Source organism: Paenibacillus sp. FSL K6-1217, assembly GCF_045040735.1.
Lineage (GTDB): Bacteria > Bacillota > Bacilli > Paenibacillales > Paenibacillaceae > Paenibacillus_AQ.
Window position 1 is genome coordinate 2,474,602 of record NZ_CP150271.1, and the last position, 230,686, is coordinate 2,705,287.

Consider the following 230,686-nt stretch of genomic DNA (forward strand, 5'->3'; position numbering starts at 1 on the left):
CAGCGGCAAGACCAATGGCGAACAGGGGCTGAAGCTTCTGGAGCAGCAGCACGGCATTGAAGTCTCCGCTGGATAAGGCTTTGGTGAACAGAATGGTCGCTACGGCTGAGCCGCCCCACGACACCACGAGCAGCGCTGCGGCCTGGCGCAGACGGATACCCTTCAGCTCTGCGCGGCTGCGCCACATTACCGGAGCGGCCACCAGGAAGAGCACGACATGCTCAAGCAATACAATCTGGGATGAAGTCAGGGATTTCAGCAGGATAATGCGGAACAGCGGGTCAACGCCCCATAAGGCCGCCCCCAGAACCACCAGCCAGAATCCGCTGCGCACCGGTGCGGTACGCACGCCTTGGGATGAAGCAGATACATTACTCATCATTCATTCTCCTTGTCGATACAAACCCTCGATAGAGACCAAAAACCCCCGTGAGTCCTGCAAACAGGACAAACATCGGGGGCGTTATCAATAAAGACATACGGAATAAACCCGCCCGTCCTTATCTTATGATCCTCTCCCATCCGGACTTTACCGTCGGCTCTGGATTGTCACCAGATCAGTCGCTTCCTCTTGTGATAGAGTAACGAGTCGCGGGCTTAGCTCTCTCGAACATCACCGCCGGTCAGGAATTTCACCTTACCCCGAGAATCTTGTATTCTGTTATTAATTTCACAATCCCAGAATACCTCTGTTTCATCATTTCGTCCAGCTTTTTATGAAAATATTCATTTTATTTCATTCAACAATCATCAAATTCATCCTTCTGCCGGATCTATCTGCGTGCGGCATCCAGGTACTGGTTCGTTTGGCAGGAACGGCGGCTTGCGATACACTGTAGTATGAGCATTTATCAACCCTATTATAGAGATATACTTGGAGGTCATCATGAAAAGAAGCTTTGCGACCAATCTGCTGTATTCCATCCTCGCTCTGGCCGGCATGGCCATTATCGGCTTTATCAGTTATGTTATCGCCGCTTTTACCGGCGGGATGCTCTTCTATGGTCCGCTGGTTATCGTCGTCGCTTCAGGGCTGGCGATACTCTCCGTACTCAGCATCTTTGGCCTGTTCAGCAGGAGAGTGCGTCGGATGATCCTCGCTGCTTTTGCCGGAATTTGTGTTCTGGCAGCCGCAGGCCATGAGATCAGACAAGGTTATGTGAATAGCCTGGCGGAAGTACGGGAGCCGGAGGTCAACCTGTTTGAGTACGCTCCCTTTGAGGTCAACACCAAAGCTGCAAAGCTCGATCACAAGGCATCCTATCAGCTTACGGAGCAAATGCCCCGTCTGGATGGTGCAACTGCGCTGTATCCGCTGTATTCCGCTTTTGCACAGGCCGTGTATCCGCAGGATACCTATAACTCCAGCATTGAGCTGACCGGAAATGATCTCGTCCTGTGCACCAGCACTTCCGAAGCTTACAAGCGTCTGATCGCCGGGAACACTGATATTATCTTTGCTGCGGCCCCTTCGGCCGCCCAGTTGAAGCAGGCGAAGCAAGGGGGCCGTGAACTGAAGCTCACCCCGATCGGGCGCGAAGCGTTCGTCTTCTTCGTCAACAAGCGCAATCCGGTGGACAGCTTAACGATAGATCAGATTAAGGATATCTATTCCGGCACCCTCACGAACTGGAAGCAGGTTGGCGGCAAGAAGGCGTCCATCCGGGCTTTTCAGCGGGCAGAGAACAGCGGCAGCCAGACCAAGCTGCAAAAAATCATGGAGGACCGCCAGCTGATGGCTCCCCCGAAGGAGAACGTAGCAGATGTGATGAGCGGCATTATCAGCCTGACCGCCAGCTACCGCAACTACAATAATGCGCTTGGCTTCAGCTTCCTGTTCTACGCCTCACAGATGAATGCCAGCGATGAGATCAAGCTGCTGGCCATCGATCAGGTGCCGCCTTCCAAGGAGACTATCCGCAGCGGTGAATACCCGCTCGCCGTCGAATTCTACGCCGTAACGGCCGGAAGCACCAACCCGAATATCGAACCGTTCCTCGACTGGATTCTGTCCGCCGAAGGGCAGGAGCTGGTGGAGAAGACGGGCTACACTCCGTTGAAGTAAGCAGAACACCAGCATCCTAACATCCTGAAGTGTTCTCCCACTCATTCCGGCGCTCCACCTAACTCTGGCCAATCTAAGAGTTTTCTCTCTCACCGGCCGCTTGTATAGAGCAGCATTGTTGCACTTTTTGCAGGACTTCTCTATTACTGTTACTGGCTGGGGTACATTGTTGCATGATTTGCAGGAAATTCGGTGTTTAGAGTTAGTTAGCGCTGGATTTGTTGCAATTCGTGCAAGATTTCAACATAAACCGCTCCTATCGAACAGTATTGCTGCAATTCGTGCAGGATTTCTCTATAAATATTACTGGCTGTGGAGCAACGGCCCCTTCCCTTATCGCAGCACCCATTGCATTCGGTTTTCTGCATACCTTTGTCCGCACAAAGACAGCAGCCCTCCCGGAGGTCTTCCTCCGGCGAGGGCTGCTGTCTGTAAACTTATCCCTTATAATGCTCAAAAATCCGTCTGCGCTTCTCCCCATCCGGGTCGGTCACCACATGTGAGGATTGGTCAAATATCATCGTTGCCCGCGTCCCCGGTGTGTACTGCGGCCAAGCCAGTCCAGGCGCTGCCGGATCTCCGGCATGGGCGAAGGCGGCCCAGGCGGTCTGCATTGCTCCGGCCACGGCCTGCATTTGCGGCGTCACGCTCAGGCCGTATTGCTTCAGCAGCGGGAGGTTGTTGAAGACATACAGAATCTCTGCCCCGTGAATGGCCTTCTCCAGCAGCGGATGCCCGGGCACCGTCCAGTCGAAGCGGTACATCCAGACGGGAGCATGCGCCTGCTGCTTCTCCGCGAACGAAATCGAGCTGGCCCAGAAGAACAGGTCGGTCAGCACCTCCGCCTGTCCTTCCCAGGTATGGCTGTAATCCGAGGTCAGCTCGGAGAGGTCGTCCACTCCCATCAGCTGCTCCAGCGCTTTGAGGGATTGCTCGAAGTTATCGGCCTTCTGCCCCTCACGGAAGAACAGATTGCCCTCGTGCAGATTCGTTCCGATCAGCACGGGAATACCGCTGGCGGCTCCCGCTGCAATGGCCTGTACCGGTTCAACCGGCAGGGTGCCAGGCTCAACAACCGGCTGGAAGAACATATTCATCGAATCTCCGGACAGCTTGTACGCCATCCGGCCTGCGGCTTCCATGATCTCTCCGGCCGGGAGAGAATGCAGAAGCTGTGTATCGCTGCCGGGCTGAAGGCCCAGCTCTGCCAGGAATGCGGCAGCGATCTGCCCGCCCTGCTGTCCATTCAGCGTCTGCGCCGCCCCGCTCTCCATAATGGCCCGGGCGAACAGCCCCTTCGCCGCAGGCATCGCCAGCAGCGCGGCAATGCTCATGCTTCCTGCCGATTCCCCGAAGACCGTGACTCGGCCCGGATCACCGCCGAATGCAGCGATATTCTGCTGCACCCACTCCAGTGCAGCAATCTGATCCAGGAGACCCAAATTGCTGCCCAGCCCTCCGCCCAGCGGAGACAGATGCAGGAACCCGAGCGGACCCAGCCGGTAGTTCACGGTAACTACCACGACATTCCCCGAGACAGCCAGATTGCTGCCCTCGAACATCGGCTGGCTGCCTGCGCCGGTAACGAAGGTACCGCCGTGAATCCACACCATGACCGGCAGCGCTTCGCTCTGCTCCACCGCCGGGGACCAGACATTCAGATATAAACAGTCTTCATCATAGACCGGGCTGGTGCCGCCGAACCGCGTCCCGCTTGTGCTGACCGGCTGCAGGCTGACCGGCCCGAATGCGCCGGCCTCCCGCACACCTGTCCAGGACTCCGGCGGCTGCGGCGCCCGGAAGCGCAGCTCTCCAAGCGGCGGGGCAGCGAACGGGATACCGCGCCACACGTTCACGCCGCCCCCCGCTTCTCCCTTCAGTTGCCCATGAGCTGTATTCACCAGTTGTCCTGTCATTGCACTCATTCCTTTTCGCTTTATTCCTCAGTCTTGTCTTCGATCACTCTGTAGAGCCCGGAGCGGAAGCGGAACCACTGGAAGATATGGGTCGCGACCACCTTAAGCACGGCATAGCCGGGAACCGCAAGAATGATGCCGAGCACACCGAACATTTTACCGGCAAAAATGATCACAAAAATAATCGTAATCGGGTGAATCTTCAGCGATTTCCCCATAATCTGCGGCGAGATGAACTTCCCTTCGATTAACTGGACTGCCGTCCAGACAATGACCATCTTCAGCAGCATGAACGGCGAGGTGACCATGGCCACGATCAGCGCCGGGGTTATCGCGATGGCCGGTCCCAGATAAGGGACTACAGCCGTACATGCGGCAACGATAGCCAGAACCAGCGAATACTCCAGTCCGATAATCAGATACCCGATATAGAGCAGTGCGCCGATACAGCAGCTGACAATAATCTGGCCGCGGATATACGATGCCACCTGGCTGTTCATTTCGTGCATCACCATCCGTGATTGCGGACGCAGTGCGGTAGGAATGAACCGCATGAGATAGTCGGGCAGTCTTTTGCCGTCACGCAGGAGATAGAAGAGAATGAACGGTGTAGTCACCACAGCCAGCACAATTTCGGTCAGCGTTCCTACGAAGCTGCCTACGCCGCTGACGGCATTATTCAGGAAGGTGGTGGCCCAGGTCGTCACCTTGCTGGTAATATCACTAAGGTCTGTACCCACACTCGTCTGAATCTTGTTGAACAGTTCACTGCCGGTAAGCTGAACGAATTCCTCCTGGATCTGCTCACTGTAGACGGGGAAGTTGTCAATCAGGCCCATAAGCTGGGTGCGGATAATCGGGATCACCATAAGCAGAACCAGAGTAATGATCCCGATAATGACCAGATACAGAATAACAATCCCATACGCCCGCTTCACCCGGCTTCTCTTCTCCAGACGGTCCACCAGCGGATTCAGCAGATAATAGGCGATCCCCGAGAGCAGCAGCGGCGCCGCCACCGTATGCAGAAGCACAGACAGCGGCTTGAATATGAACGGAATCTTGGAAAATACCAGTACAGTCAAGCCTACCAGCAACGCAATCAGCAGACCTACCACAAACTTGTTGTTCAGAAAAAACTTCTTGAATTTATCCGGCCATACCTGCCGTCTCTCCATACCCTGCCGCCCCCTAGCTGCAACTCTTACCTGTTAAGTGTGATTATTTGCACTATGTATAAGCATAGTAACCCTGTGACTGCAAGTCAAATCAGGGGAACTATCGCAAATAACAGCCATTGTTAATGTCAAAAGTGGCTCCGGTGTAAGCCCTGGCTCTGCTGCTCAGCATAAAGATCACCGTATCGGCCACATCCTCCGCCAGCAGCGGATCTGGATTTAACTGATGCTCCCGGTATTGCAGCTGTCTCCAGGCAGGGATATGTCCCATCATCGGGGTGTCCGCCATGGTTGGAGCCACTGCATTCACGCGGATGTAAGGAGCAAAGTTCATTGCGCAGCTTTTGGTCAAGCCGAGTATTGCCGCCTTCGTTAACCCATACACCGCATCGGAGCTGCCTTCCTGGCCGGAGACCGATGACATGTTGACGATCACGCCCTTCTGCTTCCGCTCCAGCAGCATACGTCCGAATGCCTGCGAGAAATAGACATAGCCCTTGATGTTGATATCCATCACCCTGCCAATATCCTCCGGCGAGTACTCCAGCAGGCTGCGGCCCAGATAGATCCCGGCATTGTTAACCAGACCGCTCACATCTGCATGCACTTGCTGAAGGGTGGAGAAGAAGCGCTCCACCTCACTGTAATTGGCAACATCCAGCCGGTATGTATAGAGCTTGGCCGAAGCGGCTTCGTGCTCCAGCTCCTCCAGACGCGGACCATCCAGATCACAGCCAATCACTTCAGCCCCCGCCTCCAGACCATGCAGGGTAATCGCCTTGCCGATTCCAGAAGCGGCACCCGTCACTATCATTTTCATTCCATGCAGCATGCTATGACACTCCTTCCGTATGATTAGCTACAAAACAGGCTTATTGAAACCGCAAGTCCGCAATGCTCCCGGTCCGCTTGAAGCCAACCGACTGATAGACTTTGTTGGAATCGGGGTTCGCCGCATCGGCATAGAGCATGGGCGTAATGCCCTTGCTGAGCAGTTCAGCACACAGGGCCGCTACTGCCGCACTCGCATACCCTTGCTTGCGGAACTCAGGCGGAGTGTACACCTCATTGATCCGCGCGTGTCTGGCAGACTGATGGGCCAGATGAACCATGGATACCGGCTGGTCCCGGTCGACCCACAGACGAAGCTTGCCGGACTCCGTAGCCGCCCCGGCATAGCCGATATGTTCATCCGGCGCACTCTCCGTGCCGAAGCAATCCTTGACGAATCCGGCTAAATACCCGGCGATAAGCGGAATATTGCGTGGCTCCGCCTGCCGCAGCTTCCCGCTGACATCATGAGGCCTCTGCACCTGCGGACAGTGATAGGCCTCCATCATCATCCGGACATGGTAAGACTGGCCGGTAAGCCTGCCGTATGCCTCGGCGAACAGCTTCCCCGTCACCGGCGTTCCGGTAACCCCCCGCAATCCGCGGTCCGCCAGCATCTCCGCCAGCTGCTGGACAAGGGATGCCCGCCTCTCTTCAGCCAGCACCGGCGACAACCATAACCAGCAGTTATGCCCGGCGGTATGAGCGAAGACGAGATCATTCTCCTCTGTCTTGATCCGCAGCGCTTCCCTGTTCTCCGCAATCAGATGGATCAGATTATATTCCACTTCCTCCTGCATGAACAGCCCTGTGTGCAGCACTTCATCACCCGGCCCAAAGCTTACAAACATCCCGCTTCCCCCCTCTTAGACTTTTCTATCTATTGTAAAGCCCTCTTTGGAAAAAATAAACAGCCCTTAGCCGGAGAATTCAGCGGCGGGCTGCACTGATCACGATACGTTCATTTCTTCTTCTTTCCTTTGGCACCCTTGGGGGTAGCGGCCTGGAAGCCTTCTTCATACGTATAGAGCACATTCTCTTCGAGCTGCTCTCCCTTCAGCACCTTGCGCACCAGGCTTTTGGCAGACTTGGGGGTGACATCCCTGTACCATACGCCTTCCGGGTAGGAAATCACGACACAGGCATCCGAGCATCTTCCGTTGCAGCGGGTTACGGTAGTATGTATCAGCGCGTCTGCTCCTTGCTTCGTTATCTCATCCTCAATCGCTTCCGCTACCTCTTCCCCCTTATGCTTCTTGCAGTCACTTCCGTTACAGATCAGCAAATGGCTGACCGTTCCTTGCAGATTCCAGGTTGTCATGGCAGTCCCGCCCCCTTCAATACATCAATACCCAGCTTGTCTGTAACCCTAAACTCTACGCTCCTTAGTGAGGATCGTCAATAGAAGGAAAGACTGTTATACTAATACTGAGAATGATTATCACCTATGAAAAGAGTGACTCGAAAAATGCACAGCTTTTATATCCCGCTCCGTGTAATGGCACTGGATACAGCAGCCTCTAACCGGGAGCATATCATCCAGCCCCTCTCTTGCCTCCTGCTAGTGATTACTGGCGGAAGCGGAGCTATAGCGCTGAATGGAGAACAGATCCGTCTATCCAGCGGTCATATCTTGTGCAGTGACAGCCCGGTGGATATCGGCCTGCCCCGTAGCCATAAGCTGCAAGGCGTGTGGATCGAATATACTGTGATCTCCGGCACCGGCCGTCCCGCAAGTCCGTTGAACCACGATCAACCGGTCCGAAGCTGTCCTCCCCGGGCAAGCGAGCTGGCTGTGCAGCTTCTTAGCGGCTGGAACCAGCCGGAGAAACGCCCGCCGTTTGCCCTGCAATTGCTATTCACAGAGCTGCTCACTGCGCTGTATGACAGTACTTCGCAGTACATAGAGCCGCAGGATCAGTGGATTGACCGTGTACTGCATTATATAGATGCGCATTATCATGAAGATCTGACGAGAGGACAGGCTGCCGGGCTTGCCGGAGTGACCCCTGAGCATTTCTCCCGCGCCTTCCGCGCATCCACCGGGCAGACCTTCAATGAATATATAACGCTGCTGCGCATCCGCAAGGCCCAGCAGCGCATCCTTACAGGAGCCCCGAATCTGAGTACGCTGGCGCTTGAGGTCGGTTATAGCGAAGGAACCTATCTAAGCCGCAAATTTAAGCAGGTCGTAGGAATCTCTCCTTCAGCCTACCACCGTAAGAGCAAATCCGTTGTCTCGCTGAACTTCAATCATACGGCCAGCCTCCAGGCCCTTGAGGTGGTTCCCCGGCTGGGAGTCTATTCGGCCTGGATGGAGCGAATGCAGTCTGTGCCCTCCAGGAAGAAGCTGCCGGATGAAGGCATCGGCTCCGCAGATCTGTACGAACGTCTGTCGTCCGCCCGGCCGGATGTCATTATCAGCTACTCCTTGCCGGACAAGAGCAAGCAGCTCCTCGCCGTTGCACCGGTGATTGAGATTCCCTTCATGCATATGGGCTGGCGGGAGCAATTCCGGCTGATTGCTGAAGTGACCGGACGCCGGACGCAGGCAGAAGCCTGGCTAAGTCTCTATGACTGGCACTGCCACCAGGCCAATCAACTGCTGGACCAGCGGATCGGTGCCCGGGGAACCGCCATTGTCCTGGAGCTTGGCGCAGAGACAGCCTACTGCTTCAGCAGCAGCTACGGCCGCGGGACGCAGATTCTGTATCATGATCTTGGCTTTCGTCCGCCGCTTGGCCTCGTTGCGGAAGGACTGCTGGACAGGGGCTACCTGGAGATTGCCTTCCATGACATTGCCCGTTACTCCGCCGACCATATCTTCATTACCTCAAGCAGGGAGGCTGCTGAAGCACTGGAGCCGCTGCAGAGCCTTCTTCACCCTGCGAAGCAACAGCATATCGCTAACTCTCCAGCCGGAAGGATCTATTTCCTGAATCAGCCGGGTATGTTCTACGGTTTCGATCCGCTCTCCTCCGAAGCCCAGCTGAAGGTCCTGATACAGGCGCTGACATCATAAATTTACATAGCCGGACATCACATTCAGCCATAGTCTAATGGGAGCAAACTCTGTAAAGTGTTATTGAGAATGATAATCGTTCTACATTAAGGAGGCTACATCTTGAAAATCCCGTATTACGTTCCCGCCGCATTCACCGGAAAGCTTGGATCGCCCTTCCTCTGCTTCTGGCATTGACTCTTATAGCCTCGGCTTGTGGAAACAACATTTCTACTCCCGGCAGCGGTGCTGCTTCAGCTAATGCTACCGGAACGCCCGTTTCCTCCCCACAGCCTGAGAAGGCTGCTGCAACCGCAGCTCCCGCCTTCCATACTGTGACGACTGTGAATGGGGATATCGAGGTGCCGGCAGCCCCGCAGCGGATTGTCGCCGAGGAATATCTGGGCAGCTTGATGGCACTGGATATTATCCCAGTCGGTGCGCCCGGGCTTACACTGGAGAATATGTACTTCAAAGAATTCCTCACAGGAGTCGCCGACACCGGCACTTACGGTAAAATGTCGCCGGAGAATATCCTCGCGCTGAATCCCGACCTGATTATCTCAGGCAATGCCGACAGCTACGCGGCGCTCAGCCGGATTGCCCCAACCGTGATTGTGCCCTACGGCAACTTGAAGAATGCCCATGAAGAGCTGACTTACTTCGGCAAGCTGCTGGGCAAAGAGCAGGAAGCTGCGGCATGGCTGGCGGATTATGATAAGCGGATTGCCGATGCTAAGGCCCGGGTAGATGCCGCCATCCCCGCAGGGGCCACATTCAGCATTCTGGAGCATGCAGACAAGTCCACCTGGGTGTATGGAGACAACTTCGGACGCGGAGGACAGCCCATCTATCAGGCACTGGGGCGCAAGCCGCCGGCTGGAGTTGCTGCTGAAATTATGGAGAAGCAGTGGGCTGAATTGTCCCCCGAGACACTGGGTAAATATGCGGGTGATTATCTGGTCATCACCGACAATACCTGGACTGTCCAAGACTTCCAGGCAGACCCGATCTGGGGCAGCCTGCCGGCGGTAAAGAACGGTAAGATCTATGTATGGAAAGAAGAGCGTTCCTGGTATTATGATCCAATTGCCGTTCTGGCCCAGACGGAAGAGCTGGCCGGATGGCTGACCTCAATACAATAATAACGGAGCAAGGATCAAGCTGCCCGGAGCCTTCAATGGCTTCCGGCAGCTTGTATGGCGTTTACCCGATTCAATACTCGGAGATAATATCTGTAGCCCGCCGCGCCGGACCCGGTCAATCAGCAGGCGGCGGATAAGGAGACCCGCCATGAAGATTATCAGTATCTATGTCCTGTTCGCAGTTCTTACGCTTACGTTAATCGTAATCATTGATGTGATGTCGGGAATCAGTCTGCCGGCATCCCTTCATTCACTCTCAACGATCTTTGCCACAACTACACTACAGGAAGCCATATGTATCACGATCTTCCTGCTTCTCCCGTTCATCCAGGTAGCCGTTCATGCCTCTAAGAAGCGTCAATCCCGCCGCAAACCGTCTTAATTCTGCTAACGGTACAATCCGAACTTGCGCCGGACACGATGAATCAGGAACAGCAGGATTGGAATCACCGCGCAGAATACCGGCAGAATCGTCTCCAGAAAGGTCTTCCCGTCATTCATATGCTCCGGGTAATTCTGCGCGCTGACAAAAGAGCTGAACAGCATAATCACGCCTGCCGGAATGACCAGCCTGCTTGTATCGTTAACCTTGAACAGATCGTTTGCTATCGCAACTGCAGCATAACAGTAGACGGTCAGCTTAAAGAATGCCCCGATAATCAGTGTGAGGACGACAAGGGCATCCATCCGCTGTACGAAACTGGCCATATTCACCAGGGTAATGGTCGTAAACATAGGAAAGGCGGTCCGGCTGTACAGGTTCTCTCCAAGCACAGACATTTCGATTGCATGCGTGAAGCTGAGCAGACAGGCGCTGACAATAATGGCTGCGATTCCGGTTTTCTTAATTTTCCGGGATTTGTTGAAGTGGGGCAGGATGGTAGTGAAGCACATCAATTCGCCGAACGGAAAGATCAGAATGTTGGGATAGGCTGATCTCAAGGCTTGCATGTAGTCATTTATATGTAGCGGGAAAAGATTCTTATACTCCACGAGCCCGGCCGAGATTACAGCGAGAATACAGATGCACCCCATAAAGATCACGATCCACAGGACAATCTCGGCGGTCCTGGCGAACACTTCTATCCCCTTGCTCAGGATATACATCACGGCAATAATCATGATCGAATTAATGATCAGAATCGGGGTTTTGTCATAGAAGGCCGAGATCAGCAAATCGCCCGCTTCCCGCAGATTTCTGGAGCCGTTATAGAGAATCACCGGCAGAAACAGCAGACTTACCGGCCAGCCCAGCCAAGGCCCGAGAATGGTGCGTATATACCCGCTTATAATCTGGTTCGGGAACTGGAGATAGAGATGTGCGAACACCAGATACAGCAGGATGCCTCCGGGAAGGGCAAACAGAATAGCGAGCCAGACTGAATGGCCGCTCTCCAGACCGATGGGGACAAGCACGGCAGTCCCCAACTCAAACAGAATGATCAACGCCAGCAGCTGGCTCGGGCCGACTATTTCTTTTTTCATAACACCAATCACCTGATTTCTGCCGTTAAGCCGATTATTTACCTTCGGGAATATAGGGTTTCAGACTCATGCCGGTACTGCGGATGTAAGCCTTGATCTTAAGGTCCAGCTTGCCCTGTGCGAAGATCCGGCCCCAGTCCCGGTCCAGCGCCGCCCATTCCTGCGGCTTCGTCCGCTTCAGCTCATTGCCGAAATTAAAAATATCACTCTCCAGCTGCTGTCCCTTCTGAAAAGCCTGCATGACTTCCTTCCTCGTCTGCTTCTCCAGCTGGTGTTCAAGCTTCATGATTTCTTCCCGCTTGCTGAGGTCCACGAAGCTGTCCGTTTCATTGATGCTCCCCTCCTCGGCAATCGTCACATGAAAGACCGGAATTCCGTTCTCAATCGTGGTATTCAACTCCGTTCTCGAATAGATAATATTGACGGCTATAGCCTCTTTTTTATCACCCGAATCAATATTTAGCACTGTTTCTTCTATCTCGTTAAGCAGCCACTCGGTTCCCCGTGCTTCTGAGTCCTTCATCCAATAGAGCAGCTTCCCCTTTCGGAATACCCCAAGCCCGTTCATCATCATCTCCGTCAGGGTCTCAGACCCCTCCAGATTGCTTTTCTTCTTCCCCTCCTCAGCATCTCCCCTGATCTTCACCGCATTGATCGTCAGATCCCCTTCCCCAGTAATGCCTTGTATGACATTGAACACGCTGATGGGCCGGTTCTCTCCCCAGACGCTGGAGGTATTTTGTGTTTTTTTGACCAGCCCCAGAGCCGGGAGACTCTCTACAGGGGTCAGGAGCTTCAGGACAGAGGCGGCATCGCTGCCACGGGCGACCAGTACTTCTGAATTGAGCCGAAGCTCATGGGACCTCTCAAAGATGTCGAAGATCTCGTTAATACCGTCCCGCGCCAGGGGCTCCCCTAGTACAATAAGCTGGGTATGGGCAAAAAAAAGCTGGCGTGTCGCATGCTTCGACGCCCGCCGCAACGCGCCGAACATCGTTTTGTCGGTGGCAGACACCACCACTACTGCGGGTTTCCCGCTGCCGGGAGAGGTACTTGTCGAGGTCGAAGAAGGATTGACCAGTTGAAAGGTGACCCGGTATTCATCTGTCTCCGGAACGAGATCCATCCCGATGCCGCTTACGATGGCCAGCTCATTCAATTCCCGGCTGTTCCAGCAGCCGCCGAGCGGCAAGACCAGAATTGCGATGGCAAAGAGGTGCAGCAATCCCTTAGCGTTCATTGGAATTCCTCGTAGAGGCCCCTTTTCCTGCGGAAGAGGATGCCGAGCTCCCACCGTTGTTGACCAGACGTTTTCTGAGCTTCATGAAGCTCTTAGGGGAACGGGTGAAGGTATCCTTCAGATTCCCCGGGACAAAGGGACCCATCGGGGTCATATAGGGCACCCCGAGCGAGCGCAGGCTGCACAGATGGGCAATCAGCATAATGGTAAAGATGGCGATGCCATACAGCCCCATAAATGCTGCGACCCCCATGATTACAAACCGGAGCATGCGAATGGAGAGCGCCATATTGAAAGCAGGCGTAGCAAAGCTGGAGATCCCTGTAAGAGAGACCACAATAACCATCGCCGGAGAGACGATCCCTGCCTGAACGGCCGCCGTCCCAAGCACCAGACCGCCGATGATCGATACAGTCTGGCCGATCGGCGAAGGCATGCGGACTCCCGCTTCGCGGATAATCTCGAAGGTAATCTCCATCATGACCGCTTCAACAAAGGCCGGAAACGGCACTCCCTCCCGCTGTGAAGCCAGATTGATCAGCAGCGGGGTCGGAATCATCTCCTGATGGAAGTTCAGCGCGGCAACGAAGATCGCCGGGCCATACAGCGAAATAATCAGGCATACAAACCGGAGCATTCTGATTAAGGATGAGATATCATACCGCTGATAATAGTCCTCCACCGTATGAAAGAACATGAAGAAGGTGGTCGGAGCAATCAGCACAAACGGGGTACCGTCCACGAAGATGGCAATCCGTCCATCCAGCAGATTGCCCGCGACACTATCCGGACGCTCCGTATTGAACAGCGTGGGAAACGGGGAGTATTTGTTCTCCTCTACGATCTGTTCAATATATCCCGACTCCAGAATCATATCGACCTTGATCTCCTGAAGCTTGTTCTTGAATACCTTGATCGTCTGCTCGTCTGCAATGCCGCGGATATACATGATCGTAATATCAGTGTGGGTGACATCACCCAGCTTCATCGTTTCGGTCCAGAGGTCCGGGTTCTTGATGATTTTGCGGACCAGGGCAATATTTGTGCTGATGGTCTCGGTGAAGCTTTCCTTGGAGCCGCGGATCGCGATCTGGGTACCTGCCTCAGTAACCGTCCGGGCCTCTCCGCCGCTGGTGCTTCCACTGACGCCCCCCTCCACTCCGTTAACCAGAATAACCGTGTCACCCGAGAGCAGCGCCTCCAGCAGTCCGTTGATATCAGTGACCAGCTTCTCTTTGCCGATACTAAGGGCATTCTCTTTGATATAGCCGTAGACTTCCTCCGGGGTTACGGCAAGCCGCTCACGGTCATTCAGCGATTCGAATGACATGACATGCGAGATATAGTCATCGACCATCACCCTGTCCGTAATACCGGCGAAATAGACAGCAGCCACCCGGGCGGTTCTATTGATTAATTCATAGGTGCGTATGACCAGATCCGGACTGTTCCCGAGCCTTGCTTGAATGATACTGATGTTGTCTTCCAGCTTGGGGGAAATCGGCGAATTTGTCTTCTCCATATCAGCACCTCCTGCCCTTTACTATTCGCCTGCTATCCTTTTTTTATGCAGCATATGGAATGTGTGAGACCAGAAAAAGCCGTCCCCTGCACGGAAGAAACCGTATGTGGGACAGCTTATAATTTTGTTATTTAGGGAGGGGCATGGCTCCACTGTCTAGTGGCTATCTGTTACGCCAAGCGCCTTGTTCTTCTCCTTGAACCGGTCATTATGGGAGGAGACATAAGCCACCTTCTCGGCCGTAGGGTCCATGTACAGCTTCGCGCTGTTCAGGGCAAGCACCGCATCGGTGAATGTCCCCGCTATGAGCCGAACCTTGCTCTCATAATCCACGAAGTCTCCGGCAGCGAAAATGCCGGGCAGATTCGTCTCCAGCTTCCCGCTGACATTCGCGCACCATTCTCCCATATCCAGCCCCCAGTCCTTCAGCGGACCGAAGTCGCTTCTCAGCCCGTGGTTGACAATGACGGCATCTACCTCAAGCTGCTCATGCTCACCGTTCTGGATATGGCAGACAGTTACCTGATCAATCTGCTCCCCATCGCTGCTGTGAAGCTGGCTTACGGCACAAGGTACACGCACATCTACAGAGGAAGCCTTCATCCGGGCAATATTCTTCTCATGCCCGCCGAACTGCTCCCGGCGGTGTACTATGGTTACACTGGCGGCAATCCCCTCCAGCTCATTCGCCCAGTCTACGGCGGAATCGCCGCCGCCCGAGATCAGCACCCGCTTGCCGCGGAAGGGCTCCAGCTCCTGCACCGTGTAATGCAGGTTCGTCACCTCGTAGCGGTCCGCGCCTTCAATCTCCAGCTTCGCCATCTGCAGGATGCCGTATCCGATGGTGAGAATGACGGTACGGGTCCAATGCTGCTCACCGGTTGCCGAGGTCAGGATATACGTTCCGTCCTCCTGGCGGGCCTGGTGAACAATCTGCTGTCCGAATACGATTGTAGGATCGAAGGTGCGCGCCTGCTCTGCCAGCTGATCAATTAACTGGCGGCAGAGAATAGGTGTTACTCCTCCGACATCCCAGATCATTTTCTCCGGATAGATCAGCATTCTGCCGCCAAGCTCTTCCTTCGCCTCAATCAGCTTCGTCTTCAGATCTCTCATCCCGCTGTAGAATGCCGTATACATGCCTGCGGGGCCGCCGCCGATAATCGTCACATCATATAATTCCATAGAATCGTTCATCGATATCCCTCCAAGGTCTGGTTGTAGTTAAGATTTGGTACGGGCCAGAAGATACAGAAAGTATGGGGCGCCGATCACAGCGACCACGATGCCGGTAGGAATCTCGGACGGCTGCAGAATCCGCCGCCCGATCGTATCGGCCGCAATGACCAGCAGCGCGCCGATCAGCGCCGAGGCGGGCAGCATCAGCTGATGCTTCGGCCCGACCAGCCGCCGTGCCAGATGAGGGCCGACCAGCCCGACGAATCCGATGCCGCCGCTGACAGCTACGCTGGAGGCTGCAAGTCCGACCGCCGCTGCCAGCAGGCGGAACTGCTCTTTGCTGACATGGGCGCCGAGTCCGGTCGCCGTCTGCTCGCCCAGATTAAGCACATTCATCACCCGTGCCTTGTAGATGACATAAGGCAGGAGAATCACTATCCAGGGCAGCAGGGACAAGACAAACTTCCAGCTGGTGCCCCAGATGCTGCCCGCCAGCCACGTGGCGACGAACTGATATTTGTCCGGGTCGAGGCGGAGCGTCAGCACGATCATCGCTGCACTCATGCCTGCCGCCACTGCGACCCCGGTAAGGAGCAGGCGGATCGGTGCAATGCCCTGATGCCGCTTATAGGCGAGGCTATAGATCAGAGCAGCCGTGCAGGCCGCCCCGGCAAAAGCAACCACTGGCAGCAGATAGACCGGCGCCGCCGAGGTCGTGGGATAGAAGGAAATCAGCAGCATGACCATCAGTCCGGCCCCGGCATTAATGCCGAGAATGCCCGGATCTGCCAGATCATTGCGGAAGACTCCCTGCATCACCGCGCCGGATACGGCAAGAGCGGTACCAATTAATAGAGAAATGACAATCCTCGGCAGGCGGAACTGGAACAGAATCAGCTCCTGCTTGTCCGTCCCCTTGCCAACCAGCGTATCCAGCAGCTCAAGCGGAGTAAGCCGTATGTATCCTGTATTCACACTTATAATGAACATTACAACAATCAGAACAGCCAGCACGCCGATGACCCTTAGGCCATGCTTACGCCTTGCATCTTCTGAAGAGGTTATCTTATGGCTCTGCATCTTTACAGCTCCCTTCTTTCTTTTCGGGCCAGATACAGGAAGAACGGTACCCCAATCAGCGCTATGATCGCACCCACCGGCGTTTCATGCGGCGGATTGATCATCCGGGCCGTCAGATCGCCCCCGACCACCAGCAGCGCACCCAGCACCGCAGAACAGGGAATGATCCAGCGGTAATCCACACCCACCAGATAACGTGTCAGATGGGGGATGATCAGGCCGACGAATCCTACAGCTCCCACCACAGCTACCGAGGCTCCGGCCAGAATCAGGACAACGAGCGTACCCGCCAATTTCACCAGCCCCGTACGCTGTCCCAGCCCCTTGGCAATATCCTCACCCAGGCTGAGCATCGTGATTGAACGGGACAGTGCAATGGCTCCGAGGATCGCCGCTATCACCCATGGGGACATAATCTGCAGCTGGAACCACTTCGTTCCGGCCAAGCCGCCGGCGTACCAGAAGGCGAGGTCTTGTCCGATACGGAAATACAGGGCGATGCCTTCACTTAGCGCCGAGAGCAGCGCACTGAGGGCAGCACCTGCCAATACCAGCCTGGCCGGGGTTAGCCCCCCTTTTGCCAGCGAGCCTACACCGTAGACAATTCCCGCCCCGGCTCCGGCACCGACGAAGGAATAGAGAATGAGGTACATGAACGGCAATCCCGGAAAAAATGCAAAGCAGACCGCCAGTGCAAAGCCTGCTCCAGAGTTAATGCCCATCAGTCCCGAATCCGCCAGCGGATTGCGGGTCATCCCTTGCATAATAGCCCCTGCCACAGCGAGGCTGGCTCCCACCATTACGCCGCCCAGCACACGCGGCAGCCTAAGCTCGCGGATGATCTGATGCTCGGTAATGTCGGGATTGAAATGAAAGACTGCGGTCCATACGACAGACAGCTTAATATCTGCTGCCCCGAACGATACAGAAATAGCGATACCAAGCGCCAGCGCAATCAGACCGCCAATAAGAATTAGTGTTGCCGCCCAGGGACGGGACCGCAGCTTCAGCGCTTTTTCCTTTTGATCCAGCCCGCTCCCGGACACTGCCTGATGATTCATGAATGTCACCTGTTTCTTTGAAATTGATTCTCATTATCATTATCATATTGTAATGGAACAGGTCAAGGTTTGGCAATGGACAAAAAATAAAAACAGCTTATACTCCCGTTAGCATCCTGTTAGAGATGCTGCTGGAGCATAAGCTGTTAGGCTGGCAGTGAGACGGGTTCATGCATTCTGAAGCGTACCGCCGAATATTTTGCGGATATATCCCTGCAGCTTGCCGATATGCGGCACGAAATGGCTTTTGTCATACACATAATTGGATTGGGTAACCAGCTGTGAATAGAGCAGGAAGAGAATAGCCGCGAGTTCCCGGTCAATCTGCCGCTCATACTCCATCAGCGCATACGTCTCATCCAGCGCCTCATAGAGCTGAAGCAGAGCCGCTTCGTTAATGGTCTTGCGGCGCAGCGGGACAAGAATATCTGTAGCAATAGCATCAATCCGCAGAATAACAGCTGCCAGTCTCTCGTTCACACTATTCTCCTCCTGCAGTGGCTGAATGGTTAAGCGCTTGCTTATTACCATCCTATGTCTGCCGGACCTCTGGCATGCCTGGGTAGCGGAATCAGCTACCTTGTATAATCCTCGTATTCGTCTCTCCTGTTCAGCTTGGAGTACATATATTCATCATTCTTCAGCTTATAGAGCTGGCCCATTGCACCAAAGATCAACACGAGAACTACAATCAGACCATAAGCATAGCTAAACTGATTGAAATAGAAGCACAATACAATGGCTGCAAAGGTCATAAGCAGCAATGCAAGTGCGATCCGGCTCAGAATTTTCTTCATCAGGGTTCCTCCGCAGAAATTTTTAGTCTAAACTTATCATAATCTGCGGACGAATCCTGTCGAAAGCTGGCAGCTAGATCAATTTCGACAGTACCGTTCCCGCCAGCAGCTCACCGAGCGTCTTGTCCAGCGGCAGCGGCTTGTTGCCGAGACAGGTGCGAAGAGCGGTCAGCAGTACCCGGACATCATATTTGCTGGGATGGACGGGAATTACCTCTTTGTCCAGCGCCAGCAGACTATAGACGGCCATCATGGCGGAGCGGACCGAATATTCCACGGTGAACACGCAGTCGTCCGGCACTTCGGCGAACTGGCCGAGGAAGGCCAGATTCACACTGCCCTGCGGCACGACCTGCGGACGGTCACCAAGAACGCGCGGCATAAACTGCGCAGTGATATAAGGCATCATGCAAGGGATCACGTTCGTGGTATGCTCCAGAATCTCGGGAATGCGGTCCGCAAGGCCCATATGGTAGCACAATTCCTCCAGCAGCTCGCGTCCGGTGCAGTCGCTCATTTTTTTCTTGATATAATCGCCTTCGGCATCCGGGAACAGGCCATACGCCCACAGCACCTTCACATTGTCGGGCTGGTTGATGAAATGCGGCTGCTTCGGTGCGGTCCAGGACATCATCCAGCTGGAGTCCTTGATCGTGACCACGCCGCCCATGCCGGGAGCATCTCCCGTCAGCTCCAGCAGATAAGGGAAGACGATCTCATCATCGGTAAACGTCATCGTGAACGACAGCCATTTGGACTTGTCGATATCTCCGCAGAACACTTCCGGGCGGCCGAAATCCGGGGATTTGGCAGCAAGCTTGCCCCATAGGCTCCAGCAGCCGCTATCATTAACGGACCGGTTCAGCACCGCCGGATGATCCAGATCGCCAAGGGTAGAATTCTCTGTCATTGAGCCGTTCGTGACCATGACCAGATCCCCGCGTGTCACCGGAATGGTCTTCGGGGAACCGTTCACCGATACTTGAATGGCGGTTACAATTTTCTCATCGCCGTTCATATCCAGCTCCAGATCCGTGACCTGATTCCCTTTGTCAAAATGAACGCCCTCACGCTCCAGCCACTTCATCAGCGGCAGGATCAGCGAATCGAACTGGTTGTATTCGGTGTGCAGAATCCCCTTCAGCCGGTTCATCCCGGAGATCAGGTGCATAAACCGCTCCATATAACGCTTCACTTCCACCACGCTGTGCCAATTCTCGAAGGCGAACATGGAGCGCCAGAAATACCAGAAATTCGTCTCCAGGAAGCTGGGATCAAAAAACTGCTCAATTGTTACCGCGCCAAGTCTCTCTTCGGTAGCCAGCGTCAGCTTGCCTAATTGCAGCGCATCGGCGGTTGAGAGTCCAAGTGATGAGAAGTCGGCGGGTGTGCCTTTCTTTTCGACCAGACGGCAATGCGATTCAATCGGTTCAGCCAGATTCAGCTCCCGGAATTCATCCAGCACCGTCCGGTCCGGATTGGTCAGGGAAGGGATGAAGCCGAACAGCTCCATGAAGCATTCGAAGTGCTCTTCAATCTCGCGTCCGCCCCGGGCGCTGTAGCCGTCCTTGGCATTGCCCGCCCCGTCCATGGAACCGCCGTATACAGCCGATTGTTCCAGAATATGAATATTCCGGCCGGGCATATGCCCGTCACGGATCAGGAAGGCCGCTGCCGACAGGGAGCCGATCCCTCCTCCAACGAGATAAGCCTTGCGTGAGGCGATGCCTTCCTGTACCTGCGGATGAATTCTTTGATATGTACCCATGTGTCCTCTTCCTTCCTTGATCAGGGGATAAGTGCTGCTAACTGCCTTCACTATACCCGCCGTGAACCAGGGATTCTATGGACAGCCGGACGCAACTGTATAGGGATTACACATCCGCCGGACATTGTGTCATGACTTCACCGGATGAACCGCCGACTGATAATGCTCAAGCCCCCGGGCAATGCATCCGTCCATAATCCGCGATACCTTGTCCACCACCCCGGCCGGATCTGTATTCGCCCCCGCTCTGAGCCAGTGGATCACCTGTTCAAGAATGGCCAGCGTGTAGAAATCGGCGATATCCTGTCTGGCCTGCATTCTCACAGGCTCTGGAATCTGCTCCTGTCCCGGCCACGCCTGCCCGTCCAGCTCCTCCACTACGCTGTTCATGACGCGGTAGATCACCCCGTACAGGAACTGCTCCAGATGTTCGCGTCCCAGCGAATGGAAGGTATTCAGACAGATGGTTTTGTTATCCACGGTGTAGCGCAGGACACTTAAGAACCCTTGCTTCCAGCCCGCCCAGCAGCAGTATTGATCCAGTCCTTCAATCACCTCTGATTTGTAGATCCAGCCGAGCAGCTCATAGATATCCTGAAAATGATTATAAAACGTATGGCGGGTCACCCCGCAATCTGCGGTAAGCTGCTGGATCGTTATTTTGTTCAGCGGCTTGGTGAGCATAAGCTTCTTCAGGGACCGGGCTAACGCGTTCTTCGTTAAGAGTGAATTGGACATCTCTGCCTCCTGTGAGCTCTTGGATTTGATATTCCAATTATAACCAATCAGGTGTTTGTTTTCACCCCGCCTGCTCCGCTGGCAACGTTACTCCCGCTCACCGAGCCGGACCGCATAGGTCTTATATCCTGCATCGCTAATCTCCAGGCAGTTCAATTGCTCCCCATACACACAGCCGCCGTCGATACCAATTTTGTCTCCTAGCGGACTGAACCAGACGCCTGCCCCATCCTGCAGATCTACAGTTGAGGTATGGCCGAATACGACCGTCTTCTCCGTAGAAGTTACAGGATGATTATAGAAAGGCTCACGAATCCAGATAAAATCATACTCCCGCTGCGTCCGCCAATCGGCAAGGGAAGGATCAATGCCCGCATGAACGAACAGATGGGTATCCGTCTCATAGTAGTAGGGCAGCGAACCCAGGAAGTCCAGATGCTCCTTATACTCCGTACGCATGAACCGCTTCATCTCCGTATAATCCTTCCAGCCTGAATCCGGGTGCAGCAGAACCGAATCCCGGCCTCCGCAATAGCTCAGCAGGGTGTGGAATCCCCCATTCGTTATCCAGTGGGTATCCCGCTTATCATCCTCTCCCGCCAGTGCGTCGCAGGCCATCTGATCATGGTTGCCCCGCAGCACAACCACCCCTTCCGCTTCGGCAAGCCGCTTCACCTGTTCCACAACCGCCCGGCTGTCCGGCCCTCTGTCCATATAATCGCCCAGCAGGATCAACTGATCTCTGGAGGGATGATATCCCGCCCGGCGGAGCAGCAGGTTGAATTCCTGTATGCAGCCGTGAATGTCACTGATCACTAAAGTTCTGATGCCGCTCGCCTCCTTCTTCACCTATAAATGTCATGACCTGAAGTATTTATTATACTTCAGAGCTGAACTCGAAGCACGGTCGGCGCTGCAATGACATTTGGCCCACGCGCCTCACGCTGACCCATTGTGTTCGGTTTTTCGCCTACAACGACCGAAGCTATAATCATCAAAAAAATACAAAAAAGAGGTTCACCCTCTAAGCGTTCAGCTTAGCAGGGAACCTCCCTCCCGGTTACTTTCTATTCCGTGCGCGGGTGCTGCACAGGCCGTCCCGCAGCGCTGTCCCAGCGCCAGGCGGCGTCATGCCCCTGCAAATGCAGGCCACCGTACCATTCATCGATCTCTTGCAGCTGTAAGCGGTCGGCTGCACCGGCCAACACCTGCTCTCCCCATAGAGTCAGCGTAACGCTACGGTGCAGGAATTCCGGGACTTCCCTGTAGTCTGTAAGCTCTGCCGCACCGTCAATCTCCAGCAGAGGCTGCTCCCCGGCCGTGAGTGTGCGCAGAATCTTCCAGTATTCCGTATCGCCCATGCCAAGCCGGTGCAGCTCATCCGTCACCTGACGGAACAGCTTAAACGGCGTATCCTTACCGTTCGCCACAGCCTGGAGTGTTGTCTGTTCGACAATGCCGAGTCCATTCTCTATGGAAGGCAGGCGGGAGAGGTGATCCTTGAAGGCATCATAGGCAAAAGCAAGCGCGCCCCCCGCAAGCTCCTCCCGCTTCGCCGCAAGCAGATCCGCCAGCTCCCGGGGATCGGGAGAGGCGTAGGCCTCCCACAGCAGGCTGCCCAGTTGCAGCTCCTTGGGGCCGACAGTCTGCCAGGTCCCGCGCAGGGTCCTGAGCTGATCCTCCGTAAGCTGTCCCAGACCATGGAACAGCTCAATTCCCGGAAATTCTCCGATGCAGAGCAGGCTCAGCTTCGTCTGGCCCAGCTTTTGCCCATTGAACCAGTGCAGCAGATAGGCCAGCATGCTCTGGTCGAACAGATCATGCTCGAACCACAACACCACCTCATCATACTGGCCGAATCCGCTGATCCTCCGCTCCTGCTCCGCACAGCCCGCCAGATATTCGGCGGCCGGAATAGCCATCGTGGCCTGCAAAACCTCAGCCCGCAGCCGCCGCTCCTGCTCTGCCGCCGGATCAATGAATATCGGTCCCGCCGAATAAATCTCCCTCCAGACGAGTACATCCCCCTGGACAATACCCTGCTTCAGCTTGTCTCCAACAGAGTCACCGTTCACAATATGCAGCATACGCTCTCCCCTTTCATGTAACAGATGAAATGCAGCAGCCAGATCGGCAACAGGCAAAGCGCCCTTCAGCTTGCGTCTGCCGTCATACAGCCTTTTCTTCAGCGTCGCAACCGGAAGACCCAGGTAGACGGAGATCTCCTGAAGCGAATACCCGTAGAAGTAGAATAATTGCAGCGGAACCCGCAGCTTGGCGGATAACTCTGCCACTGACCTGTGCAGCACCTGCGTCCATTCTTTGCGTTCGGCAATTTCCGCCACGCCGGGAGTAGGCTCCGCAACCTGGTCCGCTGCCTCCAGAGGCAGAAGTGTCCCCGGCTTACGCCGCAGTAGCCGGTGGCATTGCCTGACTACAATCGTCTTGAACCATCCCGGAAAGGCCGCCGGCTCCTTCAAGCTGCCAAGGTTCATATACGCCTCAAGCAAGGCTTCCTGCACCGCGTCTTCCGCGAGCTGCACATCTCCCAACCTATCGTAGGCCACTACGTAAGCCATCCCCCGGACATGCCCGCTAAGCTCCCGGAAGGCTTCAGCATCGCCCTTCTGCGCTTGTTCAATCCACTGCTGCATAAATCTGCCGAACCTCATTTCTGTAAGTTGTAGATGGTTCTAATAATAAGTGCCCTTCCTGTGGCAAAAGGTTACATTATCTTGTCCCGCAGCCGGAAAAGTCTATCTCCTTATCCTCCCTGGATTTATTGACCAGTGGCAGGTGGCCTTATTCAACGGAGACAAAACCCTGCCTTGCAGTTAAATATTACCTCACCCGTCATTTATGGAGTCCAAGCTCTTTGACGGAACCAGAATGGATCAAGTATAGAATAAAAGCGTCCCGCGAGCCGTGAATGGCTGGTTGGGACGCTTTTTTTGTGATTGCACCGGATTAGCAAAGGTGTTAAGGATACCTTTCATTCAGGTACCGGTGGCTGTGGGTCTGAGATGAATTCCGGGGGAATGTAGTCTGCTAACCAGATATTATGATTGCCGTGGTAGAACTGGATTCCTTCCTCTGCGGCCCGTGCGGCATCGATGGTTAAGATCACAGGTCTGGAATCCTTTCGCGCCCCAACCAGCTTAGCCGTATAGGTATCCACCGAGAAATGAACATACTGCCTCTTCATTGGTTTCAGGCCTTCATGCAGAATCGTCTCCACCCATTGCCTGGCTGTTCCGTGGTAGAGAACGGGGGGCGGAGCTTCATTATGCTTGATTATTTTTTGAGGGACAGAGTGACCATACAGCGCCCTTATTCTGCCCTCCGCTATCTCATGCCGCTGCTTATCCGATGCTGTGATCATTGTATCCAGATCCTCTGCATGGACCGCTTCCCACTTCTTGTCCTGATGCAGTGAATGGAGCAGCTGTTCAATATCGACCCATCCCTGGGCATCCAGTTCCAGTTCATATTCCCACGGCGCGTGACGCAGGGCGTATGAGACCTCTTTGCTGAGCTTCGCATAATCCATTGGGTTGTGTCCTCCATATTCCGTATGCATTGTTGTTAGCCGTCAACATCATCGATTGTTACGGGTTTAGCCTAGTTTAGCATATGTGAAGCTTCGGGTATAACCTTGCGCAGGGCCATAGGACTGCTTCATCAGCTTCCAAGCGGACTGTAATTCCGCTATTTCTGCGAATGAGGCGGATTTGCCGGGGCACGCGGACTCAGAATCCGCTATGTGCCCCGATTCCACTTGATTAGGCGCCGAATAGACAAGATAACGGAATCTCAGTCCATTTTAGTCTCAAAAAGAAGCTTTTCGGCCAAATAAGGGAATCTCAGTCCGCCTCACACCTCCCAGGCTAAAAATTAGCCAAGCAGCTCTCCCGGCACCGCTCTTAAGCTAAGTGAGCAAATGCAAAAAGCCGCCCCTCCCGGGACGGCTCCTGCTGTTGCCCATACCTCGTACCGATCCTTGCACCCGTCACTGTACATCACATACTTAAATCCTGCTGTGCTCTACTGCTGGTCCGGCCAGCCGGCGAATGACGCCATCGGCAGGGCTGCTTGACTGCTGCTGAACTGGGTTACTCAACTGCCATCTCACTGCTAACCTGACTGCTGTACCCTACTTGCTGAACTGCCGCCTCTACCTATTGCTGCAACCAACCTGCTGAGCTGCTGCCTGTAATCAGCGGTCGCGTCAGCCGGATGCGCAAGAGCCGCCACCGTTACTGCGCAATCTGCTCGCGGATGTTCGCGAGGATCTTCTTCTCCAGCCGCGACACCTGGACCTGCGAGATGCCTAGGCGGCTGGCGACTTCGGACTGGGTCTGATCGCGGTAATAGCGCAGATACACGATCAGACGCTCGCGCTCGGTCAGTGCGCCGATGGCCTCGTTCAAGGCCAGCTTGTCGAACCAGCGCTCCTGCGACTCGTCCGCGATCTGATCGATCAGCGTGATCGGATCGCCGTCGTTCTCGAAGACGGTCTCGTGAATCGAGGTCGGCGGCTTGTTGGCTTCCTGGGCGAAGACGATTTCTTCGGGCGTGACACCCAGTGCCTCGGCCACTTCGCCGATGGTCGGGAGGCGGTCGAGCGTTTTGGACATCTCATCCTTCATCTTGCGCACCTTGTTGGCCATCTCCTTCAGCGAGCGGCTGACCTTGAGCGTGCCGTCATCGCGGAGGAACCGCTGGATCTCGCCAATAATCATCGGCACCGCATAGGTGGAGAACTTGACCTCATAGCTGAGGTCGAATTTATCAACGGACTTCAGCAGTCCGATACAGCCGATCTGGAACAAATCATCCGGTTCATATCCGCGGTTCATAAACCGCTGCACTACCGACCAGACGAGACGGATATTGCAGTTGACCAGTGTGTCGCGGGCCGTATGGTCCCCGGCTTGACTGAGCGCGATTAGACGTTTGACCTCCGCATCGTCCAAATAGGTCGGCGGAGCTTTTTTTGATCCTGCATCCATGGCTCCAACCCCTAATTGTATAAAGCTTTTTTCGAGACGATGGTTTTCTTCATGGAGATTGAAGTTCCGCGTCCCGGTTCACTGATTACCTCGAATTCATCCATGAAATTCTCCATAATGGTGAAGCCCATACCCGACCGCTCCAGCTCCGGCTTTGAGGTATACAGCGGCTGCTGGGCGAGCTCCAGATCCTCAATGCCCCGGCCCTTATCCTCGATCGTCAGATGCACGGTTTCATTCTCAAGCGAAGCGGATATGCTGACAACGCCTGCGGGATCACTGTCATACCCGTGAATAATACAATTGGTAACTGCCTCCGAGACTACGGTCTTCAGGTCATTCAGCTCTTCCATCGTCGGGTCAAGCCGGGAGACAAATGCGGCCACTACGACACGCGCGAACGATTCATTCTCCGACAGCGCGGCAAACTGGACACTCATGAAGTTGCGGGCTTCGCTAGTAGTCATAACGCGACCTCCAAATCCGAGAGTGCAGCGCTCTCGTCGTCATATAGGGGCATGATTTTGAACAGGCCCGACATTTCGAGCAGGCGCTTCACGGGTGCTGTGGCATCGCAGACTGCCATCTTGCCGCCCTTGCTCTTGATCAGCTTGTACCGTCCCAGAATGACTCCAAGACCGGAGCTGTCCATGAACTGCAGCTCCTTCAGGCTCAGGATCAGATGCTCCACCTGGCCCCGCATAATCGCTTCATCCATATCCATACGTACATAATCGGCTGCGTGATGGTCCAGTTCCCCGGACAACCGGACAATCAGCACACCCCGGTGATGCTCCATCTCCACATGGGAATTCATACTTGCCACTCTCCTCTTCGTTGCTTGGACAACCGCCCTGTAACTAATTCTATCCCCTACAAGGACAAGGTTTTCTACACCGCAATTGAGGATTCCTGCCTCACGACAAAACTAGAAGAAAACCCCTAAGAAGTTACACAAAGCCCCTAGTTCAATCTACAAAAAGGAACAAACGGAGACAGCTTTACGAACGGCTGCAAGCCTTAATCGTTCGTGAACATAGCGCCTGTAGCCCGCTTGAACAGTTTCCACCAGCCTGCTTTGGCTATCGTCTCGCCTGCCTTCAGCTCATATTCCTTCAGGACAGCGGTTCCCTGGTAGACCACCAGCTTGCCGACGGTCTGGCCTTCAGCCACCGGAGCCTTCACCTGCTCATTCAGCACCAGCTTATGTTGGATGCCCTCCTGAGTCACACCTTTACGCAGCAGCACGCTATAGTCTTCCTTAGCCACCAGCGGCAGCTGCGACTTCACGCCCTTCTCAATCCTCACAGTGCCGATGGTGTCGCCCTCTTTGTGAATCGTATGCAATTTATATTGGGAAAAGAGGTAGTCGAACATCGCCGAGACCTCGCTGTTGCGGGTCTTGGTGTTCGGCTCGCCCAGCACCACCGCTACAGCGCGCAGGCCGTCTCTGGCCGCTGTCGCCGACAGGCAGAACTTCGCTTCGGACGTATATCCCGTCTTCAGCCCGTCAGCCCCGGTGTAGAACCGCACCAGCTTGTTCGTGTTGACCAGCCAGAATGGCTTGGTGGTATCCTTGCGCAGGTAATCCTGGTAAGAACCGGTGTATTTGATAATCTGCTCATGCTTCAGCAGCTCCCGGCTGATGACGGCAATATCATGCGCGGAGGAATAATGATTCGCAGCCGGCAGACCGTTGCAGTTGGCGAAATGAGTGTCCTTCAGGCCCAGGTCCTGCGCCTTCTGGTTCATCAGATCGACGAAGGCGCTCTCCGAGCCGGCGATCTTCTCCGCCATGGCTACAGAAGCATCATTGCCGGAGGCCATCGCGATCCCCTTCAGCATATCGTCCACCGTCATCTCTTCACCCGGCTCCAGAAAAATCTGCGAACCGCCCATCGATGCCGCATATTCGCTGGTCCGCACCTTGTCGGTCAGCTGCAATCTGCCTTCGTCCAGCGCCTCCACGGTCAGCAGCATGGTCATAATCTTGGTAATACTGGCCGGCGGAAGTTTATCATGGCTGTTCTTCTCGTAGATGACCGTGCCTGTACTGGCATCCATGAGAATGGCAGAACGCGCCCCAGGCGCCAGCTCCGCAGCAGCAGCCCCTCCGGCATTGCCGGAATTTGCGGTGCCTTTGGCTTTTTCCTCGGCGAAGGCCCCGGATGCTCCTCCCAGAACCGATACAGCAATGCATAACGCAAGCGTAACATAACGAATTTTCCTCACAATGGTTCCCCTCCTGAACTTAACCTTCATTTCACAGGTACTGTGTTCCAGTTTCGTCAGAATGGCAGGAAATTATTCCATTTCAGCGCAGAAAAAAAGAAGCCTCCCAAGGTTCGTCACCGATCCTTGAGAGTGCCTCTGTTCAGGTTAGCATGGGCCAAAGAGTCAGCTGATGCTTCTGGACACCGGACGGGCCCCGCCCTTATGCCCGAGATAGAGTCTGGAGAGTACGGGAGACCGCACAGCCCACATAGCAACGAGCAGCGGCACGCCCACCCCAATCAGCGTAAAGGGGATCAGCCCGTAATCCGCACCCAGCAGATATTTGAGGCTGTAATTCAGCGGCAGATGCAGGTACATGATCGCAATGGAATTGCGCCCGAGGCTGCCCATCCAGTCCAGCGGTATCAGCTTGGAGAGCCGGTACACCACCGCACAAATGGTCAACGAGATCAGCAGCGGAACCGCGAGATCCAGCACCAGCGAGGTATACTCCTTGTATTTCATATTCAGGCTGTATTGAATGACCCCCGTCCGCTCCAGCAGCAGTACAAGTCCGCACAACGGCAGCAGCACCGGGAGCGCCGAATAGCGGCGGATCAGCGCAGGGATTAGCTGTTTGCCGTAGAAGCCAATGGCATAATAAGTGATGGCGAGCAGCGCCACATCTATATTCCAGGGAAGGTTGAAGTTCTTGAGCGCAGTCAGGGAGATCACATGGGAGAGGAGGTACGCGGAGGCGATAATGAGAAATTGGATGCTGCGGGAATAACGGATGATATATCCGAAGAGCAGCTGGGTGAACAGCAGGCAGGTGATGAACCAGAACACCCCGTAAGGACCCGTCAGGGATAATCCTCCGTACAGCAGCCTCGCCACATTCTCCGCGAACCCCTTGATATTCAGGTTGAACAGCAGCAGCACTGCCGCAATCAGGAGTCCGTAGGCAAAATAGGGAGTCATGAGCCCCCGCGTCCGGGTCGCTGCCCAGCGCAGATAACGTCCGGGTTCTACCGGCTTAAACAGCAGCCCGCTAAGCAAGAAGAACAACGGCATCCGGAACCAGGACAGATAATGGTTCGCTGCCGCATCGCCGGAGTGGCCCATAACGACAAAAATAATACTGAATCCCTTGGCGGCATCAATCCATAATTCACGTGGTTTGTTCACTTGCTTCTCCCATCTCCTCCCATATCAGTTTTAATTTAAAGTAATTATAAAAGGGTTTGGGTGTCTTTTCAAATAACAATGAAATATTTCAGTGTTATTTCTGAAACGATATTCTCGTAACAACGGAATAGATCCTGTAAAAATAAGTCATTCTGCCTAGACGGGAGACACTGTCCCATCCGGGATAATAAATAGGGCTAAAGTCTGCGGTGCGGGGTGGGCTAGGGCGGGTCAGGCGGGCTGGCCGGGTTTAGCCTGAGAAAGGCTTTGAATCTGATCCAGTATGCACAAGTGGAAACGACTTTGTCGTCCTTTTAAAGGACGGTACCGTTTCAGCGAGAAATAGAAGGATAAACAAAGTCGTCCTAACGGATGACTAGGATTACCTGCGTGCGAGCATATTGTATGCTGTTTTCCGCATACATTGGGCCCGCGTGCCTGCGTGCGAGCACAATCTATGTTGTTTTCCACATACATTTGGCCCGCGTGCCTGCGTGCGAGCACAATCTATGCTGTTTTCCACATACATTTGGCCCGCGCGGCTGGCGACGGCTGATTGTATGCTGTTTTCCGCATACATTTGGCTCACCTGCCTTGCTCAAGCCCATTGTATGCTATTTTTCGCATCCAGCCAAAGCAAAGAGCCACCCGCTGCCGGATGGCCCCTCTGCTTAATACAAATGACAGGCCGCCTGATGGCCCGAATCCAGCTCCCGCAGCACCGGCGCTTCCGACTTGCAGCGGTCCATCGCATGCGGACAGCGGGGGTGGAAGGCACAGCCCGGTGGCGGTGTCTCCGGGTTCGGAACATCCCCGGTCAGCACGATGCGCTGCTTCTTCAGGCCCGGATTCGGCACCGGAACGGCGGACATCAGCGCCTGGGTGTACGGATGCAGCGGGTTTGCAAAGAGCGCCTTCGTCGGCGCAAGCTCGACAATCCGCCCCAGGTACATAACGGCTACCCGGTCACTGATGAACTTCACGACCGACAGGTCATGGGAGATGAACATATACGTAAGGCCGTATTGCTCCTGCAGATCCTGCATCAGATTCAGCACCTGGGCCTGGATGGACACATCCAGTGCCGATACCGGCTCATCGCAGACAATGAACTTCGGATTCAGCGCAAGCGCGCGGGCAATCCCGATCCGCTGCCGCTGGCCGCCGGAGAATTCATGGGGGAAGCGGTGAGCCTGATAGGGGGACAGGCCCACCACCTCCATCAGCTGCTCGACCCTGCTCTTCAGCTCTCCGGCGGGAGCCGATCCGTGGGTACGGAGCGGCTCCTCCAGAATGCGCTGGACGGTCCAGCGCGGGTCGAGAGAAGCATAAGGGTCCTGGAACACCATTTGCATATCGGTACGGAACCTGCGGAGCTGCTCGGTATTCAGGCTGCGCACATCGGTGCCGCCGAACACGATCTCGCCTTCTGTCGGCTCAATCAGCCGCAGAATGGCCCGGCCGGTGGTCGATTTCCCGCAGCCGGATTCTCCGACCACAGCCAGCGTCTCTCCCTGCTCTACGGATAAGGCAATGCCGTCAACGGCTTTGACTGCACCGACCTGCTTAGCGAAGAAGCCCCGGCGGATCGGATAATGCTTCTTCAGATTGCGGACTTCCAGTAATGTAGTCATAGGACCCCCTCCTGCTGCAGGATACAGCGGCATGTATGGCCCGGCTGCACCTCAAGCAGCTCGGGGAGCTGCTCCCGGCAGCGGTCCACCGCCACAGGGCAGCGCGGCGCGAACCGGCAGCCGGGCGGCAGGCTGGCCGGATTCGGCACCTGGCCCGGTATCGAGCTGAGCCGGTCCTCATCCCCCGCCAGCTGGGGCAGGGATGCCAGCAGCCCCCGGGTGTACGGATGCAGCGGCTGATTGTACAGGGTAGCGACATCCGTCTCCTCAACGATCTGACCGGCATACATAATGACGACCCGGTCACACATCTCGGCGACGACCCCCAGATCATGCGTGATCATCAGAATCGACATCCCCTCGTTCTTTTGCAGATCCCGCATCAGATCAAGGATCTGCGCCTGAATCGTCACATCCAGCGCTGTCGTCGGCTCATCGGCTATGAGCAGCTGAGGATTGCAGACCATCGCCATTGCAATCATCACCCGCTGCCGCATCCCGCCGGAGAGCTGATGGGCATACTGCTGGGCAATCTTTTCCGGCCGGGGAATCCCTACCTTGCGCAGCATCTCCACCGCCCGCGCGTCCGCCTCCTTCTTGCTCAGCTTCAGATGATAACGGGCGGATTCGGAGATCTGGCGGCCGATCTTGAACACCGGATTCAGTGAGGTCATCGGCTCCTGAAAAATCATCGCAATCCGGTTCCCCCGGATATTCCGCACCTCATTAATCGACATCTCCAGCATATCCTTGCCCTCGAAGCGGATCTGGCCGGAAGCAATCCGGCTGATCCGTTTGGGCAAGAGCTGCATGATTGAGAGTGAGGTAATGCTTTTGCCGCAGCCCGATTCGCCTACAATGCCCAGTGTCTCTCCCTTGCGCACTGACAGACTGATGCCGTCCACCGCACGGATTGTACCCGCCGCTGTCTGAAATTCGGTGCATAGCCCTGATACTTCCAGCAGTTCTGTCATGATTGCCCCTCCCTCCAGTACCCCACAAAGTGAAGTATTTGCTTCGATAATTAGTCAGGTACTTTGCGGGGACCCCAAAAAACTCCCTACAAAATATCCTTTTAAGTAACTATTTCTCTTCTTCCACACCCAGATATTTAAGCGCCGTCAAGGCATAGACCTTCGCACACTGGATAATCTGCCAGACAGGAGCCTTCTCGTTGAAATTATGAATGGTTGACAGCTCGGCCGGGCCGTATTGCAGCACAGGAATGTTATGAGTGCGGAAATGACGTGCATCGCTGGAAGCCCATTGCAGCACACCGTAGGCTTCTTCACCGCTTACCTCACAGATACTCTCAACCAGATCCTTGACCACCGGCTCCTCATTGGAGGTCCAGTTGGCATTGCCCTGGAAGCCGAAGCCCTTCACCTCGGATTCAATGCCGGCTTCCAGCAGCAGGGAGCGGGCACGGTCCAGCACATCCCGGTAGTCTACCCCGAACGGTACACGGGAATCGACCTGAATGGTGCAGCGGTCCGCCACTACGTTCACCTTGGTTCCGCCCTGAATCGTCCCGATGTTGACCGTCACATGGTCGAATACCTGATAGGCGAGGGAATCTTCTTCTTCGCTGCCCTTCACGTAATCCTGCGAGATGCGGATAATTTCCTGAACTTCCTGGGGAATGTCCACTTTGATATCCCATAGCCGCTGCAAGGCTTCAATTCCTTTGGCAGCCTTCACAATGGCGCTGTCTCCAACCACTGGCGACAGGCTGCCGTGACCCGGTGTGCCTTCGACGGTGAATTCGAACCAGCAGCTGCCCTTTTGCCCGATGGTCGGGTTCAGCGGGCCGGAAGGCTCGGCAATCACAGCAGCGGTTCCGGTAATCAGGCCGCGCTCCAGCACCCAGGGAACCCCGAGGTGACCGCCGGTCTCTTCATCGGGCACGATCAGCAGGGACAGATCCCCTTTTAGCGGAACACCCAGCTTCGACAGCAGTGCAGTGACGTAGATTAACCCGGCCAGGCCTGCTTTCATATCCGAAGCGCCTCTGCCCAACAGATAGCCGTCCACGATATCGCCGCAGAACGGATCGAAATCCCAGCGCGAGCGGTCTCCGGCCGGAACGACATCGGTATGTCCGCAGTAAATCAGCTTTTTGCCGGTGCGCTCCTCCGCGCCTGCGCCCAGTGTGGACACCAGATTGAACATGGTTTCGGTGGCCGGATAGATCGCAGTATCGATCCCGGCTTCTTTCAGATAACCAATAATATAAGCGCTGATCTCCCGTGAATCGCCCGGCGGATTCTCCGAAGGGTAACGGATCAGCTGAGAGCACAACGCAAGCAGTTCCTCCTGCCCGGCATCAATGGCCTCCAGCACTTTGCTTTTCCAGTCTGTCATGGGTTACGAATTCTCCTTTGTGTTCCAGGCTGCACGCCTTGCGGCTGGCAGGAGGAACTGTGAATTTGTGACAAAGAAGAGGGACAAGGCCTAAGGCCTGCCCGCTCTCTTTTAGCCAAACCTGCTTATTCTGTAATCGACAGCGGATAGAAGCGGATGACTTCGTCCGGGTAGAAGGCGTAGCCGCTGATCTTATTGCTCATTCCGACAATGCGGTTATATTCGTAGAGATACGCCCAAGGTGCTTCTGTCGTGATGATCTCCTGAGCTTGCTTGTAGAGCTCTGTGCGCTTCGCCGTATCTGTCTCCAGGTTCGCCTGCTCCCACAGCTTGTCTACTTCAGCGTTCTGATAGTTGATATAGTTGGAAGAGCCCTTGCCGTACAGCAGGAAGCCGAGGTGGTAGCCGGGATCATTGACGAATGAAGTCCATTTCGAGATATAAGAGGTCAGATTATTGGTCTTCTGCTGCTCCAGGAACTGGGCGCGGGCCAGCTTGTTGATCTTCATGTTGACTCCGATTTTGGCCAGCTCGGCCTGGATCAGGACCGCATCATCTTCCCAGTCATCGAAGCCGGAGCCCAGCGTGAAGTCGAAGTCAAAGCCCTTCTCATAGCCTGCTTCCTTCAGCAGTGCCTTGGCCTTGTCCAGATTGTACTCATACACATAGCCTGCATCGGTGAAGCCCGGCGTGTTGCTGGCTACCGCACTCTTCATCTGCTTGGCCTGGCCGTACATCACCCCGCTCAGCAGCTGATCATAAGGAATCGCATAGTTGATCGCCTGACGGACTTTTACATTGTCGAACGGCTTGACCTTGTTATTCATGGCGAAGAACAGAATCCGGTTACTTGCATTGGAAGCAACGGTCAGCGCCTTATTGGTCTCAAGCGTTGACACATCCTTCGGAGGAATCTCAATCGCCATGTCTACATCGCCCTTACCTAGCAGCAGCACGCGGTTGGAGGCTTCCTTGGTGAACTTCAGGGTTACCTTGCCCAGGCTTGGCGCACCCTGCCAGTAGCTATCATTAGCTGTGAAAACAGCTTCGGTAGCCGGGTCCCACTTCGTAAGCTTGAACGGGCCGGAACCGGCGGCATTCGTCTTCAGGTAGTCTGCACCCTGTGCTTCTACCGTCTTCTGGTCCACGATGGAGAAGGTGTACATCGCCAGAATCTGCAGGAAATTATGATTGGCACCCGTCAGAGTAACTTCAACAGTCGAAGGGTCTTTTACCGCCACCGACTTAATTGAAGCCATGCCGTAGAGGAAGCTGCCGGAGCTGGACTTCGCCACACGTTCAAATGAGTACGCCACCGCCTCGGCATCCACCGGATTGCCGCTCTGGAAGCTCACGCCGGATTTCAGCTTGAACGTATACACCGTGTTGTCAGCATTCACTTCCCAGCTCTCTGCGAGCATGGGCTTGATGTCTTCGGTATTGGCGATGCTGGCGCCATTCTCGGTCTTGATGCCGTAGGTGACCAGCTGATCATAAGCGGCCAGCACAAGCGTATCGGAGGTCAGATCATTGGCTTCCGCCGGGTCGAGCGTGGTGCCGCCCTCGGAATAGGCCACCGTCAGGTTCTTTTTGACCGGGGCTGCTGTTGCTGCAGTATCCGTTCCTGCCGAAGTGGCAGCAGGGGTCTGCGGATTGGCGCTGCTGGCGCATCCGGCAAGCATGATTGAAAAAGCGACGAGTGTGGACAACAGTTTAACTTTTTTCATCGATAATTCCTCCCTTTTCTATATCCTGCCTGCATAACAACTACTTGTGCTTCTGATGATTGTCTGCCGCTTGCGCTCCAGCTGACGTTAATCTATCTATCTCTACCGGGACGGGCGGCCTTGGGGGATTCCCCTGCTCGCCTCATTTCCCCGAACGCAACCGCGGGTCAAGCACATCCCGGAAACCGTCTCCGAGGAGGTTGAAGCCTAAGATGGAGGTGGCAATGCCGAGGCCTGGAAAAGTAACCAGCCACCATTGCCCGGAAATGATATATTCCCGGCCTTCGGAGATCATCGCGCCCCATTCGGCAATCGGGGGTCTGACCCCCAGCCCCAGGAAGCTGAGACTGGACGCGGTCAGGATGGCGAAGCCCATCCCGAGCGTAGCCTGCACCATTAGCGGAGCCAGAGCATTCGGCAGAATGTGACGGTACAGAATGACTCTATCCTTCACACCAATGGCCCGGCTGGCTTCGATATACTCCTTCTCCCGCAGCGAGACCGTCTGGCCGAACATCAGCCGGGCGAATTCGGGAATGCCGACAATGCCGACGGCGATCATTGCGCTGCTGAGTCCGGCGCCGATCGAGGCGGCAATCGCCATCGACAATACCAGTGACGGGAAGGACAACAATACATCCATGACCCGCATGATGATGGTTCCGGTCCGGCCGCCGTAGTAAGCGGCAATCCCGCCCAGCGGCATCCCGATCAGGAAGGAGATCGAGACCGCGATCAGGCCGGTCCAGATGCTGATCCGTGCGCCGTACAACACCCGGCTGAGGATATCCCGGCCGAAGTTGTCGGTTCCGAACCAGTGGCTGCCGGAGGGAGGCTGCAGCTTGCTCGCCATATCCGTGACGAACGGATCATGCGGAGCCAGCCAGGGGGCGAAGATGGCTACCACGGTCCAGATCAGGATGAAGGTCAGCCCGATGGCTGCCAGGCGGTTGTGCAGCAGCAGGGATAATAGGGTCCGGGGCTTGGCCGGTGCGGGCTTCACCGGACTGCCCTGTGCTGAATGTGCTGCAGTGCTCACAAGCAATCTCCTCCTCTCACACAAGCTGTTCTATTCATAACGGATTCTCGGGTCAATGAACCCGTAAATCAGGTCGACCGCCAGGTTAATTCCGCAGTAGAGCACGGCACTGACCAGGGTGAACGCCTGGATCGGCGCGTAGTCCGCCGCCAGTATGGAGTCGGTGACATAGCCGCCAATTCCCGGCCAGGAAAAGATGGTCTCTGTGATGACCGCGCCGCCCATCAGGAAGCCGAACTGGAGTCCGAGCACCGTTAGTGTGGGAATTAGCGCATTGACCAGTGCATGCTTGTAGATGACAGCCGATTCCCGCAGCCCCTTGGCTCGGGCGGTGCGGACGAAGTCCTGATCGACCACCTCCAGCATGCTGGAGCGGGTCATCCGGGCGATGATCGCCATCGTACCGGTACTGAGGCAGATCGCCGGAAGCAGCAGATGCGCGAGACTGCTTTTGAGTGCGGCGGTATCTGCGGAGAGCAGGCTGTCCAGTACGTACAGCCCGGTGATATGGACCGGCGGGTTGAGATCCCCGCTGATCCGGCCCATCGGCGCCGGTGCCCAGCCCAGAATGGAGTAGAAAATATAGATGAACATCAGTCCGAGCCAGAAGATCGGCACACAAGCACCTATCAGTGAAAACACACGCGAGATGTGATCCAGCAGAGACTCCTTACGGGTAGCAGCCACAATGCCTACCGGGATGGCGATCAGAATCGCAATCAGGATGCTGGCCAGGGTCAGCTCGATCGTAGCCGGGAAGCGTGAGGCCAGGTCGCTGGCGACCGAATGTCCGGTGTGATAGGCATAGCCGATATCGCCTTGCAGCAGCTGTCCGATATAAGCGAAGAACTGGATATACAGCGGCTTGTCCAGCCCCATATCCTGGCGGATTTTGTTCACAATCTCCTCTGGAGCCTGCTCTCCGGCCAGCATAATCGCAGGATCACCCGGCAGCACTCTCGACAGAATGAAGGTGATGACAATAATGCCGAGCAAGGCTGGAATCATCTGCACCAATCTTTTTAATGTATAAGCAAACAATGAATCAACCCCCTTACGACTTCGACTGCTGTGCCTCTGTGACGGAATTCCGCTCTCATGTCAGGTAATGCGTGTATGCTTTGTCTTATTAAAGTGTTGAGCTAATTCTACATAGAATTTCACAGCCCCTCTACGTCCCGTTCAGCTAAAAAAATGCACAACCGTTTGTCGATTGTGCACTATCAAGGACTATGAATGTTATATTTACTCACATGGCATTCCAGAAATCTTCCAAAGCGCCCTATTTTTCCTGGAGGTAGTAGTAAATCAGGCACAAGTGGCAGACGAACTGCTCACGCGGATCATTCAGATCGAAGCCGGTGATGTCCCGAATCCGCTCCAGCCTGTATTTGACGGAGTTCCGGTGGATATATAGGCTGTTCGCCGTCTCAATCAGACTGCCCCGGCACTCCAGATAATGATAAAAGGTCAGCAGCATATTGCTGTCATGCTCCTGGTCGTATTGCAGCAGCTTGCCCAGCTTACGCTCGAACAGCTGCTCGAACCCCGGACCGCCAAGCCCCTCCAGCAGATGATAGACCTCCATCTCTTCATAGCGGGTAATTCCGCCGGGACCTTGTCCCAGCCTTCTGGAGATGGACAGTGCTTTGCGCGCCTCGTTATAGCTGGTGTGGATGTCCCAGAGATATTCCGAGGTGCCGATACCGCAGCGGTAGCTGCTTAAGCCTTCTGCCTTGTCCTGCAGCCAGCCGCTCAGCGTCTTCTCCCACGGCTCCTCCGCGTCACCGCCCGGCGTGAACCTGCGCCCCTCCTGCGTAGGCAGGAACAGCACCGCCCGGCTCGAACGGTACTCTACGTGCGGTGTGACGCCCCGCTTCTTCGCCTCCCGCTCCAGCAGCCGGTTCACCGTCTCCTCGCTCGGCGCCGTCTCCCCTTCGATGACGGCCACCTCCCACTTGTGCTCCGGGTTCATCCCGAGCTGGCGGGCCCGCCGCTGCACTTCATGCCTGGACGGCAGCGGCGGGGTCAGCAACTCATCGATGAAGTTGCCGCGCAGGCGGAATTCCGTATCCTCGGCTACCTTACGCCGCATCAGCTCCAAGGCGAAGACGAGCCTTGCCTGCTCGATGCCCACCTCTTCCATATCATCCAGCTGCTCCTTGTCCACCAGCAGCCGGGCAACCGTCCGGCGGTCCACATGGATGTTCCAGCTCAGCGGCGCGGCGCTCTGCGCCCAGTCATAGTCTGCCGGGGAGGATACGATAATCTTCCGCTCCGTATCCACGAGTGCTACCGGGGCCTTAAGGAACTCGGCCACGCTGTCGCTGACCGCCTGAATGCCGCTGTTCTCCAGCACCATGGTGGTCAGCGTGCGGTAGACCTCCTCCGCCCGGCGCAGCAGCATCGCCTGCCGTCCCAGCAGCAGCTCCATCACCGGCTGGGTGATATCCGTGTACGGAATCTCGGGCGGGATCTCCACAATCGGCAGACCGCAGGCATTGCTGGCCTCGATGGCCCCCTGAGGGATCTCCTTCAGGAAGCGGGCCGGCTTGATCGCCAGCGCCGCTGCGCCCAGATTGTCGAGCGTGTAGATCACCTCGGTCAGCAGCGAAGGATCATGCCGGATCGAATAGGCCGTCGTCAGCAGCATCACCCCTTCGCTGATCCAGCCCTTCAGATCCGGGACCTCCATAATATCCACGAACCGGACCACCCGGTCCAGCCCCTGCTCCCCGCTGATGACCTTCGCTTTCCCAAGAACCGAGAGCTCCATTAGCTCCCGCAGCGTAATTCCTCGTGTATTCACCCTTCCGCCTCCCTCTGCTGTCTTCAGTATTTCATGATTTTTCCTGAAATATGCCACATCTCTGCCGCCAGCCACTTTTTGCGTTCCCGCTAGTTTATCAGAGATTCCCGCCGAGCCACAGGAAAATCATATCCAGTTGGCGATATTTTCGGTGTGAAAGCGCATTAGGAATAAATTGGATGGCCGATTGGATGGTCGGAGAGCGGTTGCAGGGGGAAGGGCTTGGGAGGGGTGAAAGTCGATAGGGGCAGTAAATGGGAAGTTGGTGAGAGAAGGAGAGAGGGATTGAGGAGTGTAGGGGGCGGATCAAAGGGATTTATCCCTTTGGTTTCGGACGGCAGATCTATGCAGATATGTTACCTATGTCAGACTCTCCTCACTAACTGCTCTAATCAGCACGGCGCACAACAACAATTCAACGGTTCTGTAACTAACTATTCCCTAATTTGTTTCCGCTACCATTCACTGAACAGAGTAAATGTCAAATGTTACTCATCCACGCCGCGCCACTCTCCTGCTCCCCGAAAGTTATCCCCCGGACCTACTACCCTCATAGTCCATCCGCCGAATTCAGGGGCACTAATGCTCCACCAATTCCCTAACAACAAACAAGCGTCCCCGGGCCTGAGCCAGGAGGAACGCTTTAAGGAGATCATAGCTATTAGTTTGCTACACATTAGTTTTCACACATTAGTTTGCCACTCATTAATTTCCACACATTAGTTTGCCGCACATCGCCTACACACGTCTGCCCCACACCTACAGGAACGGCGAATTTCAGCAAACTGCAATACCACCCAAGACAAGGCTTTGCTACGAGCGATGCACCTCTCCCGTACCAGAGGCTGACGCAGCGGCAGCCGCCCCAAGGCAGAGTATGGGATCGAACGCGCGGATGCCGAGCCGCTCTTCCAACTCCGCCGCCAGTCCGATGGTCGCGAAGCCGGTGCAGGCCAGCACCAAGACTTCAGCACCGCGTTCCACCAGCCGGGCGGCCCCCGCCAGCGCGCCTTCCCGTCCGGCGGGTGTGTTCAGATCCAGCGTGGTCGTCACGCCGTCGGGGCGGTCCATGCCAATGTAAGCCCCGCCGAGAATACCGCGGATGAGCGGCGGCACCTCTTCCAGAATCGTCAGCACGCCCACCCGGTTGCTGTAAGCCATAGCCATATGGGCCGCGCAGGAGCCCGCTCCCATCACAGGAACATTCACCACTGCCCTGGCTTCCAAGAGTGCCGGATCGGCAGCACAGCTGATGCCGATAGCCGTGCATCCCTGCTGCTCCAGTTCCCCGGCAAGCCTTATAATCTTCGGAATGGATTCCGCCTCAGTCTGCGCATCATACACACCCCGGGGCTGATCCGGGATGCAGCGGCTCATCACCGGCAGACCATACCGCCGCTCAATTAAATCTCCATGTAACTGGATTGCAGAGTTCTCCTGCAATGTAATGACACGTATGATTCCAAGCATCCTATCTCCTCCTGACCGCCTTGATTTAGATGCTGCAAAAGCATAACCAGCCACCCTATTTCAGCCGTAAACAGCAATAGCAGCCGGAAATCCAAAGGTTCACTACAGTGGCGATTGCACCCACCGTCCAAATCTGTGGTGCGGCTTATTTAACCTTGCAATCAGCAGCTTCCATTCTGCTTACAGCAGCTCCCCAGCCTGCATAATCAGCTTGTCGTCGATATACACATCCGGCTTCATGACCACAGCATCAATATGCACGCCAGCCGCAACGACCCCGCCAAACGTATTATTGCTGCCAAAAGCAACATGGATCGTCCCGTACACCTTCTCATCCTCCAGCACCACGCCTGTAATCCGGGCCTTGTTATTGGTCCCGATGCCGAATTCGCCCAGCAGCCGGCCATCGCCATCGCCAAGCATGTCCAGCAGCTTGCCGCCATGCTCCCCGTTGGCATGGATCAGCCGTCCATCTTCCACGGTCAGCACCATCGGGCCGTCCAAGGCACCGATCCCTGCAACCGAGCCGTCCACCTTAATCTGGCCGGTAGCCGTGCCTTCCAGGGGTGCAATATAAGCTTCACCTGAGGGCAGATTGCCTGATTCGCCCGGATTGAGGTATAGCCCGGTGCTGAGAATGCCATCCCGGCCGTCAATAGAGAAACTAAGAACCATCCCTTCCTTCTCCACGCGCACCCGGCTGCCCGCAGACAGCAGCGCAGCAACCTGCTCGGTCAGCGCCTTCACCTGCCCATAATCCGCAGTGATCGCGCCGTGGCTGAACATATCATCGGTGATCCCCGGCATGGTCGCTACCCGGGTTCCTGCTGCGGCTGCCTGCTTGCGTGCTGCTGTATGTGTCATCGAATGGGTCGTGATGCATACGGCCACATCCGCCTTCGCCATAGCTTCAGCTACCGGAGCCGGAGGCTCCTCCCCGGATCTGCTCCGGGGCTGCATCACCAGCAGCATCGATTCCGCTCCCAGCCGCTTGCCTGCCTCATACACCGATTCGGCCAGATCACGCTTGTCATCGTCGGCAACGACGGCCAGCAGTTCCCCGCTGGCAAGCGCGAGACAATCCTTAAGTACATTCATGCTAATTGCTATTCTTGCTTCACTCATCTGCATTTCCTCCCGGATTACACCATTTCTGCTACCAGCTTGCCCATCAGGGCATTGGACAGCACGGCGGGCACTCCTGCGGAGGCCGCCCACTGTCTATGCTGCTCCACATATCCCATACAGTCAAGCACTAACACATCCGCATGACCGCTCAGACGCTCTGCTGCGGCGCGAAAATCCGCTTCCGTACCCGTATAAGGTGAAGCCGCAGCGAACGGCAGCCTGGCTCCGGCGCCTGCGAATTTCTCAATCATTGCGTCCTCCTGCTCCGGCAAAGGGCCAATCAGTCCCAGACGGCGCCCGTCCAGCATCGCCTGCACGACCGGAGGAATGATCCGGTCCGGCTCAATCAGATGGGCAGCAGACGTATGAAGTCCCGGAAAAACTCCCGTACACGCCAGCAGGATCGTCCGAATCCCAGCGGCTTCCATAGCATCAATCTTCCCTTGGAGAACGGACTGTATCCGCTCCCGCGAGATTACCGCAGCGGACCCGTCCGCCATGCGGGTGGTCAGCACATACTCCCCCGGGGCTGGACTGTAATACTCCTTAACCTGTTCAGCCGTGAACCCGTCCAGCACCCCGGACTGAACTAGTCCCGCCTTGCCTTCCAGATATTTCTCAATGATGGGCGCGACATCCTGCCTGGGTGCTTGCCCAATCGTAATCAGCCCGATATTCTTCATGCGCTTCCCTCCTCTGCTGTCTTGCCTGCTTCTGCTACCCCCAGTGATTGCAGAGCAGGCGCTGAAGGAAATTCAGCGCCTACCTGCAATACCAATATCCTGTTAGTGAGAAGTGACTGCAGGTTTACCAAGCGTCTGCAGCACGCTCATGGAGCCGTACAGCTCAGTAATTTTGGCAAACTCCGCCTCGTTGTAGAAGGAGCATGTCCCCTGCGTTACTTCCTTGGCCGTCTCGATAGCAAAACGCACCGCCTGAGCAATATCCACCTCATGACTGGCACCAGTACCGCAGCCCGGAACCATAGACTGGGCAGTAATCGCGAGACCCACCACCGGAGCAGAGGTAGCTACCGCAGGCTGAAGAATGGAATTGATATGGTACAGCCCGTTGCCGTAAGGGGTAATATCCTGAGTCGTCACCGGAAAAGTAACCGGATACTGTCCTGTCGTCATCTCCTTGATCCGCAGCAAATCTTCGCTGACCCGCAGAATATAGCCTTCTTTAACGGTCGGCGAGATGGCGATTCCTTTGTGGTTAACCACACGGTTGCCTTTGGTCGTATCAATCGATAGAACCGCTTCCATCTCCGGCAGCACTTCATGCTCATTCATCTGCAGAATATCCACAGGGGAATCCATGAAATCCACCGGCTCGTGCGGCAGGGTCGGCGCATCCGGGCAAATATGGGTGGTCACCAGCACATCTCCCAGCAGCACATCCCCTTTGGTCTGCATGTCTGCCAGCTTCAGCGCAGAAGCAATCGCCGCTACCGCACCGTCTGCATCAGAGACCAGGCCAATCCGGCTCGGGCGCGCCCCGATCCCCCCCAGTCTGCCGACAATGCCGAACGTTGGTGCAGATCCGCCGCCAAGCTTGCCTTCGCTGCCCGGGATCGTGATTTTGACGAATTCTGTGCTGCCCTTCTCCCCTTCCACCTTCTGAATCTCAACCTTAACCGCAGGATATTCTGCGAATAACTGCTTGACCTGCTTACCGTTAACATAAGCGCTGTCCAGTGCGTTCAAGACTGTAATCGTTTGATGAAGTGCCATTCTAATTCCTCCCCGGATGCATGCTCATGTTTGTCATGTTTGCATTTATACTATCTCATCTCGCAAAATGTCCACAATGTACCGCCCTGCCAAACTGGAACAGCATTTCTTGTCCTTTGCAGATAAACCTTACGCGCAGAGTACACTCTTACGGCTTACCGCTAATGAATAAAGGTTAATTCTCCCAAGCAGCGAAATATAACAGGGTAATGGTGCTTATTTTCAGACAGGAGGTGCTTCATAGGATGAAGCCTGCACATCAGATTAATAAGGACAAGCTGGTCCAGATTATCAGTGAAGAGGCCCGGCGGACGGGGTTCTCAGGGGTCGTACAAGTGACGGAACGGGAGCATGTCCTTGCAGCCGCAGCTTTTGGGATAGCTAATATCGGGGACGTACGGCTCAACCAGGCCCACACCCGCTTCGCCATTGCTTCCGGCAGCAAACTATTTACCGCCATTGCGGTCTGCCAGCTCGCAGAGCAGGGTTTGTTTTCTTTTGACGCCAAAATACTGGACATCCTGCCGAAGCAGGAATTCCCATTGTTCGACCCAGCGATCACCGTGCATCAGCTATTGACTCACAGCTCGGGCATACCGGATTACTTCGATGAAGAGAAGATGGAGGATTTCGCGGCACTGTGGAAGGAGACTCCGATGTACACGCTGAGGCGGCCTGGAGATTTCCTCCCGCTGTTCGCCGGACTTCCTATGAAATTCGTCCCAGGCGGGCGTTTTCACTATAACAATGCAGGATATATCATGCTTGCTATGCTCGTAGAAGCCGTCAGCGGGCAACCGTTCACGGAATATGTAGAACAGTATATTTTTCTGCCTTGCGGGATGAAGGATTCCGGTTACTTCGCGCTTGATGCGCTTCCGGCCCACACCGCTCAGGGATACATCGACAGCAGCAATGGGAAAAAGACCAGCAACATCTACTCCATTCCGGTGGTCGGAGGCGGGGACGGAGGGGCATTTGTTACGGCGGCGGATATGCATAAGCTGTGGAGCGGCTTGCTTGAACACAAGCTGTTACAGGCAGAGATCACGGCTCTGCTGCTGACACCGCATATTTATGAGCGAAAGGACAGCTATTACGGTTATGGCGTGTGGATACAAGTCGGCCCCAGCGAGAAGGTGCTAAAGTACCACATCATGGGCTACGATCCCGGGATCAGCTTCCATTCCGCATACTATCCCGAACGTGGTCTAACGATCACTACTCTCTGCAACAAGAGCAACGGGGCTTACGGGATGATAGCCGCCGTGGAGGGCTATCTGCCGGTGGGGTAGCGGTATGTTCCGTTTAGCAGTTACGGAGTATGATTCAATTGTCCTCAGATGCATTTATAGCCTTAGCTCAGTTTCTGGGCTAAGGCTATTTTACTTTTAATCTGCTGGGTGGAGCGGAATTAGGGAGTGAAAGTAATAATATTGAGATTTCGATTGATAACTGTTGCTGAGGTTATATTGCTATCCGTGGTAACAATTGCACGAACTTGGTAGGATACAGAAGCAGTAGCCGGAGCTGTATCAACATAAGTGTCCGCAATCGGAAAACGTTGCGTTCCCGATGCATTTCCGCTACGGTTAAGTGTTCTGGTAGAGATCAAAGTAGCAGAGCGGTAGATACAAAGTTCAGCAACAAGTGACCAGTTGGACCCTGTAATAGCTAACATTTATATGCATAATATACAGTTTCATGCATTTTCTTTACATAATTATGAGTAAAATAAACATAAAAACAAAAAAATCAAGAACCCTTAATATATAGGATTCTTGATTATGATTTAGGTATCGACACGAATAACATTAATCGCGGAGTAGAACATATACTGCAAACAATTTAATTGTTTGTACTCATTTCTGGTTTAGGTTTAACTTTTGCTCTTGGACGTTTCGCAGGAGTAACTGCTTTCTCAGGCTCAGCCAAGGTTGCAGGTTTAGAATTTTTTATTTTTTCTGAATTATATTTTGCTATGAATTTATGTCCTTCTTTTGAAGTTTGAATCTTTTCATATTTAACCCCTGCAACTTTCACTTTTTCTAAAATACCATAAGACATAAGTTTAGGTGTAAGATTATAATAGGCTGAAATAGTACTTTCTTCACTTCCGCTACTATTAGTAATGCCCGTAGCAAAATCATCAGCTAAAGTAATTAAGACATTTAGCAAACTCACTTTGTCTTCAGTTTTTGATATAGCTTTTGGTAAAGTAATCAAGGTTGCTTTAAGGATGCCTTTCAACTCCTCATAATCCCATTCACCAATCATTACTTTCTGTTTCTGCTGTTCCCTACCCTTTACTAACTCAGCCTTCAACTTTGCATTCTCCTTCAACAAGGCTACATTCTCTTTTAATGTCTCTTCTGCAATACCAACTTGATCAGCTTTAACCCATCCAATCAGGTTATCATCTGATTCAAATTCCTTTAACGATTCCATTGTTACTAGTTTGATGTCCTTTAAGTCTTCATAAAATTTAGAGATATTCCCTAGTACTTCTTTTTTAAATGCTTGATACTCTTTAAAATTTTCCCGTTCTAAATAATCCTTATTCTCTCTTGCTTTCTCATCTAACCGTTTATCATTAATCACAATCGCAAATCTACGCTTACCTAATTCACCAGCATAGTCATATTCCCAATGTGTATAGCTCTTGCCTGTCTCTTCATCAATACTTCCATAACGTCCACCCAGGATCAGCATGTATACATCTGATTCCTGTATCCAGCGTTGTATAGTTACTTTCTGAGACTTGTCGCCAGACTTAAACAATTCCATCCCAGCAGGAATATGACCAGCATTAAGAACCGCTGATACAGCAGCTTGTCGTTCCTCAATCATATCAATGTATGTAGACGATATAAATACTTGCAGCTTCTTCTTCATGTACATTCTCCTTATGAATATTTATCCAGATAATTATACAATATGTTACAGGGTTCATCATACAATTATAATAGTTGTATCCATAAAAAAGATCATCACCATTAGTGACAGCTTTGTTCTCTATCCATTTCTATTAGTTTTGATCGTGCAATCCAGTTTCCACCTTTAGTGCGAACATATAAATTATCATTGATACGCTTACCAGCCATATACCGTTTCACACTGTTCATTCCCTCCATTATTGCAGTATTCCCACTACATCAGATGTAATAAGCTAAATAAGTACATATCGTTATTATTCACATGCCGCTTATATATTTGTTCAGGTGTTACCTGATATTCATCAATCAATGTAATATGTATGTCTCCTATTTTCTCAACTAACAAATGACTAAGCGCTAATACTGGATCAATCTCATGCCAGTGTAAAAATTCGGATTGTGATAGGCTATATTCGTGCATCTTTGTTTTTCTCATGTCGCTGAGAATGTTAAATACTTCTCTTCTTATTTCTAGGCTGTTTGCAATCTAATCCAATTGCTATTGTCATGAACATGTGTATATTATGCTGGGTATCCAGCACTTTCTCCATTTCATCAAAAACTATTACTGTAGATGGATCAATGTTGATAGATAATTCAACTTGTCGAATAGTAATTTGTGTTTCCATCGTTGTTATCTCCTCTTTCAAACGTGTTTTAGGCGTAAAACTTCTTCAACTCCGTACATGTAACTTTGGGCAATCATTGTCATACATCCCTCAACGTAGATATCAAAGATTTGATCTAACGTTTCATTAGGAATACCTTCCTCATTTAGTATCTTAAAAAGTTTACTGTAGGTGCTTTGGCTATCAGTACTTAGGAAGAAATCATGCAGCGCTTCAATACGAGCGTCAAATGATGGCTTTAACCAGTTCATGATTTCCAGTGTAGGTTGAGTATGTTCATTCTTTAATAATGGTGACATTGTTCATCACTCCTTAAAGATTTCTATTTGCTGATGCTTTAGTGTCTTGTACAACATGAGCCTGTCAAAACGATTAGATGCTACTTCTGGCTTCGTCTGAGCAGGTAATCGTAACGCTGATTAGAGTATTGATTGAGCTTGGATGTGAAGAAGCTGATACGTGCTGTGATTTGTTTCATGTGGTTGCTCCTTTCTGCACATGTGTGAAATTAGGATGTGGATAAATGGACATGACTAAATAGAGGAAATAGTGTACATTTTCCTTGAGGAGTGGTAATATGAGGTAGTATTTATACGCTTGTGGTCATATTCATAATATACGCTAATGGTCATATTTTGTCAACAACATTGGAGGAATTAAATTGTTAAAAATTAAAGTCAAATTAAAAGAAGTTCTAAAAGACAGAAACATCACTCAAAAACAATTAGAAGAGATTTCAGGAGTTCCACAATCAAGAATTTCTAAATTGTGTAATGAAGACAGGAAAGAGGTTAACCTGTTAATGCTTGAAAGGATTGCAGCAGCACTAGAAATCTCCGACATATCAATACTTATGCAGTTTGAAGCAGACACTAACGAATAGAGGATACTGTAACACCGTTCACAGCTTACATAACCTGTTGTAACGAATGGCCAATGATCCGAGGTCCAAATATGAAGACACAAAGAAAAAGCCCTGGGAGCGTGTTCTTGGGCTTAATAGCTAACGCAGATAAGATTATTTTATTTCCGTCCTACTGGTAGTTTTAACTTTATACTGTTAAGCACGATATCAACTAGATTAGAAACATCTACATTTAACCAATCAATCCTCTGATTAAGTTGCGGAACTGTATTGTCGTCTAAGTATTTCCAATCATATTTAATTTCTATAATATCGTTCGAATTAGCGATCTCCATTCGATTCTCACGCATTAGAATACGATATTTATAAGGCCATAAACCTGTTTTATGTTTCTGCATAATGAAGAATTTATTTTGTTCTATATTCACCCAGTATTTCAAACCACCTAATGTTGAAATTGGTTTTCTGAAACTCATTGATTTCATTCCCCTCTATAATTCTAAATTGCTTAGTTTATCATGATGCTTCAAGTTAAACATGGCTATCCCCTAAACGGTTTCTTAATAAGGCCGCGATTCAGATATTCAACCATTTCTCTTTTTGCCATGATAAATACCTTATTGTAATTAACTAAGCAACTTGAACAATACGGATTCCCCTCTGAATTCATCAGCGGTTTGGCGTTCATATTTTTACAATTAGGACAAGTGTAAATTGCTCCAAGGCTTGAACGATTAACCTTACTCCAATCCTTCGCAGTTTTAATCTTTGCCATCCTGTACCGCCTCTCTAAATTTTAACTTCAAGTAAAAAAAATTATTGAATGCTAGTTTTTATTTCTCTAAATATGATCTCCCACTCCCGGATAGTTCAACTACTCCCATGCCTATTGCTTTTCGTGTAAATACAACATAACCTATTTGTTGAAGCTGTTCGTAAAACTTTATTTCACTTTGGCTCATAGCTTTGATTAAGCCCTCTATTTTTAATACATCATTCAGTGCTTCTTTTAATGTATCGTCTAATTCAAACATAATAACTCTCCTTCCCTAATCTACTCTTCTTCATCACTGGAACGTTGAACATGAATCTTCTTTGCTAGTAAATCTTTTTTAGGTAATGTCATAAATACGTTAGTTAGTTTCGATGAAGGAGTATCCCCTAACAGGAACAAATCAGTACTTGTTGGATAATAAACATACCATTTTTTAGAATCATTTTCCTGAAGATGAATATAGAATGATTCTCCACTAATCAAATTTAACTTTTTATCCATTTGTGCTGTCAATGCCTTCAGCACAGCCATTATTCCAATGCTGTAAATAAAGAAAAACAGTACATAGACCACAATCAGAACCATTAGCTCTCTAGTGTTTTTATGAGAGTAGTTACTTTCAATAACAAGTGAGGCTGACAAACTGGGGATATAAAATGTTGCGGAAGTTATAAATATTGAAAGTGTAGTTAAGTAGGTTACTATAAATTTTTTTCTATTCCCTGATATGCGCTCGATTAGACTTTTCTCAGAGAAGGCCAAATGAAATAGGAACATGCTAGAAATAAATAACGCATACGCTAATAATGCTGATACTATTTGCATAGCATCCACGGATATTTCAAAAAATGTATTAGTATATAATCCATAAAAGCAATAATAGAAAAATCCAATAACACCTAGATACATTATTGAATGCGTAAAAAACAATGTTAATTTAACAAATAATCGTTTTTCTTTAGTTAATAGCGTTTTTTCTAAATTTGTTGAAGTCAGAGTAGTAATAGGTTGTATCTTCCTAACTACTGGTATCAGTGCTGCTATGAAAGCTACTAAACCACCCCAACTTAGTGTTTTGAATGAAAGTCCTGCTAATTGTTCCCACACTTTATATTATCACTTCTTTCCAAATATCATCGTCGCAACGTTACGTCAATGCGTCTTAAATGAAACGCAATTAAGCGTAACAGATGTTCCATCTCCCTATTAAGAATTATACCTATTTCACTTATTCAATTCATATAATCCAGTAAAGCACAGCACCGACAATAGTCCAGACACAAGCATCACTTTTGAATTCAGCAAGAAACTCTGAATAGGCTGTACAAGTTGATGCCCCAAAACAGGAGTATAGCCATCAATAATATATGTCGTTTTAGGTAATTGGTATCCTGTAGTTCTCATCCAAATTGACAGGCATAATAACAGGATAGCTAACCCAGCCAATATAGATAGTGTTCCTTTTAATGTATTTTGAGTCATTTTTATACTCATTCCTCCACTATGTCTGAATTGTGCTTAATCTTTTCTACTGTCGCTAACTTCTGCAACTAATTTAGCAAGATCATCAAAGTTGAGAACCATTTCACATAATTTCTTATCCGCTTCACCATTATTAGTCATAACATCCATCATAATTAAACCATTATCATGAACATGGTTATCAAACATAAGATATCTACCAGAAACTTCACAGGGAATATATCCTATTCCCTTTTGATTCTTCATTCTCTGGATATAAGAAATCGGTATTCTAATAACCTTTTTATCTTCGCCCACTGTCTCACTCCTTTATAGACAAGCTCTTTTTAATAATTGTCTTCATCATCCTTCAATAACTCAGTGTACACCTTATTTTCATGTAATTTCGCATCATTAATGAACCAGTTAAGGAAACTCTGTACAAATTGAATGTTAGGCGTCTCATCAGGATAAATACCTTCGTTTTTTATAGATTTGCCTAATGAGTTGATAATCTGTATCTGTATGTGTGCTTTCTGAGAAAAAGTATAATCCCCTTCATGAGCAAGTTTGAAGTCCATGCATTCAATAATAGCCTTAGCTACTTTAAGTTGTAAGTCCGCTCCCATAAAGATTTCATGCTTAACGTTAAATGTTACAGTTATATCCTCTGATTAAATCTCAATATCATCATGCGTTGACATATCTAATTCCTTTATTGATGCTTTCTAAATATCCTTTTCAACGCTTCTGCTGACTCTTCCCTATAGTAAGTTGCTAATACAGCACAGTTCAGCATAGTTGATGCACCAAGTATTGTAGTGGCTATACTACTACCGAATAATATTATATTGAGGATTAACATTGCTATAGAACCTATTGCAACAGAGAATGAGAGTATAAAGAGATTATTCATTTCTTGGGAGCAACCATATTTACAAAACTCTCAAGCTCGTCTAAAGCTTTACGAGTATTATAAATAATTGACCTGACATCCCTAATACATTCTTCTCTGTCTAAGTAATCAATATTAGGTATTTCAATTTCAGGTGAACTGTATACAATTTCCCCATCGTGATTTTCATCTTTATATATGTTATCAATCTCACTTCTAACCTTGTTAAAGTATTTAAATACCTGCCAAAACGGATCGTTATCTGACCACATAATAGCTGCCGCCTCAGATCCGTCTTCTGGAACGTGAATAATCATAAACTGCTCGTTGTCAGGTTCGTTGTAACCATAGACATTATTAGGAGCAGGGGCATTTGCCCACCTTGTTTCATTAGTTTCAAGTATTCTAACTGTATCCATCCTTATCTCTCCTAACTTTTATATGTAATCATTTAAGTAAACAAGCTATTCATCTTATCCCCAAGCGAATAATACTCTTCTACTGCCTTCTGATACCTCTCCACAAGCTCTGTATGATCATTAAGCTTATAACTGTTATCACCTTCACTTTTCAACAATAAATTTCTTGTGATGCCCTGTAGAAGCTGTACGGCATACATCAGTTTACTAACATACTCTATGAAGATAGTACATTTGTTTTTGTCTTCGCTACCTGACTCTCTAATGTCATTAACTTGTGTTTTAAATCTTGACAGATCATTATGAATATCTTGAAGTTTAAAACCTAACTCTTGAAAATTGATTGCTTTAAACAAGAATGGAATGGGCATAGTTTTCCTGATTGACTTTTTGAATATCTCATCATGGATATTTGTATAATTGGTTAATGAATGATTAAGATTTTTAGCAATAGAAATTAGGCTGCTCATGATCGACACCTCTTTCATAGTTTACTGTCGAATCCTATTATCCAGTAATATTTTACCACGGATGATAGTATGTTGTATCTAATATTTGGTTTTAGAAATCAATGAGTTTGACAACTACAATTCAGTTACTGTCATTCTGTTGGCTACTGAATTCCGCTGGACCAAAGGTCTATGGGTCTAAGGAAGACACACAAAAGCCCTCAAACAGAGATTAATCCATTTAAGGTCATTTCTTATTTTACTACTTCATAAACAATTGGATTCACTTCAGGTATGGATTGGAGATATTGTAAGCGTTCAGCACTTTTCTTTTGCTTTCCTCACAGCTTCCGTTACTGTGTAGAATAGCAATAATATCACCTTTCCGCATACTATCCCGAACGTGGCCTAACGATTACCGCTCTCTTTAACAAGAGCAACGGGGCTTACACGATGATGTCTGCTATGGAGGACTATCTGCCGGTGGGGTAAACGGGGATGCCAGAAGAGGCAGCAAGATTAGCCGGATTGTTACACAAATAAAACAAGCCGTACGCCAGCAATCTGCTGATTCGTACGGCTTGTTTGTATAAACGTAGATTCCAAAGTGTACTCCGGTCCGGCTAGTAACGCGTTACCCCATCCTTGGTCACCAGCGCAAAAACCAGCGGCTGCGGCGGAACCGGCTGGGCGGAGATGCGGTAAGCCTCCAGCACTTTGGCTTCGGCCTCCTGCACCTTGCTCTCGCTGGCATCGTTCACATGCAGCACTGCCAGAGTATCGCCTGCGGCCACGGCGTCGCCGACCTTCAGCGAGAGCTGAATGCCGACCGCCAGATCGATCACGGACTCCTTCGTCTCGCGTCCGGCACCGAGCAGCATCGCGGCCACACCGATCTCTTCAGCCTGGATGCTCTCCACATAGCCTGCCGTTGCCGCCTTCACTTCAATGAATCTGCGGGCAGCGGGGAGGGTGTCAGGCGAATCGATCTGTGAGGCATCGCCGCCCTGGGCCGACACCATCTGCTTGAACTTATCCAGCGCACTGCCGTCCTTGATATGGGACAGCAGCATGGAGCGTGCTTCTTCTTCATCCTTCGCCTTGCCGCCAAGTACGAGCATCTGGCTGCCCAGGATCAGGCAGACCTCCTGCAGATCCTTCGGGCCGTGGCCGTTCAAGGTCTCAATGCCCTCCTTGATCTCCAGGGCATTGCCGATGCCGAAGCCCAGCGGCTGGTCCATATCGCTGATGACCGCAACCGTGTTGCGGCCAAGGTGAGTGCCGATGTCTACCATCGCCTGGGCGAGCGCAATGGAATCCTCCAGCGTCTTCATGAACGCGCCGCTGCCGGTCTTCACATCCAGCACGATAGCGTCCGCGCCTGCGGCGATCTTCTTGCTCATGACGGAGCTGGCAATCAGCGGGATCGATTCCACCGTGGCTGTCACATCACGCAGGGCATACAGCTTCTTATCCGCCGGCGTAATGTTGCCGGACTGGCCGATCACCGCCGCGCCAATCTCGCCCACCTGGGCGAAGAACCGTTCCCGGTCCATCTCCACCGAGAATCCCGTAATCGACTCTAGCTTATCCAGTGTGCCTCCGGTGTGGCCCAGGCCGCGCCCGGACATTTTGGCTACCGGAACTCCGGCCGCTGCAACCAGCGGTGCCAGCACAACTGTCGTCTTGTCGCCCACGCCTCCGGTAGAATGCTTGTCCACCTTGATGCCCGCAATCGGGCTAAGGTCCACCTGGTCGCCGGACATTGCCATCTCCAGGGTCAGGTCGCCGGTCTCCCGGGCGTTCATTCCGCGGAAATACACGGCCATTGCCCAGGCGGAAATTTGATAATCCGGGATTTCCCCTTTGCTGTATCCTTGAATCAGAAATGCTATTTCTTCGCGGCTAAGCTCACCGCCGTCTCTTTTCTTCTGAATAAGATCAACAGCACGCATTAGATCTGTACCTCACGGACGAAGGAACGCACCAGTCCGATGAATTTGGGCTTGGTCAGGTTCGCCACTTTTACCACCTGCTCATGGGTGAGCGGCTCCAGCTCATCCCCAATCGCCATATCGGTGATACAGGTAATCCCGAGCACGCGCAGCTTGCTGTGGCTGGCTACGATAACCTCCGGCACGGTGGACATACCTACGGCATCGCCGCCGAGATAAGCCAGCATTTTGAGCTCAGCCGGGGTCTCATAAGTCGGGCCGCTGATGCCCGCATATACGCCTTCCTGCAGGACAAGCGCTTCACCATTCACGCCTGTAACATCGCCTGCAAGCTTTTTGGCAAGTGCAATATATTCAGGGTCATAGGCACGGGACATATCCGGGAAACGAACGCCCAGCTCCGGATCATTCGGTCCGATCAGCGGGTTGTCGCCTGTCATATTGAGGTGGTCGGTAATCAGCATCAGGTCGCCCGCCTTGAACGCCCGGTTCATCCCGCCGCCAGCGTTGGTAATGACAAGGGTGCCGATGCCAAGCTTGGCCATTACATAGACCGGAAGTACTACCTTGCGCATTTCATACCCTTCATAGTAGTGAAAACGGCCCTGCATGATCATAACATCCTTGCCTTCCAGCTTACCGATCACGAACCGCCCGGCATGGCCTTCTACCGTTGAATGGGGGAAATGCGGAATTTCTTCATAAGGCAGATAGACTGCATCTTCGATCTGATCGCCCAGGTCTCCAAGACCTGAACCCAGAATAAGGCCGATGACCGGCGTATACGCTCCGAATTTCGATTGAATATAAGCAGCAGCTTCCTGAACCTGAGTGCCGTATGGGACGGTTGTTGGTGTTGTCATAGGTTAATCCTCCCGGATATGAATTGTGTATTATAGGATGCGCTATTGCGTGAAGCGGAAACTACATTTTCGGTATAAAAGCCAGCACCAGCTTGAGGAACTGCTCGCGCACACGCTCGGCTGTCTCCATCACTTCTGCATGGTTCAAGGGCTGTTCCAGAATTCCCGCTGCCATGTTGGTGATGCAGGAAATGCCCAGCACTTCGATCCCGGCATGACGGGCCACAATGGTCTCGGATACGGTGGACATGCCTACGGCATCCGCTCCCTGGCGGCGCAGCATCACGATCTCAGCCGGTGTCTCATAGTTCGGTCCGAGCAGACCGGCATATACGCCTTCTTTGAACTCAAAACCCATACGTGCGGCAGCTTCCTTGGCGGCTGCAATCAGACGCGGGCTGTACGCCGAAGACATATCCGGGAACCGTACGCCCAGCGCATTGTCGTTCGGTCCGGTCAGCGGATTGCGTCCTGTCAGGTTCAGATGGTCCGTAATCAGCATGAGATCGCCCGGTGTGTATTCCGTATTGACGCCACCGGCAGCGTTGGTTACCAAGAGGCTGGTTACGCCCAGCTCCTTCATCACCCGGACCGGGAAAGCTGTAACCTCCGGGCCGTAGCCTTCGTACATGTGGAAGCGGCCCTTCATCATCACCACGCGGCGGCCTTCGATCATGCCGATCAGCAGTTCGCCTTCATGTCCTTCTACCGTGGACACCGGGAAATGAGGGATCTCATGATAAGGAATCACGACTTCATCTGTAATCAGATCCGCCAGAATGCCGAGGCCCGAGCCAAGGATCAGCCCGATTTCGGGGGCGACAGTGCATTTATCTTTGATATATACGGCGGCTTCTTGAATATGGTTAAGAGTTACATTGGTCATGATTTGGTTTCCTCCTTGGGGTGGGTGGGATGAACTTAAAGCAACTTTTATGAAGCTAAGCCGACTGCGGTGCTATTTGGACTTCCGGCCGCTGTTGTCTGCAGATTTCTTGATTTATCCCGCTGTTCGCAGTTGAAATCCGCAGACAAAGGCGGTCGCTACCGCTCCTACAGTTCCAAATATCCCCTTCGTCGGATCAAGCTTTTTGCTATTTCCTTAAGTTCATCTTGATTTGATATTTAGACAAGCTCTGAAAGGAAGCTTGTCCCGTACTTCGGCGCCTTCGCCCCGAAGTTGTCGGCAATCGTCGCCGCCACATCCGAGAAGGTATGGCGGATGCCGAGGCTGCCCGGAGTCTTGAATCGCGGGCTGTAGACCAGGAGCGGCACATACTCGCGCGTGTGATCCGTTCCGGCATGGACCGGGTCATTGCCATGGTCTGCGGAGATGATCAGCAGATCATCCTCCCCGAGCGTGGACAGCAGCTCAGGCAGCGCCTGATCGAATACCTCCAGCGCGCGGCCGTAGCCTTCCGGGTCACGGCGGTGCCCGTACAGAGAATCGAAGTCCACCAGATTGGTGAACAGGAAGCCTTCGAACGGCTTGCGCAGCTCGTCAATCGTAATCTGGATGCCGTGTTCATTGCTCTTCGTAGGGTACGTAGCCGTAACTCCTTCGCCGGTAAAAATATCATTGATCTTGCCCACAGCGATCACATCCTTGCCGATATCCTCCAGCGCATTCATCACTGTCGGCTCCGGCGGCTTCACCGCATAGTCATGGCGGTTCGGTGTACGCACGAAATTCCCCGGCTCGCCGACATAAGGGCGGGCGATCACGCGGCCTACGGAGAACTCGGGAGCCATGGTCAGCTCACGGGCGATCCGGCAGGCGCTGTACAGCTCCTCCAGCGGAATAATATCTTCATGCGCTGCCAGCTGGAACACGCTGTCTGCCGAGGTATACACAATCCATGCGCCCGTCTTCATCTGCTCCTCGCCGTATTCGACGAGAATCTCGGTGCCGGAAGCCGGCTTGTTGCCGATGACCTTGCGTCCGGTAGCCGCTTCGAATTTCTCGATCAGCTCCGCAGGGAAGCCGTCGAAATAGGTATTGAAGGGAACCTCGATCTTCAGGCCCATCAGCTCCCAGTGGCCGGTCATCGTGTCTTTGCCTACGGATACCTCCTGCATTTTGCCGTAGTAGCCTGTAGGGGCTGTTACCGGTTCAAGCGGCGGCAGCGGGGCAATATTCGCCAGCCCGAGCTGCTGCAGATTAGGAAGCTTAAGACCCGGAACCCGTTCCAGAATATGGCCCAGCGTATGGGAGCCTGTATCTCCGAAATTAGCGGCATCCGGCGCTTCACCGATACCTACACTATCCAGAACAATAAATCCGATGCGTTTAAATGAGGACATTGCCGTCTTCACTCCTTTGATAGTTTGCGTAATCTTATGGTCTGCTCTAAGCAGGAAGAAACTCCGGGAGACCCTCTCCCTGGAGTGATTTCTTCAGTATGATTCCATCATAACTTTCTTACTCACAAAAAGCATCTTTTCGGCCCAATCCAATCCGCCCGCCCGTGATTGCTACGGTCCTCTCATCCCTGCACAGCCGGCTATTTCGCCCGGGGATGATGATTCTCGTAGACCTCCTTCATATTCTTGCGGGCAATTCCGCTGTAAATCTGAGTGGTCGATATATCGGAATGACCCAGCATCTGCTGCACGGAGCGCAGGTCCGCCCCGCCTTCCAGCAGATGCGCAGCGAAGGAGTGGCGCAGGGTGTGCGGTGTGATGTCCTGTTCGATCTGAGCTTCACGCGCGTATTTTTTGATGATTTTCCAAAAGCCCTGACGGGTCAGCCGTCCGCCCAGACTGTTCAGGAACAGCGCAGGCTCGTCCTGATTGACGCGCAGCAGCTTGTCCCGCATCCCCGAGGTATAACGGGCTACGCAGTCCGCAGCGATGACGCCAATCGGCACCACCCGCTCCTTGCCGGAGGCACCGCTGCAGCGCGCGAACCGCAAGGAGGTATTCACATCCTCCACATTCAGCGAGATCAGCTCCGTCACACGGATACCCGTAGCATAGAGCAGCTCCAGCATGGCCTTATCGCGCATCCCCTGGGGAGCGGCTTCATCAGGAGCAGCCAGCAGACGCTCGATCTCCTCAATGCTGAGAATCATCGGCGGCTTCTTGCTCGGCTTGATGGCCTCCATATCCAGCGTAGGATCTTGGGCAATCACCCGTTCCTTCAGCAAAAAATGAAAATAGGCGCGCAGCGATACCGTATTCCGGTTCACCGTGGCCGCTGCCTTCCCTGCTCCGCGCAGGGCACCCAGATACAGCATAATATGCGTTCTTCTAATCTCTTCAGCCTCGTCCAGGCCGCGCTCTTCCGTAAACTCCAGAAACTGCGAAATATCCCGTCCATAGGATTCCAGCGTACTAGGAGACAATCCTTTGTCCCCGGACAAATACTGCATAAACGGCTGTAAGTATGACTTCATCAATTCACGCTCCTGTCAGACTCAGGCTGCTTCATGCGGCTTCGCAGCGGGTTCGGGTCCAGCAGCCGGAACAGCGTTGTTCCATGACATGCTATAGATTGATTCGACATACTTCTCCCTTAATCCTGCAATCAGGCCCGTTACTCCCCATACCAGTAAAAAAGGCGCAGGCGGTCCCCCGCACTCAGCCCCTGTTCATCGTACTGGACATCCTGAAACACCCGGACGGCGGTGCCTTCCGGGATTTCCACATTGCGGGCCGGACTGATCCAGGCGCTGACCCAGCTCAAAACATAATACAGCACACAGCTTATCGCCACAAGCATCGTCATGAAATACAGCCGGCGCACGGTGCGGGGCAGAGAAATAATCATTCAGGCAGCCTCCTCAAAATGATATCAGCGTCTGCATCAGCATCCTGCACACGCTCCCCTTCTGCTGCACTTGGGTATGCGCACAGTCGGGCGGCGAGCAGAAGGGATGCGGGCAAAAGGAACGTGAGCAGAACTCGTCCTTCACTTTATGCGCCGGAGGGCCGTGTTATGTATGTTAAGTAATTTTTTGCTCTTTGGGCATCCAACCCAGTCCGGCCAAAGCAGCTCAGCCGAAATAGGTGCACTTCTGCACCCCATTTACTCATTCAGCCGACTTTGGCTGGAATCAGGTGCACTTCTGCACCCCATTTGCTCATTTAGCCGGCTTTGGCTGGAATCAGGTGCTCCAGACCCGCTTCCAGCGTGGAAGGCCTGCACCATGAAAAAGCCCCCTCCAGCCATTCAGCCGGAGAGAGCTTGTGCGGTAATCCGTCATCTGAAGATGAACTTAAGAATCTCGCAATGAAGCATTCTTAAGTTCACTTTCTATATTCGCTATACGCTTATTCGGGAGTATTGTCCTCTGCCGGATTCTTGTCCTTGCAGCGGTGGCAAATTCCGTGAAAATCAAGTCTATGATCAACCACTGTGAAGTTGTATTCCTGCTCCAGCCGCTCTTCCAGCGGTCCCAGCCAATCCTCACGGATCTCATCCATCGTGCCGCATTGCACACAGATCAAATGATGATGATGATGCTTCGCCGTGTCCGTCCGCAGATCATAGCGGGCCACACCGTCTCCGAAGTTGATCTTCTCCACAACATGAAGCTCGCTAAGCAGTTCCAGGGTACGATATACGGTGGCAAGACCGATCTCGGGCGCCTTTTCTTTCACAAGCATGAATACATCTTCAGCACTTAAATGATCCTCCTCGTTCTCCAGGAGAACTCTTAAGGTCGCTTCCCGTTGAGGTGTAAGCTTGTATCCTTGGGATTGTAGTTGTTGCTTAATCTTGTCTATTCGGGCTTCCATTGTCTGCCTCCCCCTTGGAAAATTACCACACCGGGCTTCAAGCCACTTCTTCCATTATAGGGGGATTTCCTTTGAGAAGTCAAACGGTTTTAGCATCTGGATCAGGCTGGCCTGCACGTTCACAGATCCTCCATATTAGAGAATTCTTCCTCTCCGAGCCCGGCCCTGCTCCGCTCTCACCCGGCCGACACCAGAAGCGGCGTCACCCAGCGCATCATCGCCGGCGTGACCCAGGCCTCGAAGCCGGAGATGCCCATTACCAGCACCGCCATGCCCAGCGAGAGCAGCGTATACATCATGAACGGATGGGTCACCTGCGTGCGGCGCTGCTGGCCCAGCACCCGGCTGCGGATCATCAGCAGGGAGAACCCGAGGGCAGCCGCGCTGCATACCAGCAGCACCGGAATCAGCACCAAATTATGCGGAGCGACAGAGACCAGGGCGAACAGCATGCCGTGCCAGGAATATTGGCTGACCAGAGTGCCGACAGTGAAGCCGATCAGCACGCCTTTGAGGAAATCCAGAATCAGAATTCCCGGGAGGCCGATGACGGACATGCCGAGCACCCAGATCAGGCCGACCCATTTCAGATGAAAGGCGGCGATACTCCAGTAGGAATCCTGTGCAGCAGGCAAGCCCTGCTGATCAACAGTTACGAAGAAATTGCTTAAGTAATCGCCCAGCTCCTGCTGCTGATCCAGCGTAAGCGCAGTGACGATAAGCGCTCCGAATACAACCCCGACCAGAAATAATACCGCAACAAAAATATAAAGTGGCGTCTGTTCCTTCAGCATCAGCCTTAAACTGCGCACCCTGACATTCTCCTCTCCGGTCACATGTTACACCATATGAGGGAATGTCCGTCTCTATGACTTGTCCTTGGGAGAAAGCTTCTCCCTCCCGGACGGACGGCATGCAGCTTCGCCTTGCTTACTGATCCTTCATTACCTTGCCGTAGGTACCTCCGCCCCCTGACGAGAGAGCAAGCTGCCCTGTACGGGCAAGGACGATCAGCCCGGCCAGCTCCGCGCCCGCTACAGCGGCAAGCTCGGCTTCGTCAGCCCGGTGCAGAATGTTCATCTCTGTGCCAAAAGCCTCCAGCAGCAGGTTCAGCTTGCGCTTGCCTAGGCCGGGAATGAACTCCAGCGGCACCTGATAGTGATACGGGGGCCGGTAATCCGGAACCTGCGGCAGCGACCGGTCGGCAATATGCAGGATGCGGTCCAGCACGCCCTGCACCAGCTTCGGACTGCCGCAATACGGGCAGCGCTCCGAGGTGCTGTAGGCTTCATCGATGATGCTGCCGCAGCCGCCGCAGTAGGTGCGGTGATATTTGCCCAGCCGGGGATTCAGCCCGAAGTTAGCGCTGACCCGGCGTCCTTCCGAACGCATCAAGGCCAGCTTCAGCTCCTGGAAGGAGGGCTCCCGCATCTCGATGACATTGTACTCGCGGCCGATTTTGCCAAGGGAATGGGCATCAGAATTGGTCAGGAAGTTATAGCGGTCAAGCTCCGAGATATACCCTGCCATCTCTGAATCCGCACTGAGCCCAAGCTCCACGGCTGCGATGCGGTCCAGATCGAATAACTCCGCCATCCGCTCGGCCGCGCAGCCATACAGCCCTTTATGGGGAGTGAAAATATGCGCCGGAATCAGCAGTCCGCCCCGCCCTGTAATCTCGTCCTGAAGCACCCTCGAAGGGGTGTACAGGCGCTGCGAGCTGAGATTCACATTGCGCATATGGGCGCTCATCCACTTGCTGAAATCCTCCATCGTCCCAAGGTCCGGCATGAAGGCCAGGACATGGCACTCGCGACGTCCGGGCTCACGAATCTCAATCTCGGTCCCCAGGAGGATCGTCGTCCCCCTGTAGGCAATTCCGCCGCCTTCCGCTATCGTCATCTCGCCGGAATCAAGGGCCGTATGAATATCCCGCAGCACCCCCGGAGAGTGGCTGTCGATGATGCCGATCAGCCCGATCCCCTTGCGCTCCGCCGCCTCCCTGGCAATTCCGGCGAAGGTCAGATCGCGGCTGCCGCTGATTTTGACCGCCTGGCCCTCCGAAGTCCGACCGATATGCACATGCAGATCGCAATAGACGCTGCCAAGTTCCGCCTCTAGTGCCATTGGCCTGTCAGCGTATAGAGATGCCAGGCGTAGACAGCCATCATGGTCTTGGCATCGGCAATACGTCCATCAGCGATATATTGATATGCTTCCTCCAGCGTAAGCTCGGAGACCTCCAGGAATTCATCCTCATCCAGCGCCATCTCGCCCGGCTGGGCATCCTCAGTCACGTAGAGGTGAATGATCTCGTCAGCGAAGCCCGGAGAGGTGTAGAACGACTTCAGCAGCTTCAGCCCCCCGCTGTGAAATCCGGTCTCCTCCTGAAGCTCCCTGCCCGCCGCAGCCAGCGGATCTTCGCCCGGGTCCAGCTTGCCTGCCGGAATCTCCACCTCGGTACGGTGCATCGGCTGACGGTACTGCTCCACGACAAGCATTTTACCCTGGTTCAAGGCCAGCACGGCTACAGCTCCAGGATGCTTCACGACCTCGCGGGTTGCGGTGTTGCCGTCCGGCAGTCTCACGGTATCCACCTGGACCGAAATAATGTGGCCTGAGAAAATCGGCTTCGTTGACAAGGTTTCTTCATCCAATGCGGGGTTGCGGTTGATTTCATCTTTTTTCATAGATTTGTGGTCTCCTTTGGCATCGTTATGCATAGGGTGTATTATAGCAAACTTAAGAGGAAAGAAGGAATGCAGGCATGAATGATCGTCTTGTCCGAGCAAGCTCATCCGCAGTTACAATGGTAGGGAAACCGGAACAGATTATGGCCGTCATGGCCGGGTGGATGAAGCAATACGGGCGTGATATGCCCCTCGCTTACATCCTGCTGCTCCAGGCAGATACGCGGATCAAAGCTTCCAAGGCAGGTTAATGCCCTAGCGTTCTTCTTGAAGATCAGCATACACCGTTTCCACTTATCTTGTGAAAAAGGAGCTGTCTCCCGGTCAACCCGGAAGCAGCTCCTTCTTGCGTTCAGGCTACCACGGATGGCCGGGTGCCTGACCCCATCAGGGAACAGATCAGCCCTGCTGACTCTCGGCCACAATGGCGATTACCAGACGCGCCACCTTGACGATATCGGAGGCCTTGATCCGCTCCTCTGTGGTATGAATATGCTCGTATCCCACCGCCAGATTGACTGTAGGCACCTTGTGTCCGTTGAAGATATTGGCATCACTGCCGCCGCCGGAAGCGAACAGCCGCGGGGTCAGGTCCAGCGAAGTGACCGCCCGTTCCGCCAGCTTGACGACCGGGTCATTCCCGCCAAAGCTGAATGCCGGGTAGATCAGCTCACTGCGGAACTCGCTCTGTGCACCGTACTCGCGTGCCGTGGTCTCCAGCGCCTCCCGCATCGATTCCACCTGCCGGTCAACCTTCTCCTGTACAATGCTGCGCGCCTCCGCATCGAGCTGTACATGGTCGCAGACCACATTCGTCGGACCACCGCCGGAGAACTTGCCGATATTCGCGGTGGTCTCATTGTCGATCCGGCCGAGCTTCATGGCGGAGACCGCCTTGCTGGCCACTTGAATCGCGCTGATGCCATCCTCCGGGTTCACCCCGGCGTGGGCGGATTTGCCAATGATCTGCATCGCAATCCGGGCCACGCCCGGTGCAGCGGTAGCAATCGCTCCTACCTCGCCGTTGGAGTCAAGTGCGAAGCCATAATCGGCATCCAGATGCGCCGGGTCCATCGTGCGTGCGCCCATCAGCCCGGATTCTTCGCCTGCCGTAATGACGAACTGAATCTGGCCGTGCGGCAGCTTCTGCTCCTGTATGACCCGGATCGCTTCGAACAGGGCCGCCAGCCCCGCCTTGTCATCCGCTCCAAGAATAGTGCTGCCATCGCTTCTAATCCAGCCGTCCTCCCCCAGGACAGGCTGGATCTTCTGGCCGGGAACCACGGTATCCATATGGCAGGTGAACAGCAGCTTCGGCGCGCTCACCCCGCTGTCCGCAGGCCAGGTTACGAACAGATTGCCTGCCCCGTGTCCTGTTCTCTCCAGGGAATCATCTTCCACCGCGCTCAGCCCAAGGCTGCTGAACTTCTCCTTGAGCACATCGGCAATCTGCCGTTCGTTCCGGGTCTCGCTGTCTATGCGGACAAGCTCCATGAATTCATTGATCAATCGGTCTTGTGATATCACTTGGACTTCCCTCTCTTTCTCAGATACGTTACAATGGTTGTACTGCGTCAATTGTGGGCTTATGCCCTTAACTTAAACTAATCTCAAAGGAGTCACTCATGCAACGACAAAAATGGTTCCGCATTATCATCTACATCATGCTATTCGCTATGATCGCCTCTACGGTGCTGTTCGTCATCGAGCCGTTCCTGGCCGGTTAATCACGTTTGGCACTTGAGTAACAGCGTCCGGGTTCCCCGGGCGCTGTTTGGCTATACGGGAACTGCTCCAGGAAATAAGGCACCAGTTCAGATGCAACCGTCTCCATGTCAAAATCACGCCCCGTACATTCCGCCAGCGAGGTTACTCCGTATTCCGCGATGCCGCAGGGGATAATACCCGAGAAGCCGCCTTGCCCGATCCCGGCCGACACATTGAAAGCGAAGCCGTGGCTGGTAACAAAACCACGGCGGAATTTACACTTGTTGAACTTCACGCCGATCGCACAGATTTTCTCATCACCGACCCATACCCCGGTATACCCCTGCTTGCGGGTTCCGGTAATTCCATAGGACTCCAGGTAAGCGATAATCACCGACTCCAGCCTGCGCAGATAGCCGTGCAGATCAACCTTGCCGTGCTCGCCCAGCTTCAAAAGAGGATACCCGACCAGCTGGCCGGGCCCATGATATGTAATATCTCCCCCGCGGTCAATCTCAAACAGCGCAATCCCCTGCTGCTTGAGCTGTTCCCCGCTGAGGAGCAGATGCTCGGGATGATTCTGCGAACCGATAGTGTACGTAGGCGGATGCTGCAGCAGAATCAGTTGCTCGGAAGCGGTACCGGCGTCAATCGCATGCACCGCTTCCTTTTGCAGCTCCCAGGCCGCCCCGTACTCCATCATCGGAAGAAAGGTAACCGTAAGTGTGCTTAGATTCAGGTTCTCCATGATCATAAGTTCCCCTTTGCTCTCATTCTCCCTGTCCCAGGGGTCCGCAGCCGCCCTTGCTTAGTAGAGCTTCGTATCCGGTGTATAGCCTTCCACATTATCCTTCACGCGCTGGAGGAAACGTCCGCTGATGACTCCGTCCAGAATCCGGTGATCCAGCGACAGGCAGATGTTCGCCATTGAACGCACAGCAATCATATCATTGATGACGACAGGCTTCTTGACAATAGATTCGAAGGTTAGAATGGCCGCCTGCGGATAGTTGATGATCGGATAAGACAGAATCGAGCCGAAGGAGCCGGTGTTGTTCACCGTAAAGGTGCCGCCCTGCATATCGTCCAGGCGCAGCTTGCCCTCCCGTGTCTTGAGTGCCAATTCATCGATCTCGCGGGCCAGCCCGGCGACATTCTTCTGATCGGCTTTTTTGATCACAGGCGTCATGACGGAATCCTCTGTGCCTACAGCCAGCGAGATGTTGATGTCGCGTTTGACGATGATTTTGTCCACGGCCCAGACGGAGTTCATGATCGGGTAATCCTTGATCGCACTGACCACAGCCTTCATCAGAAAAGCGAGGTAGGTCAGGTTAATGCCCTCCTTGCGCTTGAACTCATCCTTCAGCCTGTTGCGCAGCACCACCAGGTTGGTCACATCGACCTCGATCATCGTCCAGGCATGCGGGATCTCCGAGACGCTCTGGCGCATTCGGGTAGCAATCGTATTGCGGATTGGCGTCACATCGATCAGATATTCCGAGCTGCTGCCCCGTCCGCCTTCGACCTCAATCGTCGGAATCTTCGGCGATTCACTAAGGTGCAGGCCGGAATTCCGGACCGGTTGAAGTGCGTCCGGCACAGGCTGGAGCACAGGTTGCTGCGCTGCGGGTGCAGCAGCAGCAGCAGGAGCCGTGTCAGCCACCGGCGCTGCGGCAGGGGCTACAGCGGATGCCGGCGGCTGAACGGCGGCCGCGCCGCTCTCCAGGAACGTGAGCACATCCTTGCGTGTGATACGTCCGCCCAGGCCGGTGCCCGGCACGGCCGCAAGATTGATGCCGTGCTCGGCGGCCAGCGACTGCACAGCCGGAGAGTAACGGGCGCGCATGGGCGCTGCGGCGTCATAAGCCGCAGCAGGCACTTGCGGCCGCGCGGCGGCGGGGGCCGCCTGCGGAGCGGTGCCGGCTGCCGCCACCGGGGCAGCGGCAGGTGCGTCACCGGAAGCTGCCGGTGACGGGACCGCAGCGCTTGGCGCAGCGGAACCGGCCACGGCGATGCGGGCGATGATCTCGCCGACGCTGACCGTCTGCCCCTCTTCGGCCAGCAGCTCGGCCATTGTGCCGTCTACCGTTGCAGGCAGCTCCGCGTTCACCTTATCCGTGATCAGCTCGCAGATCGGCTCATATTGCTCTATCGGATCGCCCGGCTGCTTCAGCCACTTCCCGATGGTCGCCGATACCAGCGATTCCGCCAGCTGCGGCATGATTACATCCGTCAGCGTTGTATTGTCAGACATAATGTCACTCCTTAAAGTTTGGTGAGCGTTGACTTCTCGATAGACTTCGTATACAACTGGCATCGGAAGCATACGCTTAGTTTTGTAAGCATAGGCTCCTCGAATCTCGCTTCGTACACAACTGTCTTCAGAAGCATACGCTTAGTTTTGTATGCTGCGCTTCCTGCATTCCTTCGCACAAACCAGCCATTAAATGCTGCACAAAATACATCATTTGCCCGCACAAAACGGCCCAACATCAACATTGTTGTACAGAATGCAGGAATTCTCTTCATTACAGCGGCTAAGAGTACAGATTGCTGCATTTCCTGCAACAATCTGTCCTAAACCCCTATTTGCCTGGTATCCAAGCTGCATATTCTGCAACATTATCGCCCAATGTCAGCACAGGCAGTTTCAAACTTACTCATCCCGCCTGCAAGACCTATATATTAGTACTGCGCCAGACGCAGCATCTCCGCCTTGACCTTGTCCTTGCTCAGCAGGAAGAACTTCTCCATCGGCGGTGAGATCGGCATGGCCGGGACATCCGGTCCGCACAGGCGGAAGATCGGAGCATCGAGGTCATACAGACAGTGCTCGGCAATGATCGCCGCCACTTCAGCACCGATGCCGCCGGTCTTGTTGTCCTCATGGACAATCAGCACCTTGCCGGTCTGCCGGACAGCGGCAATGATGGCCTCGCGGTCCAGCGGCTGGAGTGTGCGCAGATCCAGGATATGCGCGGTGAGGCCATGCTCCTTCTCCAGCTCTTCCGCAGCCTGCATAGCAAAATGCAGCGGCAAACTATACCCTATCACCGTAATATCGCTGCCTTCACGCAGGAGATTCGCTTCGCCGATAGGCACCGTGTAGTCGCCTTCCGGCACATCACCCTTGATCAGCTTGTAGCATTTCTTGTTCTCGAAGAACAGCACCGGATCAGGATCACGGACAGCGGCCTTGAGCAATCCCTTCGCATCGGCAGCCGAATAAGGGGCCACAATCTTAAGTCCCGGCGTCCCGAAGAAGATCGACTCCGGGCACTGGGAATGATACAGTCCGCCGAAGATTCCGCCGCCGATAGGGGCGCGGATCACGATTGGACAATTCCAGTCATTATTGGAACGGTAGCGGATTTTGGCGGCTTCGCTGATAATCTGGTTCGTGGCGGGCAGCATGAAATCCGAGTACTGCATCTCGGCAATCGGCTTCATGCCGTACATCGCAGCACCGATAGCCACGCCTGCTATGGCCGACTCCGCAAGTGGAGTATCCAGCACACGTTCGGCGCCGAACTGCTCCTGCAAGCCTTTGGTCGTTGTGAACACGCCGCCCTTCACGCCGACATCCTCACCCAGCACGAACACAGACTCATCGCGCTCCATCTCTTCCTTCATCGCCAGCCGGATTGCATCGATATATTCCATCATCGCCATTGCTTAAGCGCCCCCCTTCAGGCCGGATTCATCGTAGACATGCAGCAGCGTATCTTCCGGTTTCGGGAACGGCGCATTCTCGGCGTAGGTTATGGCCTCTTTCAGTTCAAGATTATATTCGGCAACCAGATCCCGCTCCTGATCGTCACTCCATAGACCGAGTCCGGTCAGGTAGGTGCGGAACGCAGCGATGCCGTCTTTTTTCCAGTTCTCATCGACTTCCTCCTGGGTCCGGTAAGCCAGGTCATTATCCGAAGTGGAATGCGGCGACAGGCGGTACATCATCGCTTCAATCAACGTTGGGCCTTCACCGGCAACCGCACGTTCCCGGGCTTCCTTCACTACGCGGTAGACCTCCAGCGGGTCATTGCCGTCCACCCGGATGCCGGGGAAGCCGTAGCCAAGCGCACGGTCGCTGACCTTGCCGCCAAGCTGCTTGTGGGCCGGAATCGAGATCGCATACTGATTGTTCTGGCAAAAAATAATCACAGGCAGCTTATTCACACCGGCAAAGTTACACGCTTCATGGAAATCCCCCTGATTGCTGGAGCCTTCCCCGAAGGTGACGAAGGAGACGAATTTCTTCTTCTGCATCTTGGCCGCCAGCGCGAAGCCCGCAGCATGCGGAACCTGGGTCGTGACCGGGCTTGAGCCTGTTACGATCCGCAGGCGCTTGTGTCCGAAGTGGCCCGGCATCTGCCGCCCGCCGCTGTTGGGATCTTCCGCCTTGGCGAAGACGGAGAGCAATAGCTCGCGTGTCGTCATTCCGACAGAGAGGACAAACGCATAATCCCGGTAATAGGGAAGGAAGTAGTCATTCTCCCGGTCGAGGGCAAAAGCCGCCGCAACCTGTGCCGCCTCCTGCCCGATGCCGGATACATGGAAATTGATCTTGCCAGCACGCTGTAACAGCAGACTGCGCTCATCATATTTCCGTCCAAGCTGCATGAATCTGTACATATCGATAACCTGGCCGTCTGTGAGTCCAAGCTGCTTATGTCTGTTAACCGTGTCTACAGTACCTTGGGATTCCATATAAGAGGTACCTCCTAAAAGTTTGGTTGGCGTTCATACACTCCTGATGTGCCGCATACCTGCCAGCCCGGAGTGTCCGCTTAGGGGTGGAGCGTGATTCTAATCCTATATATATGCCCTGATCTTATAACCAGGTACTAAATTCATTATAATCGCTTTCCCCGCAAAAAGAAAACCAAAATAAGCCCCCAAATGAACCAATATAGCCGGTAAGGAGCAATCCATGCGAGTTACACGCGTGTCAGCTCCATCCGGCATCTATTTGATCACTTTGTCGCAGGCTAGAATCCGATGGCTCTTCCATCCACCGCCAGCATGGCTTCCCCGATAATCTCAGACAAGGTAGGATGGGCATGAACAGCCTCCCCGACCTCCCAAGGTGTAGCATCCAGAATCTGGGCCAGCGCCGCTTCACCGATCAGATCGGTCACATGCGGGCCAATCATCTGCACGCCGAGAATATCCCCGTTCTTCGCGTCAGCCACCACCTTCACGAAGCCGTCCTTCATGCCATAGACAATGGCTTTGCCGATGGCGGAGAACGGGAACTTGCCGGTTACCGTCTCGCGGCCGAGCTGCTTCGCTTCCTTCTCCGTGTACCCGACGCTTGCCACCTCCGGCCGTGTATAGACACAGCGGGGAACCAGATGGGCTTCATACGTATGGAGCGTTTCCCCTGCCAGATGGTTGACGGCACGAATGCCCTCATGGCTGGCCGCATGCGCCAGCTGCAATCCGCCGATGCAATCCCCAATCGCATAGATATGCGGTTCACCTGTCTGCATATTGGCATTCACCGCAATGACACCTGTGTCGAAGCGGATATCTGTATTTTCCAGTCCGAGATTCTCGATATTCGCCACGCGTCCCACGGATACGAGCAGCTTGTCTGCCGACAGGCTCTGGCTCTGCTCCCCCTTGCGGGCTTCAATCGTAATTCCTGTCTCCGACACCGTACAGGTCTCTGCATCCACCGTAGTACCGGTCAAGACCCGGACCCCGCGCTTCTTCAGCAGACGCAGCAGCTCACGGGCCACCTCTTCATCCTCCTGCGGCAGCAGTTGTCCGGCAGTCTCGACAACTGTCACCTGTACTCCGAAATCAGCCAGCATCGATGCCCATTCCACTCCGATAACCCCGCCGCCTACAATAATGATCGAGCCCGGCAGCTCCTCAAGCGTCAGTGCTTCCTCACTGCTCAGAATGACCTTGCCGTCCGGCTTAAGGCCCGGCAGTACGCGCGGACGCGAGCCGGTAGCGATAATGAGATTGTTGGAGACCACCGTCTCCATCTCGCCATTCTCCAGTTCTACAGCCACTGCGCCGCTGCGCGGGGAGAAGATCGAAGGGCCGATGATCCGGCCTTTGCCCTTCAGCACCTGAATCTTGTGCTTGCGCATCAGATACTGCACGCCCTGATGAAGCTGCTCCACTACCGCTTCCTTGCGCTCCTGCACTTTGGGGAACACCAGCTTGGTGCCCGTAGTCTCTATACCGTAGCTTTCGCTCTCGTTGATTTCAGCCAATACCTCTGCACTGCGCAGCAGTGATTTGCTGGGAATACAGCCGCGGTGCAGGCAGGTTCCGCCCAGCTTGTCCATTTCAATAACGATAACGGATTTGCCCAGCTGCGCAGCGCGGATCGCTGCCACATAACCGCCGGTGCCTCCGCCAAGTATCGCCACATCACAGGTCATTGTCATGATATGTATCCTCCAGTCATTCCTCTTGAATTCAGTTCAATCTATTATATTGTACTCTCTTTCGGGTGTAATACAAAACTTACAATCGTCATGTATTCATGGACTTTTGCAGGTTAAAGCGTTATCATATGGGTGAATTCAAACGGCTGCGAAGAGGAGCGACTGTGATGAAACTGCTGATTTCACGCTTCATTGCCATACTGATCCTGGTCATCCCCGGCCTCCTGGCCATGACGGGCTTCCTGATGATGAAGGATGATCTCTTCAATTATTTCGCCATGCATGGCGATGAGACTGCCATTCCCAAATTTGCGTGGCTGCATTTCGGCGGTGGGCTGCTCCTATTCCTGGCAGGAATGACCTTCCTCGGCGGCTGGATTCTAACCCGCGACCGCAAAAAGAACTACGTAGGTCCCCGCTTCCGGGAGAAGCAACAGGCGCAGCAGCCCCCTTCCTCCGAAGCCCGCTCCTAATCTTATAATGAATGGTACCAAATGAATCGAACAAGGGGATGCCTCAAGCCATGAACGAACCGGCTGCTGAGGCATCCCCTTGTTGGTTATTGATCAGACCCGCTATGAGTTACCTGCTGGACAGGATACGAATAGAGCAATTGTACAATGTACAGCAGAATAGAGCCATATCCGGCAGAAATCAGAAGCTATTGTACTTCGTGCAGCAGAATGTTGCTCAAACCCGCTTTTACCCTCTAGTCCGCAAAATCAATTGTACCAAATACAGCAGACGGAGCTTTTTCACTGCAAATCCGGTTTTCTGTTGCACAAACTACAATTACCTCACTCTTATTGCATCTGAAGTCCATATATACCGCATCTCAAGCCCCTCAAGCACATTTTAACCGCCTGAGTCTCTGCTCTCTTTGACCTCCACATACTGCCTTCCATCATCCCAACTGTCAAACATCCCGCTCTCTCATAAGCTGCATCACACGCCTGCTCACGCTCATTCAGCGCTTGTTCACTCCCCAGCCGCTTCCTTACTCCCCCGCACCAGCTCGCTGTAGAGGCCCCCCTGCCGGAGCAGCTCCTCATGGGAGCCCTGCTGAAGCAGGCGTCCGCCTTCCAGTACCAGGATGCGGTCGGCCGCACGGATCGTGCCCAGCCGGTGGGCGATGACAAAGCTGGTCCGTCCGCGCATCAGCGCCTGAAGTCCTTCCTGAATCTTGATCTCGGTCACCGTATCGATGCTGCTCGTAGCCTCATCCAGCACCAGCATGGACGGATTCGCCAGTATTGCCCGGGCAATCGCCAAAAGTTGCTTCTGCCCCTGGCTGATGCCGCTGCCGTCTACCGACAGCATCCGGTCGTAGCCGTCCTGGAGTCTCATAATGAAGGCGTGGGCATTGGCCAGCTTCGCGGCCTCCTCCACCTCTTCATCGGTTGCATCCAGCCGGCCGTAACGGATGTTATCGCGGATCGTGCCTTTGAACAGGAAGGAGTCCTGGAGGACGAAGGCCATATGGCTGCGCAGACTCTCGCGGGTAACCGTAGACAGCTCCCGCCCGTCCAGCGTAATGCTTCCCCGGCTTGGATCGTAGAAGCGGGACAGCAGGCCGATCAGCGTCGTTTTGCCAGCCCCGGTAGGTCCGACCAGCGCGATCATCTCCCCCGGCTTCGCTTCAAAACTAATATCCTGCAGCGTATCCCCGCCCCCGTCATAGGAGAAGGATACATCCGTGAACTTCACGGCTCCCTCGACATGCGCCAGCTTCACCGCCGCGCCTTCATCCCGGGCCTCCGTCTCTTCATCCAGTACCTCGAAGACGCGCTCCGCACCGGCAATCGCCGACAGCAGGGTGTTCCACTGGTTCGCCAGATCATTCAGCGGCCGCGTGAACTGGCGGGCATATTCGGCAAAAGCGATAATAATCCCCACCGTCACCAGTCCGCGGATCGCAAGCAGCCCCCCGACTCCGGCCACGATGGCAAAGCTCAGGTTGTTCAGACCATTCATCAGCTTGGGAATGAAGCCTGAAATGGCCTGGGCCCAATACCCTGACAACATAATCCGTGTATTGCGTTCTCTGAAGCCGGTAATAACCCGCTCCTCCTGGGAGAAGGCTTTGATAATCCGCTGCCCGGATAAGGTCTCTTCGATGAACCCGTTCAGCTCCCCCATGTTGCGCTGCCGCTCCTTGAACAGCGGCCCGGTCCGCCGGGTAATCCAGCGCATGCCCAGCATCATCAGCGGCACCACGATGAAAGTCAGCAGCGTCAGCAGCGGGCTGAGCCACAGCATCACGCCAACGGTGCCCACCAGCGTCAGGACACTGGAGAAAATCTGAATCGCCGAGCTGTTCAGCGTTGAGCTGATATTCTCGATATCATTGGTCAGGCGGCTCATAATCTCGCCCTGCTGCCTGCGGTTGAAGAAGGAGATCGGCAGGCGGTGCAGGTGCGAGAACAGATCCGTCCGCATCCGGTATACCGTCTCCTGGGCCACCTCGATCATCCAGACATTTTGCAGCCAGGAGACCAGGGAATTCAGCAGGTAGACCAGCGCCAGCACCAGCAGGAAGATGCCCCACGTTCTGCCGCCTTCTCCGCCCAGATAATCGTCCACCGCCCGGCTGATCAGGTAAGGTCCTAGAAGCGATAAGGCTGAGCTTAGCAGAACCATGAACAGCACCAGGACCAGCTTCGTTCTGCGTTTGGCGAGATACGTCCATATCCGTCCCAGTGTCCCGGACCAGTTCTTCGCCTTAGCCTTCGGCTTCCGGCTGCCCATCGCCCCGAAGACCTTGGCCTCGCCATGGCCTACATCCAGCTTCGGATGGCGGAACGGCTCAATGAGTGCTTTGAACATGCTGCGCCTCCTCTGTCTGCGATTGATAGATTTTGCGGTACAGCGCAGATTGGTCCATTAATTCGGTATGGGTCCCCTGCGCAATCAGCCGGCCTTCGTCCAGCAGCAGAATCAGATCCGCCGAGGCGGTCGAGCTGATCTTCTGCGTAATCAGGAAGGTCGTGCAGGACAACTTCTTAAGCTCCGCCAGCAAAAGCCCCTCCGTCACCGCATCTAGCGCACTGGTGCTGTCATCCAGAATCAGAATCGCCGGTCTGCGCACCAGGGCCCGCGCAATGCTCAGACGCTGCTTCTGCCCGCCCGACAGATTGACTCCGCGTTGCCCAAGGGCAGTGTCGTAGCCCTGCGGCAGCGCGGCAACCGTCTCATGAATCTGTGCCGCTGCTGCCGCCTGCTCGATCTCTGCCTGACTGGCCTTCACATTCCCCCAGGCAATATTCTCCCGGATCGAACCGGTGAACAGCAGCACCTCCTGCGGCACATAGCCAATGGAACCCCGTAATTCCTGCAGATTCATCTCTGTATGCTTCTGTCCGTCCACCCTGATCTGCCCGCTGCCGCATTCATACAGCCGGGGAATCAGCGTGACCAGAGAGGTTTTGCCTGAGCCGGTTGCGCCCATGATCGCTATACGTTCGCCCGGCCGCACCGTGAAGGAGATGTCCTCCAGTACCTTAATATCGCTGCCCGGATAGCTGAAGCTGACCTGCTGGAATTCAAGCTTGCCTTGAATAGCTGGCGAAGTCCCTTCTGCGGGCGCCATGCCCAGCTCTCCCGGGCCTTCGCTTGCCGCCATCACTTCAGTAATCCGTACCGAAGAAGCCCGTGCACGGGAGAAGCTGACCATGATCCAGGACAGGGCTGACAGCGCTCCCATCGTACGCAAGGAATAATTAATGACGGCAACCGTCTGCCCGAGCGTCGCGTCACCCGTAGAGATCTCAATCCGTCCGAACCAGAGCACAGCCAGAATCCCCGCATTGACGATGATCATAATGAACGGTGTCGAGGTCTCGGTGAGCCGCAGCGCAGCAACAGTCGATCGCATCAGTTCTCCGCTGAACGAGGCGAACCGCCCAATCTCATGGCCCATCCGCACAAATACACGGATCAGCCGGATTCCGGTCAGATTCTCCTGAATGACACCATTCACGCCGTCAAGCCGGTTCTGCACATTGCGGAACAGCTCGGAGGCTCTGCGCATCAGCCAGATCATGAATATTACCAAAAACGGCAGGGTTACCGTCAACAGCAGCCCCAGCTTGATATGTACAACTAGCGCCATAATCACGCTTCCGATCACAACCAGCGGAATGCGGGTCATGAACCGCAGCCCCATGAATATCGTATCCTGAATCTGCGATACATCGCCGGTAAGGCGGGTGATCAGGGACGAGGTAGGGAAGCGGCTAAATATATCGTAAGAGAACGACTGTACCTTTTCATACAGCTTGTCACGCAGGTCGAACGCGAACCCCTGACTTGCATGTGATGCAAAAAAGGAGCTGAGTATTCCCGCCAGAAACGCCACAGCGGCACTCCCCACCAGCACACCGCCCCACAGCCAGACAATAGCCGTGTCCTGTTGCCGGATTCCGTCATCTATGATTTTGGAGATGAGCAGCGGCTGTGACAGCTCCACGGCCAGCTCAATCAGCATCATGACCAGCGCAGCAATGGCGGCGACACGGTATTTTTTAAGAAAAGTCAAAATTAGCTTCATCGAAGATACCCCATTTGCTTATTCGTAGAGCGCATCCCGCAGGCGGGTGGACATCGCAGAGCCTTGCCCCGACTTCAGAATGACCCGGCGCAGTGCCTTATTGCTGCGGCTGAGTTCAGTAAGCTCCGCCAGCATTTCTTCCAGTAGCTGCTCCGTATCGGGGATAAGCTCCCCCTTCTCCCGAAGCAGATTGACCCGTTCCTTGTATTGCTCCAATTTCTCTGTCACCTGACTGACTTCCCTTCTGTTCCCTATATTCTCCTGCTGAAGACACAATTGCGTTCATTATAGCACATCCCGGGCGGAAGATAGGTTTTCACTGGCACCCCCGGCCCCGAGTATGATACTCTAGTAAGGTCGCATTTTTCGGATGAATACTCAGCGAAGCTGAACATTGAAAGGACAGATGGACGATGGCACAGTTATTTTTCAGGTATGGGGCTATGAACAGCGGCAAATCCATTGAGATTCTCAAGGTTGCACATAATTATGAAGAGCAGGGCAAGTCGGTGCTCCTCTTCACTCCATCCCTTGACGACCGGGACGAAGTCGGATATATCTCCTCCCGGATCGGACTGCGCAAGCAGGCCATTCCTATCGACGAGCATACCGATATCTTCAGCATTGTCAGCAGCAGTCTGCCGAAGCCGCACTGTGTACTCATCGATGAGTGCCAGTTCCTGAGCAAGGACTGCATCCTGCAATTGGTGCGTATTGTGGATGAGCTTGGCATTCCGGTCATGGCCTTCGGCCTCAAAAATGATTTCCAGAACAATCTGTTTGAAGGCAGCAAATATATGCTGATCTACGCCGACAAGATTGAAGAAATGAAAACCATCTGCTGGTTCTGCGCACGGAAAGCCACCATGGCGCTGCGGGTCGAGGACGGCAAGCCTGTATACAGCGGCAAACAGATTCAGATCGGCGGCAATGAAGCCTATTACCCGGTCTGCCGGAAATGCCACAAGAACCCTCCATTGTAAAATACCCTAAATATACAAGTGGAAACACTTTGCCGTCCTTTTAAAGGACGGTACCGTTTCAGCGAGAAATAGAAGGATAATTCGTCACGTGCAACCTATAAATTCTTATATTTAAACAAAAAAACGCACTCCAGCCCTGATCCGGCCCGAATGCGTTTTTTTGTGTTCCGGTCTATTGAGGCGCTTGAATTGCCTGAAGTGCCTGATGCTCATCCTCCTTGCGGATGTACAGATCATGCTGGGCCGCAGCCTTCCCGTCAAAGTTAGCACGCTGAGTAGCAGACCTCATCCCGCCGTTAATCCGGGAACGGTGCGGGATACCTGCTGCTGCGAGGCGGCTTTTGACCTGGAAATATTGTCCCTGGTCGAAAGTCGTGTACACTAATGTGCGCTCCTGCGGGACGAAGAAATGCCAGATGTGTCTGAGCAGGCCCACGCGTGTCACCTCCTTCTAGTAGAGCATCAGATTAAAAAGGATGGGTAAGCTCGTTAAACCCTATCCACCCAAAATCTAACGGACCGGAGAGATCTTATCCCCGCGAAAACGCCACTTTTTGCAGCGTAACGGACTCAGGCGGCCTTATAGTCTCTCTATGAGACCTTTCGGAGCTAGAGTGCAAAGGATAAGGCCTATGGAGTCCGTTACTCGCCCTATTGGCGACTTTCTTCCCAAATTAGAGCATCTCAGTCCGTTACGCTAAGCCAAACACCTCTGAAGAACAAGGCCCGTAAGGTTCTAGTTCAAATAACGTTCATGAAGAATCCGCAGATGATGCTGCTCATGTCCGATGATCAGAGCAATCTGCGCTCTAACCGACATCGCATTGCCATTGGCGCTGCCCGTGCGAAGATAATCATCATCCGCCAAACTGTCTACCAGCGCCAAGGTGGACTCCCGGACGATCCGGTAGTGCGCAATCATCTCTTGCAGGGTGAAGCGGTCGAATGCCCCGGCAGCCGCATAGTCATTCTCCTCATAGCCCGGCAGCGGCGCCTGTTCTCCCCTCGCAAAACAAAGCAAGCGGTAAGACATAATGCGGTCATTATCCGTCAGATGCCCTAGCATTTCCTTGATACTCCACTTCCCGGGGGCATAGCGGTAAGCCCCTTGCTCCTCTGTCAGCCCGCCGAGCAAAGCCAGCATCTGCTGAGTCTGCTCTCTTAAAATGACGCTCAGTTCTCCTTCCGGCGGCACCAGCGTAATATATCTGGATTGAAATTCGGTGTACTCTCCTTGCGCAGGACGCTGATTCATGGTAAAAACCCCTCTCCAAACCAATTTTTAAGAAATATTTGCCGGATTGTGTCAAAACCTGTTGTTGTATCTTAACCTATTATGTATAATATCACCAGGATTACAGATTAGTTAATCGACTCGACTCTTTGGGAGTGTACACATGTTGGATTTTGTGCTATATATGGCGTTTTCCATATTGGAAGCATACGCTATGTTTTATTTAGCTTTCAAAGTTTTTAAGATTGATATTTATCCTGTGGAAATAGTGTTCGCTGGCGCCATTATGGCCTTTGTATCTTACGCCCTTCGTATTGATTATCAAATGGTGCTCACAGATGTTTTCATCCAATATCTGTTGACCTTCTTCTTTTTTTGGCTTTTATTCAGGATCCATGTATTCTATGCTGCCATAATGACTGGCTTAGCCTATTTATCGTATATGCTCATTCAATCGACATGTTATTTTATTATAAATTCAACATTTTTATATTCGGTTAAACCTCCATTTACGGCAATAAGCGTTTATGTTCTACAATCTATTTCTGTTCTAATAACAAGCGTAATCGGTTTTTATATTGGTAAATATAGAAAAGGTTTTGATTTTGTTCCTGATAAACAAAAAATTAAAGTCACGATAGCAAATCGTGAAATTAAAATTTTCCTTTTAAGTGCACCTTCCATATTCTTAGTAATACTAATGATGATTCTAACACAAAAATACTCTCAATTTTTCTTCTTGATACCTGTAATAAATGCTATTCTTCTGTATGCTTACCTGTATCTTTCATACAAAAAGGATCGAACCCAAGATGAATTCATTAGCTCATAGAATTGCCGTTAGCATCAAGAATGCTAATCCTGAGGAGACCCATTCCGTTGAGACTATGCAATACTCGCTCGGCATTATTCTTAATACTCTACTTATTATAGTTAGCACAGCGATCATAAGTTTTTCTTTTGGGCGTTTTTCAGAGTGTATAACATTCCTCTTATGTTTTTGTATACTTCGTCTCAGCTCTGGCGGTTTTCATCTCAAGACAGCCTTGGCGTGTAATATTGTCACAATCTTTTTAAGTACTGTTTTGCCCTCATTTATTACCGTATCTAATTCCACACTGTGGATAGCAAATGTACTTAGTTTGATCATAATCGTTACTTTCGCTCCGAACCCTGATAGAAATACGAGAATTCCCACTTCAATATATCCTTTACTGAAGTTGGTTTCTATAGCACTGGTATCATCCAATTTCTTTCTGCAATCAACTGTCATAGGGATAGCATTTCTGGTTCAATCCTTAACAGTCATCCCTTGGACAAGGAGGAGAACTCAGTGAAAAAAGTACTAGCAAAACAGGCCTCTGCCGTTCTTGCCAGATCTGCCCGTTTCTTTGTTTCAATTATGAAACCGATGTTACACAGCCCGGAAGCACCAAAAGAATTACGCAAGTAATTACACAAGGATGGGGAGTACATGCGTGTCTTACTAAACGACGGCTCTTCCCGCAGTATCCGGGAGGAGGAGATATTGTATTTCTCTAACCACAAGAATACGATATTCGTCCATACGAAAGAAGGCGAATTTGTTCTCCCTACCACTCTTTCCGATTTGTATACAGCTTACGGAGGCATGGGCTTTGAACGTCTTGACCGCAGCAATGTAGTCAACATTGGCAATATTGACGGTTATGATCCGGAACGGAAGATTGTTCTGTTCAATCAAGGGGAACAATTCGCTACTGTATCGGAATCCAATGAACCACGTATCCGCAGATTTCTGGCTTCGCAGAAGAATGAATCACCGTCATAGAATGTAAAGAGAGCAGCGATCCTTCATAGGAGGATCGCTGCTTTTTTGGGTCATATATGGCTAAAACAGTGGAGAGAACGGAACGATTGACTTCGATCCATCTCAAAATCAACTATTATCACATATTATCCAACTTATGTAAAGTAAAATTCAGAGGGCGAATTACAGCAGACGGATTATATTCCAGATGGTACCATTTACATAGAAGCATTTCATTAATATCTTAATTATCTTTTCCACTACTCTCAACTATGATGGAGGAATACAATGGATACTTACTTTCATCCTTCTCCGCGCCCCTCATCACTTGAGCTATTGTCTAACGAACAATTAATGAACATCTACGAATTGGCGCTGGAAGCCAAGGCTTCCCCGGACTTTATTCAGATTATCAGAAACGTGCTCACCACACGGAATCTCTCAGGTACCCAACATCATTAGAATGCAGTGCTCTCGACCCATAAGATCTACTCACACAGACGTCAAAAAGCCATCCTCCACTTGATGCGGGGATGGTTTTTGGTGTGTAACAAACTGCTGTCTACTCGATGATTTCGGTCTTGAACACGTTCTCCAGCTTACCGCCGAGGCGCTTTTTCAGGGGAACCTTGATGTCGCGTCCCAGCTCTTTGAAGAAGGTCTCGGCATCACATTTGACGTTCTGAGCCATGGCAATGACGGTTCCATCGGCAACGATATTCTGATTCACTTCAAGCGGTACATCTACTTCGATATCGTATTTTTTGGTCAGTGTCTTGATGTATCGTGCAAAAATCTCCAGCAGCTCTTCGTTGTTGAAATTCTCGATTGCAGCTTTTCCTTTGCTGGTAAACTTCATATTGATTCTCATGTTTCTTATCCCCTTTTCTGTCTAACCAATTGTAGTTTGTTTATGGATCAAGATGAATAGATGGCTGCAAGAAAGGGCAACATTATTCATTTTTGAAGCAAGCTAAGCCGGGCCCTTCATTACTTATATATGCCCTTGATCTGCTGCACTTTGAACTGGGTGAATTCCTTCAAGGCCTGAATAACCTGGTCCTGTTCGTCTTCCTTCAGCTCATAGATACCTTCACGCAACCATTCACCGAATAAGTACGCCTGGCGTCCCTGACGCGGCTGCCTGCGGAGACTGTCCAGACTTCCCTCGAATTTATCGTTCAGCACATCGGTCAGGTTGTACTTCTCAATCTTCTCAATAACCATTCCTGCCCCATATTCCGTTTCATAAACGATGACCTCGTCAGAATCGAAGGAAACATATGACGTTTCTTTGTCTTCCTTCGCCCGGAATTCCTTCAGCTTGTTAAATGCCGTCTCGTAGATATAGTCCTGAGACTGATTATGCTGCGGCAGCTTGTATCCCTGCTTGAGTGTCCTGATGTACTCGATATCAGGCATATAGTCGGCCAAATGATACATCCGGTTCTTGAGATCTCCTCCGAGGGCCTCAATGATCTTGTCGAGGTTATCCTTCAGCGGTATACTCTCTCCCCGTTCAATCTTGCTGAGCTGTGAATAGCTGATGCCGCTCTTCTCTTCCAGCCCCCTGAGGGTTAATCCGCGGGCCTTTCTGAAGTGCCGGATGAAATTCCCCAGCTCATCGGGGTAATTATCGAAATCGTTCATTTGAGCCACCTCTACCTATATCATAACACAAGATAACAATTTGTGTTTCATAATAACAATTGTTTGTGTAAAATCTTTGTTTCTGAACCGTAAAAACCAACACATCCATTTAATATATATGGAGTTAATTCCCATAAATGCGGGCTCACGTGATCCGATTTCCTTATTCTCTCAAAAACACCCCAATTTTATCCGATATACTCTAATGTAAACTTAATACCACAACTGGAGGAATGTTCATGTCTTACACAATGGAAGTCAATGTTGCAAAAAACCAGGTGATCGTTAGGGCCTACGGGTTGACTGAGAGTGACGTACCCGCATACATAGCAGATTTCGAAAATGCACTGAAGCAGCTGAAGCCGGGCTTCACCGGAGTCACCGATGTGACAGGCTCGCCGACCGTACTCTCGCCTGAAGTTGCCGGAATGCTCGCCCCAACCGGTGACCGTGCAATAGAAGCCGGGGTAGGCGGCTGGGTATACGTTGCAGACTCCCCTGTCTGGAAAATGCAAATGAAACGACTGTTCGGCAAATTCGCCGTGCATTACCCTACATATCAAGAAGCCGATGCTTACCTGAGCAGTCTGGACAACCAATCCGTTAACTAAGATACATGAAATATAAGCTTATATTTATAACAAAACTGACCAAGCCATGGCTTGGTCAGTTTCTTTTACAGAATTATTCTTAACGGATGCCAGATTCACGGGCTTGCAGCGTAAGCAGCTCAAGGATGCGGACCGCGTGGAAAAAACCTATATAAGAGCCAAACAGATAAGCCAGGAAAGTTAAGTCGGTCGAAGCTGCTGCGCTGACTTGTTCACCGTGATTAGCTACGTTTCCGGCCAGCTTTTGTAAAAGCGACTCACTCTGTCCCCATGCGATCAAGCTGCTTGAGGCGAAGATTGTAGCTCCCGCGCTGCCCATCTGCGGCGGTGATGCCACAATAGCTCCGGGCAGCCAATCCGGTAACTAGCTGCTATAGATTCACCACATATAATAGCCCAAATGTTTTTTGTTATTCCTCAATATCCCGGCCAAGGACGCCGCACACAATATAATATAGAGTCCAAGGAAAACTGGCATGGATAGGAACCCCTTACGCTCTACTATCCCCATTCCAATAAAAGTCATCCCTAATATGAGATAAGGCAGCACCATCCCTCTTTGGAAAGTTGCCCGCTCCTCCTTACTCAAACTATCTCTAACGGATTGCCGAAGGAACACATCAAGTCCAAAAAAATGACAAGCCGCTTGTGTGAGCATCCAGATCCCTAAAAGAATCTGCGCTATGATTTCTCCCACCTCCTTTGCTTATCCCTTCATTATAAACTAAAAAAAGCCACTCCATGAAGGAGTGACTTGATTGATCAAAGATAATGCTGAAATTAAGGACAAACGCAAGAGCGTAGGTAAAAAGAACGTAAAAACAATAAGTGATGCCTGGCGATGGGTTTCTTTCTTTGTGTAAAGAACAAAATAACTCTAACGGGTGAAGGATGCAGGTGCTTCATTGTTGCACATCTTGCAGGATTCCACTCATAAATATTAATGGCCACGGTATATTGTTGCATCATTTGCAGAAATTTCGTTGTTTAGAGTAAGTTAGCGCTGGCTTTGTTGCATTTCATGCAGGATTTCAGCATAGGTCGCTTCGATTGGGCAGTATTGCTGCAATTCTTGCAGGATTCCTAACCCTTTCAACCCACCTTATGCTCAATGCGCAGCTTATCCGCTACCATGGCAATAAATTCCGAGTTAGTTGGCTTGGATTTGGAGATATTAATGGTATAGCCGAACAGGTGGGAGATGCTGTCGATGTTGCCACGGGTCCAGGCGACTTCAATCGCGTGGCGGATGGCGCGTTCTACGCGCGAAGGCGTGGTCTTGAACTTCTCGGCTATGGCAGGGTACAGTGTCTTGGTTATGGCTCCAAGGATTTCAATATTGTTATAGACCATGGTGATGGCTTCACGCAGGTACTGGTAGCCTTTGATATGCGCAGGAACGCCGATTTCATGAATGATCGAGGTAATATTGGCATCCAGATTCTTGCCCTTGGACAGCGGAACCACATTACTGGAAGATCTGGAAGAAGAATAGCCGGACATGCTTGCGGAAGTGCTCATGCTGCCTTGCGTGCCAACCAGCTGACGCACACGGTTCGCCAGAACCTCCATGTCAAACGGTTTCAGAATATAATAAGAGGCGCCAAGCTGAACGGCTCTCTGCGTAATATTCTCCTGGCCAAAAGCGGTCAGCATAATGATCTTGGGCTGCGGATTGAGATCCATATCACGCAGGCGTTCCAGCACGCCGAGGCCGTCCAGATGCGGCATAATGATATCAAGGATAAGGACATCGGGGATCTTGCGTGCATCGCTCAGCATCTGAAGCACTTCTTCCCCATTATAGGCGATGCCTGTCACGGTCATATCTTCTTGTTCAGTAATGTACTCAGCAAGCAAGTTTGTGAACTCCCTGTTATCATCGGCCAACAATACTTCAATATTCTGCACTGGCTGCTTCCTCCTTAAATATCTGCTATTCAGAAAATAATGATCATCTTCTCTCCCTATAAGTTTCGACATCTGGTTTGAATATCCTTCTGTCGAAAATTATTTTTCTTTATTTTTTTTCGGTGTTGATTTATAATTAAATATTTTGTTTCACGTTTCGAGGATAATCGCTGCCCTTCGACAAAAAAATCTTAAGGCTAAACCGCCTTAAGATTGTATTGAAGCCCCTGATCCTGTTGAACTACACCGGAGTCCCTAAGCATCCATTCAATGAAGCAGCCGTAACCTGACTTCGGATCATTGACGAACACATGGGTAACTGCGCCGATCAGACGGCCGTTCTGGACGATCGGGCTGCCGCTCATGCCCTGGACAATCCCTCCGGTCTTATCCAGCAGACGGGAGTCGGTGATGCGCAGCACCATGCCCTTAGTGGCAGGGGTCTGCTGACGGGCCACATGAATGATCTCCACGTTGAAGCGCTCGACCTGCTGACCGTCAACCACGGTAAGAATTTGTGCCGGGCCTTCCTTCACTTCTGCGCTCATGGCAACCGGAATCGGCTCCTGATACAGGCTGTGCTCGGGATTCCGGGTCATTTTACCGAAGATGCCGAAATCCGTGTTGCTCTCCACGTTGCCGAGAACCTGGCTTTCCTTCAGAAAATGGGCCCGTTTCTCCCCGGGATCCCCATCCTGGCTCTTGGAGATCGAAGTGACGCTGGACTGCACGATCTGGCCGCTGCCCACCACAATCGGTGTACCTGTGTTCATGTCGGTGATGACATGTCCAAGTGCCCCGTACACCCCCTGCTTCGGGGCATAGAAAGTGAGGGTCCCTACACCTGCTGCGGAATCACGGATGTAGAGCCCCAGCCGCCACACCTTGTCTGTGCGGTCATACGCGGGCTTCAGCTGGGCTGTATGCTCTTTGCCGCCGCGTTTGTAGATGATGCTTAAGGAATCATTGCTCCGGCCTGCCTGCTCGACCAGCCTTGCTACCTTGGATACCTCGTCCAGCTTCACCCCGTTGATGGAGATCATCAGATCTCCCGGCAGTATGCCGCTGTTCTCACCGGGTGAAATCTTGGACTGCTCCGATACTTCAATCAGATGATGACCTACAACCAGCACGCCTGCCGACTTCACCTTCACGCCAATCGTCTGACCTCCGGGGATGACCTTAAGTTCATTCTCGGTTCCCTGTACCGCCCTCGGCGGCTGATGTTCAAGCGGTGCTGCGTGGATCTGTGAGGGTCCCGTTATGCCTGATAAACTGAGAAAGAAGGCAAATAAAAGGCCGGGCATTAACTTCCTGAGGTTAGGCTTCAATGGCTGTCACACTCCCTTTTGCTTCTTTCGCTTGACGAAAAAGGTGGTCGCCAATTGCGTACCTATAAGATAACCTTGCCCCCAGGCTTTTATTACTGTCAATCATTGTCCCGCTTAGCTTACAGCTGCCTTGCTGGCCTCGGCCAGACCCAGCATCTCCTGTGCGTGATGCAATGTTTTTTCGGTAATTTCCACCCCGCCCAGCATCCGGGCCAGCTCCATCACACGGCCTTCGGCCGAGAGGGAGTCCACCTCAGTCATCGTGCGTCCGTCTTCGACTTTTTTGGCAATCAGGTACTGATGATCCGCCATACACGCCACCTGCGGCAGATGGGTAATGGAGAACACCTGACAGGTCGAGGACAGCTTGTACAGCTTGTCTGCGATGGACTGGGCCGCCCGTCCGCTGACCCCGGTATCCACCTCATCGAAGATCAGGACAGGAATGGCATCATGCCGGGCAAAAATACTCTTCATCGCCAGCATAATCCGTGACAGCTCTCCGCCGGAGGCGATCTTGCCCAGCGGACGCAGCGGCTCGCCGGGATTCGGGGAGATCATAAATTCAGCGCTGTCGATCCCCTGCCGGGTCAGACGGTACCGCCGTCCCCGATACTCCATGCCGCGCGGATCTTCCAGCGTCTCCATGTTGACCTGAAGCGAGGTCCGCTCCATCTGCAGATCCTTCAGCTCCCCTTCCACCTGTGAAGCGAGATCCGTTGCACACTGCCGCCGCGCGGCGCTCAGAGCCTCGGCTGCCTCCATTAGGATTTCCAGCAGGCCGTCCCTTTTGACCGTTAACTTCGCAATATATTCATCCTTATTCTCCAGAAGATCGGTCTCCCGCTCTATCTGCTGATAATACTCCAGAATCTGCTCTACGCTGTCCCCGTATTTACGCTGCAGTCCGGTAAGCAGATCCAGCCGGTTCTCAATATCCTCCAGCCGCGCCGGATTGAACTCGATCTCTTCACGGTAGTCGCGGAGCTGAAACGCCGCATCCTCCAGCTGATAATACGCGGATTGCAACTGCTCGAAGACGGCCCGCAGCCCCTTCTCATCGTAACGCACCGCATCCTCCAGCCTGGAGATTACATTGCCAATGGACTCCAGCCCTTGCCTGTCATACAGCAGCTCGTATGCGCCGGATACTGAATCCATCATTTTCTCACTGTGGGATAGTTTTACCCGTTCTTCGGCAAGTAATTCATCTTCTCCCGGTTTTAGTCCCGCAGCAGAAATTTCCTCCAGCTGAAAACGGTATAAATCCAGCATCTGATACGCCTTTTGACTGGATTCCTGAAGTTCCCGGAGTTCTTTTTCCACTTTGGCAAAGGCCGTATATTTCTCCTGGTAGTCCGCCTTGAGCGGACCGATCACCGCTTCGCCGTAAGTATCCAGCAGCCCCAGGTGACGTTCCGCCTTCAGCAGGTTCTGATGCTCATGCTGTCCATGAATATTGACCAGCTGCTCCCCGATTTCACGCAGCATGCTCAGATTAACCATCTGGCCGTTCACGCGCGAAGTGCTTTTGCCCTGGGAGGTAATCTCCCGGCGGATCACCAGATGCTCCTCACGCTGCGCACTGATGCCCAGCCGCTCCAGCGTATCCCAGACCGGATGGCTGCCCGGCAGACTGAAAAGCGCTTCCATTTCGGCCTTCTCACACCCATACCGGATGGAGTCAGCGGAACCGCGTCCCCCGGCAATGAGTGCGAGCGCATCGATAATAATTGATTTTCCGGCGCCGGTCTCCCCTGTAAGGACATGGAACCCCGGATAAAAATGCACATCCACCGCCTCAACCACGGCCAGATTGCGTATAGACAATGTCTCTAACACGAATACAGCACCTCCGACATGATGATTGCCTTCTGCCCATTGGCAGAACTACGATATATAGCCCATAATCTGAGCAATGACGTCCTTGCTGTCTTCCGGCTGGCGGCAGATAATCAGGATCGTGTCGTCTCCGGAGATCGTGCCCATTATTTGCGGCCAGTCAATATTGTCGATCAGCGCAGCCACGGAATTGGCCGTCCCCGGAAGACATTTCATCACCACCAGATTCGCGGAATAATCGATCTGTACAAAGTTGTCCACCAGCACCCGCTTCAGCTTCTGGGTCGGATTGTAACGCTGGTCGGTAGGCAGGGAATACTTGTACCGCCCGTCATCCATCGGTACCTTAATCAGCAGCAGTTCCTTAATATCGCGGGATACGGTAGCTTGTGTTACTTGAAAACCCGCTTCACGCAGCGCCTCCACCAGATCATCCTGGGTTTCGATTTCCTTTTGCGAGATAATTTCTCTAATCTTGATATGCCTGTGTCCCTTCATTGTTGCCTCCCGTATTTATATAGTGCTTAACTGGATTCTCCGTCGTCCTTGCCGAAATTAATTACATGAATGTTGGAAGTCACCGTATCCACATACAGCACCCCGCTGCAATCCGGGTAGATCAGCAGATAGGGGAGGATATGGTCCCGGAGTCCGCTGCCGGTGAATTCAAGCTCCTTGCGGGGACGGGACAGGATGACCAGATAGTAATGCTCCTCATTCTTGGTGGCTACATAATCAATGAACAGCCTGCTGTACATCGGTGCCCCATTCACTTGAAAAGACAGCGGAATCTTTAGCTTGCCGCCGACGACCTCATACCCGGCATCCTCCAGCAGACCGATGGACGGATGAGGCTGAATGACCTTGTTGATCGGCACCCGATCCTTCATGAAGGAACCCGGTGACCCCTGAAGCCAGATATAGATTCTGTAAAGGATAAAGATTGCCGCCGCCAGTCCCATAAGGGCCACTACAGCCTTGTCCGAACTCGCCACTCCCATCACCTCGGTGAATCTATTCGCGTGCGGGCGGGTGAAATCCTGCTTCCGGGCGGCAATCAGCGGCGAAATTCCCGTATCCATTGAAACCTATACATTATTATATAGGCAGCAAAAGAAACTCATCTCTTGGATGAGTTTCCTTGGCCCGCAGCGCTGAAGGTTGCATTCGCTTCCTTAATGACGGAATCGGCAAGCGCGGCGAAATTATTCGGCTGTGCTTCAGCCGCAGAAGACTGCTGCGATGAAGGCTGCTCCGCAGCTTCATCAGGCAGCAGCTTCCAGTGTGCCAGAAATTCAATATTTCCTTCCCCGCCGGTAATGGGGGAATAGGTCAGTCCCGCAAGCGTGTAGCCCAGCTGAGCCGCCATGGACAGCACGTTCACCAGTACCTCGCGATGGACAGCCGGTTCGCGTACGACTCCAGACTTGCCCACCTTCTCGCGCCCGGCTTCGAACTGCGGCTTAATCAGCGCAGCGATATCAGCAGGACGGTTCAGCAGCGCCATTAACGGCGGCAGAATGATCTTCAGTGAAATGAAGGAGACATCGATACTGGCAAAGTCAGGTACCGGTCCCTTCAAATCAGGAGGGGTCATGTAACGGAAGTTGGTCTGCTCCATTACGGTTACCCGTTCATCATTACGCAGGCTCCAGTCGAGCTGGTTATGGCCCACATCAATCGCATACACATGGGCTGCGCCGTTCTGAAGCGCACAATCGGTGAAGCCTCCTGTAGAGGAGCCGATATCCAGCATGTTGCGGCCGGTCAGCCCGATGCCGAACTGCCGCAAGGCTTTCTCCAGCTTCAAGCCGCCGCGGCTGACATAGGGGTGCAGTGCTCCCTTGACTCTGAGGACAGAGCTGCGGAGCACCTTCATCCCCGGCTTTTCAATCCGTTCTTCGTTCGCAAGCACCAGCCCCGCCATAATGGCGGCCTTGGCCTTTTCCCGGCTGTCGTAGAAGCCTTGCTCCACCAACAGCACATCGATTCGTTCCTTAGGGTGTTCCATGTTCATCTCCTGATCACTTCGGTCCTGCTTCCGCCCTGCCCTTACGAGGTGGAAGTTGACTTATAGGTATAAGTGCTGAGCCCCTTCATTGACTTAATACGTGCGCACACAGCTTCAACGGTAAGCCCTGTTTCCTGCCGCTGCTCCTTGATGGAGCCATGCTCGACAAAAACATCCGGCACTCCCATCAAATGAACATGCGCATCATAAATTTCATGCTCTGCAAAGAACTCAAGCACCGCACTGCCGAGACTTCCCGCCTGGCTAGCCTCCTCCAGCACTACCATACCCGTTCCGGCATGCGCCAGTTCAAGCAGCATGGTGTTATCCAGCGGCTTAAGGAAGCGGGCGTTCACTACGCTGACCTGAATGCCTTCACGCTTCAGCGATTCCGCTGCCTCTTCGGCAATCTGAACCATCGGACCGCAAGCCAGTACCGCATAATCATCACCGGGGCGCAGACGCTCCCAGGTACCGATCGGCAGACAACGGAGTTCAGCCTCTAAGGCAACGCCAGTCCCTTCGATCCGGGGATACCGGTAAGCAATAGGTCCGTCATTGTATTCGAGTGCCGTCTTCATCATATGGCGCAGCTCGTTCTCATCCTTAGGCATCATAAGCACTATATTCGGGATATGACGCATGAAAGCTATATCATACACTCCTTGATGGGTCTCCCCGTCTGCTCCGACAAACCCGGCCCGGTCGATGGCAAACATTACATTGGCGTTATGTCTGCAGATATCATGGACAATCTGGTCATAAGCACGCTGCATGAAAGTGGAATAGACCGCATAGACCGGTTTCATCCCCTCCATTGCCAGAGCGGCGCATAGGGTAGCCGCATGCTGCTCAGCGATCCCGACATCGATCATCCGGTCCGGGAACTCCTTGGCGAACGGGAACAGACCTGAGCCGCCCGGCATTGCCGGTGTGACCGCAATCAGTCTGTGATCCTGCCGGCCCAGCTCAATCAGCGTCTCCCCAAAGACTTCGGTATACATCGGGTGGCTGACAGGCTTCACAGCCTTTAGGGACTGGCTGGATTCGATTTTGTAGGGTGAGATCGCATGGGATTTATAGAAGTCGGTCTCCGCAGGCTTGTAGCCTTTGCCCTTAGTCGTTAGCACATGTACCAGTACGGGACCGGACACATTATCCGCCTGATGGAAGGTGTCGATCATTTTCTCCAAATCATGTCCGTCCACGGGTCCCAGATAAGTGAATCCAAGCTCCTCGAACAGCACACCGGGAACCAGCATGTTCTTCAGGCCGTCCTTCACATTCTGTGCCGTCTTCGCCAGCCTTCCACCGATTGCCGGAATCTTCTTCAGCAGGCCTTCAACCTCGTCCTTAGCCCGCAGATAGTGCCGGTCCGAGCGGATTTTGCTCAAATAATTATGCAATGCCCCTACATTCGGTGCAATCGACATTTCATTATCATTGAGAATAACCATCAGCTTGCGGCGCTCATGTCCGATATGGTTCAACGCTTCAAAGGCCATACCGCCTGTAAGCGCACCGTCGCCGATAACAGCGATGACCCTATTGTCCTCACCCTTCAAATCCCGGGCCATAGCCATACCCATAGCCGCAGACAGGGAAGTGCTGCTGTGCCCTGCTTCCCAGACATCATGCTCGCTCTCCGAACGCTTCACGAAGCCGCACAGGCCGCCTTGCTTGCGCAGTGTATCGAACCGGTCCTGACGGCCTGTCAGTATCTTGTGCACATACGCCTGATGACCAACGTCATATATCATCTTGTCCCGGGGACTGTCGTAGCAGTAATGCAGGGCCAGCGTGAGCTCCACCACCCCGAGGTTAGATCCGAGATGCCCTCCGGTTACACTAAGTTTGTCAATTAAAAACCGGCGGATTTCTTCCGCAAGGGCTGCCAGCTCCTCGACTGATAATGCTTTAAGTTGCTGAGGATCATTTATTTGTGGAAGCAGCACGAGTATTCCCCGCTTTCCTAGATGTTGTTAAAATATAAACCCCATTATAACACAAACGAAACGGCTGCCGAAACACAGCCGTTTACCAAAACTTCATTTAGTGATCGCGTGACATCAAATAATCGGCAATTTCCAGCAGCCGGGACGGGTCCTGGAACCCTCCTTTTAGGATCGCCAGATGCGCCGCAGCGGTAAGTTGCTTCACCTCTTCGAGCGAAGCTTCAAGGCCGATGAAATAAGGGTAGGTCACCTTTTGCTGCTTGATATCACTGCCGGTTTTTTTGCCCAGCTTGCTCTCATCGCCGACCAAATCCAGAATATCATCCTGAATCTGGAAGGCCAGTCCGATCTGTGTGCCGAACCGGCGCAAGGCTTCCAGCTGCCCCTCATTCGCACCGGCGATTCTGCCGCCCGCCAGCAGCGAGAAGATCATCAGATCGCCGGTCTTGTGCAAATGAATGTACTGAAGCTGCTGCAGGTCGGTCATTCCCTGCTCGCCTTCCATATCGGCGACCTGGCCGCCGACCATGCCGCGCGGACCGGCCATCTCGGCCAGATCCTCCACGATGGACAACACGCGCTCTGCCGGAACCCCGTGTTTGCGGGAGGCTTGTACCACACTGAAGAATGCATGGGTCAGCAGCGAATCCCCGGCCAGAATGGCCATGGCTTCCCCGAAGACCTTATGATTCGTCAGCTTGCCGCGCCGGAAGTCATCATTATCCATCGCCGGAAGATCGTCATGGATCAGGGAATAGGTATGCACCATTTCAATCGCTGCCGCCACGGGCAGCGCAGCTTCCCGGTTGCCGCCCAGCGCTTCGCACGCGGCGGTGACGAGCAACGGCCGCAGGCGCTTCCCCCCGGCCTGGAGCGAGTATTCCATCGACTCCCTGAGAACACGGGGCACATTCCACTCCTCCGGCACAATGGCCGACAGCGCTCCGGCCACCCAGCGGCTAACGTCAGCGATATACTGCTCCAGCGGTTCGCGGCCCTGCGGCGCTGCCGCCCGGAAGGGTGGTTCTAGTTCAGAATGACTCATCGCTGTCGCCTTCCAGCCGGTTGCCGAACGGCTTCTTGCGCAGTTCGCCATCCTCCACAGTGATCATCTCAATCTTGCGCTCCACCTGCTCCAGCTTGCTGCCGCACAGCTGCGAGAGCTTCATTCCCTGCTGGAATAAATCAATCGCCTTCTCCAGGGGAACGTCACCGTGCTCAAGCTCCCGCACGATACCCTCCAGGCGCTCCATGGCTCCTTCAAAATCCAGTTCCGCTTCCTTTGTCATTCGTTTTGCCATCCTCCTTCATTCCCCATACGTGGCAGTTTAGCTGTCCGTCATTAAGCTTTATGTTGACCACATCGCCAAGCTCTACTTCCTTCAGCGATTTGATTAAATGCTCTTCCTTCTCGTCATACACGAGGCTGTAGCCCCGTGACATGACCTTCAGCGGGCTGAGCGCATCCAGATGGCGCAGCTCAGCCCCGAACCGTGCGCGCTTCTCTGCAAGGCGCGCCTGCATGGCTCCCGCCAGCTCACGGGTGAGGCCATCCGTGCGCCGGCGGGCAGCGCTGACGCTGCTCAGCGGATGGAAGCGCTGCAGGCTCTGGTGCAGCAGCGCGCTGCGCCCCTGCGCACGGCTGTGCCTGGTCTCGGCGGCGCGGAGCAGGGCCGCGCGCAGCATGTCCAGCCGCTGCGTATGCTGGGCCAGCTGCCGGCGGGGGCCGGCCAGCGCCAGCGAGCGCTGCAGCGCGGCAAGGCGTTCGCCGCCGCGCTGCGAGCGGCGCAGCAGCCCTTGGTGCAGCCGCTGCCGGGCTGTGCGCAGCTGCCCGGCCAGCTCGGCTGCGCTCGGCACAGCGAGCTCCGCCGCTGCCGTAGGGGTGGCCGCACGGAGATCGGCGGCGAAATCGGCGATCGTGAAGTCGGTCTCGTGGCCCACGGCCGAGATGACCGGAATCCTTGAGGCCCCGATCGCCCGGGCGACGGCCTCTTCATTGAAGGCCCACAGCTCCTCCAGGGAGCCGCCGCCGCGCCCGACAATCAGCACATCGGCCTCCCCCATGGCATTCAGGTTCTGGATAGCCTGTACAATGGACGGGCTGGCCCCCTTGCCCTGCACTAGAACAGGGTACAGCACAATTGCCACCTGCGGGTAGCGGCGCTGCAAGGTGATGATGATATCCCGCACAGCCGCTCCTGTCGGGGAAGTCACTACCCCGATGCAGCGCGGGAATCGCGGCAGCGGACGCTTGCGCTCCGCTGCGAACAGGCCTTCCTTCTCCAGCTTGCTCTTGAGCTGCTCGTAAGCCAGATACAGGCTGCCGATTCCGTCAGGCTGCATATGTGTCGCATAGAACTGGTATTGCCCGTCCCGCTCATATACCGTCACATTTCCCCTGGCGATTACCTTGGTGCCTTCCTTTGGCACGAACGGCAGCCGCGAGTTATGCGAGGCGAACATGATGGACTTGATCCGGCTGCTCTCATCCTTCAGCGTGAAGTACATATGCCCGCTTCCATGATGGGTGAAATTCGAGATTTCACCGCGAATCCATACATCGGACAGCAGCGCATCCGAATCCAGCTTCATGCGGATATATTTGTTAAGCTCCTTGATGGAGTAGATCTGCCGCTCTGCTGCCATAAGTCCGGCCTACTTCAAGCCGCGGCGGCGTTTGGCGGCGGTCAGCGTGTTGCTCATCAGCATGGTGATCGTCATCGGCCCCACTCCGCCCGGTACCGGCGTGATGTACCCGGCGACTTCCCGGGCGCTCTCATAGTCAACGTCCCCGGCAAGCTTGCCGGTATCCAGACGGTTCATGCCGACATCAATCACAATCGCACCCGGCTTCACGAACGAGGCATCGATGAAGTTGGCCCGGCCGATTGCTACCACCAGAATATCGGCCTGACGGCTAAGCTCGGCCATATTCGCTGTACGCGAGTGGCACATGGTAACTGTTGCATTCTCACGCTGCAGCAGCAGGGATACCGGCTTGCCGACAATATTGCTGCGGCCTATGACCACCGCATGCTTGCCGGAGATGTCCGTACCGGTACGCTTGATCAGTTCAATAACTCCCGCAGGCGTGCAGGGAAGCAGACTGTCATCGCCGATCACGAGATTCCCCACATTGACCGGATGGAAGCCGTCCACATCCTTCTCCACGGAGATGGCATCGATCACGGCCTTCTCTTCAATATGCTTCGGAAGCGGCAGTTGAACGAGGATGCCGTCTATGTCGCTGCGGCTGTTCAGGTCTGCCACCAGTGCCAGCAGCTCCTGCTGGGTGGTAGCGGCATCCAGCCGGTGCACCTCGGAATGGAAGCCCAGCTCAATACAGGACTTCTCCTTGTTGCGCACATAGACCTGGGAAGCCGGATCTTCACCGACCAGAACGACAGCCAGACCCGGCTTCACGCCGCGCTCTGCCAAGTCTGCAACCTCCCGGGCAATCCCGATCCGAATGTCTTCCGATACCTGTTTACCGCTGATAATCGCTGCTGTCATGTAAGTCTCTCCCCTATTGTCTATTGAAGGCTTATAAGCCTGTTACTGCCACTTGCTGCCTGAAACGGAGCTGAAGCTGAATTACAGCTTCGCTCTAAGCGTATCCACATCCTGAATCATTTTGCCGAGGACACCATTCACGAATTTACCGGAATCCTCCGTACCGAAATGCTTGGCCAGATCAATCGCCTCATTGACAGACACCTTGGCCGGTACATCGCTGGCGAAGATCATCTCGAAGGTGGCCAGACGCAGAATCTGACGGTCCACGCGTGACAGACGGCTCATCTGCCAGCCCTTGAGATAATGCTCCAGCATATCGTCAATCGCCATTTTGTGCTCCCATACGCCGTTGACATGCTCTATTACATAAGCCTTCAGTTCGATCTCATCCGTAATGACGCGTTCGGTTTCGTTCTCATCCGCCGCCTCTTCAATCAGCATTTCTACCGCATCGGTTACCTCAACATCGTTCATTTCCATCTGGTACAGGCTTTGCACAATAATTTCTCTTGCTAAACGTCTCTTCATGTGTTCCTCCTACGAACTAACTTCATTCTTGTTTTGATGTTACAGATCTCATCCAACACTAACTGGAGCCATTGCTTGTAATAAAAAAACCGCGCAGCCTCTCTTCCGCAGGTCAGCAACTCAAAGAAACGGGTTCCAGGCTTCCGGGAGAAAGACTATCACGGTTCATTTGAAGGGACGCCAGCGCCCGGACAGCCGCTCTGCGATCTCCTGCCATTGAAACAGGGGACCCTGCGCGGTATCCTTTCTTTTGCCAAGCGTATATCCGATGAACACTACCAGTGCAAAGAACAGCATATCCCAAAAACCGCTAATCAGATAAATCAATCCGAGAAAGACACCGAAGGCAACTCCGGTAATTCTACCCCCGTGACTTTCCCATACTTCTCTCCAGGACATAAGGGAAACTCACCTCTATTCCACTCGACTTTTGAAGCTTGGTGACTGTGTGAGGTTAGCAATGTATACAGACACATCTGCCACCGGAATTCCGGTTGTCTCCTGCACGAAATCATGCACCTGACGCTGTACATCCGTAGTCAGCAGAGGCAGCGAATGCTCGCCGTCGACGACCGCACGGATCATAATCTCAAGCCCCGCCTGCGAGACACGGATGCGCGATTTCAGGTCACGGATGCCCTTCACCTTGCCCGCAGCCTTCAGACTCAGGTTCTCAATCGTCTCCATCGAGATCTGAATGTCCCCGTACTCTGTACGCTGATCGACAGACGGCAGGGATGCGCGGTCGCGGCGCAGGGAGATGTAGAAGAAGCGGATGCTCAGCAGGAACAGAATGACCGCTACCGAGATCGCAGCGATATATACCGCCGGTCCGTCCGAAATCTCATACTTGTCCGGGATGACACCGCTTAAGAGGAGGATGGCAATTACAGATAGTATTCCAATACTTAAGCTGTACAGGAACAGCAGAAGCCTGTCCAGAATTTTGGCCACGAGTCTCACAACCTCCCTAAATTAAGGTAAACCCTCGACGTACTGCCCGAGGGTTTAGGAAGAACAAAGCCTTTACTTCACACGGATAACCGCATCTGTGTCTTCGCTCTTGTCAATGCTTGTATTGCTTTTGAACTGCACATCATGAATATGCACGTTCACTTCCACAACGGTAAGGCCGGTCATGGTCTCAATGGAACGCTTAACGTTGCGCTGAATTTCAGCAGCCACTTCGGGAAGACGGTTGCCGTATTCAATGATCACGGATACATCTACCGCAGCCTCGCGCTGCCCAACCTCAACCTTAACTCCCTTGGACAGGTTCTTGCGTCCGAGAAGTTCCACGATTCCTCCGGCGAAACCGCCGCTCATTCCGGCCACACCTTTAACCTCAACGGTCGCCAAACCGGCGATAACCTCGATCACTTCAGGAGCGATCTGGATTTCACCGATTTCCGTACGTTCATATTCTGTCGGCAATGTACTCATTTTGGACTTCACACCTTTCCTGCATAAAAAAGTTGTTGGTACACTTCAAGCGGGCAGTTCGCCTCTTATTAAACATACTATATCATTTGGCGAACTTTATGACAAACGATGAGAAGTCGTCCTAAATTTCATACTCTTCGAGGAACTTGATATCGAAATTCCCGTCCAAGAACACCGGATGCTCCAGCAGTCTCTGGTGGAAAGGAATCGTCGTATGTATGCCCTCCACCGCAAATTCGGCCAGTGCCCGCTTCATCTTGGCGACCGCCTCATACCGTGTCGGCGCCCAGACAATCAGCTTGGCAATCATCGAGTCATAAAAAGGTGAAATCGTATAGCCCGGGTACGCCGCACTGTCCACCCGTACGCCGAGTCCGCCCGGAGGCAGATAGAAGCCGATTTTGCCGGGAGACGGCATGAAATTACGTTCAGGGTCCTCCGCATTGATCCGGCACTCAATCGACCACCCGTTGATGACAATATCCTCCTGGGTGAAGGAGAGGGGATTACCTTCCGCCACAGAGATCATTTCCTTGATCAGATCCACTCCGGTTACCATCTCGGTTACAGGATGCTCCACCTGGATACGGGTATTCATCTCCATGAAATAGAACTGGCCGTCAGGCCCCAGCAGGAACTCCAGAGTACCCGCACCCGAGTAATTAACCGCCAGCGCGGCCCGTACTGCCGCTTGGCCCATCGCCTCACGGGTCTCCGGTGTCAGGATCGAGCAAGGTGCTTCCTCCACCAGCTTCTGGCGGCGGCGCTGCACAGAGCAGTCACGTTCGCCCAGATGGACTACGTTGCCGTGATTGTCAGCGATGATTTGAATCTCCACATGCTTCATGCCGGTCAGGAATTTCTCCAGATATACCCCGGCGTTGCCGAAGGCCTTCTGCGCCTCCTGCTGGGCTGCGGTAATCTGCTTCACCAGCGACTCTTCGTCCTCGGCGATGCGGATGCCCTTCCCTCCGCCGCCTGCGGTAGCCTTGACGATGATCGGATACCCGATATCACGGCCCAGCATCACCGCTTCCTCTATGTCGCCGACAAGCCCGTCGGAGCCCGGAATAATCGGAACCCCCGCCTGCTTCATCGTATCCTTGGCTACGGCCTTGTCGCCCATCCGCGTAATCGCATCCGGCGACGGGCCGATGAAGGTAATATTGCAGGATTCACAGATCTCAGCGAAATCCGCATTCTCGGCCAGGAAGCCATAACCGGGGTGAATGGCATCGCATTCCGTCAGCGTGGCAACGCTCATAATATTGGTAAAGTTCAGATAGCTGTCCTTGGCGGGCATCGGTCCGATACAGTACGCCTCATCTGCAAGACGGACATGCAGGGAATCGCGGTCCGGCTCCGAATAGACAGCCACGGTGGCTATACCCAGCTCGCGGCAGGCCCTGATAATGCGGACCGCAATCTCGCCGCGGTTGGCAATCAACACTTTTTGAATGTTCATGCGTTTCCTCCCAAAGTTAGCGAAGCTTGCAAGCTCCTACTCATTCTTGCGGCAATTATTCCGCTCTCACCAGAAACAGCGGCTGGCCGTATTCCACCAGCTGGCCGTTCTCAACCAGGACAGAGACAATCTCGCCCTTCACTTCGGCTTCCAGCTCATTCATCAGCTTCATCGCTTCAATGATGCAGACCGTGGATTTCTCATTCACCCGGTCTCCGACATTGACAAAGGAAGGCGTCTCCGGGGAAGCGGCACTGTAGAAGGTCCCGACCATCGGCGAGACGATTTTATGTAATGCGCCTTCAGCGGAGGATGCTGGCTGCTGCGCCGCAGCAGGAACTTCACTAACAGCCTGAGGAGCAACAATCTGCGGACTTTGCGGCTGCGGGGCTGGCGTAAAGGGGTAGGTATAAGGAGCCGCCTGAATTACTGTTCCTTCGGCTTCAGTGCGGTCCGGTTTGCGGATCGCCAGCTTCATACCTTCGCTTTCAATCTCCAGCTCGTGCACGGAGGAAGTCTGGTCCAGCAATTGAATCAATTCCTTAATCTCACTTAACTTGAACATTGGGTAGTTCACTCCTTCAGCTTTCTCTCGAAGCCATTTTGGGACGCCGGCTGAGCAGGGTACGATATCCGTTCTGACAAGCATACCTGTAAGGGGTCTGCTCTCTAATTCTCTTGAATCGCTACCTGGTGTAACCGCTGCCTGCGTAATCTTCTTTTTCTATGCATCGATAACTTTATGTATTATATCACAAACGATAGAAATGGAAAGAGCCTGGGACGCGCCCGGGCTCTTTCGGCATTTTATTCTATTTTCCCTGATTATATGCAGTGGGCTTACTGCTCCGAGACGTATTGGACCTTAATCTTGTCCTGGGTAACGCTCAGTTCCTTCATTACAAAATCCACAATGCCCACCGCCTGCTTCACATCCAGCTTATCGCTGAGCACCACGACAGTGTAGGCATCACCGGCTTCTTCTTTCACAATGGCTTCGCCGTATTTCTGCTGAAGCTTTTCTTCAATTCCGGTGATTTTGGATTCCTTCTCTTCCAGCTTGCTGAGCTGCTCCTGGGCTGCCGCATTCTCGGCGGGAGTCTTATCCATATTGTTAATCATCGCCAGGAGATCGTTGTGGTCTTTCAGGTTCTTCTGCTCGCGTTCGTACAGGTAGTTCGTGAACATGCTGCTGGCCGATACGCTCTGGGAAGCCACTTCATCCAGAATGGCCTCATCGTCTTTTGCCGGAGTCTTGTCTACAGCGGCCGATGTATCCTTGCTGTCCTTGTTGTCTTTGCTGTCTTTACTGTCCTTATTCTCTTTGCTGTCCTTGCTATCCTTGCTGTCAGCGGTATCCTTGCCTTTGTCAGCAGTGGCCGGAGCCGTTTTGTCCGTTGTTACAGCCGTATCCTTGGATGCATCGCTGCTGTCGGCAGTTACACTGCTGTCATCTATCACGGCCGGAGTCGTATTATCCTCGGTTACAACTGTTGCTGCCGTTTCATCCTTGGCGTCCTTGCTGGCGTCCTTGCTGCCGTCACTCACGGTTCCCACGGCAATCCCTTTGTCGGTGCTGACCTCTTTGATGACAAGTCCGCTGTCCAGCGTAGTGGCGGTTCCGCCGCCCGTCCCGTCTTTGATCGTGTCCACCTGGATGCTGCCTGCGGTTTCTTTCGGGATCGGGGCCCCCGTATCTTCCGTGAACAGATAGTACGCAGAGAGCACTACCATCAAACTGAGCATGGAAACCAGCCAAATCGTTTGTCTTTTGCCCTTCATTGTTTATACCTCCTATAATTTTGTTGCCAGCCCTCTTGTCGTGTGTGTCATGTGTATCGTACAAGCCTCTCTGCTTAAGCATATGCCGGGGTTGCCGGAGACATGCCTATTCCTGCTTGCGCGGGACAACAGAAATCCGGTAGACCGGTACGTTAAGCCCTTTTTCAACCGCTTGCTCAATGAGGCTGCGCACGACCTTGTTCTCTGCCCCTTTGGCGACCACCAGCACTCCCCGCACCTGGGGCTTCACCCGCTTGGTGATGATCGGGGCCTCGTTCCCTGACTGGCTGTAGGTGACGATCTGCCCGTCCCTGGTGTACTGGGTGGTATGGCGTTTACCGCCGCTGGCATCCGTTTCTTCACTTTGCTGCTGTGAGTCATTCATATTGCGCTGCACGATAATCTCCTCTGTGGAATCTACGGTGACCATAATGTCCACAGTACCGACCCCCACGATCTTCTCCAGAATCCCCTTCGTGCGGTTCTCCATCGCCAGTTCGATGCTGTCAAAAGAATTCGCGCTCACGGTCTCCTGCTGCAGGACCGTCTGCGAGGTCCCGCTGTCCGGCGGTTCACGCCCCGTGTTCTCGTTGTCCAGCTTCTTCACATTCACGAAGGAGTTGAACAGCATGATCGCAACGCCCAGCAGGCCGATGATGATCAGCCAGCGGAAAGTGTGGCTGCGCTTCGGGCTGCCGCTGCCGCCTCCGGCCCAGTTCTCCAGCTTTTTCAGCCATTTGCCCATGGAATGCCGCCTCCTCTTATGATTTCACGGTCCCGCCCCCGCTGCTCTGCACCTTGATCAGCGCGGGGTCCAGGTTCCAGTTCTGCTCCAGCAGCCTGATAATTGTTCCGGCTTCCTCCGCCAGGGTCTCCTGCGTTCCACCCGTTCCGTTCCCGGAGGAGGCGGATGCCGGAGCTGAACCCCCTGAGGAGGATGCTTCCTGCCCTTCGCTATCCCCGCCGCTGCCCTCCAGACTGACCTGGACCGGCTTCACGGGGGTTATCTGTATCGGCCGGGCTGAGGGGAGCGCTGCGGTGCCTGCGTCCGGGACAGCGCCCCCGGAGCCGCCCTCCTCCGGCGGAAGAGCTACCGTGACCGAAGAGATCAGCGGCACATCCTCGCCCAGCGGCGCATTCGGATTCGGCCCCATGGCCAGCGCCACTGTAACCTTCACCCCGCCGGCCCCGGTGCTCCCGGCAATCTGGTCCCGCATCTGGCCGGCGATTTCCTCGGCAGCCAGCTTCAGGCTCTGATCGCGTGCTCCGGCGGCGAGCATCCGCCCGTCCGCCAGAATCTTGTCCAGCGAATCCGGGCTATCGCCCACCCCGTTCAGCAGCCCCCCGCTTCTCTCCTGCTGCTGCATCGCCACGGTCAGCTCCTTGCTGGCATCCCCCTTCAGCAGAGAGACAAGCGGGCTGAGCATCGTCAGCAGGACCAGCAGGCTGAGCACCAGCCTGGCGTAGCGTTCCATGGATTTGCTGGGCAGCAGCATCTCCACAAATGCAGCCATCAGCACGACGAGAATCAGCTCATGAAGCCAACTGCTGAGCCAGGACATGGCGCACCTCCTTGTCTTTTCGTTCTAGCGCATCATCACGGTCACATTGCCCGCAGTCAGCATAATGGTGACGGCCAGGAAGAACATCAGCGAGACGGCGGCGAGCGCCGCGAACACATAAATCATGCTTTTGCCGATCGTCTGCAAGCAGGTTACGATCGGCGTCTCGCCCAGCGGCTGCATCACAGCGGCGGCCAGATTGTAGATCAGGGCGAGAATCAGGATTTTGATCGCCGGGAACGCGCACAGGAAGAGGATGATGATCACTCCCGAGAGCCCGATGGCGTTCTTCACCAGCAGCGAAGCCGAGATGACCGTGTCGGTGGCATCCGCGAACATTTTGCCGATGACCGGCACGAAATTCCCTGTAATATATTTGGCGGCGCGTATGGTCACACCGTCTGTAACCGAGCTGGTTATCCCCCTGACCGAGATCACGCCGAGGAACACGGTGAGCAGCACCCCGAGCAGCCCGGCCCCGATATTGCGCAGCAGATTGGCCAGATGGGTCAGCTTGTATTTCTCCGACATGGCGCTCACCAGATGCAGCACCGCCGAGAAGAACAGCAGCGGGAAGACGAGCGTATGAATCAGTGTGCCTACGGTATGGATCATGAACACGATCAGCGGATGGGTCACCGACACCGTGACGATATTGCCCATCGAAGCCAGCAGCGCGAACAGCAGCGGAATCATGGCCATCATGAAATCGATCATCCGGTCGATGGCATCCTTGGCATAGCCGATAGCGACATTGAAGCTGTTGACGGCGATAACCAGCACCACCATGTAACAGAGCATATAGGCGATCTTGCTGACTGATTTCCGTTCAAAAGCAGTCTGCAGCGTCTCCAGAATCATGCTCAGCACACTGATCATCACAATCGTGACCAGTAGCTTGCCGTTATAGAGCACCTCGTGCCACATGAAGTTCATCAGGCCGGACAATACGCTTTTGAAGCTTAAGCCCTTATCTCCCGGCAGCAGCATATCCATCAAGGAAGGCGTCCGGCCCTCCGGGAAAAATCCCCCGTAATCCTTCATCAGCTGGTCCCAGTAAGACTCCACCTTGTCCTTCGGCAGATGCTCCACCTGCCCCTTCACCCACTGGTCAACCGGAGAAGGTGAGCCTCCGCTGCCGCCTGCGGCCGGTGCTGACGGACCCGGAGACGCGGTTCCAGCGGTTCCAGCGGTTCCAGCGGTTCCAGCAGTTCCAGCGCTTGCAGCACTTGCAGCACTTGCCGAGCCCCCGCACAGCAGAAGTATCTGAATCACCAGCAGCAGGACCGGGAGAAGCAAGAGCGGTTTCACTCCTTTTGGCGGCCGAAAAACATGATGCTCCTGCATTCCCCTCACCTCTGCTTTCCTCCAACTTGTCCGGCATGTCCCGCTGCATCAGGCAGGCAGCAGCTTCATGACCGTTTCAATAATAATGCTGATAATCGGAACAGCCAGCACCATGATCAGCACCTTACCGGCCAGCTCAATCTTGGAAGCAATGGATTCCTGTCCGGCATCCCTCACAATCTGCGCCCCGAATTCGGCGATATAGGAGATGCCAATGATCTTGAACACGGTTTTGATGTGGATCATTTCCATCCCGGAGGACTCCGCCACCCGCTCCAGCGTACCGAGAATCGTACCAATCTTGCCGATCAGGAACAGGAAGATCAGAATGCCGGCCGCCGTGGTCAGCAGGAAGGCGAATACCGGCTTTTGTTCCTTCAGGACGAGGATAAGGACCGTCGCCAAGATGCCGATTCCCACAATCTGAATGATTTCCATAACTCCAGCCTATTGAAAAAGAAAAATCGTTTTGATTTCCTGCAGCAGCCCATCCAGCATCCGGATGACCATGAACAGGACGATAATAAAGCCGACAATCGTTACCCAGTGGGCAATATCCTCTTTGCCCATCTGCTTAAGCACCGTGTGGATCATGGCGATAATGATGCCGATGCCGGCAATCTGAAAGATCGCGTTGACTTCAATATTCATTCCTGGCACCTCGCTAAAAGATCAAAATGACGATCAATGCTCCAAGCAGCAGCCCCAGGCTTTTGCTCACCTTCTCATACTTGCCCTGATCTTCTCTGGCCGCTGTCTCCTCCTGCTTCAGTTGCTGTAAAGCCAGAGCAATATGCGTGCTCTGATTCGGCCGGTCACTGGTGCCGAGCGTGCAGCTGAGCTGCCGGATGATCTCCTTCTCCGTGCCCCGCAGCGATGCGCTGCTCCAGTGGGCTTCCATCGATCGTCCGATGGCCTCTTCCGCACTGTGGTTATGCGGCGGAGTCATCTCGTCCGCCGCTGTAAGGAAGAAGGCCCGCAGCGGCTCCTTCGTCTGCATCCCGATCCGGCGCAGCGCCTCAGGCAGCGGAGTGTAGCCGTATTGGATCTCGGTCTCCAGCCGCTGGAGCGCTGCAATCAAGGCCCGGATATGCCTCGGACGGTCGGCATACTGGGCCGCCCGCTTGAAGCCGGCCAGCGTGCCGGCCAGCACGATCAGCACCGCGCCAAGCAGCTTAAGCATGGCGGTCGCCCCCTGACACCGGACGGTCCTCCGGCGGGACCAGCAGCAGCCCGCGCTTCTGGGCGTCCAGAATGCGGAAGGACAAGCCGGAGGCTCCCCGGTGCAGTATCACATACCGCTCGAACATCATGTGCTCCAGCAGCCCGCCCAGTCCGGGCCGCCGGGCCAGCTCGGACACTTCCTTGCCGTGCGCGGACGCGACCACCGAGATCCCTGCATGCAACGCCTCGGTCACCGCCTCCGCGTCCTCCATGCGGCCGATTTCATCGGCGATCAGCACATCGGGCGACAGCGAGCGGATCATCATCATCATGCCTTCCGCCTTCGGGCAGCCGTCCAGGATATCCGTACGCGGCCCGACATCGAAGGCCGGAATCCCCCGGCGGCTCCCGGCGATCTCGGAGCGTTCGTCGACGATGCCGACCTTCAGCCCCGGCCGGCTGCCCTCCCGGCCGCTGCCTGCACCTGCTGAGAGCTGCCTGGCCAGATCGCGCAGCAGCGTAGTCTTGCCGTGCTGCGGCGGGGACAGGATCAGCGTATGCATGACCCGCTGCCGTCCCCGGTCCAGCAGATACGGCAGCACTCCGTCGGCGATGCCATGCACCTCACGGGCAATCCGCACGTTGAAGCCGGTAATATCACGCAGATGCTCCACGCCGCCCCCGCTTAAGACTGTCCGGCCCGAGAGGCCGATCCGGTGTCCGCCGGGAATGGTGATGAAGCCCTTGCGCAGCTCCTCTTCCATCGTATAGAGGGAATGGTTGCTGATGAGATCCAGCAGCCGGTGCGTATCCTCCCGGTCCGGCCGGTAAGCCTCGCCGGGAAGCTGGGTCAGGCGGCCGCCATCAGCGATGAAATGATACTTGCCGGAATAGTTGATCTCGAGCGGCCGTCCCTCACGGACGCGAATCTCCTCCACCTTGTCCAGGAGCGCAGCGGGGAGGCCGCCGAGCAGCGCTCTTACTTTTTCGGGAAACAACAGAAGCCAGTCATTAGCCATACCAGGTACCCCCAAGCTGTCCTCTACTAAATAGCTTTATTCCATATTTATGCTTGTACTTGTGCTTTATGCCTATCATCTATCATTTCTTCAGAATCCCGAATAAGAGAATAGCCACCCCGCAGCCAATCCAGCCCAGCTTGCCCCAGGACAACTGCTCTGCCATCCCTGTCAGGCCTACAGCGGTGGTTAGAATCAGGATCGTAGGGCCGACGAGTGCCAGTCCCGAATTGACAGCCAGCGCCTTATCCACCTGATTCAGCCTCAGCATAATCAAGGCCGCCGCAATCTCCACACTGCCGGACAGCAGCCGCAGGGCAGCCATCCAGCTTACATACTTGTCCAAATATCTCAACTCCCTTGTTCAAATCTATGGACCGCGCGCATCATTCATTGCACATCAAACAAGCTGTTATCCATGGATATGCGGAAAAGGGCGACTTTAGACAAGAAGAAATGGGGATACTAGCGGAGATTTCAGGAGGTGTGAAAGATATCATAGTGCTGCCCTCTATAAAAAAATATCATCGGTATGATAAAATTATTTTTCCGCATCCAAAGATAACTGACAAAGAAGGGGATCACAATCATGCAGGTTCGTAATTTCGTAGTACCGCTTGTATCAGGAACGAGAGCCAGACAGGTTAAAGAGGTAGCTATTATTATATTTTCAGCCTTCCTGGTAGCGGCCGGACTCCGCCTGTTCCTGATACCGCATCAGCTGCTCAGCGGCGGTGTAGCCGGGACAGCCTCCATCATCGGTTATTTGACCCATCCGAAGTACATCTCGCTGTATTATTTCGCCATCAACCTGCCAATCCTGATCTGGGGCTTCGTTGCCGTGGGGAAAAAGTACATCTGCTATAGCATGCTGTCCGTTCTGTCCACCACCTGGTTTTTGACCGTTATTCCTGTAGTGAAGCTCACCAAGGACCCGATTCTGGCCAGTATCTTCGGCGGGGTGATTATTGCGGGAGGGGTCGGCTTCTCTCTGCGGGCGGGAGGATCTTCCGGGGGCTTCGACATTCTCGGCTCCATCATTACCCGCAAGCGGGATATTCCCATGGGCACGGTGCTGTTCGTCATGGACGGTCTGGTGATCTTAAGTCTCGGCTTCTTCAAAAGCTGGGATTCCGCACTGTACGCGATGCTCTGTATCTTCGTCAAAAGCCGGGTCGTGGACATGATCCACATCCGTCATATCAAGCTGACCTGCTTCATCGTCACGAAGGAGCGCGAGAAAATGCTGAACCGGCTGACCAGTCTGCCGCACGGCATTACCGTGGTGAACGCGGAGGGAGGGTACAGCCATGAAGGCAACACGATGCTGATGACCGTAACCACCCGCTATGAGCTGGCCGATCTGCGCAAGACGATTCTGGAGACCGATCCGAAATCCTTCGTGAACGTACTGGAGACGGTCGAGATTATGGGCCGGTTCCGGCGGCTGAGTTAGGAATATATGATGCAAAAAGAGTGCTGTTCTCCGCTTCTGCGGGGAACAGCACTCTTTTTGCATCTTCTGTAATTATGATCCGATCCGGCAGCCTTAGCGGCGGTCCTGCGGACCTCCGACGAAGGCTTGCTCTTCTGTATCCAGGTTATACGCGGTATGCAGCGCCTGGATGATCTGCTGCAGGTTACCGGATTCGATGACACACGACACCTTGATCTCGGAGGTGCTGACCATCTTGATGCTCACGCCTTCGTTCGAGATGACTTCGAACATCTTGGCGGCAACGCCCGGGTGGCTGACCATTCCGGCGCCGACAATCGACACCTTGATCAGACTGTCCTCAGAAGTCACTTCGCGGTAAGGCAATACGCTGTGCAGACCCTCGATGACCTCTTTGGCCTTCACAAGATCACCGAGCCCCAAGGTGAAGGAGAAGTCGGCGGTCTCATTCTGCACCCCGCTCTGTACGATAATATCGACATCTACACCTTCATCGGCCAGCTTGCCGAATACCTGGGCGAGTACCCCCGGCACATCCGGAACTCCCAGAATACTGATCCGGGCCACATTCTTGTCATAGGCAATTCCGCTTACCACCACACCCTGCTCCATGCTTGCTTCCTCCTTCACAACAGTACCTTCATTATGGTTAAAGCTCGATCTGACGACCAGCTTCACTTGATATCGTTTGGCATATTCCACGGCACGCGGATGCAGCACGGCTGCTCCGAGATTAGCCAACTCCAGCATCTCGTCATAAGAGATTTCATTCAGCTTGCGCGCCTTCTTCACAATACGCGGGTCTGTAGAGTAGATGCCGTCTACATCGGTGTAGATCTCACAGACATCCGCCTTAATCGCTGCGGCCAGCGCAACTGCTGTAGTATCCGAGCCTCCGCGGCCCAGCGTGGTGATCTCACCGTCGAGCGTCATTCCCTGGAAGCCCGCTACAATGACAATCTGCTCGCGCTCCAGCGACTCCAGCACCCGGCGCGGCACAATCTCGCTGATCCGTGCCCGGCCATGGGTCTCATCGGTACGGAACCCGGCCTGCCAGCCTGTATAGGATACGGCATTCCGGCCTATCCCGTGAAGTGCGATGGACAGCAGCGCCACGGAGATCTGCTCGCCCGTAGTCATCAGCATATCCATTTCGCGTGCGGGGGGCTGACCGTTCAGCTGTATAGCCTGATCGATCAGATCATCTGTCGTATCCCCCATAGCGGATACCACCACAACGCAGCGATGCCCTTCGTCCTGCTTGGCTGCGATCCGCCCGGCGACACGCTTCATGCGTTCAATGTCGCCAACGGAGCTTCCCCCGAATTTCATGACATAAAGTGACAAAGTCCCATTCACTCCCTATTTCGCTCTAAAGTAGCTTATATTTTGGTTAATGCTTTAACACAGTATAATACGAAAATCATAACATGCGTTAATGGTTTCACAAAATTAAGTGCCCATTTTTAAGGAACACGGCCTAACCCCGAACCCTCACAGGAGCACTAGTGCACCTCATTCGCTCATCCAGCCCGCTTCAGCCCAATTCAGGTTCACTAGTGCACCTCATTCGCTCATCCGGCCCGCTTTGGCCCAATTTTGGTGCACTAATGCTCCTCATTCGCTCATCCAGCCTACTTTGGCTCCATTCTGGTGCACTAATGCACCTCATTTGCTCATCCAGCCCGCTTCGGCCCAATTCAGGTGCACTAGTGCACCTCATTTGCTAATCCAGCCTACTTCGGCCCAATTCAGGTGCACTAGTGCACCTCATTCGCTCATCCAGCCTACTTCGGCCCAATTCAGGTGCACTAGTGCACCTCATTCGCTCATCCGGCCCGCTTCGGCCCAATTCAGGTGCACTAGTGCACCTCATTCGCTCATCCAGCCTACTTTGGCTCCATTCTGGTGCACTAGTGCACCTCATTCGCTCATCCAGCCTACTTTGGCCCCATTCAGGTGCACTAGTGCTCCTCATTCGCTCATCCAGCCTACTTTGGCTTCATTCTGGTGCACTAGTGCACCTCATTACTCTCCTTCACTCCACATTCCGCCCCACCGGAGACGTCCGTCTGAGGGAATTATCCCTTTCATCCTTTTTATCACCTTTTCCCATCACTTCTTCCCTCTCGGCCAGCCTGCCACACAAGTGGAAACGGCTTTGCCGTCCTTTTGAAGGATGGTACCGTTTCAGCGGGAAATAGAAGGATAATGTATAGCGTGAAACATATAAGTTTTTATATTTGCAAAAAAGACCTCCGCCGCATCAAGCGGGGGAGGCCCTCAAATTACATCCACAGTCCAAAAAGGCTCTTACGCGCGGGAGATGTATTTACCTTCGCGGGTATCGACCAGGAGAACATCTCCTTCATTAATGAACAGCGGAACATGTACCGTATGACCGGTCTCCAGGGTAGCTGCCTTGGTTGCGCCTTGAGCGGTATTGCCCTTCACGCCCGGTTCGGTCTCAGTAACCTTCAGCTCTACGCTGGTCGGCAGGTTGATTCCGAGGATCTCGCCCTGGTAGCTGACGATGTTCACGGTCATGTTCTCTCTAAGGAAGTTAAGCTCCCATTCGAGCTGCTTGGCTGACAATTCGAACTGGTCATACGTCTCGTTGTCCATGAACACATGGTCAGAGCCGCTTGCATACAGGTACTGCACGCCACGGTTCTCGATGATGGCACGGCCGATCGTTTCGCCGGCACGGAAGGTGCGCTCTACCGTGTTGCCGTTACGCAGGTTCTTCAGCTTGGAGCGGACGAAGGCTGCGCCTTTCCCCGGCTTCACGTGCTGGAAATCTAGGACGGTGAAGATGTCCCCTTCTACTTCTACGGTTAGGCCTGTCTTGAAATCGTTAACTGAAATCACAAAAAATCCCTCCTGGAATCCATAAATGAACTGAATAATATTGTCTTACAATACCATATAATCCTTCGATGAATGTGTCAGCAGCGTGATACCGCTCTCGGTAATGACAATATCATCTTCAATCCGTACGCCGCCAAGGCCCGAGAGGTAAATTCCCGGCTCCACGGTGACAACCATCCCCGGCTGGAGCACTTCATCCGCCAGCTTGGACAGCCGCGGCCATTCATGTACTTCCATTCCGAGACCATGGCCTGTGCTGTGGCCGAAGTATTCACCGTACCCGTAACGGGTGATGATATCGCGGGCCAGGGCATCGCATTCACGGCCGGTCATGCCGGGCTTGATATGCGCCAGGGCGTGAAGCTGTGCTTCAAGCACAATATCATAGATCTCCTTCAGCTTGGGGTCCGGTGATCCCAGAGCAATCGTACGGGTCACATCCGAACAGTAACCGTCCAGGAGCGCGCCGAAATCGAAGGTGACGAACTCGTTGTTCCCGATAACCTTGCTGCTCGCCACACCATGCGGCATTGCCGAACGCTCGCCGGAGGCAACGATGGTATCGAACGAAGATGAAGTCGCTCCATGCGTACGCATGTAGAATTCCATTTCCAGATCGACATCGCGTTCCGTCATGCCCGGCTTGATTACATTCAGGATATGGCTGAACGTGGCGTCAGCCAGATCAGCAGCCCGCTGCATCACAGCCAGCTCTTCCTCGTCCTTGAACATGCGCAGGTTCTCAACAGCCTTCGACACCGGTACCATAACCGCCGGCTCAAGAGCCGCCGCATAAGCGGTGTACGCGCTGAAGGTCACATCATCCTGCTCGAAGCCTACCCGGACTTGTCCGCCCTTCGGCAGCAGTTCACGTACGGTATCGATGAATTTCGACTCATGCTGCACTACCTTCAGGCCGTTCACCTGTTCCGAGGCCTGTGTCATATACCGGAAGTCCGTCAGCAGATAACTGTCATCACCGGTAACCAGCACATAACCGGAGGAGCCGGTGAACCCGCTCAGATAGCGGCGGTTATATCCGCTGGTAATTAACATCGCATCCAGTCCCAGTTCCTGCAGAACCTTACGCAGCTTGGAGACGCGCTTGTTGCCCATTTTCATTCTCCTCTCGAAATAGCCACATTGTATTTTACCATAGCGGCAGGCCAACTGAGAAGTTTTTTCGAAGGGCTTAGGCCAGCTTCGTCTGCTGTTCGCGTTTGCGTTCATCTGTATACTCGATTGCCGCTGTATATCCGATGAATAATCCCCAGAGCAGGAAGAGGCAGAATTCGCTGATGACCGTGGTCCACGGCAGCTTAAACGGCGGCTGCATCAGGAATAAGCGCGAGCACGCAAGGAACAGGACCGACCACCACAGCACCCCGTATATCATCCCCGGCCAAGGCCCGCCCAGCTTCCGGAAGATAAACACGTAGATCAGGGAGGACAGTACTGAGAGTACGATGAAGCATAGATATCCGAGCAGATGCCCGGCAGGGGTCAGCAAGAATTCATGCTTGAACAAGGGTTCTGCCAAAAATCCCGGGATGACCTTGGTGAAGTGCAGAACATACATCAGCCAGTGCATTCCTCCCCAGATTAAACCGGCGAAATAACCCAGTTCAATGGAGAAATAAAAAGGATTGGTCTGAACGGTCTTTTGCTTGCTTGAAGAACTCATAGAACTGCCTCTCTTTCGGTATGGGGTGAATCCGGTTTCCACTTCTCTCTCTATAGCTAGTATGTACAGCAAACGGCAATCCAACTAGTAATGTGTTTAAAAATTAGTTACAATGTATTATATAAATCATATCAATATACGGGAAGGTGAATTGGTTGTCCCAGGAAACTCCCAGTTACGGCGGCCAAGCCGTCATCGAAGGCGTCATGTTCGGCGGCAAGCATGTCAACGTAACAGCCGTAAGACGAAAGAATCAGGAGATTACATTTTTGGAGGTGCCGAAGAGCGATAAGAGCTGGGTCCTTAAACTGCGCAAGATTCCGCTGCTTCGCGGCATTGTCAGTATTATAGATTCCAGCGCCAAAGGCTCGAAGCATCTGAACTATTCGGCAGAATCCTATGCCGAGGATGAGACAGAGCCGGAAGAGCTTGCCAAGCGGCAGGCGAACGGCAAGGAGAAGAAGAAGGATGAAGGCTGGAGCCTCGGCATGATCTTCGGCGTTGCTGTAATGGGTATTCTCTCCTTCCTGTTCGGCAAGCTGATTTTCACACTGGTCCCGGTTTTCGTAGAAGATTTTTTGTTCAAGAATGTATTTGACAACTATATTCTGCACAACCTTGTGGAAGGCGGCATTAAGCTGATTCTGCTGCTCGTCTATCTCTGGGCGATCTCGCAGACGCCAGTGATTAAGCGGCTCTTTCAGTATCACGGCGCCGAGCATAAGGTGATCAGCGCCTTCGAAGCCGGTGAAGAGCTGACCGTAGAGAACGTACAGAAGTACAGCCGTCTGCATTACCGCTGCGGAAGCAGCTTCATGATGCTGACGATTATCCTCGGTGTGATTATCTACTCGGTCGTCCCTTGGAACTCCCTGATGGAGCGGGTCCTGCAGCGTATCGTTCTCTTGCCGGTAGTCATCGGAATCTCGTTCGAGGTACTGAAGGGCACCAATGCGGTAAGAGATATTCCCGGCCTTAAGTATCTGGGGTACCCGGGCCTGTGGCTGCAGCTGCTGACTACCAAGGAGCCTAAGGACGATATGGTAGAGGTGTCGATCGCCTCCTTCAACCGGATGCGGGAGCTGGACGCTGCAATAGAAGCAAAAGGATATTCGGAGGCAAGTGTGTCAGGCGGCATTTTGGATCCTGCGAAAGGATGAGTAGCCAATGATCAGACATGCTTTGATATTTTGGATTACGACAGCACTTGCCGTATGGGGCCTGGTGATGGATATTATGGCACGCGGCCTGATGGCCCTGTCCTTCTTCATCCTCCCCCTGATTCTGCTGGGACTGCTGTATTACGCCTACAAGATAGTCCCCGGCAGAATGGGCGGCGGACCCGGACGTCCGCGCACCAAGGTCAAACCGTCTGCCAAGACGATGTCCAAGGTGGCCGGCATCCGCAAGACCACAGGCTCAACCGGCAAGCGCAAAAGCTATCCCTTCCAGGTCATTGAAGGCAGTAAGGGCAAGAATGATGATCAGCTGCCCAAATATCACTGAGTTCAGTGAAACAGAGACACAAAAGGCATCCCGACGTTAGAAGATAACGTGCGGGATGCCTTTTTGTTTCCGCTTGAGACCGGCAGGAAGTAGACTTTACCTCCAGCTGCCGGGCGGAGGTGCCGGACGATAGTTCGCGAAGAAGTCTTCTCCGGCCGCTATGCCCGCCATATACAGCGCATCGGTCTGCGTCTGCGGGATATGAAACTGGGTGGTGGAGATGCCCAGTGTAGGAATTTTGACCGTACGTACGAATTTATCTGTCTCAATATAACGTTCATCATGGGCGGAGAGCATCGTCTCCACCATCGCCTCCAGCATGCTGAACGGCCCCGTGATATGATGCGGCTGCGGAGCCGTCTTCCCGATCAGCTGGTAGCCTATGGTTGGCGTTCTGCGCCCGGGGGACTGGAAGCCGTCCTGCTTCTCATCGAACAGCCAGAGCGGGAAATTACTCAGCACCCCACCGTCCACCATATAGACCAGCTGCCCGCTGAACGGCTTCCCCCTCGCTGCTTCTCCGGCCAGCCGCAGGATCACCGGATCGAAGAAATACGGAATGCTGCAGCTCATCCGCACCGCCTTGGCGACTTCGAAGCTGTCCGGTTCTATCCCGTACAGCACCAGATCGCCCGGCAGCACCACAATCCGCCCGTTGGTGATGTCTGACGTAATTACCCGCAGCTTGCCGCGCGGCAGGTCCCGGAACGTCACTACTCCCTTCTCCAGCAGCAGGCCGCGAATCCACGATTCCAGCGCCTGGCCCGAGTACAGCCCCTTCTTGAGCAGCACGCGCAGGGCCGGTCCAAGGTAGGCTGTGTTGTATAGCGCTCCCCGTTTCAGGAACGCGGTGAACGGCGTATGCCGGATAATCCGGCTCATCGCCTCCCCGCTGTACCCCGCTGCCAGGAGCGAAGCAATAATCGAGCCGGAGGAGGTCCCCGCTACCCTCCCGAAGGTCCGGCCCGCGCGTTCCGTCGCCTCTACGGCACCTGCAAGGGCAATTCCTTTGACGCCTCCGCCTTCAAATACTGCGTTAATCTCCATACATGGCAAACCCCCGTTCCATAGAATGTATTGTTATCTATGAGCACGGGGGACTATTCATGACTTAACTCTTGAAATAGAAGCTGAGCAGGCTGGCCAGCCCGTAAGGATCACGGACGACAATATCATTCGCCCGGAACAGGATACTGCCTCCCACCTCATCGTACTTCTCATTATATTTGAGCTGGTTGATAATCTGATCCCCGCTCTGCCATTCCGCAGTCTGCTTGGTATCCCCCACCTTGTAGGAGGCCAGGCCAATATACAGCTTAACGTTCGTTCCCTTAACCTCGTTCACCCACCAGTCCACCAGCTTGTCGTAACGTGCGGCGCTGAAGGAGAGGCTCCAATAGACCTGCGGGGCAACATAATCGATCCAGCCGCGCTGAATCCAGGTGCGCACATCCGCATACATATCGTCATAGGCTGACACCCCTGCCGTAGTATCGGAGCCGGTGCTGTCTACCTTTTTGTTGCGCCATACGCCGAAAGGGCTGACCCCGTAAGAGACGGATGGCTTGGCTGCATGAATCTCCTGCCCGAGCTGGCGGATGAACTGGTTGATATTATCCCGCCGCCAGTCTCCTTTGCCAGCAATTCCTTGCGCATTGAAGGCCTTGAAGGCCGTATCATCGGCAAAAGCTACATTGGACGGATAGAAATAATCATCCAGATGTACCCCGTCAATATCATACCCTCTGACCACCTCCATCACGGTGTCAATGATATGCTGCCTCGCTTCCGGAATCCCCGGATTTATGTACAGCTTGTTCTCGGCCTTGACGATCCAGTCCGGATGCAGCTTGGCTACATGATTGGGGGCCAGACTGCTGGTAGTAGCATCTGTGGTGGCCCGGAACGGATTGAACCAGGCATGCAGCTGCATCCCCCGGCTGTGGGCACTGCCAACCATATAGGCAAGCGGGTCATAGCCGGGCTCTTTACCCTGCGTACCGCTAAGCACCTTGGACCAGGGCACGATCTGTGAAGGATAGAGCGCGTCACCGGATGGTCTGACCTGCACGAATACACTATTGAATCCGGCCGCCTTCAGCTTGTCCAGCAGGCTGTCGAACTCCTTCTTCTGCTTGTCGGGATTGCCTGCGGACGAGGTGGAAGGCCAGTCCAGGTTATACACAGTGGATACCCAGGCCCCCTTCATGGCCTTCCCGGTCTTAGCGCCAGGAATGGAGGGGACAGTTGGTGCGGGTACCGTAGGTGAAGGTACAGACGGCGAAGGCACACTAGGTACAGGTACTGTCGGCACTGTCGGCGCTACAGGCGTAGAAGGCCCGCCGATCTCTTTCCCTGAATACAAGGAAATATGCTTCGTAGCCTGATCCCAGAGGACCTGTAGCCCGAGCTGCTCACTTACAAACCGCAGCGGGACCATGACCCGGCCCTGCGTAATCTGCACAGAGGTATCCAGACGGACGGAAGCCCCGTTAACGATGGCGCTTGTCTTGCCGCTGGTCAGTTGAATGACATTATTATCCTTGGTGATGGTTGCTGTCTTACTGGCCTGCTCCCATTTCACACCGGCACCCAGTCCCTGGCTGATCACACCGGCCGGCACCATCGTAACGTTGGTACGTGTAATATACGGCGGCACATCCGGGCTCAGCGTTTCCCCATCGAGTTCAATCGTGATTTGCACAGAAGCTGCACGCGCACTTGTCGTCCACACGGGCAGACATAGCATTAACACGAGCAGTCCAGCGATCCATTTACGGTAATTCATAATTCCTCCCAGGTGTTGAAGTTATGTGTATATATAAAAAATGGCCCTCTCAACCTTAAGTAAGGGAGAAGGCCGCTCTTTGGTGTAAACGGAGTCCCTCCTTCCTTGTAGTGAAAAAGGAACGGTACCCGTTTTGACGTAAAAAAACTGGAAAGGTTGCGCTAATCAAACAAAAAAAGCCACGTTTATGAATCGCTGGCCATCTCAAGGTGAATATCGTACAAGGTCTGCACACGCGCTTCATCCCGGCGGAAATACTCCACCAGCGTTTCAATCCGGGTGATGGAATCCCAGCTCAAGTGATGCTCAATGCCTTCAACATCCTTATAAATATGCTCTTGCTGTACCCCAATGATCCCGAGGAACTCCTCCAGCAGCTGATGGCGGTCCACCAGACGTTTCCCCACTTTTTTTCCTTTGCTTGTTAGGACAAGCCCACGATATTTCTCATAGATGAGATATTCGTCCTTATCCAGTTTTTGGATCATCTTGGTCACAGAGGAGGGATGGACTTCCAGCCCTTCGGCAATATCCGAGACCCGCGCATAACCCTTCTCGTCGATGAGCTTATATATGCGCTCCAAATAATCCTCCATGCTGGGTGTTGGCATTCTAGCTTACCTCTTTTCTATAATGAGCGTAACGGTGGGACCGGGCCTTGCTCTAACAATGATACATGGTTCTGCCGCTCCTTGGCAAGTCCTGCCGGTCAGCCGCTTCCCTGCTTAGTGATGTTTACCATGATTCCATTCGCCTGCGGATTGGCACAATAACGGTATCCTCATCCCTAAGGAGCGTGAAATGATGACCTTAATTACACCCGAACACCCTCCTGCCAAAAGAACGCGAAAGCTCACCGGCCTGTTCATTCCCGAGCTTGTATTCTTTGAGCCTGAAGCACTCAATTACCCCAAGGGCGAGCGGATTATGGAATGGGTGAAGTCCCGCAACATCCCTTACCGCATGACAACTTCGCATAACCGAATCACCAATCTGCCTGGCGAGACGGAGGTCGAGCAATACAAAATCGCCAAAAGAACGCTGGTGGTCGGCTTGCGTAAAACACTCACCTTTGACCAGTCGAAGCCGTCCGCCGATTATGCGATTCCGATTGCCACCGGCTGTATGGGCCACTGCCATTATTGTTACCTGCAGACTACGCTTGGAGCGAAGCCTTACATCCGCGTCTATGTCAATACCGGAGACATCATCGATGCGGCCAAAAAATATATCACGGAGCGTTCGCCGGAGATCACGACGTTCGAAGCGGCTTGTACCTCAGATCCGCTCGGCCTTGAGCATATTACCGGCTCGCTGACAGAACTGATTGAATTCATCGCGGAGGAGCCGCTCGGGCGGCTGCGTTTTGTAACCAAATACCAGCATGTCGAGCCGCTGCTCGGATTGAAGCATAACGGCCATACCCGGGTACGCTTCAGCGTTAACGCCGACTACGTGATCAAGAACTTCGAGCCTGCCACCTCACGGTTCGAGGAACGGATAGAGGCCGCCGGACAGATCGCCCGTGCCGGGTATCCGCTGGGCTTCATCATTGCCCCTATTATCTGGCATGACGGCTGGGAAGCGGGCTATGCGGAGCTGCTGGAGAAGCTGGCGGCTGCACTGCCCCCGGGAATCGGCACAGGACTGACTTTTGAGATGATCCAGCACCGCTTCACCAAGACGGCCAAGACCGTCATCGAGAAGCGTTATCCGAAGTCGAAGCTGGAGATGGACATCGAGAAGCGCAAGAAGAAATGGGGCAAATGGGGACAGAACAAATATGTCTACCCCGATGAACAGCAAACCGCCCTGCGCGAATTCATCACAGAGCGGATTTTTGAACATTTTCCAGAAGCAGCTATTGATTATTTCACCTAAGTCCCCGCCTAGAAAATCAGCCAGCTCGGCGTGATGCCCTGCAGCCAGATCGTAATGCGGAACATCTGGTCGGTGAACAGCAGGATGCCCATGAATACCATCAGCCCGCCGCCCAGCTTCATCAGCAGATTGGAGTATTTCAGGATCTTCCGCGCTCCGCCCAGGAAAAAGGCCAGTCCGAAGAACGGCAGCGCAAAGCCGATACTATACGCCGTAATCATCGTAAACCACGTTCCCGGATCACTGGCCGACAGTGCAATAATAGCGGTTAGAATCGGTCCGATGCAGGGCGACCAGCCGGCCGAGAACCCGATGCCGAAGATGAAGGAGCCGAGGTACCCCGCGGGCTTCCATCTCAGCTCCATCTTGCGTTCGCGCAGCAGGAACTGCGGCTGGAACACACCCAGCAGGAAAAGTCCCATAACAATGATTAAGATGGCTGACAATTGGCGGATCAGATCCCGCTGGCCGTTGAAGAATTCGCCGAACAGTCCGGCGCCAAAGCCAAGGGTATAGAACACTGCCGAGAAGCCTAAAATGAACGCCAGCGTATGCGAGAGGGTCCGGAGACGGACCTCTTTGCTGTTGCTTCCACTCTTCAGCTCCTGCACCGATAAGCCGGTAATATAAGATAGATACGAAGGATAGAGCGGCAAGCAACACGGCGATATGAATGACGCTACTCCGGCGGCAAAAGCGATTCCTGCATTTAGGTTGGACACGGGCGCATCTCCTTCCATATTCGGGTCACTTCATATAGCAGTAGTTCAGTTATGTAGTTGGTGCCGTTGGAGCAGCCGGTTAGCACCTTGTCCGTTAGGCCGGCAGCCCCTTTTTACCGATCAGGGTTAAGGTCAGCAGTGCAATCAGCAGCAGGACGATCGTCGCTCCCGGAGCCAGGTTCCATACCCCTGCGATGACAAGCCCGCCAATGACGGCAATCTCGGCAATCGCCACGGACAGAATGACCGAAGACTTGAAGCTGCGCGACAGCAGCAGGCTGATGGCCACCGGAATCGTCAGCAGCGCAGACACCAGCAGCGAGCCGACAATCTTGATCGCCGTACTGATCACCAGGGCCGTTAACACTGTAATCAGCATATTGAGCAGCTTCACCGGAAGTCCGCTGACACTGGCTGCATCCTCCTCGAAGCTGAGCAGGAAGAATTCTTTGAAGAATAAGGTTACGACCACCACCACCGCAATGGTTACAATGCCGACCACGACAAGGTCCGTCGTATTCAGCGTATAGATGCTGCCGAACAAATAGCTCATTACATCTGCATTATACCCTTTGCCCAGGGTGAAAAAAAGTGAGGCCAGCGCTACACCGCCCGACATGATGATCGCAATCGACAGCTCGGCGTAGCTTTTGTAAGCCTTGCGCAGCTTCTCAATGGCAAACGAGGCCACGACCGCAAAGATCAGCCCCGCGCCAAGCGGGTAAAAGCCGGTTAGGAAGCCCAGCGCTACCCCGGCAATCGTAACATGCGCCAGCGTATCTCCGATCATGGACAGGCGGCGCAGCACCAGAAAAACGCCGATCAGCGGCGCCGTAATCCCAATCATCAGCCCGCCGGCCAGCGCCCGCTGGAAAAAATCACTAAACAGGATTTCCAAGATGATGTCTCCTACCTTTCAAATATAAACCTACTTTCGATCCCTCCCAAACCCTCCCTTCCCGAAGGGAGGGCCCCAAGGGCTCTGCCCTCTGGACACCCGTCAAGTGCAATTGGCGTGGGAGGTCCGACTTGCGGCGCTTAGGAACGTTGGGCGGAAGGATCGCTTTGCCTCCCTGCGGGATACGCTTCACAGCAGACGGGATCTACATACGTTACAAGATTAAGATCAAAAGACTAAGATCAAAAGATTAAGGTCAAAAGATTAAATGATCGTCCTATGTTGTACAATCGACGATCCGAAAACTGACTAGGTCGTCCTATGTTGTACAATGGACGATCCAACTGATGAGATCCTGACAACATCTCAGCCTCCGATTGCAGAACGTACAACAGAATCTTAACTTTTGAGCGGTTAATCGGGTTCTATTGTATTTCGTACAATGGATATTGGCAGAAGGGCTGGAAAAAGGCCCATTTCAAAGAATCTAATGTACAAACTGCAACAGAACAGCAAAAAGGGCAGAAATTCGGGCAATCTACTGTACAAAATACAATAGGCTGCAGTTCTAGCATACCGTTTAATGATCAGAGTAACTATTCTCTTATCAGCCAATGTCAACGATCAGGACAATGTGTGCTGCAGATTATCGACGGCGCAGTCCTGGGCATCATGCGAGTGGCGGCAGTAGAAGTTGATTTTGCCGTTCTTCTGGACCGGCTCGCTGCCGAGGTAATTCTTCATCATGTCGATATCATGTGAGACCATCAGGAAGGTCATATGATGATGGGCATGCATATGCATGATGAGCTCGAAGAATCCGGCCTGGGTCTCGGCGTCGATACCGACGGTAGGCTCATCCAGAATCAGCAGATCCGGGTGGTTGATCAGTGCGCGGGCCAGGAAGACACGCTGCTGCTGGCCGCCGGACAGCTGGCCGACTCTTTTCTCGGCAATGTCCTGAATCCGCATCACTTCCAGCGCATCCTCACACTGCCGGTGCTGGGCCTTCGAGACCCGCCGGATCAGGTTCTTATTGTTGTACAGGCCGGACAGTACAACCTCACGGACGGTTGCCGGGAACAGCGGGTTGAACGCATTCTTCTGCGGCACATAGCCGATCCGCTCCCAGTCCTTGAATTTCCGCACCGGCTGGCCGAACAATTTAATCTCCCCGCTGGTGGCAGGCAGAAGGCCGACAATCATCTTGAGCAGGGTGGTCTTGCCCGCACCGTTTGAGCCAAGGATGCCGAGGAAATCACGTTCTTTTACCGTATAATTCAAATTCGAGATGACCTTCTGTTCACCATAGGAAAAGGACAAATCCTGTATTTCGATCATATGCTGATGGCAGTCCAGGGATACCGGTTGCATGTGAAGTACCGCCTTTCACTTATACTTTCCTTATTATTGTAAGGCCAGAATGAGATTTTGCAAATTTTTCTCCATTAAGGTGAAATAGTTGTCCCCGTTCTTCTGCTGGGCCTCGGTCAGCCCTTCTACCGGATTCAGCACCATTGTGGACACACCCGTCTCACCTGCCAGTGTCTTGGCCAGCTTATCGGATACAAGCTCCTCGAAGAAAATATAACGGATGCCCTCTGCCTTAACCAGCGCCGCCAGCTTCACCAGATCCTGCCCGCGCGGCTCAGCGTCCGGCGACAGCCCCATAATGGCATGTTGGGACAGGCCGTAGTCCCGCGCCAGATAGGAGAACGCCTGATGAGATACAACAATCTCCTTGCCGGGCAGCTTGCCCAGCTCTTCGGTGAACTTCAGATCCAGCGCGCTCAGGCGCTCCGCAAGCTTCTGATAACGCTCTTCATAACCTGCGGTATGCGCAGGATCAACTGCCTGAAGACTATCCTTGATATTCTTGGCCATCACAAGCGCCGACTTCGGGCTTACCCAGGTATGCGGGTCGGTATGCAGGCTGTCTCCGTGCCCGTCTGCTTCCGCTTCTTCCCCTTCATGCTCATGGCCGTGATCATGCCCGTCGTCTTCGTCGGTTGTAATCAGCTTCACCCCTTGACTAACCTCCACAGCCTTGGTCTTGCTGTCACCATCCAGGCTCTTGAGGAAATTAGGGACCCAGCCCTCCAGCCCCGCTCCGTTATACAGGAACAGCTGCGCCTTGGAGGTACTTATGATATCCTGGCTGCGCGGTGTCCAGTCATGCGGCTCTACCCCTACAGGAAGCAGGTTGATGACGTTGGCATCTTCGCCGCCGATTTCTGCAGTGAATTCATATATGGGATAAAAAGTAGTAATCACGTTGACTTTTCCTTGGGCGATGCTTCCGCTGCTCTTCGGCCCGCATGCGGCCAGCGCAATCGTAAGCAGCAAGGCAGCGGCGAGCAGCAGCCCTTTTCGTAAGCTCTTAGTTAACATTTCTCTATCGACCCCTTAAATCGTAAAATTTACTATCAGAATTATAATAGTAATCGTTACGATAAGTCAACTCTGATCTATCATCGCGGGTCTGCAAGCGGCTCTGAGCCCAGCCGCCCTAATGCAAGGCGCAGCAATCCCCGCTGCCTGTGGCTTGCGGGGATTGCTGCGTCTGTCATTATGCGGATACGCTTCGCATCCTTATTTCACAATCGCTCCGTTTGGCATGCTGTCCGGCACGGTTGCAATGGTCAGCTGCTCGCCCTTGGAGGCGGCCAGGATCATGCCCTGGGACAGCTCACCGCGCAGCTTCACCGGCTTCAGGTTCACAATGCAGATCACCTTGCGGCCCACCAGCTCCTCCGGTGTGTAGAACTTCGCAATGCCGGATACCACCTGGCGCTGCTCGTATCCAAGGTCCAGCTGCAGCTTCAGCAGCTTATCCGCCTTCTTCACCGGCTCGCAGGCGATGACCTGGGCTACGCGCAGCTCTGCCTTGGCGAAATCGTCGATGCCGATTTCTTCCTTATGCTCCTCTTCCTCCGGATCGGCAGCAGCCGATTCCGGGGCCACAGCAGCCGCCGCTGCAGGCGCTGCCTCCGCAGCGGCCGGCTTCCCGGCTCCCATCGCTTCGGCGATGTACGCAACCTCCTGCGCCACATCCAGTCGCGGAAAGATCGGGTCGCCCTTCACCAGCCGGGTACCCGCCGGGATCAGGCCGAAGGATCTGCCGCTCTCCCACGTAGTCAGCTCGCCCGGCTGAATGCCCAGCTGCTCCCAGATCTTCGCCGGAGCGCCGGTCAGGAACGGCTGGAGCAGAATGGACGCGGTGCGCAGTCCCTCTACCAGATGCCGCATCACCGAAGCCAGCTCAGCGCTGCGGCTCTCGTCCTTAGCGAGCACCCACGGCTGGGTCTCGTCAATGTACTTGTTCGTCCGGCTGATCAGCGCGCCGATCGCGGTCAGGGCTACGGAGAATTCCATCTTCTCCATCGCCTCTTCCACTTTGGCGTAAGTGTTCTGCACTACCGCCTCGAGCTCGCCGTCAAATGCGGTGACTTGCCCGGTGTATGCCGGAAGCTCCCCGCCGAAGTACTTCTCCACCATTGCGCCGGTCCGGTTCAGCAGGTTGCCAAGGTCATTGGCCAGATCATAGTTGATCCGGTCCACGAAGCTCTCCGGCGTGAAGGTGCCGTCCGAGCCAAAAGGAACCTCGCGCAGCAGATAATAACGCAGGGCATCGAGGCCATAGCGGTCAATCAGCGTCACCGGATCAACCACATTGCCCTTGGATTTGGACATCTTGCCATCCTTCATCAGCAGCCAGCCGTGCGCGAATACCTTCTTCGGCAACGGTTCGCCGAGCGCCATCAGAATGATCGGCCAGTAAATCGTATGGAAGCGGACGATTTCCTTCCCGACGATGTGCACATCCGCTGGCCAGTACTTCTCATACAGGCTGCGGTCCTCCGAGCCATAGCCGAGAGCCGTGATGTAGTTGGTAAGCGCATCGATCCACACGTACACTACATGCTTCTCGTCCCCTTTTACCTTAACGCCCCAGTCAAAAGTCGTACGGGATACGGCAAGATCCTCCAGACCCGGCTTGATGAAGTTGTTGATCATCTCATTCTTGCGGGATTCCGGCAGGATAAACTCCGGGTTCTCCTCATAGAACTTCAGCAGACGGTCAGCATATTTGCTCATGCGGAAGAAGTAGCTCTCCTCCTTGACCAGCTCCACCGGATGTCCGCTGTCGGGACTTTTCCCTCCGGTAATCTTGCCGTCAGCATCACGTTCAATATCCACGAGCTGAGTCTCGGTGTAGAAGGTCTCATCCGAAATACAGTACCAGCCTTCGTATTCCCCTTTGTAGATATCGCCCTGCTTCAGCAGGCGGTCAAAAATATCAGCAACCACCTTCTTGTGGCGCTCCTCCGTGGTGCGGATGAAGTCATCGTTCGAAATGTCCAGCTTCTTCCACAGATCCTTAATACCGACTACAATCCCGTCCACGAACTCCTGCGGGGTCTTCCCGGCCTTCCCGGCCTTCTCTTCAATCTTCTGCCCGTGCTCGTCCGTCCCCGTCAGATAGCGCACCTCATAGCCGCGCAGCCGCTTGTACCGGGCCATCGCGTCACCGGCTACCGTGGAATACGCATGCCCGATATGCAGCTTGTCACTCGGATAATAGATTGGTGTTGTCAGATAAAAGGTTTTTTGCTCGCTCATTGCTTCATCATCCCTTCGTTATCCCTAATCAATTCTACGCAAAAAACTCCCGCCCCGATTATGGGGCGAGAGTAAACTCACGCGATACCACCCAACATTCCCCGGCTCCTCACAGAGCGCAGGCTTCGTCAGTTCCTTAATGGAACTGTCCATTAACGCTGGAACACGCCGTGCCCTTACGCAGGACCCGGCTTCAGGTCTCCCGCTCGAACACAGTTCCTCCCGGACCATATTCAATCTGGCATCCCATACCGGCTTCCAGCAGCTCCGGCTCTCTGTAATGGTGTCCACATTTACTTATCCGTTCCTCGGAATATCACTTATTAATCAAAATATACCCATCCCGGCTGTCCATGTCAAGTCGTATGCAGCGGCTTGTCTCCGGAGGGATGCTCTTCGCGCGGCGGCACCGGGTCGAGACCACCCGGATGGAAGGGATGGCAGCGGGCAATCCGCCTGGCAGCCAGCCACGAACCCTTCAGCGCCCCATGGACCTCTATGGCTTCCAGCGCGTACGCCGAACAAGTCGGGTAGAACCGGCAGGTGGCGGGCTTGAGCGGTGAAATGAACTTGCGGTAGACCCGGATAGGGGCCTGTACCGTTCTTCGTAGGGTAGCCATATTCAGCGCCCCTCTTTGCTGCGGGCGGCCCCGGCCGGCTCTTCTTCTCTTCCCTGCTCACAATCCTTACAGTAGCCGAACACCTCGAATTTATGCTTGACTACCCGGAACTGATCCGGCGGATCGGTCAGATTCATCGGGCAGAACTGAATCGGGTAAGTCTTCATACATTGAAGACAAATCATATGATGATGGTGGTGGTCCTGACTGCAGCTTGCCTTGAATTTGACGCCTTCTTCAAACACAATCTGCTCCAGTACCCCAAGCTCCTCCATAACGCGCAGGTTACGGTACACGGTATCGAAGCTCAGTCCGCTATACTTGCGGCCCATATGCTCATATACATCCTTCGCAGATAAATATCCCGTGTTCTCGCCGAATAATCTGGCAAGCGTCTTGCGCTGATCGGTGATTCGCAGCCCCTGCCCCGACATGGCTTCCAGGATTTGATCTGTCGACAGCATTCGCTCATCTCCCATAACATAGGTCGTTTATGTTGCACTCTCTTTATAATGCCCCAAAAGCATTGCCCCGTCAATAAAAGCGCCTGTTGCCTGCCCGCATCCATGAACTTCCGGCAGAATACAAAACGGCAGCCGCCCCATCAGGAGCGCTGCCGTTTTGTATTGTAGAAGAAATTATTTTTTCGCCGGAAGCGGCGTGAAGACAAAGTTCACGGGCAGGTTACTGCCGGAGGCGACGGAGAACACAATCTCCACACGCCCTTCATACTCTCCGGTACGGTAGACTACAGCGTTCGTATCTGATGTTTTTCCTATCGTCCCCTTATTTGGAAGGTTCACCATTGTACCGTTCACGATCAACGGCCCCAGATAAGGACCCCCGCGCGGGTTGAAGGTAATCAGCGTGTTTGCTGCAACACGGTCCAGTACGATTTTGTACAGTACCCCGAAGTTACCGGCGTTAGAAACATACGTTCCATTCATTGGGTCAATGCCGTCCAGGTTTTTGTCCATTTTATTGTCGCCCAGAAGCAGCTTGCTTTGCGTGACACCCACCAGATCAGTCACGTTCATGATGCGGGTAGAATCGGGGAATGTTCCCCGGGTATGCACACCGTCAATGTCAAGAACCGGCAGATAAGGCAGCTCGGCGACAGGATCTTTGCTCTGCTCTACCATAACTACGTTATACTGAACCGGCAGATCACTGAACAGGTCTGCGCTCAGCGACATTACGTCTTTGGGCTTCATGGCGACTTTGTTCAGGTCTGTCATAATCGGAAGACTTTGCCCGGGCTGCAGGATAATTTGCGATTGGGCCAAGCCGGTAACCATGGAATTGAAGTATTTCTCCATCGATACTTTTCCAGTATATTCAGGTGAGGTCACCGGTCCGGCAATCCCTAGATATTGGATGTTAATAGTTGTCGGATACAGATTATTATTCGTTGCAATCACATAGAGCTTCTGTCTGGTAGCCATATTGTTCATATGATGCACCAGGAAGCGCGTATTGCCCACTGAATTCTCCCGGTACAGTACACCTTCCGTCTGAACGGTCTCCGGGCTGTTGCTGCGGATCAGGGTGTAGCCTTCGGAAGACAGTGTATACGGCAGGTTAGGGAGCGCCGGGATCATCCCGCCGTCCATACTGATGACATCCCCCGGAATGGTGAACAGCTTCGTTACTTCATCCTGTGTATACAGTTGTTCATTGGTGATCGTAATCATCTTCTCAAAAGTACTGCTAAGACCGCGCTTGTCCGTAACCGTCAGTTGAATGGACAGCGGTCCCGGGGTGAAATACGCCAGGGAACGATTGTTCCAGGTAGCAGTCAGCTCTTCATTATCAGGATCATAGCTGGTATCGGTCAGGATTACCGGCTCCCCCATTTTGTATTCGTCCTTGTCTGTAGTGAACTGAGCAACTGGCGGCTGGTTAGGCTGCAGTACCTGGATCGTTACAGAGTAAGGATCACTCCACAGGTTATTGGCATCACGCACGGAATAAGTAACGGTATAGAATCCCGGCTGATCGTAGACATCCATCTTATTGCCGCTCCACAGCTCCTCAACAATAGGAGCACCGTTCGGCGAAGAACTGTAAGTTACATAATTCACAGTAGTCTCACCGGCGTAGATTTCCTTCGGCTGAACCGTAAAGGAAGCTGTCGGCTTCGTATTCAGCGTAAGAATAACCCGCTTCTGAACATTGTCAACGGTGTAAGGAATTTTGAGTGCAGAGGTTATAGAGGTTAACGGTATCATGAAGGTGCCTTTGAACTGGTAAGCAGGACCCTTCATGGTAACCTTGGTACCATCGACTGTGTATATCTTGCTGTCTGTCTTGAACCGCATAATGCTGGTGCCCTTGGTTACAATAACTTCTTTGGTTTTGGCGTCATACGTGAAGGCAACGCCGACCATTTCCACCATTGCACGGATGGATACGTACGAGACGCCGTTCTTGACTGCCATCGGCTGATTGGCGGTGTAAGGCGTACCATTCTTGAACATCTTGTTGCTGTTCATCATCAGAATAAGCTGACCGCCCCCTGCAGCAGAGGTAGTCATGCTTGGGGTTACAGGCGTGTCCGTTAACGGAGTAGCCGTAGGCACAGCGGCATCGGTTGGAACTGTGCCATCCACTGGAGCAGCTGTAGCTCCCGGAACCTCAGTTGCGGCCGGATCCGGTGTTGCCGTTACTGCCGGAACACCTTGCACGGGCGTTGCTGTTGGAACTGGTGTTGGAGTAGGTAGTACTGTGCCTGCCGGCGGCTCTGTCACCAGCGGCGGCAGCGGATCTGTTGACTCAGGCTGAAGCGGTGTTACCTCAGTGCCTACCGCTGCGGCCACATTCCCGGTTGTTGTAGTCTGTGTGCTGACAGGCGCTGCAAAAGCCGGAACGGCTGCCACAGATTGCGACACAGCCAATACTGCCACTAAAAACATTTTTTTGAAATTCATTGTACGACTCCTTCTGCTCCCAATAGTAGTGTATAAGGCAGTATCTTCATTGCTTTCTCTCCACCTTATATTCCCCGCAAAAACGCAACCGCCCTTCGCAGGACGGCAGTATATTTTGCCACATTCATTTTACAAAACATAGTATTAGACGCAAGGAACAACGAAAAGTTTCATTCTGTGTAAAGAAAGATCTATATTAATCCAATTCTCTCCATTTTCAAGGGGGTGACCCACCGATTCTATATTCGACTGAATGCACTTAGCACATTTTCGCTTGCGATAAGTAATGGGCCTGCTGTCACCAGGAGAGTATAATAGTAGCAGACTTCATGTGAAAGGAGTATTTAAGCTGAAATGAATCCAACTGATGGGTTATACAAACTTATCGACGTCCACTGTGTTAATCCGGCTGGATCTGAATCTGAAATACATAAGTCAGACAGCCATACCCTCCTCATAGGAATGAAAGGCAGTGGCGAAGTTGAAGCTAAAGGCTATTGCTCTGAATTTGGTTCTTGCGATGTAATGCTGCTGCTCCCTGATACACCGTGGCGCTTGTTAGTGAAGGAGAAGAAATCTCTGGAATACTGCTGTTTCACCTTTGATGTGTATACTGTGGACGGACAGCATACGCTTCAGCGCGGAGAGCTGGAGGCCGATATTTTCCCGCCTGCCCATTGGTCTGATGCGTTAGCTAAGACTGACCTGATCTGCTCTTGCTGGCAGGGCAGCAGCTGGGAAAGAATGGAGTCATCTATCCGTTTTCAGGAATTGCTGCTTCATTTATGGAGACCAGACAGTTCGGAGACTAAGCATCGCACTCCCTCAACTGGAATGATTGACCAGTCCAAAGCCTATATAGACAGCCATTTCGGGCAGCCCATGACCAGAGAGAAGCTTGCCGAAATGACAGGAATGAGCGTCGCCCATTATTCCCGGCTGTTCAAAAAACAGGTGGGCCGGAGCCCGATGGAATATCTGAATTCTGTCCGCATTCGTCATGCGGGTGATCTGCTGCTCCGCTCTGAAATGACACTCCGTGACACAGCGCACCGTGTCGGCTATCAGGATGAGTTCTATTTCAGCCGCAAATTCAAATCAGCCATTGGGATTTCACCATCTGTATATGTTAAAAAACACCGTATATCCACTCGTATTGCCTCCATGGCCCATCCCTACACCTCTCATTTGCTGGCGCTGGGTTTAACGCCTTATGCGGCGTTGATTAACAATTCTCACGGATCTGCCTATAGCTTGAATAACATTATCAGCTTGGGGCATGATCAGCCCGACCTCGACAGACTGGCAAATGCCCGGCCGGAGCTGATTATCAGCTTCGAACATTCAGATTATGCGGAACCGGACAAAGCAGGCTTGTTCCCCCATATTGCCCCAACGTGTACCGTGCCATTTGAAGGGGATTGGCGGGAGCATCTCCGGATAATTGCGAGAGCGGTGAACCGTCAGGAGATCGCCCGGCAGTGGCTTGAGGCGTACGAAGAGCTGGCTGAGCGTCTTCGGCTCAGTGTCAGAGAAAAGCTGGGGGACGGAAAAGTTGCTGTCGCGCAATATGAGAGCGGGTGCTTCCGGCTGTTCGGCAACCGTAACTTGGGTACCGTACTATATAAAGATCTGCAGCTTGAGAGACCCCGGCAACTACTGAATGTAGAGCATTCCATTCTTCTTACTCCAGATCAGCTTTCGGAATGCAGCATTGACCATCTGATTCTATTTACATCGGGTAACTCCGCACAACGTGATTTGATCCACCGTTCGCTAGCTTCACAAGAAGCATGGAGAGAGTTAAATGCCGTACGAAAAGGAAACGTCTACGAGGCCGCTGATTCAAGTCTCTATTCCTGTTACACCTCGCTGGCCCACGATTTATTTCTGCGCCGTTCAAGCGATTTGCTCCTGAGCCATATGTCCAGGCGATGAGCATTTTTGTCCATGGTACCTACCAATGCCACTCCTTATAATTAATTTATGATAATGATTATCAAAATCAATTACGAAAGGTGTGTGGCTTGTGTTGCCTTATACCCGAAAGTTCAATCACAAATTTAGCCGTGGAGTCATCGGCCTGCTTGGAGTAATAATGCTGGGGCTAATCGTTGGATGCAGCAACAGCGGGAATAATAGAAGTTCGGCGGTTTCCGGTTCCCCTTCTCCAGTACCTGCCAAGACGGCTGAAAATACGGATACCCGTATCATCTCAACCATTAAGGGAGATATAGAAATTCCGGCACATCCGAAAAAGGTTGCGGGCATGCTTTATGTTTTTGCTGACCATTTGCTGGCACTTGGAATTGAACCTCATGCAATGGTTACATACAACGATCTGGGATTCCCTCAGTACCTGTCAGACCGGATGAAGGATACTATCGTTATTGGCTCAGGAGAAGCACCTAACTTGGAAGCACTGCTCGAAGCGGATCCGGATCTCATTCTTGCTTCTAAGACACTAAATGAAGCGAACTATGAGCAACTGTCAAGGATTGCGCCAACGATACTTTTCGACAATGAAAATGAAGATGATTGGGCCAGATTCCGGCAAACGGCAGAAATCTTCGGAAAAGAAGCTGAGGCTGATCAGGTCCACGCCGATTATGAATCAAAGATAGCTGCGCTAAGGAACAAATTGGCTGCCACTGCTGCCACTGAGACTGTCGCCTATATGCGGATACAGGACAAGCAATTGCAGCTGATTCAACCGGGAGATAATTTTACGCTCTTTGGCCCTCTGGGACTAACCCCCGCTTCCACAGAAGGTATAGATTTCAAGGACTCATGGAATGTAGCCATCTCCGAAGAAGTACTTCCCGAGCTGAATCCTGACCGTATGTTCATCATTCTTCGCCCAGGCGACAGTAATCAGACGGCTCTGGATAATATTATGAGCACTTCAATCTGGGCCAACCTTACAGCTGTCAAGAACAAGCATGTGTATATCGGTGATGCAAATCTGTGGTTTGCCGGCTATGGCCCAATCGGACTAAGCAAGGTTATCGACGAAATCTCGAATGCCTACCTGCCGGAATCGTGAGGGACGAGCCATGAATCCTACTCCTGACAGCCTGCTCATACGAACGATACGCGACAGAAGAACCATACAGGAATTTAATGGAATGCCCATTGCCCGGAGTACACTGCTCAACTTGCTGGACAATGCGGTATGGGCACCTTTTCACTCCAAAAAAGAGCCTTGGCGATTCATCCTGTTCACAGGTGAGGGCCGGACAATATTTGCTGACGCTATTCTGAAGACACGCCCGGAAGCATTCGTTCAACAATTCGGTGCACAGATACATGATACGTATTGCAGGCGGATTCCGGTCCACCTCATCGTGATAATGCACAGCGCTCTTCCTCCAAAAGCCTGGGAGGAGGCCCTGGCAGCAACTGCCGCTCTGATTCAGAACATTCAGCTGCTGGCCTGGGAACAAGGAATCGGCGTGGTATGGAAGACCACTGCTTTTAATGAAGATTCTTCATTTCGGGCAGCAGCAGGTGTAACTCCTAACGAGAAAATCGTTGGCACCTTGCATATGGGATATTTTGATCCCCAAGACAAGCCTGCCCCAAAACCGCGTACTGCTGCTGCAGACTTGCTGACAGTTATAGAAGGCAAAAATCCGGATAATTGTTGACAAGAGATCGTGGTCGGATCCTGCTTAAAAACAGAGGGCTGTCCCGCAAAGCCATTTCATGGCTCTGCGGGACAGCCCTAATTACTGGAAAAGCAGACTTACTGTGCTTCAGCAGTCCGGTACTTGCTGCGGTATTCCTTCGGGGTCATTCCCGTCTGCTTCTGGAACACCTTGGTGAAATAACGGCGTTCCTGATAACCGACGCCCGAGCTGATGGCAGTGATGCTCTTATCGCTGCTGGCGAGCATGAATTTGGCTGCCTCAATCCGCTGCTGGGTGACATACTCCACGAAGGTCATTGCAAAACGGTTCTTGAACAGCAGGCAGAAATAACTGCTGCTGATGCCAATCATATTCGCCACTTCATCAATGCCCAGATCCGCATGAAGACGCTCGGTGATGAATTGTGCTGCCTGATTCATCAGCTGCTCCGGTGTTTTTTTGGCAGTATCCTCAGTCACAGGCACTTCCTGGAACAACGGGATGCTGTTGTACAGCTTATCCTTGTACTGCCTGCTGCGAATCCGGGAGCCGATCTCACGTACCTTGTCGCCAAGCTCCCCGTAATGAATCGGCTTGCAGATATACTCCTTCACACCCAGCCGGATGGCTTCACGCGCATAATCGAATTCCTGATAGCCGCTGAGCAGCAGCACCTCGCTCGTAAGCCCCATCTCCCGCAGCCTGCCGATGAACGTCAGCCCATCCATCACCGGCATACGGATATCACAGAGCACCAGATCGGGCGGCGTTTCCTCGGCCATGCGCAGAGCCTCCATCCCGCTGCGGGCCATCCCCGCAACCTCCATCCCCATGTCCTCCCAGGGCAGCACTGTGTTGAGATTGCTCAGAATGGGCGCTTCATCGTCAACCAATAATACTTTTAGCATAATGGCCTTCCCCCTGCCCGTATTTCGGAATGACGCACTGGATGATCGTTCCTTCCCCAGGACTTGCACATATGAAAATCCCATACCGGCCGCCGTATTCAATCCGTATACGGTCTGCAACACTGCGCACGCCCAGCCCCCGCCGTTCCAGATGAATGCCATGCCCGGGCTTGCGCTCCGGCGGCTGCTCTGCCGCATCATTCACCATGTACTGAAACATGGACAGCTGGGACGGTGTCATTCCGATCCCGTTATCCTGTATCCGCAGCAGCAGATTCCCCCTGTCTTCCCACACCTTAACTCTGACCAGACCCTTATACCCGATCCCCTCAAAACCATGCTGAATGCTGTTCTCCACCAGCGGCTGGAGCGTAAGCTTCAGAATCCCGCAGCCCAGCAGCTCTGCCGGAACCTCAAGCTCATAATCGAACAGGTCCTCGAAGCGGAACTTCTGGATATCCAGATAATTGCGCAGATGCTTAACCTCTTCCTCCAGCGTAATCTCATCCCTGTCCTGAATGCTGATCCGCAGAATACTCGCCAGCCGGTAGACCATCTCACTGACCTTGCGGCCTTCATTCTGCACAGCCAGCACATTGATCGACTCCAGCGTATTGAACAGAAAATGCGGCTTGATCTGCGCCTGCAGCACACGCATTTCCGCCTGATTCTTGCGCTGCTGCTCCACATGAACCCGGTTAAAGAGCGTGTTGATTTTGTCCATAAGATCATTGAAGCCTTTGGCCAGCAGCGTCATCTCATCGTTGCCCTTCTCCTCGACACGGGTAGTAAGGTCTCCGTCCTCCACCCGGCGCATGAAGCGCACGATCACAGCGATACCGCCTGTAATCCGGTTCATGAAGAACAGATTGAAGATGACAGCTCCCAGCAGGCAGAGGAACATTACAATGACGAACCAGCGGGCGAATACCGTCACCTCATGAGACAACGTGTCCCAGGAAGTGACAGAGACCAGACTCCAGGGATATTCCTTGAGATGGTAGACCGACAGAATGCTTTTTTCACCGCCGAACTGTGTCTTGAAGCTCTGAAAACCGGGCTTAAACGTAATATCCTTCGTGGTGAAGCCGCGGAAATCCTGTCCATCCAGCTTCCTGTCCGGGTCCAGCAGAATCATCCCATCATCATTCACCAGCATGAAAGACACCTTCTGATTGGTGCCCCCGATCTTAAGATTGCGGAAAATCGACTCAAATTCCCAGTTCTTGATCTGCACGACCAGAATACCGATATTCTGAAAAAAGCTTAGCTCCTTCACAAGCCGGATCTGCGTAAATACAGCCTCCGTCCCGGTCAGCTCAGGATACTCATGCGGGGCCAGCCATTTCGGAACCCCGTTCAGCTTCATGACCTCCTGGTACAGCTCGCTGCGTTTGAACTTATCATAGGGCAGCGTGCGGAAGTTCTCCTTATTGAAGACCGATACAATCTCCGAGCTGCCTTTTCCGTTGAAGTTGTACAGGAAGGCATAGCTGATAGACGGATGATTATAGAGCAGACTGCGGAAATTGCGCTGGCTGGCATTCAGGCTGAGCTGCTCGGCGTCGGTTAGATCCTGCTTGGAGGGATCATCCGCGCTGAGCGCCATATGAAATACCGAGGTGGCAATTCCGTTGTCTGTCACATTGTCCATATCCTTGAACACATTGGAAATGCTGTAGCTGATCGCTTTGAGCGAATATTCGGACTGCTGGCTGTATTTCTTCTCAATGGAATTATAAGTGACGAAGAACATAATCATGCCAAGAATGAACAGCGGAATGATAATCAGGCCTAAGAATGCCGTAAACAATTTGTAGCGCAGATTCATCGGCTGTTGCTCCTGACATGATTAATGTTATCCTTTTACACTGCCTGCGGTGACGCCTTCAATAATTTTCTCCTGCAGAACCGCATAGATCACGATGACCGGAACCACGCTGTAGACAATCCCCGCTGACATCTGTGCGTAATTCATCTGGTACTGATCGCGGAACTGGACCATCCCCACAGGAAGCGTCCGCAACTCGTCATTGGAGAGGAAATAGTTGGCCAGCAGGAACTCATTCCAATTTCCCAGGAAATTAACAATGAATACGGTAACCATCGCCGGAACTGTCAAAGGTACAATAATTCTAGCAAATATACCCGGCGCCTTCAAGCCATCCATGACCGCCGCTTCTTCGATTTCACTGGGCAGCGAACGCATGAATGCCGCCAGAATAATGATCGTGAACGGGATTGCATTGGCAATGTAAGGAATAATCAGCGCCCAGTGGGTATTCAGAATATGCAGCTTGCGGACAATTGTATAGATGGGCAGCATCAGCGCGTTGTTCGGAATCAGCATCCCGATCAGGACTAGCGAGAACAGGATCTTGTTCCACTTCCCCTGGCGCATCCGCGTGACCGCGAAGGCGAACATGGAAGCCAGCAGAATAGACACCACAGAAGCCAGAACCGAAATATATAAGCTGTTGAAAAAATAAGTGCTGATCTTGGCATTCACCCAGGCTTCCACATAGTTGGACCATTCGAAGCTCTTCGGAATGCCGAACGGATTGAGGGCAATCGCATTGTTATCCTTCTTCACCGAAGAGAAGAGGACGAAGAGGAACGGGAACAGCACAACAACCAGATACCCGAGCAAGGCGATGTGCGGCAGACTTTTCTTCAGAGCGCGCGGCATCAGTATTCAATCCTTTCCGTACGGCGGGCAAACACCAGCTGGTAGAGGGCGGTTACCACGAGTGTGAACAAGAAAATCAGAACGGCGATCGTATTGCCGTACCCGTATTTGAAGTTGGTAATCGCATACTTGATCATATAGGTGGCCATGACCTCTGTTGAACCCGCCGGACCGCCTTTGGTCATTACAATGACGATATCGGCAGCCTTCATCGCACCGGCAATCGAGAGCATGATCACCACCGAGATAATGGGTACAATCAACGGCAAGGTGATGCGTGTAGCCCGCTGGAACCCCGTAGCGCCATCAATGGCCGCTGCTTCATCCAGCTCACCGGGAATGGATAGAATCGCCGCCAGCACCATCACAATATAGAATCCGGTCCACTGCCAGGCATTCGTAATCAGAATCGACAGCATGGCGAACCGTTCGTCCGACAGCCAGTAGATCGGCTCCACGCCGACAAGACTAAGTACTTTGTTGAATAATCCGATGTTCGGCTCGTAGATGAAGCCCCAGAGAATACCGATTACAGCCGTAGACATAATGGATGGCATGAACACTGCCGTCTTATATAGTCCCTTCAGCTTCTTCACATTGGCGATCAGTAAGGAGAAGAACACAATCAGCGGCACCTGTATGCCTACAGAGAACAGAATGAACCAGCCGTTATTTTTGACAGAAACCCAGAAGCGCTGATCTCCCAGGGCTTTCTTGAAGTTGTCCACTCCGGCATATTTGACCGTATCGGATACCCCGTTCCAACTGGTGAAGCTGTAGTAGATCGAGCTGAAGATGGGATAGATGAAGAACATAATGAACAGAACCAGTGCCGGAATAACGAACAGAATGAACACCAGAGGATTTCTCAGTGCCTTATTCATGACTACCTCCATATTGCTTTTCTTTTGAAAAATGCACCCTGGAGCAAGCACCAGGGCACATGTACATGGGACGCACTTAAGGTTTGAACTCAAAGCTTGGTCGTCACTTCGGTGAACATTTGGACTTTCGGCCGCTGTTGTCCCCGGGTTTCAAGTGCTTCTTATTCCACTGCAGCGTTGGCCTCTTCTTGAATCTTTTGCAGTGCTGCACCCATCTTCTCCGGAGTCGTCTGCCCGCCGATCAGGCTCTGAATCTGGATATTACTGATCTCGGTGGTGACATCCGCCTGCACCAGTGAGTCAAAGGCCGGGAAAGAGGACTGTGAGCTGTTCAATACCGCGACAATCTCGCTCATCAGGTCATCCGTAATGTTCTTGTTCAGCACCGCCTGATCGATCTTCATGGCAGGCAGGACTCCGTCCTCTACCAGACCGCGCAGCTGCATTTCTTCATTGAACATATTCTTAATGAAAGATTTCACGGCCGCAAGCTGCCGCTCATCTTCACCCGCTGATGCCGAGAAGCCATAACCGTTGTTCACATCCCGCATCAGTGCTGTCTGGTCACCTACTCCGCCTTCAACCGCCGGAATATTGAAGAAGCCGACCTTGCCGATCAGACCTTCGCCGGATTGCCCGGCTTTGAACACGGAAGACTTCCAGGTACCGTCATACATCAGGATCGCTTCACCGCTGGTGAACTGGGTCGTATATTCAGCATACTCGAAGCCGAGCTCGCCCTTCTTGAAGTAGCCTTTATCCACCCATTCCTTGTATTTCGCCAAGCCCTTGATTACGTTCGGATCACTCCACTTTGCTTCACCGGTAGCGAACTTCGCGGTCACATCCGGTCCGGCATAACGGGACCAGAGATGGTTGGCCAGCATCAGCGGTACCCAGCCCGCTTTGGAAGCACCGGCCATAGGCACTTTACCATCCGCCTTAATATCAGCCAGCTGCTTCTCCAGCTCAGCGAAGGTGGTTGGAGCCTTCCAGCCCTTGCTGTTATAGTATTCTTTATTATAGAAGAAGCCTTCTCCAGAGCCGCCGATCGGCAGGCCGTAGATTTTGCCCTCATAGGTGAACGGGTCCAGATTGGAGAACTTGTCTTTGATGCCTAATTCATCAAGAATCGGGGTCAGGTCCAGCAGCTTGCCTTCCTTGGCATAGATCTTGGAGTCCGGGCTGCCGAACAGGTCGAAGATCTCCGGTGGGTTGCCGGCTGCCATCTCACCGCGCAGCTTCTCCTTACGGTTCACATCCGAATCTACTCCATCCAGCTTGAAGGTCAGCCCAGGCACATCCGCCTGCACTTTGCCCACTACATCCTCAAGAATAGCCAATCGTTTCTGCTTATCTGCCCCAACCTGGGTATGACGGACCGTCATCTCAAAAGGTTCAGCGCTGGCAGGTTCTTCCGTTGCAACAGCATTGGTTGCAGCGGCCTCATTCGTCGCAGCAGGCTCTGTCGTTGGAGACGCATTATTCTTGTTGCCTCCACAGCCAGCCAGCAGCGCCGAGCTAACGAACATCAGGGACAACAGCAGTGTTAGACTTTTTCTCATTACGGGTGACCCTCCCTATTTTATGAATTCCCTTACAACTCTTATTATAGAAAACCAGATTTGTTACCGTAAGGTTAAGATTCATCTTCAATAGGGATAAAATCCTCTACTGGAAGCGGATTCAGTCAGATTTCCTGACATACAAAAAAGCGAAACTCCTCAGAATAGAAGCTCCGCTTTCGAAATTATTAGATGCAATTAGACCAATGCAGACTCTTTACGGCCCTCTTCAATCAGCCGGTATGCACGCTGCACTTCTTCGTCGGAAGGTGACTCCACCCCTTCAAGCTCGTAGGGACGGCCAAGCTCTTTCCATTTGTAGATCCCCATCACATGATAAGGCAGGATTTCGAATTTCTCTACTCCATTCAGCGTACCAATAAAGCGGCCGAGATTCTGCAGATCCGCTTCCTTATTATGAATACCGGGAACGTACACATGGCGAATCCACATTTTGCGGTTATTATCAGATAACCAGCGGGCCAGCTTCAAGGTACGGTCGTTGGATTTGCCGGTCAGCTTGATGTGTGCTTCATCATCAATATGCTTCAGATCGAGCAGTACAAGGTCGGTAACATCAAGCAGGTCGCTAATTTTCGATCCATCATTATAGCCGTTGGTATCAAGTGTGGTATGCAGATTCCAGCGTTTCTTCACTTCGGTGAACAGCTGCTTGACAAAATGAGCCTGCAGGGTTGGTTCGCCGCCGGATACGGTCAGACCGCCACCCGAGGTTTTATAATAATTCAGGTAAGGCTCAATTTCCGCCAGCACTTCCTCGACGGTCATTTCCTTGCCTTCATTCAGTTCCCAGGTATCGGGGTTGTGGCAATACTGACACTTAAGCAGGCAGCCCTGCATAAAAAGCACGAAGCGGATACCCGGTCCATCCACCGTTCCAAACGTTTCCAAAGAGTGGATATGTCCTTTAAGCATGAGAGGTCATCCTTTCAAAAATAACTTAAAATTTTAATGACTTTTAAACAAGAGTGTACCGCCCTCTTTCAAGGGCGGCAGCTCTGTAGTTTATCTTCAGTTCTTATAGAGCAAGAACCCTTCTTACATGGAATCGTGGAATGTACGGTTGATAACATCCATCTGTTGTTCACGGGTCAGCTTGATAAAGTTAACAGCATAGCCGGATACGCGGATAGTCAATTGCGGATAGTTCTCTGGGTGATCCATAGCGTCAAGCAGCTGTTCACGGTTAAATACGTTAACGTTCAAGTGCTGAGCGTTATTGTGGAAATATCCGTCCATCATGAAGACCAGGTTGGACTTACGGGAATCTTCGTCTTTACCCAGTGCCTTAGGAACGATGGAGAAGGTATTGGAGATACCGTCCTGTGCATCGGAGTACGGCAGTTTGGCAACAGAGTTCAGGGAAGCCAAGGCACCCTTCTTGTCACGTCCGTGCATTGGGTTAGCACCAGGAGCGAATGGTTCGCCTTTTTTACGTCCGTCAGGAGTAGTACCCGTCTTCTTGCCGTATACAACATTTGAAGTGATGGTCAATACCGATTGAGTCGGTACAGCATCACGGTAAGTTTTGTTTTTGCGGATCATCGACATGAAGGTTTCAACCAGTTCAACTGCGATGCTGTCAACAGCGTCGTCGTTGTTACCGTAGCAAGGGAATTCGCCCTCAGTTTCAAAGTCGATTGCGATGCCTTCTTCGTTACGGATTGGCTTAACCTTCGCGTATTTGATTGCGCTCAGGGAGTCAGCAGCAACGGACAATCCGGCGATACCGCAAGCCATCGTACGCAGAATGTCGCGGTCATGCAGCGCCATTTCGATACGTTCGTAGGAATATTTGTCGTGCATATAGTGAATGATGTTCAGCGTATTGACATAAGTCTTAGCCAGCCATTCCATCATTGGTTTGAACCGTTTCATTACTTCATTGTAATCCAGGTATTCAGAAGTGATCGCCGGATATTCAGGACCAACCTGAGCGCCGGATTTCTCATCTTTACCGCCATTGATTGCATACAGCAGAGCCTTAGCCAGGTTGGCACGGGCACCGAAGAACTGCATTTGCTTACCGATACGCATTGGGGATACGCAGCAGGCAATCGCATAATCTTCACCCCAGTATGGACGCATAACATCATCGTTCTCATATTGGATAGCGCTGGTCTCAATGGAAACCTTAGCACAATATTTCTTGAAGCCTTCAGGCAGCTTCTCGGACCACAGTACCGTCAGGTTCGGTTCTGGAGCCGGTCCCAGATTGTACAGGGTATGCAGGAAGCGGAAGCTGTTCTTGGTTACGCGGGTTGTACCGTCTTCAGCCATACCACCGATGGATTCTGTAACCCAAGTTGGGTCGCCGGAGAACAGATCGTTATAGTCAGGCGTACGCAGGAACTTCACGATACGCAGCTTCATTACGAAATGGTCAACGATTTCTTGAGCTTGTTCTTCAGTAAGAGTGCCTTCTTCAAAGTCACGTTGTACATAGATGTCGAGGAAGGAGGATACGCGTCCAAGGGACATTGCCGCACCATTCTGCTCTTTCACTGCTGCCAGATAACCGAAGTATACCCATTGTGTAGCTTCTTTGAAGTTCATAGCCGGTTTGGAAATATCCATACCGTGAGCTGCTGCCATTTGCTTCAGTTCGCCCAGAGCGCGGATCTGCTCGGACAGTTCTTCACGCAGACGGATTACATCTTCAGTCATGGAGTCTACCTCAAGCTCAGTCTGTTGCTGCTTCTTGTCTTTGATCAGGAAATCAATACCATACAGAGCAATACGGCGATAGTCGCCGATGATGCGTCCGCGGCCGTAAGCATCAGGAAGCCCTGTGATTACACCGGATTTACGCACAGCTCTCATGTCTGGTGTATATGCATCAAATACGCCTTGGTTATGCGTTTTGCGGATGTTCGTGAACATGTCAACGATATTCTGCGGAAGCTCGAAGCCGTAAGCCTTGGTAGCATCGATCATCATCTTGATACCGCCGAACGGTTGAATGGAACGTCTGAATGGCGCATCAGTCTGAACGCCTACAATCTGTTCCTTGTCCTTGTCAATGTAACCAGGGTTATGGGAAGTAATGGTGGAGACAGTATCGAGGGAAACATCCCATACGCCGCCTCTTTCTCTTTCTTCCTTGCTCAGTTGGGAGATAATCTTCCACAATTCAGTAGTATTGCTGGTAGGACCTACAAGGAATTCTTCGCTTCCTTCGTAAGGCTTGATGTTCTTGGCGATAAAGTTGTTAACGTCAACTTTCTTAGCCCATGTACCTTTTGTGAAACTTCTCCAGCCCGACTTAACCTCTTGTACTTCTTTTTCAATCACCGACATGCTAAATCCCTCCATTTATATTTAGTATATTTGTAGAGATCGCGGGCTTGAAGGTTAATCCCGTGTCTCGTGATCCCTTAGCTACTGGTTGTTATAAAATTCACAATCGTGACTGTATAACCGGGATCTTTGTTTATATAAACATTTTAGTTTATTTTCTGAAAAAGGACTGTGACAAATATCACTCTTTCGGTGATATTTGTCACTTTCATCCAGTCCTATATTAATCTTTAACCTTATTCTTTGCCAGACAACCGTTAATTAGTTATCGAATTTGCCGTAGAATGCGTTACGGTATACATCAGCAAGCTCAGATACCAGCGGCATTTTAGGGTTGGCAGTTGTACATTGATCTTCAAATGCACGGTCAGCCAGATAGTCTACACGGGATTCAAAGTCCTTAGGATCGAAACCAAGAGCCGAGAAGGATTCTTCGATACCGAGTTTTTTGTTCATATCGCGGATGGCATTGATCAGGCTGGTTACGCCTTCTTCGGTAGTACGTGCCGGCAATCCCAGAATACGGGCGATTTCAGCATACCGTTCGTCAGCTACAAAGTGCGAATATTTAGGGAACGAAGCGAACTTCGTAGGTTTCTTGGCATTGTAACGGATAACATGCGGCATCAGGATCGCATTGGTGCGGCCGTGTGCGGTGTGATACTGTCCGCCCCATTTGTGCGCCAAGCTGTGGTTGATACCCAGGAATGCATTGGCAAATGCCATACCGGCAAGTGTAGAAGCGTTGTGCATTTTCTCACGGGCCAGCTTATCGCCTTGCAGTGCGGATTTCTCCAGCCACTGGAATACCAGCTGAATCGCTTTGATTGCCAGACCATCGGTATAGTCACTGGCCATTACAGATACATAAGCTTCGATAGCATGGGTCAATACATCCATACCTGTATCGGCAACTGCAGTTTTTGGCAAGCTGTATACAAACTCAGGATCGATAATGGCTACATCTGGAGTCAGCTCATAATCAGCCAGAGGATACTTCGTATTATTACCTGTGGTCTTGTCTGTGATAACTGCGAACGATGTAACTTCAGAACCGGTACCCGAAGTGGTTGGAATCGCAACGAATTTTGCTTTGTTGCCGAGCTTAGGGAATTTGTATACCCGTTTGCGGATATCCATGAACTTCTGCTTCAGACCGTTGAAGTCTGCATCCGGATGTTCGTAGAACAGCCACATTCCCTTGGCAGCATCCATTGGGGAACCGCCGCCGAGTGCAATGATGCAGTCCGGCTGGAATCTGTTCATCATAGCCGCGCCTTTTTCTACAGTAGTGGTCGATGGGTCTGGTTCAACTTCCGAGAACACTTCGATGGCTACAGGCGTCTGGCGTTGGCGCAGGTAGTGCTCCACTCTTTCAACATAACCCAGCTTCACCATCATAGGGTCAGTAATGATTGCTACGCGTGTGATGTCAGGCATTTTGGCCAGATACTGAGTGGCTCCCTTTTCGAAGTAAATCTTGTCAGGTACTTTAAACCATTGCATATTCACGGTACGACGGTTCACCCTTTTCACGTTGATCAGATTGATTGCAGTCACGTTCTGCGATACCGAGTTGCGTCCGTAAGATCCGCAGCCCAGTGTCAATGAAGGGATATTGGTGTTGTAAATATCGCCGATTGCGCCGTGTGTGGATGGCGAGTTGACGAGAATACGTCCAGTCTGCAGACGGTTGGAGAACTTCATGATTACTTCTTCGTTGTTCGAATGGATAGCCGAGCTGTGGCCCATGCCGCCAAACTCAACGATTTGAGCTGCGCGTTCGATACCCTGATCAGCATTCTTCACTTTGTAGCAAGCCAGAACCGGGCTCAGCTTCTCAGCGGACAATGGATATTTAGTACCTACACCTTCAAGCTCAGCAACCAGGATCTTCGTTCCGGCAGGAACCTGAATGCCGCACATTTCAGCGATCTTCACAGCGGATTGGCCAACGATAGCCGGGTTAACCGCACATTTCTCTACGTTCATCGCGCCGCTTGTCAGCTTGGCAGCTTCTTCTTTGTTTACAAAGTAACAGCCGTTCGCAATCATTTTCTTCTTCACTTGGTCGAAGATGGCTTCTTCAATGATGACTGCCTGTTCGGAAGCACAGATCATACCGTTATCGAATGTCTTCGACAGAATCAGGTCAGTTACAGCCTGATCAATGTCAGCACTCTTTTCAATGAAGGCAGGCACGTTACCAGGACCTACGCCGAGTGCCGGTTTACCGCAGCTGTAAGCTGCTTTGACCATTGCCGATCCGCCGGTTGCCAGAATCAGTGCAACGTCCGGATTGTTCATCAGCGCGTTTGTTTTGTCCATCGTAGGAAGCTCAATCCATTGGATGAAGTTCTCAGGTGCGCCGGCTGCTACGCCCGCATCATGCAGAATTTTGGCTGCTGCCGCGCTGCACTCTTGCGCTGAAGGGTGGAAACCGAATATAATAGGGTTACGTGTCTTAGCGGAAATCAAAGCCTTGAACATCGTGGTGGATGTTGGATTGGTTACCGGTGTGATACCCATAATGATTCCGACAGGTTCGGCGATCTTCTGGAAGCTGTCATAAGCGTTATCCTCAATAACGCCTACAGTCTTGTCGTACTTAATTCCGTGCCATATATATTCAGTGGAGAAGATGTTCTTCGTGATTTTGTCTTCGTATACTCCGCGTCCTGTTTCTTCAACAGCTAGTTTTGCCAGGTACATATGCTTGTCGAGTCCGGCCAGCGCCATTGCATGAACGATTGTGTCTGTCTGCTCTTGATCCAGGCCCATGAACGCTTCGTGGGCTTTCTTTGCTTTATCCACCAAAACCTGAATATACTCTTCAGCGGTGGTTTGTTTCACTTGGGCGGCGACTTCGTTTTTAACTGCCATCTCCCTCGTCCTCCTGTCAATTTTTAGGTTGTTTCTTTCTATACATTTATCTTAGCACATCCTTTTCACCTTGTATAGTGAAATCTTTCACAAAGTTTAAAGTTTTTTTTGAGTTGTTTTCAAAGCGCTTTCATTCGATCATATACCGGTACATTTTCCATATTATATGTAATATTTAATTGATATTTGTCTATTCTGCGAACGCAATACGGAAGCTACATTGTTGATGGCCCCCTTTAACTTGCATTGCCTGCGTTGCCCTCAGGGAATTCAGCTCATGAATGCCAAGGCGTCACTTCGGTTCATTCATTGCTCTTCTTTAGCCTCACTCTGACGGTGAATATAAATATAAATCCCAGCTTTCTAGTGGAAACGGCTTTGGAGTCCTTTTAAAGGACGGTACCGTTTCGGCGAGAAATAGAAGGATAATGTGTAGCGTGAAACCTATACATTCTTATATTTCAAAAAAAGGAGACAGCATCTCTGCTGTCCCCCTTATTCATCTCTTCCCCCAAGTCTAGGAAGAGACATCCCAAGCTACTCCACCTTAATCGTATCGAAGAATTTCTGCTGGACCGTTGCGGCCGCTGCATCAAGCTGTACCTTGGAGTCTGTACCTTCCTTGGCGAACAACTCCTGGATCACATTGGACATCGTTGCATAATAGTCTTGTGTGTTGTACTGGGCTTCAGGCTTGCCGTCCAGCAGCGCCATAATGTCGGTATTATATTGATAGACAATGTCGGAGTACTTGTCATATACCGATTTGGTCTTCTTGCCGAACTCTGAATCCGCAGCATAGTAATCGAGCAGCGGCGGGATGAAATATTTGCCGTCCGCCTTACGCTGCTGCAGAATGGCATCGAGCGCCTCCAGGCCTTTGTCTGAGAAATAGTCGAAGGTGATATAACGGAAGGCCATTTCCTGCTCATCCTTTGAAGCATTCGGGTTAATGACGAGATAATCGCCGCCGAGGACGCCGGTATGCTTGCCGCCCTTCTCAGCCGCCGGCATCGGATAGGTCAACACATCCTCAGGCTTGAACCCGCCCTGGTTAAGCGCCTGTTCAATGACACCGTCAGACCCGGCCATAACCATCGCTGTGCGGCCCTGCTGGAAAGCGCCTACCGCATCACCCCAGCCAAGCGCCCAATCCTGGGGAACCGCTTTGGCTTCCCATCTCAGCTTCTTGTAGAAATCCAGCGCTTTGACACCGGCCTCAGAATTGAAGGTTGCCACTACCTTGCCGCCTTCAATCTTCTGGATTTCACCGCCTGCTTCAAACAGGAAGTTGGTCCAGTTCCAGCCGGCTTCGTTGCCCTTACCCATTGGAGCAATTCCCGAGATCCCCTTCTTAGGGTCGGCCACTCCTTTGGCTGTGCTCAGCATGTCGTCCCAGGTCCAATCCATTGGAGGGACAGCTACACTTTTGTCATCGAGCATCTTCTTGTTGATCATTGTTGTAGTGACGTAACCCTTCTGCGTAACCCCATACACCTTGCCGTCAATGATGAACTGGTTCTGCAGCACAGGATTGATCTGATCCTTGAACTCATAGTTGTTCCACAGATCGGTAATGTCGGCTACCCAGCCCTTCTCGATCAGGAATTTGGCTTCGGTGGCATAGGTGTTGAAGAAGGTAGGCGCTTCGTTCGCAGCCATCTTCACCCCGATCTCGCTTACATTATACTGCCAGTCATCCTTGACGATCTCCACATTCGGATAGACTTCCTGGAACCGCTTGATTTTGTCATCCTCCTGCGCTCTCACCTCGGTCAGGTCAGGCGTAGGATAGTGGATTTTGATCGTTACCTTTTTCTGGGTGATGTCATCTGCCGGTGCCTGTGTCGGGGTTGCCGACTCTTCTGCCGCCTGGGTAGCCGCTGGTGCAGGTGTCGCTTCTCCCCCGTCAGCCGCCGGCTTGTTGCCGTTATTATTGCCGCCGCAGGCGGACAACAAGGTCCCCGTGACCAGGAGACAGGCGAATACGCTGGAAACTTTACGCATGGTAACTCCCCTTTTCCATATCATAATGAGCTTACAAATTCATCTTAAAAGAGAGACCGCTTACAAACGAGGTGTATTTATATTCCCTTCATGTGCAGGTTTACGATCTCTGCCGGACCTCATCCTTCCTGCCTAGCCTTTGACCGCCGACAATGAAACTCCGCGCATAATGAACTTCTGGAAGACCAGGAACACCAGGATCGGCGGCAGAGAGACAATGAACAGAATTGCAAATTTGATGTTCGTGTTCAGCGCTTTTACATTGATAACGTACTTATAGATGGCGGTAGCGAGCGTATACTTCTCCTCACTATGCATGACCAGCGATGGCCAGAACCAGTCGTTCCAGGCTGTGGAGAAGATGAAGATCGCCAGTGTGGCAAAAATCGGAATCGACAGCGGCACCGCGATGATGAAGAAGCTTCTCGGCTCCGAGGCCCCGTCCATCCGCGCGGCTTCCAGAATCTCGGGATGAATCCCGTCGAAGAAATTCTTAAGCAGCAGGAAGAAGAACGTGTTCGCACCTGCCGGCAGCCAGAAGGCCGCATATTGATTGAGCAGGCCCAGCTCCTTCAGATTGACAAAGTTCGGAATCATATAGCTCGTGGCCGGAATGAACAGTGTCATCAGGAAGAAGAAATAGAAGGCCTTACGGTAAGGCACATTCATCCGTGAGATACTGAAGGCAGCCAGACCCAGCACGACCAGTGTAGCTACCATATTCCCTGCAAAAATATACAGGGTGTTCCGCAGAAACATCGGCAGGTCGATATAATCCAGCGCATCCTTCAGGTTGCCGAAATGCCATTCCTGCGGAAAAAAATGCGGCGGAAAGGAATTGACCTCGATATTCGACTTCAGCCCGTTGAACATCGTCATGAGGATGGGGTACAGCATGCTGAATATCATCAGGACAATGAACAGCACCATAATTCCGTAGACCACCCTGTTGTTGGTTTTCTTAAGATCATGCTCTGAGAGAATACCTCTGTCTGCGCTCTTCATCCTAGTTGTCCTCCTTGTTAAGCTTGAACTGAAGAATGCCCAAACCGCCCAGAACAACAAACATCAGCATCCCCAGCGCAGTCGCCGTACCATAATCCAGTCTAGTAAAAGCATACTTCACAATAAGCAGCGCATACGTCAGCGTAGCATTGTTCGGCCCCCCGTCCAGCAAGGCCATCTGTGACTGGTAGCCCTGAGAGGTGGCAATCACCTGAAGAATCAGCATCAGGAGGATCAGATTGCGCAGCGAGGGCAGGGTGATGTGGCGGATACGAGCCCAGACTCCGGCTCCGTCAATCTCAGCGGCTTCATACCAGTCCCGGGGAATACTGAGCACCGCAGCAAGATAGATCAGCATCCCCGAGCCGAACTGCTGCCAGGTCTCCATGAACACCAGCGAGATCATCGACCACCGGGTATCGGTCAGGAAGGCGATCTGCTCCGCTCCGGTGCTGCCGATTACCGCATTGATCGGTCCAACGGGATCATACAGCCAACGCCACAGCCCGTATAGGACTACAGCAGGCATGACATATGGCAAATACGCAGCAACGCGCACGAATCCGCCGAATTTCCGCAGCTCGGAGATCGCAATGGCAAAGGCAATTGGAACCCAGAAGCCGATCACCAGGCAGAGCAGCATATAGTACAAGGTGTTTTGGACGGCAATCAGCACATCGGGGTCGGTAAGCGCCCTGGCGTAATTGTCCAGGCCGACGAAGGTATTGCCTTTGACGAAATCAACGGTGTAGAAGCTGTACAGGAACCCTTTGAAGATAGGCACCCACATAAACATAATGAAGATAATCAATGCGGGGACAAGAAACATCACGCCCCAATAATTCTTTTTCCAGCGGTTCTGCTTGTACGGCTTGCTCTCCAGCTCCGTTGGAAGATGATCATGTAGCGCAGCAGACTGATTCATTCCGGCTCCCTCATTCCTGTCGTATTTCAGCACTTTATGGGAAAGCGCCTCCTGTCTTCATTGTAGGAAATGAGGGAGAGACTTAACATGTCTATATCTATGGCAATCGTAAGCGTTCTTACTTCTTCAGTTCGCTGGGGCTGAGCCCAAAGTATTTTTTGAAAATTTTGCTAAAATGCTCCGGCGACTCGTACCCAACCCGCTCCGCAATCTCATACCGCCGCAGATCGGTGTTCAGAATCATCTCCCGGCTCTCCTCCATCCGCAGCTTAATGACATATTCCCACAGGTTATAGCCTGTATTCTTCTTGAACAAATAGCTCAGGTAATTAGGGCTGACATGATTCTTCTTCGCTACTTCATGGATCGTCAGACCCTTCTGGGCGTAATTCCCGTCAATGTATTCCTTCGCCTTCTGCACGATCAGATTGCTATGCTTGTGCAGTTCCTCGGGTGACGGATCAGCAGCATAGTTATTCCAGTTGAAATCCCCATAATAGAACACATAATGATCGGCATGCTCGTTGTTCCAGAGGATGGCCTTCGAGGCTTGCCGGTTCAGCACATCCATGAAGCTCAGCCCCTTCAGAATCTGGCTGATGCCGATGACAGCCCGGAGCTGCAAATAGCGGTTAATATTATAATGGAGGCTGCGACCCAGCACCTCCAGCCGGCTCAGCTGACCGGTGGATGGCTCCTCGTAGCTCTGCTCATCCCACTGGATGAGCACGGTAATCTCCTGGTCCGGCGAATAGAAGGCAGTAGAATTCCACTCCTGATCCAGCAGTTCCTTGGCAATATTCAAGGCGGCGTAACGCAGCAGACTATGATCACGGATAGTATACCGCTGCTCAGGCCGGTCTTGCGGCATGGGGAGCTTGATTTTGATTACCGCAAAAAACGGACCCTGCAGCCTCAGCTCATCCAGCTTGCGCCGCTTCTCCTCTGCCCCCAGCACCACCGCAGTCTCAGTAAGCAGACTGTTCAGCAGCTCGCTGTACTCGGGAAGCGGCTCCTCCAGGCGGAAGCGGTCTCCATTCCCATCCATATAAGTGGCCAGCTCCGGCGACGGTCTATTCATCTTCAGGACGACACTGCGTACCGAATCCAGGAACTGTTCACTGTTCAGCGGCTTGATCAGATAGTCCCTCGCCCCCAGCCGGACGGCCATCTGGGCATACTGAAAGGTCTCATGCGCAGAGATGACGATCGTCTGCATCCAGGGCCGGGTCATTTTGGCGTGCTGCATCAGTTCGATCCCGCTCATAGCCCCCATCTGGATATCGGTCACAAGCAGATCGATCTCCTCCATACGGATACAATCCAGTGCCTCATACCCGCTGCCGGCCGTATAGATATGGTCAATATCCAGTCCGGAAGCAGCCAGCAGGCTGCTCAGTCCTTTGCAAATGAGCGGTTCATCATCAACAACCAGTATATTGAACACCGTAGTCTCTCCTCTACTCTATAGTCTCTGACTTCGGAAGGATCACACTTACGATCGTGCCTCCGCGCTCCCGCGGTCCGTAGCTGATCCCGTAATCCGCGCCGAAGTGCAGCTGCACACGCTGATGAATATTGCGGATACCGTAGCCGTTAACCTGGTTCGGACTGTCATCATTAAGGATCTGAGCGATAGCCTTATAATCAACCTGCTTATAGCCGTTATCCTCAATGGTAATCCGAATCCTGTCATGCTGCATTACAGAGGTAATGATGATTTCGCCGTCCTCCCCCATATTTTTGACCCCGTGAATAATGGCATTCTCGATTAAGGGCTGGAGGGTGATCTTGGGAATCAGATTCCTGGTCGTCTCGGGAGCGATATTCCAGATGATGGTAAACACATAATCATGCCGGTGCTGCTGGAGCTTGATGTAGGCACTGGCATGTTCAAGCTCCTCCTCGAGCGTGATCAGCTCCCGGCCCCGGCTTAAGCTGATCTTCATCAGCTTGGATAATTCCTTGATCATTTCCGCGGATTCCACGTTGCCTTCGAGCGAGCTTTTCCAATAAATACTCTCCAGGGTGTTGTACAGCAGATGCGGGTTGATCTGCTGATAGAGCAGCTGCAGCTGCGATTCCTTCTGCTTCAGCTCCATCTGGTATTTATACATAATCAGGCTGTTGAGCCTGCGGGCCATATCATACGTGGCGGTAATCAGCACACTGACCTCATCATTGCTGCCTCTGCGGGGAGTCTCGGGCACACGGTTGCCCGGCTCATACTTGCGCACAAAAAAAGCCAGCTTCTGCAAAGGGGTCATCAGTGAACGCCAGAAATACGTAATGATAATCAGCCCGAACAGCGCGTAAGCTACCGTTATGTATTGAATGACGCGTTTCATTTCGCTCTGCTGCTGGAGCAGGGATTTGACGGGTACCTTGTAGACCAGCTTTTGCTCAAAGGCATGATTGTTGTTCACCACATAGATGAAGTCATCAGTGATAATATCCTCGGTTCCCTCCGGATCTCCCGCCTTCGAGCCGTCCGGCAGAACGATCACCTCTCCGGTTGAATTCGTGGTCGAGGCCAGTACACGGTTGCTCATATCCGTCAGATAGATTTCCCCGTCCGGCAGTGAGATGGACCTCAGCGATTCACCGATCTTCGATTCCATCTTGGTCACCACCAGCACCCCGAGCGTCCCTTCTCCCCGGTAAATATTATTGACCGCCCTGACATACGTGAGCGTCTTCAGCTCTTCGGCCTGCGGACTCAGCTTCTCGGTGAACATCAGGGTACCGCGGCCTTTCTGCTGCACCACCTGCTCGAACCAGTACGGCCGTTCCTCCTTGGAGAAAAAATAAACCCCCGCTTTCTTCACCTGCGGAAAATTGGGAGCGAAAAAGTAGTAATTATCCGGATCATATACGTACAGCGAGTAGTAAATGCCGTCCCCCCGCTCCGCTCCCTGCGAATAGCTACCGAGCAGCTTCTCGATGGTCTCGTAACGTTCCACACGCTCCAGCACCGTATCATTCCCGCTCATGTTGAGCTGCTGCAGGACCGGATTCTGGATGACGGTAGTCGTTATTTTGTTCACCGTTTCGATGTCTCTGTTAATGATGGCGAAATTCTGCTTGTTCAGCTCCACATAGGCATTGGTCACATGGTGCTTCAGAATCTCCTCCGCCTTGTAGTTGCCGTAGCTGTTCAGAATCAGAATAGGCGTAATCATGATCAGGAACAGCAGAATCAACTGCTGCTTGACACTGAGCCTGACAATGGGTTTCACAAGCGTGGACAACACCCTGGATTCACCTCCAGTTCCAATAATACAAGTTCTTATATTTTAACAAACCTACAAGCGCTTACACAGGTTTATTTCAAAGTTGTTTATGTCCATTTGTATGGAGTTTTACTATTGCATCAACCCAGAACAAAAACCAGCCACAGCACGGAGCTGCCGTGGTGACTGGTTTTTAATGAATAGTACTTATAGCTGTCGTTCCTGCTTGCTGTCTAAAGTTCATCCTCTACTCTTCTCAAAAAAGCAAGTACAGCAGCAATCATCTGCTCCAGCCCCTGCTGTTCAATCGGAAAATGACCTGCACCCTCTAAAATCACAGATTCTTTTCTGCTTGGAAGATGGTCATAAAACGGTTTACTGAAACGGTAAGGAGTCATAGGGTCTAATTGAGGATGAACCAGTAATACCGGACACAAGTCAAACTGCTGAGGTTTCAGGACCGGTTTCATATATTAGAAAGGTTCTTAACAAGCGTAAAAGGATTCTTGTCCCTGCCGCATGGGGATCATTCATAATGAGTCTGGTCAGCTCAGCGTTGTTCGTGATCCATTTCATCCGGGATACTTTATTCACAGAGATCTGCATGGTATCTGTTAGGGTAGGGAATTGATTCATACACCATCCGCCTAACCGGCTAATGAGTTTGTTAGGAGCTAACTGATCACGAACCTTCGGATCACTCGTATCCACAAATGTCGTTGCTATCAACCCTTTAACCCGTTTACTTTGTACTGCGGTATGATAAGCTAACATACCCCCAATACTGGAGCCCAGCAAAATAACAGGCTTGCCGTCCCGGCTCAGCTCCTGATCGATCAACTCAACAAGTATATCAATCCAGAGCTGATAGTCCACTGAGTTCACAGAATGAGTGTAGCTTAAACCATAAGGCGGCAGATCCGGTGACACTACTTCGTAACCGTAGGTTTGCAGCATCCGCGCATAAGGAGCAAGCAACCTTCCATTGCCGCCTGCACCGTGAATAAATAGAATTTTTAAGGGTGCATCTAGAACTGGCATACGGTCCAGATGAATATACGCATTGTTCCAGGTCATCCATTCCTCTGCGGGTAGATGATCTGCGTTGATCTGCATGTCATCCGGGAAAAACTTCTGATATTGCTTCCAATAGGTCACCGATTGATTATAGGACGAACCCTCACCCGTGTTCATGAATATGCAATTCCTTTCCTCACTTCCTCGCTTAGGGGACCGGAATCTCTTTCTCCATAATTAAATCATCCATAACGAATCCGTTCCCGATATCCGCAACTTGTTCCCGTATGGTCCGGAAGCCTTTTTTCTTATATACCGCAATGGTGGACTCGTTATCACGATTGACCGTTAACCAAATATGAGTCAGGCTCCGGTCTTGGCACAGCTTCTCCAGGAAGGCTAACGCTTGGCTGGCATAGCTGCGTCCCCGATACTCCTTGCCTACATAGAACTTGCTTAAGAAGAGCTTCCCCTCGTCCTCTCTGGCCGAAATATATCCTACTGCTGAAGCGCCGTTGTGGATCAGATAATATTCGTAGCCCTGATGATGGATCTGATCCGTAATGGCTGGAACCGATTGGAACTTCCCAAGCATATAATCGATCTGCTCCACGGTAATAATGGAGATATAATATTCGTGCCATATTTCTGCCGCCAATCGGGCAACTTCAGCGGTCTCTTCTGCTGTATTTACGCATGGAAACATAAGGCTCATGATATGTACCTGCCTTTCCAGAATCTCTATTATTCAAAAGAACGCCCCGCTACCAGCCGGCGGCTTGGGACGTTCTTCAGCTCCAGCTGCTTATGTACCCGTCCCCTTAGACGCGGACCTGGCAGCAGAAATTCATGCCCGGGTATAGCCGTTCAATTGCAGCCAGGAGGCGCAGGCATCCGTCCAGGTCCGGGTATGCGGCTCCTCGGGGGCTAATCCGAGACCGTGTACGCCATGCGCATAGATGTGCAGATCGAACGGAACATGGTGCCGGCTCAGACCTGCGGCGAACAGCAGGCTGTTCTCCAGCGGCACATATTCGTCATCCGAGGTATGCCAGAGGAACGTAGGCGGCGTCTCTGGGGTCACCTGGAACTCACTGCTGAGCCGCAGCGACAATTGTTCATCGGGGCTTGCTCCCAGCAGGTTCTCCTTCGAGCCCTGATGCGTTACCCCTTCAGTCATTGAGATGACCGGGTAGCATAGAATCAGACGGTCCGGACGGCTTGACAGCCGCTCCAGCGGCTCCGGATGTTCAGGATTACCCTGATCATATAATACCCCGGCCGCCGATGCGAGATGTCCACCGGCAGAGAAGCCCAGAATTCCCAGGCGGTTCGGGTCAATTCCGTACTCGTCCGCCCGGAAGCGGATCGTGCGCAGCGCCCTCTGGGCATCCTGCAGCGCACTGGGGTACTGATAAGGCGCCACACGGTAGCGCAGCACAAATGCCGAGATCCCCAGGGTATTCAGCCACTCTGCAACCGGCCCTCCTTCATGATCGGCACGCATCGCGTAGCCGCCTCCCGGACAGACCAGCACAGCGGCATTCCCCTTGCCTTCTACTAAATACGGTGTAATCGCAGGCTGATCCTCTTCGCTGGTTCCCAGCGCTCCAGGAGCCCCTTCAGGCCATAGCAACAATGTTTCCATCATCATCCCTCAAGCTTTCCTTCTATAATAGAATAGATAATAGAGGCCAATAACTGAACTCTCTAGCGCCATTCTATCAAGCTCTTACAGTTCGTGCAATCCGGATATGACAAGGTCCGCCTCCTTCAGCAGCCCCGGCCGGCCGATCCCGACCACGTACATGCCGGCTGCCTTCCCGGCGGCTACTCCGGCTTCCGCATCCTCGAACACCACGCAGTGCTGCGGCTCCAGCCCCAGCTCCCGGCAAGCGGTCAGAAATACCTCGGGGTCCGGCTTCGCCCGCGATACCTTGTTGCCGTCCACCACCGTATCGAACAGCCCCGCGATATTCAGCTTATCGAGGATGAAGGCTGCATTCTTGCTGGCAGAGCCGAGGGCAACAGCTACACCTCGCTCCCTAAGCGAGGTCAGATAAGCGCTGACCCCGGGCAGCAGCTCCGATTCATCCAATTTCGAGATGTATTCTACATAGAGACGGTTCTTCTGCTCCGCCATGGCCTGCCGCTCAGCTTCGCCGAAGCCCAGGCCGCCGATCTCCAGCAGAATATCCAGCGACCGCATCCGGCTGACCCCCTTCAGCCGCTCATTGTCCGCCTCCGTGAACGGGAAGCCCAGCTCCCCGGCGAGCGAGCGCCAGGCCAGGTAGTGATACTTCGCTGTGTCCACAATCACGCCATCCAGATCGAAGATAGCGCCCTTCATATGCTCCAGCATCGTTGTCATGCTCCTCTCTGATTGGATTGGAATGCTAACTCCAGAATCGCACCGGGCGGGCACAGCACAGTCTCACCGCCGAACCCGACGAAGCTTACCGCTTCGCTGTTGCCCGCCGCTGCCGTAACCGTGATCTCTTCGCGGCCGATCCGCAGCCGGAAGCTGCTTCCGCGCAGGACCACCGGCAGCTCGACTGCGCTCCAGCCTTGCGGCAGGGCAGGCTGGAGCCGGGCGGTCTCTCCGTCAAAGCTCAGGCCAGCATAGCCAAGCACCGCCGCCATCCAGGCACCGCCGTTGGCCGCCGGATGCGTTCCGCCAATGTAGAGATCGCCGACATACTGCTTCGACTCACCAGTAAGATCTATGGTGGCAGTACGCATGAAATATGGATATCCCCAGTCCGGCAAGCCAATATCCGCAGCAGCCAGCGCGTAAATACACGAGCTGAGGCTGGAGCCATGCTCGGTTCGCGGCTCATAGAATTCCCAGTTCGCCTGCTTCACTTCCCTGCTGTACCTGTCCCGGAACAGATGAAGCATGAGCACCACATCGGCCTGCTTCAGGATTCTTGTGGTTGTTGCCAGCCCGTTGCCTCCGCCCCAGTACTCATTCGGATGAATAACCCTCTGCTTCAGCTCAGTGAGAGGCACATCCTCCAGCTTGAGATACCGGTCGAATTGTTCAATCACCAGCGTCTCCGGGTCCGGCTGGGGAACATAGAGCTGCGCCAGCATAGCTGTGAACTCATCCAGGAATGGCCCGTCCGCAAATGATTCCGCAAGTACGGTATAGGCGGCCGGATATTTGTCCTGCAGCCTCTCTGCTGTCTGCAAGGCAATCTTCAGCGTCTCCTGAACCAAGGCGCTTGTGAACGCATTATTATTCACCCGCTCATGATATTCATCCGGTCCGGTGACATCCAGAAGCTCATAACGCTGCTTCACAGGATTATAGTACGCATAGTAATAGAAGAAACGCGCACATTCCCAGATTACCTCTGCCCCGCCGTCTGCCAGAATACTGTCATCTCCCGTGAACAGGATGTACTGCCAGAGTCCATGCACGACATCTGCACTGATATGAATCTGTTTATCACGGAAATAGGTCCGCATGGGCCGCCCGGTGAACACATCGTTTACATTGAACAGGGTGCAGGCATCATCCCCCGAATCCTGGCTCTCCCAGGCATAAAAAGCGCCCAAATATCCATACTCCGCCGCCTTCTGCCGCGCACCATCCAGCGTTTGGATGCGGTACATCATCAGGTTGCGGGCGATGCCGGGATCGCTGTGCAGAAAAAAGGGCAGCATAAACATTTCCGTATCCCAGAAAACAGCGCCTTTATAGACCTGGCCGGACAGCCCGCGTGCAGGAATGGATACTCTCTCTGACTGCACAGGTGCAATGATCAGCAGCTGATAAATACTGTAGCGCAGCGCAAGCTGCGCCTCTTCATCCCCTTCAATGACACAATCGCTGCGCGACCATCGCTCTTCCCACTTCAGCCGATGAGCCTCCAGCAGGCTGGCATATCCTGTGGCGGCAGCCGCCTGGACGGTCTGCACCGCCCGCTCATCAGGACTGCCTTTCGCTGGATCTCCTTGCGTATCCAGACCTGTATACACGGCTGCATATTTCCACCATGTATAAGTCTCACCAACCTTGGCGTCTATAGAAAAATGGCGCAGCGCGGTCCCCCTATCCAGCACGATAACAGCATCAGCCAGTTCCCCCTGTTCTGCCAAGCCGAACACTGTAAGCTCTGCCACCGCTACCGGCAGCCCCAGCTCCCCGGTAACCGCTGTTGACAGCAGCGCCCCGCCAGCTGAGCGGCTCTGCTGCTCTAGCAGATGGGGGCCATTGATATCCCATACCGCGCCATCGATTCCCGTCGTAATCTCTATCCGGCAATCGGCGGTGCAGTGTAGGGTCCAGCTGGCGGCCAGCAGATGGTGCTGATCCATACTGGCGAACCGCTCTGCCGTCAGGGTCACCCTCCCGCCTCCCGGGATGCCGAACATCGTCTCCCGCCGGTTTATAGCCGAGCGGAAATCCAGGCTCTGAGTATGAGCCAGCGGTTCGGTCTCCAGCACACTTAGCTTGCAGCCGTTGGCACTGACTACCGTATACAACCCGTTCGGAGCATTCACCGGCTCACGCCACTGGCTGCCCGACCTGTCGTATACCCCGGCCAGCGTCACCGCTGCAAGCTGCTCCTTCCCGAACTCCTCCAGCACTCCCCGGAAGCCCAGATAGCCGTTGCCGGCCATATATTTGTTGCCGTTCGCCGTAATCCGTCCGGGCTCGAAGCTGTGCTCGCTTACCGTCCAGCCCATTACACAGCCATCCCTTCAGCGAGCGGCAGCTCGATCCCCGCTTCATCTACAGTCACCCGCTGATCATAGATCAGCACCTCTGCGCTTCCTCCATTAACTGCTTTGAAGGAAACCGACTCCGTATTTACCGTAATGCCCAGCAGCACGCCCTTGCACATCACCTGGAAGCTGTAGGCGGTCCACTGCTGCGGAAGCACAGGCCGGAAGGACAGACAATCCCCGTCCGAACGCATCCCGCCGAAGCCGTAGACGATATTCATCCACGCTGCGGCGATCGATGTGGTATGCAGCCCCTCTCTGGTATTGCGGTTATAATTGTCCAGATCAAGGCGGGTAGCGAACTCGAAGAACCGGTACGCTTCCTCCGGCTTACCCAGCTCACTGGCCAGAATGGAGTGAATGGATGGGGAGAGTGAGGACTCATGAATGCATCTCGGTTCATAATATTCATAATTCGCCAGCTTGGACTCGCGGGAGAACTGCCCGTTATACAGGAACATGAACATCAGCACATCCGGCTGCTTAATCATATCGTAGCGGTATAGACGATCATAAGACCAGTTGGCATAGAGCGGGAACTCCGTCACCGGAATCGAATGAATATCCAGATGCGGCATGTCGAAGAAGCCGTCATGCTCCTCGTAGATGCCGCTGGCGGGATCGAACGGGATTTTCATATGCGCACGCTTGTGGTCCCAGTCCGCCAATTCCTCTTCCCGGAGCGCCGTTGCCGTTATCACCGCTGCATATTCTTCCGGCACCTCTGCCTTCATGCTGGCTACCGTTTCAAGCGTATATTCAAATAGCTTCTCGGCCATCAGATTGATGTAACAGTTGTTGTTGACCATGAGCTGGAATTCGTCCGGTCCCATCACGCCGAAATATCCGTATTCCCCGGTGCGTTGCCCCCACTGGCCCCGGGAGGCGTAGAAACGGCTGATCTGAATCAGCATCTCTGCCCCTTTGCTGTAGAGGAACTCCAGGTCGCCGGTGTTCTTCACATAATGCCAGATACCGTAGGCGACTGCCGTCCCGACATGAAGCTGCAGATTGGAGTGCTGCCACAGGTCACAGCTCTCTGTCCCGTCAATCGTGGCAATCGGATAGAATGCGCCCGTGCAGTCCACATCCTTCGCACGCTGGAGCGCCTGAGGGAGCGTCTTATAACGGAATTCCAGCAGACTGCGGGCCGCCTTAGGGTTATTGAACAGATAGAACGGCAGGCAGTAGGACTCGGTATCCCAGAAGGCAAGCCCCCGGTACGCTTCGCCAGTTAACCCCTTGGCGCCGATGTTGTACCCGGGATGGTCCCCGTGGTATGTCTGATACAGCTGAAAAATACAAAAACGGATGCCCTGCTGATTCTCCGGGTCACCCTCAATCCGGATATCGCTGGTGGCCCAGATGCCGCTCCAATAAGAAGCCTGGTCTGCGAACACCCCCTGCACCTCCAGGCGGTCAGCGGCCGCTGCAAGCTCCATGCCTTCCGACCAAAGATGCTCTGCATCAAGAGAAGCATCAGTGCCCGTCACATTGACCACAAGCTTCGTGAAAGTCTCCGGCTCTCCCCGGGTCAGCTTCAGCGCGAATTGCCGCCCGATATAGCGGTCGTCTTGGACAAGCTCAGTTTGCAGCGCCTGGGAGCTCTTCAAGACAAATCCCGAGAACAGCTGATTTCCGGTGTTCAGCGTAGCCGCCATAATGGCTGTAACCGCTCCTTCGCCGCCGCGCTCCAGCTCCTTCCACATGCTTTGGCCGCGTTCCTCATGAACCATGCCGAAGTCAAGCCCCGTACAAATATCCACCGTACCCGTGAAATTAAGCGGGGTGAAGCTAATCTGCTGCAGCCCCAGATGGGACATCGTCATGCTGACCAGGCGTGTGAAGCGGAGCTTCAGCTTTTTCCCGTCCGCAAGTCGCCAGATGAACTCCCGTGTGTAGGTTCCGGTGCGGAAATCCAGTCTGCGCGTATACGCTTCTATGTGAGAATGAGCCAGATCCAGCGCTTCACCGTCCACCGAGATCCGGGTATGCAGCCAATCAGTGCCATTCACCATGTAGCGCAGCGACCGGATAATGCCCTTATAGTGATTACCAACCTCCATCTGCTCATTCAGTCCGTTGAAATAGCTGCCCGGCAAGGAATCGCCGCTGTAGCCCTCGTCCGCGTACCCCCGCACCCCCATATACTCATTGCCCAGTGAAAAAATCGATTCCGAAATCCGGTTGCGATCCGGATCAAAGCCTTCCTCAATAATTGCCCAGGGGTCGGTCTTCAGATAGGGATCTGCTACTTTTGCCATAGTTGGAACTCTCCTTCGCTATGAGATGCTCGGTCCGTCCCGCCGCCCCCGGCGGAAGTACGGACACTTTAATTCCAGCGTATCGCTAAGCCCGCCCGGGACCAAGGTCAGCCTGTAAGAGAGTTAGGTGCATTTGTACGGAACCACATGAAGAGAAGAGACAAACACAAAAAAAGCAACTTCTCTTCTGTCTATCCAGAATAAGAGGCAGCTGTTATAATATCCTGTAATCAGGTGAATCCGTCCATGATGGGGCTAAAAACATGCGTCTTCTCACACAAATGAAGTGAAAATTATCACAATGTTAAAAATTCGACACTTTTAAACGAAAATATTTACCCATAAAGAGGAATTTCAAGGTATAATTAATTTAAAATTTACTGAAAAACTGAGGGAATAAAGGGGATGTCGATTATGATAAAGGAACATTATAATGTTATCGAAGCCCGCGGCAATACAAACTGTTTCTCCGAACAGAATTTTAACCGCCTGTTGGTCACGATGAAGGAACGTGTAGTCCCTGAAGGATCACACCTGTTCTGGGAAGGCGATTTCTCGGATAAACTGTTTTATATCAAGCGTGGACGAGTGAAATTAACCAAATCTACAGACGAAGGCAAGGAACTGATTCTGTACATGTATCAGGCTGGTGATATGGTGGGTCAGGCTGACCCGTTCTTCAGCACGAAGCACAGCTTCACTGCCGAAGTCATTGAAGAGAGTGAAGTGGGCGTGATCGAGCAGAAGGATCTGGAGATTCTGATCTGCCAGCACTGTGACTTCGCCATTGACTTCATGAAATGGATGGGTATTCATCACCGTCTCACACAGACGAAATTCCGCGATCTGATGATGTACGGCAAACCGGGCGCACTCTGCTCCACACTGATCCGGCTTGGCAACACCTATGGTGAGAAGACGGGCGACAGCATTCTGATTAACAAAAAAATCACGCATACAGATCTGTCCAACATGATCGGCGCTACCCGTGAGAGCGTTAACCGGATGCTGAGCGATCTTCGCAAAAAAGATGCAGTGGAGTATGAGAATGGCATGATTGTCATCAAGGATCTCGCGATGCTTCAGGAAATCTGCCACTGTGAATTATGTCCCAATGAAATTTGCCGAATTTAATTTCCTAACAATAATACCCTCTATTCACCTCATTGAAACATATCTGACCCAATAAATTTAATAGAGTGGTCAAGGCGCCCTGTCCCGGCGTCTTTTTTTCTTGTCTGTCGATGAATTCACCGCACTAGTACAGCACCAGATTTAATATTGTGAACATGATCATTACCGGACCTTAACGAGCCAGCGTCTTATTCGCACAGCAGTCATTCGGATGCTGTAGGCGCTGGAACGATAGTAACTGCATTTTATACAATGGAATGCTGTAAAAAAGGCTTCGAAATAGAATCTATTGTATTCCGTACAATTGAATGTTAAACAAAGGCCAGTTTTCACCCAAAATCCAACATTCCACTGTATGAAATACAATAGAATCTCATTTTACGATCAGTAATCCATTTTCTATTGCAGGAAATACAATCACCTACTTGAATATAAGAGCAGAAATCGGTAACGCGTGCAGGATCAGCCCAATATCTAGCTTGATGTTCATACTCAGCCTTTAACACCCCTGCGGTCATTCTTACAGTTTTAAAAGTTGATGCTCTACTAACGGCACATCCTATGTACCTTTTACTTCCCAATCATCATGGTATTCTGGTGTTACAGGCAGCTCCTCACCCTTAAGGAACTTTGCAGCATATACGGCTAACGGAGAAGCTGAATCGAGGGTTATGCTAGTGATATCCATCCATTCCGCCCCGCGGGAATCCTGTTCCTCGAACTTTGAAATGGCAACTGGCCCCTCTTCCCCGGTCAATTCAACCTCATACAAGGCTGCCAGATGATGCATCTGCGTAAAGTGATCTTCGTTATGCCGGATAAAAAAATCGTAGGTGCCCAGGTTCTGTTGTACCTTTACTGTATAACCAGTCTCTTCAACAAACTCTCTGATCAAGCCGTCGACCAGTGCTTCACCAGCCTCCAGTCTTCCACCAGGCAGATCGTATCTTCCGCTATAAGGGCCTCTTCCTTTATGGATCACCAGCAGCTTGCCGTCACGCTGACAAATTCCATATACGCCAAAATGGTTAAAGCTTTGCATCGCAGCTCCTCTCCTTATCAGTAAGCTATACCTACACGGGCTCTTATGAATTCGCCAGCATCAATTTGGCTATAAGTAAATTCTGCTGTATCCGCTACAGATATTTCAGTGCCGCCTCCGGGCAAAATATCTTGTCTCACACGATAGCTTCCCCAACGTTCTCCGCTCACCAGAGCGGTTGGACACACAATGGTCCATTTCAGAGTCGATCGCTCCAGCAAGCGGTATGCTAGTTCATGTTCTTCTGCGGCACGGGTGGACCTGCGTTTAGATTCGCTGGATTGGTAACGCAGGAGTTCCGGGGAAAGCTCACTTTGGAGAATGCCCGCAGTTCCTACGGTTATAATGCGCTCGATTCCTTCCTCATACATGGCTCCGATGATAAAAGGCATACTCTCTGAAAGAGTGGTTGTCCCGTCAATGTTCAATGCACTAATCACTACATCATTTCCCTGTACTGCCCGGGAGACATCATCTTGACTAAGCGCATTACCTTGAATGATCGTCAGGTTGGCATGGAGCGGCTGAACCTTCTCCGGCGTGCGGACCAACACGGTCACATGATGTCCATCCTGAAGAGCATGAGTAACGATGTGACTCCCCACCCGGCCGGTGGCACCAAGAATCAATATATACATTTGAAAAGTAACCTCCTGGGTTGTGACATTAATTCCTTTCTGCAATTGATGCGATTCCGGTAAATGCAGCGTCAATTCCCAGATCAGAAGATGAAATGATATGCATTCCAAAAATGTTCACCCACAGTTCGGTGACTGTCCAGACTTTTCATCAGATGTTCCCGCTCGACAAAGGAATCTTCAAAGGCTGTCGCATCTCCAGTGTTGGCTGCATGGATTAAGCGCTGGAAACATGAACTGCCCCTTCTATGAACTGTTTGGCTAAATACGTATAAATATACCATTAAATTCTATACAGCGAATAGTAAAAGATAAGCTTGCTGCTTTAATATACAGCCCGTTGGCATAGTGGAGCCTCCCACAAAGCATCTTCTCTATAGCCACCGAACAAATTACCTTAACAAATAAAGAATGTATCCGATTTTCCGCATACATCTTACCACCGTCCCCCTCACCTGCCCCATGTATTCGGTTTTTCACATACATCTGAGCCCCCGCACGTCAGCACCGGCCTAATGTATTCGGTTTTCCGCATACATTTACTCCATGCAAAAAAGCCCCGCAGCCATCTAACCGCTGCGGGGCTATTCCTATTCAGCTTGCCTTCTTCGTCTGAGGTGGAGCAGATAGCTTACGCGAAGTTCGCACAGGTGAGATCAGCCAGTAGGCCATGCCGACGAAGACACCGCCGCCGATGATGTTGCCAAGCGTAACAGGAATCATGTTGTGGAACCAGCCGGCGATGCTAACAGTCTCTGGATGATTCGGCAGCAGCACGGCTACGCTGAGGAGCGTCATGTTCGCTACACTGTGTTCATAGCCGCTCGCGATGAAGGCGAACAGACACCACCAGATCAGGACCAGCTTCGCCGCTTCACTCTTGGCGCGGGAGGACATCCACAGCGCCAGGCAGACCAGCCAGTTACAGAGAATGCCGCGGAAGAACAGCTCGGAGAACGGCAGACTCATCTTTTTGGCGGCGGCCGCGAAGATCAGATGCTCGGCAGGCGCTGCCTTGAAGAGACCCGAACCCTGAATCAGCAGCGCCAGCACCACAGCACCGGCCACATTGCCGAGGAATACCAGGACCCAGTTCTTCACGGTGTCCCAGACTGTAGTTCTCCCGGCAAGTGTGCTTACCGTGAAGAACATATTATTACCCGTGAACAGCTCTGAGCCTGCGAAGACCACCAGGGTCAGGGCAATCCCGAAGGATGCGCCCATAATCAGCGGCTGGAACGGTGACTTGATCGCCGCCAGAGGCGCCCCCAGCGAGAAGATCAGAATAATACCAATACCTACATAAGCTCCTGCCAGGAGTGCCGCCAAGAAATACTTGGGCAGGCTCTCATTCATTTTGTCGCGTTTCCCTACGGCTGTCTCAACGATATTCTCTACGCTCTGCGTAAACATATCCGCACCTGCTCTTCCTTTAATTTAGGCTTGCTACTGCCGCAGGCAGAGTGACCTTAACAACTCCGCCCTCTACGACAGCCGGATAGACATCTGCCTGCCCCCGGTCCGGGGCCTGAACCTCTCCCGTGCGAAGGTCGATCTTCCAGTCATGCAGCGGATCATATAAATAATAGCCTGATACGATTCCCTCCGCGAGCGGACCGCCCTTCGGGTGGGGACTGTGGTTACGGACCGCATACACTTCTCCGTCCGATGTGCGGAATATTGCTAATTCCACCTCTCCTGCATGAACTACACGGCCGATCTGCAGCATGAAGTCTTCCACTGCTCCAACAGCATATTCCCGATTACTCCGTTCCATTATCCTCTCTCCCTCTCCCTTTAGACTATACCTGTGTCTGTTCGAACAGTGCGGTGCGGGTGTTTTTGTCATCCAGCATTTTCCGCCAAGGATCACTCACCTGGGCCAGGGCAAAATCAATACGTGCCGCCAGCTCCTTACGGTTGTCGTCACTGCCCATGACCACAGTCTGGATATGCTCAAGACCCATACGCTCTACCCATTCGGAGGTTCTCTCCAGGTAATTGCCGGTTTCACGGTAATACTGGATAACAGCGGAGCAGACCTCAACCAGTTCCTCGTCGGTCTTCACCTTGCAGAAGGCATCTGCGATCCGCGGCTTAATCCCGCCGTTGCCGCCGATAAATACTTCCCAGCCTCCGTCATTGCCCACAATCCCGATATCCTTCGTGCAGGACTCTGCACAATTACGCGGACAGCCGTTAACCGCCATTTTGAACTTGGCCGGCATATCCAGCCGCTCATACTTGCGTTCAAGCATAGCGCCCATGCCCATGGAATCCTGTGTACCGAAGCGGCAGAACTGCGAACCAACGCAAGTTTTTACCGTACGCAGCGACTTTGCATAACCATAGCCGGACGGCATATCCAGCTCCTCCCACACCTTAGGCACATCTTCTTTTTTGACACCGATCAGGTCCAGGCGCTGTCCGCCCGTTACCTTCACAACCTTCACATCATATTTCAGGGACACATCGGCAATCCGTTTCAAATCCTCGGGAGTGGTCACCCCGCCATACATCCGCGGTATAACTGTATAAGTTCCGTCCTTCTGAATATTGGCGCTCATCCGTTCATTGACGAACCGGGATTCCTTCTCGTCCTCATGGGTGTCCGGATAGATCATGCCTAAGTAATAGTTCACTGCAGGGCGGCATTTCGAACAGCCTTCTGCCTGCTTCCAGTCCAGAACATGCATGACTTCCTTGGTGGTCCGGAGACCTTTGGCCGTAATTTCGGCTACGATCTCATCCCGGCTAAGCGAAGTACAGCTGCAGATTCCCTGCTTGGCGCTCTGCTGGAAGCTGTCTCCGAGAACGAATTGCAGAATCTGCTCCACCACTGGCTTACAGCCGCCGCAGGAGCGGGTGGCACCCGTGCAGGCTTTAATCTCATCCACCGTAGTGAAGCCGTTCTCCGTAACAGCATCCACAATCGCTTTTTTGGTTACACCGTTGCAGCCGCAGACGATTTCTTCATCGGCCATTGCTTCGACGGACATGCCTTTCTTGGCTCCGCCTCCGCCGCAACAGCTCGTGCCCATTACCTCGTCGTAGATTTCGTTCGTCATCTCTGTGCCGTTTTTCACAAGCTTCTGCAGGCTGGCAGATTCCGTGACATCACCGAACAGCACGGCACCGACAATCACATTATTCTTAAGCAAAATCTTCTTGTACGTTCTCTTCCATTCATCCTTGGCGGAAATAACGGTATGCTCCGGCGTTTCGGTGAATTCACCTGCCGAGAATACATCTACACCGGAAATTTTGAGTTTGGTTGCCACAACGGAGCCTTCATAGCCCGGAGTCTGTACACCTGACAGATGCTTGGCAAGAACCATGCCCTGCTCGAATAGCGGTGCGACCAGTCCGTAGCAGGTTCCCCGGTGCTCTGTACATTCACCGACCGAATACACATCAGCCATAGAAGTCTGCAGATAATCGTCAACTACAATCCCGCGGTTAACGGTAATTCCGCTGTCCTTGGCAAGCTGGACATTAGGCTTAATGCCCACTGCCATTACTACAAACTCTGCCGGCAGCTCACTGCCGTCACTGAAGCGCAGGCCGGTAACCCGTTCTTCGCCGGTGAGTTCAACCGTCTGCTTGCCCATAGCGAATTTCACACCTTGACGTGTAAGCTCTGCCTGCAGCATTGAAGAAGCGGTACGGTCCAGCTGACGCTCCATCAGATCCTCCAGCAGATGAACAACGGTGACATCCATACCCAGATTGACCAGGCCCTTCGCTGCTTCCAGACCCAGCAGTCCTCCGCCGATAACAGCCGCCGTACGGTACTGCTTCGCCGCTTCCAGCATCGCATCACAGTCCGCGATATCGCGGAAGCCGACTACCCCATCCTTAGTGCTGCCGGGTACGGGTAGAATGAAAGAGTTCGAGCCTGTTGCAATAATAGCTTTATCGTAAGGAACCGCCAGTCCGTTATCGGTCAATATTAGTTTATTTTGTTCATCGATCCGGATAACTGTCGTGCCGGTATGCAGTGTAATATGATTATCTTCATACCACCCGAGATCATTGAGAATGATGTCTTCAATTGTTTTGCTGCCTTCAAGTACATAGGACAACATAATCCGGTTATAGTTGGGATGCGGCTCACTGCCGAAGACAGTAATATCATAAGCGCCGCCCAGCTTCAGAATCTGCTCAATAGTGCCTACTCCCGCCATGCCATTCCCAATCAGCACTAACTTTTCTCTTTCCGCTGCCACTGGTAGACCCTCCTTCAGAAACTCTAATTTCTTCAATCAACTTACCTGATAGGAAAATTATACTGCCCCCAATTCCATGGCAAGTGTGACCGCAGTCACACCTTATGTGAATTTTTTCACACAATTAGAAACAACTTCCCGCCCTTACTGAGGACAATCTATAACGTGTAGCTTAGAAATTCTTATATTTCAAAAAAACGGATAACTATGCAGTTTCGCACAGATATCCGTTCATTGGGACCACATTTCACTTATTTCACTTCATTCACTTATTTCAGTACCAGGGAGATCTCCAGCTTGTCCTGCGGACTGAGCTTCATATCCACTCCATTACCGAGCAGACCTTTATCGTTGACCTTCAGTCTCCATTCCTCGCTGCTGAGCGGGGAATATTCCATCACAGTGAGCACCGTCCGGTTATCTTCGGCAAGCTTGACCATGCCGCTGTTTTTCAGCAGTCCCTTGACAGACATATCCTGCATAAAAGGAAGCACATGCGAATGGGTCAGCCCTGGCTGCTCGCTCCCCCCGTTCACTGTGATGATGACAGGTTGAAACATCTTTCCGTTGTCGGCAGGCCCTGCCGACATCGTAATAGCTGCACCCGGTTCCACGGTCGTACTCAAATCTTGGACCTTCTTGCCGTTCACTTGAATCTCCCAGCCCATATCCTGACCGAGGGAGACCTTATTCACCTCAAGAATCTTATATCCATCCTCTGAAAAATTCACAACGCCGCTCTTCTTGAACAGCTCTATAAGTGAATTCCCAGGCATATAGGCTTCATTAAGCAGTCTGGCCGAGCTTCCGGCCATTTCGCTGTCCCCTATCTTGACCGAAAAGGCGATCCCTTGCCCCCCGTTACTGCTTCCGGCATTCCCTGATCCCCAGCTGCAGCCGCTTGCCGCGGCCAGCAAGAGAAGGCACAACATTAAGCGCATCCATTTCCCAGACATTCCACGGCACCGCCTTTATATGTATTTTCCCGGACTCTTTAAGGATAACGCATAGAGGGAGGGTTCTCAAATCATTTTTGCCGGCAGAAAAAGTAAAAAGCCCCCGAAGGGACTTGTACCTTGCAGCTGGTCCTATTGATAACGCAGGAAGAGAATGTTGTTCTCCAGATGCACATGCTCAAAGGTCATGCCTTCCAGTTCTTCAAGACGGGCATAGGTCAGGCGATAGGTCGTGCAGGCATGTGCGGGCGGTGTGTAGTCATTAGTGACTCTGCGCAGTTCACGCAGGATCTCTCCGGCCCCGTCATGCTCTGCTTCCAGACTCTTCAGCAGTCCGCGCAACTCAGCCTGTCCTTCTTCGCTCGGGTTCTGAGTGTAGGCCAGCATCTTAGGGAATTCGCTCTCTTCTTCCTGCGCCGTATGCTGGAGCAGCTCTTCACGCAGCGTATTGAACAGACGGTGCATCTCTCCCAGGTGCAGTGAATCCTCACCATGAACGCGGAACACCTTAGTAACATTTTGGCTGATTAACGGAAGCTCTTCGCGCAGGTAGCGGTGATGCTTATTCACGATATAATCCACCAGTTCCTCGGAAGAAGCTTCGTTCCAGGCTGTACCCTCCTCCAGAACCGGATGCTCCTCCTGCAGCTTGTTCAGATCCTGAACCATTGCTTCGGGGTCAAGACCTTTCTCGGCAGCGGCTTCAGCCAGCGGCTTTGCACCTCCGCAGCAGAAATCGATCCGCTGAGCCTTGAAGTAATCTGCTGCTTTAGGGAACTGCAGGACAATATCCCTTACCATTGCTTCCGGGGTGAACCCGGGATGAATTGTTGTATCGTTTAATTGATTGGACGCCATGTTGGCCCCTCCTCAGGTTAAGGTATAGGTTTGTGCTTCTTTTCACTTCTACACCTTATCACTGGCTTTAGACCAAACTTGTGATTGTACGCACTGAATATAACAAATTTTAATGAACGAGAGATTTTAATACTTATATGTTAAATATACTAGACATTTTGTTATGTATATATTACACTATGCCTGAGGTGAGGGAATGGGGAAAAATCTGAGGCTCAAAGCCTCCAGAGCAGAAAAAGACATGTCGCAGAAGCAGCTGGCTGATGCTGTGGGGGTCACCAGACAGACGATTATCGCGATTGAGAATGGTGATTACAACCCCACCTTAAGATTGTGCATTGACATTTGTGTAACGCTTGGGAAGACGCTGGATCAACTATTTTGGGAGGGAACGAAGGATGGGCAAAACGAACCTGGATGAGAGACAATTACAGAAGCGGCACAAGGCGGGGAATCAGGCATTTCTTTTGATGGCATTCTTACTGCTGGCAGACATGGGACTGCAAAATTACGGGATCAGGTGGCTTGAGTATCCGCTGAGCAATTACACGATTTTCATGCTTGGCGTGGGCTCCTATCTGGTACGGCTGATCTGGAGCGGTGCATATGTGGGACCTGGCGGAGGGCAGAGCAGAGTGAACGGGAGAAGCATTGCGGGCGCAGCTCTGGCGATGCTGGTGGCGGCCTGTGTTGTTATTGTTACCTTCATGAATCCATCCGCTCAGACAGCAGCTGACGGCAACGTAAACGGGAAGGTGATTCTGATTATTTCTGTTAGCGCAGCACTGATCATCTTAAGCACTGTGTTCTTGATCCGGCGGAGGAATAACCGGGCGGAGTAGAGCGGCTTGTGCTGCTGTGAGTCACTAGAAGTAGATATAAAGAATTTAAACAAAAAAGCAAAAGAAGCAGAGGGGAAATTTGGAACTGTAGGAGCGATAGCGTCCGCCTTTGTGTTTGGATTTCTACCGCGAGGAGCGGTACATAGCAGGAAATCCAAACACAACAGCGGCCGGAAGTCCAAATGTTCACCGCAGCGACGACTGGCTTCTAGTTCAACTCTTTTATTGAACAGTCGCCTGCATATACGTCCGCTTGCCCTGTGCATCCTTCAGATAGGGGCCGAGACCGGCGAACCGTGAATGATCCACATATACCCCTGTCATCCATCTGCCTTCGGTCAGGCCGCCATTCCACTGCAGCACCAGATCGGGGGCAGAGATCCATTCCTGGTACACTCTGATGTTCTTGTCCTTGTATTCTTTGGCTGGTTTATTCAATTCCCTCAGCGGTACGGGTGTCAGATAGGTTGGCACGAAATATACAGAGATTAGCTCCATATCCTCCTCACTCAGAAAAGCCTCCCCCCCCAGGTAAGGCTGGAGCAGCCGGGTGTTCTCATACATGGACCAGATCACAGCTTGAAGTACCATGCTCTGGCTAATTCCATTATGAAAAGTAAAACGGCGCTGTACATGGGTGCCACTCCCTTCCTGAGCCGTTACAGGCTCCAGGCAATGCCGTTCACAGCCGATGCATTTCCAGCCGGACGGGCCCTGAATCCATTTCTGAAATACGCTGCCGCTGTCATTGTCCCCTTTATATAGAGAAGAAATAATCTCATAGGGCACACCGATCCACGCATCCCACAGCGAATCCGGGAGATGGCTATGAAGCATGAACAGCACCTTGTCATAGATCAGCTGCACTTTAATCGAAGCAGTCTCCAGTTCGGCGACATCCTTTTTTCCATAGGTTATTTCCCGGGAAAACAAGGTGATGGTCATGGTCCTCGCCTCCTAAAAGTTTGGTGAGCCTTCTGCATCCTTCAATCAGCATCGTCCAAAACTCGTCTCGTTAGCATACACCTGCCGCATACCCCTGGGCTTTTCCTACTTTTGTTAACGCTTCCACACATCCGTAATATTTAGTATGTTCTATTATATTACACAGGTATGCCCTGAGTGCAAGGTTTATTTGGCCAAAAATTGTATAAAAAATTAAAAACGGCTTTGTGGTCCTCTCAAGGACGGTACCGTTTCAGCGAGAAAAAGAAGGATAAGTTACCGTATGCAGCATATAATTTCTTATATTTATATGAAAAGCCCCTTACCGGGTTACCCGGCAAGAGGCTGTCATCAGAAATAATATACGTTACTGCTATTCCACCCAGCTCTCGGCCCAGGTCTGGATTTGCTGCATGACCGGCTCAAGTGCACGGCCTTTCACAGTCAATTCATACTCAATGCGCACCGGTGTCTCCGGGTACACATGACGTACCAGAATGCCCTCGCATTCCAGATCCTTCATGCGCTCGGACAGCATCTTATCGCTCATTGACGGAATCAGTCCGGAAATATCCTTGAACCGCTTGGGGCCGCTCATCAAGGTCTGAATAATGAGTCCGTTCCAGCGCTTGCCCAGAAACGAAAAAGCCGTCTCAAATCGCGGGCACATCGTCAGTTGATGTTCTTCCATGGTTATCACCTCTCACTTATGAAGCTTACAATTAGTTAGTATATATAATTTTACCACATTTATTCTGGAATGAACATCGTTTGCCAAAAAAAAGTTCATGAACCACAACTATTGTATTCCGGCGCTCATTCCTTGGTGTCACGGGCCTTGTCCCTTAGCTGGATGGCCTCTGTAACCACATAAGCAAGATCATCGTTGCTGTATAGGGAGAGGACTCCCAGCACCGTATCATCGGAGATGAACCCGGACTCCTCCTCGGATACCGTTAAGGCCAGCGCTCTGGCCAGCGCCTGATTCCCCTCCTGCTGCGGATAAGCCTGCAGATACAGGGCATGCGGGTCCAGCCGGTTATTCACACACCACTGGGCAAACACCAGAATCATCATCTCCTCGTCCCGCTTATAACTCTCGATGATCCGCTCTTCCACACTCTTGTCGTAATCCTCCATGTTGTTCTCCTCTCTGATGTCAGTCTGACCGCTTAGCGGCTTAGCTTTGCTGCTAATTCATGGCTCGGCAATACAGCCGAAGCGGAAATGCCGCATTGCTCCGGTGTCGCTATATTGCTGAGATAATGGCTGACCGCACCGCTGAAGCCTCTGCGCTCCAGCACCGTATCCCAGCTGCCGAAGTTCTGTGTGCGCGGCAAGGAGCCTTGTTCATATAATATAACCCGTTCCATGTCGGTCACCTCCACCGATCTGCCGTGCCCGTGCAGCTCCAGCTTCTCCAGATCGGCTCCGGCATCCCGGACCATACTGTAATGGCCGGTTGTCCCGTTGTCCCAGCCCAGCATTCCCGAAGCCTGCAGAAGCCGGCCCTCTGCATCCGCCTTCAGGCTGCTGTGAAGCAGCTCATAATCCCCGCCGGACAGCCAGAGCAGCAGATCCAGCATATGGATCAGATCATCATGGATCGTCTCATGGCTGCTGCCCTGCTGCAGCTTCGTCCGGTGCTTGACTGCGGCGGATTGGCTGATGCCTCCGGCCTTGTGCAGCCAGGATTTGGCCGCTGCATACATCGGGGCATAGCGGCGGTTGAAGCCCACGCCCAGCAGCAGCCCCTTATTCTCTGCAAGCCCGGCCATCCGGCGGGATTCCTCCAGATCATAAGACAGCGGCTTGTCCACATATACGGACACCCCATGCTCCAGGCAAGAGGTAACCAATTCATAATGCGTAGTTGTGGGACTATGTATGAACACAGCATCCAGATCCCAGGACAGCAGCTCCTTAAGCTCCGTTGTCCCCCGCTGGAGGCGATAGGCCTGGACTGCCCGCTCTACCGTAGAAGAGGAGTGGCTGAGCACTCCCACCACCTCGGCCTGATCATGACGGGAGAGCAGCGGCAAATAGACTTTACGGGCAATATCGCCAATGCCGATCAAGGCCACTCTTTTGCGTACAGGTAGTTTCATTGCAGCATCTCCCTTACATTTGGGCTGATTTTCAGTCCCCTATAGGTGTATTATACCGTGACAAGCTGTGTGAACAATGATCTTTGCTTCAATAATACGTTTTTTTTCAGTATGATGAAATGGATGGAGTGAAGAAGGGGCATAGTATAATGAGAAAATGGCTGACTGTTATTGTGTATGTTTCGTGTATCATCCTCGCGTTTATCTACAGGTATGAAATTCTGGCCTGGCTCAAAGAGGATCATTCTTTGTATTTGTCTATGCTTGCCGCCACGGTGCTGGCTTTATTTCCGGTCCTGCCCTACAAGCTGATTATCGGTCTGTTCGGGTATGCCTATGGGAGCTTCACAGGAGCGTTAATCTGCTGGAGTGCTACTACGATAGCAGCAGCCCTTGTCTATGGTCTCGTAAAATACATGTTCCAGAGTAAATCCATGGCCTATTTGAGCAGCATTTCGGCGCTGGACAGATTCATGCTCGCTGTTCAGCAGCGTCCGTTTGCGTCCGTGGTGATCGCCCGTCTGGCCCCGTTTATTCCGCAGATGGCTGTGAATATCTACGCGGGTGCGGCCGGACTGCCTTTCTGGAGCTACCTCGGCGCCACCGCACTTGGCAAAATCCCCGGCATCGCCCTCTACGCGTTCCTGGGAGGACAGATGTTCCAGCATCCGCGAAGTGCAGCCATGGCTGTAATCGTGTATATTGCCGTGCTGGCCGTGGCCGGATTATCCATGCGCCGCCGTCCCTCTGCGGGCCGCTGACGCCTGAAGAATCTCCGGTGTGCTGGCAGTAAGCCTCTATTTGATTTATAATTAAATTGTGATCTATTTAATTGCATTCTACAGATGGAGGGATAACGATGAGTGAATTTCAAGCTGATTCTATAAATTTCAAGACCGAACAAGCTACCTTCGCCGGTGGATGCTTCTGGTGTATGGTATCCCCTTTCGAAGAGCTTCCCGGCATTGTCAAGATTGTCTCCGGCTACACAGGCGGACATACTGTGAATCCGACCTACGAAGAGGTATGCTCGGAAACGACCGGACATGTTGAGGCTGTGCAGATTACGTTCAATCCGGATATTTTCCCATATAGCAAGCTGCTGGAGCTGTTCTGGCAGCAGATTGACCCCACCGATGCCGGAGGGCAATTCCATGACCGGGGTACCTCTTACGGAACGGCCATCTTCACCCATTCGGAAGAGCAGCGCCAGCAGGCAGAGGCTTCCAAGGCGGCCCTTCAGGCCAGCGGGCGCTTCTCCGCTCCGATCGTGACGCCTATTCTTCCGGCTAAGCCCTTCTACCCTGCCGAAGAATACCATCAGGGCTATCATCACAAGAACCCGGGCCATTACAAGCGTTACCGCAAGGGCTCGGGCAGGGAGGCTTTCATAGAAGCCCACTGGAAGCACAAGGAGGACCCGCAGAGCCTGAAGGAACGCCTGACTCCGCTTCAGTATGAAGTGACACAGAACAGCGCGACGGAATCCCCCTTCCGCAACGAATTCTGGGATCATCACGGGGACGGGATCTATGTGGATATTGTCTCAGGGGAACCGCTGTTCAGCTCAGAGGATAAGTTCGATTCCGGCTGCGGCTGGCCGAGCTTCACGCGTCCGATCCGCGACTATGCGGTCAAGGAGAACACCGATCTCAGCCACCTGATGGTCCGCACCGAGGTTCGCAGCAAGACAGCGGATTCCCATCTGGGCCATGTCTTCAATGACGGCCCCGGCGCGAACGGGCTGCGGTACTGCATCAACTCGGCGGCGCTGCGCTTTGTTCCCAAAGAGGACCTGGAGAAGGAAGGCTACGGCGAGTACCGCGTACTTTTCGAGCATGCTTAAGGCTGGAGGGTCCCGGCTTGCCTGCCTCTCCAATAGATAGCCACAAGCAATAGCTTCATATATTGTATAACTTACCTGTGCGCCATCACAATGTATGCTGTTTTCCGCATACACTCGGGCACACGCCTGCACAACAGCACAATGTATGCTGTTTTTCGCATACATTCGGGCACATCGCCTGCGCATCAGCACAATGTATGCTGTTTTCTGCATACATTCGGACACACGCCTGCGCATCAGCACAATGTATGTTGTTTTCCGCATACATTTGGGCCACACTTTATCACAACAGAAGAAAATCATAATTTCCTCAACAACCACAAAGCCTCCAGCCCGGATTCACGGGTCTGGAGGCTTTGCACTGTGCATGAATGATTCTGCGCTATCCGGGCGCAGCCGCTGCTACGTGTTCTGCTTATCCGTATCCTCTTCTTCCGCTTCAGCCTTTACCTCAGGCGCTGTATCAGAATGAGGCTGCGCTTCCCGGTCGGGCAGACGGTTACCGCCCAGCCGGGCCTGTTCAGAGTACGCCGGTTGCCGACGCTTGAAGCTTTTCCGTATCCAGAGCACCAGCGCAACCACCACTCCAGCTATAAGCAGGACGGGGAGCGCAGCTGCCAGGAAGACTACAAGCCACTGGAACATCACAGACAACGCCTTCATGCTGCCCTTGAGTGCTTCGGAGGCCCGTTCGCCCAGCGGTCCCTCGCTATTGGACTGGGTAAGGGTAAGACTCTTTTCTGTCTGGTAGAGGCGAAGCTCCACTGTGGAGAAGGATACATTCTGATCGATGTACCGCATTCTGCCCTTAATCTGTTCGATTTGTTCCTGGATTTCCCCAAGCTGGTTGGCGAACTGTACGAGATCAGCCGGTTTGGTCGCTTTTTTCATAAAATCAATATATTGCGCCTCCATCAGCTGCTTCGCCTTGAGCCGTGACTCCAGGTCCACATACTCCTCCGACACATCCTGCCCCTGAATGCTTCTCTGCAGCTTCTCATGCTTCACCTTCTCCAGATTGTTCAGGAACGGAGAGAAGCCCGCCGCCGGCACCTTAAGGATGAAGGTTCCTCCCTGTTCATATTCAGACATATTCTCTGAGAATTCAATAATGTATCCGCCGGCCAGAGTAATCATATTCCGCACTTCGGTCTGCGCTGCTCCGTAGTCGCTTACCTCCATATTGAGGTTCGCCTTGTAGATCAGCTTCTTGTTCAGCCCTGCCACCACATCAGTGCCCGTGAATCCGGCTGCAGCGTCTGTCCCCTGCTCTGTCCCCGTCTTGGGGAGTGCCGGGTTTCCGCCGCCGCCCTTCACTGCAGATTGATCATTGTCAGCCATCGCCGTGTTGGAGGTTAGACTATCCTGCTTGCCTTCCACCTCAGCAGGCGCACTCTCCGCTGATCCGTCTGATGCCGCTTGATTACTGAACGCGCTTTCTGAATTCACTGCCGAATCAGAATTGTTACTCGACGCACCGCATCCTGTCAGAACCACGGCCACAACCACTAGATACAACAAGTAATGCAGACCCCATTTTCGCATGCTCATTCCTCCATAAGTGTAATTGTATGCTGCTTCCGGTGTTTCAGCTTAGGCGGTGTACGGCCATTATCTCTATCGGTCCGTCCGTTCCGCACTTATTCCTCTTGACGTTCCAGAAGCTGGAAGGTTGCAGTTATTCAAGAAAATAACATATAGAACCATTCAGCCCTAAGGGCTCCTGCGTGGTCCCGTTTGCGTAGTGCCCCTTTATTTGTTACAATTACGATTATAAAACGGCAAAAAAACACCAAAAACCCTATTCGCGTAGAATAAGGTTATGGCGCTATTTGGACAAGCTCCACCTTGCCCGGTTAGCGGTAATTCATTTCTTGCCGATTTATGCTGCCTACTACTACAAGAGGAGGTGAACCCTCATGGCAAAAGACGTATTGTGCGCAGTTAATTCTTGCACCTACTGGGCTGAAGAGAACAAATGCAACGCTGAGTCGATTTTTGTTGCTTACCACAGCTCCAAGCAGCCTACACAATCTGAAGAGACAGATTGCAAAACCTTCGAAAGCAAATAATAAATGATTGCAGAATATGAGAGAACCCTCCACAGGTTCCTTCTTTCTTTTCTCATTCTATCAAGAATGAGAATTATTATCAAGTGTTTCCTGCAACAAATAGAAGCGGCTTTGCTGTCCTTTTAAAGGACGGTTCGTTTCGGCGAGAAATAGAAGCAAAACCACTGCGGCCGGAGATTGTGCTCTCCTGCCTGCAGTGGTTTTTTTTGTGCAAAAGTGATCATTTAAAGGGAGGCATACCCCTTCGCTTAACGGCTGACTGCGCCGTGCTGCTCTCTTACCAGGACCGCGGCCTTCACCATATTGCGCAGTGCACCCGTGGTCTCTTCCCAGCCCCGTGTCTTCAGTCCGCAGTCCGGATTAATCCAGAACTGCTGGACATCCAGTACACGCAGCGCACGTTCGATGGCCGAGGTCATCTCCTCTACCACCGGTACACGCGGACTATGGATATCATACACACCCAGTCCAATTCCCTTGTCGTATTCCTGCTCCTCGAAGCTGACGATCAGCTCACCGTGGCTGCGCGAGGTCTCAATGGAGATGACATCCGCATCCATCGCCGAGATCGAACCGATCATATCATTGAATTCACTGTAGCACATATGCGTATGCACCTGAGTGGTATCCTTGACATGATTCGTGGCGGTACGGAAGGATTTCACCGCCCAGTTCAGGTAATACTCATGATCTCTTGCCTTCAGCGGCAGGCCTTCGCGGATGGCGGGCTCATCGACCTGGATCATCTCGATGCCTGCCTCTTCCAGTGCGGATACTTCATGGCGCAGAGCAAGGGCGATTTGTCCAGCCACCGCTTCCCGGCTGAGATCATCGCGGACAAAGGACCAGTTCAGGATCGTGACCGGTCCGGTCAGCATCCCCTTAACAGGCAGCTTCGTCAGGGACTGTGCATACACGCTCTCCTTGACGGTCATCGGCTGGATAAAAGCAACATCGGCATAGATTACCGGCGGCTTCACGCAGCGTGAGCCGTACGACTGAACCCAGCCGCCTGCGGTGAAGAGATAGCCGGCCAGCTTCTCCCCGAAGAACTCTACCATATCGGTACGCTCGAATTCCCCGTGTACCAGCACATCCAGACCAAGCTCCTCCTGGAGGGTGATTGCTTCAGCGATCTGCCGTTTGATGAACAAGTCGTAACGCTCCTGATTCCAGACTCCCTTGCGCCATTTCAGACGGGCCTGGCGGACTTCGGCTGTCTGAGGGAAGCTGCCGATGGTCGTGGTCGGCAGCAGCGGCAGACGCCACTTCTCCTGCTGAACCTTCACTCGCTCTGCGAATGGAAGGCTGCGGTGGTCCGGCAACTGGGACAGGGCATGCACCTGCTCCGCTACATCCTCACGCCCGCGCTCCGGCAGGGCACGGAATACGGCCAATACCTCACGGCTGCGCTCCAGCTCAGCGGCATAACGCTCCCTTCCTTCATTCGCGGCTGCCGCAATCAGAACCAGCTCAGCCAGCTTCTCATTGGCGAATGCCAGGGCGTTCTTGACCGCAGCTTTCAGCTTGGACTCGCCCTCAACCGTTACAGGCACATGCAGCAGACTTGAGGCAGGCTGGAGAATCAGCCGCTCCTGAGACACATGGGTCAGTAGCTGCGCTACCAGTTCCAGCTTGGCATCGGTATCGGCGCGCCAGATGTTGCGTCCGTCCAGGATACCGGCGCCGAGTGTCTTATCCTGCGGCCAGCCCAGGCGTGCAACCGACTCCAGATTCTTGCCGCCGTCATGAACGAAGTCAAGACCCAGTCCCTGCACAGGCAGCGCCAGCAGTGCTTCAAGCGGCTCCGCAGCTTCAAAGTACGTCTGCAGCATAAGGTTCAGCCCCGGGACAGCGGCAGCGATCTCACTGTAAATATTCTGTAGCAGCGCAATGTCCTCTGCCGTTAAGCCGGTCACAATAGCCGGTTCATCGATCTGTACCCAGGCCACTCCTTCTGCCTGCAGCTCCTGCAGCAGCTGTACATACAGCGGGAGGAAGCGTGCGGCAACGGCTGCGGTATCTGCCGCCTTGAAGCCCTTGGACAGCTTCAGGAAGGTATACAGTCCGACTATAACCGGCTTGCCCTCAATGCCTGCACGCTCTTTGGCGAAGCGGTAGGCGGCCAGCGGCTTATTCGCTGTCAATACCGGGGTCAGGCTGCCGATCTCAGGAACAATGTAATGGTAGTTCGTATTGAACCATTTGGTCATCTCGCAGGCCGGGGCTTCTGCATTGCCGCGCGCCATAGCAAAATACAGATTAAGCGGAATCTCTCCGCCCTTATATCCATAACGCGCCGGTACGATCCCGAACATGGCGGCGGTATCCAGCACATGGTCATAGAAGGTGAAGTCGCCCACCGGGATCAGATCAATTCCGGCCTGCTGCTGGGTCTGCAAGTGCTGAAGCTGTATATCTTCCATCTGTGAGCGGAAGCTCTGCTCATCGATTTTGCCGGCCCAATAAGCCTCCAGTAATTTCTTCCATTCACGGTTCTTGCCGATTCTCGGATATCCGAGGCTGCTTGTCTTGATTCCTGTACTCATTGATGTCCACTCCCCTGTATAATTGTCGCTTATGCCTGCAAGCCTTAATCTGATGCCATCTTACTGCACGCCTCCCGCGCCCGGCAACAGATTCCCGGCAATCCGGCTATACAGATTCCCTATAGCAGAACATCAAAAAAGCCGCACCCCCATGAAGGAGGAGCAGCTTGGAGTCTTAAGGCGTGATGAAATCAGAACCAGATCAGATAGACCGCTCCGGCAAGTACAATCCGGTAGATCGCGAAGGGCATCAGCTTGATCCGGTTAATCAGCTTCAGGAAGAATCGCATCGACACCAGCGCGAATACGAAGGCGCTGATGAAGCCGGCAATGAAGAACGGCAAGGCATCCAGCGTAAAATACTGCCAGTTCTTCAGCAGTGAAATCAGGCTTGCCCCGGCCATAATCGGCACAGCCATAATGAAGGTGAAATCGGCTGCCGCACGATGGCTCATACCCAGCAGAACACCGCCGGATATCGTCGAGCCGGACCGCGAGAAGCCTGGCCACAGGGAGATACATTGAATCAATCCGACTGATAGCGCCTGCCTATATGTAATTTGGTCCACACTCTCCGTCCGGGCAGTTGCAGGCGCAAAACGGTCGGCACAAATCATGAATAACGCTCCGACCACAAGTCCAATCAGCACTGTAAAGGTAGAGAACAGATGCTCATCGATGTAATCCTCCAGCAGAAATCCGAAAACTCCGGCAGGCAGCAGTCCGACAAGGATATGCGTCAGCTTCAGCCGTCCTTCAACCGGAGCCTGCCGCTGTCCTTCCGGCACTACGGCCAGATCCTGGCGGCTAAGCTTCCTCAGACCCAGCAGATCAATGAACCGGTTACGGAAAAGAATCACCACCGCAAGAATGGAGCCTAATTGAATCACTACCTTGAAGGAGTTGGCCGTGTACTTCCCCAGGAACTCCTGCGATTTAAGCCACATATCATCAACGATGATCATATGGCCTGTCGAGGATACCGGAGCAAATTCGGTCAGCCCTTCCACAATGCCCAGGATAATTGCTTTGACAATAGTCAGCAGCTCCATAACTAACCCCCTAAATTGTTTTCATTATAATAGTTGTAAACTCGCACAGCTATTTCTGAAACTTACAGATACCATGCAATATTGCAGAGTCTAATCCATAACGCTGACTTGACAGACCGGAACGTACACCTTATATTTATATGCATGCGCATGCATTTATTGTTCATCCATTCCATATAGACCGAAGGAGCGAAACCATGATGACAGATCTGTTCACCCCCTATGAGTATAAAAGCTTAAAACTGAAGAACCGGGTTGTCATGCCGCCCATGTGCCAATATTCAGTTACCAATAAGGATGGAATCGCTAACGACTGGCATTACAACCACTATGTAAGCCGCGCTGTCGGCGGCACCGGACTGATCATTGTCGAGATGGCTGATGTGGACCCGGACGGCCGGATTACCGATTATGATCTGGGTCTCTGGTCTGATGAGCAGATTCCAGCACTGGCGCGGATTGTGGAAGCCAGCCATGTCCATGGAGCCAAAATCGGAATTCAGGTAGCCCATGCCGGGCGCAAGGCGGAGGATGCCAAGGTTCCAGTCTCCTCTTCTGCTATTCCTTTTGACGGCAATTCCAAGACTCCCCACGCCCTGACAACAGAAGAAGTTAAAGACATGGTCCAGAAATTCAAACGGGGCGTGGAGCGTGCGGTTCAGGCCGGGTTCGACACTATTGAGCTGCACGGCGCCCACGGCTATCTGATTCACCAGTTCCACTCGCCGCTGACCAACCAGCGGACTGATGAGTACGGACAGGATCTGACCTTGTTCGGCCGGGAGGTGATCGCTGCTGCCAAGAGCGTGATGCCTGAGGATATGCCACTGATCATGCGGATTTCCGCCAGAGAATATGTGAAAGGCGGCTACGGCCTCCAAGAGGGTCTGGAGATCAGCAGAGCCTATAAGGAAGCCGGGGCCGATATTTTCCATATCAGTTCAGGCGGTGAAGGAGCCGTTGACGCAGAGAATGGACCGGGCAACCATGCTGCCTATCAGTTACCGCTGGCCAGAACGATCCGCCAGGAGCTGAACGTACCGGTGATTGCTGTCGGCCGCTTGGATGAAGCGGTTCTTGCCAACGCCGTCATTAGCAATGAAGAAGCTGACTTGGTGGCGGTGGGCCGGGGAATGCTCCGTAATCCTTACTGGACGCTGGAAGCCGGTGTGACGCTGCGCAAAGACGCAAATATACCTAAGCAGTACGCATTAGGATTCCCGCGTTAAGGACAATTCGTCAGCAGCTTGCCTATGGTGATGGTATACTGTATAACAACTACTATTCATTACAGGTATACACCGGGAGGATGAAGACATGACTAACCCCCCTTCAAATGATCTGATTAACAGCTGGTTATCGCTCTCTCTGATACAGATGAAGGTGGCCGCAGTCCTTGAAGCGAAGCTGACCGAGAACTATGAGTTATCGCTTAAGGAATTCTATGTATTGCTGTTTCTGTCCGAAGCCCCTGAGCAAAAGCTGAAGCTCCAGCAGCTGGAATCGATGGTCGGGCTTAGCCAGAGTGCTGTGTCCCGGCTGGTCAGCCGCTTCGAAGCCAAGGGCTGCGGAGCGCTGGAGCGCAAGTCCTGCGAGGCAGACCGCAGAAGCATCTATACGTCCCTGACTGCCATTGGGCAGGACAAGGTTGACCGGGCGAAGCAGACCGTTCATGAAGTGCTGCAGGAAGCCTTTCCTGTAGACGACACGCAGCTGCTGCTGGAACAGCTTATCCAGTTGAAGCAATCCTAGACCCGGGCAGCTGCCTGCCGGGTGAACCCGCCGTCCCCCCGAGGGGCGGCGGTTTTTTGTCTGAACCTCCCTCTCCCCCTAAGCATACACCATACTATTAAGAAATTAAGTATAGCGGGGTGCAGCATATGTTATTCACAGCTATGCAGCTGGTTGGCGGTCTTATTCTCTCGGTAGGCTGGATTCCGCAGATTGTGCAGATCCTCAGGACCCGTTCGGTTGCAGATCTCAGTCTGAAAGCTTACCTGCTGATGCTGCTGGGCATCCTTCTTATGGAGGCTTATGCGGTTAATCTGGCGGCGCAGGGGGTCGGACTTGCTTTTCTGATCACCAATTCCTTGTCGCTGGCGGTCGTAACAACGGTCGTCCTGCTGATTATCCGCTACCGTTCCCGAGGGCAACAATGAATTCTGTAGGCTGCACCTCCGTCCCATCTGCGTTATACTTTCTGTAATAAAAGGATGTGGGAGGTTCAATGAATGAAGCAAAATAAGTATGACGACGCGGGTTTTTTTGCGAATTACAGCCAGATGCCCCGCTCTACGGGCGGACTGGAGGCTGCCGGAGAATGGGAGGTCTTCCGTACTCTGCTGCCTGATCTGGCGGGCCAGCGGGTGCTTGATCTGGGGTGCGGGTTCGGCTGGCACTGCCGGTATGCCCGGGAGCAGGGGGCGGCTTCCGTCGTAGGCATAGATCTCTCCGCCAATATGCTGGAGCGTGCCCGCGCGATGACAGACGACCCGAAGATTGAGTATCTCCAGCTCGCGATTGAGGATGCCGCATTCGGGGCAGAGCAATTTGATACCGTGATCAGCTCGCTGGCGATCCACTATATTGAAGATTTCGGCAGTCTCTGCCGCCAGGTCCGGCATTGCCTGAAGCCCGGGGGAGCCTTCGTCTTCTCTGTAGAGCATCCGATCTTCACCGCGCTCGCCGCGCAGGATTGGCATTACAGCCCGGACGGGGAGAAGCTGCATTGGCCCGTGGACAACTACCATCTCGAAGGGCTAAGGCTGGCTGATTTTCTCGAACACGAGGTTGCAAAATACCACCGGACCACCGCCACCTACCTGGGTACGCTGCTCGATTCCGGATTCGTCCTGAAGCAGCTGTCGGAGCTGCAGCCGACCCCTGAGATGCTGGAGAAGAATCCGGCTTGGCAGGAGGAGACGCGGCGTCCGATGTTCCTGCTGCTGTCGGCGGTGAAGCAGTAACAGACAGAACTCATTTCTAAAAACCACAAAAAAAAGACCAGCCGGACGGTAGTCCGCTGACCTTTTATCATCCCCGTGGTTCACGGAGTTCACATGGCATTGTTTACATTCACTGTACCTTCCTGAGTCTTGGCAATTGCGGACGGAATCTTCGGTGCCTGGACCAGCTTCCGTCTGCCCAGAGAGGTTGTAAAAGTGATTACATAACCGGCCACAACTACAGCCATCACAGTGTACAGGGTTTCTCTTAACGGCATATAGAAGAGGGAGAAAGCCAGAACGATTACATCCATCAGGATAAACACGGTCCCAACCTTAATACCTTTCCATTCACTGATCAGCACGGACAGAATATCATCCCCGCCGCTCGCCCCGCCGCCCAGCAGAACCATTCCTGCGCCCAGACCTGTCAATACCCCGGACAACAGCGCCGCAACCGGCAAATTATCCTGCAGGTCAATAACCCAGCCGGAATAGCGTTCCATCAGCCCGTAGAATACCGTGAAGGCCACTACGGAGATGAAGGTGTTCACTACGAATGATTTTCCTTTGTAAATGATTGCGATGATGAGTACCGGAATGTCCAAAATCAGGATGCTTAGTGATGGTGAAATCCCCAGTACATACTTGCCGAGCAGCGACAATCCTACGAATCCGCCTTCGGTCAAGTGGTTCTGATAATTAATGTGATAATACGTAAATGCAAGCAATAGTGTTCCGGATAGAATAATAGCTAGCCGGAGCGGCACACTCATGCCACTGTCTTGTTTCCTCATTACTCGGTCTCCCCTTATCGTATATGGCGGCTAGACGTCCTGCCAGCTTCTACGAGGGGGTATACCGGAGGAGATGTTACTCCTTCGCATACAATACTTCCTTCCCTTCGCAGAGGCGGCTTCGTCAATGAACAACGGTTCGCGCACATTCTACAGGGAAGCTAAGTATAAGACAGATCATAACGTTTCCAAATCGTCCTTTGGGGAATCGTCCTTCGGGGACACATGGTATCCTGATCCTTTCTTTAATTTGATATGTTCTGAATAGATTATACCACGCGGAGGGGCCTCTCTAAACAGTTTCCACTAAAAATAAGCAATCAGCCCTGATTCCGCAGCAGACGGTTGACGGTCTCCCGGCGGACGCCGATCAATTGGCCGATCTCTTCCTGTGTCAGCAAATCTGTAAGCTGTGCGCCATGTGAATATTCGGTCAGCCAGCGGGTCAGCAGGGCCATCCGCTCCCCCGGCGTTCCAACCGTGAGGTGATCGAGCCTCGTCTGCATGAACCGCACCTTCTCCTGGAGCAAAAGGGCGATCTCCATCACCTTCTCCGGCTTCTCCCGCAGCTCCCGGTACCATTCCGCAGCCGGAATCAGCTCGACCTCACTTTTCATCATTGCCACTGCGGTTCCATGCGCCTCCTTCGGCGAAATGAGGGAATGATGCGGGACCGTCTCACCCGGATATAACAGGTTGAACAGCACCATGTTCCCGTTCTCATGCAGTCTCGTGACCTTAAACAGTCCGCTCTTCACCTTGAACAGGTTCTGGCCGCCGTCTCCCTGACGGAATAAGACTTCACCTCTGTGCAGAATCATTTCGCATTCTCCTTTGCCTTCTCTGTATATATATTTTTAATTATACCGAAATAAGACACTAAAATGGAGGGGCAAGCGTAAAACAGCTCTATTTCAAGCTCTCTATGGCAAAAACCGCCCAGGGGCAGAGGTCTGTCTCTGCTCCCAGGCGGTTCCGGGGATAAGCAAGATACGTTATTTCACTGGGACCGGCTTCTTCCAGAGCCCAAGGATCAGCCCGGAAATCACGGAGCCGATCAGCACTGCCAGCAGGAACAGCGCGGCATTGCTGGACAGGAAGGCTACGAACACACCGCCATGCGGTGCGGGAACGTTGAGATTCCATAGCTGGGTCAGTCCGCCGGCCACGGCAGAGCCCAGAATACAGGAGGTAAGCACGCGCAGCGGATCGGCTGCTGCGAACGGAATGGCTCCTTCGGTGATGAACGACAAGCCCAGCACATAGTTGGTAATACCGGATTTGCGTTCGGTCTCCGTGAATTTGTTCTTGAAGAACGAGGTGGCCAGGGCAATCGCCAGCGGAGGCACCATCCCTCCGGCCATAACGGCGGCCATCATCATTCCGTTCGTATTGCCGCTGGATGTAAACACGCCGATGGCAAAGGTATAGGCTGCTTTGTTGAACGGGCCGCCCATATCAATGGCCATCATACCGCCAAGCACCAGACCCAGCAGGATCTTGTTGCCGGTGCCCAGATTGTTAAGCACATCGGTCAATCCTCCGTTGATCCAGCTGAATACCGGATCGAACAGGAAGTACATAATCCCGCCGGTAATCAGCAGACTGAATACAGGATATAGCAGAATCGGCTTCAGACCGTCCAGCGTGCGCGGCAGACCGGAGAATACTCTGCGCAGCATTACCACTACGTAGCCAGCCAGGAATCCGGCAGCCAGACCGCCAAGGAAGCCCGAATTGGAGTTGAGGGCCATTAGACCGCCGACCATACCCGGCATCAGCGCAGGACGGTCACCGATGCTCATCGCGATAAATCCGGCCAAGATCGGGATCAGGAAGTGGAACGCGCCCCCGTCACCGCCGCCGATGCTCTGCAACAGTTTGACCAGCTGATTGTCTGGACTGGCCACCTGTTCAATCAGGAAGGAGACCGCCAGCAGAATGCCGCCGCCGACTACGAACGGCAGCATATGCGAGATGCCGTTCATCAGGTCTTTGTAGATTTTGCTTCCAATAGAACCGGACTTCATAGGAGCAGAACCTTCTTCATTGCGTCCAGAGCTGCGGTAGATAGGCGCATCGCCTGCCACTGCGATCCGGATCAGCTCCTCTGACTTGCGGATACCGTCGCTAACCGGACGCTGGAGCACAGGCTTGCCATTGAAGCGCTCCATCTCCACGTTCTTGTCGGCGGCAACAATGACACCGCTCGCCCGGGCGATTTCATCGGCGGTCAGCACATTCTGCGCCCCCTCCGAGCCGTTGGTTTCAACACGGATGTTGACGCCCATCTCCTTGGCCTTCTTCTTGAGGGCATCCTCAGCCATGAAGGTATGGGCAATGCCTGTAGGACATGCTGTTACAGCTACTACGAAGCTCTGAGAATCCGGGTTCTCGGTGATCATCCGTGCAGGCTCTGCTTGCGGTGCGGCCGTCTTCGGGGCATCCTTCACAGCCGCTGCCTTAGCTTCCGCTTCAGCCTGAGCTTCGGCCTCCGCCTGCTTGGCATCGAACAGGGCAGACACCTCGGCAGGAGTCTTGGCACCCATGAGCTGCTCTGTGAATTCGCTTTCAATGAGCAGCCTGGACAGTGCAGCGAGTGTTCGCAGGTGCATATTTCCAGCCCCGTCCGGCGCGGCGATCATGAAGAACAAGTGGGCAGGTGCTTCATCCAGGGAAGCAAAATCGATGCCTGCAGTGCTCTTCGCGAATACCACTGTCGCTTCTCCCACTGCCTTGGTCTTGGCATGCGGCATGGCAATCCCTCCGCCGATGCCTGTGCTGGACTGGGCTTCACGGTCCAGAATCTTCTCCTTGAACAGCTTCGCATCCGTGATGCGTCCGCTGGCCGCAAGGCTGGCAATCAGCTCGTCGATGGCCCCTTCCTTCGTTGTAGCCTGCAGCTCCATAATCATTGTTTCCTGTATCATCAAATCTGTAATTTTCATCAATGCTCAACTCCCCGAATGTACTTGAACCTCTTACCTCTGTTATTCATAGCTGAGATATGGCGATAAGCGGACGAAGCTCTTCAATCAAAGCCCTGTCTGCCAGATCATCGGAGAACGCTGTGGCACTCCCTGAGGCCACACCGGCACGGAAAGCTTCCAGCACATCCCCGGTCAGTGACAAGGTACCCACGAATCCGGCAATCATCGAATCTCCCGCACCTACTGAATTCTTCACCCGGCCCTTAGGAGCGCTGGCATGGTAGACCTCTTGCCCCGTTATAAACAGTGCGCCTTCGCCAGCCATCGAGACCAGCACATGCTTGGCGCCGCCCGTAAGCAGCTTACGTCCGTATGTGATAATCTCCTCCCTGGTGCTGATCTGAACACCGAACAGCTCTGCCAGCTCATGGTGATTCGGCTTGACCAGCAGCGGTCCTTGGGACAATGCGTCCTGCAAGGCCTGCCCGGTAGTATCAATGACAAACTCCGCGCCCTTCTGCTTGCATACCGCAATCAGTCTGCTATAGAAATCTCCGCCAAGTGAAGGTGGCGCGCTCCCCGACAGGACCACAATGTCGCCAGGCTGCAGAGCATCCAGCTTGTGCAGCAGTGAAGCCGTCTCGTTCTCCGTAATTACAGGTCCGGCCCCGTTAATCTCTGTCTCCTGGCCGGCCTTAAGCTTGATATTGATCCGGGTATCGTCCGCAATAGCAACGAAGTCGCCGGATATCCCCTCCTGACCCAGCCAGGTCTCAATGTACCCGCCGGTGAAGCCGCCAAGAAATCCGGTTGCCGTATTATCGACGCCCAGCTGCTTCAGGACACGGGATACGTTGATTCCCTTCCCGCCGGGCAGCTTCATATCCCGCTTCATCCGGTTGAGTCCGCCCAGTGTTAACTCTTCAACCTCCACGATGTAATCGACGGAAGGATTAAGTGTCACAGTATAGATCATCATTCATCCCTCATTTATAATGTTTGTCTTCCCATCCAATCACACCAGTGTATAATCCACATCCAGCTTCTCCAGCTGCCGCCGGAAGCTATCCGGTGTACCCGTGTCCAGAATGCAGTGATCCATCTCCTGCAGATCAGCAACCTTGCAAAAGGAGATTTGCCCGATCTTGCTATGGTCGGCGAGCAGGATCGTCTGCTTCGCTACAGCGATCATTTTGCGCTTCGTGGCCGCTTCCAGCATGTTCGGCGTCGTAATGCCTTCGCGGATATCCAGCCCGTTGGTGCCCAAGAAGGCCTTATCCACCCGCACCATATCCAGTGAACGTTCCGTCATCGGCCCGACAAAAGCCATGGTATCCGGCCGCAGCATTCCGCCTGTAATTGACACCTCAATATGGCGGCAGTCCTTCAGTTCATTCAGCGCCATAATCGAGTTGGTGATGACCTTGAGATTACGGAACGCTCTTAGCGCCCGGGCAATCTGCAGCGTGGTGGTTCCCCCGTCAAGCAGAATGGCGTCGCCTTCCTCAATCATCTCTACAGCCTTCCCGGCAATCCGCAGCTTCTCCTCCAGGAACCGGTCTTCCTTGTCCGGAACTGCCGCTTCGAAGTTCACACTCTGCAGCGACACTGCCCCGCCATGCGTACGCTTGAGCAGCCTCGCTTCCTCCAGCTCCTTGAGGTCCCGGCGGATGGTGGATTCAGAGACGGACAGCTCCTGGCCCAGCTCCTGAACCGAGGCTCTGGTATGCTTCTCGACAAACAGCAGAATCATCCGTTTGCGTTCTTCTTCAAACATGCAGCTCACTCCTTAGGATGCGCAGCGGCCCGCTGCCAGATTCCTATATATACAACTACAACTGAATTGAAATAGATAATGACTGGATCAAACCACTTGTGACTGATGTTGATCATTTGTGCTCATTTATGATTGTAACAGCGTTTTCATGAACTGTAAAGAGGCTTTCTCTGCTTATTTTTCTCCTTAAAAGCACGCGTTTAACCCTGTTTTTCAAGCCATCGGCACCGCTGCTGCCAGAAATGAAGCCATCTCTGCTCATTTATGCTCATTTCCTTGCGCCATAACCTCCTCCAGCGGCGGGAAATTCCCTCCTGATTGCCTATTTCACAACGGCAGCGGGCGACATATTTATATTACATATGTGGAAAAGCGGGTGAACAGGAGATGGCCGATTACAGGAACTATGGACACGGCAGCCCAGGCGGCTATGGCGGCTATGGTAATGGCAGCGGCATTAAGGGCAGCGGCGGAGCAGGCAGTGACGGCCCCGTAGAAGAGGAGGAGCTCAGTGCAGAGGATTATGCGATTATTGCCGCCGGCTTCAGCGTTCTCGGGGAGCTGTTTGCTTTTTTCTCCCTGGTAAAAGCCAAGCAGGTGACCAAGGAAACGGGCGGACAGGTAGGCGGAGGCCTGAGCGTGGGTCTGGACCCGGTTCTGTTCGTGCAGAACCGCAAAAAAAAAGCAGCCCGACGAAAGTCCCGCCGGCTGCGTTGAACGTTTATATTTTCCGAACCCGTCGCTTACTTCAAAGGTATGACCTCATACTTCGCAAATATGGCCTGCACGCTCTCCCGCAGCTCCTCCTCGGGCAGAAGTACAATGACAATAATATGCTCCAGATCGGCATGCTGCGCATACGCCTCCGCATCCTCTTGCGGAATGCCCATCCCGATCAGGCTGACCGCAAGGCCGTCTGTCTCCAGATCCGCTCCCGCCAGCTTGCGGGCGGCCGGACCTGCTGCGACCGCTGAATCGGGCACCATATCCAGGCCAACCCCAAGCCCGCGGGCTGTGCCGAACAAGCCCTTATTTCCCTGCCCCGTCTCCACATCCCCAATACCGGCATCCTGGCTGATAATCTCCAGCGTATTCTTCTGCTTCGTGACGGCAGAGATATGCTTCGCCTTGATTCCGTTCTCCTTCAGCTCCTCAATCGCCAGTACCGCATCACTACGGTGTCCAAAAATTCCCAATACCAATGTTGGCATACGGCATCCCTCCTGTTCATGCGATATTACCACGCTGTCTGCGGCTTGAACCTGAGTGGAATCCGGCTGACAGCGGCTGCTCACAGACCCAAGTGAATCAATCTCTTCTAATTCGGTTATAAAGATACGTATACATAAACATAACTTAAGAGATAGGGGGGGGCTGCTGTGCTTCAAAGCAAGTATTTCCGGACCTGCCTGGCCATTATCGCTTTTTTGACGATTCTGTATCTGGGCTCCAAGGTCATTTTTCTGTTCACACCGCTGGTATCTATCATTCAACTGCTGCTCGTACCCATGATGCTGTCGGGCTTTATGTATTATCTGTTGCGGCCGATTGTCAACTATCTGGGCACCAAAAATGTCAACCGTGGGCTCTCCGTGCTGCTGATCTATCTTGTTTTTGCCGGATTGTTCGTCTTGTTCTGGGTGCTGGTCTGGCCTACACTGCGCGAGCAGATCCAGAATTTCATAGACAATACGCCATATCTGGTCGAGGGAATACAGAATCAGTTCAACAAGCTCCAGAATGATCCGTCGCTCTCCCGCTTCTTCAAGGGAGACACCGATGTGACCACACGTCTGACGGAGTATTTGAACGATGCGATTAACTGGGTAACCAACTCGATGTCCAACCTGATCGCAGTGATCTCCAGTATCGTTGTGGTTATCGCTACTCTGCCGATCATTCTCTATTACATGCTGAAGGACGGGCAGAAGCTGTCCCCGATTCTTCAGAGCCTGATTCCAAGAAAGTACCGCAAGGAAGGCCAGGAAATGTTCAAGGATATCGACTCTGCACTCAGCGGCTTCATCGTTACGCGCGTCCTGCTTAATGTGGTGCTGGGCATCTTGCTGTACATCGGATTTTTGCTGATCGGCCTGCCTTACTCTCTGCTGCTCGCCGTGATCTCCATCCCGCTGAATTTCATTCCTTATGTGGGCTCACTGCTGGCGGCGGTTCCCGTTGTTATCGTAGGGTTCATCGAATCGCCTTCTATGGCCATCTGGTCAGCAGTCGTTATTCTGATCGCGCAGCAGATTCAGGATAATGTGCTGTCCCCGGTCATCTACGGCAAGTCGCTGGATGTACATCCGTTGACAACAGTACTGCTTGTACTCGTGGGGGGCGACTTCTACGGCCTTATCGGCGTACTCATTGCGCTTCCGGTCTATATGATTATCAAAATCGTCTTCCTGCGCATTTACGAGATCATTGTCGCCGAACGGGTGGATCAACCGGTACCCGAGCCCGGCGCTCCGCCGGGGATGGAGATTGAGATCGTCAAGGACGATAAGCTGTAACTATCAGGAGAAACCTGTAATTATATTTACAAAAAGCCCTCCGGCGCAGATTATCCGCGCCGGAGGGCTTTTCAATGTACACACTTGGATGTATTTAGACTTCAGCCCCGCAGTGAGCGGACCACGAAGATGTGGTTGCCCTTAGGCAGATTCTGCCCGTCACGCAGCGTTACGGAGCCTTTGGTATGTGCGATGATGGTCGCATTGAACGCAACCAGCTGGTCCCCTTTCCAGACGGTAACCGCTGATTTGAAATAGACGGCATTATCAAACTGCTGACGTTCTCTCATAATATATCCGACCGAATGGAGAACCGGGGGCAATGCTCTTTCTTTGGGAGCCAGTGCTTTGATGTACACAATATCGCGGAAAGGGACGGCAATCTCCTGATGTCCGATAACGGCTACCGAAGCTGCAAGATCCCATCTGCGCAGAACGCCTTTCATGATCGTATATGGCTGCTCGCCGCAGTACATAATGACCGGTCTGCCAACCCAATGCTTCATGGCTCCACCCCCTTCACTGTGCCCTCAACTGCTTATATCTTCGGTATGGACCAGTCTATGCCCTTAAGCCCATGCTGCTCCAGATACTGGTTGGCCTGAGAGAACGGGCGGCTGCCGAGAAATCCGCGGTGTGCAGAGAACGGGCTCGGGTGCGTGGACTGGATTACCTTGTGTCTGCTGCGGTCAACGACAGCACCCTTAAGCTGGGCATGGCTGCCCCACAGGATGAAGACCATCGGTTCTGTCCGCTCATTCAGCTTCTCCATTATGGCATCCGTGAAGGTCTCCCAGCCCAGCCCCTTATGCGAGTTCGGCTGACCCTCGCGTACTGTCAGCACTGCATTAAGCATCAGCACACCTTCTTCCGCCCAGTGCAGCAGCGATCCGTGGCCGGGCACCTCTATGCCGAGATCGCTGTGCAGCTCGGCATAGATATTGCGCAGAGACGGCGGAATCCGGACACCCGGCTCTACGGAGAAGCTCAGGCCATGGGCCTGTCCTGCCCCGTGATACGGGTCCTGTCCGAGAATGACGACCCGGGTCTTGCTGTAGGGCGTCAGCTTCAGCGCCGAGAACAGCTTGTCCTTCGGGGGATAGACCGTATACTGCTTGTACTCGCGTGCCAGAGCATAGCGCAATTCCTCAAAGTAAGGCTTCTGCATCTCTTCCTGCAGCACTTCATCCCAATCGTTGCCAAACATCCTGTTCTCCTCCCAATTGCTCTGCTATTAGTATTGTTCCATTACCCGTTATTAACCAGAATAACAGCAACTTATTTGCGGCCATAGTCCGCTTTGATCTCGCCCCATGACTTCGTCTGCCATTTCAGCACCTTGTTGTCGTAGGTATGGCTCCGCAGCCAGCTTTCTGCCCGGTCAATCAGTTGCCAGATCTCCTCTGTGGAGGCATCCCGGGGCAAGGTGGTAGCCACCTTTTTCTGCTTGACCCATTTCATCGCATTGACAGAATCACTGTAGACCGTCTTGCTGCTGCCTTCCTTCTGAAGCAGCGCCAGCGCATGCACAATCGCCAGGAACTCTCCGAGGTTATTGGTCCCTTTGCGGATCGGACCGCAGGAGAAAATCACATCCCCGGTCTGTGTATCCACCCCTTTGTATTCCACAGGTCCGGGATTCCCCCGGGTCCCTACGTCCACGGAGATGCTGTCATAATCGATCTCTTCAGACGTCTCGACGCCGGCACTCCGTCCCCAGGACTTCCCTGACTTGCTCTTGCCGGATGCCACTGAGGCTGCCGCACCGCTTCCCCAGTTCCCTTTCCAGCCTGCCTTGAAGGCTGTCTCTGCAGCCGCCTTGCTCTCATACGACTTATATTTCGCTCCGGTATAATGATCCGTCTGCGCCTGGCATTCCGCCCATGTATGATAGACTCCAGGCTGCTTGCCTTCCCATACTACGTAGTATTTCTGCTTAGCCATTCCTGCTTGCTCCCTCCTGCCGGCGTAACCTCATCCAGAATCATATTGTAATCTATACCGCAGTCATATTGAAGTCTAAATACACTCTGCACGACTGGCGCCAGCCTGAATATATACTTGGATAATTACCGGCAGGCGCGTTCATACTATTACGGCAGCTCAGTCCAGCACAGCAAGCGTAGTATCGGCAATGGTCTGGAGCTTGCCCAGATCCTTCGTGGCCTTGACCATCACCCGCAGTCCAACCAGGGCGTTATGCAGATAAGCAGCAAGCGCCGGGGCCGGATGCCGGGAGGATACCTCTCCGGTCTCCTGTCCGTGCAGGATAAGCCGTTCAATCAGTCTTTCGGTATTCAGAAAAGCTTCATTGGCCCGGTCAGCAGCTTCCGGATCATGAACAGACAGCTCCACGGCCGTATTCACCAGCATACAGCCCTTCGGTTCGGCTTCACTTCGCTGGATGGTGGCTTCGAATAAGAGGCGGATGGCCGCCTTGGCGGAGGCAACCCCTTCGATACGGCTCTCCAGCCTGGAGCTTTGGATCGTTGCAAAGCGCTCCAGCGCTTTTATATATAAGGTGTGCTTGTCTCCAAAGGTGTCGTACATGCTCCGCTTGTGGATTCCCATGCCGGCCACAAGATCCTGCATTGAGGTCTTCTCATAGCCCTGCTGCCAAAAAATCGTCATTGCCTTGAGCAATACATCATCAATGTCAAACTCTTTGCTACGCGCCATGATCATGCTCCTTTCGGGTCTATTTTACCATTTATAGAACGTTCGGTAAATATTATTGTAGCAGTGTTAACTACATCACATCAATTCCGTACTAATCATTCTATATTAAATTTAAAGAAAAGTTCACTTCAGCATTACACACCCAAGGAGGTTATTCACATGAGAAAGCTAGCAGTACTGCTTGCGGCATTCACCTTGACCTTGCTCATCGGATGCGGCAACGCAAACAAAGATGCAGGCAACACTGGCACATCAGCAAACACAGGCAATACTGCTGCTACCGCTGCCCCGGATGCGGTCACTTCAGCTTCGGTCGTCGATAACGGGGAAGCCTTCAAGAAAGCGATCAGCAAGGACGGCACATGGATTGCAGCGACTCTGAAGGATCTGAGCTTCTCCGAGGAGCTTGTGATGGACGGGCAATTCATCCATAAGGAAGAGCCTGCCCGCAAAATCGCGCTCTATACCCAGGATGCCGATCACAACATTACGAATTCCTTCAAGCTCACCGCACCCAAATTAACGATACGCAGCGAGAATGCCCGGATTCAGGGAGGGACCTTTGTGGGTGATGTCTATGTGGAAGCTGACGGCTTCGCCGTAGTGAATGCCACCATTGAAGGCAATGTGTATTTCTCCGATGCCAAATACCAGGCTACCTATACGGCAGCAGACCAGGGCAAGGTAACCGGCGTCACTGAAGTGAAAAAATAATGCGGCAAGGTACGGGGTGTTCCTCTTCGGGCAAACGGGCCGGGGAGAGCACCCTCTTTTAGTGTGTGATCTGTGAAAAGAGGTGCTGGACTAATGATATTCATCCGTAAGTACGCTATTCTTCCTCTTCTGCTCCTGATGCTCTCCTCCTGCGGCGGACAGGATGAAGTGCAGCAGAACCCGCAATACCGGATTCAGTCCGGCCATGATCTGAGGATGCTTACAACGAGCGATACTCACTATTTAGCGCAGAAGCTGCGCGATCTCGGGCCCGCCTTCCAGCAGTTCCTGGCTGCCGGTGACGGCAAGCAGCTCGGCTACAGCAAGGAGATGATGGAAGCGCTGGGCTATGATATCGGAATCCGCAAGCCGGATGTGGTCATCATCAGCGGGGACCTCAGCAACAACGGGGAAGCAGCAAGCCACAAGGAGCTGGCCGGACAGCTGAAGCGCATCGAGCAAGAGACCGGAACCCGGATCTATGTGATCCCCGGCAATCATGATATCCGCAACCCCTGGGCCCGGAGCTTCCGCGGCAAGCGCCAGTACTCCGCAGATTCCGTTACCGCCACAGCCTTCCGCAATATCTATGGCAGCTTCGGTTATGATGAAGCCCTGCTGAGAGATGAGGATTCGCTCAGTTATCTGGCTGCTCCATCGGAAGAGCTATGGCTGCTCATGCTGGATACCGCACAGTACGGGGACAATAAAGCGCTGGGCCATCCCCAGCTGGAGGGCCGGATCAGCGGCCGGACCCTGGAATGGATCGCCGACTGTGGCGCGAAGGCCGCTGCCGCAGGCGCACAGCTCGTTGCAGTCATGCATCACAGCCTGCTGAATCACAGTGAATTCATTCAGGAAGGCTTCACCGTGGAGGATCATGCCAAGGTTACAGATGCCTTGATGAAGAGCGGTGTGCGGACCGTTCTCAGCGGGCATATACACATTCAGGATATCAGCGAATATCGTCATGACGGGGATCGCATCTATGACATTGCCAGCAGTGCTTTATCCGTTTATCCCCATCAATACGGACTCTTAACCTACTCCTCCGCCCGTCAGACGCTGGATTACAGCACTGCAAGACTAGGCATGGAGCCATGGGCGGCAGCCACCGGCAATACCGATCCGAATCTGCTTGGATTCAAGGCTTACAGTGAGGCGAATTTCCGCAAACGCTCAGCATCCCGGAGTTATTCCCGGCTGGCCGAAGATCCTGCTTACGCCCGCTATCCGGAGTCTGAGCTGCAGGAGATGGCTGATGTTGTGGGCAGGCTGAACGAGTATTACTTCGTCGGCAATGCCAGCACGGGTCTTGCTGCCGTGACCGCCACAGAGGGCTACCGGCTCTGGCAGAGCGCTCCCGCAAGCGCAACAAGAAGCTATGTGCTGAAGATGGCCTCGCAGCAGCCGAAGAACAATCATGATCTGCATGTCCAGCTTCCTGAGCGGTGATGTTTGAATAACTGGAAACAGGTGTAAAATAGACAAGTATACTTACACCTATTGCTGAGGAGATGATAATCACCATGTTCACACGTATGGATGAGATTATGATAGAAATCCCGGATGTCGAGAAGCCGGATCCTAATGCCGCAGCAGCCGTTCAAGAGCTGCTCGGAGGCAAGTTCGGTGAAATGTCAACACTCAATAACTACTTGTACCAGTCCTTCAACTTCCGTTCCAAGGACAAGCTGAAGCCCTTCTATGACCTGGTCATGAGCATCACCGCCGAGGAGCTGGGCCATGTCGAGCTGGTCTCCCACGCCGTGAATAAATGTCTTAGAGGTTCCACGGCTTATAAGAAGCCGGATTCCACGCCGCTTGGCGATGTCAAGGACGCACGGCTGTCTTATCACTTCCTGGCGGGCGCTCAAGGAGCCATGCCGTTCGATTCCATGGGCAATCCGTGGACCGGAGCCAATGTGTTCAACAGCGGCAACCTCGTCGAAGATCTGCTGCATAACTTCTTCCTGGAGTGCGGGGCCAGAACACATAAAATGAAGGTCTATGAAATGACCGACCATCCCGCTGCCCGGGCGGTTGTCGGCTTCCTGCTTGTCCGTGGAGGCGTTCACGTGGTCGCTTACGCGAAGGCACTGGAGATTGCCACCGGCGTCAATGTCACCAAGCTGGTCCCGATTCCTTCCCTCGACAACAAGGCGTTCAATGAAGCCAGAAAGTACGAGGAAAAAGGCGTCCACACGAAGCTGTACACCTGGAGCGATAAGGACTTCAGCTCGATTGACCAGATCTGGAAGGGGACCCACCCCGAGGACGGTCTTCCGCTTGAGGTCATCCAGGGCGTACCGGAAGGCTTCCCTATCCCCGAAGCCCCGGAATTGAAGGAAGAATTCGCACCGGGCATCTCTGCCGAGGAATTCAAGGAGATTGCCAAACGGCTTAAAATGGCCGGAAATATTCATGACTAGCAGCCGGCGCCAAGCCTAGCGAATAAGAATAAGAATCTTGTACCCATAGAGAAGCGGATGTCCCGGATGCCATGAACTGGCTGCCGGAACATCCGCTTTGTTTGGGTATGGAAGCTATCTAAGATCTCCGCCTTACTGCTCCGCCTCAAGCAGCAGTGAGGTGCCAGCAACAGCCCGGCCGTTCACAAGCAGCATAAGGGTATGCTCTCCGGGATAGTGCCTGCGTGTGGTCAGGTTAGCCCAGCGGTGGGTCCGTGTACCGGACAGTCTGGTACCGCCGGGCACGGTTTTGTCGGATAACAGAAACAGCTTGCGCGAGGTCTTGCCACCTGCCTTGACGAAGTTGATCCCGTATTCGATACGGATGCGCACCGGACCGCCCTCCCGGATGGTAAGGGCGTATTGCAGCTCGCCTTGCTCCCCGATCCGCAGCACGGCCGGGGTAGCCGCGAGGACAGCTGTGCTGACCAGCGGGGCCCCGCTCTCCTCCGGGGCGTACCCGAACAGCTCCATAATCTCAGGGTCGGCCTTACGGATCAGTGAGCGGCAGCCATGCCGCACAATCCAGTCCGTGTTCACGTTATTGCCCAGCCAGCGGCGGGCGGTGGCTATCACGATATCAGGGTGATCCTTCGCGATGTCGTTCAGGTTGTTGGCTACACTTTTGCGCACATAGAGTGACGGGTCTGCCTTCAGCTTCTCCAGCAGCGGCAATAGCGGAGACGGATCGCGCTTGAACACCGGCAGTGCCTGGCCCCAGGGCAGCCGGGGACGGCTGCCCTCGCTGGCGAGCCGCCGCACATGCTCATCCGGATGATCCGCCCAGACCAGCATCTGGGCCATCATCGCTTGCGGATCACGCAGCATGAACGGCCTGACGGCGAATTCCGCCGAGGACTTCGGGGTGAACCGCTCCAGCGCCTCCATCGACAGCTCCCAGTGCTCCCCACTCCCGCCATACACCTCAACGAAATCCGGGAAAAACAGATACGGGAAGCCGACACATTCTTGATCTATCGCATACAATATCTTCAGCGCATCCTCATAGGCCGGGGGCAGGAAGCTGCCCAGCGTCTCTGTAATCCGCCGCATCCGTGCCTTCAGCTCCAGCTCCTCCCACGGCTCCTTCATGGCCGCAAGGACGAAGCGGTCCGGCTCGAACGAACCGTAGACGGATTGAATCTTCATTCCCAGACTGCGCAGGAATTCCTGGTTGTACATTGCTTTCAGGGGTTCGGCCATTCTTGAATTCCTCCTGCTTGATTATGATGGGTTCCTCTTAATAACGAGAGCATACCATAATGAACCGGACAGCCCTGTGTCAACTTTCAGCTGGATATATATTCACCGGGCATAGCCTATGTTCAAAACCGGCAGCCTGTCGTACAATAAGATTTAAGTTTTTATCCGCTGACGATGAACTGCCCAAGTGGAAACGGCTTGGCCGTCCTTTTTAAAGGACGGTACCGTTTTAGCGAGAAATAGAAGGATAAGTTATCGTGTGCAACATATAAATTCTTATATTCCGATGAAAGGACTGGAACTTTTGCCACAGACACTTGTCAAAAATATTGATTTTTTCGTAGCCGCACTGTCACAGACCTTCGTATCGGCCCTCCAGCTTGACCCTGACGGGATGTACTCCCAGGTAGGCAGCGGAGTCGTGGAGAAATTCTCTGAAGAGTATGTCCGGCTGAAAAGAGTTGACGGCACCACCTCACATTATGCCCGTGACATTACGAAATTCGAGCATAACCATGTCTAACAGTGCTCCGGGGGTCTCTTCATCAGAGGAGAAGCAGCGCTTGCCTGTTATCCCCCTTCAAACGCAGGCCCTGGACCCTGATCCGGGTCTGTTTTTGCATTTATTTTTCACGAAATATTAACGTGTGCATTCCAATAAACTATTGACTTGACGCTGCTGGAGAACTAAACTGAAATCGTTAACAATTCCATGAACCCGGGGAGATCCTATGATTACCATCAAAGATATTGCCCGCGTTGCCGGTGTGTCCCATACTACCGTATCGAGGGCGCTGAACGGCAACCCGCTGATCAAGAAGGCCACCCGGGATAAGATTGAACGGATCGCCGCCGAAATGAATTATGTGCCGAATTACAGCGCCAAGAGCCTGGTCACCAAGAGATCGTTCATCATCGGCCTGTTCTTCTCCAGTATTGAGCAGGGAACTTCATCCAGCTTCCTGGTGGATGCCATCAAAGGCATCACGCACAGTCTCGATGAGAACTATAATCTGACGGTGAACGGGATAGACGGTGTGCAGCACTTCAGCAATATTCAGCCTCAGCGCTTCGACGGCATTCTGGTCATGAGCCAGAGCGATGAAGACAATGCCTTCATCTATCATGTGAAGAAGATGGGCATTCCGCTGGTGGTGCTGAACCGTCAGCTGGAGGACCCGGGCATTATGAATGTGGTAGCCAATGACCGCGAAGGCGTGAAGGAAGCGATTGATTATGCGCTGCAGCAGGGTCACCGCAAGCTGGCTATTATTGAAGGCAAGCCGGGCTTCAAGTCCTCCAGCGAACGCAAGCAGGGCTTTCTGGACAGCCTGATTGCTGGCCGCCTTCCCTTGAATCCCGATTATTTCGCCTCCGGCGATTACAGCATCGAGAGCGGATATTCGGCGATGAACAAGCTGCTTAGCCTGGACGACCGTCCTACGGCGGTGTTCTGCTCCAATGACGATATGGCAATTGGCGCCATGAACGCCTGCTATGCCCACAAGGTCCAAGTGCCGGAGCAGATCTCGCTGATCGGCTTCGATGATATGATGTTCGCCCGCTATACGAATCCTGCCCTGACTACCGTCCGCAAGCCGATTGCCGAGATCAGTGAGCTTGGCATCACCATGCTGATCCAGCTGCTTCAGCAGCCCGAGACCCCGCCGCAGCAGCTGTTCGTTAAGACTTCGCTGGTTGTACGGGATACGGTTGCCGGAGAATAAACCGGCCGGATGACCCACCGCTATTTTCTGCAGATACGGAGCCTTCCGGGACAAAGAGAAGGCGATCCGTATTTTGCCCAAAATAAAATGTTAACGTGTGCAATTAATCATTGTATGTAAAAGGAGATCATGATCATTATGACAAACCGTTTATCCAGAAGCACTCATCCGGGGTTCCCCCTGCATCCGGAACGGATGATCCAATTCGGCGGAGGCAACTTCATGCGTGGTTTCGTTGACTGGCAGCTGCAGCAAATGAATAATCAGGGCTTGTTCAACGGGAGCGCTGTAATCATCCAGCCCATTGCGAATACCACCAGCGGAGTAGCCGAGCATATGACTGAACAAGACAATCTCTATACGGTGCTGCTTAACGGCATCATGGACAACGAGACCGTCAATTCCCGCGAGATTATCAGCTCGGTCAGCCGGGGGATCAACCCGTATATGGATTATGAAGCCTACCTGGCACTCGCTGAGAACGATAATCTGGAGTTCATTACTTCCAATACTACCGAAGCCGGCATTGTTTATCTTCCCGGTGACCGTGCGGATAACTCTTCTCCGGTGAGCTTCCCGGGCAAGCTTACCGCACTGCTCTACCGCCGCTTCGAGCTTGGCAAGAAAGGCTTCGTGATTATTCCCTGCGAGCTGATTGACCGCAACGGCGAGAAGTTGCAGGAGATCGTAGAACGTTACGCGGCTGACTGGAACCTTGGCGCAGAATTCCTGCAATGGCTGAAGTCCGAGAATACCTTCTGCTGCAGTCTGGTAGACCGCATTGTTCCCGGTTATCCGCGTGAACAGGCCGCTGCACTGGAAGCCGAATTGGGTTATACCGATCACGTTATGGTGACTGCCGAGCCTTTCCTCTTCTGGGTTATTGAGGGCCCTGAATCCCTGGCGGAGCGTCTGCCGCTAGCCAAGGCAGGACTGAATGTCGTGGTGACTCCTGATATGACGCCTTACCGCGAACGCAAGGTTCATCTCCTGAACGGGCCGCATACCGCTATGGTCCCGCTTGGTCTGCTCGCCGGGCTGGAGACGGTTGAAGACGTCATGAATGACGGTACCTTCTCCCGCTTCGTGAAGGAATTGATTGAGGAGGAGCTGATCCCTATGCTGGATCTGCCTGCCGCGCAGCTATTATCCTACGCCGATGCCGTGCAGGAGCGGTTCCGCAATCCGTTCATCCGCCATGAGCTGACCTCGATCTCGCTCAACAGCATCTCCAAATTCAAAACACGCCTGCTTCCGGTCATGCTGCGGTACCAGCAGGAACGCGGCAAGCTTCCAGAGCGGATGACGCTTGCCTTCGCTGCCCTGCTGCTCAGCTACCGGGGAGACCGAATTGCCCGGCAGGACAGTGCTGAGGTGCTGGCCGTATTCGATCAGGCATGGAGTGAGCCGTCCCGCTTCGTGAATACCATTCTTGGCGACGCCAGCCTCTGGGGACAGGATCTGACCCTGCTTCCGGGACTGGCTGAGACGATTGCCGCTCACTTGCAGCAGCTGGAGCGCGAAGGTTCCCGCGCGGCATTACAGCAGCTCGTAGGGTGATCCAGCCTGCCGCAGCCTCCCTGCTCCGGGGACTGCGGCGGCTTACCCGATTTTTGCCAATGCTTCCCATGCGAGTTTGTACGAAGGTGCTCAGGGAAGCGGACGCTTAATAATTTTATTAGGAGGGCCAACATGAAGAACTTAATGAAGATGAATCCGAGAGATACGGTAGCTGTAGCCTTGCGGCCGATTGCTGCCGGAGAAGAACTGGCGATAGACGGACTGACGCTGCAGGCCGCCCAGGAGATTCCGCAGGGTCATAAGATTGCCCTCACCGGATTCAGCAGCGGAGACATCATTACCAAATACGGGTCCCCGATCGGCCATGCTACGGCCCCGATTGCCGCAGGCGACTGGATTCACACGCATAATATCAAAACCAATCTGTCCGGCGAGGAAGAATACGAGTATGTGCCCGATGTTCATCCGGTGATCTATCCGCGCCGTGATCTGACCTTCCAGGGATACAAGCGGAGTAACGGCAAGGTCGGCATCCGTAATGATCTGTTCATTATTCCGACCGTGGGCTGTGTGAACGGCATTGCCGAGCAGATGCTGCAGGAGTTCAAGGCCGAGCATCCCGATCTCGGCGGGTTCGACAACCTGACCGTGCTGAAGCATCCTTACGGCTGTTCACAGCTGGGCGATGACCACCGCATGACCCGCAGCATTCTGCTCGATGCCGTCAATCATCCCAATGCGGGCGGTGTACTCGTCTTCGGCCTGGGCTGCGAGAACAATATCGTCTCCGAGTTCCGCAGCATGCTGGGCGATTATGACGAATCCCGGGTCAAATTCCTGGTGGCCCAGGAGGTCGGCAATGAGCTGGAAGCCGGACTTGTGCTGCTGGAGGAGCTATATGAAGCTGCTGCGAACGATGTTCGTGAGCCGGTTCCGCTCAGCGAGCTGAACATCGGGCTGAAATGCGGCGGCTCTGACGGATTCTCCGGAATTACAGCCAACCCGCTGCTGGGTGCGTTCTCCGACTTCATTATCTCCCAGGGCGGAACCTCGGTGCTGACGGAGGTGCCGGAAATGTTCGGTGCGGAGAAGGTGCTGATGGCCCGCGCGGAGAGTAAAGAGGTCTATGATGATATCGTCTCGCTGATCAATAACTTCAAGCAGTACTTCCTCTCCTACGGCGAGCCCGTCTATGAGAATCCGTCTCCCGGCAACAAGGCTGGCGGCATCAGCACGCTGGAGGACAAATCGCTCGGCTGCACACAGAAGGCTGGATCGTCGCCAGTGGTGGATGTATTGCAGTATGGCGTGAAGCTGCGCAAAAAAGGGCTGAGCCTCTTGCAGGCTCCCGGCAACGATCTGGTCGCCGCCTCTGCGCTTGCTGCTTCGGATTGCCAGCTTGTGCTGTTCACTACCGGCCGCGGAACGCCGTTCGGCAGCTTCGTGCCTACGGTCAAGATCGCGACCAACAACGACCTCTTTGCCAAAAAAGGCCACTGGATGGACTTCAACGCAGGTCCCCTGCTGGAAACGCCGATGGCCGATGTGCTGGAGGAATTCATCACGTATATCATTGATGTCGCCAGCGGCCAAAAAACACGGAATGAGCAGAATGAAGTGCGTGAGCTGGCTATTTTCAAAACAGGCGTTACCTTGTAGAACTTATTCTATTCATCCTAATCCATTCAAAGGGAGATCCTATTCATGTTCCTAAACGAGGACTTCATGTTGTCCGGCGAAACCGCACGGCTGCTCTATCATAATCACGCCAAAACCATGCCCATTATCGATTACCACTGCCATCTGGACCCGCGCGAAATCTATGAGGACCAGCCCTTCGAGAACCTGACCGCAGCGTGGCTGTACGGCGATCATTACAAGTGGCGGCTGATGCGTGCAAACGGCGTGCCTGAATCGCATATTACCGGTGACGCCTCTGATTATGATAAATTTCTGGCCTGGGCCCGTACACTGCCCAAAGCAGTGGGCAACCCGCTGTATAGCTGGACACATCTGGAGCTCCGCCGTTTCTTCGGTGTAGAGGAGCTGCTGAGTGAAGCCACGGCGCCGGCCATCTGGGAGAAGGTCAACCGCAAGCTGGCTGAACCGGGCTTCACCCGGCGCGGCCTGATCCGCAGCAGCGGTGTCAAAGTGATCTGCACCACCGATGATCCGGCAGATTCCCTGGAGTACCACAAGCTGCTGAGCGGGAGTGAAACCGACTTCCAGGTGTTCCCGACCTTCCGCCCCGATAAGGCACTGAACATCGATGCCGAAGGCTTCGGCGCCTGGATCGGGAAGCTGGAGTCAGCCTCCGGCCTGCCGGTCAAGAGCTATGCCGGGCTGCTGGAGGCCCTGCGTAACCGGGTCGCCTTCTTCCACGAGCAGGGCTGCCGCCTGTCGGACCATGCGCTGGATGTCCTGCGTTATGAAGCGGGTACACCTGAGGCGGTGGAAGCTATTTTTGCCAAAAGAATGCAGGGTGATACTCTGTCACCGGAGGAAATTACCCGCTACCGCACAGAGCTGCTGACCGCGCTGATCGGCTTCTATCATGACAAGGGCTGGACCATGCAGCTTCATCTGCATGCTTACCGCAACAACAACACGCCGATGTTCCAGCGGCTTGGACCGGATACCGGCTATGACGGCATCAACGATCTGCCGCTGACCACAGCGCTGTCGCAGCTGCTGGACCGGGCCGAGAGCGGCAGCGGCTTGCCGAAGACGATCCTCTACTCACTGAATCCCGGCGATTACCCTGCCCTGCTGGCTCTGCTGGGCTGTTATCAGAAGGACACTCCCGGCAAGCTCCAGCTTGGCTCCGGCTGGTGGTACAACGATACGCGCAGCGGCATGCGCCAGCAGCTGACCTTACTGGCTGAAGGCAGCCTGCTCGGCAATTTCGTCGGCATGCTGACCGATTCGCGCAGCTTCCTGTCCTATACCCGGCATGAATATTTCCGACGCGTACTGTGCGGGCTGCTCGGTGAACTCGCCGAACGCGGGGAAGCGCCAGACGATCTTGGACTCTTGGGTACAATGGTCGAGGATATCTCCTATAATAACGCAGCCGGGTATTTCGGATTCCAGACTGCCGGCAGCGAAGCCGGGCTTCCCGTCTAGATGGAAGGATGCTGAACATGCCGACAATCTATATCGCCGGAGACTCCACCGCCGCCCAGAAGGGCGGCGGGGAATGGCCGATGGCCGGATGGGGCGAATATTTGCAGCAGTACGCCAGCCGGAAGGTGCGGATTGAGAACCGGGCCATCAACGGGCGGAGCACGCGCTCCTTCCTGGCTGAAGGCAGACTAACAGACATGGAGCGGGACTTCCTCCCCGGAGACTTCCTGCTGATCCAGTTCGGCCATAATGACCAGAAGCTGGAGGACCCTCTCCGTTACACGGAGCCGCATACCGATTACCGCCGGAATCTGCAGGTATTCATCGATTCCGCCCGCAGCCGGGACTGCACCCCTGTGCTGCTGACCTCCGTCAGCCGCCGGCGCTTCACGGCGGACGGTGAACCTGACCCGGAGGCTGTCGGACTCTATCCGCAGGTCATGCGTGAGGTTGCCGGGGAGACCGGAACGGCGCTGCTTGATCTCTTTGCCTCCTCCCAGCAGCTCTACCGCAGACTGGGAGCCGAGGCATCAGCAGAGCTGTTCATGCACTTGCCGCCGGGTGCCCGCCCCAACTACCCGGACGGCATTACCGATGACACGCATTTCTCCCAAGCCGGGGCGCAAAAAATCGCGTCACTGGTAGCCGAAGCGCTGGCACAGTCTGCGGAGCTGAAGCTGCTGCACCCGTATCTGCGGGTGTAGGGGGAGGTGCGGGCGGCTGGGGTTGCAAACCCTAGCCCACCTTAGCCTGTAAGGTAGAACTGGATTGGCCGCTTGTGATCCCTTGTGGTTACGGGCGGCTTTTTTTGCGGGAAATCGCTGCATTTATCTGTGTACACAAAGGAGACTTCCCTGATGACTGTTCCGTTTCACCTGGGCGTCCGTGCCCATGACTTCAAGCGGTGTCCGCTGCCGCAGTTGATAGATAAGCTGAAGGCGCATGGCTTCCCGGCGATTCAGCTGGCGCTGCATAAGTCTTTTCCGGAGAGTGTCGCTGGAATTGGCGCACTGAGTCCGGGGACTGCCGCCTATTATGGCGACGCCTTCAGACAAGCCGGTATCCGGATTGCTGTCCTCGGCTGTTATGTGAATATTATCGATGCCGACCCTGCCAAGCGTGCACAAGCGCTGAACGACTTCAACACCCATCTGCGGCTGGCCCGTGACTTCGGTGCAAGTCTGGTAGGGACGGAGACCGGCAGTGTGGGCCAGTGGTATACGGCGGATAATTTTACGGAGGAAGCTTTTGAACAAGTGGTTAACTCTGTTAGTATCATGGTTGCTGAAGCCGAAAGGTTCGGAGTGACGGTAGGCATCGAGCCAGGCGTCAACCATCCGCTCCACACAGCGCAGCTTGCCCGGCGGCTGCTTGAGGCGGTGCCGTCCAATAACCTGCAAATTATTCTGGATGCCGCGAATCTGATGACACCGGAGAATTACCTGGCGCAGGAGCAGATTGTGGCAGACGCGCTAGACCTGCTGGGTGACCGGATTGCTGTCCTGCACCTGAAGGATTTCACGGTGAAGGGCGGCGCCATCCACATCGTTCCTGCCGGACAAGGCATGCTGAACTTCGCCCCCCTGCTCCGCTACATGAAATATAAGCGTCCGCATATTCAGGGGCTGCTGGAGAGTACGCCTGAGGATGATCTGCACGCCAGTGCGCAATTCCTTCGGAGTATGTATAACGAGGTTTAACCAAAGTGCTATGCGGATGGATGAGGTAAGAACTTACGAGGTTCACGCAGCTTGTATGGCCGCCTCCCTCTTACCCATCCGCCCGCTTTGTAGGGTATCCCATATTCGGTTTCTCGCCTACATTTGGTCCACTGCCCCCGCAGCCGCCAATTGTTTTTCACACACCTTTGGAGGAGAAGAAAAACTTTATGCGCATAATCCTGCACAAATTGCAGCATTTCCCCTACCGATATCGCCCTTGGCTAAAAGTGTTGCACAAAAGGCAGTATTCTCCTCCAGTTGTGCGGCACATCGAACAAATTCCTGCATTTCCTGCAACAATCCTCCCTCAGCTACTGATTTCGGGGGAGCCAAGTTGCATAACTTGCAACATTGGAGGGGGCGTTGCTCTGATGGAGCGGTGCTACATAGGTACAACAAATAAGACCGCCCCTTGTTAACCGGGCGGTCTAATGCTTGGAGGCGTTATTCCCCGGCTTCTTCCGGGGGAATCACACCTTTTTTGAGAATAATATTCCCGTAGAGCGCCTCTTCTCCTGTGATCAGAATAGCGTAGCTGTGCTTGGAGCGCTCATAGAAGTCAAAACGCTCTTCATATTCCACCTGCACTGCAGGATCATGACGGGTAAGAAGCTCCTTGTACGTGTCCCATATCACAGGAACCGTAGGGTCCCCTTCCACAACGGCCATGAAGGCCGCCTGTGCCGGAGCATAATGATCCAGCGGAAGCAGCTCCAGGATGGCGTCGAGCAGCCGGGGGATACCGATCCCGTCAGCCCGCAGCACCCGGGAATGCAGCGCATGTCCCGGATAATTGGCATCGGCCAGGACCAGCTCATCCCCGTGGCCCATCTCCATCAGGGTGCGGACGAGCTTGGGGGAGAGCAGCTTGGGTATTTTTTTGAGCATAACAATGTCTCCTCTCCGGCTTGATTACATTCCGTAGAACGATCTCAGCGCCACCAGCTCTTCAATCCGGTGCGGCGGCAGCTCACGCTCCCCATCGATCATGCGGGTCAGGAAGGTCAGCTTCGCCGTATATTCAAGCCGCTCCATGTTCATATAAGCAGCCATTACATCCTTGCCCCAGGTCAGGGCCCCGTGGCTCTCCAGCAGCACAGCGGTCTTCTTGCCTAGGAAGGGAGTCAGCGAATCCGGGATCTCTTCGGTCGAAGGCGTCCCGTATACCGCCAGTGGAATGTCCCCCATGGCAATGACGGATTCCGGCATCATCATTTTGTCCAGGGCTTCGCCCTTGATGGCAAAAGCGGTAGCATACGGCGGATGTGCATGAACCACCCCGCCCATCTCCGGAAGCTCATTGTAGATCTTCAGATGCATCTTCACTTCCGTCGACGGCCGGTAGCCCTCCGCTGCATCCAGGATTTCTCCCTGCAGATTGACTTTGACCAGCATGTGCGGCTGCAGGTAGCCTTTGCTGACTCCTGTAGGCGAAGCGAGCACCTCTGTAGCCGACAGGCGTGCGGAGATATTACCGTCATTGGCTGCGATGAAATCCTTGTTGAACAGATTCCGGCCGATATCGCAGATTAGCCGCCGTAATTCTTCTTCATGATTATTCATAATTTCCTCCTTGATTGCTGTATGAAGCTTGTCAATTCCGATGGGGTACAATCGGCCGGTACTGGACGGTTGTACAGGAGCGGGCTGCCACCCTGCGAACCTCTGCGGGATCGACAGCTCCGAGCGCCGTCAATTGCACCACGATGTTGCCGATTGCACTCGCTTCTGCCGGTCCGGCGATAATGTCTTTGCCGGTGGCATCCGCTGTCAGCTGGCACAGCAGCTTGTTCTGAATGCCGCCGCCGACCATGTGAATGCAGCTCACCGGACGGCCCGTAAGCACCTCCAGCTCGCGGATCGTATCTGCGTAAGAACGGGCCAGGCTCTCCAGAATCGAGCGGATGATCTCCGCCCGGGTCTGCGGCACCGGCTGCCCGGTGCGGATGCAGTAGGATTCGATCCGCAGCGGCATATCGCCCGGTGTGCTGAAGAGCGGATCATTCGGGTCCAGCATGGCGATGCACGCCTTGGACCGGTCCAGCTGACCGGCTAGCTCGGCGGCTTCCTGATGGCTGAGCGGTTCGCCTGCTTCGGCCCAGCTCCGCTGGGTCTCCTGCAGCAGCCAGAGGCCGGTGATATTCTTCAGCAGCCGGTTCGTGCCGCCGAAGCAGCTCTCGTTGGTGAAGCCGCCGGCCCGGGCGGCATCGCTTAGTACAGGCTCCGCCGTCTCCAGGCCGACCAGCGACCAGGTTCCGCAGCTGATGAATGCAGCGTCGCGCAGCGCAGGGCCGATTCCGGCGATCCGGTCAGGATCGGCGGAGCTAGGGCCGGGATCGCCGTAAGGGATGGAGGCCACGGCCGAAGCCGTATCATGCGAGGCTCCGGCGATGATCTTGAGCGGGCCGCTGCCCAGTTCTTCCTGGAGCGCGGGCCGGAGTTCACCCAGCACGGTGCCTGCCGGAACCAGCCGGGGCAACAGCTCTAGCGGCAGCTCTAGCCTGTGCAGCACTTCGGCTGACGGCGCTGTGGACTGCGGATTCAGCAGGCCGCTGGTGCTCCAGATGGTCTGCTCGCCCACAGCCACACCGCTGAGCATATAATGGAACAGATCCGGCATCATCAGAAGCTGCCTGGCGGTTGCCCGCAGTTCCGGTGCCCTATGAAGATCGGCAAATAATTGATACACCGTATTAATCGTACCGGACTGGTTGCCCGTCAGATTGAACTGGTCTACTGGAGGCAGAGCAGCCTCCAGCACCGGAGCAATGTCTTCCATCCGCTGATCCCTGTAATGATGCGGAGCGTACAGCAGCTCCCCCTGCTCATCCAGAAGGCCGTAGTCGACTCCCCAGGTATCTACACTCAGAGAGTGCAGCGGGCCGTACCTTGCCGCAGCCGCTGCAATGCCGTGCTTGATCTCCTGAAGCAGCCGATGCACATCCCAGTGCAAATGTCCATTCATCTCTACCGCTCCGTTAGGGAAGCGGTGAATCTCTTCCACCGCCACCTTCCCGTCCCGGTAGCTTCCCAGCATAACTCTGCCGGAGCTGGCGCCCAGATCGACGGCCAGCAGCCGGATGTCCTTATTCCCGGTTATCCCTATATCTGTCGTCTCTGCCTCTGTCATCTTCACACCTGCTTCGCTTAGAGGATTAGTAGAGCGGGCCGAAGTTGCGGCAGGCTCTATAATCGGCGCTCTCCAGATTCTCTGTGCCGAACAGCGACCAGACACGCGGGCGGAAAATACGCGATTCTTCCACGTTATGCATACTGACCGGAATCCGCAGGATCGAAGCCAGCGTAATCAGATCCGCGCCGATATGCCCGTAGCTGATCGCCCCGTGATTGGCGCCCCAATTGTTCATCACATCGTAGACAGACTGGAAGGAGCCTTGGCCGGTCAGCTTCGGGGCGAACCAGGTCGTTGGCCAGGTCGGGTCCGTCCGCTGGTCTAGCGTATCGTGCACCTCTCCCGGCAGCTCTACAGTGTAGCCCTCTACCAGTTGAAGTACAGGTCCCAGACCCTTGACCAGATTAAGCCGGGCCATGGTGACCGGCATGCCGCCCCGGGTCAGGTAGTCCGTGGAGAAGCCGCCTCCCCGGAAATATTCCTGGGAAGCCGGGCGGAACTGGGTCTGTGCAATACAGGCAGCCGCCTCTTCGTCCGTGATGTCCCAGAACGGCTTGATCGCCGGCTTGCCGTCAAGGCTCTGCTCGCCGGTGCCGTCCAGCGCCGCCGAGCCGGAATTAATCAGATGCAGCAGGCCGCCTGCCGCCGCGCCCTCCAGCTCGTAGCCGGTCACGCGCTTCACCGCAGCCGGACTCCAGAAGGTGCGCACATCGGCAAAAATCTGCGCCGTATTCGTCAGCAGATAATTGAACAGCATCGTCACCCCGTTCAGGCTGTCATTCTCGGTGGCGACGATATAAGGCGCCCGTCTGCCGTTCCAGTCGAACGAGGAGTTCAGGATCGTCTCCATGAAGTCGCCATTAGGGAAATGGTCGGTCCATTGCCGCTGGCCCTGGAAGCCGCTGAGCAGGGCATTATGACCGCTGGCCTCCTCCTCGAAGCCGAGCTTCGCAAGCTGCGGATTGCCGGTCATCAGATCACGGGCAATCAGCGTCATTTTGACCACAGTCTCCCATTGCTCTTCCTTCACCGCTTCACTAAGCTGCAGATGCTGCGGATTATTATCCGCCCCCACACGGCAGTTGTCCTTCACCCAGGCCAGCGCCCGCGCGAATTCCTCGGGATCATAGATTCCCTCTTCCATTCTGCGTACAAATTCAGACATATCGATATATTCATTGCGCATGCCGAGATATTCCTGGAAGAACTGCTCGTTCACGATGGAACCGGCGATTCCCATAGATACGGAGCCCATCGACAGATAGGACTTGCCCTTCATCAGAGCCGCCGCCAGCGCGGATCTTGCGAATTGCAGCAGCTTCACCTGAACATCCGCCGGGATCTCCTCGCTGCTGGATTCCTGAACATCCTCGCCGTAGATTCCGAAGGCCGGAATGCCTTTTTGCGCATAAGCAGACAGAACCGCCGCCAGATATACCGCGCCGGGGCGCTCCGTTCCGTTGAATCCCCAGACCGCATGCGGGATCGCCGCATCCATATCCATGGTCTCCGATCCATAACACCAGCACGGGGTGACTGTAATGGATACGCCCACACCTGCACCCGCGAACTTCTGCGCCGCCGCCGCAGCCTCCTTCACGCCGCCAATCGTAGAATCGGCAATGATACATTCCACCTGAGAACCGTCCGGATACCTTAGATTCTCCTGCAAAAATGCCGCCACGCGCTGCGCCATGCCCATCGTCTGCGCCTCCAGCGATTCACGCACCCCGCGTCTTCTGCCGTCAATCGTCGGCCGGATACCAATCTTCGGATAATTTGCTGTCACTGCTGTTCCTCCCCGAATCGTAAGTTGATAGTATAAGAACATTACACTGGAGCTTTGACTCCGATTAGTAAGCGCTACCAAATACAGCCTCTGCGGCCTGCACACTTTTGTCTTTCTCCGCCAACTAATCCATTTCTTCTACATCATAGAATCACTCACCTGCAAAGTCAACACTATTCCACACTTTAAATTTGGTTATTGTGTGGTTTTGTGTGATATAATCAAGATAAACTGTGGAATTGATTGTGATTGTGGGATTTATGTCACGCAGCAGATTATAGTAAACTATATACAACTACATAACTAAGGGTGGGCATGGATATGAAGGCTTTTGAACGGCGGGATCTGGTAATCAACGAGCTCTACAGGCATAAGAAGGTCCACGTTGCGGACTTGGCGCAGAAATTTGGTGTATCGGAGGAGACGATCCGGCGCGATCTCGACCGGCTGGACAAGGAGGGCATTGCCAAGAAGAATTACGGCGGGGCGATTCTGAACGTCCACACCAACGAGGACCCTTCCTACTCGCACAGGCATCAGGTGAACATTGAAGCGAAGCGGATGATTGCCTCCAGTCTGCTGGAGCTGATTAATGACGGGGACAGTGTGATGACGGATACCAGTACGACGGCTTTTGAAGGCTTGCGGAGAATCGTGGAGGACAAAAAAAATCTGACCATCATCACCAATTCCCTGGCGGTATTGTCAGAATTTCAGCATTCCGGGCAAAAGCTCATTTCCACGGGGGGCCTGCTCGGACCGGAGACCAGCTCTTTCGTAGGGCCTACGGCGTCGCAGACCATCCGGAAATATAATGTGGATGTGGCCATCTTCAGCTGCAAAGCGCTCTCCATGACCGGCGGACTCTGTGACTCCAACGAAGCGGAGACCGAGCTTAAGGTGCTGATGCAGCAGCAGGCGAGCAAGGTGGTTCTTCTGGCTGACCATTCGAAGTTCGACCGGATCGCCTTCATCCGGCTGTTCAGCTTCGACAAGGTGGATTATATCGTCACCGACCAGCGGCCGTCCGGGGAATGGATCGAGTTCCTTGCCAAATATCAGGTTTCCCTGCTCTACCCTGCTGATCCGCACTGAGTCTTAACGCTTCTGCTTAAAAGCCTGCGACGACACGTACACGAACCGTTCCGCTCTGGCCATCATATGGAACTTCTGCTCCGGGAAGTGGCGGTACAGGTAATCCACGAAGTAACCCGGATTCTCAGCGTTGCCGGCGAACAGATCATAATGCAGCGGAACCACAGTCTCAAAACCTGAAGTCGCCGCAAATTCGGCAGCCTCCCGGTAATTCATATTGCCGACAATATTGCGGCTGCCCCGGTAATAGTCGCGTCCATTAATCGGCAGCAGCGCCAGATCAATCTTCCGGCGGCCTACCTCCTCAATCAGCTCAGGGAACAGCACGGTATCCCCGGCATGATAAAGCGTGACTCCGTTCAGCTCCAGAATGTAGCCGACATACTTAGGATGACCCTGTTCATCGCGTTCGGGCTGTTCGTGCGCCGCTGCAACGGGTATGACCTTCAGTCCGCTTGCAGGCTCCGCTTCCCGGGGAGGCAAGGCAGCGGTCACCTGTTCCTTACGGATGCCCAGCTTCTGCAGACGCTCCACGCAGACCGCCGGAGCCATGAACTGCGCCTGCGGATTCAGTCCGGCAAGCACGGGAAGAGCCTCCTCATCCAGATGATCTGAATGGTCATGGGTAATCAGGCAGACCTCCATATTAGTAATTTCCCCGGGCAGGGCCGGCGGCGGGAAGGTGCGGTCAGGGTTCGGGGATACATAAGGATCAATGTAGACCGTCACCTCTGCTCCCTTGACAATAACGCTGGCTTGTCCGAGGAACCAGACCGCCAGGCAGCCGTAAGGCACCTCCGTGCTGCGGATTTCTTCGATTAATTCTTGTCCTGCTAATGACATATCAATATGCTCCCTTCCTCTTCCAGCTCTCATTCGTATAGCGATCGGTTACATCCCTGTTTAGTTTATACCCGCCTGAAGTCAAATGGAAGCGCTTGTGCAAATCCCTGCTTGTTACCGATGCCGATTGATGGGTACAATTATTAGATAGTGTAACTACAACAGGACAGGTAAAGGACAGGTGAAATGAATGCAGAATTACGGATTCGCCAGAGTCGCCGCCGCTTCCCCGGAGCTCCGGGTGGCCGACTGCGTATTCAATGCAGACCAGATTATTGAAGCCATCAATACAGCCAGCGCCCAGGAGGTGGAGTATCTGGTACTCCCGGAGCTGTGCATCACCGGCTACAGCTGTGCGGATCTGTTCCTCCAGCCCCGGCTGCTGGAATCCGCGATGCAGGCGCTGCTGCGGATTACGGCGGCTACAGCGGAGCACCGGATGATTGTCATTGCCGGTCTGCCGGTCTCCATCAAGAGCAGGCTGTTCAACTGTGCCGCTGTCATTCAGCAGGGCCGGATTCTCGGGATGGTGGTCAAGACCTGCATTCCCGGCTACAGCGAATTCTACGAGCCGCGCTGGTTCGCGGGAGCCGAGGAGCTGGAGGTGTCCGAGCTGCGGATCGGCGGTTCGGCGGTGCCGGTGGGCAATGATCTGATTTTTGCCTGCGAGAGTGACGGGAATCTGTCGTTCGGTGTGGAGATCTGCGAGGATCTCTGGGTGCCGGTTCCGCCAAGCAGCCTGCTGGCCCAGGCCGGAGCCACGCTGCTGTTCAACCCGTCGGCCAGCAACGAGCTGGTCGGCAAGGCCGATTACCGCCGCCAGCTGGTCGGCGGCCAGTCCGCCTCCTGTGTGGCCGGTTATGTCTATGCCAGCTGCAATACCGGCGAATCGACGACAGACGTAGTCTTCGGCGGACATTCGCTGATCGCGGAGAACGGCCAGCTGCTGGCCGAATCGGAACGCTTCACCCATGAGAGCCGGATGATTACGGCCGACATTGACCTGCCGCGGCTGCAGTATTCCCGCACCGTGATGGGCACGTTCCGGGCAGGCAAGGGCGGACGCAATTACCGCGAGATACTCTACACCACGCCGCTCAGCAGCGGCACCCTGCGGGAACTGAAACGGAACGTAGGGGTCAACCCGTTCGTGCCGGGCAATCCGCTCCAGCGGGACGAACGCTGCCAGGAGATTCTCTCGATCCAGACCTCCGGCCTGATGAAGCGTATCCGCCACATCGGCACCAAGCAGGCTGTGATCGGCATCTCCGGCGGGCTCGACTCTACGCTTGCGCTGCTGGTAGCCGTACGGGCCATGGAGCTGCTCGGGCGTCCGGCCAGCGATGTACTGGCGGTCACGATGCCGGGCTTCGGCACGACCAGCCGCACGTACGACAACGCCGTAGGCTTGATCAAAGCGCTCGGCGCGTCGATGAAGGTCGTTGACATCAAGGCGGCCTGCCTACAGCACTTCGCGGACATCGGACACGACCCCGAGGTGCATGACCTGACCTACGAGAACGTCCAAGCCCGCGAGCGCACGCAGATCCTGATGGACCTCGCCAACAAGAACGGCGGGATTGTCATCGGCACGGGCGACCTGTCCGAGCTGGCGCTGGGCTGGTGTACCTATAATGGCGACCATATGTCGATGTACAGCGTGAATTCCGGCATTCCGAAGACGCTGATTCAATATGTTGTCGCCTGGTATGCGGACCATGAAGCAGACGAGACGGTGAACAAGTACCTCTACAGCATCATCGAGACCGGAATCAGCCCGGAGCTGCTGCCGCCTTCGGCAACCGGAGAGATCGTCCAGCTGACGGAGAACATCCTGGGGCCTTACATTGTGCATGACTTCTTCCTCTATTACATGCTGCGTACAGGCGCTTCTCCCGGCAAAATGCTCTATCTCGCCCAGCACGCCTTCGGCGGTGCTTATCCCAAAGAGCAGCTAACCGCCTGGCTGAAGGTGTTCGTCACCCGCTTCTTCACCCAGCAGTTCAAGCGCTCCTGCCTGCCGGATGGACCGAAGGTCGGTACGGTCAGCCTCTCGCCGCGCGGCGACTGGCGTATGCCGAGCGATGCGTCCGCCGCGCTCTGGCTGCAGGAAATCGAAGAATTGTAGCTCCTTAGCCGTACATCATGGCCTAAGGCAAAGAGGCGTCCCCCATCATCACAGGATGATCAGGGACGCCTCTTTTTTGTCAGCAATCAGCTTCACTCGTACCTATTATCAAGAATCAAGACTTCATCGCTGCCGAACGGGGTCTGAATCGTTACCGTCTCTCCGGGACAGGCCAGAATCAGCCCTCTGCCCATAGGCGACCACAGGGAGATGCAGAATTCATCCAGCTCAGCTTCACCAGGAATTACAATCCGGTACGTATCCACCAGTGTCTCCTGGCCAATCCGCAGGGACACCGTTGACCCGACCAGTACCGTAGAATGCTGAAGCGCATCGCTGTCACCGGACAGAATCTGCTCCACCGTCTCCTGGTAGCGCTTGATCATCGCCTGGACCTCTGCCCGCTCAGCCGGAGATTCCCACGTTCCCCTGTCCAGAATGGAGAATTTATGCTCATCGAGATAGACCAGCTGCTGCACCAGCTCCTCGCGCAAAGATAATGTCTTGAGACTATGGCTCATAGTAGATTTCACCTACCTTCTTCATCAGGTCATGCTCGAAAATACGCTTGTTCCTGCTCATAGCCCTCAGTCCTCCCTAAATAAGAAAATAGGTCCCGCACAGGGACCTATTCTCTATGATAGCATCTTTCCCGGGAAAGACAATCTCAGGAACAAGGGCTGGCCCGCTCCGGTTCATTGCTCCACAGAAAGGGCAGATTTCGCGGACGTTGCGGCAGCGGCCCGGCTGTACATATTCAGGTCCTGGAGCTTGATCAGCACCTTGCCGAACCGTCCGCCTTGGCGGACAACGACTTGCTGCTCCGGGTAGGCCGTGTGCAGATAATCCGTAACTACCTTGCGGGTAGCCTCTTCCCCGTCCAGATGATGCAGCGGCAGCATCTCCATCACCTCAGCGGCGGCTGCCTCCAGCGATAGCTCCTTGCTTTTCGCTTCGCGGGTAATGATGGTCTCATAGGAATAGCCTTTCAAATACAGCAGTTGAGTCAGATAGGCCATATCCGAGGATTCCGCATGGACGGCCCGGCCGGTCAGGAGCGGCAGCACTTCATTCATCAGGCTATGCTCCTGCACACCTGCCGAGGTGCTGATATAGCAATACTGCCGGGCACAGCTGATCACCTTCTCCGCACTCTCCCAGTCGAAGACCGCCGGGCACATGGACACAAAGACCAGATCGAAAGCATTCAGCCAGCCCCGCGCAGCAATGTCGATATTCTCGAAAGCTTCGTCCACCAGTTCCACCTGTCCGGGAGCGAATCCGGCTGTGTTGGCCAGGAACAGCTCGGATAAGGGAATATTAGGCTCTACCGCTGTCACCTTAGCCCCTCTCTCTATAAAAGGAACCGTGAAGCCGCCCGAAGCTGCTCCCACATCAAGGACAGTCAGCCCGTTAAAGTCCACGCCCTGGCCCTCCATCCAGCCGATAATCCGCTCACTCCGGTCCCTCCCGGCACTGCTGAATACCTCTTCATTGAACACCTGCGCCTTATGGTCGAAGCTTGTGTGCGGGTTCATCCCCATCGCCTTGAATTTGTTGGCCATTGCCTTCGGGTCTTCCTTCCAGGCCTTCTCCCATACACTTGCATCGAATAATCCGTTGATCATCTCTAATCCATCCTCTCATGATTGTATCAATTGCACGGCAATTACACAGACTTAACAGACTTTGAATATCTATAATAACCGCTAAATTACAACGGCTATACCGCCCTGTGAAGGAACGGTATCCGTTGCAGCGGAAAATAGCAGAACACAGCATGACACAGCAAAATGCCATAGCTTAATGTCTGGACAGCATCTTCTCGGCAAGCTCGGACATCATTTTGTTACGCAGATAGTCTTCCATCTGCCCTTCGGCCTTGACCATCTCCTGCTGAATCAGACACTCACTGGGATGGTCCAGTGTGCAGTCGAACAGCGAGGCTGTGCCTTCAATGGCATGGATGATATCCAGGAACGAGATTTCCTCCTGCTTGCGCCGCAGACGATACCCGCCATTCGCCCCGGATGCAGACTCGATCAATCCGGCTTTGACCAGCTTGGTCAGAATCTTGGACAAATATGTTGGCGATACATTCTGCCGCTCGGCAAGCTGCTGCACGCCTACTGGCTTATCGGGCGTGTGCGCCACCAGGAACAGCATCGTGTGCAGGGCGTAGTTCGTTGCTTTGGAGTATTTCATGTGTTATTCCACCTTACATAGGGACTATGCCTGTAATTACAGACTTTATTTATCTATGATAGCCCTTATACGGGGAGATTGCAAGGGGCAGGAGAGGGAAATGGGTGGAGAAATTGGGAGAAGAAACACAAGTGAACACAGTTTTGTTGTCCTTTAAGCAGCCAACCTACGTCCGCACCGGCACATTGTGTTCGGTTTTCCGCATACATTCGGCTCGCGCACCTTAGCACCGGCACAATGTATTCGCACTTTCCAGCACAACAAAAAAACAGAGCCCCGTAGTCTGGAAGGCTCTGCATGCAGCATTATCAGTGGCTGAAATAGCCCCGTCTACTCCCCGTACTTACTCAAAGTGTACTCAAATCTGTATTCACCCGAGCCGAGTGTAACCTTCACCGCCTGTGCCAGCTGCTCAGCGGAATGAATGCCGGGGACCTGCTCAAGCGGCTGCCCAGCCGCCATTCCTGTCTCCGACACTTCGGCCAGAAAGGCGTCCGGCAACAGCACGGTAGCTGAAGTATTCGGCGGAATAACGGCGGTCAGTTCGATTCTCCCGGAAGCAATCGTCCACTCGGAGCGGATCATGCCGTACATCGATTCCAGACCGGCAGCAGCTGAGGCCAGTCCTCCGCCCGGATGCGGCTGGATCAGAAACTGCTTGTAGCCCGGCCCCTCTTCGCTCTGTTCGATACCGGCTACACAGCGGTACAGGAAATCCCCCACCGCCCCATACGCATAATGATTGAAGGAATTCATATCCTTGCTCCAGAAGCTGCCGTCCTCCTTAATCCCGTCCCAGTGCTCCCAGATCGTCGTTGCGCCGCGGGTAATCTGATATAGCCAGGATGGATAATCCGTCTGGAGCAGAAGCTTGTAGGCGGCATCGTAACGTCCCGCTTCCGCCAGCACCAGAGTCAGATAAGGCGTGCCCACGAAGCCTGTCGTAAGATGATAATTGCTCGCTTCCAGCAGTTCGATAAGTCTTGCAACCGTGCGATCCTTGGCACTTCCTTCCACCAGACCGAACATCAACGCCAGCACACAGGCTGTTTGGGTAGCTGCGCCTGCTGCTCCCGCTCCTCCCGCTGGAGGGATGAACACTTGGTTGAACGCTTCCTTGACCCGGCCATGAAGCTGCGAGTAATATTGGACGTCTTCTGCCCGGCCCAGCACCTTCGCCGTCTTCTCCATCAGCTGAACGGAATAGGCATAGAAGGCTGTTGCAATATAGCTCTTGTCTGTAGCGCCAACGAGATTATCCCCCTTGGCATCCAGTCCCAGCCAGTCGCCGAAATGGTTGCCGGTATTCCACAGATATTCCTCATTTCCCTGCCTGCGGATATACTCCACCCAGCCCTGCATGCTGCTGTATTGCTGCTCCAGAATCCGCTTATCGCCGTAACACTGGTAGATCGTCCACGGACAGATGACCGCCGCATCGCCCCAGGCCGCCGAAGAATGCGACTTCTCATCCAGCACATGAGGAATCACGTAAGGGACTCCGCCGTCCTCCAGCTGATCCGCTGACAGGTCCCTCAGCCATTTGCTGAAAAAAGGCGCCACATTCATCAGATACGCTGCCGTGCGGATGAACATCTGCGCGTCCCCGGTCCACCCGAGCCGTTCATCCCGCTGTGGACAATCAGTCGGCACATCGACGAAATTGCCCTTTTGCCCCCAGAGGATATTGTGCTGGAGCTGGTTCAGCAGCGGACTTGCGCAGGTGAAGGTGCCGGTCGGCTCCATATCCGAATGCAGCACAACGCCTGTGAAGTCTTGTAAATCAAGCGGGTCCGGGAAGCCAAGCAGCTGCACATACCGGAAGCCCTGGAAGGTAAAACGCGGCTGGAAGCTCTCCCGGCCTCCGCCTGCGGCGATATACGTAACGGTCTGCCTGGCCGTCCGCAGGTTGTCAGTATACACATTGCCTGCCTGGTCCAGCACCTCGAAATGCCGCAGCTGATATTCCTGGCCTGCCGTGCCATCGACGGTGAACCGCAGCCAGCCGACCATATTCTGCCCGAGATCCAGCACCGTCTCTCCGGCCGGTGTGCGGATGAGGGCGGCTGGGGCCAGTTCCTGCACTGCCCTGACCGGAACATTCTCCTGGGCAAGCAGAATATGCTTGGCATAAGGAAGAATCTCCGCCGCCATCCACTGCATATCGTCATACCCCGGCAGGCTGAAGCCGTGCTGCGCCAGGCGGGCGTCATACGTCTCGCCATGATACAGCTCCGACATTAGGATAGGGCCGGGTAAGATTTTCCACTGCGGGCCGGTTCCTATGATCTGCTCCGTGCCGTCCTCATAGGTGAGATGAAGCTGCATCAGCAGCGCTGTGCGGCTGCCATAGATATGCTTCCTCTGCTCCCAGCCGAGATTCCCTTTATACCAGCCGTTCCCAAGCCAAGCCCCGGCCGCATTGTTCCCGGCCACTAGCTGCTCCGTTACATCATACGTCTGGTATTGCAGGCGGTGGCTGTAACTGGTCCACCCCGGGGTAAGATAGGCATCTCCGACCCTTGTTCCGTTCAGCTCCAGCTCATACAGCCCGAGGCTGGTCACATAAATCCGGGCCCGGGCGACCGGCCGGTCGACATGGAATTCCGTGCGCAGCAGCGGGACTTGCTCTGCATCTTCCGCAAGGCAGGCGAGCGGAGCTGTAATCCATTCAGCGCTCCACTCCTCCGGCGACAGCAGCCCCATCTCCCACCATGCCGCCTGTGACCACTCCGTAGGGCGGTTGTGCTGATCCCATATTTGTATCCGGTAATAGTAACGCTGCCTGGACGCAAGCTCCAGCCCCTTCAGCTCGATATGGAGAGATTCACCGGACTCCACTCTGCCCGAGTCCCATAAACTGACGCCGAACTCCGGCTCAGCTGCAACCTGGATCTGATAGGCCTGCTGCCTTACATCGCGCTCATCCGCCCGCAGCTGCCAGCTGATTCTCGGGTTACGGATATCCAGTCCCAGCGGATTCTCCTGGTACTCCACTCGCGGCTTTTGAATAGCTATCATTGAATACACCTCGTCTTTTATAGGATTAATCCTGTATATATGATGCGCTTTCTATTACAATTATAGGATTCCGCATGGGTTGCATGACCTGCAATATGGACATTTCACGGGGGTAAAAAGGACTTACTGGATCTGGAGGAGGGAATTAATGGATTCGGCTAACCATACGCTAAAAGGGGAGTATTTCTTCCGGGACAATCTCCTGTTATATGTGAACCGTGCTACCGAGAGCTATGATCTTCCGCTTCATTCCCATGACTTCATGGAGCTGACCTTCGTGGCCGAGGGCAAAGGATTTCATTATATCGGCCAGAAGGCTCACCCGACCGGCAAGGGCCAGCTTCATTTCATTCCTGTCGGCGTCTCCCATGTCTTCCGCCCGTCTTCACCCAGTTCGCTGCGTGATCCGCTTGTTGTGTACAACTGTTTGTTTAAGCCGGAGCTGCTGGACCGTCTTGCCTCCGTGATTCAAGACCCGCCGATTGCCTCCTACCTGGAGCAGATCAGAGAACACCGGCTGCCTTCCTTCTCCGTGACGGACCTGAACGGCTCCATCGAGAGCCTGTTCCTCTCGCTTCACCGCGAGGTTCACCTGCCGCAGAGCGGCTCGGACAGCTACCTGCTAACCCTGTTCATTCAGCTTCTGATCAGTATCTACAGGCTGAAGCATGATGAGGTTCAGTTTCCGCTGGGCAGGCAGACGCAGTTTTTGCAGATTCTGAATTACGTCCAGCTGAACTATGTGCAGGAGATTACCCTGACGCATCTGTCACGCAGCTTCGACTGGAGCGAACGGCATCTTCAGCGGCTGTTCAAGGCGCATACCGGGCAGACCTTCTACCGTTATCTCCAGAATGTACGGATTCAGAAAAGCTGTCTGCTGCTGGTTCAGCAGCCCAAGGCACCCGTTCAGCTCATTGCAGAGCAGGTAGGCTACCATGATCCGTCGACGTTCACTCTGGTCTTCAAGCGGATCATCGGAACCACGCCGGGGAGTTACCGGCAGACGCCCGGAAGGAAACAGCTGGAAGCGATGAGCCCGGAGGAACAACTTTGACGCGGAATGATTGATGTTATTGATAAATAGTGTTAGGCTATCAACGGTAAACTCCATTTTAGCAACACAGAAAGGTAGTCCTATGATTAAAGTTCAACACCTGTCCTTCTCCTTTCCGCAAAAGGAGCTCTACACCGACATTTCGTTTACGCTCGAAGAGGCGCAGCATTGCGCTTTTATCGGAACCAGCGGCAGCGGGAAAAGCACACTGATCGAAATTCTGATGGACCGGGACAGATATTTGTTCGATGGCACCCTAGAGATGGAGCCGGATTGCAGCATCGGGTATGTCAGCCAGTTCGCCAAGCCGGACCTGTCTCTGGAACCCACCGTATTTGAATATATAGCCGAACCCTTCATTAAGCTTCAAGCTGAAATACAGTCGATTTGCACAGAGATGGAGACCTCGGCAGAGATTGAACCGCTGCTGGAGAGGTACCAGCTGGCTCTGGATGCCTTCGAGGCCTTGGGCGGGGATGATTACGAGAGCCTCATTCATAAGAAGCTGAATCTGGCGGACCTCATGAAGCGGAAGGATCTCAAGGTATCCGAGCTGAGCGGCGGGGAATTCAAGCTCGTTCAGGTCATGAAGGAGATGCTTAACCTTCCCGACGTCCTCATTATGGATGAGCCGGATGTATTCCTCGACTTCGAGAACCTGAACGCGCTTAGGCAGCTGATTAACACCCATAAGGGCATCCTGCTGGTGGTCACGCACAACCGCTATCTGCTGAACCATTGTTTCAACAAAATCATCCACCTTGAGAACAAAGAGATTCAGGAGTTCGACGGCCGGTATCTGGAGTACAACCTCTTCCTGCTTCAGACCAAAATAGAGCTGCAGGAGCTGGCGCTCGCCGAACAGGAAGAGATTGAGCGCAATGAGAATATCATCGATAATCTCCGGGCGATCGCCACGTATAACTCGGAGGCCTCCAGAGGGAGAGCGCTCAAAGCCAGAGTGAAGTTCCAGGAAAGACTGGAAGCCCGCCGGATCAAAGCCCCGTTCGTCGATATTAAGCAGCCGCAGATTCATCTGGGGATGGTGCATGAGCCGCAGGACGCGGACGCTCCTGTAGTGACAGTCCAGGATTACCGGGCGACCTTCGATGAGCTGCTGCTGGACAAGGTTAGCTTCGAGCTGAATGCTACAGATAAGGTCGCCCTGATCGGTCCGAACGGTACCGGGAAGACGACACTGCTGCGCGATATTGCGCGGGGCCATCACGAAGCTATAACTCTCAGCCAGGAAGCTACAGTGGCTTATCTGTCCCAGCTTCAAGGTGAAGTGCTGAACGATTCGAACACCCTGCTCGAAGAATTCATCGAGGCCGGAATGGCAACGTATGATGCGATCCGCTCCCATCTGGCATCCTATGGCTTTGAGGGCGAGATTGTGAACCAGAGAATAGCATCCCTGTCCGGCGGCGAAAAGAATCTGCTGCAGCTGGCCAAGGTGTCTGCGCTGAAGGCCAATGTCCTGCTGCTTGATGAGCCGACCAGCCATCTGGATACCTATACGCAGATCGCTCTGGACAAGGCTATCCAGGAGTACAAGGGTGCGATTCTGATGATCTCGCATGACTTCTATTCCGTGGTCAACGGGATGGATTATGTGCTGATCATTGACGATCAGACGATCCGCAAGATGACGATCAAGAAGTTCAAAAAGATGATCTATGCCCGGCATTTCGATAAAGACTATCTGGAGCTGGAGCAGAAGAAAAAGGCGGTTGAAACACGGATCGAGCTGGCGCTGAAGGATACTGATTTTGAGCTTGCCAAGGTACTGGTGGCAGAGCTGGAAGAGCTGATAAAGCTGATGTAAACAGGGTTCCTCCGGGAACCCTTTCCTGCATTGACAGCAGCGAAAAGGAATCGTTAAACTGAACGTACTACGCGAGATTCCATCAGGAGGCACTTACAGGAGGCAACTTAGATGAAGAAGCTTCTTCTCTCCCTGCACAAGATCCGTTTCAAAATGTTCTTGATCATCCTTGCCTGTATGCTGACCGTTGCGCTGTCGATCAGTCTGATTGCCTACCGGTATATCACCGATCTGCTGACAGAGAAGCAGATGAGCCAGATGAAGTCGTATGCCGACCGGCAGTTCGAGCAGCTCGAGCGGATTCTGGCGGACATTAAGGCTCCGCTGGGGCAGCTGGCCGGACAACTGGCCGAGACAGACCAGTCCCGTGAAGCGGTTACCCGCGTCCTGCGGATGTATCAGTACTCGGTGTACCCTTTTTCCAGAGGCATGTATTTCATCGCCCCGGATTATTCGATTTACGAGACGGCGCAGACTACAACGCTGCCCGATGAGCTGAAGAACCGGCTGTATGCCGGAGCCCGCTCCTCCTGGACCTCCCTGCAATCCTTCGGCCCCTACCAATCCACAAATAAAGGCCTGGTGCTGACCATTGCCGTAACCGTTTACAGAGGCACAGAGATTCAGGGCATCTTGGCGGCTGACCTCGACCTTCTGGCCATTAACGGACTGATCACCGGGATGAATCCCTCCCCGGCAACCTCCACACTGCTGTTCAATTCCGGTCTACAGCCGATCCTCAGCTCGGTGAAGGTCAGACAGGATGAATACAGCGGGCTTTTTCCCCAGATCCAGAGCTTTCTTAGGCATAATGAAGACGGCCTCCTCCCCCTGTATACCGATCATGAAGAGTTTGTTGCTCTGTTTGGCGGCCCCAATTCGCAGGGCTGGCGGCTGGTCAGCTTTGTCGATAAGCAGGATATTCTCGCACCGGTCACACAGCTCCGCTATTATGCGATCTATCTGGCCCTCTTTTTCATCCTGCTGTCGCTGATGATCTCCTTCTTCCTGGCCCGTTACATTGACGGCCCCATCTCCGGCCTGATCCTCCAGATGCGCCGCATCCAGAAGGGGAACCTCGGGCTGCGGGTCCAATTGAAGCGCAAAGATGAATTCCGCACGCTGGCTGATTCCTTCAATATCATGCTGGACCGTATCGGGGAGCTGATTGACGACAAGCTGCGGACGGAGAAGCTGAAGAAGCAGTATGAGTTCCGGGCCTTGCAGGCGCAGATCAACCCTCATTTCCTGTACAATACGCTGAACTCAATCAACGCCCTGGTCGATCTGAAGCGGACAGATGAGATCGCCAAGGTGCTGCATGCACTGGTGAATCTGCTGGATTATTCCATGGGCAAAGGCGAGGCTCTAACCACGCTGGAGAAAGAGCTGGAGGGGCTCAGTCATTATATCTACCTGCAGCAGATCAGGTACCAGTACAAATTCGAGGTCAGCATAGACGTTGCCGAAGACGTGCTGGACTGCCGCATCCTGAAGCTGACCCTGCAGCCGATTCTGGAGAATGCCATCTTCCACGGAATAAGGGGGAAGCGGCGCGGGGAAGGACTGATTACTGTACGCGGCAGTCTGCTGAAGTCCAGGCTGGTGCAGCTCGAAGTGGAGGACAACGGCACCGGGATCGCACCGGATCGCCTTAGCGGGCTGCTGGACCCTTCCGCCCCGCCGCCCGGCGGAGCGGAGGGGATTCCGCATTATTCTTCGATGGGCCTGCGGAATGTCCACGAACGGCTGCAGCTCCATTTCGGCGAGGCTTACGGCCTGAAGATTGCAAGCACAGAAGGCGCGGGGACGATCATCAGCATCACCTTCCCCGTAGTGAGAGGAGAACCGACAGATGAGCAATAATCCGGTTGTACTGGACAAGATACGATGTATTGTAGTGGATGATGAGGCGCTGATCCGGGAGCGGTTCCGGTTTGCTTTTCCGCTGGAGGAGCATGGATTCGAAATCATCGGGGAAGCAGAGGACGGCGAAGAAGCGCTGGAGCTGTGCAGACAGCTCAGCCCGGATATTGTGATCACCGACGTGGTGATGCCGGGGATGAACGGGCTGGAGCTGACCGGGCAGCTGAAGCAGCTCCTGCCTCGGATCAAAGTCATTATTCTGTCCAGCTTCCAGGAGTTTGAGTTCGCCCGCAAGGCGGTGGCGCTAGGCGCACTGGGCTATCTGCTGAAGGTAACCTCGGGCTATCAGGAGCTGCTGGAGATTCTGGATCAGGCCCGCAGCGAGATCGAGGCAGACCGGGAACGGATGCTGTTGTCCATCGAGGAGCGCAAGCAGCTTCAGGACAGCCAGCCGCTGCTGCGCAAGCAGCTGATCCTGGATATCCGCAGCGGAATGGCCCATTCCCCGGCCAGGCTCGGGGCCGCCTGCGATTTCGTGAACTGGCATCGGCCGGGCACCTTATTCGCGCTGGGACTGGTCAGCATCGACCGCTACAGCAGCCTGTCCCAGACCTTCCATTCCAAAGATCTGGCGCTGTTCAAGTACGTGATGATGCGGATGATCGAGGAGCTGGCAGAGAGTAGCCTCCCCTGTAACGTCTTCGACTGGGATGAGCAGAGCATCGGTCTCTGGATACTGCCCCAGGAATCGGGTGATGCTGCGGAGCAAATGATAATGCTCTGAGAAAGCATTTTGCACCATGCGCGCAAATACCTGCCCTTTACGGTGTCGGTCCGGGTTAGCAGGGCGCACCGGATGGAGGCTTCGCCGGAGGGGTGGCCGTCTGCCTTCGGATGTGCATTCAGGGACTTAGAGGAGCTGAAGGCGAGCTTGTTCTATCACGGGCATGGCAGCTATCACGAATATAGCGCTGTGTACGGAACGGTTCAGGGCAACGGGCAGGGTGCTGCGGGGAGAAACGCTGGCTCCGGGTACGTTATGCCGGAGCTTCCCGATCCGGCTGAACGGCTCGCCGGACTGAGCGACCCGACCGGGCTGCAGCGGCTGGTGCATGACGATTATATCCGGCCGCTGGTGTCGGCGAAGCCGGAACCGGAGCGGCTGCTGCGCTGGATGGAGGAGCTGGCCGGGCGCTGGACCGCCGCCGACTCCCATTCCCGCAGCCGGTTCCTCGCCGGAATTGACGGCGTCGAGACCATCCATGATGCGGAAGAGTTCCTGCTCAGCCTGTTCCAGTGGAAACAGAGCGTAAGCCGGCTCGCCTTCGACCAGCCGGTGCAGCGGGCCGAAATCCAGAAGGCGCTGGATTATGTCGCCCTCCACTACCGTGAACCGCTCAGTGTGGCGGACATCAGCGACTACACGGCCATCAGCCCGAATTACTTCAGCCACCTGTTCAAGGCTCAGACCGGCATCAATTTCTCCGACTATGTGACCCGTTACCGGATCGAACGGTCCAAGCAATACCTGCGGGAGACCGAGATGCAGGTCGGTGAGATTGCCGAACAGATCGGCATCCCGGACTACAAATATTTCGCCAGAATCTTCAGGCGGCTTGTCGGCAAAACGCCCAGCCAATACCGCGAGGAGGAGGGCGGGCGGAGCGGCCGGACGTAGGCGGGCGCCCTCTGGACAATTCTGACAATCCCCCCGCTCTCCGGCCGCTGGTATGTGGAGTGCACTGTTGCACATTTTGCAGGATTTTTCTATAACGGTTACTGGCGGCGGTACAATGTTGCAATAATTGCAGGAATTCCGGTGCAAAGAGCCAATTCGCGCTGACTATATTGCATTTCGTGCAGGATTTCAGTATTGACCGCTTATATTGGGCGGTATTGCTGCATTTTTGGCAAGATTTACTAAGCAATGACAAAGAGGCCGTCCCGAAAGCCGTGGATCATGGCTTGGGACAGCCTCTTCTATTCTTCTTTATAAGGGATAGGCCTTACAGGGCATCATCCGCAACCACCAGCTCGAACACCGAGCCGGCGGCGAACAGCGTTCCATTCTTCGGCTTGAAGGTCACGGAGGTCACTGCGGCGTTGTTCTTCCAGCGTCCGCCGTACAAGGCCAGGCGTCCGCCGTATACATCAAGACGGCCGCCGGAGGCGCCGATCAGTGACAGCATATGCTTATGACGGTCGGTGTCGGCATGGCGGATAATGGACAGCGCTCCGCAGCCGAACTGACCCGCTTCCGCTCCCCCACCCGGGATCACCCCGATCTCATTGTCGCTCTGGAGCACGGTCTCATGCGTTCTGTCCATGCCTGACGCCCGGCGGATAGCATAATTGGCCGCAGAGGCATCCCCGTTCAGCTCAATCAGCAGCCGGTCCTCCGTTCCCGAAGCATTGGTTCTTGCTACCGCCACCGCCCGCAGGCCCACCGCACCGGCAGGCACCTGGAGGGTGACGGAAGCTTCACCGGAAGCAGAAACTACATGCCGTGCCGCTGGAGCTTCTGTTTTGTACGCGCTGATGATGGAACCCGGCAGAAAAGACTCGCCGCCCATACCGGGGAAATAATGCAGATGGTTCAAGGCCTCCGTGTTCCTTCTCCGGCCGTTCTCCTGGCTGACCGGATAGAAAACCTCTTCAAAGGCAGCATGTTGGCTGATCCATGGCTTATGGAAGACCGTGTTCCGGTACTCCGGATACATCACCACCAGATTGCCGAAGGAATCCGCCGGGGCAGCGGCTGCCGTAGACCAGCCCACCCGCTTCTCATTAAAGGCTTCATCGATAATATTGTTGTCCGCTATGCTCTCCCCGCCCAGGCGCTGGATGGGATAATTGGCGGATGATGTATCATTATTAAGCTGCTGATAGACCCGGTCACCCTGGCGGGTAGCCAGATTCTGGCTGGAACGCATCTGCATCATCAGGACAAGATGGTTAGCATCTGCAGGCAGTGAGCCGAAAGTGAATTTCTTCGACTTCTCGTCAGGCAAGCGGTCTGCTGCCAGCCGGGTCTCATCCACGGCATACAGTGTAACAATGGACCCGATGGCCCATTGATTGACGCCGCCGGGAACATTCTGCCACGGCCGCAGGGCGATGGAATCCAGAGCCGCCGTGCTCTCCCACGCCCCGGAGTGACGCTGCAGCCGGGTCTCCAGCGAGGAGCCCATGCTCTGCCACAGCTTCAGGTTGTCGGTGCGGAAGGCATACGGGAACAGCAGATACCCTCCCCCGTAACCGGCAGAGGCCGGAGGAACGTCCACCCCTTGCGCAATATTGGTATTCGTAGTACTGACTGTCGTAATAGCTGTGCCGCTTGCTGTGAATTCCCGGCGGTTATAGTGGCTGGCGGTGTCGCCGTTCAGAATGACCTCGCAGAATCTGCGCTCGGTGTAGGTCTGGGCGGCGTTCACTTCAATCACCAGATGGCGCGTGCCTGCCGGCACGAGCGCCGCCAGGGAGGTGAAGGTGACAGCCGTCTCCGGCGCACTCTGGACCTTAATTTCAGCAACACGGACAAGCGGCAGTGCAGAAAGAATACTCATGAATCATCGCTCCTTCGATTTTTGGAATAGGTAAGCTGTAGTGACATCATTCAGAACAAGGGCTAACTATGATCCGGCACCGGGCGGCAGCAGCCAAACCGGCTGTGATCCTGCGGGCAATGAAGGTGTCCTCCTTACTCATTCCGGCAGCTTGCGCAGCTTCATCATTGCCAGCAGACTCCCGGGGTAAGTCTTCAGGCCATATGTCATCAGCAATATAGGCCAGCGCAGCGGCATCGGGAATCCGGCCCTGTCTGCGCAGCTCCTCTACCGCCGGAACCATCAGCAGCTCTCCGGAACCTGCTGTACCGGCGGCTTCCTCCGGCCAGCGGATATCCAGGTAAATCTCATCCGGGTAGAAGCCTTGGCGGAGACGCAGCAGCATCCGGTCGGCTCCCTTCTGCCAGGGGAACCAGCACCCGTCCGCCACCTGGCCGGACAGCTCCGGCCCCGTCAGGACAGCGGTCAACACGCCTGGAGCTGCCGGGAGAAGATCCGGGAGCGGATTATCCGTCCGCACGGGTTCCCCCGCCTGGAGGAGCCCGCCCGCATGAATGAAGCTGCACCCGTTCTTGGTGGCGATCTCTATCACAGTCTGCCCTCCTTCCTGCCATGATCCCAGGCTCCGGGCTTCGTACAGAACGCGCACTCCGGCTTCTTCCAGCAGCCGGTCTGCCGCCAGCTGGGTCAGTACCGGCTCCAGCTGCCCGCCGTTCCACGCCCCCTCCTTGCGAAGCAGGTCCAGCAGCTTGCGGACGGCCGCCGCATCCTCCTGTTCATCCGCCCCATGGAACGCAGTGATCCTAGACCTGGTGACCTCTGTCAGCAGGGCACTGCCGGACGCGAGCAGCACTACGCGCTTACCCGTCAGGCCGAGTGCAGCTGCACAGACGACCTCAGCCGTTCCAGCTCCGATAACCGCTAGATCGAACGTGCCGAGCAGCGGGGCTGCCGCTCCCTGATGCGCTACATCCGATGCACCAGTTGTACCTGCTGCAACTCCGGAAAGCAGGCGGGCAGCCGCATTGCGGACATACCCTCTGGAATCTGCGGCGGATGCGGCCGCAAGATCCCTGCTAAGCTTGTCATCCACTCCGGCCTGCGACAGAATGGCAGCGGCCCGCAGCTCCAGGCTCCAGCGGAGCGGCTCCGGCCGTTCCCCGTGCATCCGGTAATCCTCCCCGGGAACGCCGGAGGCCAGCCAGCTCTTCACAGCCGCAGCCGCCGCTGCCTGCTGCTCCTTGTCCAGCAGCGGCAGGACAGCAGACAAATAATCCAGCAGGAACGTGCTGTGCACCGCCCCCGGCTGCTCTGCAAGTGCACGGACCGCTTCCTCCAGCCCGGCGGGGCTATTCAGCATCCGCAGTAGAACGAAGGATGCGACCCAGAAGGGCACGCATTTCGGGTGGTTGCTGAACTTGCCCCCATCCCTTGCAGCAATAAGGCGGAGCAGATAAGGGATGGCCTCCTCCCTGCCGAGCAGCGCCAGTGTTATGGCAGCATTGAAACCAGCCACGGCAGACTCCTCCTCCAGCATTCCTGCCAATAACCGGACCACCTTCGGTTCACTGCCTGCGCCTGCGGAATGGCCCAGCAGCCAGACCGCCTTCCAGCCCTCTTCCGTGCCAAAGTACCCGGCTAGCTGTTCACAGTATCTGGCGGCATTATTCCCATCCAGCTCCCGGCCGGCCAGACTGCCCTGCCGGAAGCGGAGGTTCCGCCCGGCGGTCCGCTGCAGATCCTCCTGCTCCAGCACTCCCCGCTCAGCCAGCCGCTGCTGCAGGAGCGAACGGTCCACCTGACGGGGCGCGCAGCCGCCTTGTAAGCTCAGTGCAGCCGCTACCCCGGCTGCTTCACCAACCTTATGCATGTCCTTCTGCATCCGCACACCCATGCCTGCATCCCTGTCCACCGACAGGGCGCGACCTGCTACCAGCAGCCGTTCCAGCCCTTTGGGCAGCAGCGCCCCGTAGGGAATATCGCACCACAGCCCCCGGACGAACAGGCCCATTACCGCAATCCACAGCTGGCTGAACTCACTCTCATTGCCGGTATCGAAGCCGTGATTATCCAGGTGGGAATAGCTGCGCGAGATGACCTCAGCTGAAGGCCGGTCTTCGATGTAATCCTGCAGCGTGATGGTGGCATCCCCTTCTATAAGCCCGCCTTCCCTCACGCCAAGCATGGAGGAGACGGCGAAGTAACGCGCCCCCTGCCGGTAGCCCTCCCTGACCCACTCCCGGCCGCGGGTGAATGCCCGGGAGACATCCCAGGGATCATACGGGTCCACCCACCCGGCATCCAGATTGTCGTACCCGATCTCACCGTCCAGCACCCTGCGCGGAATGAACGAGTAGTTATGATAGATGCCGTCCAGCTCCCGGCCGTAGCGCAGCCGGCCCCCCGCCATGCGCACCAGATGAGCGTTGCCGGTGCTGTCGATGGTGACCCCGGCGCGGACTTCCAGCGGTCCGGACGGACTCAGCAGCCGTACGCCTGCTACTCCGTCAGCTTCCATGATTACCTCATAGACCACCGAATCCAGCCAGACCCGGATTCCCTTCTCCCGGCAGAGAGCGGCGAGCGCCACCCGCTTTGCATCGGGATGGAAGCCCTTGGTCCTCCCGCCGAACACGGCAGCTACTTCGGCCGTGCGGCGGTCAATCTCCTCCTGGAGCCCCCCTGGAGACCCGTAGTAATAACGGTGGATGCCGCCCCGGGTCGCGACTCCGCCCAAGGCGGTATCATTTTCTATCAGGATCACGCTGACGCCTTCTTCGGCGGCCGCAAGGGCCGCTACACAACCGGCCGTCCCTCCTCCAACGACAAGTACATCTGCTGAGACGGCTTTTGACTGAATCATGCACACACCTCCTGTTGCTTAGCCTTTGATCGAACCGGCCAGACCTTCAATGAAATAGCGCTGCAGGAACAGGAACACGATGATAATCGGCACCACCGACATCACTGCTCCCGCCGCCAGTCCGGTCCAGTCCACGCTGTTGGTCCCGAAGAAGTTATACATGCCGACTCCCAGCGTGCGCAGCGAAGGCTTGCTTAGCGTGAAGGTCAGCGGGACGAAGAATGCATTCCACGCGCCGATGAAGCTGAAGATCGTCACTGTGCCAAGAATCGGCCTCGCCAGCGGCAGCATGATGCTGAAGAACATCCGGAAGTACCCGGCGCCGTCAATCGTGGCAGATTCCTCCATCTCTTTGGGCAGGGAGGCGAAGTAGCCGACGAACAGCAGAATCGAGACGATTTTGGACGGGCCGGACTCGGCCAGAATGACCCCCATCAGCGTATTATTGAAGCCGAGGCCGACAATCAGCTCGAACAGCGGGAGAATCGTGAAGCCCTTGGGCAGGAACATCGAGATGATCAGCATGGTCATAATCAGTTTTTTGCCAGGCATGTTGCCCCTCCCCAGCGCATACCCCGCCATTGAGGTAATCACCAGGACTAGCATGACCACCGATGCCGTTACAATCACCGAGTTGAAAAAGTACTGATAAAAGTTCGCCAGCTCCCAGGCCCGCACAAAGTTATCGAAGGTCGGCTCTTTGGGGATGACGTTAATGCCGCCCAGGAACATTTCGCTCTGCGATTTGAAGGAAGACGAGATGATCCAGATGAACGGATAACTCCAGATTAAAGTGAAGCCCAGCAGCAGAAGCTGGACAGGCAGTTGTCGGAGCATCCGGTTAAGCCTGTACATGGTTATTCCGCTCCTTTCGCGCCGGATCTGCGGGCATATTTGCCGGTCAGCGCCTGGATGATGACGACTACGAGCACAGCCAGACTGAACAGAATGCCTGCGGCCGAGGCGAAGCCATACCGGGACGAACCGCTCTCCGGCTCAAACGCATACCGGAAAATATAAGTCTGCACCACATCGGTCGCTTTGACCGGGCCGCCCTCAGTCATCGTACGAACCAGATCGAACGGATCCAGGTTATTGATGAACGTCAGCAGCGTAATGACCAGGCCAATCGGGGCCAGCATAGGAATCGTGATCCTGAAAAAGCTCTGTACTCTACCCGCCCCGTCAATTCTAGCCGCCTCGTACAGCTCACCCGGGATCGTCTGTAATCCTGCGAGCCAGTAGATCATGGGGGTCCCGAAGCTTTTCCAGACGGAAACTGCCAGCAGGGTGGGCAAGGCCAATGCGGTCGAACCCAGAAAGTTAATCGGCTCACTGATGATCCCGGTATTCAGCAGCATCTCGTTCACCGCACCGCCCAGCGGGTTCAGCAGAATGGAGAAGATGACTCCGATTACCGCTGTTGTAGAAATCACGGGTACAAACAGCAGCAGTCTGTAAACATTTCTCCCCGCCAGGAACTGGTTGTTGAGAATGACCGCCACCACCAGCGCCAGCGGCATCTGGATCAGGACATGGGTCAGGGCGAAGAGGAAGGTGTTCATGAACGCATTCCAGAAGCCCGGGTCGGCAGCCACCTCCCGGAAGTTGCCCAGTCCGATGAAATCGTTCGGCCAGCCGATGCCATCCCAGTTGAAGAACGAATAATACCAGCTTGCAATCATCGGCCATAGGGTAAAAGCGGAAAAGAACACCAGCATCGGCAATACGAACAGGTAATGGTAACGGTGCTTTTTGATTCGGTGGAACAGCTCCGCTCTCCGGGAGAGCGGAGCCTTGCCGGCGGGAGCAGGGATCGTCTGCTGCGTGCCGTAGCCCATGATGCATTCACTCCTGTCTGTTTCTGTATGGATTCTGTATGTTTCCGGGGCCTAAGCCATGCTCAACGCTTGTTCAGCGCTTATTCAATGATGTAGTTCTGCATCGGGTCCCAATCCGGGTACTTCAGGTCCTCTCTGGTGAAGGTGATTCCGCCGTCATTGGCGATTTTGATCTGCTCATCGAT

Annotated in this window: 222 protein-coding genes, 1 riboswitch and 1 other annotated feature (2 of these 224 running past the window's edge); of the genes, 51 read left to right on the forward strand and 171 right to left on the reverse strand. The window is 53.6% G+C overall.

Translation table 11 applies throughout. From position 1 onward, the window contains the following. Positions 1 to 379: the beginning of a DMT family transporter gene (locus MHH28_RS11135; protein WP_405114827.1), read on the reverse strand. Its footprint begins 584 nt before the window's first position; 379 of the gene's 963 nt are visible here — the first part of the coding sequence; it begins with the start codon at positions 377 to 379; its stop codon lies off the left edge, out of view. Between the two features lie 127 nt (positions 380 to 506). After that, positions 507 to 654, reverse strand: a riboswitch (FMN riboswitch). Between the two features lie 232 nt (positions 655 to 886). On the opposite strand from MHH28_RS11135, the gene MHH28_RS11140 reads away from it, so the two are divergent. Further along, positions 887 to 2,065 (forward strand): PstS family phosphate ABC transporter substrate-binding protein, encoded by a 1,179-nt coding sequence (locus MHH28_RS11140; RefSeq protein WP_405114829.1) that lies wholly within the window; start codon positions 887 to 889, stop codon positions 2,063 to 2,065. 437 nt (positions 2,066 to 2,502) lie between these two features. Here the strand turns inward: MHH28_RS11140 and MHH28_RS11145 are convergent, their stop codons facing one another. The 5 genes from MHH28_RS11145 to MHH28_RS11165 all read right to left on the reverse strand — a co-directional run bounded on the left by MHH28_RS11145 (position 2,503) and on the right by MHH28_RS11165 (position 7,311). Continuing rightward, positions 2,503 to 3,981, reverse strand: a complete 1,479-nt coding sequence (locus MHH28_RS11145; protein WP_405114831.1) for a carboxylesterase/lipase family protein — start codon at positions 3,979 to 3,981, stop codon at positions 2,503 to 2,505. A 20-nt stretch (positions 3,982 to 4,001) separates the two neighbouring features. Beyond that, complete coding sequence (locus MHH28_RS11150; RefSeq protein WP_405114833.1) at positions 4,002 to 5,159, reverse strand: AI-2E family transporter; 1,158 nt, start codon at positions 5,157 to 5,159, stop codon at positions 4,002 to 4,004. 100 nt (positions 5,160 to 5,259) lie between these two features. Next, a complete protein-coding gene (locus MHH28_RS11155; protein ID WP_405114835.1) occupies positions 5,260 to 5,991 on the reverse strand; it encodes an SDR family NAD(P)-dependent oxidoreductase in 732 nt (243 codons plus the stop codon). A gap of 40 nt (positions 5,992 to 6,031) precedes the next feature. Next, positions 6,032 to 6,841 (reverse strand): GNAT family N-acetyltransferase, encoded by an 810-nt coding sequence (locus MHH28_RS11160; protein ID WP_405114837.1) that lies wholly within the window; start codon positions 6,839 to 6,841, stop codon positions 6,032 to 6,034. A 110-nt stretch (positions 6,842 to 6,951) separates the two neighbouring features. After that, positions 6,952 to 7,311 (reverse strand): (2Fe-2S) ferredoxin domain-containing protein, encoded by a 360-nt coding sequence (locus tag MHH28_RS11165; protein ID WP_405114839.1) that lies wholly within the window; start codon positions 7,309 to 7,311, stop codon positions 6,952 to 6,954. Between the two features lie 126 nt (positions 7,312 to 7,437). Between MHH28_RS11165 and MHH28_RS11170 the strand changes: the two genes are divergently transcribed. From MHH28_RS11170 to MHH28_RS11180, 3 genes are all read left to right on the forward strand, one after another. Continuing rightward, positions 7,438 to 9,012: a helix-turn-helix domain-containing protein gene (locus tag MHH28_RS11170; RefSeq protein WP_405114840.1), complete on the forward strand. Its 1,575-nt coding sequence runs from the start codon at positions 7,438 to 7,440 to the stop codon at positions 9,010 to 9,012. Positions 9,013 to 9,326: 314 nt separating this feature from the next. Then, positions 9,327 to 10,136: an ABC transporter substrate-binding protein gene (locus MHH28_RS11175; protein ID WP_405114842.1), complete on the forward strand. Its 810-nt coding sequence runs from the start codon at positions 9,327 to 9,329 to the stop codon at positions 10,134 to 10,136. A 148-nt stretch (positions 10,137 to 10,284) separates the two neighbouring features. Then, the gene (locus MHH28_RS11180; RefSeq protein ID WP_405114844.1) at positions 10,285 to 10,518 is read left to right on the forward strand and encodes a hypothetical protein; all 234 of its coding nucleotides are present in this window, start codon (positions 10,285 to 10,287) and stop codon (positions 10,516 to 10,518) included. 5 nt (positions 10,519 to 10,523) lie between these two features. On the opposite strand, the gene MHH28_RS11185 is transcribed toward MHH28_RS11180, so the two are convergent. The 29 genes from MHH28_RS11185 to MHH28_RS11325 all read right to left on the reverse strand — a co-directional run bounded on the left by MHH28_RS11185 (position 10,524) and on the right by MHH28_RS11325 (position 43,327). Beyond that, complete coding sequence (locus tag MHH28_RS11185; RefSeq protein ID WP_405114846.1) at positions 10,524 to 11,621, reverse strand: GerAB/ArcD/ProY family transporter; 1,098 nt, start codon at positions 11,619 to 11,621, stop codon at positions 10,524 to 10,526. Between the two features lie 34 nt (positions 11,622 to 11,655). Further along, positions 11,656 to 12,861, reverse strand: coding sequence for a Ger(x)C family spore germination protein (locus MHH28_RS11190; protein ID WP_405114848.1), 1,206 nt, complete (start codon positions 12,859 to 12,861; stop codon positions 11,656 to 11,658). Then, positions 12,851 to 14,383 (reverse strand): spore germination protein, encoded by a 1,533-nt coding sequence (locus MHH28_RS11195; protein WP_405114850.1) that lies wholly within the window; start codon positions 14,381 to 14,383, stop codon positions 12,851 to 12,853. The genes MHH28_RS11190 and MHH28_RS11195 overlap by 11 nt, the downstream gene beginning before the upstream one ends. 156 nt (positions 14,384 to 14,539) lie before the next feature. Then, positions 14,540 to 15,580 carry an NAD(P)/FAD-dependent oxidoreductase gene (locus MHH28_RS11200; protein ID WP_405114852.1) on the reverse strand — a complete coding sequence of 347 codons (1,041 nt, stop codon included), beginning with the start codon at positions 15,578 to 15,580 and terminating at the stop codon, positions 14,540 to 14,542. Positions 15,581 to 15,607: 27 nt separating this feature from the next. Further along, the gene (locus tag MHH28_RS11205) at positions 15,608 to 16,642 is read right to left on the reverse strand and encodes a FecCD family ABC transporter permease (RefSeq protein ID WP_405114854.1); all 1,035 of its coding nucleotides are present in this window, start codon (positions 16,640 to 16,642) and stop codon (positions 15,608 to 15,610) included. Between the two features lie 2 nt (positions 16,643 to 16,644). After that, positions 16,645 to 17,703, reverse strand: a complete 1,059-nt coding sequence (locus tag MHH28_RS11210; protein ID WP_405114856.1) for a FecCD family ABC transporter permease — start codon at positions 17,701 to 17,703, stop codon at positions 16,645 to 16,647. 168 nt (positions 17,704 to 17,871) lie between these two features. Further along, a complete protein-coding gene (locus MHH28_RS11215; RefSeq protein ID WP_405114858.1) occupies positions 17,872 to 18,183 on the reverse strand; it encodes a hypothetical protein in 312 nt (103 codons plus the stop codon). A 95-nt stretch (positions 18,184 to 18,278) separates the two neighbouring features. Next, positions 18,279 to 18,500 (reverse strand): hypothetical protein, encoded by a 222-nt coding sequence (locus MHH28_RS11220; protein ID WP_340939561.1) that lies wholly within the window; start codon positions 18,498 to 18,500, stop codon positions 18,279 to 18,281. A 73-nt stretch (positions 18,501 to 18,573) separates the two neighbouring features. Then, entirely contained in the window at positions 18,574 to 20,268 is a 1,695-nt protein-coding gene (locus tag MHH28_RS11225) for an oleate hydratase (RefSeq protein ID WP_405114860.1), read from the reverse strand. Between the two features lie 129 nt (positions 20,269 to 20,397). After that, positions 20,398 to 21,006, reverse strand: a complete 609-nt coding sequence (locus tag MHH28_RS11230) for a TetR/AcrR family transcriptional regulator C-terminal domain-containing protein (protein ID WP_405114862.1) — start codon at positions 21,004 to 21,006, stop codon at positions 20,398 to 20,400. Between the two features lie 87 nt (positions 21,007 to 21,093). Beyond that, on the reverse strand, positions 21,094 to 21,822 hold the full coding sequence (locus MHH28_RS11235; RefSeq protein WP_405114864.1) for a metallophosphoesterase family protein: 729 nt from the start codon (positions 21,820 to 21,822) through the stop codon (positions 21,094 to 21,096). 251 nt (positions 21,823 to 22,073) lie between these two features. Continuing rightward, entirely contained in the window at positions 22,074 to 23,660 is a 1,587-nt protein-coding gene (locus MHH28_RS11240) for a sigma-70 family RNA polymerase sigma factor (RefSeq protein WP_405114866.1), read from the reverse strand. 338 nt (positions 23,661 to 23,998) lie between these two features. Continuing rightward, positions 23,999 to 24,556: an RNA 2'-phosphotransferase gene (locus MHH28_RS11245; protein ID WP_405114868.1), complete on the reverse strand. Its 558-nt coding sequence runs from the start codon at positions 24,554 to 24,556 to the stop codon at positions 23,999 to 24,001. A 706-nt stretch (positions 24,557 to 25,262) separates the two neighbouring features. Next, the gene (gene sigF, locus MHH28_RS11250) at positions 25,263 to 26,018 is read right to left on the reverse strand and encodes an RNA polymerase sporulation sigma factor SigF (protein ID WP_173129352.1); all 756 of its coding nucleotides are present in this window, start codon (positions 26,016 to 26,018) and stop codon (positions 25,263 to 25,265) included. 11 nt (positions 26,019 to 26,029) lie between these two features. Further along, a complete protein-coding gene (gene spoIIAB, locus MHH28_RS11255; protein ID WP_405114870.1) occupies positions 26,030 to 26,485 on the reverse strand; it encodes an anti-sigma F factor in 456 nt (151 codons plus the stop codon). After that, positions 26,482 to 26,835, reverse strand: coding sequence for an anti-sigma F factor antagonist (gene spoIIAA, locus MHH28_RS11260; protein ID WP_405114873.1), 354 nt, complete (start codon positions 26,833 to 26,835; stop codon positions 26,482 to 26,484). Before spoIIAA ends, spoIIAB begins: the two co-directional genes overlap by 4 nt. A gap of 203 nt (positions 26,836 to 27,038) precedes the next feature. After that, complete coding sequence (locus MHH28_RS11265; RefSeq protein WP_405114875.1) at positions 27,039 to 28,280, reverse strand: D-alanyl-D-alanine carboxypeptidase family protein; 1,242 nt, start codon at positions 28,278 to 28,280, stop codon at positions 27,039 to 27,041. A gap of 135 nt (positions 28,281 to 28,415) precedes the next feature. Continuing rightward, complete coding sequence (locus MHH28_RS11270; RefSeq protein WP_405114877.1) at positions 28,416 to 29,420, reverse strand: acyltransferase family protein; 1,005 nt, start codon at positions 29,418 to 29,420, stop codon at positions 28,416 to 28,418. Positions 29,421 to 30,091: 671 nt separating this feature from the next. After that, positions 30,092 to 31,054 (reverse strand): ABC transporter ATP-binding protein, encoded by a 963-nt coding sequence (locus tag MHH28_RS11275; RefSeq protein ID WP_405114879.1) that lies wholly within the window; start codon positions 31,052 to 31,054, stop codon positions 30,092 to 30,094. Beyond that, positions 31,051 to 32,028 (reverse strand): ABC transporter ATP-binding protein, encoded by a 978-nt coding sequence (locus MHH28_RS11280; protein WP_405114881.1) that lies wholly within the window; start codon positions 32,026 to 32,028, stop codon positions 31,051 to 31,053. Before MHH28_RS11280 ends, MHH28_RS11275 begins: the two co-directional genes overlap by 4 nt. 109 nt (positions 32,029 to 32,137) lie before the next feature. Beyond that, positions 32,138 to 33,418, reverse strand: coding sequence for an ArgE/DapE family deacylase (locus MHH28_RS11285; protein WP_339249455.1), 1,281 nt, complete (start codon positions 33,416 to 33,418; stop codon positions 32,138 to 32,140). 125 nt (positions 33,419 to 33,543) lie between these two features. Further along, complete coding sequence (locus MHH28_RS11290; protein ID WP_405114883.1) at positions 33,544 to 35,145, reverse strand: ABC transporter substrate-binding protein; 1,602 nt, start codon at positions 35,143 to 35,145, stop codon at positions 33,544 to 33,546. A 142-nt stretch (positions 35,146 to 35,287) separates the two neighbouring features. Beyond that, the gene (locus tag MHH28_RS11295; protein ID WP_405114885.1) at positions 35,288 to 36,184 is read right to left on the reverse strand and encodes an ABC transporter permease; all 897 of its coding nucleotides are present in this window, start codon (positions 36,182 to 36,184) and stop codon (positions 35,288 to 35,290) included. 30 nt (positions 36,185 to 36,214) lie between these two features. Next, positions 36,215 to 37,225 carry an ABC transporter permease gene (locus MHH28_RS11300; RefSeq protein WP_405114887.1) on the reverse strand — a complete coding sequence of 337 codons (1,011 nt, stop codon included), beginning with the start codon at positions 37,223 to 37,225 and terminating at the stop codon, positions 36,215 to 36,217. Positions 37,226 to 37,466: 241 nt separating this feature from the next. Next, positions 37,467 to 38,993 carry a PucR family transcriptional regulator gene (locus MHH28_RS11305; RefSeq protein ID WP_405114889.1) on the reverse strand — a complete coding sequence of 509 codons (1,527 nt, stop codon included), beginning with the start codon at positions 38,991 to 38,993 and terminating at the stop codon, positions 37,467 to 37,469. An 813-nt stretch (positions 38,994 to 39,806) separates the two neighbouring features. Further along, complete coding sequence (locus tag MHH28_RS11310; RefSeq protein WP_405114891.1) at positions 39,807 to 40,463, reverse strand: aspartate/glutamate racemase family protein; 657 nt, start codon at positions 40,461 to 40,463, stop codon at positions 39,807 to 39,809. 180 nt (positions 40,464 to 40,643) lie between these two features. Further along, the gene (locus tag MHH28_RS11315; RefSeq protein ID WP_405114893.1) at positions 40,644 to 41,588 is read right to left on the reverse strand and encodes an aminopeptidase; all 945 of its coding nucleotides are present in this window, start codon (positions 41,586 to 41,588) and stop codon (positions 40,644 to 40,646) included. A 17-nt stretch (positions 41,589 to 41,605) separates the two neighbouring features. Continuing rightward, a complete protein-coding gene (locus MHH28_RS11320; protein WP_339249466.1) occupies positions 41,606 to 42,274 on the reverse strand; it encodes an AroM family protein in 669 nt (222 codons plus the stop codon). A gap of 102 nt (positions 42,275 to 42,376) precedes the next feature. Beyond that, a complete protein-coding gene (locus tag MHH28_RS11325) occupies positions 42,377 to 43,327 on the reverse strand; it encodes a DUF1177 domain-containing protein (protein ID WP_036732037.1) in 951 nt (316 codons plus the stop codon). Positions 43,328 to 43,572: 245 nt separating this feature from the next. On the opposite strand from MHH28_RS11325, the gene MHH28_RS11330 reads away from it, so the two are divergent. Beyond that, positions 43,573 to 44,622, forward strand: coding sequence for a serine hydrolase domain-containing protein (locus tag MHH28_RS11330; protein WP_405114896.1), 1,050 nt, complete (start codon positions 43,573 to 43,575; stop codon positions 44,620 to 44,622). A 553-nt stretch (positions 44,623 to 45,175) separates the two neighbouring features. Here MHH28_RS11330 and MHH28_RS11335 read toward each other — a convergent pair. The 3 genes from MHH28_RS11335 to MHH28_RS11345 form a co-directional block, all read right to left on the reverse strand. Then, a complete protein-coding gene (locus tag MHH28_RS11335) occupies positions 45,176 to 46,222 on the reverse strand; it encodes a DUF4062 domain-containing protein (protein WP_405114898.1) in 1,047 nt (348 codons plus the stop codon). A gap of 490 nt (positions 46,223 to 46,712) precedes the next feature. Further along, positions 46,713 to 46,892: a hypothetical protein gene (locus MHH28_RS11340; RefSeq protein ID WP_405114899.1), complete on the reverse strand. Its 180-nt coding sequence runs from the start codon at positions 46,890 to 46,892 to the stop codon at positions 46,713 to 46,715. Positions 46,893 to 46,909: 17 nt separating this feature from the next. Continuing rightward, positions 46,910 to 47,191: a hypothetical protein gene (locus tag MHH28_RS11345; RefSeq protein ID WP_405114901.1), complete on the reverse strand. Its 282-nt coding sequence runs from the start codon at positions 47,189 to 47,191 to the stop codon at positions 46,910 to 46,912. 362 nt (positions 47,192 to 47,553) lie between these two features. Between MHH28_RS11345 and MHH28_RS11350 the strand changes: the two genes are divergently transcribed. Further along, a complete protein-coding gene (locus MHH28_RS11350) occupies positions 47,554 to 47,775 on the forward strand; it encodes a helix-turn-helix domain-containing protein (protein WP_405114903.1) in 222 nt (73 codons plus the stop codon). Positions 47,776 to 47,915: 140 nt separating this feature from the next. Here the strand turns inward: MHH28_RS11350 and MHH28_RS11355 are convergent, their stop codons facing one another. The 19 genes from MHH28_RS11355 to MHH28_RS11445 all read right to left on the reverse strand — a co-directional run bounded on the left by MHH28_RS11355 (position 47,916) and on the right by MHH28_RS11445 (position 62,007). After that, positions 47,916 to 48,233: a hypothetical protein gene (locus tag MHH28_RS11355; RefSeq protein ID WP_405114905.1), complete on the reverse strand. Its 318-nt coding sequence runs from the start codon at positions 48,231 to 48,233 to the stop codon at positions 47,916 to 47,918. A gap of 65 nt (positions 48,234 to 48,298) precedes the next feature. Next, positions 48,299 to 48,532: a hypothetical protein gene (locus tag MHH28_RS11360; protein WP_405114907.1), complete on the reverse strand. Its 234-nt coding sequence runs from the start codon at positions 48,530 to 48,532 to the stop codon at positions 48,299 to 48,301. A gap of 58 nt (positions 48,533 to 48,590) precedes the next feature. Then, a complete protein-coding gene (locus MHH28_RS11365) occupies positions 48,591 to 48,791 on the reverse strand; it encodes a hypothetical protein (RefSeq protein WP_405114909.1) in 201 nt (66 codons plus the stop codon). A 20-nt stretch (positions 48,792 to 48,811) separates the two neighbouring features. Next, a complete protein-coding gene (locus MHH28_RS11370; RefSeq protein WP_405114911.1) occupies positions 48,812 to 49,639 on the reverse strand; it encodes a hypothetical protein in 828 nt (275 codons plus the stop codon). Positions 49,640 to 49,756: 117 nt separating this feature from the next. Further along, complete coding sequence (locus MHH28_RS11375) at positions 49,757 to 50,026, reverse strand: hypothetical protein (protein ID WP_405114913.1); 270 nt, start codon at positions 50,024 to 50,026, stop codon at positions 49,757 to 49,759. Positions 50,027 to 50,050: 24 nt separating this feature from the next. Further along, complete coding sequence (locus MHH28_RS11380) at positions 50,051 to 50,311, reverse strand: hypothetical protein (RefSeq protein ID WP_405114915.1); 261 nt, start codon at positions 50,309 to 50,311, stop codon at positions 50,051 to 50,053. A 29-nt stretch (positions 50,312 to 50,340) separates the two neighbouring features. Beyond that, on the reverse strand, positions 50,341 to 50,622 hold the full coding sequence (locus MHH28_RS11385; RefSeq protein ID WP_405114917.1) for a hypothetical protein: 282 nt from the start codon (positions 50,620 to 50,622) through the stop codon (positions 50,341 to 50,343). A gap of 283 nt (positions 50,623 to 50,905) precedes the next feature. Then, positions 50,906 to 51,307: a hypothetical protein gene (locus MHH28_RS11390; RefSeq protein WP_405114919.1), complete on the reverse strand. Its 402-nt coding sequence runs from the start codon at positions 51,305 to 51,307 to the stop codon at positions 50,906 to 50,908. Between the two features lie 32 nt (positions 51,308 to 51,339). After that, on the reverse strand, positions 51,340 to 51,777 hold the full coding sequence (locus MHH28_RS11395; protein ID WP_405114920.1) for a hypothetical protein: 438 nt from the start codon (positions 51,775 to 51,777) through the stop codon (positions 51,340 to 51,342). Positions 51,778 to 52,379: 602 nt separating this feature from the next. Next, positions 52,380 to 53,711: a pyrimidine-nucleoside phosphorylase gene (locus MHH28_RS11400; RefSeq protein WP_339249472.1), complete on the reverse strand. Its 1,332-nt coding sequence runs from the start codon at positions 53,709 to 53,711 to the stop codon at positions 52,380 to 52,382. After that, complete coding sequence (locus tag MHH28_RS11405; protein ID WP_405114924.1) at positions 53,711 to 54,574, reverse strand: purine-nucleoside phosphorylase; 864 nt, start codon at positions 54,572 to 54,574, stop codon at positions 53,711 to 53,713. Before MHH28_RS11405 ends, MHH28_RS11400 begins: the two co-directional genes overlap by 1 nt. 61 nt (positions 54,575 to 54,635) lie before the next feature. Next, positions 54,636 to 55,460 (reverse strand): purine-nucleoside phosphorylase, encoded by an 825-nt coding sequence (locus MHH28_RS11410; RefSeq protein ID WP_405114926.1) that lies wholly within the window; start codon positions 55,458 to 55,460, stop codon positions 54,636 to 54,638. Between the two features lie 239 nt (positions 55,461 to 55,699). Further along, on the reverse strand, positions 55,700 to 56,878 hold the full coding sequence (gene deoB, locus MHH28_RS11415; RefSeq protein WP_405114928.1) for a phosphopentomutase: 1,179 nt from the start codon (positions 56,876 to 56,878) through the stop codon (positions 55,700 to 55,702). 200 nt (positions 56,879 to 57,078) lie between these two features. Then, on the reverse strand, positions 57,079 to 57,972 hold the full coding sequence (gene xerD, locus MHH28_RS11420; RefSeq protein WP_405114930.1) for a site-specific tyrosine recombinase XerD: 894 nt from the start codon (positions 57,970 to 57,972) through the stop codon (positions 57,079 to 57,081). Between the two features lie 140 nt (positions 57,973 to 58,112). Then, positions 58,113 to 58,346, reverse strand: coding sequence for a DUF4227 family protein (locus tag MHH28_RS11425; RefSeq protein ID WP_405114931.1), 234 nt, complete (start codon positions 58,344 to 58,346; stop codon positions 58,113 to 58,115). A gap of 503 nt (positions 58,347 to 58,849) precedes the next feature. Beyond that, positions 58,850 to 59,317 carry a Fur family transcriptional regulator gene (locus MHH28_RS11430; RefSeq protein ID WP_405114933.1) on the reverse strand — a complete coding sequence of 156 codons (468 nt, stop codon included), beginning with the start codon at positions 59,315 to 59,317 and terminating at the stop codon, positions 58,850 to 58,852. A gap of 176 nt (positions 59,318 to 59,493) precedes the next feature. Beyond that, positions 59,494 to 60,129, reverse strand: a complete 636-nt coding sequence (spoIIM, locus tag MHH28_RS11435) for a stage II sporulation protein M (RefSeq protein WP_405114935.1) — start codon at positions 60,127 to 60,129, stop codon at positions 59,494 to 59,496. A 118-nt stretch (positions 60,130 to 60,247) separates the two neighbouring features. Further along, the gene (locus tag MHH28_RS11440; protein WP_405114937.1) at positions 60,248 to 61,444 is read right to left on the reverse strand and encodes an endonuclease Q family protein; all 1,197 of its coding nucleotides are present in this window, start codon (positions 61,442 to 61,444) and stop codon (positions 60,248 to 60,250) included. After that, positions 61,435 to 62,007 carry an NUDIX domain-containing protein gene (locus MHH28_RS11445; RefSeq protein ID WP_405114939.1) on the reverse strand — a complete coding sequence of 191 codons (573 nt, stop codon included), beginning with the start codon at positions 62,005 to 62,007 and terminating at the stop codon, positions 61,435 to 61,437. The genes MHH28_RS11440 and MHH28_RS11445 overlap by 10 nt, the downstream gene beginning before the upstream one ends. A gap of 77 nt (positions 62,008 to 62,084) precedes the next feature. Here MHH28_RS11445 and MHH28_RS11450 point away from each other — a divergent pair, with 77 nt between their 5' ends. Then, complete coding sequence (locus tag MHH28_RS11450) at positions 62,085 to 62,258, forward strand: hypothetical protein (protein ID WP_405114941.1); 174 nt, start codon at positions 62,085 to 62,087, stop codon at positions 62,256 to 62,258. Between the two features lie 148 nt (positions 62,259 to 62,406). Here the strand turns inward: MHH28_RS11450 and MHH28_RS11455 are convergent, their stop codons facing one another. Further along, a complete protein-coding gene (locus tag MHH28_RS11455; protein WP_405114943.1) occupies positions 62,407 to 63,534 on the reverse strand; it encodes a M20/M25/M40 family metallo-hydrolase in 1,128 nt (375 codons plus the stop codon). Between the two features lie 98 nt (positions 63,535 to 63,632). Between MHH28_RS11455 and prli42 the strand changes: the two genes are divergently transcribed. Next, a complete protein-coding gene (prli42, locus tag MHH28_RS11460) occupies positions 63,633 to 63,734 on the forward strand; it encodes a stressosome-associated protein Prli42 (RefSeq protein WP_143803916.1) in 102 nt (33 codons plus the stop codon). Here the strand turns inward: prli42 and lipB are convergent. The 5 genes from lipB to lpdA all read right to left on the reverse strand — a co-directional run bounded on the left by lipB (position 63,731) and on the right by lpdA (position 70,127). Further along, complete coding sequence (gene lipB, locus MHH28_RS11465; RefSeq protein WP_405114945.1) at positions 63,731 to 64,468, reverse strand: lipoyl(octanoyl) transferase LipB; 738 nt, start codon at positions 64,466 to 64,468, stop codon at positions 63,731 to 63,733. The two genes, prli42 and lipB, sit on opposite strands and share 4 nt — an antisense overlap. A 54-nt stretch (positions 64,469 to 64,522) precedes the next feature. After that, a complete protein-coding gene (locus MHH28_RS11470) occupies positions 64,523 to 65,971 on the reverse strand; it encodes a dihydrolipoamide acetyltransferase family protein (protein ID WP_405114947.1) in 1,449 nt (482 codons plus the stop codon). A gap of 431 nt (positions 65,972 to 66,402) precedes the next feature. Beyond that, on the reverse strand, positions 66,403 to 67,389 hold the full coding sequence (locus MHH28_RS11475; RefSeq protein WP_405114949.1) for an alpha-ketoacid dehydrogenase subunit beta: 987 nt from the start codon (positions 67,387 to 67,389) through the stop codon (positions 66,403 to 66,405). 3 nt (positions 67,390 to 67,392) lie between these two features. Continuing rightward, entirely contained in the window at positions 67,393 to 68,424 is a 1,032-nt protein-coding gene (locus tag MHH28_RS11480; protein ID WP_405114951.1) for a thiamine pyrophosphate-dependent dehydrogenase E1 component subunit alpha, read from the reverse strand. Between the two features lie 281 nt (positions 68,425 to 68,705). Continuing rightward, positions 68,706 to 70,127, reverse strand: coding sequence for a dihydrolipoyl dehydrogenase (gene lpdA / locus MHH28_RS11485; RefSeq protein WP_405114953.1), 1,422 nt, complete (start codon positions 70,125 to 70,127; stop codon positions 68,706 to 68,708). Positions 70,128 to 70,294: 167 nt separating this feature from the next. On the opposite strand from lpdA, the gene MHH28_RS11490 reads away from it, so the two are divergent. Then, a complete protein-coding gene (locus tag MHH28_RS11490) occupies positions 70,295 to 70,600 on the forward strand; it encodes a DUF2627 domain-containing protein (RefSeq protein ID WP_036698330.1) in 306 nt (101 codons plus the stop codon). A gap of 505 nt (positions 70,601 to 71,105) precedes the next feature. Here the strand turns inward: MHH28_RS11490 and MHH28_RS11495 are convergent. Genes MHH28_RS11495 through MHH28_RS11505 form a run of 3 tightly spaced genes read right to left on the reverse strand, consistent with a single transcriptional unit; the run spans position 71,106 to position 74,904 of the window. Continuing rightward, positions 71,106 to 72,953, reverse strand: a complete 1,848-nt coding sequence (locus MHH28_RS11495) for an ABC transporter ATP-binding protein (protein WP_405114956.1) — start codon at positions 72,951 to 72,953, stop codon at positions 71,106 to 71,108. After that, complete coding sequence (locus MHH28_RS11500; protein WP_405114958.1) at positions 72,934 to 74,676, reverse strand: ABC transporter ATP-binding protein; 1,743 nt, start codon at positions 74,674 to 74,676, stop codon at positions 72,934 to 72,936. Before MHH28_RS11500 ends, MHH28_RS11495 begins: the two co-directional genes overlap by 20 nt. A gap of 18 nt (positions 74,677 to 74,694) precedes the next feature. Beyond that, positions 74,695 to 74,904, reverse strand: a complete 210-nt coding sequence (locus MHH28_RS11505; protein WP_405114960.1) for a hypothetical protein — start codon at positions 74,902 to 74,904, stop codon at positions 74,695 to 74,697. A gap of 185 nt (positions 74,905 to 75,089) precedes the next feature. On the opposite strand from MHH28_RS11505, the gene MHH28_RS11510 reads away from it, so the two are divergent. Further along, complete coding sequence (locus MHH28_RS11510) at positions 75,090 to 75,659, forward strand: thymidine kinase (RefSeq protein ID WP_405114962.1); 570 nt, start codon at positions 75,090 to 75,092, stop codon at positions 75,657 to 75,659. 172 nt (positions 75,660 to 75,831) lie between these two features. Here MHH28_RS11510 and MHH28_RS11515 read toward each other — a convergent pair whose 3' ends face one another. Beyond that, positions 75,832 to 76,095: a hypothetical protein gene (locus MHH28_RS11515; RefSeq protein ID WP_405114964.1), complete on the reverse strand. Its 264-nt coding sequence runs from the start codon at positions 76,093 to 76,095 to the stop codon at positions 75,832 to 75,834. A gap of 300 nt (positions 76,096 to 76,395) precedes the next feature. Then, a complete protein-coding gene (locus MHH28_RS11520; protein ID WP_405114966.1) occupies positions 76,396 to 76,914 on the reverse strand; it encodes a DinB family protein in 519 nt (172 codons plus the stop codon). 142 nt (positions 76,915 to 77,056) lie between these two features. Here MHH28_RS11520 and MHH28_RS11525 point away from each other — a divergent pair, with 142 nt between their 5' ends. The 4 genes from MHH28_RS11525 to MHH28_RS11540 all read left to right on the forward strand — a co-directional run bounded on the left by MHH28_RS11525 (position 77,057) and on the right by MHH28_RS11540 (position 79,144). After that, entirely contained in the window at positions 77,057 to 77,725 is a 669-nt protein-coding gene (locus MHH28_RS11525) for a hypothetical protein (protein ID WP_405114968.1), read from the forward strand. 55 nt (positions 77,726 to 77,780) lie between these two features. Beyond that, positions 77,781 to 78,230, forward strand: a complete 450-nt coding sequence (locus MHH28_RS11530) for an accessory gene regulator B family protein (protein WP_405117008.1) — start codon at positions 77,781 to 77,783, stop codon at positions 78,228 to 78,230. A 137-nt stretch (positions 78,231 to 78,367) separates the two neighbouring features. Beyond that, a complete protein-coding gene (locus tag MHH28_RS11535) occupies positions 78,368 to 78,703 on the forward strand; it encodes a LytTR family DNA-binding domain-containing protein (protein WP_405114970.1) in 336 nt (111 codons plus the stop codon). 267 nt (positions 78,704 to 78,970) lie between these two features. Then, positions 78,971 to 79,144, forward strand: a complete 174-nt coding sequence (locus MHH28_RS11540; protein WP_081751395.1) for a sporulation histidine kinase inhibitor Sda — start codon at positions 78,971 to 78,973, stop codon at positions 79,142 to 79,144. Positions 79,145 to 79,244: 100 nt separating this feature from the next. On the opposite strand, the gene MHH28_RS11545 is transcribed toward MHH28_RS11540, so the two are convergent. Both MHH28_RS11545 and MHH28_RS11550 read right to left on the reverse strand, forming a co-directional pair. Then, complete coding sequence (locus MHH28_RS11545) at positions 79,245 to 79,553, reverse strand: hypothetical protein (protein WP_036698353.1); 309 nt, start codon at positions 79,551 to 79,553, stop codon at positions 79,245 to 79,247. A gap of 119 nt (positions 79,554 to 79,672) precedes the next feature. Beyond that, positions 79,673 to 80,332 carry a helix-turn-helix domain-containing protein gene (locus tag MHH28_RS11550; protein ID WP_405114972.1) on the reverse strand — a complete coding sequence of 220 codons (660 nt, stop codon included), beginning with the start codon at positions 80,330 to 80,332 and terminating at the stop codon, positions 79,673 to 79,675. Between the two features lie 239 nt (positions 80,333 to 80,571). On the opposite strand from MHH28_RS11550, the gene MHH28_RS11555 reads away from it, so the two are divergent. Beyond that, positions 80,572 to 80,943, forward strand: a complete 372-nt coding sequence (locus tag MHH28_RS11555) for a hypothetical protein (RefSeq protein WP_405114974.1) — start codon at positions 80,572 to 80,574, stop codon at positions 80,941 to 80,943. 79 nt (positions 80,944 to 81,022) lie between these two features. Here MHH28_RS11555 and MHH28_RS11560 read toward each other — a convergent pair whose 3' ends face one another. The 27 genes from MHH28_RS11560 to MHH28_RS11690 form a co-directional block, all read right to left on the reverse strand. After that, positions 81,023 to 81,262, reverse strand: coding sequence for a hypothetical protein (locus MHH28_RS11560; protein WP_405114976.1), 240 nt, complete (start codon positions 81,260 to 81,262; stop codon positions 81,023 to 81,025). Positions 81,263 to 82,035: 773 nt separating this feature from the next. Then, positions 82,036 to 82,854 carry a sporulation transcription factor Spo0A gene (gene spo0A / locus MHH28_RS11565; protein WP_405114978.1) on the reverse strand — a complete coding sequence of 273 codons (819 nt, stop codon included), beginning with the start codon at positions 82,852 to 82,854 and terminating at the stop codon, positions 82,036 to 82,038. A gap of 197 nt (positions 82,855 to 83,051) precedes the next feature. Further along, positions 83,052 to 84,161 (reverse strand): SpoIVB peptidase, encoded by a 1,110-nt coding sequence (gene spoIVB, locus MHH28_RS11570; protein WP_405114980.1) that lies wholly within the window; start codon positions 84,159 to 84,161, stop codon positions 83,052 to 83,054. A 138-nt stretch (positions 84,162 to 84,299) separates the two neighbouring features. Continuing rightward, positions 84,300 to 86,027, reverse strand: coding sequence for a DNA repair protein RecN (recN, locus tag MHH28_RS11575; protein ID WP_405114982.1), 1,728 nt, complete (start codon positions 86,025 to 86,027; stop codon positions 84,300 to 84,302). A 48-nt stretch (positions 86,028 to 86,075) separates the two neighbouring features. After that, positions 86,076 to 86,525, reverse strand: coding sequence for a transcriptional regulator AhrC/ArgR (ahrC, locus tag MHH28_RS11580; protein WP_405114984.1), 450 nt, complete (start codon positions 86,523 to 86,525; stop codon positions 86,076 to 86,078). Between the two features lie 26 nt (positions 86,526 to 86,551). After that, positions 86,552 to 87,109: a hypothetical protein gene (locus tag MHH28_RS11585; RefSeq protein ID WP_405114986.1), complete on the reverse strand. Its 558-nt coding sequence runs from the start codon at positions 87,107 to 87,109 to the stop codon at positions 86,552 to 86,554. Positions 87,110 to 87,147: 38 nt separating this feature from the next. Continuing rightward, positions 87,148 to 88,038, reverse strand: a complete 891-nt coding sequence (locus MHH28_RS11590) for a TlyA family RNA methyltransferase (protein ID WP_405117010.1) — start codon at positions 88,036 to 88,038, stop codon at positions 87,148 to 87,150. Between the two features lie 41 nt (positions 88,039 to 88,079). Continuing rightward, positions 88,080 to 89,993 carry a 1-deoxy-D-xylulose-5-phosphate synthase gene (gene dxs, locus MHH28_RS11595; protein ID WP_405114988.1) on the reverse strand — a complete coding sequence of 638 codons (1,914 nt, stop codon included), beginning with the start codon at positions 89,991 to 89,993 and terminating at the stop codon, positions 88,080 to 88,082. Between the two features lie 97 nt (positions 89,994 to 90,090). After that, on the reverse strand, positions 90,091 to 91,038 hold the full coding sequence (locus MHH28_RS11600) for a polyprenyl synthetase family protein (RefSeq protein ID WP_405114990.1): 948 nt from the start codon (positions 91,036 to 91,038) through the stop codon (positions 90,091 to 90,093). Beyond that, entirely contained in the window at positions 91,025 to 91,282 is a 258-nt protein-coding gene (gene xseB / locus MHH28_RS11605) for an exodeoxyribonuclease VII small subunit (protein ID WP_405114992.1), read from the reverse strand. Before xseB ends, MHH28_RS11600 begins: the two co-directional genes overlap by 14 nt. After that, entirely contained in the window at positions 91,254 to 92,639 is a 1,386-nt protein-coding gene (gene xseA, locus MHH28_RS11610; RefSeq protein WP_405114994.1) for an exodeoxyribonuclease VII large subunit, read from the reverse strand. The genes xseB and xseA overlap by 29 nt, the downstream gene beginning before the upstream one ends. 9 nt (positions 92,640 to 92,648) lie before the next feature. Then, on the reverse strand, positions 92,649 to 93,506 hold the full coding sequence (gene folD / locus MHH28_RS11615) for a bifunctional methylenetetrahydrofolate dehydrogenase/methenyltetrahydrofolate cyclohydrolase FolD (protein ID WP_405114996.1): 858 nt from the start codon (positions 93,504 to 93,506) through the stop codon (positions 92,649 to 92,651). An 81-nt stretch (positions 93,507 to 93,587) separates the two neighbouring features. Then, complete coding sequence (gene nusB / locus MHH28_RS11620; RefSeq protein ID WP_405114998.1) at positions 93,588 to 94,037, reverse strand: transcription antitermination factor NusB; 450 nt, start codon at positions 94,035 to 94,037, stop codon at positions 93,588 to 93,590. 165 nt (positions 94,038 to 94,202) lie between these two features. Further along, the gene (locus MHH28_RS11625; RefSeq protein WP_405115000.1) at positions 94,203 to 94,436 is read right to left on the reverse strand and encodes a DUF2273 domain-containing protein; all 234 of its coding nucleotides are present in this window, start codon (positions 94,434 to 94,436) and stop codon (positions 94,203 to 94,205) included. Between the two features lie 15 nt (positions 94,437 to 94,451). Then, a complete protein-coding gene (amaP, locus tag MHH28_RS11630; protein WP_405115002.1) occupies positions 94,452 to 94,991 on the reverse strand; it encodes an alkaline shock response membrane anchor protein AmaP in 540 nt (179 codons plus the stop codon). A 72-nt stretch (positions 94,992 to 95,063) separates the two neighbouring features. Then, positions 95,064 to 95,480 carry an Asp23/Gls24 family envelope stress response protein gene (locus MHH28_RS11635; RefSeq protein ID WP_173129562.1) on the reverse strand — a complete coding sequence of 139 codons (417 nt, stop codon included), beginning with the start codon at positions 95,478 to 95,480 and terminating at the stop codon, positions 95,064 to 95,066. Positions 95,481 to 95,601: 121 nt separating this feature from the next. Next, positions 95,602 to 96,945: an acetyl-CoA carboxylase biotin carboxylase subunit gene (accC, locus tag MHH28_RS11640; protein WP_405115004.1), complete on the reverse strand. Its 1,344-nt coding sequence runs from the start codon at positions 96,943 to 96,945 to the stop codon at positions 95,602 to 95,604. Positions 96,946 to 97,000: 55 nt separating this feature from the next. Continuing rightward, positions 97,001 to 97,510 carry an acetyl-CoA carboxylase biotin carboxyl carrier protein gene (accB, locus tag MHH28_RS11645; RefSeq protein ID WP_405115006.1) on the reverse strand — a complete coding sequence of 170 codons (510 nt, stop codon included), beginning with the start codon at positions 97,508 to 97,510 and terminating at the stop codon, positions 97,001 to 97,003. A 275-nt stretch (positions 97,511 to 97,785) separates the two neighbouring features. Continuing rightward, the gene (locus MHH28_RS11650) at positions 97,786 to 98,727 is read right to left on the reverse strand and encodes a SpoIIIAH-like family protein (RefSeq protein WP_405115008.1); all 942 of its coding nucleotides are present in this window, start codon (positions 98,725 to 98,727) and stop codon (positions 97,786 to 97,788) included. Between the two features lie 106 nt (positions 98,728 to 98,833). Further along, positions 98,834 to 99,472 (reverse strand): stage III sporulation protein AG, encoded by a 639-nt coding sequence (gene spoIIIAG / locus MHH28_RS11655; RefSeq protein WP_405115010.1) that lies wholly within the window; start codon positions 99,470 to 99,472, stop codon positions 98,834 to 98,836. A 16-nt stretch (positions 99,473 to 99,488) separates the two neighbouring features. Continuing rightward, positions 99,489 to 100,289: a stage III sporulation protein AF gene (spoIIIAF, locus tag MHH28_RS11660; protein WP_405115011.1), complete on the reverse strand. Its 801-nt coding sequence runs from the start codon at positions 100,287 to 100,289 to the stop codon at positions 99,489 to 99,491. 24 nt (positions 100,290 to 100,313) lie between these two features. After that, complete coding sequence (gene spoIIIAE / locus MHH28_RS11665) at positions 100,314 to 101,636, reverse strand: stage III sporulation protein AE (RefSeq protein ID WP_405117012.1); 1,323 nt, start codon at positions 101,634 to 101,636, stop codon at positions 100,314 to 100,316. 48 nt (positions 101,637 to 101,684) lie between these two features. Next, positions 101,685 to 102,074 (reverse strand): stage III sporulation protein AD, encoded by a 390-nt coding sequence (gene spoIIIAD / locus MHH28_RS11670; protein ID WP_036698407.1) that lies wholly within the window; start codon positions 102,072 to 102,074, stop codon positions 101,685 to 101,687. A 9-nt stretch (positions 102,075 to 102,083) separates the two neighbouring features. After that, entirely contained in the window at positions 102,084 to 102,287 is a 204-nt protein-coding gene (spoIIIAC, locus tag MHH28_RS11675) for a stage III sporulation protein AC (RefSeq protein WP_020426549.1), read from the reverse strand. A gap of 13 nt (positions 102,288 to 102,300) precedes the next feature. Beyond that, the gene (spoIIIAB, locus tag MHH28_RS11680; RefSeq protein ID WP_405115015.1) at positions 102,301 to 102,819 is read right to left on the reverse strand and encodes a stage III sporulation protein SpoIIIAB; all 519 of its coding nucleotides are present in this window, start codon (positions 102,817 to 102,819) and stop codon (positions 102,301 to 102,303) included. Then, the gene (spoIIIAA, locus tag MHH28_RS11685; protein ID WP_405115017.1) at positions 102,812 to 103,819 is read right to left on the reverse strand and encodes a stage III sporulation protein AA; all 1,008 of its coding nucleotides are present in this window, start codon (positions 103,817 to 103,819) and stop codon (positions 102,812 to 102,814) included. Before spoIIIAA ends, spoIIIAB begins: the two co-directional genes overlap by 8 nt. Positions 103,820 to 103,901: 82 nt before the next feature. After that, positions 103,902 to 104,165 (reverse strand): YqhV family protein, encoded by a 264-nt coding sequence (locus tag MHH28_RS11690; RefSeq protein WP_405115019.1) that lies wholly within the window; start codon positions 104,163 to 104,165, stop codon positions 103,902 to 103,904. A 243-nt stretch (positions 104,166 to 104,408) separates the two neighbouring features. Here MHH28_RS11690 and MHH28_RS11695 point away from each other — a divergent pair, with 243 nt between their 5' ends. Continuing rightward, entirely contained in the window at positions 104,409 to 105,275 is an 867-nt protein-coding gene (locus tag MHH28_RS11695) for a YitT family protein (protein WP_405115021.1), read from the forward strand. A 93-nt stretch (positions 105,276 to 105,368) separates the two neighbouring features. Here the strand turns inward: MHH28_RS11695 and MHH28_RS11700 are convergent, their stop codons facing one another. The 4 genes from MHH28_RS11700 to MHH28_RS11715 all read right to left on the reverse strand — a co-directional run bounded on the left by MHH28_RS11700 (position 105,369) and on the right by MHH28_RS11715 (position 109,830). Next, positions 105,369 to 106,622, reverse strand: a complete 1,254-nt coding sequence (locus MHH28_RS11700) for an aspartate kinase (protein WP_405115024.1) — start codon at positions 106,620 to 106,622, stop codon at positions 105,369 to 105,371. 966 nt (positions 106,623 to 107,588) lie between these two features. Continuing rightward, positions 107,589 to 108,146 carry an elongation factor P gene (gene efp, locus MHH28_RS11705; RefSeq protein ID WP_405115026.1) on the reverse strand — a complete coding sequence of 186 codons (558 nt, stop codon included), beginning with the start codon at positions 108,144 to 108,146 and terminating at the stop codon, positions 107,589 to 107,591. A gap of 45 nt (positions 108,147 to 108,191) precedes the next feature. Further along, entirely contained in the window at positions 108,192 to 109,262 is a 1,071-nt protein-coding gene (locus tag MHH28_RS11710; RefSeq protein ID WP_405115028.1) for a M24 family metallopeptidase, read from the reverse strand. A 76-nt stretch (positions 109,263 to 109,338) separates the two neighbouring features. Continuing rightward, entirely contained in the window at positions 109,339 to 109,830 is a 492-nt protein-coding gene (locus tag MHH28_RS11715) for a YqhR family membrane protein (RefSeq protein WP_405115030.1), read from the reverse strand. 206 nt (positions 109,831 to 110,036) lie between these two features. Here MHH28_RS11715 and MHH28_RS11720 point away from each other — a divergent pair, with 206 nt between their 5' ends. Both MHH28_RS11720 and MHH28_RS11725 read left to right on the forward strand, forming a co-directional pair. Continuing rightward, positions 110,037 to 110,990: a DUF1385 domain-containing protein gene (locus MHH28_RS11720; protein WP_405117015.1), complete on the forward strand. Its 954-nt coding sequence runs from the start codon at positions 110,037 to 110,039 to the stop codon at positions 110,988 to 110,990. A 7-nt stretch (positions 110,991 to 110,997) separates the two neighbouring features. Continuing rightward, on the forward strand, positions 110,998 to 111,336 hold the full coding sequence (locus MHH28_RS11725) for a hypothetical protein (protein ID WP_405115032.1): 339 nt from the start codon (positions 110,998 to 111,000) through the stop codon (positions 111,334 to 111,336). 96 nt (positions 111,337 to 111,432) lie between these two features. Here the strand turns inward: MHH28_RS11725 and MHH28_RS11730 are convergent, their stop codons facing one another. The 3 genes from MHH28_RS11730 to mntR all read right to left on the reverse strand — a co-directional run bounded on the left by MHH28_RS11730 (position 111,433) and on the right by mntR (position 114,735). Further along, the gene (locus MHH28_RS11730) at positions 111,433 to 112,383 is read right to left on the reverse strand and encodes a patatin-like phospholipase family protein (protein ID WP_405115034.1); all 951 of its coding nucleotides are present in this window, start codon (positions 112,381 to 112,383) and stop codon (positions 111,433 to 111,435) included. A gap of 64 nt (positions 112,384 to 112,447) precedes the next feature. Next, the gene (locus MHH28_RS11735; RefSeq protein ID WP_405115036.1) at positions 112,448 to 114,124 is read right to left on the reverse strand and encodes a family 10 glycosylhydrolase; all 1,677 of its coding nucleotides are present in this window, start codon (positions 114,122 to 114,124) and stop codon (positions 112,448 to 112,450) included. 185 nt (positions 114,125 to 114,309) lie between these two features. Beyond that, the gene (mntR, locus tag MHH28_RS11740) at positions 114,310 to 114,735 is read right to left on the reverse strand and encodes a transcriptional regulator MntR (RefSeq protein ID WP_405115038.1); all 426 of its coding nucleotides are present in this window, start codon (positions 114,733 to 114,735) and stop codon (positions 114,310 to 114,312) included. A gap of 193 nt (positions 114,736 to 114,928) precedes the next feature. Between mntR and splB the strand changes: the two genes are divergently transcribed. Further along, complete coding sequence (splB, locus tag MHH28_RS11745) at positions 114,929 to 116,005, forward strand: spore photoproduct lyase (protein ID WP_405117017.1); 1,077 nt, start codon at positions 114,929 to 114,931, stop codon at positions 116,003 to 116,005. An 8-nt stretch (positions 116,006 to 116,013) separates the two neighbouring features. Here splB and MHH28_RS11750 read toward each other — a convergent pair whose 3' ends face one another. From MHH28_RS11750 to MHH28_RS11785, 8 genes are all read right to left on the reverse strand, one after another. Continuing rightward, entirely contained in the window at positions 116,014 to 116,727 is a 714-nt protein-coding gene (locus MHH28_RS11750; RefSeq protein WP_405115041.1) for a cytochrome c biogenesis CcdA family protein, read from the reverse strand. Between the two features lie 94 nt (positions 116,728 to 116,821). Beyond that, positions 116,822 to 117,625 carry a metal ABC transporter permease gene (locus MHH28_RS11755; RefSeq protein ID WP_405115043.1) on the reverse strand — a complete coding sequence of 268 codons (804 nt, stop codon included), beginning with the start codon at positions 117,623 to 117,625 and terminating at the stop codon, positions 116,822 to 116,824. Positions 117,626 to 118,249: 624 nt separating this feature from the next. Continuing rightward, on the reverse strand, positions 118,250 to 118,999 hold the full coding sequence (locus tag MHH28_RS11760) for a metal ABC transporter ATP-binding protein (RefSeq protein WP_405115045.1): 750 nt from the start codon (positions 118,997 to 118,999) through the stop codon (positions 118,250 to 118,252). Between the two features lie 33 nt (positions 119,000 to 119,032). Beyond that, a complete protein-coding gene (locus tag MHH28_RS11765; RefSeq protein WP_405115047.1) occupies positions 119,033 to 120,016 on the reverse strand; it encodes a metal ABC transporter solute-binding protein, Zn/Mn family in 984 nt (327 codons plus the stop codon). Between the two features lie 201 nt (positions 120,017 to 120,217). Then, entirely contained in the window at positions 120,218 to 122,248 is a 2,031-nt protein-coding gene (gene metG / locus MHH28_RS11770; protein ID WP_405115049.1) for a methionine--tRNA ligase, read from the reverse strand. 58 nt (positions 122,249 to 122,306) lie between these two features. Then, positions 122,307 to 122,566 (reverse strand) — a binding site (T-box leader). Positions 122,567 to 122,604: 38 nt separating this feature from the next. Continuing rightward, the gene (yidD, locus tag MHH28_RS11775) at positions 122,605 to 122,868 is read right to left on the reverse strand and encodes a membrane protein insertion efficiency factor YidD (protein WP_405115051.1); all 264 of its coding nucleotides are present in this window, start codon (positions 122,866 to 122,868) and stop codon (positions 122,605 to 122,607) included. Positions 122,869 to 122,870: 2 nt separating this feature from the next. Continuing rightward, a complete protein-coding gene (locus tag MHH28_RS11780) occupies positions 122,871 to 123,332 on the reverse strand; it encodes a Fur family transcriptional regulator (RefSeq protein WP_405115053.1) in 462 nt (153 codons plus the stop codon). Positions 123,333 to 123,506: 174 nt separating this feature from the next. Continuing rightward, the gene (locus MHH28_RS11785; RefSeq protein ID WP_405115055.1) at positions 123,507 to 125,798 is read right to left on the reverse strand and encodes a stalk domain-containing protein; all 2,292 of its coding nucleotides are present in this window, start codon (positions 125,796 to 125,798) and stop codon (positions 123,507 to 123,509) included. A 354-nt stretch (positions 125,799 to 126,152) separates the two neighbouring features. On the opposite strand from MHH28_RS11785, the gene MHH28_RS11790 reads away from it, so the two are divergent. From MHH28_RS11790 to MHH28_RS11800, 3 genes are all read left to right on the forward strand, one after another. Next, positions 126,153 to 127,736, forward strand: coding sequence for a helix-turn-helix domain-containing protein (locus tag MHH28_RS11790; RefSeq protein ID WP_405115057.1), 1,584 nt, complete (start codon positions 126,153 to 126,155; stop codon positions 127,734 to 127,736). A gap of 91 nt (positions 127,737 to 127,827) precedes the next feature. After that, positions 127,828 to 128,844, forward strand: a complete 1,017-nt coding sequence (locus MHH28_RS11795; RefSeq protein WP_405115059.1) for an ABC transporter substrate-binding protein — start codon at positions 127,828 to 127,830, stop codon at positions 128,842 to 128,844. Between the two features lie 10 nt (positions 128,845 to 128,854). After that, on the forward strand, positions 128,855 to 129,448 hold the full coding sequence (locus MHH28_RS11800) for a nitroreductase (RefSeq protein ID WP_405115061.1): 594 nt from the start codon (positions 128,855 to 128,857) through the stop codon (positions 129,446 to 129,448). Positions 129,449 to 129,546: 98 nt separating this feature from the next. Here MHH28_RS11800 and MHH28_RS11805 read toward each other — a convergent pair whose 3' ends face one another. The 20 genes from MHH28_RS11805 to MHH28_RS11900 all read right to left on the reverse strand — a co-directional run bounded on the left by MHH28_RS11805 (position 129,547) and on the right by MHH28_RS11900 (position 156,868). Next, positions 129,547 to 130,338, reverse strand: a complete 792-nt coding sequence (locus MHH28_RS11805) for a response regulator (RefSeq protein ID WP_405115063.1) — start codon at positions 130,336 to 130,338, stop codon at positions 129,547 to 129,549. Beyond that, a complete protein-coding gene (locus MHH28_RS11810) occupies positions 130,316 to 132,169 on the reverse strand; it encodes a sensor histidine kinase (protein ID WP_405115065.1) in 1,854 nt (617 codons plus the stop codon). Before MHH28_RS11810 ends, MHH28_RS11805 begins: the two co-directional genes overlap by 23 nt. A 27-nt stretch (positions 132,170 to 132,196) precedes the next feature. Beyond that, positions 132,197 to 133,027 (reverse strand): carbohydrate ABC transporter permease, encoded by an 831-nt coding sequence (locus tag MHH28_RS11815; RefSeq protein ID WP_405115067.1) that lies wholly within the window; start codon positions 133,025 to 133,027, stop codon positions 132,197 to 132,199. Beyond that, the gene (locus tag MHH28_RS11820) at positions 133,027 to 133,911 is read right to left on the reverse strand and encodes a sugar ABC transporter permease (protein WP_341184834.1); all 885 of its coding nucleotides are present in this window, start codon (positions 133,909 to 133,911) and stop codon (positions 133,027 to 133,029) included. Before MHH28_RS11820 ends, MHH28_RS11815 begins: the two co-directional genes overlap by 1 nt. Before the next feature lie 161 nt (positions 133,912 to 134,072). Then, positions 134,073 to 135,476 (reverse strand): ABC transporter substrate-binding protein, encoded by a 1,404-nt coding sequence (locus tag MHH28_RS11825; RefSeq protein WP_405115070.1) that lies wholly within the window; start codon positions 135,474 to 135,476, stop codon positions 134,073 to 134,075. 198 nt (positions 135,477 to 135,674) lie between these two features. Next, the gene (gene pflA / locus MHH28_RS11830; RefSeq protein WP_405115072.1) at positions 135,675 to 136,412 is read right to left on the reverse strand and encodes a pyruvate formate-lyase-activating protein; all 738 of its coding nucleotides are present in this window, start codon (positions 136,410 to 136,412) and stop codon (positions 135,675 to 135,677) included. 123 nt (positions 136,413 to 136,535) lie between these two features. Next, a complete protein-coding gene (pflB, locus tag MHH28_RS11835; RefSeq protein ID WP_405115074.1) occupies positions 136,536 to 138,797 on the reverse strand; it encodes a formate C-acetyltransferase in 2,262 nt (753 codons plus the stop codon). 261 nt (positions 138,798 to 139,058) lie between these two features. Then, a complete protein-coding gene (gene adhE, locus MHH28_RS11840) occupies positions 139,059 to 141,680 on the reverse strand; it encodes a bifunctional acetaldehyde-CoA/alcohol dehydrogenase (RefSeq protein ID WP_405115076.1) in 2,622 nt (873 codons plus the stop codon). A 537-nt stretch (positions 141,681 to 142,217) separates the two neighbouring features. After that, a complete protein-coding gene (locus MHH28_RS11845) occupies positions 142,218 to 143,687 on the reverse strand; it encodes an ABC transporter substrate-binding protein (protein WP_405115078.1) in 1,470 nt (489 codons plus the stop codon). Between the two features lie 132 nt (positions 143,688 to 143,819). Next, positions 143,820 to 144,692: a carbohydrate ABC transporter permease gene (locus MHH28_RS11850; protein ID WP_405115080.1), complete on the reverse strand. Its 873-nt coding sequence runs from the start codon at positions 144,690 to 144,692 to the stop codon at positions 143,820 to 143,822. Between the two features lies 1 nt (position 144,693). Further along, a complete protein-coding gene (locus MHH28_RS11855; protein WP_405115082.1) occupies positions 144,694 to 145,617 on the reverse strand; it encodes a carbohydrate ABC transporter permease in 924 nt (307 codons plus the stop codon). 118 nt (positions 145,618 to 145,735) lie between these two features. Further along, positions 145,736 to 147,064 carry a response regulator gene (locus MHH28_RS11860; RefSeq protein ID WP_405115084.1) on the reverse strand — a complete coding sequence of 443 codons (1,329 nt, stop codon included), beginning with the start codon at positions 147,062 to 147,064 and terminating at the stop codon, positions 145,736 to 145,738. 13 nt (positions 147,065 to 147,077) lie between these two features. Next, entirely contained in the window at positions 147,078 to 148,871 is a 1,794-nt protein-coding gene (locus MHH28_RS11865; RefSeq protein WP_405115086.1) for a sensor histidine kinase, read from the reverse strand. A 212-nt stretch (positions 148,872 to 149,083) separates the two neighbouring features. Continuing rightward, a complete protein-coding gene (locus MHH28_RS11870; protein ID WP_405115088.1) occupies positions 149,084 to 149,248 on the reverse strand; it encodes a hypothetical protein in 165 nt (54 codons plus the stop codon). Positions 149,249 to 149,288: 40 nt separating this feature from the next. After that, complete coding sequence (locus MHH28_RS11875; RefSeq protein ID WP_405115090.1) at positions 149,289 to 150,044, reverse strand: alpha/beta hydrolase; 756 nt, start codon at positions 150,042 to 150,044, stop codon at positions 149,289 to 149,291. Between the two features lie 31 nt (positions 150,045 to 150,075). Beyond that, positions 150,076 to 150,582, reverse strand: a complete 507-nt coding sequence (locus MHH28_RS11880) for a GNAT family N-acetyltransferase (RefSeq protein ID WP_405115092.1) — start codon at positions 150,580 to 150,582, stop codon at positions 150,076 to 150,078. 132 nt (positions 150,583 to 150,714) lie between these two features. Continuing rightward, positions 150,715 to 151,515, reverse strand: coding sequence for an alpha/beta hydrolase (locus MHH28_RS11885; RefSeq protein ID WP_405117020.1), 801 nt, complete (start codon positions 151,513 to 151,515; stop codon positions 150,715 to 150,717). 84 nt (positions 151,516 to 151,599) lie between these two features. Next, entirely contained in the window at positions 151,600 to 152,229 is a 630-nt protein-coding gene (gene pgmB, locus MHH28_RS11890) for a beta-phosphoglucomutase (protein WP_405117022.1), read from the reverse strand. A 5-nt stretch (positions 152,230 to 152,234) separates the two neighbouring features. Next, entirely contained in the window at positions 152,235 to 154,565 is a 2,331-nt protein-coding gene (locus tag MHH28_RS11895) for a glycosyl hydrolase family 65 protein (protein ID WP_405115094.1), read from the reverse strand. Further along, entirely contained in the window at positions 154,565 to 156,868 is a 2,304-nt protein-coding gene (locus MHH28_RS11900) for a glycoside hydrolase family 65 protein (protein WP_405115096.1), read from the reverse strand. Before MHH28_RS11900 ends, MHH28_RS11895 begins: the two co-directional genes overlap by 1 nt. A 414-nt stretch (positions 156,869 to 157,282) precedes the next feature. Between MHH28_RS11900 and MHH28_RS11905 the strand changes: the two genes are divergently transcribed. Continuing rightward, the gene (locus tag MHH28_RS11905) at positions 157,283 to 158,002 is read left to right on the forward strand and encodes a Crp/Fnr family transcriptional regulator (RefSeq protein ID WP_405115098.1); all 720 of its coding nucleotides are present in this window, start codon (positions 157,283 to 157,285) and stop codon (positions 158,000 to 158,002) included. A gap of 559 nt (positions 158,003 to 158,561) precedes the next feature. Here MHH28_RS11905 and MHH28_RS11910 read toward each other — a convergent pair. The 7 genes from MHH28_RS11910 to ric form a co-directional block, all read right to left on the reverse strand. Beyond that, positions 158,562 to 159,044, reverse strand: a complete 483-nt coding sequence (locus tag MHH28_RS11910; protein ID WP_405115100.1) for an NUDIX hydrolase — start codon at positions 159,042 to 159,044, stop codon at positions 158,562 to 158,564. Positions 159,045 to 159,061: 17 nt separating this feature from the next. Then, entirely contained in the window at positions 159,062 to 159,682 is a 621-nt protein-coding gene (locus MHH28_RS11915; RefSeq protein WP_405117024.1) for an NAD(P)-dependent oxidoreductase, read from the reverse strand. A 594-nt stretch (positions 159,683 to 160,276) separates the two neighbouring features. Continuing rightward, positions 160,277 to 161,095, reverse strand: a complete 819-nt coding sequence (locus tag MHH28_RS11920) for a formate/nitrite transporter family protein (protein ID WP_405115102.1) — start codon at positions 161,093 to 161,095, stop codon at positions 160,277 to 160,279. A 19-nt stretch (positions 161,096 to 161,114) separates the two neighbouring features. After that, a complete protein-coding gene (gene nirD / locus MHH28_RS11925; protein ID WP_405115104.1) occupies positions 161,115 to 161,459 on the reverse strand; it encodes a nitrite reductase small subunit NirD in 345 nt (114 codons plus the stop codon). Between the two features lie 25 nt (positions 161,460 to 161,484). Further along, positions 161,485 to 163,911: a nitrite reductase large subunit NirB gene (gene nirB / locus MHH28_RS11930; RefSeq protein ID WP_405115106.1), complete on the reverse strand. Its 2,427-nt coding sequence runs from the start codon at positions 163,909 to 163,911 to the stop codon at positions 161,485 to 161,487. Between the two features lie 269 nt (positions 163,912 to 164,180). Beyond that, positions 164,181 to 164,828 (reverse strand): hypothetical protein, encoded by a 648-nt coding sequence (locus MHH28_RS11935; protein ID WP_405115108.1) that lies wholly within the window; start codon positions 164,826 to 164,828, stop codon positions 164,181 to 164,183. Positions 164,829 to 164,999: 171 nt separating this feature from the next. Then, positions 165,000 to 165,725, reverse strand: a complete 726-nt coding sequence (gene ric, locus MHH28_RS11940) for an iron-sulfur cluster repair di-iron protein (protein WP_405115110.1) — start codon at positions 165,723 to 165,725, stop codon at positions 165,000 to 165,002. A gap of 196 nt (positions 165,726 to 165,921) precedes the next feature. Here ric and MHH28_RS11945 point away from each other — a divergent pair, with 196 nt between their 5' ends. Both MHH28_RS11945 and MHH28_RS11950 read left to right on the forward strand, forming a co-directional pair. After that, positions 165,922 to 166,146 carry a helix-turn-helix transcriptional regulator gene (locus MHH28_RS11945; protein WP_405115112.1) on the forward strand — a complete coding sequence of 75 codons (225 nt, stop codon included), beginning with the start codon at positions 165,922 to 165,924 and terminating at the stop codon, positions 166,144 to 166,146. Further along, positions 166,124 to 166,567, forward strand: a complete 444-nt coding sequence (locus MHH28_RS11950; RefSeq protein WP_405115114.1) for a DUF6773 family protein — start codon at positions 166,124 to 166,126, stop codon at positions 166,565 to 166,567. Before MHH28_RS11945 ends, MHH28_RS11950 begins: the two co-directional genes overlap by 23 nt. A 222-nt stretch (positions 166,568 to 166,789) precedes the next feature. On the opposite strand, the gene MHH28_RS11955 is transcribed toward MHH28_RS11950, so the two are convergent. From MHH28_RS11955 to MHH28_RS11970, 4 genes are all read right to left on the reverse strand, one after another. Next, positions 166,790 to 167,512, reverse strand: a complete 723-nt coding sequence (locus tag MHH28_RS11955) for a hypothetical protein (protein ID WP_405115116.1) — start codon at positions 167,510 to 167,512, stop codon at positions 166,790 to 166,792. Positions 167,513 to 167,885: 373 nt separating this feature from the next. Next, positions 167,886 to 168,203, reverse strand: a complete 318-nt coding sequence (locus MHH28_RS11960) for a helix-turn-helix domain-containing protein (RefSeq protein WP_341184814.1) — start codon at positions 168,201 to 168,203, stop codon at positions 167,886 to 167,888. A gap of 125 nt (positions 168,204 to 168,328) precedes the next feature. Then, a complete protein-coding gene (locus tag MHH28_RS11965; RefSeq protein WP_405115118.1) occupies positions 168,329 to 168,652 on the reverse strand; it encodes a hypothetical protein in 324 nt (107 codons plus the stop codon). Between the two features lie 32 nt (positions 168,653 to 168,684). Continuing rightward, the gene (locus MHH28_RS11970) at positions 168,685 to 169,620 is read right to left on the reverse strand and encodes a Gfo/Idh/MocA family protein (protein WP_405115120.1); all 936 of its coding nucleotides are present in this window, start codon (positions 169,618 to 169,620) and stop codon (positions 168,685 to 168,687) included. Between the two features lie 149 nt (positions 169,621 to 169,769). Between MHH28_RS11970 and MHH28_RS11975 the strand changes: the two genes are divergently transcribed. Beyond that, on the forward strand, positions 169,770 to 170,381 hold the full coding sequence (locus MHH28_RS11975; RefSeq protein ID WP_405115122.1) for a TVP38/TMEM64 family protein: 612 nt from the start codon (positions 169,770 to 169,772) through the stop codon (positions 170,379 to 170,381). A gap of 98 nt (positions 170,382 to 170,479) precedes the next feature. Further along, entirely contained in the window at positions 170,480 to 171,466 is a 987-nt protein-coding gene (gene msrA / locus MHH28_RS11980) for a peptide-methionine (S)-S-oxide reductase MsrA (protein ID WP_405115124.1), read from the forward strand. Between the two features lie 402 nt (positions 171,467 to 171,868). Here the strand turns inward: msrA and MHH28_RS11985 are convergent, their stop codons facing one another. Continuing rightward, positions 171,869 to 173,011 carry a DUF4349 domain-containing protein gene (locus MHH28_RS11985; RefSeq protein ID WP_405115126.1) on the reverse strand — a complete coding sequence of 381 codons (1,143 nt, stop codon included), beginning with the start codon at positions 173,009 to 173,011 and terminating at the stop codon, positions 171,869 to 171,871. A gap of 374 nt (positions 173,012 to 173,385) precedes the next feature. Between MHH28_RS11985 and MHH28_RS11990 the strand changes: the two genes are divergently transcribed. Further along, entirely contained in the window at positions 173,386 to 173,538 is a 153-nt protein-coding gene (locus MHH28_RS11990; protein ID WP_076079942.1) for a DUF1540 domain-containing protein, read from the forward strand. A 248-nt stretch (positions 173,539 to 173,786) separates the two neighbouring features. On the opposite strand, the gene metE is transcribed toward MHH28_RS11990, so the two are convergent. Both metE and MHH28_RS12000 read right to left on the reverse strand, forming a co-directional pair. Beyond that, a complete protein-coding gene (metE, locus tag MHH28_RS11995) occupies positions 173,787 to 176,087 on the reverse strand; it encodes a 5-methyltetrahydropteroyltriglutamate--homocysteine S-methyltransferase (RefSeq protein ID WP_405115128.1) in 2,301 nt (766 codons plus the stop codon). A 191-nt stretch (positions 176,088 to 176,278) separates the two neighbouring features. Then, positions 176,279 to 177,139 (reverse strand): undecaprenyl-diphosphate phosphatase, encoded by an 861-nt coding sequence (locus MHH28_RS12000; protein WP_405115130.1) that lies wholly within the window; start codon positions 177,137 to 177,139, stop codon positions 176,279 to 176,281. 200 nt (positions 177,140 to 177,339) lie between these two features. On the opposite strand from MHH28_RS12000, the gene MHH28_RS12005 reads away from it, so the two are divergent. The 4 genes from MHH28_RS12005 to MHH28_RS12020 all read left to right on the forward strand — a co-directional run bounded on the left by MHH28_RS12005 (position 177,340) and on the right by MHH28_RS12020 (position 180,105). Beyond that, on the forward strand, positions 177,340 to 178,368 hold the full coding sequence (locus tag MHH28_RS12005; RefSeq protein ID WP_405117026.1) for an NADH:flavin oxidoreductase/NADH oxidase: 1,029 nt from the start codon (positions 177,340 to 177,342) through the stop codon (positions 178,366 to 178,368). 88 nt (positions 178,369 to 178,456) lie between these two features. Beyond that, a complete protein-coding gene (locus MHH28_RS12010; protein WP_036731817.1) occupies positions 178,457 to 178,891 on the forward strand; it encodes a MarR family winged helix-turn-helix transcriptional regulator in 435 nt (144 codons plus the stop codon). 128 nt (positions 178,892 to 179,019) lie between these two features. Further along, positions 179,020 to 179,298 (forward strand): PQ-loop domain-containing transporter, encoded by a 279-nt coding sequence (locus MHH28_RS12015; protein ID WP_405115133.1) that lies wholly within the window; start codon positions 179,020 to 179,022, stop codon positions 179,296 to 179,298. A gap of 72 nt (positions 179,299 to 179,370) precedes the next feature. Next, positions 179,371 to 180,105, forward strand: a complete 735-nt coding sequence (locus MHH28_RS12020) for a class I SAM-dependent methyltransferase (protein WP_405115135.1) — start codon at positions 179,371 to 179,373, stop codon at positions 180,103 to 180,105. Positions 180,106 to 180,194: 89 nt separating this feature from the next. Here the strand turns inward: MHH28_RS12020 and MHH28_RS12025 are convergent, their stop codons facing one another. From MHH28_RS12025 to MHH28_RS12045, 5 genes are all read right to left on the reverse strand, one after another. Continuing rightward, positions 180,195 to 180,881: a YitT family protein gene (locus MHH28_RS12025; RefSeq protein WP_405115137.1), complete on the reverse strand. Its 687-nt coding sequence runs from the start codon at positions 180,879 to 180,881 to the stop codon at positions 180,195 to 180,197. Positions 180,882 to 181,201: 320 nt separating this feature from the next. Then, entirely contained in the window at positions 181,202 to 181,702 is a 501-nt protein-coding gene (locus tag MHH28_RS12030; RefSeq protein ID WP_341018027.1) for a Crp/Fnr family transcriptional regulator, read from the reverse strand. Positions 181,703 to 181,876: 174 nt separating this feature from the next. Continuing rightward, positions 181,877 to 183,829 (reverse strand): fructose-specific PTS transporter subunit EIIC, encoded by a 1,953-nt coding sequence (locus MHH28_RS12035; RefSeq protein ID WP_405115139.1) that lies wholly within the window; start codon positions 183,827 to 183,829, stop codon positions 181,877 to 181,879. A gap of 46 nt (positions 183,830 to 183,875) precedes the next feature. Further along, a complete protein-coding gene (gene pfkB / locus MHH28_RS12040) occupies positions 183,876 to 184,787 on the reverse strand; it encodes a 1-phosphofructokinase (RefSeq protein ID WP_405117028.1) in 912 nt (303 codons plus the stop codon). A 39-nt stretch (positions 184,788 to 184,826) separates the two neighbouring features. Beyond that, positions 184,827 to 185,588 (reverse strand): DeoR/GlpR family DNA-binding transcription regulator, encoded by a 762-nt coding sequence (locus MHH28_RS12045; protein WP_405115141.1) that lies wholly within the window; start codon positions 185,586 to 185,588, stop codon positions 184,827 to 184,829. Positions 185,589 to 185,975: 387 nt separating this feature from the next. Here MHH28_RS12045 and MHH28_RS12050 point away from each other — a divergent pair, with 387 nt between their 5' ends. Next, a complete protein-coding gene (locus tag MHH28_RS12050) occupies positions 185,976 to 186,305 on the forward strand; it encodes a hypothetical protein (RefSeq protein ID WP_405115143.1) in 330 nt (109 codons plus the stop codon). Positions 186,306 to 186,331: 26 nt separating this feature from the next. Here the strand turns inward: MHH28_RS12050 and MHH28_RS12055 are convergent, their stop codons facing one another. Next, positions 186,332 to 186,799: a hypothetical protein gene (locus MHH28_RS12055; RefSeq protein ID WP_405115145.1), complete on the reverse strand. Its 468-nt coding sequence runs from the start codon at positions 186,797 to 186,799 to the stop codon at positions 186,332 to 186,334. A 168-nt stretch (positions 186,800 to 186,967) separates the two neighbouring features. On the opposite strand from MHH28_RS12055, the gene MHH28_RS12060 reads away from it, so the two are divergent. Continuing rightward, entirely contained in the window at positions 186,968 to 188,104 is a 1,137-nt protein-coding gene (locus MHH28_RS12060; protein WP_405115147.1) for an AI-2E family transporter, read from the forward strand. Positions 188,105 to 188,205: 101 nt separating this feature from the next. Here MHH28_RS12060 and MHH28_RS12065 read toward each other — a convergent pair whose 3' ends face one another. The 4 genes from MHH28_RS12065 to MHH28_RS12080 all read right to left on the reverse strand — a co-directional run bounded on the left by MHH28_RS12065 (position 188,206) and on the right by MHH28_RS12080 (position 190,783). Then, the gene (locus MHH28_RS12065) at positions 188,206 to 188,610 is read right to left on the reverse strand and encodes a hypothetical protein (protein ID WP_405115149.1); all 405 of its coding nucleotides are present in this window, start codon (positions 188,608 to 188,610) and stop codon (positions 188,206 to 188,208) included. Positions 188,611 to 188,642: 32 nt separating this feature from the next. Beyond that, positions 188,643 to 189,311 (reverse strand): uracil-DNA glycosylase, encoded by a 669-nt coding sequence (gene ung / locus MHH28_RS12070; protein WP_405115151.1) that lies wholly within the window; start codon positions 189,309 to 189,311, stop codon positions 188,643 to 188,645. Positions 189,312 to 189,382: 71 nt separating this feature from the next. After that, positions 189,383 to 190,048, reverse strand: a complete 666-nt coding sequence (gene rnhA, locus MHH28_RS12075; protein WP_405115153.1) for a ribonuclease H — start codon at positions 190,046 to 190,048, stop codon at positions 189,383 to 189,385. Between the two features lie 159 nt (positions 190,049 to 190,207). Next, positions 190,208 to 190,783 (reverse strand): TetR/AcrR family transcriptional regulator, encoded by a 576-nt coding sequence (locus MHH28_RS12080; RefSeq protein WP_405115155.1) that lies wholly within the window; start codon positions 190,781 to 190,783, stop codon positions 190,208 to 190,210. 159 nt (positions 190,784 to 190,942) lie between these two features. On the opposite strand from MHH28_RS12080, the gene MHH28_RS12085 reads away from it, so the two are divergent. The 3 genes from MHH28_RS12085 (at position 190,943) to MHH28_RS12095 (ending at position 193,929) form a co-directional block, all read left to right on the forward strand. Continuing rightward, positions 190,943 to 191,497, forward strand: coding sequence for a hypothetical protein (locus MHH28_RS12085; protein WP_405115157.1), 555 nt, complete (start codon positions 190,943 to 190,945; stop codon positions 191,495 to 191,497). A gap of 93 nt (positions 191,498 to 191,590) precedes the next feature. Then, positions 191,591 to 192,952 carry a metallophosphoesterase gene (locus MHH28_RS12090; RefSeq protein WP_405115159.1) on the forward strand — a complete coding sequence of 454 codons (1,362 nt, stop codon included), beginning with the start codon at positions 191,591 to 191,593 and terminating at the stop codon, positions 192,950 to 192,952. Between the two features lie 74 nt (positions 192,953 to 193,026). Then, a complete protein-coding gene (locus MHH28_RS12095; protein WP_405115161.1) occupies positions 193,027 to 193,929 on the forward strand; it encodes a manganese catalase family protein in 903 nt (300 codons plus the stop codon). Positions 193,930 to 194,061: 132 nt separating this feature from the next. On the opposite strand, the gene MHH28_RS12100 is transcribed toward MHH28_RS12095, so the two are convergent. Continuing rightward, positions 194,062 to 195,171 carry a hypothetical protein gene (locus MHH28_RS12100; RefSeq protein WP_405115163.1) on the reverse strand — a complete coding sequence of 370 codons (1,110 nt, stop codon included), beginning with the start codon at positions 195,169 to 195,171 and terminating at the stop codon, positions 194,062 to 194,064. A gap of 304 nt (positions 195,172 to 195,475) precedes the next feature. Here MHH28_RS12100 and MHH28_RS12105 point away from each other — a divergent pair, with 304 nt between their 5' ends. The 7 genes from MHH28_RS12105 (at position 195,476) to MHH28_RS12135 (ending at position 203,245) form a co-directional block, all read left to right on the forward strand. Continuing rightward, positions 195,476 to 195,694 carry a hypothetical protein gene (locus MHH28_RS12105; protein ID WP_405115165.1) on the forward strand — a complete coding sequence of 73 codons (219 nt, stop codon included), beginning with the start codon at positions 195,476 to 195,478 and terminating at the stop codon, positions 195,692 to 195,694. Between the two features lie 208 nt (positions 195,695 to 195,902). Next, a complete protein-coding gene (locus MHH28_RS12110; RefSeq protein WP_405115167.1) occupies positions 195,903 to 196,898 on the forward strand; it encodes a LacI family DNA-binding transcriptional regulator in 996 nt (331 codons plus the stop codon). Between the two features lie 138 nt (positions 196,899 to 197,036). Then, positions 197,037 to 198,458: a tagaturonate reductase gene (locus MHH28_RS12115; protein WP_405115169.1), complete on the forward strand. Its 1,422-nt coding sequence runs from the start codon at positions 197,037 to 197,039 to the stop codon at positions 198,456 to 198,458. 132 nt (positions 198,459 to 198,590) lie between these two features. Next, positions 198,591 to 200,078 carry a UxaA family hydrolase gene (locus MHH28_RS12120; protein ID WP_405115171.1) on the forward strand — a complete coding sequence of 496 codons (1,488 nt, stop codon included), beginning with the start codon at positions 198,591 to 198,593 and terminating at the stop codon, positions 200,076 to 200,078. 45 nt (positions 200,079 to 200,123) lie between these two features. Then, complete coding sequence (uxaC, locus tag MHH28_RS12125) at positions 200,124 to 201,545, forward strand: glucuronate isomerase (RefSeq protein WP_405115173.1); 1,422 nt, start codon at positions 200,124 to 200,126, stop codon at positions 201,543 to 201,545. A gap of 17 nt (positions 201,546 to 201,562) precedes the next feature. Continuing rightward, positions 201,563 to 202,249: a rhamnogalacturonan acetylesterase gene (locus MHH28_RS12130; protein ID WP_405115175.1), complete on the forward strand. Its 687-nt coding sequence runs from the start codon at positions 201,563 to 201,565 to the stop codon at positions 202,247 to 202,249. A 153-nt stretch (positions 202,250 to 202,402) separates the two neighbouring features. Continuing rightward, positions 202,403 to 203,245: a sugar phosphate isomerase/epimerase family protein gene (locus MHH28_RS12135; protein WP_405115177.1), complete on the forward strand. Its 843-nt coding sequence runs from the start codon at positions 202,403 to 202,405 to the stop codon at positions 203,243 to 203,245. 465 nt (positions 203,246 to 203,710) lie between these two features. Here MHH28_RS12135 and fucU read toward each other — a convergent pair whose 3' ends face one another. Genes fucU through MHH28_RS12155 form a run of 4 tightly spaced genes read right to left on the reverse strand, consistent with a single transcriptional unit; the run spans position 203,711 to position 208,188 of the window. Continuing rightward, entirely contained in the window at positions 203,711 to 204,154 is a 444-nt protein-coding gene (fucU, locus tag MHH28_RS12140; RefSeq protein ID WP_405115179.1) for an L-fucose mutarotase, read from the reverse strand. 24 nt (positions 204,155 to 204,178) lie between these two features. Beyond that, on the reverse strand, positions 204,179 to 204,829 hold the full coding sequence (locus MHH28_RS12145) for a class II aldolase/adducin family protein (protein WP_405115180.1): 651 nt from the start codon (positions 204,827 to 204,829) through the stop codon (positions 204,179 to 204,181). A 31-nt stretch (positions 204,830 to 204,860) separates the two neighbouring features. Next, entirely contained in the window at positions 204,861 to 206,396 is a 1,536-nt protein-coding gene (locus MHH28_RS12150) for a rhamnulokinase family protein (RefSeq protein ID WP_405115182.1), read from the reverse strand. Positions 206,397 to 206,421: 25 nt separating this feature from the next. Then, on the reverse strand, positions 206,422 to 208,188 hold the full coding sequence (locus MHH28_RS12155; protein ID WP_405115184.1) for an L-fucose isomerase: 1,767 nt from the start codon (positions 208,186 to 208,188) through the stop codon (positions 206,422 to 206,424). Between the two features lie 321 nt (positions 208,189 to 208,509). Between MHH28_RS12155 and MHH28_RS12160 the strand changes: the two genes are divergently transcribed. After that, the gene (locus MHH28_RS12160; protein WP_405115186.1) at positions 208,510 to 209,283 is read left to right on the forward strand and encodes a DeoR/GlpR family DNA-binding transcription regulator; all 774 of its coding nucleotides are present in this window, start codon (positions 208,510 to 208,512) and stop codon (positions 209,281 to 209,283) included. Positions 209,284 to 209,286: 3 nt separating this feature from the next. Here the strand turns inward: MHH28_RS12160 and MHH28_RS12165 are convergent, their stop codons facing one another. Further along, positions 209,287 to 210,126, reverse strand: coding sequence for an MBL fold metallo-hydrolase (locus tag MHH28_RS12165; RefSeq protein WP_405115188.1), 840 nt, complete (start codon positions 210,124 to 210,126; stop codon positions 209,287 to 209,289). A gap of 190 nt (positions 210,127 to 210,316) precedes the next feature. Here MHH28_RS12165 and MHH28_RS12170 point away from each other — a divergent pair, with 190 nt between their 5' ends. Beyond that, a complete protein-coding gene (locus tag MHH28_RS12170) occupies positions 210,317 to 212,254 on the forward strand; it encodes an NAD(+) synthase (protein ID WP_405115191.1) in 1,938 nt (645 codons plus the stop codon). Between the two features lie 92 nt (positions 212,255 to 212,346). Here MHH28_RS12170 and MHH28_RS12175 read toward each other — a convergent pair whose 3' ends face one another. The 4 genes from MHH28_RS12175 to MHH28_RS12190 all read right to left on the reverse strand — a co-directional run bounded on the left by MHH28_RS12175 (position 212,347) and on the right by MHH28_RS12190 (position 217,480). After that, positions 212,347 to 212,775 carry a GreA/GreB family elongation factor gene (locus MHH28_RS12175; protein ID WP_405115194.1) on the reverse strand — a complete coding sequence of 143 codons (429 nt, stop codon included), beginning with the start codon at positions 212,773 to 212,775 and terminating at the stop codon, positions 212,347 to 212,349. A 174-nt stretch (positions 212,776 to 212,949) separates the two neighbouring features. Continuing rightward, positions 212,950 to 213,882, reverse strand: a complete 933-nt coding sequence (locus tag MHH28_RS12180; RefSeq protein WP_405115196.1) for an SAM-dependent methyltransferase — start codon at positions 213,880 to 213,882, stop codon at positions 212,950 to 212,952. A 175-nt stretch (positions 213,883 to 214,057) separates the two neighbouring features. Next, positions 214,058 to 214,459: an RrF2 family transcriptional regulator gene (locus MHH28_RS12185; protein ID WP_405115198.1), complete on the reverse strand. Its 402-nt coding sequence runs from the start codon at positions 214,457 to 214,459 to the stop codon at positions 214,058 to 214,060. 330 nt (positions 214,460 to 214,789) lie between these two features. Continuing rightward, positions 214,790 to 217,480 carry a family 78 glycoside hydrolase catalytic domain gene (locus MHH28_RS12190; RefSeq protein WP_405115200.1) on the reverse strand — a complete coding sequence of 897 codons (2,691 nt, stop codon included), beginning with the start codon at positions 217,478 to 217,480 and terminating at the stop codon, positions 214,790 to 214,792. Between the two features lie 148 nt (positions 217,481 to 217,628). Here MHH28_RS12190 and MHH28_RS12195 point away from each other — a divergent pair, with 148 nt between their 5' ends. From MHH28_RS12195 to MHH28_RS12215, 5 genes are all read left to right on the forward strand, one after another. Next, complete coding sequence (locus MHH28_RS12195; RefSeq protein ID WP_405115202.1) at positions 217,629 to 218,537, forward strand: helix-turn-helix domain-containing protein; 909 nt, start codon at positions 217,629 to 217,631, stop codon at positions 218,535 to 218,537. Between the two features lie 82 nt (positions 218,538 to 218,619). Then, positions 218,620 to 220,365: an ABC-F family ATP-binding cassette domain-containing protein gene (locus tag MHH28_RS12200; protein ID WP_405115204.1), complete on the forward strand. Its 1,746-nt coding sequence runs from the start codon at positions 218,620 to 218,622 to the stop codon at positions 220,363 to 220,365. 111 nt (positions 220,366 to 220,476) lie between these two features. Then, complete coding sequence (locus MHH28_RS12205) at positions 220,477 to 222,231, forward strand: sensor histidine kinase (protein WP_405115206.1); 1,755 nt, start codon at positions 220,477 to 220,479, stop codon at positions 222,229 to 222,231. After that, complete coding sequence (locus tag MHH28_RS12210; RefSeq protein ID WP_405115208.1) at positions 222,221 to 223,015, forward strand: response regulator; 795 nt, start codon at positions 222,221 to 222,223, stop codon at positions 223,013 to 223,015. Before MHH28_RS12205 ends, MHH28_RS12210 begins: the two co-directional genes overlap by 11 nt. Positions 223,016 to 223,024: 9 nt before the next feature. Continuing rightward, the gene (locus tag MHH28_RS12215; protein ID WP_405115210.1) at positions 223,025 to 223,909 is read left to right on the forward strand and encodes a helix-turn-helix transcriptional regulator; all 885 of its coding nucleotides are present in this window, start codon (positions 223,025 to 223,027) and stop codon (positions 223,907 to 223,909) included. A gap of 328 nt (positions 223,910 to 224,237) precedes the next feature. Here the strand turns inward: MHH28_RS12215 and MHH28_RS12220 are convergent, their stop codons facing one another. The 5 genes from MHH28_RS12220 to MHH28_RS12240 all read right to left on the reverse strand — a co-directional run. Further along, positions 224,238 to 225,797, reverse strand: a complete 1,560-nt coding sequence (locus MHH28_RS12220; protein ID WP_405115212.1) for a hypothetical protein — start codon at positions 225,795 to 225,797, stop codon at positions 224,238 to 224,240. Between the two features lie 46 nt (positions 225,798 to 225,843). Continuing rightward, entirely contained in the window at positions 225,844 to 228,660 is a 2,817-nt protein-coding gene (locus MHH28_RS12225; protein ID WP_405115214.1) for an FAD-dependent oxidoreductase, read from the reverse strand. An 18-nt stretch (positions 228,661 to 228,678) separates the two neighbouring features. Next, positions 228,679 to 229,515, reverse strand: a complete 837-nt coding sequence (locus MHH28_RS12230; protein ID WP_405115216.1) for a carbohydrate ABC transporter permease — start codon at positions 229,513 to 229,515, stop codon at positions 228,679 to 228,681. Between the two features lie 2 nt (positions 229,516 to 229,517). Continuing rightward, positions 229,518 to 230,501, reverse strand: a complete 984-nt coding sequence (locus tag MHH28_RS12235; protein WP_405115218.1) for a carbohydrate ABC transporter permease — start codon at positions 230,499 to 230,501, stop codon at positions 229,518 to 229,520. Between the two features lie 80 nt (positions 230,502 to 230,581). Further along, positions 230,582 to 230,686, reverse strand: partial view of an ABC transporter substrate-binding protein gene (locus MHH28_RS12240; protein ID WP_405115220.1) — the 3' end only. 1,398 nt of this gene lie beyond the right edge of the window; only the last 105 of its 1,503 coding nucleotides appear in the window; the start codon falls outside the window, past its right edge — the gene reads right to left on this strand; it ends in the stop codon at positions 230,582 to 230,584.

Bases quoted from the DNA above. Each gene is read 5' to 3' on its own strand.
- MHH28_RS11625 (WP_405115000.1), bottom strand. From the start codon at position 94,436: ATGTCCTGGAGAGAAGTATGGGAAAGTCACGGGGGTAGAATTACCGGA.
- spoIIAA (WP_405114873.1), bottom strand. From the start codon at position 26,835: ATGAATTCCCATGTGGAGATGGAGCATCACCGGGGTGTGCTGATTGTC.
- MHH28_RS11275 (WP_405114879.1), bottom strand. From the start codon at position 31,054: ATGACTACATTACTGGAAGTCCGCAATCTGAAGAAGCATTATCCGATC.
- MHH28_RS11810 (WP_405115065.1), bottom strand. From the start codon at position 132,169: ATGAATCTGCGCTACAAATTGTTTACGGCATTCTTAGGCCTGATTATC.
- ric (WP_405115110.1), bottom strand. From the start codon at position 165,725: ATGGCGTCCAATCAATTAAACGATACAACAATTCATCCCGGGTTCACC.
- MHH28_RS11355 (WP_405114905.1), bottom strand. From the start codon at position 48,233: ATGAGTTTCAGAAAACCAATTTCAACATTAGGTGGTTTGAAATACTGG.
- deoB (WP_405114928.1), bottom strand. From the start codon at position 56,878: ATGTCCTCATTTAAACGCATCGGATTTATTGTTCTGGATAGTGTAGGT.
- yidD (WP_405115051.1), bottom strand. From the start codon at position 122,868: ATGGCTACCCTACGAAGAACGGTACAGGCCCCTATCCGGGTCTACCGC.
- spoIIAB (WP_405114870.1), bottom strand. From the start codon at position 26,485: ATGACTACTAGCGAAGCCCGCAACTTCATGAGTGTCCAGTTTGCCGCG.
- xseA (WP_405114994.1), bottom strand. From the start codon at position 92,639: ATGGCAGCAGAGCGGCAGATCTACTCCATCAAGGAGCTTAACAAATAT.
- MHH28_RS11310 (WP_405114891.1), bottom strand. From the start codon at position 40,463: ATGCTTGGAATCATACGTGTCATTACATTGCAGGAGAACTCTGCAATC.
- MHH28_RS11360 (WP_405114907.1), bottom strand. From the start codon at position 48,532: ATGGCAAAGATTAAAACTGCGAAGGATTGGAGTAAGGTTAATCGTTCA.
- spoIIIAB (WP_405115015.1), bottom strand. From the start codon at position 102,819: ATGCTTAAGCTGCTTGGCGCGGTGCTGATCGTGCTGGCCGGCACGCTG.
- MHH28_RS11315 (WP_405114893.1), bottom strand. From the start codon at position 41,588: ATGAGTGAAGCAAGAATAGCAATTAGCATGAATGTACTTAAGGATTGT.
- MHH28_RS11425 (WP_405114931.1), bottom strand. From the start codon at position 58,346: ATGATTATTTCTCTGCCCCGCACCGTGCGCCGGCTGTATTTCATGACG.
- MHH28_RS11915 (WP_405117024.1), bottom strand. From the start codon at position 159,682: ATGTATATATTGATTCTTGGTGCCACCGGCCGGGTGGGGAGTCACATC.
- MHH28_RS11555 (WP_405114974.1), top strand. From the start codon at position 80,572: ATGTCTTACACAATGGAAGTCAATGTTGCAAAAAACCAGGTGATCGTT.
- adhE (WP_405115076.1), bottom strand. From the start codon at position 141,680: ATGGCAGTTAAAAACGAAGTCGCCGCCCAAGTGAAACAAACCACCGCT.
- MHH28_RS11800 (WP_405115061.1), top strand. From the start codon at position 128,855: ATGAATCCTACTCCTGACAGCCTGCTCATACGAACGATACGCGACAGA.
- MHH28_RS12005 (WP_405117026.1), top strand. From the start codon at position 177,340: ATGACAGATCTGTTCACCCCCTATGAGTATAAAAGCTTAAAACTGAAG.
- MHH28_RS11960 (WP_341184814.1), bottom strand. From the start codon at position 168,203: ATGGAAGAACATCAACTGACGATGTGCCCGCGATTTGAGACGGCTTTT.
- pflB (WP_405115074.1), bottom strand. From the start codon at position 138,797: ATGTCGGTGATTGAAAAAGAAGTACAAGAGGTTAAGTCGGGCTGGAGA.
- MHH28_RS12210 (WP_405115208.1), top strand. From the start codon at position 222,221: ATGAGCAATAATCCGGTTGTACTGGACAAGATACGATGTATTGTAGTG.
- MHH28_RS12050 (WP_405115143.1), top strand. From the start codon at position 185,976: ATGGCCGATTACAGGAACTATGGACACGGCAGCCCAGGCGGCTATGGC.
- MHH28_RS11725 (WP_405115032.1), top strand. From the start codon at position 110,998: ATGATCAGACATGCTTTGATATTTTGGATTACGACAGCACTTGCCGTA.
- MHH28_RS11230 (WP_405114862.1), bottom strand. From the start codon at position 21,006: ATGTCCAATTCACTCTTAACGAAGAACGCGTTAGCCCGGTCCCTGAAG.
- MHH28_RS11825 (WP_405115070.1), bottom strand. From the start codon at position 135,476: ATGAGAAAAAGTCTAACACTGCTGTTGTCCCTGATGTTCGTTAGCTCG.
- MHH28_RS11395 (WP_405114920.1), bottom strand. From the start codon at position 51,777: ATGAGCAGCCTAATTTCTATTGCTAAAAATCTTAATCATTCATTAACC.
- MHH28_RS11225 (WP_405114860.1), bottom strand. From the start codon at position 20,268: ATGGGTACATATCAAAGAATTCATCCGCAGGTACAGGAAGGCATCGCC.
- MHH28_RS11870 (WP_405115088.1), bottom strand. From the start codon at position 149,248: ATGACTCCTTACCGTTTCAGTAAACCGTTTTATGACCATCTTCCAAGC.
- MHH28_RS12135 (WP_405115177.1), top strand. From the start codon at position 202,403: ATGACTGTTCCGTTTCACCTGGGCGTCCGTGCCCATGACTTCAAGCGG.
- metG (WP_405115049.1), bottom strand. From the start codon at position 122,248: ATGAGCGAGCAAAAAACCTTTTATCTGACAACACCAATCTATTATCCG.
- MHH28_RS12235 (WP_405115218.1), bottom strand. From the start codon at position 230,501: ATGGGCTACGGCACGCAGCAGACGATCCCTGCTCCCGCCGGCAAGGCT.
- MHH28_RS11780 (WP_405115053.1), bottom strand. From the start codon at position 123,332: ATGCTGTCGACAGATCAAATCCTGGAAGCCATGTCGGGGCAGGGGCTG.
- MHH28_RS11965 (WP_405115118.1), bottom strand. From the start codon at position 168,652: ATGGAGGATTACGACAAGAGTGTGGAAGAGCGGATCATCGAGAGTTAT.
- folD (WP_405114996.1), bottom strand. From the start codon at position 93,506: ATGACAGCAGCGATTATCAGCGGTAAACAGGTATCGGAAGACATTCGG.
- MHH28_RS11765 (WP_405115047.1), bottom strand. From the start codon at position 120,016: ATGTTAACTAAGAGCTTACGAAAAGGGCTGCTGCTCGCCGCTGCCTTG.
- MHH28_RS12205 (WP_405115206.1), top strand. From the start codon at position 220,477: ATGAAGAAGCTTCTTCTCTCCCTGCACAAGATCCGTTTCAAAATGTTC.
- MHH28_RS11290 (WP_405114883.1), bottom strand. From the start codon at position 35,145: ATGAAAAAAGTTAAACTGTTGTCCACACTCGTCGCTTTTTCAATCATG.
- MHH28_RS11365 (WP_405114909.1), bottom strand. From the start codon at position 48,791: ATGTTTGAATTAGACGATACATTAAAAGAAGCACTGAATGATGTATTA.
- MHH28_RS11715 (WP_405115030.1), bottom strand. From the start codon at position 109,830: ATGAGTTCTTCAAGCAAGCAAAAGACCGTTCAGACCAATCCTTTTTAT.
- MHH28_RS11955 (WP_405115116.1), bottom strand. From the start codon at position 167,512: ATGACCATCACCTTGTTTTCCCGGGAAATAACCTATGGAAAAAAGGAT.
- pflA (WP_405115072.1), bottom strand. From the start codon at position 136,412: ATGCTTAAAGGACATATCCACTCTTTGGAAACGTTTGGAACGGTGGAT.
- spoIIIAE (WP_405117012.1), bottom strand. From the start codon at position 101,636: ATGCAGGAGCATCATGTTTTTCGGCCGCCAAAAGGAGTGAAACCGCTC.
- MHH28_RS11495 (WP_405114956.1), bottom strand. From the start codon at position 72,953: ATGTTCAAAGCACTCATTGAGCCGTTCCGCCATCCGAAGCTGGATGTA.
- MHH28_RS12015 (WP_405115133.1), top strand. From the start codon at position 179,020: ATGTTATTCACAGCTATGCAGCTGGTTGGCGGTCTTATTCTCTCGGTA.
- MHH28_RS11905 (WP_405115098.1), top strand. From the start codon at position 157,283: ATGATAAAGGAACATTATAATGTTATCGAAGCCCGCGGCAATACAAAC.
- MHH28_RS11440 (WP_405114937.1), bottom strand. From the start codon at position 61,444: ATGGCACTAGAGGCGGAACTTGGCAGCGTCTATTGCGATCTGCATGTG.
- MHH28_RS12055 (WP_405115145.1), bottom strand. From the start codon at position 186,799: ATGCCAACATTGGTATTGGGAATTTTTGGACACCGTAGTGATGCGGTA.
- MHH28_RS11530 (WP_405117008.1), top strand. From the start codon at position 77,781: ATGCAATACTCGCTCGGCATTATTCTTAATACTCTACTTATTATAGTT.
- MHH28_RS12165 (WP_405115188.1), bottom strand. From the start codon at position 210,126: ATGTCATTAGCAGGACAAGAATTAATCGAAGAAATCCGCAGCACGGAG.
- MHH28_RS11585 (WP_405114986.1), bottom strand. From the start codon at position 87,109: ATGGATACGGGAATTTCGCCGCTGATTGCCGCCCGGAAGCAGGATTTC.
- MHH28_RS11895 (WP_405115094.1), bottom strand. From the start codon at position 154,565: ATGGGCTGGACGGTAAGCGAGCACAGCTTCGAGCCCGGACGGATTACG.
- MHH28_RS12020 (WP_405115135.1), top strand. From the start codon at position 179,371: ATGAAGCAAAATAAGTATGACGACGCGGGTTTTTTTGCGAATTACAGC.
- MHH28_RS12200 (WP_405115204.1), top strand. From the start codon at position 218,620: ATGATTAAAGTTCAACACCTGTCCTTCTCCTTTCCGCAAAAGGAGCTC.
- MHH28_RS12195 (WP_405115202.1), top strand. From the start codon at position 217,629: ATGGATTCGGCTAACCATACGCTAAAAGGGGAGTATTTCTTCCGGGAC.
- MHH28_RS11875 (WP_405115090.1), bottom strand. From the start codon at position 150,044: ATGAACACGGGTGAGGGTTCGTCCTATAATCAATCGGTGACCTATTGG.
- MHH28_RS11145 (WP_405114831.1), bottom strand. From the start codon at position 3,981: ATGACAGGACAACTGGTGAATACAGCTCATGGGCAACTGAAGGGAGAA.
- spoIIIAF (WP_405115011.1), bottom strand. From the start codon at position 100,289: ATGTCCTGGCTCAGCAGTTGGCTTCATGAGCTGATTCTCGTCGTGCTG.
- pfkB (WP_405117028.1), bottom strand. From the start codon at position 184,787: ATGATCTATACTGTGACACTTAATCCTTCCGTCGATTACATCGTGGAG.
- MHH28_RS12035 (WP_405115139.1), bottom strand. From the start codon at position 183,829: ATGAAAATTACAGATTTGATGATACAGGAAACAATGATTATGGAGCTG.
- MHH28_RS12145 (WP_405115180.1), bottom strand. From the start codon at position 204,829: ATGAATAATCATGAAGAAGAATTACGGCGGCTAATCTGCGATATCGGC.
- MHH28_RS11885 (WP_405117020.1), bottom strand. From the start codon at position 151,515: ATGGAAACATTGTTGCTATGGCCTGAAGGGGCTCCTGGAGCGCTGGGA.
- MHH28_RS11590 (WP_405117010.1), bottom strand. From the start codon at position 88,038: ATGGAACACCCTAAGGAACGAATCGATGTGCTGTTGGTGGAGCAAGGC.
- MHH28_RS11240 (WP_405114866.1), bottom strand. From the start codon at position 23,660: ATGCAGCAGTGGATTGAACAAGCGCAGAAGGGCGATGCTGAAGCCTTC.
- MHH28_RS11185 (WP_405114846.1), bottom strand. From the start codon at position 11,621: ATGAAAAAAGAAATAGTCGGCCCGAGCCAGCTGCTGGCGTTGATCATT.
- MHH28_RS11400 (WP_339249472.1), bottom strand. From the start codon at position 53,711: ATGCGTGCTGTTGATCTTATTCAGAAGAAAAGAGACGGCGGTGAGCTT.
- MHH28_RS12100 (WP_405115163.1), bottom strand. From the start codon at position 195,171: ATGGCCGAACCCCTGAAAGCAATGTACAACCAGGAATTCCTGCGCAGT.
- pgmB (WP_405117022.1), bottom strand. From the start codon at position 152,229: ATGCTGGAGCATATGAAGGGCGCTATCTTCGATCTGGATGGCGTGATT.
- MHH28_RS11180 (WP_405114844.1), top strand. From the start codon at position 10,285: ATGAAGATTATCAGTATCTATGTCCTGTTCGCAGTTCTTACGCTTACG.
- MHH28_RS12025 (WP_405115137.1), bottom strand. From the start codon at position 180,881: ATGAGGAAACAAGACAGTGGCATGAGTGTGCCGCTCCGGCTAGCTATT.
- MHH28_RS11735 (WP_405115036.1), bottom strand. From the start codon at position 114,124: ATGAATTACCGTAAATGGATCGCTGGACTGCTCGTGTTAATGCTATGT.
- mntR (WP_405115038.1), bottom strand. From the start codon at position 114,735: ATGCCAACACCCAGCATGGAGGATTATTTGGAGCGCATATATAAGCTC.
- MHH28_RS11815 (WP_405115067.1), bottom strand. From the start codon at position 133,027: ATGCCGCGCGCTCTGAAGAAAAGTCTGCCGCACATCGCCTTGCTCGGG.
- accC (WP_405115004.1), bottom strand. From the start codon at position 96,945: ATGAACATTCAAAAAGTGTTGATTGCCAACCGCGGCGAGATTGCGGTC.
- MHH28_RS11950 (WP_405115114.1), top strand. From the start codon at position 166,124: ATGGGCAAAACGAACCTGGATGAGAGACAATTACAGAAGCGGCACAAG.
- MHH28_RS12090 (WP_405115159.1), top strand. From the start codon at position 191,591: ATGATATTCATCCGTAAGTACGCTATTCTTCCTCTTCTGCTCCTGATG.
- MHH28_RS11785 (WP_405115055.1), bottom strand. From the start codon at position 125,798: ATGAATTTCAAAAAAATGTTTTTAGTGGCAGTATTGGCTGTGTCGCAA.
- MHH28_RS12185 (WP_405115198.1), bottom strand. From the start codon at position 214,459: ATGAAATACTCCAAAGCAACGAACTACGCCCTGCACACGATGCTGTTC.
- MHH28_RS11710 (WP_405115028.1), bottom strand. From the start codon at position 109,262: ATGGGCAACAAGCGCGTCTCCAAGCTGCGTAAGGTTCTGCAGGAACTG.
- spoIVB (WP_405114980.1), bottom strand. From the start codon at position 84,161: ATGCCCGGCCTTTTATTTGCCTTCTTTCTCAGTTTATCAGGCATAACG.
- spoIIIAG (WP_405115010.1), bottom strand. From the start codon at position 99,472: ATGGGCAAATGGCTGAAAAAGCTGGAGAACTGGGCCGGAGGCGGCAGC.
- accB (WP_405115006.1), bottom strand. From the start codon at position 97,510: ATGTTCAAGTTAAGTGAGATTAAGGAATTGATTCAATTGCTGGACCAG.
- MHH28_RS12175 (WP_405115194.1), bottom strand. From the start codon at position 212,775: ATGAGCCATAGTCTCAAGACATTATCTTTGCGCGAGGAGCTGGTGCAG.
- spoIIIAA (WP_405115017.1), bottom strand. From the start codon at position 103,819: ATGGCTAATGACTGGCTTCTGTTGTTTCCCGAAAAAGTAAGAGCGCTG.
- MHH28_RS12010 (WP_036731817.1), top strand. From the start codon at position 178,457: ATGACTAACCCCCCTTCAAATGATCTGATTAACAGCTGGTTATCGCTC.
- MHH28_RS11205 (WP_405114854.1), bottom strand. From the start codon at position 16,642: ATGCAGAGCCATAAGATAACCTCTTCAGAAGATGCAAGGCGTAAGCAT.
- MHH28_RS11190 (WP_405114848.1), bottom strand. From the start codon at position 12,861: ATGAACGCTAAGGGATTGCTGCACCTCTTTGCCATCGCAATTCTGGTC.
- MHH28_RS11450 (WP_405114941.1), top strand. From the start codon at position 62,085: ATGAATGATCGTCTTGTCCGAGCAAGCTCATCCGCAGTTACAATGGTA.
- MHH28_RS11410 (WP_405114926.1), bottom strand. From the start codon at position 55,460: ATGACCAATGTAACTCTTAACCATATTCAAGAAGCCGCCGTATATATC.
- MHH28_RS11695 (WP_405115021.1), top strand. From the start codon at position 104,409: ATGCAGGTTCGTAATTTCGTAGTACCGCTTGTATCAGGAACGAGAGCC.
- MHH28_RS11945 (WP_405115112.1), top strand. From the start codon at position 165,922: ATGGGGAAAAATCTGAGGCTCAAAGCCTCCAGAGCAGAAAAAGACATG.
- MHH28_RS11910 (WP_405115100.1), bottom strand. From the start codon at position 159,044: ATGCAAAGCTTTAACCATTTTGGCGTATATGGAATTTGTCAGCGTGAC.
- MHH28_RS11635 (WP_173129562.1), bottom strand. From the start codon at position 95,480: ATGAGTACATTGCCGACAGAATATGAACGTACGGAAATCGGTGAAATC.
- MHH28_RS11160 (WP_405114837.1), bottom strand. From the start codon at position 6,841: ATGTTTGTAAGCTTTGGGCCGGGTGATGAAGTGCTGCACACAGGGCTG.
- MHH28_RS11990 (WP_076079942.1), top strand. From the start codon at position 173,386: ATGGCAAAAGACGTATTGTGCGCAGTTAATTCTTGCACCTACTGGGCT.
- MHH28_RS11490 (WP_036698330.1), top strand. From the start codon at position 70,295: ATGAAACTGCTGATTTCACGCTTCATTGCCATACTGATCCTGGTCATC.
- MHH28_RS11405 (WP_405114924.1), bottom strand. From the start codon at position 54,574: ATGACAACACCAACAACCGTCCCATACGGCACTCAGGTTCAGGAAGCT.
- MHH28_RS11195 (WP_405114850.1), bottom strand. From the start codon at position 14,383: ATGGAGAAGACAAATTCGCCGATTTCCCCCAAGCTGGAAGACAACATC.
- MHH28_RS11540 (WP_081751395.1), top strand. From the start codon at position 78,971: ATGGATACTTACTTTCATCCTTCTCCGCGCCCCTCATCACTTGAGCTA.
- MHH28_RS11975 (WP_405115122.1), top strand. From the start codon at position 169,770: ATGAGAAAATGGCTGACTGTTATTGTGTATGTTTCGTGTATCATCCTC.
- MHH28_RS12150 (WP_405115182.1), bottom strand. From the start codon at position 206,396: ATGACAGAGGCAGAGACGACAGATATAGGGATAACCGGGAATAAGGAC.
- spoIIIAC (WP_020426549.1), bottom strand. From the start codon at position 102,287: ATGAATATTGAAGTCAACGCGATCTTTCAGATTGCCGGCATCGGCATC.
- MHH28_RS11720 (WP_405117015.1), top strand. From the start codon at position 110,037: ATGTTCGGCGGCAAGCATGTCAACGTAACAGCCGTAAGACGAAAGAAT.
- MHH28_RS12085 (WP_405115157.1), top strand. From the start codon at position 190,943: ATGAGAAAGCTAGCAGTACTGCTTGCGGCATTCACCTTGACCTTGCTC.
- MHH28_RS11340 (WP_405114899.1), bottom strand. From the start codon at position 46,892: ATGGAAACACAAATTACTATTCGACAAGTTGAATTATCTATCAACATT.
- msrA (WP_405115124.1), top strand. From the start codon at position 170,480: ATGAGTGAATTTCAAGCTGATTCTATAAATTTCAAGACCGAACAAGCT.
- MHH28_RS11760 (WP_405115045.1), bottom strand. From the start codon at position 118,999: ATGCAACCGGTATCCCTGGACTGCCATCAGCATATGATCGAAATACAG.
- MHH28_RS11500 (WP_405114958.1), bottom strand. From the start codon at position 74,676: ATGAAGCTAATTTTGACTTTTCTTAAAAAATACCGTGTCGCCGCCATT.
- ung (WP_405115151.1), bottom strand. From the start codon at position 189,311: ATGTTTGGCAACGATTGGGATGAAGTGCTGCAGGAAGAGATGCAGAAG.
- MHH28_RS11820 (WP_341184834.1), bottom strand. From the start codon at position 133,911: ATGAATAAGGCACTGAGAAATCCTCTGGTGTTCATTCTGTTCGTTATT.
- MHH28_RS11285 (WP_339249455.1), bottom strand. From the start codon at position 33,418: ATGACAGACTGGAAAAGCAAAGTGCTGGAGGCCATTGATGCCGGGCAG.
- MHH28_RS11475 (WP_405114949.1), bottom strand. From the start codon at position 67,389: ATGGCGATGATGGAATATATCGATGCAATCCGGCTGGCGATGAAGGAA.
- MHH28_RS12230 (WP_405115216.1), bottom strand. From the start codon at position 229,515: ATGTACAGGCTTAACCGGATGCTCCGACAACTGCCTGTCCAGCTTCTG.
- MHH28_RS11335 (WP_405114898.1), bottom strand. From the start codon at position 46,222: ATGAAGAAGAAGCTGCAAGTATTTATATCGTCTACATACATTGATATG.
- MHH28_RS11155 (WP_405114835.1), bottom strand. From the start codon at position 5,991: ATGCTGCATGGAATGAAAATGATAGTGACGGGTGCCGCTTCTGGAATC.
- MHH28_RS11845 (WP_405115078.1), bottom strand. From the start codon at position 143,687: ATGCGTAAAGTTTCCAGCGTATTCGCCTGTCTCCTGGTCACGGGGACC.
- MHH28_RS12110 (WP_405115167.1), top strand. From the start codon at position 195,903: ATGATTACCATCAAAGATATTGCCCGCGTTGCCGGTGTGTCCCATACT.
- MHH28_RS11560 (WP_405114976.1), bottom strand. From the start codon at position 81,262: ATGGGCAGCGCGGGAGCTACAATCTTCGCCTCAAGCAGCTTGATCGCA.
- fucU (WP_405115179.1), bottom strand. From the start codon at position 204,154: ATGCTCAAAAAAATACCCAAGCTGCTCTCCCCCAAGCTCGTCCGCACC.
- rnhA (WP_405115153.1), bottom strand. From the start codon at position 190,048: ATGGCTAAGCAGAAATACTACGTAGTATGGGAAGGCAAGCAGCCTGGA.
- lipB (WP_405114945.1), bottom strand. From the start codon at position 64,468: ATGATCATGGAGAACCTGAATCTAAGCACACTTACGGTTACCTTTCTT.
- MHH28_RS11545 (WP_036698353.1), bottom strand. From the start codon at position 79,553: ATGAGAATCAATATGAAGTTTACCAGCAAAGGAAAAGCTGCAATCGAG.
- MHH28_RS12160 (WP_405115186.1), top strand. From the start codon at position 208,510: ATGAAGGCTTTTGAACGGCGGGATCTGGTAATCAACGAGCTCTACAGG.
- MHH28_RS11480 (WP_405114951.1), bottom strand. From the start codon at position 68,424: ATGGAATCCCAAGGTACTGTAGACACGGTTAACAGACATAAGCAGCTT.
- MHH28_RS11520 (WP_405114966.1), bottom strand. From the start codon at position 76,914: ATGAATCAGCGTCCTGCGCAAGGAGAGTACACCGAATTTCAATCCAGA.
- nirD (WP_405115104.1), bottom strand. From the start codon at position 161,459: ATGGAACGGAGTAATCGGGAATATGCTGTTGGAGCAGTGGAAGACTTC.
- MHH28_RS12065 (WP_405115149.1), bottom strand. From the start codon at position 188,610: ATGAAGCATTGGGTTGGCAGACCGGTCATTATGTACTGCGGCGAGCAG.
- MHH28_RS11150 (WP_405114833.1), bottom strand. From the start codon at position 5,159: ATGGAGAGACGGCAGGTATGGCCGGATAAATTCAAGAAGTTTTTTCTG.
- MHH28_RS11265 (WP_405114875.1), bottom strand. From the start codon at position 28,280: ATGAAGGTTAAGTTCAGGAGGGGAACCATTGTGAGGAAAATTCGTTAT.
- MHH28_RS11900 (WP_405115096.1), bottom strand. From the start codon at position 156,868: ATGGCAAAAGTAGCAGATCCCTATCTGAAGACCGACCCCTGGGCAATT.
- MHH28_RS11325 (WP_036732037.1), bottom strand. From the start codon at position 43,327: ATGGCACTTCATCAAACGATTACAGTCTTGAACGCACTGGACAGCGCT.
- MHH28_RS11320 (WP_339249466.1), bottom strand. From the start codon at position 42,274: ATGAAGAATATCGGGCTGATTACGATTGGGCAAGCACCCAGGCAGGAT.
- sigF (WP_173129352.1), bottom strand. From the start codon at position 26,018: ATGGATGCAGGATCAAAAAAAGCTCCGCCGACCTATTTGGACGATGCG.
- MHH28_RS12000 (WP_405115130.1), bottom strand. From the start codon at position 177,139: ATGGAGCTGCTGACTATTGTCAAAGCAATTATCCTGGGCATTGTGGAA.
- MHH28_RS11430 (WP_405114933.1), bottom strand. From the start codon at position 59,317: ATGGAAGCCCGAATAGACAAGATTAAGCAACAACTACAATCCCAAGGA.
- MHH28_RS12190 (WP_405115200.1), bottom strand. From the start codon at position 217,480: ATGATAGCTATTCAAAAGCCGCGAGTGGAGTACCAGGAGAATCCGCTG.
- MHH28_RS11970 (WP_405115120.1), bottom strand. From the start codon at position 169,620: ATGAAACTACCTGTACGCAAAAGAGTGGCCTTGATCGGCATTGGCGAT.
- MHH28_RS11445 (WP_405114939.1), bottom strand. From the start codon at position 62,007: ATGAAAAAAGATGAAATCAACCGCAACCCCGCATTGGATGAAGAAACC.
- MHH28_RS11165 (WP_405114839.1), bottom strand. From the start codon at position 7,311: ATGACAACCTGGAATCTGCAAGGAACGGTCAGCCATTTGCTGATCTGT.
- MHH28_RS11170 (WP_405114840.1), top strand. From the start codon at position 7,438: ATGAAAAGAGTGACTCGAAAAATGCACAGCTTTTATATCCCGCTCCGT.
- MHH28_RS12180 (WP_405115196.1), bottom strand. From the start codon at position 213,882: ATGATCAACGGATTATTCGATGCAAGTGTATGGGAGAAGGCCTGGAAG.
- MHH28_RS11385 (WP_405114917.1), bottom strand. From the start codon at position 50,622: ATGGGAGCGGACTTACAACTTAAAGTAGCTAAGGCTATTATTGAATGC.
- MHH28_RS11920 (WP_405115102.1), bottom strand. From the start codon at position 161,095: ATGTTTACGCAGAGCGTAGAGAATATCGTTGAGACAGCCGTAGGGAAA.
- lpdA (WP_405114953.1), bottom strand. From the start codon at position 70,127: ATGACAATGACCTGTGATGTGGCGATACTTGGCGGAGGCACCGGCGGT.
- MHH28_RS11525 (WP_405114968.1), top strand. From the start codon at position 77,057: ATGTTGGATTTTGTGCTATATATGGCGTTTTCCATATTGGAAGCATAC.
- MHH28_RS11880 (WP_405115092.1), bottom strand. From the start codon at position 150,582: ATGAGCCTTATGTTTCCATGCGTAAATACAGCAGAAGAGACCGCTGAA.
- MHH28_RS12115 (WP_405115169.1), top strand. From the start codon at position 197,037: ATGACAAACCGTTTATCCAGAAGCACTCATCCGGGGTTCCCCCTGCAT.
- MHH28_RS11280 (WP_405114881.1), bottom strand. From the start codon at position 32,028: ATGACAGAACTGCTGGAAGTATCAGGGCTATGCACCGAATTTCAGACA.
- MHH28_RS11600 (WP_405114990.1), bottom strand. From the start codon at position 91,038: ATGAGTCATTCTGAACTAGAACCACCCTTCCGGGCGGCAGCGCCGCAG.
- nusB (WP_405114998.1), bottom strand. From the start codon at position 94,037: ATGAAGAGACGTTTAGCAAGAGAAATTATTGTGCAAAGCCTGTACCAG.
- MHH28_RS11220 (WP_340939561.1), bottom strand. From the start codon at position 18,500: ATGAAGAAAATTCTGAGCCGGATCGCACTTGCATTGCTGCTTATGACC.
- MHH28_RS11535 (WP_405114970.1), top strand. From the start codon at position 78,368: ATGCGTGTCTTACTAAACGACGGCTCTTCCCGCAGTATCCGGGAGGAG.
- xseB (WP_405114992.1), bottom strand. From the start codon at position 91,282: ATGACAAAGGAAGCGGAACTGGATTTTGAAGGAGCCATGGAGCGCCTG.
- MHH28_RS11330 (WP_405114896.1), top strand. From the start codon at position 43,573: ATGAAGCCTGCACATCAGATTAATAAGGACAAGCTGGTCCAGATTATC.
- prli42 (WP_143803916.1), top strand. From the start codon at position 63,633: ATGCAACGACAAAAATGGTTCCGCATTATCATCTACATCATGCTATTC.
- MHH28_RS11550 (WP_405114972.1), bottom strand. From the start codon at position 80,332: ATGAACGATTTCGATAATTACCCCGATGAGCTGGGGAATTTCATCCGG.
- MHH28_RS11510 (WP_405114962.1), top strand. From the start codon at position 75,090: ATGGCACAGTTATTTTTCAGGTATGGGGCTATGAACAGCGGCAAATCC.
- MHH28_RS12045 (WP_405115141.1), bottom strand. From the start codon at position 185,588: ATGTTTGAAGAAGAACGCAAACGGATGATTCTGCTGTTTGTCGAGAAG.
- spoIIIAD (WP_036698407.1), bottom strand. From the start codon at position 102,074: ATGGAAATCATTCAGATTGTGGGAATCGGCATCTTGGCGACGGTCCTT.
- MHH28_RS12120 (WP_405115171.1), top strand. From the start codon at position 198,591: ATGAAGAACTTAATGAAGATGAATCCGAGAGATACGGTAGCTGTAGCC.
- MHH28_RS11805 (WP_405115063.1), bottom strand. From the start codon at position 130,338: ATGCTAAAAGTATTATTGGTTGACGATGAAGCGCCCATTCTGAGCAAT.
- MHH28_RS12220 (WP_405115212.1), bottom strand. From the start codon at position 225,797: ATGAGTATTCTTTCTGCACTGCCGCTTGTCCGTGTTGCTGAAATTAAG.
- MHH28_RS12225 (WP_405115214.1), bottom strand. From the start codon at position 228,660: ATGATTCAGTCAAAAGCCGTCTCAGCAGATGTACTTGTCGTTGGAGGA.
- MHH28_RS12130 (WP_405115175.1), top strand. From the start codon at position 201,563: ATGCCGACAATCTATATCGCCGGAGACTCCACCGCCGCCCAGAAGGGC.
- metE (WP_405115128.1), bottom strand. From the start codon at position 176,087: ATGAGTACAGGAATCAAGACAAGCAGCCTCGGATATCCGAGAATCGGC.
- MHH28_RS11470 (WP_405114947.1), bottom strand. From the start codon at position 65,971: ATGTCTGACAATACAACGCTGACGGATGTAATCATGCCGCAGCTGGCG.
- MHH28_RS11245 (WP_405114868.1), bottom strand. From the start codon at position 24,556: ATGGATTATGCGAAGCTCAGCAAAGAGGTCTCATACGCCCTGCGTCAC.
- xerD (WP_405114930.1), bottom strand. From the start codon at position 57,972: ATGAAGTCATACTTACAGCCGTTTATGCAGTATTTGTCCGGGGACAAA.
- MHH28_RS11345 (WP_405114901.1), bottom strand. From the start codon at position 47,191: ATGTCACCATTATTAAAGAATGAACATACTCAACCTACACTGGAAATC.
- MHH28_RS12080 (WP_405115155.1), bottom strand. From the start codon at position 190,783: ATGGCGCGTAGCAAAGAGTTTGACATTGATGATGTATTGCTCAAGGCA.
- MHH28_RS12170 (WP_405115191.1), top strand. From the start codon at position 210,317: ATGCAGAATTACGGATTCGCCAGAGTCGCCGCCGCTTCCCCGGAGCTC.
- ahrC (WP_405114984.1), bottom strand. From the start codon at position 86,525: ATGAAGGGACACAGGCATATCAAGATTAGAGAAATTATCTCGCAAAAG.
- MHH28_RS11855 (WP_405115082.1), bottom strand. From the start codon at position 145,617: ATGAATCAGTCTGCTGCGCTACATGATCATCTTCCAACGGAGCTGGAG.
- uxaC (WP_405115173.1), top strand. From the start codon at position 200,124: ATGTTCCTAAACGAGGACTTCATGTTGTCCGGCGAAACCGCACGGCTG.
- MHH28_RS11140 (WP_405114829.1), top strand. From the start codon at position 887: ATGAAAAGAAGCTTTGCGACCAATCTGCTGTATTCCATCCTCGCTCTG.
- MHH28_RS11375 (WP_405114913.1), bottom strand. From the start codon at position 50,026: ATGAGTATAAAAATGACTCAAAATACATTAAAAGGAACACTATCTATA.
- MHH28_RS11790 (WP_405115057.1), top strand. From the start codon at position 126,153: ATGAATCCAACTGATGGGTTATACAAACTTATCGACGTCCACTGTGTT.
- MHH28_RS12030 (WP_341018027.1), bottom strand. From the start codon at position 181,702: ATGATTCTGCACAGAGGTGAAGTCTTATTCCGTCAGGGAGACGGCGGC.
- MHH28_RS11730 (WP_405115034.1), bottom strand. From the start codon at position 112,383: ATGGAGATTAACGCAGTATTTGAAGGCGGAGGCGTCAAAGGAATTGCC.
- MHH28_RS11650 (WP_405115008.1), bottom strand. From the start codon at position 98,727: ATGAAGGGCAAAAGACAAACGATTTGGCTGGTTTCCATGCTCAGTTTG.
- MHH28_RS11200 (WP_405114852.1), bottom strand. From the start codon at position 15,580: ATGAACGATTCTATGGAATTATATGATGTGACGATTATCGGCGGCGGC.
- MHH28_RS11390 (WP_405114919.1), bottom strand. From the start codon at position 51,307: ATGGATACAGTTAGAATACTTGAAACTAATGAAACAAGGTGGGCAAAT.
- splB (WP_405117017.1), top strand. From the start codon at position 114,929: ATGACCTTAATTACACCCGAACACCCTCCTGCCAAAAGAACGCGAAAG.
- MHH28_RS11850 (WP_405115080.1), bottom strand. From the start codon at position 144,692: ATGAAGAGCGCAGACAGAGGTATTCTCTCAGAGCATGATCTTAAGAAA.
- MHH28_RS12095 (WP_405115161.1), top strand. From the start codon at position 193,027: ATGTTCACACGTATGGATGAGATTATGATAGAAATCCCGGATGTCGAG.
- MHH28_RS11210 (WP_405114856.1), bottom strand. From the start codon at position 17,703: ATGAATCATCAGGCAGTGTCCGGGAGCGGGCTGGATCAAAAGGAAAAA.
- MHH28_RS11985 (WP_405115126.1), bottom strand. From the start codon at position 173,011: ATGCGAAAATGGGGTCTGCATTACTTGTTGTATCTAGTGGTTGTGGCC.